General features: G+C 70.3%; 164 protein-coding genes, 1 other RNA gene and 2 pseudogenes. 90 read left to right on the top strand and 77 right to left on the bottom strand.

What is annotated here, in order from left to right; all coding sequences use genetic code 11:
- The 4 genes and pseudogenes from MFF58_RS12255 to MFF58_RS12240 form a co-directional block, all read left to right on the top strand.
- Nucleotides 1-95: pseudogene (locus tag MFF58_RS12255) on the top strand (IS5/IS1182 family transposase); the annotation flags it as partial.
- 160 nt (nt 96-255) lie between these two features.
- Entirely contained in the window at nt 256-438 is a 183-nt protein-coding gene (locus MFF58_RS12250) for a hypothetical protein (protein ID WP_238287685.1), read from the top strand.
- Nucleotides 439-468: 30 nt separating this feature from the next.
- Entirely contained in the window at nt 469-708 is a 240-nt protein-coding gene (locus MFF58_RS12245) for a hypothetical protein (RefSeq protein ID WP_238287683.1), read from the top strand.
- A 49-nt stretch (nt 709-757) separates the two neighbouring features.
- Nucleotides 758-949 carry a hypothetical protein gene (locus tag MFF58_RS12240; protein WP_238287682.1) on the top strand — a complete coding sequence of 64 codons (192 nt, stop codon included), beginning with the start codon at nt 758-760 and terminating at the stop codon, nt 947-949.
- 126 nt (nt 950-1075) lie between these two features.
- On the opposite strand, the gene MFF58_RS12235 is transcribed toward MFF58_RS12240, so the two are convergent.
- Nucleotides 1076-1426, bottom strand: a complete 351-nt coding sequence (locus tag MFF58_RS12235; RefSeq protein WP_238287681.1) for a DUF4186 domain-containing protein — start codon at nt 1424-1426, stop codon at nt 1076-1078.
- Between the two features lie 68 nt (nt 1427-1494).
- Between MFF58_RS12235 and MFF58_RS12230 the strand changes: the two genes are divergently transcribed.
- The 3 genes and pseudogenes from MFF58_RS12230 to MFF58_RS12220 all read left to right on the top strand — a co-directional run bounded on the left by MFF58_RS12230 (nt 1495) and on the right by MFF58_RS12220 (nt 4527).
- Nucleotides 1495-2289: a DUF72 domain-containing protein gene (locus MFF58_RS12230; RefSeq protein ID WP_238287679.1), complete on the top strand. Its 795-nt coding sequence runs from the start codon at nt 1495-1497 to the stop codon at nt 2287-2289.
- Between the two features lie 447 nt (nt 2290-2736).
- Nucleotides 2737-3729 (top strand): DUF6662 family protein, encoded by a 993-nt coding sequence (locus MFF58_RS12225; protein WP_238287677.1) that lies wholly within the window; start codon nt 2737-2739, stop codon nt 3727-3729.
- A gap of 138 nt (nt 3730-3867) precedes the next feature.
- Nucleotides 3868-4527, top strand: a pseudogene (locus MFF58_RS12220) (DUF1345 domain-containing protein).
- Nucleotides 4528-4774: 247 nt separating this feature from the next.
- On the opposite strand, the gene MFF58_RS12215 reads toward MFF58_RS12220, so the two are convergent.
- Nucleotides 4775-6142, bottom strand: coding sequence for a TAXI family TRAP transporter solute-binding subunit (locus MFF58_RS12215; protein WP_238287676.1), 1368 nt, complete (start codon nt 6140-6142; stop codon nt 4775-4777).
- Nucleotides 6143-6392: 250 nt separating this feature from the next.
- Between MFF58_RS12215 and MFF58_RS12210 the strand changes: the two genes are divergently transcribed.
- From MFF58_RS12210 to MFF58_RS12200, 3 genes are all read left to right on the top strand, one after another.
- On the top strand, nt 6393-7682 hold the full coding sequence (locus MFF58_RS12210) for a glycosyltransferase (protein ID WP_238287673.1): 1290 nt from the start codon (nt 6393-6395) through the stop codon (nt 7680-7682).
- A gap of 298 nt (nt 7683-7980) precedes the next feature.
- A complete protein-coding gene (locus MFF58_RS12205) occupies nt 7981-9150 on the top strand; it encodes a patatin-like phospholipase family protein (protein ID WP_238287671.1) in 1170 nt (389 codons plus the stop codon).
- 239 nt (nt 9151-9389) lie between these two features.
- Nucleotides 9390-11417 (top strand): AI-2E family transporter, encoded by a 2028-nt coding sequence (locus MFF58_RS12200; RefSeq protein ID WP_238287670.1) that lies wholly within the window; start codon nt 9390-9392, stop codon nt 11415-11417.
- Between the two features lie 359 nt (nt 11418-11776).
- Here MFF58_RS12200 and MFF58_RS32565 read toward each other — a convergent pair whose 3' ends face one another.
- The 3 genes from MFF58_RS32565 to MFF58_RS12190 form a co-directional block, all read right to left on the bottom strand.
- Nucleotides 11777-12442 (bottom strand): acetoacetate decarboxylase family protein, encoded by a 666-nt coding sequence (locus tag MFF58_RS32565; RefSeq protein WP_353959804.1) that lies wholly within the window; start codon nt 12440-12442, stop codon nt 11777-11779.
- A gap of 84 nt (nt 12443-12526) precedes the next feature.
- Nucleotides 12527-13351 (bottom strand): protein-L-isoaspartate(D-aspartate) O-methyltransferase, encoded by an 825-nt coding sequence (locus tag MFF58_RS12195; RefSeq protein ID WP_373323334.1) that lies wholly within the window; start codon nt 13349-13351, stop codon nt 12527-12529.
- A 482-nt stretch (nt 13352-13833) separates the two neighbouring features.
- Nucleotides 13834-14046: a hypothetical protein gene (locus MFF58_RS12190; protein ID WP_238287669.1), complete on the bottom strand. Its 213-nt coding sequence runs from the start codon at nt 14044-14046 to the stop codon at nt 13834-13836.
- A 491-nt stretch (nt 14047-14537) separates the two neighbouring features.
- Here MFF58_RS12190 and MFF58_RS12185 point away from each other — a divergent pair, with 491 nt between their 5' ends.
- The 11 genes from MFF58_RS12185 (at nt 14538) to murD (ending at nt 27521) form a co-directional block, all read left to right on the top strand.
- Entirely contained in the window at nt 14538-15698 is a 1161-nt protein-coding gene (locus tag MFF58_RS12185) for a PAS domain-containing protein (RefSeq protein WP_238287667.1), read from the top strand.
- A 263-nt stretch (nt 15699-15961) separates the two neighbouring features.
- On the top strand, nt 15962-16201 hold the full coding sequence (locus tag MFF58_RS12180) for a hypothetical protein (RefSeq protein WP_238287666.1): 240 nt from the start codon (nt 15962-15964) through the stop codon (nt 16199-16201).
- A 962-nt stretch (nt 16202-17163) separates the two neighbouring features.
- Entirely contained in the window at nt 17164-17604 is a 441-nt protein-coding gene (locus MFF58_RS12175; protein ID WP_238287663.1) for a VOC family protein, read from the top strand.
- Between the two features lie 51 nt (nt 17605-17655).
- Nucleotides 17656-18054: RNase P RNA component class A (rnpB, locus tag MFF58_RS12170), an RNA gene on the top strand.
- A 414-nt stretch (nt 18055-18468) separates the two neighbouring features.
- Nucleotides 18469-19536 carry a 16S rRNA (cytosine(1402)-N(4))-methyltransferase RsmH gene (gene rsmH / locus MFF58_RS12165; protein WP_238287661.1) on the top strand — a complete coding sequence of 356 codons (1068 nt, stop codon included), beginning with the start codon at nt 18469-18471 and terminating at the stop codon, nt 19534-19536.
- Nucleotides 19533-19946: a cell division protein FtsL gene (ftsL, locus tag MFF58_RS12160; RefSeq protein WP_238287659.1), complete on the top strand. Its 414-nt coding sequence runs from the start codon at nt 19533-19535 to the stop codon at nt 19944-19946. The genes rsmH and ftsL overlap by 4 nt, the downstream gene beginning before the upstream one ends.
- A gap of 6 nt (nt 19947-19952) precedes the next feature.
- Nucleotides 19953-21845 (top strand): peptidoglycan D,D-transpeptidase FtsI family protein, encoded by a 1893-nt coding sequence (locus MFF58_RS12155; protein ID WP_238287658.1) that lies wholly within the window; start codon nt 19953-19955, stop codon nt 21843-21845.
- 10 nt (nt 21846-21855) lie between these two features.
- Nucleotides 21856-23316, top strand: a complete 1461-nt coding sequence (locus MFF58_RS12150; RefSeq protein ID WP_238287656.1) for a UDP-N-acetylmuramoyl-L-alanyl-D-glutamate--2,6-diaminopimelate ligase — start codon at nt 21856-21858, stop codon at nt 23314-23316.
- 19 nt (nt 23317-23335) lie between these two features.
- Complete coding sequence (locus tag MFF58_RS12145; protein WP_238287655.1) at nt 23336-24787, top strand: UDP-N-acetylmuramoylalanyl-D-glutamyl-2,6-diaminopimelate--D-alanyl-D-alanine ligase; 1452 nt, start codon at nt 23336-23338, stop codon at nt 24785-24787.
- A gap of 77 nt (nt 24788-24864) precedes the next feature.
- Nucleotides 24865-25950 carry a phospho-N-acetylmuramoyl-pentapeptide-transferase gene (mraY, locus tag MFF58_RS12140; RefSeq protein WP_238287654.1) on the top strand — a complete coding sequence of 362 codons (1086 nt, stop codon included), beginning with the start codon at nt 24865-24867 and terminating at the stop codon, nt 25948-25950.
- A gap of 206 nt (nt 25951-26156) precedes the next feature.
- Nucleotides 26157-27521 carry a UDP-N-acetylmuramoyl-L-alanine--D-glutamate ligase gene (murD, locus tag MFF58_RS12135; RefSeq protein ID WP_238287652.1) on the top strand — a complete coding sequence of 455 codons (1365 nt, stop codon included), beginning with the start codon at nt 26157-26159 and terminating at the stop codon, nt 27519-27521.
- A 17-nt stretch (nt 27522-27538) separates the two neighbouring features.
- On the opposite strand, the gene MFF58_RS12130 is transcribed toward murD, so the two are convergent.
- A complete protein-coding gene (locus MFF58_RS12130; protein ID WP_238287650.1) occupies nt 27539-29014 on the bottom strand; it encodes a methyl-accepting chemotaxis protein in 1476 nt (491 codons plus the stop codon).
- Between the two features lie 363 nt (nt 29015-29377).
- Here MFF58_RS12130 and MFF58_RS12125 point away from each other — a divergent pair, with 363 nt between their 5' ends.
- The 13 genes from MFF58_RS12125 (at nt 29378) to MFF58_RS12070 (ending at nt 44325) form a co-directional block, all read left to right on the top strand.
- Nucleotides 29378-30544 (top strand): FtsW/RodA/SpoVE family cell cycle protein, encoded by a 1167-nt coding sequence (locus MFF58_RS12125; RefSeq protein WP_238287649.1) that lies wholly within the window; start codon nt 29378-29380, stop codon nt 30542-30544.
- Nucleotides 30541-31650 carry an undecaprenyldiphospho-muramoylpentapeptide beta-N-acetylglucosaminyltransferase gene (murG, locus tag MFF58_RS12120; protein ID WP_238287648.1) on the top strand — a complete coding sequence of 370 codons (1110 nt, stop codon included), beginning with the start codon at nt 30541-30543 and terminating at the stop codon, nt 31648-31650. Before MFF58_RS12125 ends, murG begins: the two co-directional genes overlap by 4 nt.
- A 50-nt stretch (nt 31651-31700) precedes the next feature.
- A complete protein-coding gene (murC, locus tag MFF58_RS12115) occupies nt 31701-33107 on the top strand; it encodes a UDP-N-acetylmuramate--L-alanine ligase (protein ID WP_238287647.1) in 1407 nt (468 codons plus the stop codon).
- 3 nt (nt 33108-33110) lie between these two features.
- A complete protein-coding gene (locus MFF58_RS32560) occupies nt 33111-33539 on the top strand; it encodes a DUF559 domain-containing protein (RefSeq protein ID WP_353959803.1) in 429 nt (142 codons plus the stop codon).
- Nucleotides 33536-34462: a UDP-N-acetylmuramate dehydrogenase gene (murB, locus tag MFF58_RS12110; RefSeq protein ID WP_238287645.1), complete on the top strand. Its 927-nt coding sequence runs from the start codon at nt 33536-33538 to the stop codon at nt 34460-34462. The genes MFF58_RS32560 and murB overlap by 4 nt, the downstream gene beginning before the upstream one ends.
- 111 nt (nt 34463-34573) lie before the next feature.
- The gene (locus tag MFF58_RS12105; RefSeq protein WP_238287644.1) at nt 34574-35497 is read left to right on the top strand and encodes a D-alanine--D-alanine ligase; all 924 of its coding nucleotides are present in this window, start codon (nt 34574-34576) and stop codon (nt 35495-35497) included.
- A complete protein-coding gene (locus tag MFF58_RS12100; RefSeq protein ID WP_238287643.1) occupies nt 35464-36417 on the top strand; it encodes a cell division protein FtsQ/DivIB in 954 nt (317 codons plus the stop codon). The genes MFF58_RS12105 and MFF58_RS12100 overlap by 34 nt, the downstream gene beginning before the upstream one ends.
- 52 nt (nt 36418-36469) lie before the next feature.
- Complete coding sequence (ftsA, locus tag MFF58_RS12095; protein WP_238287642.1) at nt 36470-37792, top strand: cell division protein FtsA; 1323 nt, start codon at nt 36470-36472, stop codon at nt 37790-37792.
- A gap of 92 nt (nt 37793-37884) precedes the next feature.
- Nucleotides 37885-39636, top strand: a complete 1752-nt coding sequence (gene ftsZ, locus MFF58_RS12090; RefSeq protein ID WP_238287641.1) for a cell division protein FtsZ — start codon at nt 37885-37887, stop codon at nt 39634-39636.
- Between the two features lie 436 nt (nt 39637-40072).
- Nucleotides 40073-41020 (top strand): UDP-3-O-acyl-N-acetylglucosamine deacetylase, encoded by a 948-nt coding sequence (lpxC, locus tag MFF58_RS12085; protein ID WP_238287640.1) that lies wholly within the window; start codon nt 40073-40075, stop codon nt 41018-41020.
- 190 nt (nt 41021-41210) lie between these two features.
- On the top strand, nt 41211-42092 hold the full coding sequence (locus tag MFF58_RS12080) for an outer membrane protein assembly factor BamD (RefSeq protein WP_238287639.1): 882 nt from the start codon (nt 41211-41213) through the stop codon (nt 42090-42092).
- A 242-nt stretch (nt 42093-42334) separates the two neighbouring features.
- The gene (recN, locus tag MFF58_RS12075) at nt 42335-44008 is read left to right on the top strand and encodes a DNA repair protein RecN (protein WP_238287637.1); all 1674 of its coding nucleotides are present in this window, start codon (nt 42335-42337) and stop codon (nt 44006-44008) included.
- 116 nt (nt 44009-44124) lie between these two features.
- Complete coding sequence (locus tag MFF58_RS12070; protein WP_238287636.1) at nt 44125-44325, top strand: hypothetical protein; 201 nt, start codon at nt 44125-44127, stop codon at nt 44323-44325.
- Nucleotides 44326-44541: 216 nt separating this feature from the next.
- Here the strand turns inward: MFF58_RS12070 and MFF58_RS12065 are convergent, their stop codons facing one another.
- Nucleotides 44542-44787: a hypothetical protein gene (locus tag MFF58_RS12065; protein ID WP_238287634.1), complete on the bottom strand. Its 246-nt coding sequence runs from the start codon at nt 44785-44787 to the stop codon at nt 44542-44544.
- 248 nt (nt 44788-45035) lie between these two features.
- Here MFF58_RS12065 and pstS point away from each other — a divergent pair, with 248 nt between their 5' ends.
- The 6 genes from pstS to phoB all read left to right on the top strand — a co-directional run bounded on the left by pstS (nt 45036) and on the right by phoB (nt 50606).
- Nucleotides 45036-46076, top strand: coding sequence for a phosphate ABC transporter substrate-binding protein PstS (gene pstS / locus MFF58_RS12060; RefSeq protein ID WP_238287633.1), 1041 nt, complete (start codon nt 45036-45038; stop codon nt 46074-46076).
- A gap of 85 nt (nt 46077-46161) precedes the next feature.
- On the top strand, nt 46162-47139 hold the full coding sequence (pstC, locus tag MFF58_RS12055) for a phosphate ABC transporter permease subunit PstC (protein WP_238287631.1): 978 nt from the start codon (nt 46162-46164) through the stop codon (nt 47137-47139).
- Nucleotides 47140-47151: 12 nt separating this feature from the next.
- Nucleotides 47152-48048 carry a phosphate ABC transporter permease PstA gene (pstA, locus tag MFF58_RS12050; RefSeq protein ID WP_238287630.1) on the top strand — a complete coding sequence of 299 codons (897 nt, stop codon included), beginning with the start codon at nt 47152-47154 and terminating at the stop codon, nt 48046-48048.
- A 23-nt stretch (nt 48049-48071) separates the two neighbouring features.
- Entirely contained in the window at nt 48072-48887 is an 816-nt protein-coding gene (gene pstB / locus MFF58_RS12045) for a phosphate ABC transporter ATP-binding protein PstB (protein WP_238287628.1), read from the top strand.
- A gap of 116 nt (nt 48888-49003) precedes the next feature.
- Nucleotides 49004-49723 (top strand): phosphate signaling complex protein PhoU, encoded by a 720-nt coding sequence (phoU, locus tag MFF58_RS12040; RefSeq protein WP_238287626.1) that lies wholly within the window; start codon nt 49004-49006, stop codon nt 49721-49723.
- A gap of 187 nt (nt 49724-49910) precedes the next feature.
- Nucleotides 49911-50606, top strand: a complete 696-nt coding sequence (gene phoB, locus MFF58_RS12035; protein WP_238287625.1) for a phosphate regulon transcriptional regulator PhoB — start codon at nt 49911-49913, stop codon at nt 50604-50606.
- An 11-nt stretch (nt 50607-50617) separates the two neighbouring features.
- Here phoB and MFF58_RS12030 read toward each other — a convergent pair whose 3' ends face one another.
- Both MFF58_RS12030 and MFF58_RS12025 read right to left on the bottom strand, forming a co-directional pair.
- Nucleotides 50618-52783 (bottom strand): protein-disulfide reductase DsbD family protein, encoded by a 2166-nt coding sequence (locus MFF58_RS12030; protein WP_238287623.1) that lies wholly within the window; start codon nt 52781-52783, stop codon nt 50618-50620.
- A gap of 118 nt (nt 52784-52901) precedes the next feature.
- On the bottom strand, nt 52902-54731 hold the full coding sequence (locus MFF58_RS12025) for an aminopeptidase P family protein (RefSeq protein ID WP_238287621.1): 1830 nt from the start codon (nt 54729-54731) through the stop codon (nt 52902-52904).
- Nucleotides 54732-54815: 84 nt separating this feature from the next.
- Between MFF58_RS12025 and MFF58_RS12020 the strand changes: the two genes are divergently transcribed.
- Nucleotides 54816-55124, top strand: coding sequence for a hypothetical protein (locus MFF58_RS12020; protein ID WP_238287620.1), 309 nt, complete (start codon nt 54816-54818; stop codon nt 55122-55124).
- Between the two features lie 155 nt (nt 55125-55279).
- Here MFF58_RS12020 and MFF58_RS12015 read toward each other — a convergent pair whose 3' ends face one another.
- Nucleotides 55280-56200: a 50S ribosomal protein L11 methyltransferase gene (locus tag MFF58_RS12015; protein WP_238287619.1), complete on the bottom strand. Its 921-nt coding sequence runs from the start codon at nt 56198-56200 to the stop codon at nt 55280-55282.
- A 288-nt stretch (nt 56201-56488) separates the two neighbouring features.
- Here MFF58_RS12015 and MFF58_RS12010 point away from each other — a divergent pair, with 288 nt between their 5' ends.
- The 4 genes from MFF58_RS12010 to modB all read left to right on the top strand — a co-directional run bounded on the left by MFF58_RS12010 (nt 56489) and on the right by modB (nt 58226).
- On the top strand, nt 56489-56632 hold the full coding sequence (locus MFF58_RS12010; RefSeq protein ID WP_238287616.1) for a hypothetical protein: 144 nt from the start codon (nt 56489-56491) through the stop codon (nt 56630-56632).
- Between the two features lie 176 nt (nt 56633-56808).
- On the top strand, nt 56809-57006 hold the full coding sequence (locus MFF58_RS12005) for a hypothetical protein (protein WP_238287615.1): 198 nt from the start codon (nt 56809-56811) through the stop codon (nt 57004-57006).
- Between the two features lie 114 nt (nt 57007-57120).
- Entirely contained in the window at nt 57121-57519 is a 399-nt protein-coding gene (locus tag MFF58_RS12000) for a type 2 periplasmic-binding domain-containing protein (protein ID WP_238287613.1), read from the top strand.
- A 14-nt stretch (nt 57520-57533) separates the two neighbouring features.
- Nucleotides 57534-58226 (top strand): molybdate ABC transporter permease subunit, encoded by a 693-nt coding sequence (modB, locus tag MFF58_RS11995; protein WP_238287611.1) that lies wholly within the window; start codon nt 57534-57536, stop codon nt 58224-58226.
- Between the two features lie 66 nt (nt 58227-58292).
- On the opposite strand, the gene MFF58_RS11990 is transcribed toward modB, so the two are convergent.
- On the bottom strand, nt 58293-58949 hold the full coding sequence (locus MFF58_RS11990; RefSeq protein ID WP_238287606.1) for a glutathione S-transferase: 657 nt from the start codon (nt 58947-58949) through the stop codon (nt 58293-58295).
- Between the two features lie 62 nt (nt 58950-59011).
- Here MFF58_RS11990 and modC point away from each other — a divergent pair, with 62 nt between their 5' ends.
- From modC to MFF58_RS11975, 3 genes are all read left to right on the top strand, one after another.
- Nucleotides 59012-60130 carry a molybdenum ABC transporter ATP-binding protein gene (gene modC / locus MFF58_RS11985; RefSeq protein ID WP_238287605.1) on the top strand — a complete coding sequence of 373 codons (1119 nt, stop codon included), beginning with the start codon at nt 59012-59014 and terminating at the stop codon, nt 60128-60130.
- A gap of 757 nt (nt 60131-60887) precedes the next feature.
- Entirely contained in the window at nt 60888-61355 is a 468-nt protein-coding gene (locus MFF58_RS11980) for a nuclear transport factor 2 family protein (RefSeq protein ID WP_238287604.1), read from the top strand.
- Nucleotides 61356-61360: 5 nt separating this feature from the next.
- On the top strand, nt 61361-61912 hold the full coding sequence (locus tag MFF58_RS11975; RefSeq protein ID WP_238287603.1) for a TetR/AcrR family transcriptional regulator: 552 nt from the start codon (nt 61361-61363) through the stop codon (nt 61910-61912).
- A 27-nt stretch (nt 61913-61939) separates the two neighbouring features.
- On the opposite strand, the gene MFF58_RS11970 is transcribed toward MFF58_RS11975, so the two are convergent.
- The 4 genes from MFF58_RS11970 to MFF58_RS11955 all read right to left on the bottom strand — a co-directional run bounded on the left by MFF58_RS11970 (nt 61940) and on the right by MFF58_RS11955 (nt 65955).
- Nucleotides 61940-63100, bottom strand: coding sequence for a M20 aminoacylase family protein (locus MFF58_RS11970; protein ID WP_238287602.1), 1161 nt, complete (start codon nt 63098-63100; stop codon nt 61940-61942).
- Nucleotides 63101-63103: 3 nt separating this feature from the next.
- Entirely contained in the window at nt 63104-64366 is a 1263-nt protein-coding gene (locus MFF58_RS11965) for a GNAT family N-acetyltransferase (protein WP_238287600.1), read from the bottom strand.
- A gap of 363 nt (nt 64367-64729) precedes the next feature.
- The gene (locus MFF58_RS11960) at nt 64730-65479 is read right to left on the bottom strand and encodes a glycerophosphodiester phosphodiesterase family protein (protein ID WP_238287598.1); all 750 of its coding nucleotides are present in this window, start codon (nt 65477-65479) and stop codon (nt 64730-64732) included.
- Between the two features lie 2 nt (nt 65480-65481).
- Nucleotides 65482-65955 carry a RidA family protein gene (locus MFF58_RS11955; protein ID WP_238287595.1) on the bottom strand — a complete coding sequence of 158 codons (474 nt, stop codon included), beginning with the start codon at nt 65953-65955 and terminating at the stop codon, nt 65482-65484.
- Nucleotides 65956-66289: 334 nt separating this feature from the next.
- On the opposite strand from MFF58_RS11955, the gene MFF58_RS11950 reads away from it, so the two are divergent.
- The 4 genes from MFF58_RS11950 to MFF58_RS11935 all read left to right on the top strand — a co-directional run bounded on the left by MFF58_RS11950 (nt 66290) and on the right by MFF58_RS11935 (nt 71453).
- Nucleotides 66290-67480, top strand: a complete 1191-nt coding sequence (locus MFF58_RS11950; RefSeq protein WP_238287593.1) for an aspartate aminotransferase family protein — start codon at nt 66290-66292, stop codon at nt 67478-67480.
- 169 nt (nt 67481-67649) lie between these two features.
- The gene (gene argF, locus MFF58_RS11945) at nt 67650-68630 is read left to right on the top strand and encodes an ornithine carbamoyltransferase (RefSeq protein WP_238287592.1); all 981 of its coding nucleotides are present in this window, start codon (nt 67650-67652) and stop codon (nt 68628-68630) included.
- A gap of 344 nt (nt 68631-68974) precedes the next feature.
- Nucleotides 68975-70006, top strand: coding sequence for an Hsp33 family molecular chaperone (locus tag MFF58_RS11940; RefSeq protein ID WP_238287589.1), 1032 nt, complete (start codon nt 68975-68977; stop codon nt 70004-70006).
- 169 nt (nt 70007-70175) lie between these two features.
- A complete protein-coding gene (locus MFF58_RS11935) occupies nt 70176-71453 on the top strand; it encodes a hypothetical protein (protein ID WP_238287587.1) in 1278 nt (425 codons plus the stop codon).
- 194 nt (nt 71454-71647) lie between these two features.
- Here the strand turns inward: MFF58_RS11935 and speG are convergent, their stop codons facing one another.
- Genes speG through apaG form a run of 3 tightly spaced genes read right to left on the bottom strand, consistent with a single transcriptional unit; the run spans nt 71648 to nt 73812 of the window.
- Nucleotides 71648-72217, bottom strand: a complete 570-nt coding sequence (speG, locus tag MFF58_RS11930; protein ID WP_238287585.1) for a spermidine N1-acetyltransferase — start codon at nt 72215-72217, stop codon at nt 71648-71650.
- Nucleotides 72214-73383, bottom strand: a complete 1170-nt coding sequence (gene argE / locus MFF58_RS11925; RefSeq protein ID WP_238287584.1) for an acetylornithine deacetylase — start codon at nt 73381-73383, stop codon at nt 72214-72216. The genes speG and argE overlap by 4 nt, the downstream gene beginning before the upstream one ends.
- Before the next feature lie 36 nt (nt 73384-73419).
- Complete coding sequence (apaG, locus tag MFF58_RS11920; protein WP_238287582.1) at nt 73420-73812, bottom strand: Co2+/Mg2+ efflux facilitator ApaG/CorD; 393 nt, start codon at nt 73810-73812, stop codon at nt 73420-73422.
- A gap of 274 nt (nt 73813-74086) precedes the next feature.
- Here apaG and MFF58_RS11915 point away from each other — a divergent pair, with 274 nt between their 5' ends.
- Nucleotides 74087-75241 carry a 2'-deoxycytidine 5'-triphosphate deaminase gene (locus MFF58_RS11915; RefSeq protein WP_238287578.1) on the top strand — a complete coding sequence of 385 codons (1155 nt, stop codon included), beginning with the start codon at nt 74087-74089 and terminating at the stop codon, nt 75239-75241.
- Nucleotides 75242-75288: 47 nt separating this feature from the next.
- Here the strand turns inward: MFF58_RS11915 and MFF58_RS11910 are convergent, their stop codons facing one another.
- From MFF58_RS11910 to MFF58_RS11880, 7 genes are all read right to left on the bottom strand, one after another.
- A complete protein-coding gene (locus MFF58_RS11910; RefSeq protein ID WP_238287576.1) occupies nt 75289-76371 on the bottom strand; it encodes an HD-GYP domain-containing protein in 1083 nt (360 codons plus the stop codon).
- 114 nt (nt 76372-76485) lie between these two features.
- On the bottom strand, nt 76486-77211 hold the full coding sequence (gene pgl, locus MFF58_RS11905; RefSeq protein ID WP_238287574.1) for a 6-phosphogluconolactonase: 726 nt from the start codon (nt 77209-77211) through the stop codon (nt 76486-76488).
- Nucleotides 77212-77222: 11 nt separating this feature from the next.
- Nucleotides 77223-78200: a phosphogluconate dehydrogenase (NAD(+)-dependent, decarboxylating) gene (gene gnd / locus MFF58_RS11900; protein WP_238287572.1), complete on the bottom strand. Its 978-nt coding sequence runs from the start codon at nt 78198-78200 to the stop codon at nt 77223-77225.
- Nucleotides 78201-78477: 277 nt separating this feature from the next.
- Nucleotides 78478-81324, bottom strand: a complete 2847-nt coding sequence (locus tag MFF58_RS11895; protein WP_238287562.1) for a bifunctional transaldolase/phosoglucose isomerase — start codon at nt 81322-81324, stop codon at nt 78478-78480.
- A 235-nt stretch (nt 81325-81559) separates the two neighbouring features.
- Nucleotides 81560-83635: a transketolase gene (gene tkt, locus MFF58_RS11890; protein ID WP_238287561.1), complete on the bottom strand. Its 2076-nt coding sequence runs from the start codon at nt 83633-83635 to the stop codon at nt 81560-81562.
- Nucleotides 83632-85521 carry a glycoside hydrolase family 15 protein gene (locus MFF58_RS11885; protein WP_238287558.1) on the bottom strand — a complete coding sequence of 630 codons (1890 nt, stop codon included), beginning with the start codon at nt 85519-85521 and terminating at the stop codon, nt 83632-83634. The genes tkt and MFF58_RS11885 overlap by 4 nt, the downstream gene beginning before the upstream one ends.
- 161 nt (nt 85522-85682) lie before the next feature.
- A complete protein-coding gene (locus MFF58_RS11880; protein ID WP_238287556.1) occupies nt 85683-86339 on the bottom strand; it encodes a hypothetical protein in 657 nt (218 codons plus the stop codon).
- Nucleotides 86340-86596: 257 nt separating this feature from the next.
- Here MFF58_RS11880 and MFF58_RS11875 point away from each other — a divergent pair, with 257 nt between their 5' ends.
- From MFF58_RS11875 to cysG, 7 genes are all read left to right on the top strand, one after another.
- Entirely contained in the window at nt 86597-87184 is a 588-nt protein-coding gene (locus tag MFF58_RS11875) for an ANTAR domain-containing response regulator (RefSeq protein WP_238287555.1), read from the top strand.
- Nucleotides 87181-88182, top strand: a complete 1002-nt coding sequence (locus MFF58_RS11870) for a CmpA/NrtA family ABC transporter substrate-binding protein (RefSeq protein WP_238287554.1) — start codon at nt 87181-87183, stop codon at nt 88180-88182. Before MFF58_RS11875 ends, MFF58_RS11870 begins: the two co-directional genes overlap by 4 nt.
- Nucleotides 88183-88962: 780 nt before the next feature.
- Nucleotides 88963-90231, top strand: coding sequence for an NAD(P)/FAD-dependent oxidoreductase (locus MFF58_RS11865; RefSeq protein WP_238287553.1), 1269 nt, complete (start codon nt 88963-88965; stop codon nt 90229-90231).
- A 10-nt stretch (nt 90232-90241) separates the two neighbouring features.
- Entirely contained in the window at nt 90242-92059 is a 1818-nt protein-coding gene (locus MFF58_RS11860; RefSeq protein ID WP_238287552.1) for a NirA family protein, read from the top strand.
- Nucleotides 92056-93660: a sulfite reductase subunit alpha gene (locus MFF58_RS11855; protein WP_238287551.1), complete on the top strand. Its 1605-nt coding sequence runs from the start codon at nt 92056-92058 to the stop codon at nt 93658-93660. Before MFF58_RS11860 ends, MFF58_RS11855 begins: the two co-directional genes overlap by 4 nt.
- Nucleotides 93661-93835: 175 nt before the next feature.
- The gene (locus MFF58_RS11850; RefSeq protein ID WP_238287549.1) at nt 93836-96532 is read left to right on the top strand and encodes a nitrate reductase; all 2697 of its coding nucleotides are present in this window, start codon (nt 93836-93838) and stop codon (nt 96530-96532) included.
- A gap of 108 nt (nt 96533-96640) precedes the next feature.
- Nucleotides 96641-98113, top strand: coding sequence for a siroheme synthase CysG (cysG, locus tag MFF58_RS11845; protein ID WP_238287540.1), 1473 nt, complete (start codon nt 96641-96643; stop codon nt 98111-98113).
- 344 nt (nt 98114-98457) lie between these two features.
- Here the strand turns inward: cysG and nudC are convergent, their stop codons facing one another.
- From nudC to MFF58_RS11820, 5 genes are all read right to left on the bottom strand, one after another.
- Nucleotides 98458-99360: an NAD(+) diphosphatase gene (gene nudC / locus MFF58_RS11840; RefSeq protein ID WP_238287538.1), complete on the bottom strand. Its 903-nt coding sequence runs from the start codon at nt 99358-99360 to the stop codon at nt 98458-98460.
- 7 nt (nt 99361-99367) lie between these two features.
- Complete coding sequence (locus tag MFF58_RS11835; RefSeq protein ID WP_238287529.1) at nt 99368-99787, bottom strand: HIT domain-containing protein; 420 nt, start codon at nt 99785-99787, stop codon at nt 99368-99370.
- Nucleotides 99788-99866: 79 nt separating this feature from the next.
- Nucleotides 99867-100472, bottom strand: coding sequence for a hypothetical protein (locus MFF58_RS11830; RefSeq protein WP_238287527.1), 606 nt, complete (start codon nt 100470-100472; stop codon nt 99867-99869).
- Nucleotides 100473-100573: 101 nt separating this feature from the next.
- Nucleotides 100574-101437, bottom strand: coding sequence for a universal stress protein (locus MFF58_RS11825; protein ID WP_238287525.1), 864 nt, complete (start codon nt 101435-101437; stop codon nt 100574-100576).
- Between the two features lie 24 nt (nt 101438-101461).
- Nucleotides 101462-102610 carry an acyltransferase family protein gene (locus MFF58_RS11820; protein ID WP_238287523.1) on the bottom strand — a complete coding sequence of 383 codons (1149 nt, stop codon included), beginning with the start codon at nt 102608-102610 and terminating at the stop codon, nt 101462-101464.
- Nucleotides 102611-103052: 442 nt separating this feature from the next.
- On the opposite strand from MFF58_RS11820, the gene MFF58_RS11815 reads away from it, so the two are divergent.
- Complete coding sequence (locus tag MFF58_RS11815) at nt 103053-103757, top strand: DUF4142 domain-containing protein (protein ID WP_238287522.1); 705 nt, start codon at nt 103053-103055, stop codon at nt 103755-103757.
- A 96-nt stretch (nt 103758-103853) separates the two neighbouring features.
- Here the strand turns inward: MFF58_RS11815 and MFF58_RS11810 are convergent, their stop codons facing one another.
- Nucleotides 103854-104516 carry a carbonic anhydrase gene (locus MFF58_RS11810; RefSeq protein WP_238287519.1) on the bottom strand — a complete coding sequence of 221 codons (663 nt, stop codon included), beginning with the start codon at nt 104514-104516 and terminating at the stop codon, nt 103854-103856.
- 44 nt (nt 104517-104560) lie between these two features.
- Nucleotides 104561-105076, bottom strand: coding sequence for an NUDIX hydrolase (locus MFF58_RS11805; RefSeq protein WP_238287518.1), 516 nt, complete (start codon nt 105074-105076; stop codon nt 104561-104563).
- Nucleotides 105077-105567: 491 nt separating this feature from the next.
- Here MFF58_RS11805 and MFF58_RS11800 point away from each other — a divergent pair, with 491 nt between their 5' ends.
- Nucleotides 105568-106065: a hypothetical protein gene (locus MFF58_RS11800; protein WP_238287516.1), complete on the top strand. Its 498-nt coding sequence runs from the start codon at nt 105568-105570 to the stop codon at nt 106063-106065.
- 12 nt (nt 106066-106077) lie between these two features.
- Here the strand turns inward: MFF58_RS11800 and MFF58_RS11795 are convergent, their stop codons facing one another.
- Nucleotides 106078-106830 (bottom strand): DUF429 domain-containing protein, encoded by a 753-nt coding sequence (locus MFF58_RS11795; protein WP_238287514.1) that lies wholly within the window; start codon nt 106828-106830, stop codon nt 106078-106080.
- 99 nt (nt 106831-106929) lie between these two features.
- On the opposite strand from MFF58_RS11795, the gene MFF58_RS11790 reads away from it, so the two are divergent.
- A complete protein-coding gene (locus MFF58_RS11790) occupies nt 106930-107811 on the top strand; it encodes an HpcH/HpaI aldolase/citrate lyase family protein (RefSeq protein WP_238287512.1) in 882 nt (293 codons plus the stop codon).
- Nucleotides 107808-108278 (top strand): dUTP diphosphatase, encoded by a 471-nt coding sequence (gene dut / locus MFF58_RS11785; protein ID WP_238287510.1) that lies wholly within the window; start codon nt 107808-107810, stop codon nt 108276-108278. Before MFF58_RS11790 ends, dut begins: the two co-directional genes overlap by 4 nt.
- An 8-nt stretch (nt 108279-108286) precedes the next feature.
- On the opposite strand, the gene MFF58_RS11780 is transcribed toward dut, so the two are convergent.
- Nucleotides 108287-109162 carry an ATP-binding protein gene (locus MFF58_RS11780; RefSeq protein ID WP_238287508.1) on the bottom strand — a complete coding sequence of 292 codons (876 nt, stop codon included), beginning with the start codon at nt 109160-109162 and terminating at the stop codon, nt 108287-108289.
- A 166-nt stretch (nt 109163-109328) separates the two neighbouring features.
- Here MFF58_RS11780 and MFF58_RS11775 point away from each other — a divergent pair, with 166 nt between their 5' ends.
- From MFF58_RS11775 to MFF58_RS11755, 5 genes are all read left to right on the top strand, one after another.
- Nucleotides 109329-109772 carry an OsmC family protein gene (locus MFF58_RS11775; RefSeq protein ID WP_149310873.1) on the top strand — a complete coding sequence of 148 codons (444 nt, stop codon included), beginning with the start codon at nt 109329-109331 and terminating at the stop codon, nt 109770-109772.
- Nucleotides 109773-109852: 80 nt separating this feature from the next.
- Nucleotides 109853-110218, top strand: coding sequence for a Cif family virulence factor (locus MFF58_RS11770; RefSeq protein ID WP_238287506.1), 366 nt, complete (start codon nt 109853-109855; stop codon nt 110216-110218).
- A 99-nt stretch (nt 110219-110317) separates the two neighbouring features.
- Nucleotides 110318-111658, top strand: coding sequence for a serine--tRNA ligase (serS, locus tag MFF58_RS11765; protein WP_238287505.1), 1341 nt, complete (start codon nt 110318-110320; stop codon nt 111656-111658).
- Nucleotides 111658-112422, top strand: coding sequence for a 5'/3'-nucleotidase SurE (gene surE / locus MFF58_RS11760; protein WP_238287504.1), 765 nt, complete (start codon nt 111658-111660; stop codon nt 112420-112422). Before serS ends, surE begins: the two co-directional genes overlap by 1 nt.
- Nucleotides 112419-113066, top strand: coding sequence for a protein-L-isoaspartate O-methyltransferase family protein (locus MFF58_RS11755; protein ID WP_238287502.1), 648 nt, complete (start codon nt 112419-112421; stop codon nt 113064-113066). The genes surE and MFF58_RS11755 overlap by 4 nt, the downstream gene beginning before the upstream one ends.
- Before the next feature lie 75 nt (nt 113067-113141).
- Here the strand turns inward: MFF58_RS11755 and MFF58_RS11750 are convergent, their stop codons facing one another.
- The 6 genes from MFF58_RS11750 to MFF58_RS11725 form a co-directional block, all read right to left on the bottom strand.
- The gene (locus MFF58_RS11750; protein ID WP_238287501.1) at nt 113142-114020 is read right to left on the bottom strand and encodes a phytoene/squalene synthase family protein; all 879 of its coding nucleotides are present in this window, start codon (nt 114018-114020) and stop codon (nt 113142-113144) included.
- Nucleotides 114020-114418, bottom strand: a complete 399-nt coding sequence (locus tag MFF58_RS11745) for an Mth938-like domain-containing protein (protein WP_238287499.1) — start codon at nt 114416-114418, stop codon at nt 114020-114022. The genes MFF58_RS11750 and MFF58_RS11745 overlap by 1 nt, the downstream gene beginning before the upstream one ends.
- 13 nt (nt 114419-114431) lie before the next feature.
- Nucleotides 114432-115373, bottom strand: a complete 942-nt coding sequence (gene secF, locus MFF58_RS11740) for a protein translocase subunit SecF (protein ID WP_238287498.1) — start codon at nt 115371-115373, stop codon at nt 114432-114434.
- 117 nt (nt 115374-115490) lie between these two features.
- Nucleotides 115491-117095 (bottom strand): protein translocase subunit SecD, encoded by a 1605-nt coding sequence (secD, locus tag MFF58_RS11735; protein ID WP_238287497.1) that lies wholly within the window; start codon nt 117093-117095, stop codon nt 115491-115493.
- A 57-nt stretch (nt 117096-117152) separates the two neighbouring features.
- Nucleotides 117153-117485 carry a preprotein translocase subunit YajC gene (gene yajC / locus MFF58_RS11730; protein WP_238287496.1) on the bottom strand — a complete coding sequence of 111 codons (333 nt, stop codon included), beginning with the start codon at nt 117483-117485 and terminating at the stop codon, nt 117153-117155.
- A gap of 132 nt (nt 117486-117617) precedes the next feature.
- Nucleotides 117618-118499, bottom strand: a complete 882-nt coding sequence (locus tag MFF58_RS11725; RefSeq protein WP_238287493.1) for an alpha/beta fold hydrolase — start codon at nt 118497-118499, stop codon at nt 117618-117620.
- Between the two features lie 137 nt (nt 118500-118636).
- On the opposite strand from MFF58_RS11725, the gene MFF58_RS11720 reads away from it, so the two are divergent.
- Nucleotides 118637-119029 carry a YidB family protein gene (locus MFF58_RS11720; RefSeq protein WP_238287491.1) on the top strand — a complete coding sequence of 131 codons (393 nt, stop codon included), beginning with the start codon at nt 118637-118639 and terminating at the stop codon, nt 119027-119029.
- Nucleotides 119026-119445 (top strand): YidB family protein, encoded by a 420-nt coding sequence (locus MFF58_RS11715; RefSeq protein ID WP_373323337.1) that lies wholly within the window; start codon nt 119026-119028, stop codon nt 119443-119445. The genes MFF58_RS11720 and MFF58_RS11715 overlap by 4 nt, the downstream gene beginning before the upstream one ends.
- Before the next feature lie 89 nt (nt 119446-119534).
- Here MFF58_RS11715 and MFF58_RS11710 read toward each other — a convergent pair whose 3' ends face one another.
- Nucleotides 119535-121094, bottom strand: a complete 1560-nt coding sequence (locus tag MFF58_RS11710; protein ID WP_238287488.1) for a peptidoglycan DD-metalloendopeptidase family protein — start codon at nt 121092-121094, stop codon at nt 119535-119537.
- 191 nt (nt 121095-121285) lie between these two features.
- Between MFF58_RS11710 and MFF58_RS11705 the strand changes: the two genes are divergently transcribed.
- Nucleotides 121286-121837, top strand: coding sequence for a GNAT family N-acetyltransferase (locus tag MFF58_RS11705; protein WP_238287486.1), 552 nt, complete (start codon nt 121286-121288; stop codon nt 121835-121837).
- 17 nt (nt 121838-121854) lie between these two features.
- Here the strand turns inward: MFF58_RS11705 and MFF58_RS11700 are convergent, their stop codons facing one another.
- The 6 genes from MFF58_RS11700 to MFF58_RS11675 all read right to left on the bottom strand — a co-directional run bounded on the left by MFF58_RS11700 (nt 121855) and on the right by MFF58_RS11675 (nt 127186).
- Nucleotides 121855-122181 carry a hypothetical protein gene (locus tag MFF58_RS11700; RefSeq protein ID WP_238287485.1) on the bottom strand — a complete coding sequence of 109 codons (327 nt, stop codon included), beginning with the start codon at nt 122179-122181 and terminating at the stop codon, nt 121855-121857.
- Between the two features lie 287 nt (nt 122182-122468).
- A complete protein-coding gene (locus MFF58_RS11695) occupies nt 122469-123755 on the bottom strand; it encodes an outer membrane beta-barrel protein (RefSeq protein WP_238287483.1) in 1287 nt (428 codons plus the stop codon).
- Between the two features lie 222 nt (nt 123756-123977).
- On the bottom strand, nt 123978-124826 hold the full coding sequence (locus MFF58_RS11690; RefSeq protein ID WP_238287478.1) for a 23S rRNA (adenine(2030)-N(6))-methyltransferase RlmJ: 849 nt from the start codon (nt 124824-124826) through the stop codon (nt 123978-123980).
- Nucleotides 124827-124892: 66 nt separating this feature from the next.
- Nucleotides 124893-125555 carry a ribonuclease T2 family protein gene (locus MFF58_RS11685; protein ID WP_238287473.1) on the bottom strand — a complete coding sequence of 221 codons (663 nt, stop codon included), beginning with the start codon at nt 125553-125555 and terminating at the stop codon, nt 124893-124895.
- A gap of 2 nt (nt 125556-125557) precedes the next feature.
- The gene (locus tag MFF58_RS11680) at nt 125558-126019 is read right to left on the bottom strand and encodes a hypothetical protein (RefSeq protein ID WP_238287689.1); all 462 of its coding nucleotides are present in this window, start codon (nt 126017-126019) and stop codon (nt 125558-125560) included.
- 177 nt (nt 126020-126196) lie between these two features.
- Entirely contained in the window at nt 126197-127186 is a 990-nt protein-coding gene (locus MFF58_RS11675; protein ID WP_238287471.1) for an extensin-like domain-containing protein, read from the bottom strand.
- Between the two features lie 111 nt (nt 127187-127297).
- On the opposite strand from MFF58_RS11675, the gene MFF58_RS11670 reads away from it, so the two are divergent.
- The gene (locus MFF58_RS11670; protein WP_238287469.1) at nt 127298-128530 is read left to right on the top strand and encodes an amidase; all 1233 of its coding nucleotides are present in this window, start codon (nt 127298-127300) and stop codon (nt 128528-128530) included.
- A gap of 21 nt (nt 128531-128551) precedes the next feature.
- Here the strand turns inward: MFF58_RS11670 and MFF58_RS11665 are convergent, their stop codons facing one another.
- Complete coding sequence (locus MFF58_RS11665; RefSeq protein ID WP_238287468.1) at nt 128552-129697, bottom strand: AI-2E family transporter; 1146 nt, start codon at nt 129695-129697, stop codon at nt 128552-128554.
- Nucleotides 129698-129855: 158 nt separating this feature from the next.
- On the opposite strand from MFF58_RS11665, the gene MFF58_RS11660 reads away from it, so the two are divergent.
- Nucleotides 129856-130002 carry a hypothetical protein gene (locus MFF58_RS11660; protein ID WP_238287465.1) on the top strand — a complete coding sequence of 49 codons (147 nt, stop codon included), beginning with the start codon at nt 129856-129858 and terminating at the stop codon, nt 130000-130002.
- 5 nt (nt 130003-130007) lie between these two features.
- Here MFF58_RS11660 and MFF58_RS11655 read toward each other — a convergent pair whose 3' ends face one another.
- Nucleotides 130008-130475 (bottom strand): molybdenum cofactor biosynthesis protein MoaE, encoded by a 468-nt coding sequence (locus MFF58_RS11655; RefSeq protein WP_238287463.1) that lies wholly within the window; start codon nt 130473-130475, stop codon nt 130008-130010.
- 167 nt (nt 130476-130642) lie between these two features.
- On the opposite strand from MFF58_RS11655, the gene MFF58_RS11650 reads away from it, so the two are divergent.
- Entirely contained in the window at nt 130643-131680 is a 1038-nt protein-coding gene (locus MFF58_RS11650) for a gamma carbonic anhydrase family protein (RefSeq protein ID WP_238287461.1), read from the top strand.
- 264 nt (nt 131681-131944) lie between these two features.
- Here the strand turns inward: MFF58_RS11650 and MFF58_RS11645 are convergent, their stop codons facing one another.
- The 10 genes from MFF58_RS11645 to MFF58_RS11600 all read right to left on the bottom strand — a co-directional run bounded on the left by MFF58_RS11645 (nt 131945) and on the right by MFF58_RS11600 (nt 141446).
- Nucleotides 131945-132673 (bottom strand): amino acid ABC transporter ATP-binding protein, encoded by a 729-nt coding sequence (locus tag MFF58_RS11645; RefSeq protein WP_238287688.1) that lies wholly within the window; start codon nt 132671-132673, stop codon nt 131945-131947.
- Nucleotides 132674-132825: 152 nt separating this feature from the next.
- Complete coding sequence (locus MFF58_RS11640; protein WP_238287460.1) at nt 132826-133518, bottom strand: amino acid ABC transporter permease; 693 nt, start codon at nt 133516-133518, stop codon at nt 132826-132828.
- A gap of 54 nt (nt 133519-133572) precedes the next feature.
- A complete protein-coding gene (locus MFF58_RS11635) occupies nt 133573-134295 on the bottom strand; it encodes an amino acid ABC transporter permease (RefSeq protein ID WP_238287458.1) in 723 nt (240 codons plus the stop codon).
- Between the two features lie 274 nt (nt 134296-134569).
- Nucleotides 134570-135493 (bottom strand): amino acid ABC transporter substrate-binding protein, encoded by a 924-nt coding sequence (locus MFF58_RS11630; protein WP_238287457.1) that lies wholly within the window; start codon nt 135491-135493, stop codon nt 134570-134572.
- Between the two features lie 394 nt (nt 135494-135887).
- The gene (locus tag MFF58_RS11625) at nt 135888-137009 is read right to left on the bottom strand and encodes a branched-chain amino acid ABC transporter substrate-binding protein (RefSeq protein ID WP_238287450.1); all 1122 of its coding nucleotides are present in this window, start codon (nt 137007-137009) and stop codon (nt 135888-135890) included.
- Nucleotides 137010-137058: 49 nt separating this feature from the next.
- On the bottom strand, nt 137059-137427 hold the full coding sequence (locus MFF58_RS11620) for a DUF6867 family protein (RefSeq protein WP_238287686.1): 369 nt from the start codon (nt 137425-137427) through the stop codon (nt 137059-137061).
- A gap of 5 nt (nt 137428-137432) precedes the next feature.
- A complete protein-coding gene (locus MFF58_RS11615; RefSeq protein WP_238287448.1) occupies nt 137433-138230 on the bottom strand; it encodes an ABC transporter ATP-binding protein in 798 nt (265 codons plus the stop codon).
- Nucleotides 138227-139135 (bottom strand): ABC transporter ATP-binding protein, encoded by a 909-nt coding sequence (locus MFF58_RS11610; protein WP_238287446.1) that lies wholly within the window; start codon nt 139133-139135, stop codon nt 138227-138229. The genes MFF58_RS11615 and MFF58_RS11610 overlap by 4 nt, the downstream gene beginning before the upstream one ends.
- Complete coding sequence (gene livM / locus MFF58_RS11605; protein WP_238287444.1) at nt 139135-140529, bottom strand: high-affinity branched-chain amino acid ABC transporter permease LivM; 1395 nt, start codon at nt 140527-140529, stop codon at nt 139135-139137. The genes MFF58_RS11610 and livM overlap by 1 nt, the downstream gene beginning before the upstream one ends.
- Nucleotides 140529-141446, bottom strand: coding sequence for a branched-chain amino acid ABC transporter permease (locus MFF58_RS11600; protein WP_238287442.1), 918 nt, complete (start codon nt 141444-141446; stop codon nt 140529-140531). The genes livM and MFF58_RS11600 overlap by 1 nt, the downstream gene beginning before the upstream one ends.
- A 241-nt stretch (nt 141447-141687) precedes the next feature.
- On the opposite strand from MFF58_RS11600, the gene MFF58_RS11595 reads away from it, so the two are divergent.
- The 5 genes from MFF58_RS11595 (at nt 141688) to MFF58_RS11575 (ending at nt 146447) form a co-directional block, all read left to right on the top strand.
- On the top strand, nt 141688-142968 hold the full coding sequence (locus MFF58_RS11595) for a dicarboxylate/amino acid:cation symporter (protein WP_238287440.1): 1281 nt from the start codon (nt 141688-141690) through the stop codon (nt 142966-142968).
- A 30-nt stretch (nt 142969-142998) separates the two neighbouring features.
- On the top strand, nt 142999-143904 hold the full coding sequence (locus tag MFF58_RS11590) for an amino acid ABC transporter substrate-binding protein (RefSeq protein WP_238287438.1): 906 nt from the start codon (nt 142999-143001) through the stop codon (nt 143902-143904).
- 89 nt (nt 143905-143993) lie between these two features.
- Nucleotides 143994-144665, top strand: a complete 672-nt coding sequence (locus MFF58_RS11585) for a DUF1007 family protein (protein WP_238287437.1) — start codon at nt 143994-143996, stop codon at nt 144663-144665.
- Nucleotides 144656-145648 carry a nickel/cobalt transporter gene (locus MFF58_RS11580; RefSeq protein ID WP_238287436.1) on the top strand — a complete coding sequence of 331 codons (993 nt, stop codon included), beginning with the start codon at nt 144656-144658 and terminating at the stop codon, nt 145646-145648. Before MFF58_RS11585 ends, MFF58_RS11580 begins: the two co-directional genes overlap by 10 nt.
- Before the next feature lie 58 nt (nt 145649-145706).
- Nucleotides 145707-146447, top strand: coding sequence for a hypothetical protein (locus tag MFF58_RS11575; protein ID WP_238287435.1), 741 nt, complete (start codon nt 145707-145709; stop codon nt 146445-146447).
- On the opposite strand, the gene MFF58_RS11570 is transcribed toward MFF58_RS11575, so the two are convergent.
- Both MFF58_RS11570 and MFF58_RS11565 read right to left on the bottom strand, forming a co-directional pair.
- Nucleotides 146448-147035: a histidine phosphatase family protein gene (locus MFF58_RS11570; protein ID WP_238287434.1), complete on the bottom strand. Its 588-nt coding sequence runs from the start codon at nt 147033-147035 to the stop codon at nt 146448-146450.
- A gap of 43 nt (nt 147036-147078) precedes the next feature.
- On the bottom strand, nt 147079-147474 hold the full coding sequence (locus MFF58_RS11565; RefSeq protein ID WP_238287432.1) for a VOC family protein: 396 nt from the start codon (nt 147472-147474) through the stop codon (nt 147079-147081).
- A 402-nt stretch (nt 147475-147876) separates the two neighbouring features.
- Between MFF58_RS11565 and MFF58_RS11560 the strand changes: the two genes are divergently transcribed.
- On the top strand, nt 147877-149568 hold the full coding sequence (locus MFF58_RS11560) for a methyl-accepting chemotaxis protein (RefSeq protein ID WP_238287429.1): 1692 nt from the start codon (nt 147877-147879) through the stop codon (nt 149566-149568).
- Between the two features lie 7 nt (nt 149569-149575).
- On the opposite strand, the gene recF is transcribed toward MFF58_RS11560, so the two are convergent.
- Together recF and dnaN are read right to left on the bottom strand one after the other, a co-directional pair.
- Nucleotides 149576-150730 (bottom strand): DNA replication/repair protein RecF, encoded by a 1155-nt coding sequence (recF, locus tag MFF58_RS11555; protein ID WP_238287425.1) that lies wholly within the window; start codon nt 150728-150730, stop codon nt 149576-149578.
- Between the two features lie 208 nt (nt 150731-150938).
- On the bottom strand, nt 150939-152060 hold the full coding sequence (gene dnaN / locus MFF58_RS11550; protein WP_238287424.1) for a DNA polymerase III subunit beta: 1122 nt from the start codon (nt 152058-152060) through the stop codon (nt 150939-150941).
- 271 nt (nt 152061-152331) lie between these two features.
- Here dnaN and MFF58_RS11545 point away from each other — a divergent pair, with 271 nt between their 5' ends.
- Nucleotides 152332-153636 (top strand): MFS transporter, encoded by a 1305-nt coding sequence (locus MFF58_RS11545; RefSeq protein WP_238287418.1) that lies wholly within the window; start codon nt 152332-152334, stop codon nt 153634-153636.
- A 70-nt stretch (nt 153637-153706) separates the two neighbouring features.
- On the opposite strand, the gene MFF58_RS11540 is transcribed toward MFF58_RS11545, so the two are convergent.
- Complete coding sequence (locus MFF58_RS11540) at nt 153707-153928, bottom strand: hypothetical protein (RefSeq protein ID WP_238287416.1); 222 nt, start codon at nt 153926-153928, stop codon at nt 153707-153709.
- Nucleotides 153929-154050: 122 nt separating this feature from the next.
- Entirely contained in the window at nt 154051-155421 is a 1371-nt protein-coding gene (locus tag MFF58_RS11535) for a hypothetical protein (protein ID WP_238287414.1), read from the bottom strand.
- A 550-nt stretch (nt 155422-155971) separates the two neighbouring features.
- Here MFF58_RS11535 and flgB point away from each other — a divergent pair.
- The 8 genes from flgB to recA all read left to right on the top strand — a co-directional run bounded on the left by flgB (nt 155972) and on the right by recA (nt 164083).
- Nucleotides 155972-156373 (top strand): flagellar basal body rod protein FlgB, encoded by a 402-nt coding sequence (gene flgB / locus MFF58_RS11530; RefSeq protein WP_238287412.1) that lies wholly within the window; start codon nt 155972-155974, stop codon nt 156371-156373.
- A gap of 78 nt (nt 156374-156451) precedes the next feature.
- Complete coding sequence (gene flgC / locus MFF58_RS11525) at nt 156452-156859, top strand: flagellar basal body rod protein FlgC (protein ID WP_238287409.1); 408 nt, start codon at nt 156452-156454, stop codon at nt 156857-156859.
- Between the two features lie 19 nt (nt 156860-156878).
- Complete coding sequence (gene fliE, locus MFF58_RS11520; RefSeq protein WP_238287407.1) at nt 156879-157193, top strand: flagellar hook-basal body complex protein FliE; 315 nt, start codon at nt 156879-156881, stop codon at nt 157191-157193.
- 193 nt (nt 157194-157386) lie between these two features.
- On the top strand, nt 157387-157653 hold the full coding sequence (fliQ, locus tag MFF58_RS11515) for a flagellar biosynthesis protein FliQ (protein ID WP_238287405.1): 267 nt from the start codon (nt 157387-157389) through the stop codon (nt 157651-157653).
- Between the two features lie 51 nt (nt 157654-157704).
- Nucleotides 157705-158466, top strand: coding sequence for a flagellar biosynthetic protein FliR (gene fliR / locus MFF58_RS11510; RefSeq protein WP_238287404.1), 762 nt, complete (start codon nt 157705-157707; stop codon nt 158464-158466).
- Nucleotides 158467-158507: 41 nt separating this feature from the next.
- The gene (gene flhB / locus MFF58_RS11505) at nt 158508-159575 is read left to right on the top strand and encodes a flagellar biosynthesis protein FlhB (RefSeq protein WP_238287403.1); all 1068 of its coding nucleotides are present in this window, start codon (nt 158508-158510) and stop codon (nt 159573-159575) included.
- A 175-nt stretch (nt 159576-159750) separates the two neighbouring features.
- Complete coding sequence (cckA, locus tag MFF58_RS11500; RefSeq protein WP_238287402.1) at nt 159751-162567, top strand: cell cycle histidine kinase CckA; 2817 nt, start codon at nt 159751-159753, stop codon at nt 162565-162567.
- 454 nt (nt 162568-163021) lie between these two features.
- Nucleotides 163022-164083 carry a recombinase RecA gene (gene recA / locus MFF58_RS11495; protein WP_373323336.1) on the top strand — a complete coding sequence of 354 codons (1062 nt, stop codon included), beginning with the start codon at nt 163022-163024 and terminating at the stop codon, nt 164081-164083.
- Between the two features lie 837 nt (nt 164084-164920).
- Here the strand turns inward: recA and rpsQ are convergent.
- The 12 genes from rpsQ to MFF58_RS11435 form a co-directional block, all read right to left on the bottom strand.
- On the bottom strand, nt 164921-165187 hold the full coding sequence (rpsQ, locus tag MFF58_RS11490) for a 30S ribosomal protein S17 (protein ID WP_238287397.1): 267 nt from the start codon (nt 165185-165187) through the stop codon (nt 164921-164923).
- 21 nt (nt 165188-165208) lie between these two features.
- Entirely contained in the window at nt 165209-165424 is a 216-nt protein-coding gene (gene rpmC / locus MFF58_RS11485) for a 50S ribosomal protein L29 (RefSeq protein ID WP_158169164.1), read from the bottom strand.
- 12 nt (nt 165425-165436) lie between these two features.
- The gene (gene rplP, locus MFF58_RS11480; protein ID WP_012319193.1) at nt 165437-165850 is read right to left on the bottom strand and encodes a 50S ribosomal protein L16; all 414 of its coding nucleotides are present in this window, start codon (nt 165848-165850) and stop codon (nt 165437-165439) included.
- Between the two features lie 11 nt (nt 165851-165861).
- Nucleotides 165862-166608: a 30S ribosomal protein S3 gene (rpsC, locus tag MFF58_RS11475; RefSeq protein ID WP_012319192.1), complete on the bottom strand. Its 747-nt coding sequence runs from the start codon at nt 166606-166608 to the stop codon at nt 165862-165864.
- 10 nt (nt 166609-166618) lie between these two features.
- Nucleotides 166619-167005, bottom strand: coding sequence for a 50S ribosomal protein L22 (rplV, locus tag MFF58_RS11470; protein ID WP_012319191.1), 387 nt, complete (start codon nt 167003-167005; stop codon nt 166619-166621).
- A gap of 1 nt (nt 167006) precedes the next feature.
- A complete protein-coding gene (gene rpsS, locus MFF58_RS11465; protein WP_012319190.1) occupies nt 167007-167285 on the bottom strand; it encodes a 30S ribosomal protein S19 in 279 nt (92 codons plus the stop codon).
- Between the two features lie 5 nt (nt 167286-167290).
- Nucleotides 167291-168127 (bottom strand): 50S ribosomal protein L2, encoded by an 837-nt coding sequence (gene rplB / locus MFF58_RS11460; RefSeq protein WP_238287395.1) that lies wholly within the window; start codon nt 168125-168127, stop codon nt 167291-167293.
- A gap of 25 nt (nt 168128-168152) precedes the next feature.
- Nucleotides 168153-168449 (bottom strand): 50S ribosomal protein L23, encoded by a 297-nt coding sequence (locus MFF58_RS11455; protein WP_012319188.1) that lies wholly within the window; start codon nt 168447-168449, stop codon nt 168153-168155.
- A complete protein-coding gene (gene rplD / locus MFF58_RS11450) occupies nt 168446-169066 on the bottom strand; it encodes a 50S ribosomal protein L4 (protein ID WP_238287393.1) in 621 nt (206 codons plus the stop codon). The genes MFF58_RS11455 and rplD overlap by 4 nt, the downstream gene beginning before the upstream one ends.
- Complete coding sequence (rplC, locus tag MFF58_RS11445; protein ID WP_238287392.1) at nt 169066-169791, bottom strand: 50S ribosomal protein L3; 726 nt, start codon at nt 169789-169791, stop codon at nt 169066-169068. Before rplC ends, rplD begins: the two co-directional genes overlap by 1 nt.
- Nucleotides 169792-169842: 51 nt before the next feature.
- Nucleotides 169843-170151, bottom strand: a complete 309-nt coding sequence (gene rpsJ, locus MFF58_RS11440) for a 30S ribosomal protein S10 (RefSeq protein ID WP_043351245.1) — start codon at nt 170149-170151, stop codon at nt 169843-169845.
- A gap of 79 nt (nt 170152-170230) precedes the next feature.
- On the bottom strand, nt 170231-170343 hold a 113-nt coding region (locus MFF58_RS11435; protein ID WP_488803235.1), incomplete at its 5' end, for an EF-Tu C-terminal domain-related protein.

Below are 170343 nucleotides of genomic sequence, written 5' to 3'. Positions count from 1 at the left end.
AGGACTTCCGCCGCATCGCCACCCGGTACGACAAGCTCGCTCGCAACTACGCCTCAGCCGTCGCCCTGGCTGCAATCATCGCCTTCTGGTGCTGATCGAGTCCAAACCCTAGACCGGCTGGAGGCCAAGCTCAGGCGATGCCTTGCAATAGACCGCTGCCATCGCTCCTAGAGATCTGCGGCTCAGCGCCCTGGTGAAAGCCTGCGGAGAGGCGTATTGTGAGCCGCAAGGTGCACTAAGCGGACGGAGGTCGGTGTGACCTTCATCGTTACCGGCTTGAACCTGACAGGGCCGATCCTCATCGACTACGACACAGCGATCGGCGCGTTGGAGAAGGCGGCCGAGCTGATTTGGACCGGCTATGCTGACGTGCTGATCGCGGACTGGGAAGGCGTGCAGTACACGCCGTGCGAGTTCGTCCGCCTCTTCGACCTGTAGGTGCTTCACTCTTCTTAGTGGAGGATGGTCATGCTGTTCTTCGCGCTCCTATTTGCTGGCCTCGCCATCTTCGGCGTATGCGTCGGCTTCGGCACCATCGGCCGGCCCATGTACGGGCAGGCGCTCAACAGCTACGGCTGGGCGCTCTCCATCAACGGCGCGGCCCTTGCCGCCTACTTCGTGCTCACGCGAGCCCGACGAGCACTACGGGTGCGGCATGGCGGAACCACGAGTGCGAACCACACGCCGCCGAGGTCATTGTTCGATTGAGGCGCCATCTCCATCGATGCGTCTGCGAAGATCCTTCAAGGAGAGGCACATGCCCAGGATCAGCGTGAAGCTCGCCGGCGACGGCACCCACACGATCATGCGGGACCATGCCACTATCGCGTGCGGCATGAGCCTCGATGAGGCGGAGAACTTCGTGACCTTTCTGCGGGTGTCGGCGCGGGTGCGGCGGACCCACTGCCTACCGGAGGCGCTGCGCAGGCGTGGGGCACCGGCCGCCTAGCACGTCTCCCTTAGCCGGCGCTGGTCTGAGTCACCGCACGTTTTTCAGCCTGGAAATCCGGTAAGACCCTTCATCTGGTACTCGCACCGGATTATCGCCGGTTCGAGCTCAGTTCAGAACCATCAGTTATGCGCCATCGACGTTCTGTGAGCGCAGCCAGCGCCCGATAGCCTCGACCACGTGCGCCTGCTCGACAGCAGTCAGCTCCCGTCCTGCACACTTGGCCAAACAGCCGCGGCAGCAGGTGGCCGTCGCATGCTGTGCTATAAAGGCAGGATGGCTGCGAAAGGGCGTCTGCTTACTGTCGTTCCTTGGCTCGGCGGGCGCAAGGCGCCGTTTCACGAAGTCCCGTGCATGCTCTAGAACCGTCGGCAGGCCTTTCTCTCGAAGATAGGCCTGATCGACGGCCGCGAGCCGAAACCGCTGTCGGAATGCTGACTTCGAGAGACGACCGAAGACTTCTTCAAGCGCTCGCATGCGCACATTTAACCTGACTGCCTTCCGCCGATCTGGCCGGCATGGCTTATGGCCGATTGTAACAGCTGATGCATACACCAGGCCCCATCGCGATCGGAACCGCGGGCTGGAGCCTGCCGAAAGCCCACGCCTCACAATTCCCGGAAACCGGCGGCCATTTAGAGCGGTACGGGCAGCGCTTTTCGGCTGTTGAGATCAACACATCCTTCTATCGGCCACATCGCGCCTCGACCTACGAGAAGTGGGCCGCCGCGGTGCCGGACGGGTTCCATTTCGCCGTAAAGGTGCCCCGCGCGATCACGCATGAGCGACGCCTCACCGGCGTGGACGAGCTTTTAGTTCGCTTCCTAGGCGAGGTGGCGAGCCTCGGAACGAAGCTCGGGCCGCTGCTTCTCCAGCTTCCGCCGAGTTTGGTTTTCAACAGGGCGGCGGCCGAACCGTTTCTGGCTACCTTCAGGCAGCTCTTCCCGGGGAACATCGTTTGCGAACCGCGCCACGCCACCTGGTTTGTTGAGGACGCCGATAAACTCCTCAGCGAACTCGCGATCGCCCGGGTCGCTGCTGATCCCGCACCAGTCCCCGGTGCAGGCAAGCCGGGCGGTTGGCTGGATCTTGCCTACTACCGGCTTCATGGCTCCCCACGCATGTACCATTCGGTTTATGAGCCGCCCGTACTCACCCGGATGGCCGAGCGCTTGCACCAGCAAAGCGCCCTCGGACGTCGGGCGTGGTGCATCTTCGACAACACCGCAGAATTTGCGGCAACAGGAAACGCGCTGGACACTCTTGCGCTGGTCACAGCGCGCAAGACTCACAAGCCACAATCTCTCGACGGAGTAGGCGGGGCATCACAGGGTATTTAGCAACAATTATGGGCACATAGGTACCGAACGATCAGTGATAACACGTCGCGCCAACCATACTTTTTAGCTTTACCCTGTCTTTCTTTGCTCGGGCGATGAGATTATTGCTCCTCCAGTTCTATCGATTTCGCATTTTATTTTGCTTCGGTGCTAGGCGCATCGATGCGACAGCTGTTGTCAACGCCGGCTCTGAGAGGCAGATTCGGCGCCGTAGAGCGGACCAGTAGCTTTGCGCCCATCTCAGGCATTCGGCGGCCTTCGTGGGCATCTCCGAAGCGCACCTCGGCTCAGGCCTGATCGCAGCTTAGGAGCCAGCGACTACGTCACCCCTGCCCATTCATCCCTCCACCGTAGCGTTTTCGCTTAGCGTTGCCGTTCTGTAACAGGCAGGCGCGCACCTGCGCGTCTACTCATCGTCGCGCATCAGTCGGGGAAGGCCGCAGGGTGATGATCGGGCCCGCTCTGTTGGCGAGATGCATCTCGCAATCCGCGATCGCCATGTTGCTAACCTCGAGCCTCGCTGCCGCCCCTGGCCTTGCCGAGGAACTGAGGGATGACAAGGCGAAATCCTCGTCGAACAGCGGCAACTCGGGCGGGGAGGGCGGCAAAACCGACGGGCAGAAGGATGTCGACACCGAGCACCTGTTCGGCTTCACCGAAGGCTCTGACACGGGTGAGAAGGGCGAGCAGGAGGTCCTGGTCGATACCATCTCGCGCTTCAGCAAGCGCCGTGACGGTCCGGGCCCTTCCACCTACCGCGTGCTCGACACAAGGTTCTCCTACCAGTTCAACCCAGCTGAGCGGTTCAGCGTCGAGCTGAGCGCCTTCGGCAATCTCCGCCGGCAACGCAACATCGCGGAGTTGGACGACAAGGCGTTCGGCACCTTCGATGGCGCCTCGGTGGAGCTAAAGTACCAGTTCCTAAAAGGATCGGCCGAGCAGCCGCTTGGACTCGCCCTTGAGCTACGCCCTCGCTTCACCCGGGTCCTGCCCGTCGAGGGCAACGGCGCGAACGTGTTCGACATGGAAAGCCTCATCCAGCTCGACGTGCAGGTCGTGCCGGGCAAGATCTGGTACGGCAGCAACATCAGCTTCGAGCCTGCGGCCGGGCGCCAGCGGGGGGGCGGCCAGGGCTACCGATCCTCGACCTTCCTGTGGTCGAACGCGGTGGTTGGGCAGGTGACGGAAGGGACCTTCGTGGGCCCGGAGGTGCGCTACTTGCGCGGCTACGACGGGGTCTTCCTCAATCGGCTGGAGAGTGCGGCAGTGCTCATCGGCCCGGTCCTGCATCACCGCTTCACCGAGAAGATCTGGCTGACCGTGGCCTATGCGGCTCAAGCGTGGGGGCGCGACACTGATCCAGCCTATGCCCGGCGCGGCCTTGGCCTGACACAGTTCGAGCGCAAAAACCTGCGCGTGAAGTTCGGCATGGAATTCTGAGCGGTAAAATCGACCTCGCCCCAACCAGCTTTGGGCTCTCGCACCACAGTTGGCGCCACTGTAGGGAGAAATCGCTCTAAACTCCGAACCGGTCGCCCCTCGCAGGCAGCGCGCGTACTTCAGCGTCGAGTCCGAGAAATGCATCTTCCCAGAACCGCTCAAGCATTTTGGCTCCGACCGCGGCTTCTCGGCTCGGCGGCGCTTTGCTTGGCTTTGAGCCTTGTCCTCCCGATCCCATCGGTTTGGACCCGGCTCCTGATCGGGTGGTGTGTGAGCGTTATCACCTATGTGGCGCTGGTTATCTTTCAGCTGACGCGCGGATCGAGTGAAGCGCTTCGCCGCGAAGCGTCCCGTCTCGACGATAGCGCGTTCACGATCTCCCTGTTTGCAGTTCTGGCCGCTGCTGCAAGCTGCGGAGCTGTAGCGATGCTGCTATTCGGCCAGCAAGAGCAGGATGTGTATCGGATCCCTCATATTGTGCTCGCTGCTCTGACGCTGCTCTGCGCATGGGCCTTCGTACAGGTGGTCTTCACCACTCACTACGCGCACGTCTACTATGGCGAAGAGGACGGCAAGCCTCGCGGTGGTTTGGATTTCAACGGAGATGATCATCCAGATTTCTGGGATTTCTTCTAATTTTCCGTAACGATCGGAGCGACATCACAGACATCCGACACTGACATCACTGCAAAGCAAATGCGTCGGATCGCAACCTTGCAGACGCTATACGCCTACTTTTTCAACACGAGCCTCTTGGCGTTGGCCGTGAACATGGCGGCTGGCCTTGCCCAGCATTGAAATTGGCAACCGACACACCGTACAAATTCTACTTGGCCATGCCAAACTTGAGAGCACAGTTCATTATCTCGGCGTCGACGTCGAGAATGCGCTTGTGCTGGCACAAGGCACTGAGATCTGAGCGTCCGGCGTCTCGGCTGCAGCGTCGAGAGGCTTCGGAACCAGCCTGACGGTAGCGCGCCCCTTGCAGCTGTTCAGCCATCCTCCTGTGCATCCCGCGAGCACACGTCGAGTGGTTGACACTCGGTCAACTCACGAGGGGCACGCCATCACTCTGAACGATGGCGCGCCGGACCGTCGAGCGGGCCGCGTCGATGGCCAGGGTGGCAGCGCCGAGCGTCCGTGCCTCGGTTGGCCTGTTCAAAGCATGGCGCGCTATGATGCTCGCGAGGTCGTCCACCTCACCGGCTATGGCCTCAAGCCGCTCGCGGTCCGTCTCACGGCTGGCCTCAGACCGAAGTTCTAGCAGACGCGTGGTCGCCACCTCAATCCGCTCTCGACGGATGCGTCCAAGGCGCTGCCGCAGCCAGGCCACCGTCGAGCCCAGGCCGCCACCCAGGATCGCCACAAGGTAGATCCAGCTCTCATAACGCTCGATAAATGTCTCCTGCTCGCGCTCGTAGTAGTCGATGGCGCCCGGGTGGATGGGCAGCCGGGCGCTGGTGGCGTCCGCCGTGTCCTCGTAATCTGGACGACTGACGTCTTCCGCCGCCGGCACCGTCTCGGCGAGGGCCGTGCGCATCTCGAACAGGTGCTGCGTCACCTCCGCGACGAGGCTGCGCGACAGGTTGGCTCGCGCCATCAAGCGGTAAGACGAGCCAACGGTCGCCACGTCCTCCGCCGGAAGGCGCGGGCTGCCACCGAACAGAGCGGCCTGAACCGTGACCGGCTGCAGGCGTGGCGAGCGCGCCAGCACCGCGGCGGTGTCGGGTACACCGAACAACGTAGCCTCGCCGTCGGCGCTCGCCGCCTGAACGAGGCCGACTACCCGCCGCGCAGCCGAGGATGTGGGCGTCGTCACCAGCACCATCGCGTCGATGCGGCCGTCCCCGAGCGCGGCCGCCACATCGGTCTCCTCAATCGGTACGAGGGCGACAGCTTTCGCAGGTATGGAACCGGCTGGAGCGTCGGTCAGAAGCTCCAGCCCGAAATGGGCAACCAGGGTGCCGGCCAGTGTCCTGTCGGCGGTCCTGTTCGACAACACGCCGAGTTGCTTGCCTGCCAAGTCCGGAAAGTCCTTGATGCCGGATTGCGCGGGGGCGACCACGAACGCCGCCAGCTTCCGCAAGACAGCCAGGGTTAGGCCATTGCCCGGCATAGAGACGTCCGGACGCACTATCGCGAGGTCGACCTTGCCGGCCTTAAGCGCCTCCGCGCTCTCGCGCACCCCGTCGAAAGCCGACACTTTCAGCCGGATGCCGAGCTTTCTGCGGGCGAGTTCGTCGGCGTAGGCCCGCAGCAGCGCTGGCTCGGGGCCGCCTTTCGGGGCGACCGCGATGGTCAGCGTCGTGGGTCGCGTCAGGTGGAGCGCGGCGGCGGTCCCGAGGACGATTAGCAGCGCCAAGCCGAGAAGCAGCCATGCTTCCCGCCCAGCCGGAATTACCAACTTACGCACGCACTCTCCTCGCTCACCGCGGGCTCTGCTGTACCGTGATGCCGAGGTGGGCCATGCGACGCCTGTTTTCGAGTAGCCCGGGTTGAAGGATGGATGACGACAATATGGCGTTGAAGCGCTCAGCGGTATCCGTGACCCTAGCAGACGAGGAGACCGGCGCGCTTGAAGTCGATACGATTCCTCGGCCTTCAGCGAGGTGCCAGCCGAATTGGCAAAGAGCTCGCGGCGCAGCCTGCAGCGAGGTAGTACGGTGCGGATCGCTCTGACGAGCTTCGGGACCCGCGGCGACGTACAGCCCTTCCTCATCCTCGCGTTAGCGCTGCAGACTCGCGGGCACGATGTGGTCTTGGCGGCTCCCCCCAACGTTGTGGAGTGGGCCGCTCGATGCGGAGTTCGCACGGAGCGCATCGGCTTCGACACCCAGGCCTATATGGACTCTTCCGAAGGCCAAGCCATGTTTGCCTCCGGAAATGTCCGCGCGATCATGAAACGCATGCAGGCTCTGATGCACGAGCATCAGGATCTGCTGTTGGCGGACCAAATGCGGATCTGCGACGGTGCTGATGTCATAGTGGCAGGCGTCCTGACGGAGGATCACTCGGCGGTGATGGCCGAGGCGCAGGGTAAACCCCTGATCGCGCTGCACCTCGCCCCGCTCAAGCCTACAGGTGACTTCGCCCACAGTCTCGTCACCACGCGAGACCTGCACTCGCGCCTGCTTCATCGCCTGACCTACACTGTAGTGGAGCACATGTGGTGGGCTGCCCATCGCGACAGCGTCGCGCTTCTACGCCGCCGCATGGGGCTTACCCCTACACGCCAGCCGACCCAGAAGCGCCTCGCCGCGGCGGGGTTGTGCACCCTTCAAGCCTTCTCGCCACAGCTCGTCCCTCGACCATCGGATTGGGACCCGATGCAGCGTGTCATTGGCGCTTTTCAAATCCCGAAGTCTGCACGGGTGAGCCTCGGGGAGGCAGCCTCGCCGCCCCACCTCGCCACGTGGCTTGAGGCTGGTCCAGCACCGGTCTACGTCGGTCTCGGCAGCATGCCGGTAAGAGACTCTGCTGAGATGCTGAACCTCCTCAGTGAGGTCGCTCGCCGCTGCTGTCGCCGCATGGTCGTGAGCGCCGGTTGGTCGCGCATGGCAGCACCCCAGGAACCATCGCCGGAGATCCGCCTCGTCGGCGCAGTCGACCATGATTGGCTCCTACCCCGTTGCTCAGCCGCCATCCACCACGGCGGCGCCGGAACGACCCATGCTGTCGTCAGAGCAGGGTTACCGTCCGTGGTTGCATCGGTCTTTGCCGATCAGCCGTTCTGGGGAACGCGACTGGTGCGGCTGGGTCTCGGCTGCCACGTGCCGTTCAGAAGGTTAACCAGAGACAGCTTGGAACGTGGGCTGTGCCACGTCTCGGAAGCCGCCGCGGTCGCGCGTGCGGCGGCGTTCGCGGCGCGGATGCGATCCGACCCCGATCGCGTTCCAGCAGCTGTGCAGCTCATCGAAGAGAGCACGTCGACCACCATTCGCTATCCTGCCTGAGCATCGCAAGCTCCCGCGAAAGTTGGGCCGCGGATCGCTGCTCTGCTCAGCCGTTCCCCCGATCCCGGTCGCAATTTTGCCGCTACTCTTAGCACGGTGGGCAGTCTTTGCCGTCGAGCTTGCCGGATCAAGGTCTGCTCCTGGCGCCGTGTGACCCTGTGGCGAGAACTGACGACCCACCAAGATACACCAGGACCGTGGTCGGAACCCTGATGTCGAGCCGCCGCTTTGGCCTCACGAAGCCAGGGCCACGGGTTGTGATCAGCCCCAGTTGCTCCCGGACACCTCAGGAGGACGAATGACGGACGAGGTGCTTGGCGGTGAAGGCGAGCGGGCAGAGCATACCACTCGGGCGGAGCAAGCCATCAGCACGGCCGCTGCGGCTGAACAGCCAGCCGCAGGTGATCGGCCTCAGCTCGCGCTTGTTTTGGGCGGCGGCAACGCGCTCGGCGCCTACCATGCCGGGGCGTACGAGGTTCTGGACAGCCGAGGCTTGTGGCCGAGCTGGGTTGTGGGCGCCTCAGTCGGTGCGGTCACGGGTGCCATCATCGCCGGCAATGCTCCGGAAGAGCGCCTCAGCAAGCTCCGGACGTTCTGGAGCAGGGCAACCCAGCATACGGCGCCAAGCCCGACTGAATGGCTGAAGCCGCGCCAGATCTACAACGGCCTGCACGCGCTCCTGGCGCTCACCTATGGCCGGCCGGGCCTCTACCGGCAGCGCTTTCCTGGGCTGTGGTCAGCTCTGCCGTGGGTGCCTAATGATGTCTGCCTTCTCGACCACAAACCCCTGCTGCGTACCCTCGAGGAGCTCGTCGACTTCGAGCGGCTCAACCGGGGCGAGACGCGCCTGACGGTGGCCTGTGCCGATGTCGAGACGAGCGAGGAGGTGTACTTCGACAGCGCACGTCAGGAGATCCGACCCGAGCACATCCTGGCGAGCACGGCGATCCTGCCAGCCTTTCCGCCGGTTGAGATCGACGGGCGAGTGCTGTGCGATGCAGGCTACGTCAACAACCTTCCGCTCGATCCGCTCTTCGAAACCGAACCGGAGCAGGATCTCCTCTGCTTGGCGCTGGAGCTGTTCAGCTTGCGCGCACCACGACCCGGCTCGCTTGATGCGGTGCTGGAGCGGGCCAACGACATGATCTTCGCCAGTGCAGGGCGTCGCACGATTGCGGCGCTCGCGCGAGAGTACGCTCTGCGGCAGCGGCTTGAGCCGGACGGGCCGACGGTGACCCTGCTCCATCTGGTCTACCAAGCCGGCGCCGATGAACTCGCGGCCAAGAGCTTCGACTTCTCACCCTCCTCGATCCGGGATCGTTGGGCGGCAGGCGAGCGCGATATGACCAGCGGTCTGCAGTCGCTGGACAACAAAACGCTTGGGAAAGCTCGTTTCCGATACCTGTCCCTAAACCGTACCTCAGTAGCCTCTGAGACGATGGCCCAACCTTCCACCACTGGCGCATAGCCGCGCGCCCCTCGCGGCTATGCTCGGGGAACACGGCTGCAGCTCCTGACGCGCTCCTCGCCTCAGGACCTTGTCGCGCCAGACACTCTGGCCATTGAATTGCTGAGGTCTGGTACTCACGAAGGCCGTTTGAGCAGTTCCGTTCGGATCTCCGGAACGAAAGGAGGAGCCTCGTTGTCTAAAGCTAAGCCTCCGCCGCGCGGAGCGCTTGCCACTGTCGTGAGTTCGTCGAGGACGGGATGCAAGCCGCCAACCAACCCGAAGCTCAGCCTGTCGCACCACGTGTGCTCCCACCCGCCACGCCCGGTCCGTCCGGTCTCGGAACCACGGCCGTTCTCGTGCTGGTGGTCGCGGTGCTGCACTTCGGACGCGAGATCTTCATCCCGATCGCACTGGCCGTCCTGCTGGGCTTCCTCCTCGCCCCAGCTGTCGGCTTCCTGCGTCGCTTCGTAGGGCGCATCCTGGCGGTGCTCGTCACCGTCTTTGTCGCTCTCGGCCTCCTTGCGGCCGTGGCCGGCGTGATCGGCCTCCAAGTCGCTCAGCTCGCGACGGATCTGCCCTACTATCAGCGCGCCATCGAGCAGAAGGTGCTGGGCCTGCAGGAGGGCGCTCTCGGGCGCGTCTCTGAAGTGTTGAACCAGCTCAATCGCGGTGCCCAAACCCGCACAGAGCAGCCCACCAAGCCCGCAGATGAGCCAGCAAGCGGCAGTAACGCTACGCCGACACCAGAGGCTCCGAAGCCGGTCCCTGTCGAGGTCCGGGAGCCTCCGCCGACGCCTATGGCGCTCACCGAACGCCTGATCGGTCCTCTGCTCCAACCGCTCGCCACGACCGTGATCATCCTGGTCGTGCTGATCTTCATCCTCATGCAGCGCCAGGATCTGCGCGACCGCATGATCCGCCTCTTCGGGTCAGACGACTTGCACCGCACCACGGCCGCGATGGACGACGCGGCACGGCGGCTGAGCCGCTACTTCCTGGCACAACTCGGGATCAACATCGCCTTCGGTGTCCTGATTGGATCTGGGCTTTGGCTGATCGGTGTACCGAGCCCCGTTCTTTGGGGTGTCGTCGCCGCCATCATGCGCTTCGTGCCCTACGTTGGCGCGTTCGCCTCAGCGGCAGGCCCGATCCTGCTGGCGGCTGCTGCAGAGCCAGGCTGGACGATGGCATTGTGGACGGCGGCCCTGTTCCTCGTGACTGAGCCAGTGATCGGCAACGGTGTCGAGCCGCTCCTCTACGGCCACAGCACAGGCATGTCGCCGATCGCCGTGGTGATCTCGGCCCTCTTCTGGGCCTGGGTGTGGGGCCCTGTTGGGCTGCTCATGTCGACGCCGCTGACACTCTGCCTGGTCGTACTCGGCAAGCACATCGAGCATCTTGAGTTCCTGGACGTTCTCCTCGGCGACCGTCCGGCCCTTACGCCCGTCGAGAACTTCTATCAGCGCATGCTGGCGGGGGACGCTGATGAGGCTGAGGAGCATGCGGAGCAACTGCTCAAGGAGCGCTCGCTGTCATCGTACTATGACGAAGTGGCTCTGAAAGGGCTGCAGATGGCTGCCGATGATGCGCGACGTGGCGTGCTCAAGCCAGACCAGATCCTATTGATCAAGGAGACTGTCCGTGAACTGATCGAGGACCTGGACGATCATGAGGACGGCGACCCCGATCCGAAGCAATCGGAACGGCAGGCATCGGCGGATATCCCCTCCCAATCCGAGCAAGCCTTGCCGGAGAGTCGGACTGTCACAGATCGAGCGCCCGGCTCAGAGGAACTACCGCCGCTTTGGCGTGGTGAAGCCCCAGTCTTGTGTATTGCCGGACGGGGGCCGCTTGACGAAGCCGCTGCTGCCATGATGGCGCAACTTCTCAAGAAGCATGGCGTTGGCGCGCGCGTTCTTCCGCACACAGCCACAAAGCGCAGCCGGATCGGCGAGCTTGAGATGGAGGGGGTGGCGATGATCTGCATCTCCTATCTGGACATCAATGGCACCCCGTCGCACCTACGATACCTGTTGCGGCGACTGCGCCAGCGAGCGGGTGACGTTCCGGTTGTCGTCGGGCTGTGGCCGTCGAACGATGCCGTGCTGAGGGATGAGACGCTGCGCAAACAGATCGGCGCGGACCACTACGTGGCCACGTTGCACGCAGGCGTTGAAGCGTGTTTGTCAGTTGCGCGAGAAGCGGCACGGCAGGCAAGCCCGCGTGCGGAGAGGATCCGCGAGCTGAAAGCTCAACTCAACATCCCCACAAGGCCTGAAGAGTGAAAGTCTTAATTCAATCCGATGCTTAGCGTGAGACTTTACACCGATGTGTTCAGCGGTCCAAATCTGCCGCTTGGTACCGGCTGCCTGTGATCCGTTGCTGACGGTAGAGATTTTCGCGTCGGGGCAGTTTGGTGAAGCAACTTCGCCGGCTCCTGGCTGTCGTGCGGCTGACCTACGTTGCAGCCTGGTGGCTTCTTGAACCGACACCGCCCGGAGGATCTTCAATGGGCGGAGGCGGGGCGTCTGCTTTCCTGGCTTAGCCACTCTGCAGCGGACGGGCAGGTTTCGGCCACTATCGGTCGCCCAGGTCTGCCATGTCGGGCTACGCGTAAGCAGACCTTCCCAAAGCTCAGTTCGCGTTAGGATGAGCCGATCCGGAGCCACATGTCGGTCAGCCGCAGGCTCATGAGTGGGCTGCGGCCGCGAAGGAAGCTGAGCGGCCCCGATCGTGGAAAGTTCCAAGTAGCCGCGCCAAACGAGGCCCGGGCCCATGCCCTTACCTCGGAGACTTGGGGCTTGCAGCCACCGCCATTGTTCAGCGGAGGCTGCACGACACTGGTGCGGACGGGCCACCGCCCAGGCATCATTGTACGGCTTCGAAATCGAAGGTGTGCGAGCGGTAGTCCCTGTGTTGTCACTGCTCTCGCCTCAAAGTCGAATTCTTCAACGGCGTGATCCCGCCGAACCTCGAATGCGGCTTCCTGCTTGGGGATGCTCCACAGCGCGCGGGCTCCCGCTATTGAGGCCGGATGATCAACCCAGATCCAGGGCACGCTCACGGACAAGGGGCCGCCGCTGCGCACCTGCACTGCCAGCAGCAACTCATCATAGGCCAGCATGCCGCTAGGCTCGTAAACAGCGAAGGCGGTGCCAACCAAGACGCGTCCGAGCACCGTCCTGGGCCGCACGTCCGGTGACAGGCTGGCCTCCGGCAGACTGGAGGCTCTGATTTGCCACAGCGAGAGGTAGGCGGTGCCGTAGAGGTGCCAGGGTGCTGGCGGATAGCTTACCCCGTCTGGATGCATTGGACGGTCTTGCGGCTCTGCACCCATGCGGCTCACTGTTCCTGCTCACGAGCCTGCACCGGTATGCTGCGCTCGACCGTACCCTCAAGATGCACGCTTCACGGGAAAAGGTAGCCGCTTGCGCCAGAGCGTGCAGCGTGACCTCAGGCCGCCAACCTGATCGTTGATAGCGGGCAGCGGCTCGGATGTGCCCGGGTCCGGCGCGGGAACGCTTTTGCCGTGGGGCTGGCCAGCCAAGTAATCGGAGGTAGGGCGTCGTCCATTCTCCGCCCAGCCCTGCTCACCGATTAGCGGCACGAACGAGACGGCACCGCACTCCTCCTTTTCGTAGTCACTCTCGCCCCTGCGGGTGAGCTTCAGGAGCCGCTGTTCGTGCGCGTCGCCCACGGGAATGACGAGGCGACCGCCTATCGTGAGCTGCTCCTTGAGCGCGTGCGGCACTTCTGGGCTGCCCGCCGAGACCAAGATGGCATCAAACGGTGCGACCTCCGGCCAGCCTCGCGTACCGTCGCTGACGCGCAGCTCGATGTTGCCGTAGCCAAGTTGCGCGAAGCGTCGCCGCGCGGCTTCACCAAGCGATGGGTGACGTTCGATCGCGTAGACCTGCTCCGCAATGCGGCTCGCGACAGCTGCCGCGTAGCCCGAGCCTGCCCCCACTTCCAGCACTCGATTGCGTGGCCCGAGTTCGGCGGCCTCAATCATCAGGGCAACGATGTAGGGTTGCGAGATCGTCTGGCTGTGGCCGATGGGCAGTGGCCCATCCTCGTACGCGAACTCCTCAGAGCCTGGCTCGACGAACGCTTCGCGCGAGACGCTCCGCATGGCCTGCAGCACGTCCTCGTCCCGTACGCCGCGCCGAGCGATCTGCACGTCGACCATGCGGGTCCGGGCGCGCGAGTAACTCGACATGACGTGTCGTTCGGGCTGAGAGTGGTCCTGCATGACTGACCTAGCCGGGATTTTGAACCGGTCAGATGGGAGGCTACTGCATGGATGCGGCCATGGGTAGCCGGAAGGCTAGATCCGGTAACGTGACGGGTGCGAGCGGCCGATAGTAAATGACTAGCGGGACGGACACAATTTTAGATATTCGACCGACATCCGAACACGTCTACGCTCCATTTATTAAGTAGAGTTTTTATTTGTCTAGGGACGCGTCCTTAATAAATCCGCTCGGAGATCTCCGCTTCCTTGCAGGCAGCGACTATGTTCTGGCTCTGGCTGGTTTGCGCCTCAATCTGACGCAGCGTCAGCACCGCCTGCGCCGCGCTCGACGTCTGTCCGCGCCCACATCACCCACGCCTTTGAACCAGGCTGATCCTCTCAATCAGCGCGGCCCAGAGCCATTCGGCCAAGTCAAGCTGTAGTGCGCAGCACTCCGTTTTCGCGGGCTACTCGTCTCCCATTTCCTTGTGCTCAGTAAGCTCATCCTCGGCTTCAACGTCATCACCGAGCAGTTCGTCCAGATCCTCGATCAGACCCGCGACTTGCTGCTCGGTCGCGCGCACCCGGAAGACCTCACCATCTTCGTTCTCGAACGTGAGGTGGAACTCACCCCGGATCTCGTCGGAGAGCATGCGGGCTAGCTTCTTGGGGAGTGTCATCGCGGTCGCCTCCTGACTCTGAGAGAACGCGTCAAAATGAAGGACGATGCCGGATCTTTACCGACGAGATACACACGGCGTATCAAGCTGAGCAGTTGACGAGCGCTTGATTCCGGATAGCAGGCAGCTGGAAAGCAGACAGCGCAGCAGCCGCTCCTTCTGGTCTGGATTGCGCCCAGTGCTGCCGCTGAGCTCAACATAAGGCCGTGCCGTAAGCGGGCGCTCCCGGCCACATCGCACCTTTCCCAGAAGGCGGCCTACTGGACTAAGCACCGGCGCGACTGAAGGCACTGGGTCCAAGACTGATTCTCCGCTGCTTTCACAGCATCCAACCAGATAGCCATTTCCCTCGGGCGCTCGCACGAAGACGGCGGAAGTCTGCGCCCTCCAGCGGAGGCATCTGGATCTCGAGCACACCAGGAGCTATCAATGACAACCGAGCGTACCGCCGGCTACGGGTGGTGCGTTGCGTCACTCAAAAGAGTTGCGTCATGATCAGCTCCGCCGCTGACATGCCCCAGCACAAAGCTCCTGCATCGGCAGGCAGACCGCGCCTGGCGGTTTTCCTCCGGACAGCGCTCGATGGGGTCGGCGAGGCCGTTATCGTCACCGGCTCTCAGCTTGAACGTCCCGGCCCAGTCATCGAGCATGTCAACGCCGCCTTCACCCGCATGACGGGCTACAGTGCTGAGGAAGTCGTCGGCCAAACGCCACGCATCCTACAGGGGCCGCTGACCGACAGGACAGTCCTCGCTCGCTTGCGCTCAGACCTTGAGACACGCGAAGCGTTCCAGGGCAACACCATCAACTACCGTAAGGATGGCAGCACCTACACACTCCACTGGCACATCACGCCCCTGCGCAACGAGGTCGGGGAGTTGACGCACTGGATCGCCCTGCAGCGGGAGATTCGACCAGGTGATCAACTGGACGAGCTTGCCGCAGGGCGCACCACTCGGGTCCGCGAAATCATGGACCAAGCTCTTGCCGGGCTAGCTCAAACAGCCGGTACGCCCGCGGATGTGAGCCGGGTCATGGAGCAGTTGGATCAGACCGCTCGTGAGCTCCAGAAGCAGGTGCGCGACACGCTCGCACTGGTTCGCTCGATAGCGCGCCGCACGGCCGAGACCGAGGTAGCTGCGGCCGACGATGCCGCGGATCTAGACAGTCGGATCGATGCCCTCCCGCGCCTCAAGGCTACGGCGCGTCAGAAGCCGCCGGCCGGCGTCGATCTGGAACGGCTCGTCGCGGACGAACTGCACCCCTTCGAGCTGGAGCGCGAAGGCCGCGTCTGCATCTCCGGACCGTCGGTCAATCTACTACCGCGGGCAGCCGAGGTATTTGGTCTGGCCATACACGAGTTGACGGCGAACGCTGTGAAGTTCGGAGCCTTGTCCGAAGGCGGGGGATCGGTTGCGGTAAGGTGGCGCCTTCAACCAGGGTCGAGCGAAACACGCCTCGTGTTTCGGTGGTCCGAGCGCGGCGGACCTGAGCCAACGCGCCTGCCAGTGCGCAGAGGCTTCGGCCTGCGGTTGCTGGAGCAGATCCTGCCGGGTGATCTCAAGGGGCGATCCAAGCTGCGCTTCGCACCAAGCGGGCTCCTGTGCCGCGTGGATCTACCCGTGTCTTCGCGAACTCTGCAGATCGTATAGGCCTGCGGCCTCTCAGCCGAGCGGTGCCTCGGATCGTCGTCACGGCATGAATGCTTGCCTTCAGCGGCAGGCGAGTTGGCGAGCGCGAGCCTCTTCTACCGCCCGGTCCTTGGAAAACTCCACGGAATATTGCTGGTTCGCTCGCTCCTCCTGAACCGTGTGGCGGTTTCGGCCGTTCTCATGACTACACAACGCGCAAGGCCTTACCGGCACATGGTTTCTCAGGCGCCGGCGCAGGGGCCGGACGGCCAGGGAGAACGCCCATGCCGACGGAAGCTATGCGAGCTCAACTCGCGCGGAAGGCCCTCAACCTCTACTTGGGGGAGCACACGGCTGAGCGGCGTTGGCGTTACCCTGTGGCGGGTGCAGAGGTCGCTGAGTGCGATATCGTCGACCTCATGACCGATCTGCTGATTTTAGCCCGCCGGAGCGGCTACGATCCTTGCGCAGTTTTACGCAAGACGCAGGTGCACCTGAAGGCCGAGGTCGGGGAGAGTTGCTGAAGGCACAGCGATGACCGACGCTCCTGCCCGCCTGATTGGAACATAGCTAATTTCGAATCTACGTGTCGAAGATGAGCCTATAAACGAGACTGCTCGATCTTGCTGCAATTGCTTCATGGCCGCTGACAACAGCCGAGCAGCTGTCGAATCAAGGGGTTAGCTGACGAAACCCAGGTGCGGAAACACCGGCGCGATCAACCAACCGTCGAATTCGACGTAGATAGAAGCAGCGATCAAGCGACGTCCAGGCGCGAGCTGCCGAGGGCCAATGGCGGAGTGGAAGCAGGTCCAGTTCCAATTGACAACGCAAGGCACTCAACATCCAAGCGAAATCACCTGAGAGCGCTGTTGCAGCGCTCACACTCGATCTGAGTGCTGACGAGTGAGCTGCGCTTGAAGCGCCGTACATCCCGCACGACGTTTCAGGTCATAGCTGAACCCAGACCGCCCCCGGCGCGGATGAGAAAGGGCGGCGAGGGTCGGGGAGGGAAGCCCAACCCTGACGGCGCGGCCGAACACCCCGGGCAACTGATTCGGGCCAACTATCGAGCGAGGTGCCTTTCCAGCCAGGATTATACCAATCGATCGATTTGAGGTGAGGAAGGGTAGCGGCGAGAGGTGAGGCCGATCGTCGACCATCGGTATGGGATAAGGGCATAATAGCGATACTGCTCAGCTTCATCTGGCCGAACGGTATCATCCACCATCCCGTAAAGTCATTCAGCGTCAACGTCTTACTGAGCTTCGTCGTGGCAGCTGTAGCTAGTATGCCTCCCAAACTGTCCAATTCGGCAGCCTGGGACGTTGCGAGGGCTCACGTGCAGCCTACTCGCGGCTCGATCGAACGCTAGCTACCGCGGTGATCACTCAGCTGCCGCAGGGAGTGCCCTGCAAGCAAGTTCGTGCCAGTTTCTTGCCATAGATGGCAAAACATCCACTGATAACAATGGGATAGCGCCATTATGGAATTTCTGCACACCATGGTCCGGGTGGCCGACCTCGACCGGGCACTCGCCTTCTACGTCGACACGTTCGGGCTGAAGGAAGTCCGGCGCGTCGAGAACGAGAAGGGCCGCTTCACCCTCGTGTTCCTGGCCGCGCCCGGCGATGCCGAGCGCGCGGCGGAGACGCGATCGCCGCTGATCGAACTCACCTACAACTGGGATCCGGAGACCTACTCGGGCGGGCGCAATTTCGGGCACCTCGCCTATCAGGTCGACGACATCTACGATTTCTGCGCCCGGCTGCAGGAGAAGGGCGTCACCATCAACCGTCCGCCCCGCGACGGCTACATGGCCTTCGTCAAGTCACCCGACGGCATCTCCATCGAGATCCTCCAGAAGGGCGGCGCGAAGGCGCCGCAGGAGCCGTGGAAATCCATGGAGAACACCGGCTCCTGGTGAGGCGCCTTCGCCCTTGACCCGGACGGCGGCGCGGGCGCATCTGCCCGCGGATCAGCCGGCCGGGCGGCCGCTCCGGACGCCTCGGCGTCCGGGGAGGAAAGTCCGGGCTCCATGGAGAGACGGTGCCGGATAACCTCCGGCGGGGGCGACCCCAGGGACAGTGCCACAGAGAGCAGACCGCCCCGGATCCGTCCGGGGTCAGGGTGAAAGGGTGCGGTAAGAGCGCACCGCGGACGCGGCAACGCGGACGGCACGGCAAACCCCACCGGGAGCAAGACCGAATAGGGGCGGCGCGCCCTTCGCGAGAAGGGCAGGCCCGCTCTCCAGGCCAGTCGCCCGGGTTGGTTGCTCGAGGCGGTCGGCAACGACCGTCCCAGAGGAATGGCCGCCACGTCGGTGCGCGCGAGCGCACCGGCCCTACAGAACCCGGCTTATAGGCCGGCTGATCCACCGCCTCCGCGAAACCCGGCGCCCGCGCCATCCCGTCATCCGCCGCCGGCCCCGGGGCAGGGCTGGCGGGCGGGATTTCGCGCGCGACAAAAACCTTCGGTTAACCTTGCCGGGTTCAGATCGGTCTGCGCGGCAGCGCCAAGCTTGTGCGTTGACGATCCTCCGAGGCCCATGATACCCGGCATCCTCCCGTCAACGGCGTGTATCGGATCGCCGGGCGCCACCTGCTCGAGAGCAGGTCCCGTCCGTGCGCGGCGTTCTGCGCGCTTCGCATCCGATGCCGTTCCCGTCACGCGCGCCGCGCCCGCGCGGTCCGGTACAGGGCATCATGAGACGCACCAGCCGCATTCGCGACCGGGTTTCCGGCGCGCGCCGACACTCCGCCCCGGATCGCGCCAGCGCGGCGGGCCGCCCATGATCCGGCGTCGCCCGTCATCCGGACTGCCGGCGGGGGCCGGCCCCGCCGCCGGGTCATCCGCCCAGCCGCACGTGCCGGTCCTGCTCGACGCGGTGGTCGAGAGCCTCCGGACCGAGGGCGGCATCGCCGTCGACGGCACCTTCGGGGCCGGCGGCTACACGCGCGCGCTGCTGGCGCGCGATCCCGCCCTGCACGTGGTGGCGATCGACCGCGATCCCACCGCCATCGCGGGGGGGCAGACCCTGGTCGCGGAGTTCGGAGGGCGCCTGCGCCTCGTGCCGGGCCGCTTCGGCGAGCTCGATACCCTCCTGGCCGAGGCCGACGTGCCGCAGGTGGACCGGGTGGTGCTCGATATCGGCGTCTCGTCGATGCAGCTCGACGTGCCGGAGCGCGGCTTCTCGTTCCGCAACGACGGGCCCCTCGACATGCGCATGGGCGCCGACGGCCCGAGCGCGGCCGACATCGTCAACGAGGCCGACGAGGCGGTGCTCGCCGACATCATCTACCATTACGGCGAGGAGCGGCGCTCCCGGGCCGTGGCGCGGGCGATCCACGAGGCCCGCCGCCGCGGCCGCATCGAGACCACCGCGCAGCTCGCCGACCTCGTCGCCGGCGTCGTGCGGGTCGAGCCCGGCAGCCACATCCATCCGGCGACGCGGACGTTCCAGGGCCTGCGGATCGCCGTCAACGACGAGCTGGGCGAGCTGGTCCGGGCGCTCCACGCGGCCGAACGGGTGCTGAAACCCGGCGGGCGGCTGGCCGTCGTGACGTTCCACTCGCTCGAGGACCGGATCGTCAAGCAGTTCTTCGCGGCGCGCAGCGGCCGGTCCGCGCAGGGCTCGCGCCATCTGCCGGGCGCCACCGCCGAGGTCGTGCGCAGCTTCCGCCTCGCCACCAAGGGACCCGTCCTGCCGGACGAGGCCGAGACCGCGCGCAACCCCCGCGCCCGGTCGGCCAAGCTCCGCGCGGCCGAGCGCACCGAATCCGACGTTCCGGAGCCGCTGGCGGCTCTGACGGCCCTGGCGAGCCTGCCGGACGCCGCCCGCTTGGGTCCCCGCCGATGATCCGCCTCCTGAACCTCCTGGCGGTGGCCGGGCTCGTCGCCTCGGCGATCTACGCCTACTCGATCAAGTACGACACGCTCTACCAGGGCGGTCAGGTCTCGAAGCTGCAGACGGCGCTGCACAAGGAGCGGCAGGCGATCGCGGTGCTGCGCGCCGAGTGGCAGCTCCTGACGCGCCCCGACCGCCTCCAGGCGGCCGTCGACAAGCACCTCGCCCTGGAGCCGATCGGTACGGCGCATCTGGCGCGCCTCTCGGACCTGCCCGCCCGGCCCGAGCGCGGGGACGAGATCGGCCGGCTGCTCGCCGCCACGGCGACGCCCAAGGACAAGGGCACGATCGAGCCGCGTACCACCGGCTCGATCACCCGCACCGTCACCACGACCCGCACCCCGACGACGGCTTCGAGGTAGTCCCCCGTGTCCGAAGATGCCGACCAGATCCTAGACGCGGCGCACCCGGCCGAGGTCGCCGAGCACGAGGCCGCGATCCTGGAGGCCGCCGCGCTGGCCCATGCCGCGGCCGCGCCGCGCCTCATCGAGGAGGCGGCGCACGAGCCGGTGCCGCGCGCCGAGCGCGCCCGGGCGTTCGTGCGCAGCATGTTCCGCCTGGCGATCGAGCGCTCGCACATGCGCGTCGCCCTGGTCGGACTGGTCTTCGTGGGCGTCTTCGGGACGATCTCGGCCAAGCTCCTGATGATGGCGATCTTCGGGGAGCCCCCCAGCCAGGAGCACCGGGTCGCGGCCGCGTCCTCGACGGCCTTCCGGCCCGACATCGTCGACCGCAACGGCGAGATCCTGGCGACCGACATCCGCACGGTCTCGGTCTTCGCCGAGCCCGGCAACATCTACGACAAGGACGAGGCGGTGGAGCTGCTCACCGCGGTCCTGCCGGAACTCAACGCCTCGGAGCTGCGTGCCAAGCTGTCCTCCCGCAAGGGCCGGAGCGGCGCGGGCTTCGTCTGGGTGAAGCGCGAGCTGACGCCGAAGCAGCAGGCCGAGGTCCACCGGCTCGGCATCCCGGGCATCGGCTTCCTGCCCGACCACAAGCGGGTCTATCCGAACGGCACCGCCGCCGCCCACATCCTGGGCGCCACCAACCTCGACGGCATCGGCATCGCCGGGATGGAGAAGTACATCGACTCCACCGGCCTGCAGGCGCTCAACAGCTTCGGGCTGGTCAGCAAGCAGGCCGACCTCAAGCCGGTGCAGCTCTCCCTCGACCTGCGCGCGCAGTTCGCGGTGCGCGACGAGCTCGCCTGGGGTATCGACCACTTCAAGGCGAAGGCCGGCGCCTCGATGATCCTGGACGTGAAGACCGGGGAGGTCATCGCCCTCGTCTCCATGCCGGATTTCGACCCGAACGACCCGAAGGACGCGCTCTCGCCCGACCGCATCAACCGCATGAATGTCGGCGTCTACGAGATGGGCTCGACCTTCAAGGCGATGACCCTCGCCATGGCGCTCGATTCCGGCAAGTACAACGTCAACTCGACCTTCGACACCCGCGGCGGCGTGCTGAACTGGGGCCGCCAGAAGATCCACGAATATCACGGCACCAACCGCGTCATCACCATGCCGGAGGTGTTCACGCACTCCTCCAACATCGGCTCGGCCAAGATGGCGCTCGGCGTCGGCGTGCCCGGCCACAAGGCCTTCCTGAAGAAGATGGGCCTCCTCGACCGGCTGCGCACCGAGCTTCCGGAGAGCGCGGCGCCGATCGTCCCGTCCCGCTGGACCGAGATCAACACCATCACGATCGCGTTCGGCCACGGCATCGCGGTGGCGCCGATCCAGGCGGCGGCGGCCGTGGCGGCCATCGCCAACGGCGGCGACCTGATCACCCCGACCTTCCTGAAGGCGAACCCGGACGAGGCCAAGACCCGCGCGACGCACGTCCTGTCGTCGACGACCTCCGAGGCGATGCGCTACATCATGCGGCTGAACGCCGCCGAGGGCTCGGCCAAGAAGGCGGCGATCCCGTACTACTTCGTCGGCGGCAAGACCGGCACGGCCGAGAAGGTGATCGGCGGCCGCTACATCCACAACCGCCTGTTCACGACCTTCATGGCGGCGGCGCCGATGAACGACCCGAAGTACCTGTTCGTCACCATCATGGACGAGCCGCAGGGCCTGCCGGAATCCGGCGGCTACGCCACGGCGGCCTGGAACTCCGGCGTCGTCACCGGCAGGGTGATCGAGCGGGTGGCCCCGATCCTCGGCCTGCCGCCGCAATTCGAGCCGCCAGTGAGGCCGTTCCCCCAGATGGTCAAGCTCAACGCCTACCACATCAACCAGCTCGGCGGCCCGTGAGGTCGGATCCGTGACAGCCCGGCTCGCCGATCTCTTCCCCGAAGCCGCCGGCCCGTCCGCGGAGCTGACGGTGTCCGACCTCACGGCCGACAGCCGGCAGGTCGCCACCGGCACGGTGTTCGTGGCCGTGCCGGGCACGAAGGCGGACGGACGCCGCTTCGCCGCGCAGGCGGCCCAGCGCGGCGCCGCCGCGGTCGCCGGGGAAGGGGCACGGCCCGCCGACCTGCCGGACGCGGTCGCCTGGATCCCGGTCGCCGATGCGCGCCGGTCCCTGGCCCTGGCCGCCGCCCGGCTCGCGGGGGCGCAACCCGGGACCGTGGTGGCCGTCACCGGCACCGCCGGCAAGAGTTCGGTGGCCGACTTCGTGCGCCAGATCCTGGCGCGCCTCGGCCGCGACGCCGCGAGCCTCGGCACGGTCGGCATCGTCACCAATCACGGCGCCCAGTACGGCTCGCTGACCACCCCGGACCCGGTGACGCTGCACCGGACGCTGGCGCGGCTCGCAGCCGAGGGCATCACCGATCTCGCCATGGAGGCGTCCTCGCACGGGATCGAGCAGCGCCGGCTCGACGGCGTGCGGATCTCCGCGGCCGGCTTCACCAATCTCGGCCGCGACCACCTCGATTACCACGCCAGCATCGAGGAGTATCTCGCCGCCAAGCTCCGGTTGTTCACCGACCTCTTGCCGATGGGCTGCCCGGCGATCGTCAACGCCGACGGCGCCTACGCCGACCGCGTGATCGCCGCCGCCGAGGGAGCCGGCCGGCCCGTGCGCACGGTCGGTCGCGGCGGTCGGGACCTGCACGTCGAATCCGTCCGGACGGAGGGGTTCGCGCAGGCCGTCCGCCTCATGTTCGCGGGCCGCGCCCGCGCGCTGCGCCTGCCGCTGGTCGGCGAGTTCCAGGTCGAGAACGCCCTGGTGGCGGCCGGCCTCGCGCTGACCACCCCGGCGGGAGCCGCCGATCCCGACGGGGTCTTCGCGGCGCTCGACCATCTCACCGGCGTGCCGGGCCGGATGGAGCGGATCGGCGAGGCCCGGGGCGGCCTCTGCCTCGTCGACTACGCCCACAAGCCCGAAGCGTTGGAGAGCGTGCTGACCGCGCTGCGTCCGTTCGCGTCGGGCCGTCTGATCGTGGTCTTCGGCTGCGGCGGCGACCGCGACCGCGGCAAGCGGCCGCTGATGGGGGCCATCGCGCAGCGGCTCGCCGACACGGTCATCGTCACCGACGACAATCCCCGCACCGAGGAGCCCGCCTCCATCCGCCGGGCGATCCTGGCGGCGGCGCCGAGCGCGGAGGAGATCGGCGACCGGGCCGAGGCGATCCGCAGCGCCGTGGGACGGCTCCGGTCCGGCGACGTGCTGGTGGTGGCCGGCAAGGGTCATGAAACCGGCCAGATCGTGGGAGATCGGACGCTGCCGTTCTCGGACCATGAGGCCGTGCGCGCCGCGATCACCGAGACCACGGCCTGACGGCGACAGGGGGCTGACCATGACTGCACTCTGGACCCGCGCGGAACTCGAGGCCGCCACGGGCGGGCGCCTGATCGGCGAGGGCCGCCCCATCGGCGGCGCCTCGATCGACACCCGCACGATCCAGCCCGGCGACCTGTTCTTCGCGATCCGCGGCGAGGCCCGCGACGGTCACGACTTCGTCGCCGACGCCCTCGGCCGCGGGGCCGGCGCCGCGGTGGTGACGGAAGGCCGCGCCGCAGATCTGGCGGCGCGCGGCCCCGTCCTGGCGGTGCCGGAGACGGGCGCGGACCCGGTCCTGACCGCGATGGTCCGCCTCGGCGCGGCAGCCCGCGCCCGCACGGATGCCCAGGTCGTGGCGGTGACGGGCTCGGTAGGCAAGACCGGCACCAAGGAGGCGCTGCGCCACGTCCTGTCGGGGCAGGGCGAGACCCATGCCTCGGCCGCCTCCTACAACAACCACTGGGGCGTGCCGCTGACGCTCGCCCGCATGCCGGCCGCCACGCGCTACGGCGTGTTCGAGATCGGCATGAACCACGGCGCCGAGATCGTGCCGCTCGCCGCTCAGGTCCGGCCCGACATCGCGCTGATCACCACGGTGGAGCCGGTCCACATCGAGCACTTCGCGTCGCTGGCCGCCATCGCGGACGCCAAGGGCGAGATCTTCTCCGGGCTCAGGGCCGGCGGCGTGGCGATCATCAACCGCGACGCCCAGCACTTCGATCGGCTCGTCGCCCACGCGCAGGCCTCCCAGGCCGGCCGCGTGGTCAGCTTCGGCGAGCACCCGCAGGCCGACGTGCGCGCCCAGCGGATCGTGCTGCGCCCCGACCTCTCGGTGGTCGACGCGGTGGTGATGGGACAGCCCGTCACCTACAAGCTGGGCACCGCCGGGCGCCACGCGGCGCTGAATTCCCTCGGTGTCCTGGCGGTGATCCACGCTTTGGGCGCGGACCTCGCCCAGGCCGCCCTGTCGCTCACCGGGCTGACGCCCCCCGTCGGGCGCGGCGAGCGCACCGCCCTGGAGATCGGCGGCGGCACCGCCTACCTCGTCGACGAGAGCTACAACGCCAACCCCGCCTCGGTGCGCGCCGCGCTCGCGACCCTCGCGGGAATTGAGACCGGCCCGCGCGGGCGGCGCATCGCGGTGCTGGGCGACATGCTGGAGCTCGGCGCCGCCTCGGCCGAACTGCACCGCGGCCTCGCCGAGGCGATCGAGGCCGCCCGGATCGACCTCGTCTTCGCGGCCGGTCCCCTGACGCGCCACCTGTTCGAGGCCCTCCCGGTGAGCCGCCGCGGCGGCGTGGCCGACACCGCCGCCGAGCTGGTCGAGCCCCTCGCCGGGATCCTGCGATCCGGCGACGCCGTGATGGTCAAGGGCTCGAACGGCAGCCGCATGGGCCGGATTGTCGAGGCGCTGAAAGCCCGCTACGCGATCGACCCGACGCGGCGCGCCCTCGCGAGCGCCCCATGACCGGCACGCCCGAGCCGTCCCGGACGCTCGGTGCCGCCCCTGAAACCTGTGCCTGAACAGAGGGGCCGAACGCCCGGATGCTATACCTTCTCTCGGAATTGAGCGGCACCTTCACGCCGTTCAACGTGTTCCGCTACATCACCTTCCGCACCGGCGGCGCGCTGTTCACGGCGGGCCTGTTCGTGTTCTGGTTCGGGCCCTGGATCATCTCGCTGCTGCGCCTGCGCCAGGGCAAGGGCCAGCCGATCCGCGAGGACGGTCCGCAGACCCATCTGCTGACCAAGCGCGGGACGCCGACCATGGGCGGCCTGATGATCCTGGCCGGCGCCGTCGTGGCGATCCTGCTCTGGGCGAACCCGCGCAATCACTACGTCTGGGTGACCCTGACGGTCACCCTCGGCTTCGGGGCGATCGGCTTCTACGACGACTACCTCAAGGTCACGAAGCAGTCCCACAAGGGCTTCTCCGGCAAGTTCCGGCTGACGCTCGAGGCGTTGATCGCGATGGCGGCCTGCGTGACGATCTCGGTCTATTCCCCCGTCACGCTGCAGAACCAGCTCGCGTTTCCGGTCTTCAAGGACGCGCTCCTGAACCTCGGCTGGTTCTACGCCCTGTTCGGCGCCTTCGTGATCGTCGGGGCGGGCAACGCCGTGAACATGACCGACGGCCTCGACGGGCTGGCCATCGTGCCGGTGATGATCGCCTGCGGCACCTTCGGGTTCATCGCCTACCTGGTCGGCAACTCGTTCACGGCGAGCTACCTGCAGGTGAACTACGTGCGCGACACCGGCGAACTCGCGGTGGTCTGCGGGGCGGTGATCGGCGCCGGCCTCGGCTTCCTGTGGTTCAACGCCCCGCCGGCCCAGATCTTCATGGGCGATACCGGCTCCCTGGCGCTGGGTGGCCTGCTCGGCAGCGTCGCGGTCGCGACCAAGCACGAGATCGTGCTCGCCATCGTCGGCGGCCTGTTCGTGCTGGAGATGATGTCGGTGATCATCCAGGTCGCGTCGTTCAAGCTGACGGGCAAGCGCGTCTTCCGCATGGCGCCGATCCACCACCATTTCGAGCAGAAGGGCTGGAAGGAACCGCAGGTGGTGATCCGCTTCTGGATCATCGCGGTGATCCTGGCGCTCGCCGGATTGGCGACGCTGAAGCTGCGCTGAAAATCTGTGCTAGACTCCCCGATCGAGCGGCCGATCCAATCCAGGCCCTCATCCTGAGGTGCCGGAGCGGAGCGGAGGCCGCGAAGGGGCCCTCCAGGGATCGCGCGCTGAACTGGAGGGCTCCTTCGCGGCCCGCTGACGCGGGCACCTCGGGATGAGGCGGTGGATGGGAGCGGCGACCGTCCCCTGCTGCATTTGAGTTCCGCATGACGCCCATCACCACCTTCGCTGAGCGCACCGTCGCCCTGTTCGGGCTCGGCGGCTCGGGGCTCGCCACGGCGCTGGCGCTGAAGGCGGGTGGGGCCGACGTGCGGGCCTGGGACGACAATGCCGACAGCCGCGTGCGGGCGCAGGAAGCCGGGATCGCGACGCAGGACCTGCGCGAGGCCGAGTGGTCGGGCTTCGCCGCCCTCGTCCTCAGCCCCGGCGTGCCCCTGACCCATCCCGAGCCGCACTGGAGCGTCCGGCTCGCCCGGGATGCGGGCGTCGCGATCCTCGGCGACATCGAGCTGTTCTGCCGGGAGCGCCGGGCGCAGGCGCCGGGCGCGCCGTTCGTGGCGATCACCGGCACCAACGGCAAGTCGACCACCACGGCGCTCATCGCCCACGTCCTCGCCCGGGCGGGCCGCGACGTGCAGATGGGTGGCAATATCGGCACCGCGATCCTGTCGCTGGAGCCGCCGTCCGTCGACCGCGTCCACGTGATCGAGATGTCGTCGTTCCAGATCGACCTGACGCCGGGCCTCGACCCGAGCGTCGGCGTGCTGATGAACATCACGCCCGACCATCTCGACCGCCACGGCACGATGGAGCAGTACGCGGCGATCAAGGAGCGCCTGATCCGCGGGTCGGGCCTCGCGGTCGTCGGCATCGACGACGGCCCGAGCCGGGCCATCGCCGAGCGCCGGGCGGGCGACCTCGTGCGCGTCCACGTGCCCCACGGCGAGGTGCTGTGCACCGAAGCGCTGACGGTGCGCGACGGCCTCGTGCGCGACCCGCAGGGCGCAGTCCTGGCCGACGTCAACGGGATCGGCTCGCTGCGCGGGGCCCATAACTGGCAGAACGCGGCCGTCGCGGTGGCGGTGGCGCGGTCGCTGGGCCTCTCGCCCGAGCAGATCCAGTCCGGGCTGAGCTCGTTCCCCGGCCTGCCGCATCGGATGGAGGAGGTCGGGCGGCGCGGCCCCGTGCTGTTCGTCAACGATTCCAAGGCGACGAACGCGGATTCCACCGAGAAGGCGCTCACCGCCTTCCGCGACATCCACTGGATCCTCGGCGGCAAGGCCAAGGATGGCGGCATCTTCCCGCTGGTGCCGTACTTCGAGCGCGTCGCCCACGCCTACCTGATCGGCGCGGCCTCGGACGCCTTCGCGGCGACCCTGGAGGGGGCGGTGCCCTACACGCGCTGCGAGACCCTCGAGGTGGCGGTCCCGAAGGCGGCCGAGAACGCCGCCGCCTCGGGGGCCCCCGAACCGGTGGTGCTGCTCTCGCCGGCCTGCGCGTCCTACGACCAGTTCCGGAACTTCGAGATCCGCGGCAACCGCTTCCGCGAGCTGGTGCAGGCGCTGCCCTGAGGCGGCGCCCGCCGCCCTCAGCGGGCCAGGACCTTGGCGGCCTCGCGCGTCGTCCCGACCGCCTGCGAGACGTCGGCCACCGACTGGACGATCGCCCCGATATTGCCGGTGATCGCCGTGACGGCGCCCGCGGCGCTCTGCATGCTCTCGGCGAGGTCGCGGGTCACCGCGCTCTGCTCCTCGATGGCGGCGGCGGTCGCCACCACGGTCTCGCGCATCACCGAGACCGAGGCGCCGATCGAGCTGAGCGCGCCCACCACCTCCTGCGAGACCCGCTGCACGCTGGCGATCTCGCCGTTGATCTGCCCGGTGGCGCGGGCGGCCTGATCGGCCAGCGCCTTGACCTCGGAGGCGACCACCGCGAAGCCGCGCCCCGCCTCGCCGGCGCGGGCCGCCTCGATGGTGGCGTTCAAGGCCAGCAGGTTGATCTGGCCGGCGATGTTCTGGATCAGGCCGACGATGCCGGTCATCGCCGTGGCGGTCTCGGCCAGCCGCTTGGTGTGGCCGTCCGCGTCCTGGACGCAGGCGTAGGCGGTGTCGGTGGCCCCCTGCGAGCGGACGATGCTCTGGGACATCTCCGCCACGGAGGCGGCCAGTTCCTCGGCCGCCGCCGCCACGGTCTGGACGTTGCCGGAGGTCGAATCCGCCGCCGAGGAGGCGAGAGCGGCGGCGTCGGTCGAGTGGGCCACCGCGTGCTCGATCTCGCCGAAGTTCCGGTCGATCATGATCCGCAGGTCGGCCAGCAGGCGGACCTGGTCGGTGATGTCGGTGGCGAACTTCACCACCTTGTAGGGCCGCCCGGCGGCATCGAGGATCGGGTTGTAGGAGGCCTGGATCCAGACCTCGCGCCCGTCCTTGCCGATCCGCCGGAACTGGGCCGCCTGGTAGGTCCCGTTGCGCAGGGCCGCCCAGAACGCCCGATAGGCCTCGCTCTCGCGGTAGCCGGGCTCGACGAACAGGCTGTGGTGCTGGCCCACGACCGCGTCGCGGGCGTAGCCCATCGTGGCCAGGAAATTGTCGTTCACATCGATCACGGTGCCGTCGAGGTCGAAGGCGATCACCGCCTGGACCTTGTGGATCGCCGCGATCTGCCCGGCCCGGTCGGCCTCCTCGGTCCGCTGGCGCGTGATGTCGGTGGCGAACTTCACGACCTTGTAGGGCCGGCCGCGGCCGTCCAGCATCGGGTTGTAGGAGGCCTGGATCCAGATCGGGCGACCGCCGCGGCCGACCCGCTGGAACTGACCGGACTCGAAGGATCCGGACCGCAGGCGCTCCCAGAAGGCCCGGTATTCCGGCGTCTCGCGCTGGACCGGGTCCATGAACAGGCTGTGGTGCTGGCCGACGATCTCCGGCAGCGTGTAGCCCACGACGTCGAGGAAGTTGCCGTTCGCCGAGAGGATCCGGCCCGCGAGGTCGAATTCGATGACGCCCTGGACTCGGTCGAGGGCCGCGAGCTTGGCATGCGCTTCACGGGCATTCAGGGCAGCGAACATGGCGGGTGCGGCTTCCGCTTGGCGGATCGCCTGTCGCGCGGCGCCCTTCAGGGACGCGCGCTCGTCGATCCGGAGACTACACCCGGAAGTTGCATGTTGATGATTAACATAGGATGACCTGCGCTCGGCATCCGGCCAAATGAATACGGTTTTCGCCGCCGGTTCATCGCCGAGGGAGGCTGAGTGACATGTTCCCGGAGACGCGCCGGTAGGGCTGCCGCCAGATCGGCGCACCGGGGAGCGGCGCGCACCGAGATCGGGGATCGGAGCCGTAAACCATAAGGCTCCGTTTACCATTCCTGCACAGGATCCGCCCTGACCCGCGCGGATCGGCATCCGCGCGGCCTGGAGTCGTTGCCCGGCATGATGTCACGCGCGGAACGCACCCCCCTGACGGACTGGTGGTGGACGGTCGATCGCGGGCTGCTCGCGGCCCTGTTCGCGCTGATGGTGGCCGGCCTGGTCTTCCTGATGGGCGGCGGCCCGCCGGTGGCGGAGCGGATCGGCCTGCCGACCTTCTACTTCCTGAACCGGCAGGCGATGTATCTCGCGCCGACCATCCTGCTGATCTGCGCGGTCTCGTTCCTGTCGCTGCGCGGCATCCGCCGGCTCGCGCTCGTCACCTGGGTCTGCGGGGTGGCGCTCTGCCTGCTCGCCGGCAAGTTCGGGCCCGAGATCAAGGGCGCGCATCGCTGGATCCAGTTCGGCTCGTTCGGCCTTCAGCCCTCGGAATTCGTGAAGCCGGCCTTCGTGGTGGTGGCCGCCTGGGCGTTCTCGGAAGGCGCGCAGCGCCGCGACATGCCGGGCGGGATCCTGGCGCTGCTGCTCCTGCCGATCACCATCGTGCCGCTGCTGCTCCAGCCCGATTTCGGCCAGACCATGCTGATTACCATGGTGTGGTGCGCGCTGTTCTTCGTGGCGGGCCTGCACCTGATCTGGGTGGCGGTGCTCGGCGTGCTCGGCCTCGGAGGGGTGTTCGCTGCCTACCTGTTCTTCCATCACGTGCGGGAGCGCTTCAACAAGTTCCTCGACAAGGATTCGGGGGGCGGCTTCCAGGATTTCTGGTCGCGCGAATCCTTCCGCTCGGGCGGCTGGTTCGGTACGGGCCCGGGGGAGGGCGTGGCCAAGCGCCACCTGCCCGACGCGCATACCGACTTCATCTTCTCGGTCACCGGCGAGGAGTTCGGCGTGATCGTCTGCCTGTGCCTCGTGGCGCTGTTCGCCTTCATCGTGCTGCGCGGCCTCAAGCTCGCGCGGCGGACCGACGACACCTTCTCGCGGCTGGCGATCACCGGCCTGACCACCTTGTTCGGCCTCCAGGCCTGCATCAACATGGCGGTGAACACCCAGCTGATGCCGGCCAAGGGCATGACGCTGCCCTTCGTCTCCTACGGCGGCTCCTCGCTGATCTCGCTGGCGCTTGGCACCGGCTTCCTCGTCGCCCTGACCCGCAAGCGTCCCCGCACCGTGATGCTCAGCCAGAAGCCCCCCGGCACCGCACCCGCCACCGTCGCCGGAGTGATGCGGTGACGGTCTTCACCCCCACGATCCTGCTCTGCGCGGGCGGCACCGGCGGGCACCTGTTCCCGGCCGAGAGCCTCGCCCACGCGCTGCGCGCCCGCGGCATCCGGGTGGCGCTCGCCACCGACGCGCGGGTCGACGCGATCGCGGCCGAGTTCCCGGCCTCCGAGGTGGTCACCATCGCGTCGGCGACGCCCTCCGGCCGCTCGCCCCTCAAGCGCGCGAGCGCCGTGCTGACGCTCGGCCGCGGCTTCGGCGTCGCCGCCAAGGAGATCCGCCGGATCAACCCGGCCGCCATCGTGGGCTTCGGCGGCTACCCGACCGTGCCGCCCGTGCTCGCAGGCCAGATCCTGCGGGTGCCGACGATCCTGCACGAGCAGAACGCCGTGATGGGCCGCGCCAATGCCTTCCTGGCCAAGGGGGCCCGAACCATCGCCACGGGCTTCAAGGAGGTCCGCGGCGTGCCCGACAAGGCCCGCGCGCCCCGCATCCACACCGGCAACCCCCTCCGCCCGGCGGTGATCGAGGCGGCCAAGATTTCCTATCCCGCCTTCGGCCCGGACGACGCCCTGCGGCTCCTGGTGTTCGGCGGCAGCCAGGGCGCCCGGGTCATGGGCGAGGTCGTGCCCGAGGCGATCGCCCGGCTGCCCGTCGCGCTGCGCGCCCGGCTGCACCTCGTCCAGCAGGTCCGGCCCGAGGACCTGACGGCGGTGCAGAACCGCTACTTGGCCATGGGGCTCGCGGGGATCGAGGCGGCGCCGTTCTTCAAGGACCTCCCGGGCCGCATGGCCGCGAGCCACCTCGTGGTCTCGCGCTCGGGCGCCTCGACGGTCTCGGAACTCGCGGCGATCGGCCGTCCGGCGATCCTCGTGCCGCTGCCCGGCTCCCTCGATCAGGATCAGGCCGCCAACGCCGCGACCCTCGACGCCATCGGCGCCGCGCGCGCCGTGAAGCAGGCGGACTTCACCCCGGAGCGCCTCGTGGCGGACCTCACCGCCTGCTTCGAGACGCCGGCAAAATTGACCGCGGCGGCCGATGCGGCCAGAAGCGCCGGTATCCACGACGCCGCCGAGCGGCTGGCCGAGGTCGTCGTCGCGACCGCTGCCCGCACCTGATTCCTTGAGGGATTCCGCACCGGCGATCCCGCCACCAGACGGTTCGACCCATGAAGCTGCCCGACAAGCTCGGACCCATCCACTTCATCGGCATCGGCGGCATCGGCATGTCCGGCATCGCCGAGGTGATGCACAACCTCGGCTACACGGTGCAGGGATCGGACGCCTCCGACAACGCCAACGTCCGCCGCCTCGCCGAGAAGGGCATGCGGACCTTCGTGGGCCACAACGCCGACAACGTCGAGCAGGCGGCCCTGGTCGTGGTCTCGACGGCGATCCAGCGCGACAACCCTGAGTTGCAGGCCGCACGGGAGCGTCGACTCCCCGTGGTGCGCCGGGCCGAGATGCTGGCCGAGCTGATGCGCTTCAAGTCCTGCGTCGCCATCGCGGGCACGCACGGCAAGACCACGACGACCTCGCTGGTCGCGACCCTGCTCGACGCCGGCAACCTCGACCCGACCGTGATCAACGGCGGCATCATCAACGCCTACGGCACCAATGCCCGCATGGGCGCGGGCGAGTGGATGGTGGTGGAGGCCGACGAGTCCGACGGCACCTTCCTGAAGCTTCCGGCGGATGTCGCGATCGTCACCAACATCGACCCGGAGCATCTCGACCATTTCGGCTCGTTCGACGCCATCAAGGACGCGTTCCGGCGCTTCATCGACAACATCCCGTTCTACGGGTTCGCGGTGATGTGCATCGACCATCCGGTGGTGCAGGACCTCGTCGGCCATATCGAGGACCGGCGGATCATTACCTACGGCGAGAACCCGCAGGCCGACGTGCGCCTGATCGACGTGGACCTCCGCGGCGGCCAGAGCCGGTTCCGCGTGATGATCCGCGACCGTCGTCCGGGCTACCGGATGGAGATGGAGGATCTGGTCCTGCCGATGCCCGGCAAGCACAACGCGCTCAACGCCACCGCGGCGCTCGCCGTCGCGCACGAGCTCGGCGTGAAGCCCGACGCGATCCGCAACGCCCTCGCCGGGTTCGGCGGCGTGAAGCGGCGGTTCACCCGCACCGGCGAGTGGAACGGCGCGACGATCTTCGACGATTACGGGCACCATCCGGTGGAGATCAAGGCGGTGCTCAAGGCGGCCCGCGCCTCCACCGAGCACGGTGTGATCGCCATCGTGCAGCCCCACCGCTACACCCGGCTGCAATCGCTGTTCGACGATTTCTGCACCTGCTTCAACGACGCCGACACGGTGATCGTCGCCCCGGTCTACGCGGCCGGCGAGCCGCCGATCGAGGGCTTCGACCGCGACAGCCTCGTGGCCGGCCTGCGCTCGCGCGGCCACCGCGACGCCCGGGCGCTGGAGCGGCCGGAGGAACTCGCCGGGATCATCGCGGATCTGGCAAAGCCCGGCGACTACGTCGTGTGCCTCGGCGCCGGCACGATCACCCAGTGGGCGTACGCGCTGCCGGACGAGCTCGCCGCGCGGGGGCGGTGAGGGGTGCGCGCGGCCAGTCCGGAACGGGCTCCTCCCCGGCGACAGCGGCCCGGGTCGCGGATTGAGGTCGGGCAACGCCCCCGGCACGGGCTCAGCGCCCGCCGCCTGGCCGGCTTCACATCGATCCGGCGGGCGTCGATCGGGCGCTGCGTCGCGACGTTTTCCGGCCGGGATACACGCGGGACCGTCGAGCCGGAGGGCGGCCGGCACGCCGACGGCCGGCCGGACCGCGGTGGCGACGCACGGCCGACCGCGCAGGGCCATCGCGTCCGGCGGTTCCGGAACGTGGAAATCGCACGCCGCCGCGCCGGTGTCCTGGACGCCGCCCCGGCCGCGCCTCCCTCTTCGCGCCGCGCGCAAGGGGAGGCCCGCGGCGGCCCCGCCGTCGCATCCCTCTCCACGCCGGTGGGAAGAGGAGAGATCCCAAGATGACCGCATCGCTCCACGACCGCATCCGCGCCGCCGCGCCCGATCTCCGCGGGCGCCTGCTCGCCGACCAGTCCCTGGCGGACCTCACCTGGTTCCGGGTCGGCGGACCGGCCGAGGTGCTGTTCACCCCGGCCGACGAGGAGGATCTCGCGCGCCTGCTCGCGGCCCTCGACCCCGACGTGCCGGTGACGGTGATCGGGCTCGGCTCCAATCTCATCGTCCGGGACGGCGGCGTACCCGGGGTGGTGGTCCGCCTGGGCGGAAAGGCCTTCGGCGGCATCGCGATCGACGGCGACACGCTGGCGGTCGGCACGGCCGTGCCGGACATGCGCCTCGCCAAGGCGGCCGCCGAGGCGGGGCTCGACGGGCTCGCCTTCTACCGCGGTATCCCGGGCTCGATCGGCGGCGCGCTGCGCATGAACGCCGGCGCCCATGGCGGCGAGACCACCGACGTGCTGGTGGAGGCCCGCGGCATCGACCGGCGGGGCGACCTGCGCACCTTCAGCCACGCCGAGATGGGCTTCTCCTATCGCCATTCGGGCGCACCGGAGGACGTGATCTTCACCCGCGCCCTGTTCCGCGGCAGGCCGAGCGACCGGGCCGCCATCGAGGCCGAGATGGAGCGGGTCACGGCAGCCCGCGAGGCCGCCCAACCGATCCGCGAGCGCACCGGCGGCTCCACCTTCGCCAACCCCGCAGGCGGCAAGGCCTGGCAGCTCGTCGACGCGGCCGGCTGCCGGGGCCTGGCCCGCGGTGGCGCGCAGGTCAGCGAGATGCACTGCAACTTCCTGATCAACACCGGCGACGCGACCGCTTCCGATATCGAGGAGCTGGGCGAGGAGGTCCGCCGGCGGGTGCGTGAGACGAGCGGCGTCGCGCTGCGCTGGGAGATCCGGCGGATCGGGCGGCCCGCTCACGCGGCATGAGATGGGTGTACGCCACGTGCCGATGCGGCCGCGGACCGGTGCCCGACCGCCGGGGTCACCGCCCGGGTGCGTTCAGATCCTGATTGAAGCCGACCTGTTCGAGGTGCCCTGATGTCCAAGCACGTCGCCGTCCTGCTGGGCGGCACCTCCGCCGAGCGCGAAGTCTCGCTCAATTCCGGCCGCGCCTGCGCCGAAGCCCTCGAGGGGGAGGGCTACCGCGTCACCCAGGTCGATGTGGGGCCCGACATCGCCTCCGTGCTGACGGCGCTCAGGCCGGACGTGGCCTTCAACGCGCTCCACGGCCCGGATGGCGAGGACGGTACGATCCAGGGTCTCCTGGAGATCCTGAAGATTCCCTACAGCCATTCCGGCGTCCTCGCCTCGGCGCTCGCCATGAACAAGGAGCAGGCCAAGACCGTCATGCGCGCCGCGGGCGTCGACGTGCCGGAGGGCCGCATCGTTAACCGTCTCGAGGCCGCCCGGACGCACCCGCTGCCGCCACCCTACGTGGTGAAGCCCAACGCGGAAGGCTCATCGATGGGCGTGATCATCGTGCGCGACGGGCGCTCGCACCCGCCCCAGATCCTCGCCTCCGACGAATGGACCTTCGGCGAGCAAGTCCTTGTCGAACCTTACATAGCTGGCCGCGAACTCACCTGCGGGGTGATGGGCGACCGGGCGCTGGGCGTCATCGAGGTGAAGGCCGCCAACGGCGATTGGTACGACTACGACGCGAAATACGCCCCGGGGGGCTCGGTGCACGTGCTGCCGGCCGAACTTAAACCAAATGTTTACCAGCGTGTCCAAGAACTGTCGTTAACGGCGCATCAAGCACTGGGCTGCCGGGGCGTCAGCCGTGCCGACCTTCGATTCGACGACACGCCGGGTGGAACCGGCCGACTCGTCGTCCTGGAGGTCAACACGCAACCCGGCATGACCCAGACGAGCCTTGTGCCGGAGATGGCGGCCCATGCGGGCCTGAGTTTCGGTGGGCTCGTCCGATGGATAGTGGAGGACGCTTCTCTGAATCGCTGAGCGGCGGTGACGCCGCCGGTCGGAGCCGCCCCGCGCGCCTCGCCGGCGCCGTGCTGGGCCGGCTCACCGGTCGCCGCGCGCGGTCGTTCTCGGTCCGCCGGGCCCGGTCCGGCCAGCATCTGCATCAGCGCCTTCCGCGCGGCGTCGGCGTGGTCGGCGTCTCGCTGTCCCTCGCCGCCGCGGCGCTCGCCGGCTTCGTGGCGAGCGGGCGCTACGACGCCTTCGTGGCCGAGCAGGGCCGCCCCCTCGACATCGCCGCGCGGATCGCCGGCTTCGGCGTGGAGCGCGTCACGATCTCGGGCATCTCCCGGATGTACGAGCGCGAAGTGCTGGCCGCCGCCGGCATCGACTGGCGCACCTCGGTCCCGTTCCTCGACGTCGCCGACGTGCGCGAGAAGCTGCTACGCGTTCCGCTGATCGCCCAGGCTTCGGTCCGCAAGATCTACCCCAACGAGATCGCCATCACGCAGGTGGAGCGCGAGCCTGCCGCCCTCTGGCAGAAGAACGGCGAACTCAGCGTCATCGCGGCCGACGGAACCGTGATCGACGCCATGCGGGACGACCGCTACGCCAGCCTGCCCCTGGTGGTCGGCGAGGACGCCAACACCAAGCTTCCGGAATACCTCGCCCTCGTCGCCGCCGCCGGGCCGCTGGCCGAGCGGATCAAGGCCGGGACCTACGTCTCGGGCCGGCGCTGGACGATCAAGCTCGACGGCGTCGACGTGCGCCTGCCGGAGATCGATCCGGCCGCCGCCCTCGCGCGCCTCGTCCGGTTCGAGCGCGAGGCCGGCCTGCTCGAGAAGGACATCATCGCGGTGGACCTGCGCATGCGGGACCGCGTGGTGGTGCGCCTCACCGAAGAAGCGGCGGCCGCCCGCGCGGAAGCCCAGAAGGCGAAGAAGAAGGGCACGGCCAGCTGATGTCCTTCCCGTCGACCTCCGCCCGTCCCGCACCCCGCGTCCGGTAGCGTCAATGCACAGCCAACACGGCCTCACGCCGCGCCTGAAGCCGCTCTCCGCCCGACGCTCGACCACCCTGTCGGTGCTCGACATCGGCACGAGCAAGGTGGTCTGCCTCATCGCCGAGCTGCAGCCCGCGGAGGCGCTGACCACGCTGCGCGGTCGGACGCACCTCGCGCGCATCATCGGCATCGGCCATCAGCGCTCCCTGGGGCTGAAGGGCGGCGCCATCGTCGACCTCGCCGCCGCCGAGGGTGCGATCCGCCAAGCGGTCCACGCCGCCGAGCGGATGGCCAAGGTCGAGGTCCAGTCCGTCATCGTCAACATGTCGGGCGGCCGGCTCGCCTCCCAGCACTTCCAGGCGCGGGTGAACGTCCGCTCCGGCACCGTCACGGGGAGCGACGTGGAGCGGGTGCTGGAGACGGCGAGCGCCCACGGGGTCAGCCCAGGTCGCGCGGTGCTGCACGCGCTGCCGACCGGCTACGCCCTGGACGGGCAGGGCGCGGTGATCGACCCGTCGGGGATGATCGGCGAGGCGCTGAGCGTCGACCTCCACGTCGTCACGAGCGAGCTGGCGGCCGCCCGCAACGTCATGCTGGCGGTGGAGCACTGCCACCTCGGGGTCGAGGCGGTGATCGCCACGCCCTACGCGTCCGGTCTCTCGGCGCTCGTCGACGACGAGGCCGAGATGGGCGTCTGCGTGGTCGACATGGGCGGCGGCACGACCAGCGTCGGCGTGTTCTCGGGCGGCCACCTCGTCCACGTGGACGCGCTGGCGGTGGGCGGACATCACGTCACCATGGACATCGCCCGCGGCCTCTCCACCCGCATGGCGGCGGCCGAGCGGCTGAAGACGCTCTACGGTTCGGCCCTCTCCACTCCCTCGGACGACCGCGACATGATCGCCGTGCACGGGGTCGGCGAGGATGAGGGCGAGGCCCCGGCGCATATCCCGCGCTCGCAGCTCGTGCGGATCATCAAGCCGCGGGTCGAGGAGGTGGTCGAGCTGGTGCGCGACCGCCTGCGGGATGCGGGCTTCGCCGCCCAGGCCGGGCGGCGCGTGGTCCTCACGGGCGGCGCCAGCCAGCTCGTCGGGCTCCCGGAGGTCGCCCGGCGCGTCCTCCAGGGTCAAGTGCGGATCGGACGGCCGCTCGGGATCCGCGGCCTGCCCGAGGCCGCCAAGGGACCGGCCTTCTCGGCCGCGGTCGGCCTGCTGGTCTACCCGCAGGTGGCCCACGCCGAGCACTTCGAGCCGCGGGGGCACGGCGCCTTCGCGGCGACCGGGACCGGCGGCTACATCTCGCAGGTTGGCCGCTGGCTGCGGGACAGCTTCTGAGGTTTCGCATCCGCCCCCGGGCGGGTGCGTCGAGAGATCATCCGGCGCTCCGGCGTCGCACGGAAAGCAGAGTAAGCGAGAGGCTCGACACCATGGCCATTACCCTCCAGGCGCCGGACATCCGGGAACTCAAGCCCCGCATCACCGTCTTCGGCGTCGGCGGCGCCGGCGGAAACGCCGTCAACAACATGATCGAGTCGGGCCTGCTGGGCTGCGAATTCGTCGTGGCCAACACCGACGCGCAGGCGCTCACCTCCTCCAAGGCCGAGCGCGTGATCCAGATGGGCCTGGGCGTGACCCAGGGTCTGGGCGCCGGCTCGCACCCGGAGGTCGGCTCCGCGGCCGCCGACGAGGTGATCGACGAGATCCGTGACCAGCTCTCGGGCGCCCACATGTGCTTCATCACCGCCGGCATGGGCGGCGGCACCGGGACCGGCGCGGCTCCGGTCATCGCCCGCGCCGCCCGCGACATGGGCATCCTGACGGTCGGCGTGGTGACCAAGCCGTTCCAGTTCGAGGGCGTGCGCCGGATGCGCACCGCCGAATTCGGCATCCAGGAGTTGCAGGCGTCGGTCGACACCCTGATCGTGATCCCGAACCAGAACCTGTTCCGGGTCGCCAACGAGAAGACCACCTTCGCGGACGCCTTCGCGATGGCCGACCAGGTGCTCTACTCGGGCGTCGCCTGCATCACCGACCTGATGGTGAAGGAGGGTCTCATCAACCTCGACTTCGCCGACGTGCGGGCGATCATGCGCGGCATGGGCAAGGCCATGATGGGCACCGGCGAGGCGTCGGGCGAGAAGCGCGCCAACCGCGCCGCCGAGGCCGCCATCGCCAACCCGCTCCTCGACGACGTCTCGATGAAGGGCGCCCGCGGCCTGCTGATCTCGATCACGGGCGGCTCGGACCTGACCCTGTACGAGCTCGACGAGGCCGCCACCCGCATCCGCGAGGAGGTCGACCAGGACGCCAACATCATCCTGGGCGCCACCTTCGACGAGAGCCTGGACGGCATCATCCGCGTGTCGGTGGTCGCCACCGGCATCGAGCCGGCCCTGATCTCGGCGCATTCGCCGAACAACCCGGCCATCGCCGAGACCGAGCAGCGCATCGCGGAAGTTGCCGAGCGCCTGCGCGCGGAGGCCCGCGTTCGCGCCTCCGCGCAGCAGGTGCCGAGCATCCGCACCGAGGCGGCCGCCCCGGTCCAGGCCCCGGCGCCGATGTCCGCCGCGCCGCAGCCGAGCCCGGAGATGCGTCCAGAGCCGCGGGCCTCCCACTTCGAGGCCCCGGCGCCGATGACCCGCGACGACGTCGTCCTGGCCCCCGTCCAGCCGCGCGCCGCCGCACCGTTCGTTCCGGCCCCCGCGCCTCAGCCGGCCGAGTCCGCGCCGTCGCTCCCGGCCGGCCCGTTCGTCCCGCCGCGCCCGGCAGCCCCCACGGGGACGCCGCTCGCCCGCGCCCCGCGGATGCCGCAGATCCACGAGCTGCCGCCGATCGCCCAGAACCAGATCATGGCGAGCCGCGCCGCCGAGGATCCCGCTCCGGAATCCAAGCGCACCTCGCTGCTGCGGCGGCTGGCGACCCTGGGATCCGGCGGTCGTCGTGACGAGCCCGAGCACGCCGCCCTCCCGACCCGGTCCGCCCCGTCGCTGGCATCCCAGCCGCAGATGGCGCAGCCCCAGGTTCCGCAGGCGCCCCGCGCTCCCGCGCCTGCGCCGGTACCTCAGTACCGCCCCGCCCAGGGCAGCCTCGACGCCCAGGGCCGGGTCGCGCCGCAGTCCCGGATGATGGACGACGACCAGCTGGAGATCCCGGCCTTCCTGCGCCGCCAGGCGAACTGAGGGCCTCAAGCCCCTGACGCGATCCGGGAGTCGGCGGGAACCGCCGGCTCCCGTGCTGCGTCGCAGCAACTTTGGGTTGCCTGACGTCCCGGGGGCCTGTGGATCGGATGCCGCGTCCGCGGCGCCGCGCCTGTGCTCCTGATGCATCCGCGCCACAGAATCACCGCCTGTTAGCCACGCATTAACCAACCTTTAAGCCTCTGGTGGATCAAGGTTTTACAGCGGACCGAGCGCAAGCGTGTCTGTAACACAGCGTAAGAATCCGTGATTTGGCTGCCCTGTGCGGTGCAGCTATAGAAGCGTCAAGACCGTAGAGACACGCATCAGAACACAACCTGATAGCGTGGGCAGGGGCATCAAGCAGCGGACGGATCAGCCAGTTTCCTCGCCGTCCCCGTCGGGATGGTGGGACCTGATCGCGGCCTGGGGCTAAGGAATGCGAACGCACAAACAGACGACCCTCAAAGGGCCGGCGACTCTCTCGGGCATCGGGGTTCATTCCGGTAACCCCGCCGAGATCACCATCCGACCGGCTCCCGCCAATCACGGCATCGCCTTTCTTCGAACCGGCACCACCCACGGCAATGACCGCCTGATCAAGGCGCATCACGCCCTCGTCTCCGCCACCGAACTCTGCACGGTCCTCGGCGACGTCGAGACCGGCGCGGTCGCCACCGTCGAGCACCTGATGTCGGCGCTCTACGGGCTGGGGGTCGACAACGCGCTCATCGAGATCGACGGGCCCGAGATGCCGATCCTCGACGGATCCGCGCTCCTGTTCGTCCAGGCCATCGACAAGGTCGGCATCGCAACCTGCGACACGCCCCGGCGCTGGCTCAAGGTTCTGCGCCACGTCCGCATCGAGACCGGCCGGTCCTTCGCGGAACTCCGCCCGATCGACCGGGGCTTCCGCCTCGACGTCGAGATCGACTTCGACAGCCCGGTGATCGGCCGCTCGCGCAAGGCGATGGATCTGTCGCCCGCCTCTTACCGCCGCGAGATCGCGGGCGCCCGCACCTTCGGGATGATGCGGGACGTGGAGCGCTACTGGAAGGCGGGCTTCGCCCTGGGTGCCTCCCTGGAGAACACCGTCGCGGTCGGTGAGAGTGCGGTGGTCAACCCCGAGGGCCTGCGCTTCCCCGACGAGTTCGTCCGGCACAAGATCCTCGACGCGATCGGCGACCTCGCCCTGGCGGGCCTGCCGCTGCAGGGCGCCTACCGCTCCTATTGCGGGGGCCACCGGATGAACGTCGGCGTGCTCTCGGCCCTCTTCTCCGACCGCGCCAACTACGCGATCGTGGAGGCGCAGGGCTCCCGGCGCGAGACGGTGCTCTCCGAGCTCGGTGTCGGCCTGGGCCTCGCCGCCTTCGCGGGCGACCTCTGAACCGTCCCTGTGGCCCGCGGGACACAGCGGGCAACCGATCCTGATCGCCGCAGCCTTGCCGCTTTCGTGCCCGAATCGACCGGCACGGTTTAACGGTCCGTGAACGGGAGCACGGCCCGGCTGGGTCGGATCCAACTCACGCGATGGCACGACGGCGCGAGACGGCGCCGGTTCCGGGAAAGAGCGCCAGATGCCTGTCACCATTCGTCATCGCCGGGCGGCGGCCCTCGTGGCGCCCCTCGTGGCCGTCCTCGGCCTGGGCCTCGGCGGCTGCGACCTCGACCCGACCAATCTCTTCGCCGAGAAGTACAAGCCCGAGATCGTGCCGGATGTCCCGGCCGACAAGCTCTACAGCGATGGCTTGGCCAAGCTCGAGGACAGCGACTACGAGGGCGCCGTCAAGAAGTTCGATAGCCTCGACAAGCAGTACCAGTATTCCGACTGGTCGCGGAAGGCGCTGTTGATGACGGCCTACGCGAACTACGAGGGCCAGAAGTACGACGACGCGATCAGCGCCTCGAAGCGCTACCTGCAGCGGCACCCCGCCAGCAAGGACGCTGCCTACGCGCAGTACCTGATGGCCATGTCGAACTACAAGCAGATCCCGGACGTCACCCGCGACCAGGAGCGCTCCGAGAAGGCGCTGGCCGCCCTGCAGGAGCTGGTCCAGAAATATCCGACCTCGGAATACGCGGCGGACGCGAAGGCGAAGATCCAGATCACCCGCGACCAGCTCGCCGGCAAGGAGATGGAGGTCGGTCGCTTCTACCTGGAGAAGCGCAACTTCCCGGCCGCGATCAATCGGTTCCGCGACGTGGTCTCCCGGTATCAGACCACCCGTCACGCCGAGGAGGCCCTGGAGCGCCTGACCGAGGCCTATTGGGCGCTCGGCATCACCCAGGAGGCGCAGAACGCCGCCGCGGTGCTGGGGCACAATTTCCCCGAGAGCCCCTGGTACAAGGACGCGCACGCGCTCCTGGCGCAGAACGGCCTCGAGCCCCGCGAGGAGAAGTCGTCCTTCCTCTCCAAGATCTACCGCACGGTCACGGGCAAGACCGCCTCGGCCGAGTGACGGGCCGGGCCGGCGACGGCCCGCACCGCCGCGCTTCAGGGCCCGGAGCAACCGCTCCGGGCCCTTGCCTTTGCGGGCACCGGCCGGCGATGGGCCCGTCCCGGAGGAAAGTTCCGGCTCTCGCGACGCGGACCACCGGGGCACCGCGCGCATGACGGGCCGGTGCGACGCATTTTTGGGGTGAATCCGCGCCGCAGCGGCCTTATGTCTGCGGTCCCATCCAGAGGAATCCCCGCCGCCGCATGCTGGCGCAGCTCGCGATCCGCGACATCGTTCTGATCGACAGGCTCGAACTGAATTTCCGGACAGGACTGAGCGTCCTGACCGGGGAGACCGGTGCGGGCAAATCGATCCTGCTCGATGCCTTCGCCCTGGCGCTCGGCGGGCGCGGCGACGGCCGTCTGGTGCGCCATGGCGAAGCCCAGGGCGTCGTCACGGCGGTGTTCGACCTGGCGCTCGACCATCCGGCGCGCCGGATCGCCGCCGAGGCCGAGATCGACACCGAGGGCGAGCTGATCCTGCGCCGGGCGCAGATGGCGGATGGCCGTACCCGTGCCTTCGTCAACGACCAGCCCGTGGGCGTGCAGGTTCTCCGGGCGATCGGCGCGGCACTTGTGGAGATCCACGGGCAGCACGACGACCGGGCGCTCGCCGATCCGGCCTCGCACCGGGCGATCCTCGACGCGTTCGGCGGTCTCCAGGGACCGCTCGCCAAGGTCGGCGCGGCGGCCCGGTCGGTCCGCACGGCCCGCAGCGAACTCTCGGAGCACCGGGCCCGCGTGGACGCGGCCCGCAAGGAGGCCGACTTTCTGCGCCACGCCGTCGAGGAACTGGCCGCGCTCGCGCCGCTGCCGGGGGAGGAGGCCCAGCTCGCCGAGCGCCGCAGCGTCATGCAGCAATCCGAGAAGGTGGCGCGGGAACTCAACGAGGCGCTGGATGCCGTGGGCGGTCCGCATTCCGGCGTCCCCCACATCTCGGCCGCCCTGCGCAAGCTGGAACGGCGGGCCGCACAGCTCCCGGCCCTGGTCGATCCCTGCGTGAACGCCCTGGACGCCGCCATCGTCGCCCTCGATGAGGCCCGCGCGGTGCTGGACGCGGCCGTGGCCGAGACGGAGTTCGATCCCCGGGACCTCGAGCGGGTGGAGGAGCGGCTGTTCGCCCTGCGGGCCGCGTCGCGCAAATACGATGTCGCGGCCGACGACCTGGCCGCCCTCGCCGAGCGCTACGCGGCCGACGTTGCGGCGATCGATGCCGGCGAGGCGGCCCTGGCCGGACTCGAACAGGCGCAGGCGCAGGCCGAATCCGCCTACGCGGAGGCGGCCGAAAAGCTCAGTGCCGGCCGGCGCCGGGCCGCCAAGCAGCTCGATGCCGCCGTGAAGGCCGAGCTGCCGCCGCTGAAGCTGGAGCGGGCGCGGTTCATCACGGAGATCGCCACCGACCCGGATTCCCGTGATCCGGCCGGCACCGATCGGGTGGAGTTCTGGGCCCAGACCAACCCCGGGACCAAGGCGGGGCCGATGATGAAGGTCGCCTCGGGCGGCGAGCTGTCGCGCTTCATGCTGGCCCTCAAGGTGGTCCTGGCCGACAAAGGTTCGGCGCCCACCCTGATCTTCGACGAGATCGACACCGGCGTCGGCGGCGCCGTGGCGGACGCCATCGGCCTGCGCCTGGCGCGGCTCGCGGCCACCGTGCAGGTGGTCGCGGTGACCCACGCGCCGCAGGTCGCCGCCCGCGCCGACACCCATTTCCTCATCGCGAAGGCGCCGGTGAAGGGCGCCGGCCGCGTCGCGACCCGGGTGTCCAGCCTTCCGGTGGCGGAGCGCCGGGAGGAGATCGCCCGGATGCTGGCGGGTGCCACGGTCACCGACGAGGCGCGCGCGGCCGCGGCCCGCCTTCTTCAGGGCGCCGACGCTTAAGGATACGACAACCTTAACCGATGGTTGAACGTAACCTTTTATTAACCATTCCCCGTGACAGTGGTGGAATCCCGGTGCCGCAGCACGATGAGGCGGTTGATGGGCGGGGAGAAGCCATGAAGCTGACAGTCGTCGAGTCGGACAGGCCCCTGCAGGCGGTGCAACCGCTGAAGCAGGCGATCGACACGCATCGGCTCGGGCTCACGCTGCGCACCGTCTACGAGGGCAGCGTCGACACGCAGCCGATCACCGACACGCAGGTCGAGCTGCTTCTGCGCCTGCGCCAGAAGGAGCGGGAGCTGCGCCGGGCCGGTTAGACCCGGTTCCGCGACGGGACGCAGCCGACTGCCGCAGCGATGCCGGTCGGCCGACACCCGTGCGAGCGGTCCGCAGGGGATCAGCGGCGCCGCGCCCTCCACCCGCAACCCGACCAAAAATGCTGCGCCCCGCCCGCCGCGGCGGGCGTCAGCGCGTCGAAGCATCGTCCGCGGATCAGCGCCGCCCTCTAGGATGATCTCGAGGACGATCCGGCGCTACCAGCGGCGCGCCCCCGGGCGGCGGCGGTACTCGGCGGCCCGAATCAGCGTCAGGACCCGGTCGAGGCTGACGAGCAGTGCAGCCTCCTCGCGCCGCGCCTCGGCGGCCGTGTTCGGGTCCGAGCTGAATTTCTGGCGCGCCTGCGCCAGCGTCAGGGCGCGCTCAACTTCCTCCCGCTCGGCGTGCAGCGCCAGCCAGGAGGGATCGGCATCCAGCGCTGTCTCGACCACGTCGCCGCCCACCCTTGCCGCATCCGTTCGTGCTGCTGCGGGTATTGAACGCGCGAAACCCCTGAACCGTGCCGTGCATCCGCGCGGGATGATGTCATGCCGGTGTCATCTCCCTGTCGTAACCGCCCCGGCATCGGGCGGCCGGCGCCAAGCCTCTTTCGAAGATGTCCCTTCGGAAGATCGGCCGCACAGCTCAGCCGCGGGCATGGGCTTGCCGGCGGGGCGGCGCCGGCTGTCGCCCGACGGCAACGGAGATTTCCTTGAGACCCTTCGCTTACGCGCTCGCCGTCGGCCTCGCGACGGTTCAGATGGCGTCCGCGGCGCTCGCCGCCGACATCACCGGCGCCGGGGCCACGTTCCCGTTCCCGGTCTATTCGAAGTGGGCCGAAGCCTACCGCAAGGAGACGGGCTCCGGTCTCAATTACCAGTCGATCGGTTCCGGCGGCGGGATCAAGCAGATCCAGGCCCGGACGGTCGACTTCGGCGCCACCGACGCGCCTCTGAAGGCCGAGCAGCTCGCCAAGGACGGGCTCGTCCAGTTCCCCACCGTCATGGGCGGCGTCGTGCCGGTGGTGAACATCCCCGGCATCGAGCCCGGCAAGCTCAAGCTCACCGGTGAGGTCCTCGCCGAGATCTACGCCGGCAAGATCGCGAAGTGGACCGATCCGCGGATCGCCAAGCTCAACGACGGTCTCAAGCTGCCCGAATCGAACATCACGCCGGTCTACCGCTCGGATGCCTCGGGCACGACCAACATCTTCACCACCTACCTCTCCCAGGCCTCCGAGACCTGGAAGAAGGAGTACGGCGCGGCCACCACCATCTCCTGGCCGGTCGGGCAGGGCGGCAAGGGCAATGAGGGCGTGACCGCCACCGTGAAGCAGGTGCCGAACAGCATCGGCTACGTCGAGTCGGCCTACGCCAAGCAGAACAGGCTCGCCTACGCGCTGCTGCAGAACAAGGCCGGCAAGTTCCCGCAGCCCGACGACAAGGCGTTCCAGGCCGCGGCGGCCAGCGCCGACTGGAAGGCGGCCCCCGGCTTCGGCATCTCGCTCACCAACCAGCCGGGCGACGACGCGTGGCCGATCACGGCGGCGACCTTCATCCTCGTCCACAAGGATCCGGCCGATCCCGCCAAGGTGGCCGACGTGTTCAAGTTCTTCGACTGGGCCTACAAGACGGGCGACAAGCTGGCCTCCGACCTCGACTATGTTCCGCTGCCCGACAACGTCGTGGCGCTGATCCACGAGGAGTGGAAGTCCGTGAAGGGCAAGGACGGCAAGCCCGTCTTCAACATGTGAGCGCGGCGGGGAGGGGGTCTCGACCTCCTCCCTCGCTTCTCGAACTGCGCCGCGCTACCACGCCCCCCTTCGCAGAGAACCGCGGATGTCCGCTTTGACAGAGACGATCGCCCTCGGCCGACCCCGCGCTGCCGCCGCGCGAAGGGGACCGAGCCGGAACCTCGACACCCTGTTCCGGGCCGGCGCGTACGGCGCGGCGCTCCTCGTTCTGATCGTCCTCGCCGGCATCCTCGGCTCGATCCTCTACGGCGGCTGGCCCGCCTTCCGCGAGTTCGGCTTCGGCTTCCTGACCTCCAGCGCCTGGAACGTCGGGACCGAGCAGTACGGCGCCCTCGTGGCGGTGATCGGCACCGTCGCGTCGGCCTTCCTGGCCCTGCTCATCGGCGTCCCGGTCTCCCTGGGGATCGCGATCTTCCTGACGCAGCTCTGCCCCGGCTGGGCGCGCAGGCCGGTCGCCATGACGATCGAGCTGCTCGCCGCCGTGCCGAGCATCATCTACGGGATGTGGGGCCTGTTCGTGTTCGCGCCGCTCTTCGCTCGCTTCGTCCAGATCCCGGTCTCGAACGTGGTGGAGGGCCTGCCGATCGTCGGCACCCTGTTCTACGCCCGGGTCCCGTCGGGCGTCGGCGTGCTGACCGCCGGCATCATCCTGGCGATCATGATCGTGCCGTTCATCGCGTCGATCGCCCGCGACATGCTCGAGCAGATCCCCACCGTCCTGCGCGAGAGCGCCTACGGGATCGGCTGCACCACCTGGGAGGTCGTGCGCCACGTGCTCGTGCCACAGGCCGCCGTCTCGATCATCGGGGCGATCATGCTGGGCCTCGGGCGCGCGCTCGGCGAGACGATGGCGGTGACCTTCGTGGTCGGCAACGCCAACCGCCTGTCGGCCTCGATCTTCGACCCCAGCTCCACCATCGCGTCGCGGATCGCCAACGAGTTCAACGAGGCGGACGGCCTTCAGCTCAACGCGCTGATGGCCCTCGGCTGCATCCTGTTCGTGATCACCTTCGTGGTGCTCATCATCGCCCGCCTGCTGACGCGCCGCGTCAAGGCCGCCTGAGGAGCCCGAACGATGGACGCGTCCAGCACGATCCCCTCCACCCGGTCCACCGCGCCGCGGCGCGGCCGGGTCCGCCCCGGCCGGCGCATCGCCGACCGGTCCCTGCGCGTCGCCTGCGCCAGCGCCACCTTCGTCGGCGCCCTGGTGCTGGGCTCGATTCTGGTGATGCTGATCGTCGAGGGCGTGCGCGGCTTCACGCCGGCGCTGTTCGCCAATCCGACCCCCGGCCCAGGCTCCGAGGGGGGCGGCATCGCCAACGCGATCCTGGGCAGCCTCGTGCTGACCGGCATCGGCATCGTGATCGCCACGCCGGTCGGCGTGATGGCGGGGACGTTCCTCGCGGAGTACGGCCGCGGCTCGAAGCTGGCGGCGCTCATCCGCTTCCTCAACGACATCCTGCTGTCGGCGCCCTCCATCCTGATCGGCCTGTTCGTCTACACCCTGATGGTGCGGCCGATGGGGACGTATTCGGGCTGGGCCGGCGGCGTGGCGCTGGCGATCATCGCCGTGCCGGTGATCGTGCGCACCACCGAGGACATGCTGCGCCTCGTGCCGGGGACCCTCCGGGAAGCCGGCGCGGCGCTGGGCGCCCCGCCCTCGAAGGTGATCATGAGCGTGACGTGGCGCGCCGCCTCGGCCGGCATCGTGACCGGAATCATCCTGGCGCTGGCGCGCATCGCGGGCGAGACGGCGCCGCTCCTGTTCACGGCGCTCAACAACAATTCCTGGTTCTCGCCCGACCTGATGGGCGGCGTCGCGAACCTGCCGGTGATGATCTACCAGTTCGCGCTGTCACCCTATCCGAACTGGCAAGGCCTGGCCTGGGCCGGGGCGCTGCTGATCACCGGCTCGATCCTGGCGCTGTCGATCGTCGCCCGCTTCGTGATCAAGCCGCAGACCGCGCGCTGAGCCCCCCCTTCGAGGATACGACGATGAACGCCGCCTCCGCGATCCCCACGGTCGAGCTGAACCGGAACCGCGCCGAAGAGAGCCGCCCGGTGCGGATCGCCGTGAAGGACCTGAACTTCTACTACGGCAGCTTCCACGGCCTGAAGGACGTCTCGATCAACTTCAACGACCGGCAGGTCACGGCGCTGATCGGCCCCTCCGGCTGCGGGAAATCCACGCTGCTGCGCTGCTTCAACCGGATCTACAGCCTCTATCCGGAACAGCGGGCCGAGGGCGAGATCCTGCTGGACGGCGAGAACATCCTGGCCTCGTCCGTCGACCTGAACGATCTGCGCTCGCGCATCGGCATGGTGTTCCAGAAGCCGACGCCGTTCCCGATGTCGATCTACGACAACGTCGCCTTCGGCCTGCGCCTCTACGAGAAGCTCCCGAAGGCCGAGCTCGACGTGCGGGTGGAGGAATCCCTGCGCAAGGCCGCCCTCTGGGACGAGGTGAAGGACAAGCTCCGGCAGGCGGGGACCGGCCTCTCGGGCGGCCAGCAGCAGCGCCTGTGCATCGCCCGCACGGTGGCGCAGCGGCCGGAGGTCATCCTGTTCGACGAGCCGACCTCGGCGCTCGACCCGATCTCCACGGGCCGCATCGAGGAGCTGATCGAGCAGCTGCGCGACGAGTTCACCATCGTGATCGTCACCCACAACATGCAGCAGGCGGCGCGGATCTCGCAGTTCACCGCGTTCATGTATCTCGGTCAGCTCGTGGAGTTCGGTCCGACCAACCGGATGTTCATGAATCCGGCGGAGCGGCGCACGCAGGACTACATCACCGGGCGGTTCGGCTGATACGAGCCGGACGCTCCGCCGAACCATACCGGCATTCGCCGCCGCGGCGGCGGGGCGGCGGATCCCCGCCAGACCCCGCGGATCGCGATCCGCGGGCCCTTATCGAAGGATCCACCATGCCCGGCCATATCGTCAGCTCCTACGACACCGACCTGGAGGACCTGCGTCGCTCGATCTCGGAGATGGGCGGCGTGGCCGAGAAGATGACCGCCGAGGCGACCGACGCCCTCGTGCGCCGCGACGACGCGCTCGCCCAGGCGGTGATCCTCGCCGACAAGCGCCTCGACGCGCTCCAGCGGGACATCGAGGAGCGCTCGGTGCTCCTCATCGCCCGGCGCCAGCCGCTGGCGATCGACCTGCGCGAGACCATCTCTGCGATCCGCGTCTCCGGCGACCTGGAGCGGATCGGCGACCTCGCCAAGAACGTCGCCAAGCGCGTCGTGGCGATCTCCGACCACGCGCCGGCGCAGAAGATCGTGCTGGGCGTCCGCCACATGAGCGACCTCGCCGAGGGGCAGCTCAAGGACGTGCTGGACGCCTATGCGAGCCGCGACATCCAGGCGGCCCACGATGTCTGGGAGCGCGACGGCGAGATCGACGCCCTGTACAATTCCCTGTTCCGCGAGCTCCTGACGTACATGATGGAGGATCCGCGCAACATCTCGTTCTGCACGCATCTCCTGTTCTGCGCCAAGAACGTGGAGCGGATCGGCGACCACACGACTAACATCGCCGAGACGATCCACTACCTCGCCACGGGCGAGACGCTGGCGGGCGACCGGCCGAAGAACGATGCATCGAACTACGCGACGGTGGACGGCGGCAAGGCTCCGTAGCCGAACCGCCTCGACACAGGCGCCGCGGCGCGCTCAGTCCTGTCGGGCGGCGCCGGAGAATCGGAGGCTGCGGGTTGAGGCTGAGCGGCGCCTCCCGCAGCCTCCGCCTGAGCGCCCGCTCCGGAGGGAGCCGGCGTCTCCGCAGGCCGAAGGGCGCCGCCTCGTGAACGGGTCATCGAACGTGAGCATGCAAGTCCTGATCGTCGAGGACGAGGAGGCGCTGACCACCCTGCTGCGCTACAACCTCGAGGCCGAGGGCTTCGTCGTGGACTCGGCCGCGCGGGGCGACGACGCGGAGCTGCTCCTGGCCGAGCGGATCCCCGACCTGGTCCTGCTCGACTGGATGCTGCCGGGTCTCTCGGGGATCGAGCTCTGCCGCCGCATCCGGGCGCGCCGCGAGACGGAGCGGCTGCCGGTGATCATGCTCACCGCCCGCGGCGAGGAGGGCGACCGGATCCGGGGGCTGGGGACGGGGGCGGACGACTACATCGTCAAGCCCTTCTCCGTGCCGGAGCTCCTCGCCCGGATCCGCGCGCTGCTGCGCCGGGCCAAGCCCGCCCATGTCTCGGACCGGCTGGCGGCCGGCGACCTCGAACTCGACCGCACCGGACACCGCGTTCGCCGCGGCGGCGAGGAGCTGCATCTCGGGCCCACCGAGTTCCGGCTGCTGGAGTTCCTGATGCTGGCGCCGGGCCGGGTCTTCTCCCGGGAGCAGCTCCTCGACGGCGTCTGGGGGCACGACGTCTACATCGACGAGCGCACCGTGGACGTGCATGTCGGACGCCTGCGCAAGGCGCTGAACGGCCCGCGCCAGCCCGACCCGATCCGCACGGTCCGCGGCTCCGGCTACGCGTTCGACGAGACCTTCTCGCTGGGGGCCTGAGGCGGCCCCGCTCAGCGGACGAGCGCGGCGCTCCGATCCGCGGCGGCCGGCACCGCTTGCAGGGCCGCCAGCACGACCCCCTCGGTGAGGATCTGTGGCAGCACCTGCGGCTCCCCGGTGCCGCTGTAGAGCAGGTAAAGCGGCACGCCGCTGCGCCCGTGCTTCTCCAGCAGGCGGGTAATCTCCGGGTTCTGATTGGTCCAGTCGCCCTTCAGGTAGGTCACGCCGCGCTCGGCCATCGCGGCTCGCACGGCCTTGGTGTTGAGCGAGGTCGCCTCGTTCACCGCGCAGGTGATGCACCACGCCGCGGTCATGTCGACGAAGGCCGGCCGGCGGCCGTTCACCAGGGCATCGAGGCGTGCCTGGGTGAAGGGCTCGATCCCGTCATGCGCGGCCTGCGCGGACGGCGTCGCGCGATCCTGCGGCACGGTCACGGCGAGGCCCGCGACGGCAACGAGGGCCAGCGCCGCGGCGCCCTGCGCGACGCGGCCGGTCCTGGGCGGGGCGGTGCGCCCCAGCTCCCAGGCCCAGGCGGCGAAGCCCACCAGCACGAGGCCGATCAGCGCCGCCAGGAGCCCGCGCGGATCGACCTGCTGCGCCAGCACCCAGACCAGCCACGCCACGGTGGCGTAGACCGGGAAGGCGAGGACCTGCTTCAGCGTCTCCATCCAGGCGCCGGGCCGCGGCAGCGCTCGGAGCGCGGGTGGCCAGAGAGTCAGGACCAGGAAGGGCAGGGCGAGGCCGAGGCCGAGGCTCGCGAAGACGGCGAGGGCCACGACGGCGCTCTGCGTCAGGGCGAAGCCCACGGCCGAGCCCATGAACGGGGCCGTACAAGGGGTCGCCACCAGGGTCGCGAGGACACCCGTGAAGAACGAGCCGCCGAGACCCGCCCGCCGGGCGAGCCCGTCGCCTAGGCCGGCGAGACGCCCGCCGACCTGGACAACACCCGACAGGCTCAGGCCCATGGCGAAGAGCAGGTAGGCGAGCCCCGCCACCACGAGGGGCGATTGCAGCTGGAAGCCCCAGCCGATCGCCGCGCCCCCGCCCTTGAGGGCGATCAGCACAGCCGCGAGCCCGAGGAAGCTCGCCAGCACGCCGGCCGTGTAGGCAAAGCCGTGCATCCGCAGCCGGGCCGGGCTCTCGCCCGCGTGCCGCACGAGGCCGAGGACCTTGATCGACAGGACCGGGAACACGCAGGGCATCAGGTTGAGGATCAGCCCGCCGATGAAGGCGAAGGCCGCCGCGGTCGCGAGCGTCAGCGCGTCGAGTTCGGCCGCCACCTGCGGGACCGGGGCCGCGGAGGGCGGGATCGACGAGGCCGCCGCGGCGGGCGCCGGCTCGTCGCCGTACGCGAAGGCGAGGCGCCGGGTGCCGGCATCGCCCACCTCCTCGAGGGTGAGCACCCCCGGCAGCGCGCCGGGGACCGCCTCGGCCGGGCTGCTCCGGGCCAGGGTGAGGTGCAGCCCGGTGTCATCGATCGCCGCCACCTGCGCGGCGGCGTTGTCGATCGCGGTCTCGGAATACGGGAAGTACGCGACGTTCCGGATGGCGTCGGCCTTGAGGCCGCCGGCCGCGAAGTCGAGCCGCAGGGTGTCGCCCTGACTGGCGAGGCGCAACGGCCACAAAGCCGGGACCGGCAGGGCCGCGCGGGCACGGGCGAACAGCTCGGCATTGGCCGGATCGGGCTTCGGCTCCCCCACCGGCAGGGTGAGGGCGAGATCGGCCGAGCCGGGGACGCACTCGGTCTCGCAGACGAGGTAGGTCAGCTTGGCCTGGATCCGGACCGGGTCGGCGGGATCGAGGCTCGGCGGCGGCGTGACCGGCACGAGGAGCGTGACCTCACCCTCGTAGCCGTAATTCATCAGCGTGGCGATCGGGATGCGCTCCGGCGCGGGCCACCGGATCGCCCCGGCGTTGAAGCCCGCCGGCAGGGTCCAGGTCACCTCCGGGGGCAGGCCGGAATCCCCGGGATTGCGCCAGTAGACGTGCCAGCCGGGCTTCACCTGCATGCGAACGGCCAGGGTGAAGGGCTGCGCGCCCGCCACCGCGGCGGGCTCGGCGGCGAGGCTGGACCGCACGAGGTCCGACGGCGTTCGGAAGCCCTGGGGGAAACCTTGCGCGACCGCGACCGGGAGGCTTGCGGCGAGCGCCAGGATCAGGATGGCGAGGCGGATCATGCAGTCCCTTCGCGCGCCGGGCGGCCGCGGTTTCACGCGCGGTGCTTCATGCGCTGCGCGGGCCGTTCCATGATCGTGGCCTTACCATGGGTGGCGCCCGAAATCGCCGGCCGGCCGCTCAGTCCGAGAGCGGCGCGATGGCGCGCTCCAGCCAGGCGCGCGTCTCGGCATCGAGCCCCGGCGCGAGCGTCGCCCGCACCCTCTCATGGTAGGCGTCGATCCATGCGCGCTCGCCCGGGTCGAGCAGGTCCGGCTCGATCAACCGCCGATCATACGGCGCGAGCGTCAGCGTCTCGAAGCCCAGCATCGGGCGCTCACCGTCCGCGATCGCGCGGGGCTCGACCAGAACCAGGTTCTCGATCCGGATGCCGTAGGCGCCGCGGGCGTAGTAGCCCGGCTCGTTGGACAGGATCATGCCGGGCTCCAGAGCCACGGTGCCGGTCTTGGCGATCCGCTGCGGACCCTCGTGCACCGACAGGAAGGCCCCGACGCCGTGGCCGGTGCCGTGGTCGAAATCGAGGCCCGCCTGCCAGAGCGGCGCCCGGGCGAAGGCGTCGATCTGGGCGCCGGTCGTGCCGGTCGGGAAGACCGCACGGGCGATGGCGAGGTGGCCCTTCAGCACGCGGGTGAAGCGGTCGCGCATCGCTGCGCTGGGTGCGCCGACCGCGACGGTGCGGGTGATGTCGGTGGTGCCGTCGGAGTACTGCGCCCCGGAATCGATGAGGAACAGCTCGCCGGGCTGCACGGTCCGGTCGCTGGCGCGGGTCACCCTGTAGTGGACGATCGCCCCGTTCGGGCCGGACCCCGAGATCGTCGGGAAGGAGACGTCGCGCAGGTCGCCTCCGGCGGCGCGAAAATCCTCCAGCGCCTCCACGGCGGCGATCTCGGAGAGCCGGCCGGCGGCGGCGGCGGCGTCGAGCCAGGCGAGGAAGCGCACGACGCTCGCCCCGTCGCGGATATGGGCGGCGCGCGCGCCGGCGATCTCAGCGGCATTCTTGACCGCCTTCATCCCGGTGATGGGATCCCGCCCGACATCGGCGGTGCCGCCGGCCGCCTCGATCTTCTCCTTCAGCGCCACGGCTCCGGTCGCCGCGTCGAGCCGGACGCGGACGCCGCTCAGGGCGGCCAGCCCGTCGTCGAGTTCGGCGCGCGCGAGGATCTCGGCCGCGGGGGCGAGGGCGGCCCGCAGGGCCGGATCGACGTTCGACGAGACCAGGAACAGGCGCGCCGCGCCTTCGCGCGGCAGCACGGCGTAGCCCAGCGCCAGGGGCGTATGGCCGACATCGGAGCCGCGCAGGTTGAACGCCCAAGCGAGGTTGTGCGGGTCCGAGATCACCAGCGCGTCGCAGCCGCCCTCCGCCAGGGCCGCCCGCACCCGGGCGAGCTTCTCCGCGACGGTCTCCCCCGCGAGCGCGTCCGGGTGAACCACGACGGGTCCGGCCGGCGGCTTGGGGCGCCCGGCCCAGACGGCGTCCACGAGGTTGGGGACAGCCCGCACCGCGCCGCCGGCCTTCGTGGCCGCCCGCTCCAGGCGTGCGACACCGTCCGGCGTATGCAGCCAGGGGTCATAGCCGAGCACCTGATCGCGCCTGAGATTGGCGCCGATCCAGGCCTCCGGCGTCGCCTCGGAGAGCGGCACGACCGTGAGGATGCCGGTCTCGACCTGCTCGGGGGCCTGCAGGGTGTACCGGCCATCCACGACCAGGGCGGCGCTCTCCGTCAGGATCAGGGCGGTCCCGGCCGAACCGGTGAAGCCCGTGAGCCAAGCCAGCCGCTCCGCATCCGCGGGGACGTACTCGGATTGATGCTCGTCGGCGCGGGGCACGACGAAGCCGTCGAGGCCGGTCTCGCGCAGGGCGGCGCGCAGGGCCTCGATCCGCTCGGCACCCTTGCGGTGGCTCGGGTCGTCGAAGGTCTGGAAGCGGGGGCGGGGACTCGGCTCTGTCATGGCGCGAGCGTAGCGCCCGGCGGTCCCAGCCCGCAACAGCGCAGCAATGACCGGCGCGCGCCCACAAGTAGCGGTTAAAAAATCGTGTCCAATCTTATCACGCCGCCCAAATCGGTCTATTCCAAGCTTATGCCACGCCGCGTTTACTACCGGATCAGCGACAGAAGGGACGGCCGCTTCGACGCCGTCGTCACGCTCGAGCCGGATACCGTCATCCGGCGCGACGGCTTCGTCTCGCTCGGCGAGGCCGAGGAGTGGATCGAAGGCCTGCGCGTGCTCATGGCGGCGCTGGGCGCCCCGGTGGCGCAGGCGGATCCCACGCCGTCCACGACATCCGCCGTGGCGGAGCCCGGCAGGGCACGCCCACCCGGACGGCTGCGCGCCGCGCACTGACGCGGCGCAGGCGGTCGCGGACCGCGACGACAGACTCCCCGATGGCCGGCCGCCCGTGATCGGTAGCCCACGCGCGCGGCGCGCCGTCCCGCCAAGCCGTCCGGGCGTTCGAACGCGCCGGGTCCGGCGCCGGCGTGGGACGGCAGCGGCGCCCCTCAGCGGCGCGGTCTGCGGGCCGCGCCCCCGCGCATCAGGACAAGCGCGACCCAGCCCTCGATCACGCCGCGGCTCACGAGGGCGAAGCCCTGGAGGCGATAGGCCGAGAGGACACCCGGCACGTCGCGCTCGATCAGACCGGACAGGACCAGCACGCCCTCGGGCGCGACGACCCGCGACAGCGTCGGCGCGAGCAGCCGCAGGGGGCGCGCCAGGATATTGGCGAAGACCAGATCGAAATGGCGCGACCGGTCCGCGAGGCGATGGCGCACGCCCGCTCCCTGGTAGAGCTTGAGATAAGGGCCGAGTCCGTTGGCCCGCGCGTTCTCGCGGGCGGTGCGGACCGCCTCGGGATCGAGGTCGCCCGCTACGACGGGTTGGCGCAACGCCTTCGCGGCCGCGAAGGCGAGGATGCCGGTGCCGGTGCCGACATCGAGGACGTGGGCCGGGCGTCGGCGTTTCAACGCGGCGACCAGCGCCCGAAGGCAGCCCAGCGTCGTCCCGTGATGGCCGGTACCGAAGGCCAGGGCTGCCTCGATCTCGATGGGCAGGTCGTTCGACCGCACGGCATCGCGATCATGCGACCCGTGGATCACGAATCGGCCGGCGCGGACCGGCTTGAGTCCCTCCAGCGAGGTGCGCACCCAATCCTGCTGCTCGATCGTGCGGAACTCCGCCGTATCCGCCGCCGCGCCGATCACCGGCCGGATCAGAGACCGGACATAGGCCTCGTCGGGCGCGTCGGCGAAGTAGGCTTCGAGCAGCCATGTCCGCCCGTCCGCATCCTCGAAGGCCGCCACGGCGGTCTCGGTGGGGTCGAACATCTCGCCCAGCAGATCGGTCATCGCCCGGGCCGAGCGTTCGTCGGTCAACAGGCGCAGGACGTGGGACGGGCGGTGGGGCGGCAGGCCTTCGAGCATGGTCGGGCTGTAACGCCGGGAGGGGCATCATCACAGGGGGAGGCTGCGAAAAATTCCGCCGGACGGAACGCGACCCCGGAGACCGTCCGGGACGCGGCCGGGCGGGACCGGCAGCTTGTTGCCGGCCGGACACATCGGGCAATACTTGTCTCCGGACGGTTTTTTAAAGAGTGTCCATCCGGATCGCGTGTGCTTAAACAGTCTCGGCTTACCCAAGGCCAGACCCTCAACTCCGGCGCGCCGATCTTCGGAATCCGGCGCGCCAGTTTTGACAGATCACAGCGCTCCATGAATTCGCCCCTCCTCTTCAGCGTCATCGTCGCGCTCCTGACGGCGGGCGCGGCGGCGCTGTGGGCGATGCTCGTGGCCGCGGACATGACCGGTCTGCCGGACGCGGATGCGACAGAGCCGCGCGACATCCGAACGTGGTGACGCGGCCGGCGTTGCCGGTTTCGGGGCGATCGCGATTCGCAGCGGGCGCCGCACAGGAATGCGGCAGGGTGTCCACGCGTTAATCACGAGATGCGGGTCGGCACGGAACTCGCCCGGCGGAGCGGCGTTTTTGCCGGCTTTCGGCGTGTATGGCGATTAAGCAAGGTGCGTACAGCGTGACCAAGTCCAGGCGTTCCGGCCCCCGGGGGCCCGTGGTGGTCAACGATGCTTCCGCGCCGGTGCGGCCCCGCGACCGGCTGTTCGGCGGCCCGGCCCCTGAGGGACCGCTGCCGGGCCATTTGCTCGTTCTCCTGAGTCGTCTGCACCGCGCCGAGGCCGCGCCGAAGGAACGCCGCGAGGGACAGGGCGGCTGAAGCCGGAGGGCGGCGCGCCCCGGATCCCCGCCACTTGGCCGATGCTGAGGGGGACCCTATGATTCCCGCCGTGCCCGGTTGGACGTAGCGGGTCGCGACAGGGATCGACCCTCCATGCGCCCGACACGACGGACCTGGATCGCGGGCGCCTCCGGGACGCCGGCGCTGCCCCCCGCTGGCGGATCGGTGCGCGTCGCCGCGGTCGGCCTGAAGAATGCCCTGGACCGAGCCTCGGCCGCCCGGACCTGGGGGACGGGCGAGACGGTGCGGATCACCGACGCGGGCCCCGACGGGTCGGCCCAGCAGATCGACACCGCCCACCCGACACGGCGCGGGCTCGCCACATTCACGGCCGACAGCCGCCCGCCGATCGCGGATCCGGCGGCGCGGATGATGGATCCGGGCAACCCGAACGCCGCCGCGCTCCCGCCTCACCTGTGCAGCCCCGGCACCGGCGCATCCTTCGCGCGCCAGGGGTTCGCGGTGGTCGGGAAGCCCGGCCCCGGCCGGTAGCGGCGCGCCCCGTCGTGCCCGGCCTGACCCCGGAGGAATGGACCGCCGTCGCCCTGAGCCTGCGGGTGGCCGCGGTGGCGACGCTCGCGAGCCTCGGCCCGGGCCTCGCCGTGGCGTGGCTGCTGGCCCGGCGCCGGTTTCCCGGCCGCGCCCTGCTCGACGGGCTGGTCCACCTGCCCCTGATCCTGCCCCCGGTGGTGACCGGCTACCTGCTGCTGCTGGTCCTCGGCCGCCGCGGCACGCTCGGGGCCGCCCTCGCGGAGATCGGGATCGTGTTCTCGTTCCGGTGGACCGGCGCGGCGCTCGCCTGCGCGGTCATGGGCTTCCCCCTGATGGTGCGGGCGATGCGCCTGTCGATCGAGGCGGTCGACCGCCGGCTGGAGCAGGCTGCCGCGACCCTGGGCGCGGGACCGCTGGCGGTGTTCGTCACGGTCACGCTGCCGCTGAGCCTGCCCGGCTGCATCGCGGGAGCCGTGCTGGCCTTCGCCAAGGCAATGGGCGAGTTCGGCGCGACCATCACCTTCGTGTCGAACATCCCGGGCGAGACCCAGACGCTGCCCTCGGCGATCTACACGCTGACCCAGGTTCCCGGCGGCGAGGGGCCCGCCTTGCGCCTTACCCTGGTGTCGATCGCCGTGTCGGTGACGGCGCTGCTGATCTCGGAATTCCTGGCGGCGCGGGCCGGGCGACGGCTGGGAGCGGGCTGAGTGGCGTCTCGACCGCGGCCGGACCATCGACCGGGGACGCGCCGCGTCCCGCGCGCCGGCAGCCGCTCACGCGTACGCGTAGGGGCCGCCCGCCGCCAGGGCCCGCCCGTAGGCCGGGCGGGCGTGGACCCGCGCGAGCCACGCCGCGACTGTCGGACCGGTGCCGGTGCCGCGCGCCGCGAAGGCCTCCAGGGGGAAGCTCATCATGATGTCGGCGGCGGTGAAGTCCGCCCCGCAGAAATAGGGCCGGTCGGCGAGTTCCGTCTCCCAGTAAGCCGCGTGCCGGCGCAGGTCCGGATCGACGAAGCCCTGGAGCACCTGCCCGGCGATCCGGCGGACCAGGGGACGCAGCAGCCGGGGGCTGCCGGGCTCCAGGCGGGAGAAGATCAGCTTGAGCAGCAGCGGCGGCATCGCCGATCCCTCCGCGTAGTGGAGCCAGTAGGTGTAGCGCCTGTGCGCCTCCGTGCCCGGTGCGGGCTCCAGCCGGCCGCCTTCCTTCGCGGTCAGGTGGGTGACGATCGCGCCCGTCTCGGCGATCACCGTGCCGCCGTCCGTGATCACCGGAGCCTTGCCGAGCGAGTGGACCGCCAGGAGCTCCGGAGGTGCCCGCATCGTCCGGGGATCGCGGTCGTAGCGCTGCACCCGGTAGGGCAGCCCGAGTTCCTCGAGCAGCCACAGCACGCGCTGCGATCGGCTGTTCTCAAGGTGGTGGACCGTGATCATCGCGGGGGTGTCCGGGCCGGCGCCGGATCGCGCCGCGCCCCCTGTTACCCGAGAGCCGCCGCGTGAGCATCCAGGTCGACGTGCGGCTCCGGCGCGGGGCCTTCGCGCTCGAGGCCGCCTTCGCGGCCGGGGCGGGTCTGACGACGCTGTTCGGACGCTCGGGCTCGGGCAAGACGACGCTGATCGACCTGATCGCCGGCCTCACCCGGCCCGACCGGGGCCGGATCGTCGTGGGCGGGACCGTTCTGGTCGACACCGCAGGTGGGACCTTCCTGCCGCCCCATCGGCGGCGGATCGGCGTGGTGTTCCAGGATGCACGGCTGTTCCCGCATCTCAGCGTGCGGGGAAACCTCGGCTACGGCCGGGCCCGCGCGCGCCAGGGTCGCGACCCGGCGACCCTCGACAGGGTGACCTTCGATTCGGTGACCGACATGCTCGGCATCCACCACCTCCTAGACCGGCGGCCCGCCGGCCTCTCGGGCGGTGAGCGCCAGCGGGTCGCGATCGGGCGGGCGCTCCTGGCAGGTCCGCGGCTGCTCCTGATGGACGAGCCGCTGGCCGCCCTGGACGAAGCCCGCAAGGCCGAGATCCTGCCGTATATCGAGCGCTTGCGCGACGAGACCGGCGTCCCGATCGTCTATGTCAGCCACGCCGTCTCGGAGGTGGCGCGGCTCGCCACCACGGTCGTCGTTCTGGAGGCGGGGCGCGTGGCCGCCGCCGGCCCCGCGGAGGCGATCCTGCGCCGGGCCGACCTCGTGCCCGTCCACGAGGCCGAGGCCGGCGCACTCCTCGACATGCGCGTGGAGGGAACCGACGCGGAGACGGGCCTCACGGACCTGACCGGGCCCGCCGGGCGGCTGCTCGTGCCGGGGCTCTCGCTCCAGCCCGGGACGCGGTTGCGCGTCCGCATCCCCGCGCGCGACGTGCTGGTGGCCACCGAGCCGCCGCGAGGCCTCAGCGCGCGCAACATCCTGGCCGGACGGGTCAGCCGGCTGATCCCGTCAGGATCCGAGATGGCGGTGGAGATCGATTGCGGCGGCGCCTGCATCGTGGCCCGGCTGACGACGGCGGCCGTCCGCGAACTCGGCCTCGCGATCGGGCGTCCCGTCTACGCGATCGTGAAGAGCGCCGCCTTCGATCCGGCGGGGATCGGCCTCCTGCGCTCACCAGTGACGATCTGAGCCTTGCGGATCCGATCCCGCTCCTGCCTCGCGGCGGAGCCGTTCGCGGTCCCTGAGGCGCGGCAACGCGAGGCTGCCCGTCACCCCATCTGCGTCAGCAGCGTGAAGGCCCCGAAGATCAACACCGCGCCGACGGACGCGGCCAGCAGGATGAGGGCAGCCCGCGACTCCCGAATTTCCGGTGACATGCCCCCTCCGTCTCGGCGCGTTGGCTCGCGGCAAGGCCCCGAGGTTCGCACCGATCGGACGGCCTGTCGACACGGTTCGCCGTTACGCCGCGTGCCGTTTGTCCGATCCGGCGCCGCCTTCGACCGATGGCGGCGCGCTGTCGAGAGCGGCGCTATCCTCGCCGACGCGCAGGGTGGGGCAATCGCTCCGAGAAAGTTTGTTCACTCCTGAGCCAGGGCGTCGCGTCGACGCGCAGACCCCACGCTCATCATCCCGGGGCGGCGCAGCGGCGCCCGGGATCCCTGTTCGCCGACGGATCGAGACACTGCTCCGTCGGCGGCTCCGGGTTGCCGGCCGCGGCGTGCCCCTCGGGTCCGGTCTCCCCTGAGCGACCGCGGACCGATAGGGCGGTCGGTGACGCCGGCAGCGGCCTATCCGGCAGAACGAGCCCCCGGAAGCGCCGGGGGGCCGGCAAGGGGGCCGCTCCGAAGCGATGGGGGCCTGCCGCGGCGAGCGCCGCCGGTTGACGGTCGGGCACAGCCGTGACCATCTTTGTACCGATCGGTACAAACCCTGGAGCAACCTTCCCATGACGGACCGCCCGCCGCTCCCGCCCTTCACCGCCGAGACCGCCGCCCAGAAGGCCCGCATGGCCGAGGATGCCTGGAACGGGCGCGATCCCGAGCGGGTCTCGCTCGCCTACACGCCGGACAGCGTCTGGCGGAACCGGAGCGAATTCTTCACGGGACGCGCGGCCATCGTGGCCTTCCTCGAGCGCAAGTGGGCGCGGGAACTCGATTACCGGCTGATCAAGGAACTCTGGACCTTCGGCGGCGATCGCATCGCCGTACGCTTCGCCTACGAGTGGCACGACGCGGACGGACGGTGGTACCGCGCATACGGCAACGAGAACTGGGAGTTCGACGCGCGCGGCCTGATGCGGCGGCGGATCGCCAGCATCAACGATCTGCCGATCACGGAATCCGAGCGGAAGTTCCACTGGCCGCTGGGCCGGCGCCCCGACGACCATCCGGGGCTCAGCGACCTCGGCCTCTGACGGCCGTGCGTGGCCGGGCGGAGCTGCTTCCCGGGCTCGCGGAGGTGTTTCGCGAGCACGGCTACGAGGGCGCGAGCCTGTCGCTGATCAGCCGGGCGACGGGCCTCGGGAAGGGCAGCCTCTACAACCTCTTCCCCGAGGGAAAGGCCGAGATGGCCGCCTGCGTGCTGGCCGAGATCGACGGGTGGTTCGAGGCCAACCTGTACGCGCCGCTGCGCGCGGCGGAGCGCCCCGCCGCGGCCGTCTCGGCGATGTTCGACGCCGTCGAGACGTATTTCCGCTCCGGGCAGCGGGTCTGCCTAGTCGGGGTCGTGGCGCTCGGCTCGGAGCGCGACCGATTCGCCGGGGCGGTGCGGTGCTACTTCGCCCGCTGGATCGCAGCCTTGGCGGGCGCCCTGACGCGGTCCGGCCGGGAGCCGGCGGCGAGCCTCGCCCTTGCCGAGGAGGTCGTGGCGCAGATCCAGGGAGCCATCGTCCTGGCCCGGGCCCTCGACGAACCCGCCGTCTTCTCCCGGGCGATGACGGCCCTGAGGATTCGGGTCGCCGCCGCGGGCTAGGCGCCGCGGCGGCCCCGCACAGGCCGATCAGGCGGCGGTGCGGCGCTCCACCATCCGGGCGAGGAACGCGCTGCCAATCGGGATGATCGAGTCGTCGAAGTTGTAGCCGGCATTGTGCAGGCCGGGACCGGGATTGGCGCCGAGCCAGACATAGGCGCCGGGCACCGCCATGGTCATGTCGGCGAAATCCTCGCTGCCCATCTTCGGGACCACGTTCGCCTCCACCTTGTCGGCCCCGACCAACTCGGTGGCGATCGCCGTCGCGGCCGCGGCCTGCTCGGGGGCGTTCTCCAGGACCGAGAACACGTCCTGCAGGTCGACCGTGACCTCCGCGCCGTATGCCGCGCCGAAGCCCGCCGCCAGCTCGCGCATGCGGGTGCCGGCGAGTGCCCGAATCTCCTTGTCGAAGGTACGGATCGTGCCGGCGAGGTGCGCCGTCTCGGGAATGACGTTGTAGGCGGAGCCCGCCTCGATCCGGGTGATCGACAGCACGATCGATTTCAGCGGATCGGCGTTGCGCGAGACGATCGACTGGAGCGCCTGCGCGAGTCCGGTGGCGACGATGATCGGGTCGACGCCGCGGTGCGGCTGGGCGGCGTGGATGCCCCGGCCGCGGATGTGGATGTCGAAGAAGTCGGCCGCCGCCATGATCGGGCCGGGCCGCAGCTTGATCATGCCGTGGCCGCCGCCCGGCTGGTTGTGCAGGCCGTAGATCTCGTCGCAGGGGAAGCGCTCGAAGAGCCCGTCCTTCAGCATGGCCCGGGCGCCGCCGCGGCCTTCCTCGGCGGGCTGGAACACGAACACCGCCGTGCCGTCGAAATCGCGGGTCTCGGCGAGGTAGCGGGCGGCGCCGAGGAGCATCGTGGTGTGCCCGTCATGGCCGCAGGCGTGCATCTTGCCGGCGTAGGTCGAGCGGTAGGGGAGGTTGGTCTCCTCCTCGATCGGCAGGGCGTCCATGTCGGCGCGCAGACCGATGCGCTTCCCGTTATCGGTGCGGCCCTTGAGCAGACCGACGACGCCGGTGCCGCCGATCCCGCGATGCACCTCGCAGCCGAAGGTCTCCAGAAGGTCGGCCACGATACCCGCGGTCCGCACCTCCTCGAAGCCGAGTTCGGGATGCGCGTGCAGGTCGCGGCGCAGCGCCGTCAGCTCGTCGGCGTAGGCCTTGATGTGGTCGATCGGGCTCATGTCTCAGGGGCTCTCGGGGGGTGATGTGGTGGAACGCGCAGCGCCGTCGGCGGCGTCGCCCTCATTGGTACGCCGGAACGGCGTGAGCGCATCGAGGACATCCACGGCCTCGGCGACGTGGGCGCGCTCCCGCTGCAAATAATCGGCCACCGCCCGGCGCAGGGCGGGGTCGGCGATGTCGTGGGCCGAGTGCATCAGGACCGGCCGGTAGCCACGGGCGAGCTTGTGCTCCCCCTGGGCGCCGGCCTCGACCCGCTTGAGGCCCCGGGCGATCGCGAAATCGATCGCTTGATAGTAGCAGACCTCGAAATGCAGGAACGGTTGGTCCTCGATGCAGCCCCAGTTACGCCCGTAGAGCGCCGCGTCGCCGATCAGGTTGATGGCGCCGGCGATGTAGGCGCCCTCGCGCTGGGCCATCACGAGGAGCACCCGCTCGGCCATGCGCTCGGACAGGAGCGAGAAGAACCGGCGGTTGAGATAGGGGCGCCCCCACTTCCGGGAGCCGGTGTCCATGTAGAAGGCGTAGAACGCGTCCCAGTGGGCCTCGGTGATGTCCGCGCCGGTCAGGTGCTCCACCGTGATCCCGGGGGCGAGGGCGTCGCGGCGCTCCTTGCGGATGGTCTTGCGCTTGCGCGAGGCGAGCGCGGCGAGGAAGTCGTCGAAGGTCGCGTAGCCGTCGTTCTCCCAGTGGAACTGCTGGTCGGTGCGCTGCAGGAAACCCGCCTCGCCGGCCCGGTCCCACTCGGCTTCGCGCATGAAGGTGACGTGGATCGAGGAGGCCTTGGTCTCGCCCCGCAGCGCCCGCAATCCCGCGACGAGCCCCGCGGTCGCCTCGTCCGGATCGGCGCCCGGGGCGATCAGGAAGCGCGGGCCGGTCACGGGGGTGAACGGGATGCTCACCTGCAGCTTGGGATAGTAGGAGCCGCCGGCCCGCTCGTAGGCGTCGGCCCAGCCGTGATCGAACACGTACTCGCCCTGGCTGTGCGATTTCAGGTAGCAGGGCACCACTCCGAGGCGGGCGCCGTCGCGCTCGACGGAGACGTGGAGGGGCAGCCAGCCGGTCTTGCGGGAGACGCAGCCCGAATCCTCCAGCGCCGACAGGAAGGCGTGCGACACGAAGGGATTGTGGGTCTCGTCGCCGGCCGCGAGGGTTTCGGGAGAGAAGGCGCAGGCATCCCAGTCCGCCGCGCCGATCTCCTTCAATCCGGGCAGAGCCCGCACGGTGAGCGTGGGGGAGTCCGGCGTCGGCCCGGGTGCTTGCTTCATGGTTCGAGTCTAGCCGGTGCCCGGGGAGGAGCAAGCGGGCGGATGCGCGCGGCCGCCCTGATCGCCTTGTCAGACGGCCGCCATCGTCACACCGTCCGGTCGCCGGATCCGGGGAGGGGACGCATCACGATCGCGCGACGCGGTGCGGCCCCGGGGATCGGCACGGCCGCCGACCGACGTCGGCCGGACGCGTTCGCGGAAGCGGCTCGCTGCGAGGCGCGAAACCGCGACGCGCCGGGCGAAAACGTGCCCGGGACGAAACCCGTCACCGCGCCGGGCCGGCAGGGATAGAGGCCGCGGGGGTCTCCGGAGTCCGGCCTTTGAAACCCGGGGCCGTCCCCGACGGTCGCCTCGCACGACGACCTACGGGGTGAACCCCTCGAACACCATCTGGTCCGCGTGTGCGCTCGCGCGAGCGCGCTGCTCCTCGGTCCGCACCGTCCAGGCCATCACGGGCATCCGCCCGAGCAGCCGGCAGAGGTAGGTGGGCGCGCAGGGCAGGTCGTCCACCCGCCAGGACAGAAAGTCCGGACGGGTCTCGGCGAAGTGCAGGAGGTCGGACAGGGCGAGTCGCGCGCTCGGCGGCAGCGCCGCGTAGACCGGATCGTCCTGCGTGGTCTCCGCGACGATGCCCCGCGGGATCGTCGGCGGGCAGAGATCGCGCAGGGCCACGACCACCTGCGGATCGAAGGATTTCACCGCCACCGGCCCGGCATGGGCCGCAGCGACCGCGGCGGCGCGAGTGGCGAGCCTCAGGTCCCCGTCGTAGCGGGACTTCACCTCGATCACCACCGGCACGGCCCCGGCCACCGCCGCCAGGAATGCCGGCAGCGTCGGGATCGTCTCCGCGGATCCGGCGACAGTGAGCGCCCCGAGTTCTGCCGCCGACCTGTCGGCCACGGCCTCGCTCGCCCTGGTCAGACGTCCGAGGGCGGCGTCGTGGAACACCATCGCCTCGCCGTCGGCGCTCATCTGGACGTCGCACTCGATGGCGAAGCCGCCCGCGACCGCCGCCCGGGCCGCCGCCAGCGTGTTCTCCGGCCGGCCCGCCGCCCGGTCGTGCAGACCACGATGGGCGATCGGCCGCGCGGTGAGCCAGTCGGGTGCGGCCATGGTCAGCGGACCTCGAACATCGCCTCGACCTCGACGGCGGCGTCGAGGGGCAGTTCCGCGACGCCGACGGTGGAGCGGGCATGGCGTCCGCGATCGCCCAGTAGCTCGACCATCAGGTCGGAGGCGCCGTTCATCACCCCGGCCACCGCCGAGAAGCCCGGGGCGGCGTTGATGAAGCCGCCGAGCCGCACGCACTGGACCACCGCGCGGTCGAGGTCGCCCACCGCCGCCTCGAGCTGGGCGAGGACGTTGAGTGCGCACAGCCGGGCCGCGGCCTTGCCGGCCTCCGCCGAGACGGGGCCGCCGACCTTGCCCGTGTGCTCGGCCGCGATCTTGCCGTCCGCGCCGAAGCAGATTTGCCCGGAGATCACCACGAGGTTGGCCGTGCGCACGAACGGCACGTAGTTGGCGACCGGCGCGGCGGCCTTCGGCAGGGCGAGGCCGAGCGCCTCCAGACGTTCCTTGACCGTGCTCATCGGGTTCTCCCTCGGCGTCTCAGATCGGCCGGAGCAGGAGCATGGCACCCCAAGTCGCGCAAGAGGGTCGCGCAAGAGGGTCGTGCAAGAGGATCAGGGGAGAGGGTCGGGCGAGAAAGTCGGGCGAGAGGCCGGGAGGCCGGCGACGTCCGCAGAGGCGGTCGCCGGATCATCGCGCAGAGCTGCCGCGCGCGCCGGGGGTTCATCGAAACGTTGACAGGGCGCGGCGCATTCATAGTAATCGCGCGCGTGCCGCCCCTGACTGAGGCGGCACTTTCATTTGGAGCCGGCTCACGCCAGCTCCGGGCTCCTGCGAGAAACGGAGTTGGGACCTGTGACCTCAGCCCTGCTGCCGACCTACGTCCGCGCGCCCCTCGCCTTCGAGCGCGGTGAGGGCGCCTGGCTCGTGACCGAGGGCGGGGAGCGATACCTCGACTTCGGCGCCGGAATCGCAGTGAACGCCCTCGGGCATGCCCATCCGCACCTCGTCGGCGCGCTGACCGAGCAGGCGAATCGGATCTGGCACACCTCGAACCTGTTCCAGATTCCCGGGGGTGAACGCCTGGGCCAGCGGCTGGTCGAGGCGACGTTCGCCGACGTGGTGTTCTTCTGCAATTCGGGCGCGGAGGCCAACGAGGCGGCGATCAAGATCGCCCGCAAGTACCACGCGGCAGGCGGCCATCCGGAGCGCTACCGGATCGTGACCTTCGCGGGTGCCTTCCACGGGCGGACGCTGGCGACGCTGGCGGCGGGCGGCCAGCAGAAATACATCGAGGGCTTCGGTCCGAAGGTGGAGGGCTTCGATCAGGTCGCCGCCGGCGATTTCGCCGCACTGGAGGCCGTGATCGGGCCCGAGACGGCGGCCCTGATGATCGAGCCGATCCAGGGCGAGGGCGGCGTGCGCGTGATTCCCCACGGGGAGCTGCGCCGGCTGCGCGAGATCTGCGACGCGCACGGCCTGCTGCTGATCATGGACGAGGTCCAGACCGGCGTCGGCCGCACCGGCCGGCTGTTCGCCCACGAGTGGTCCGGCGTCACGCCCGACATCATGAGCGCCGCCAAGGGCATCGGCGGGGGCTTCCCCCTCGGCGCCTGCTTGGCGACCCGCGAGGCTGCCCGCGGCATGACGGCCGGCACGCACGGGACCACCTTCGGCGGCAATCCGCTGGCCATGGCGGTGGGGAATGCGGTGCTGGACGTGGTTCTGGCGGACGGGTTCCTCGACCGCGTCGCCCATTCCGGGCTGCTGCTCAAGCAGAAGCTCGCCGCCCTGCGCGACCGGCACCCGCACGTCTTCGAGGAGATCCGCGGCGAGGGGCTGATGCTGGGCCTGAAGCTCGCAGTGCCGAACACCGATTTCGCGGCCGCCGCGCGGGACGCGCATCTGCTGGTGATCCCGGCCGGCGACAACATCGTGCGCCTGCTGCCGCCCCTGACCATCGGCGAGGCCGAGATCGACGCGGCGGTCCAGCGCCTGGACGCGGCCGCGTTCGGCTTCGAGGGCGTGCGGGGCGCTGCCGAGTAACGCTTCAACCCCAGAGTTCCGAACACCGCCCTCCGGGTTCCGGCGGGTGGCCCGAAGCGTTTCCGGGTGCGGCTCGTCCCGCCGCGCGTGACGGAAATGCCCCTGCCAGGAGGTAGAGTACCGTTCATGATCAGGTGATCGTTGAGCAGACTCTAGTTATTGTGACGCGATGAAAGCCCAGATTGACGGCCGGGCCCAGGCCCCGGCCAGGCACCTGAACGGTGTCGGCCCTCGCCATTTCCTCGATCTCAAGGATCTCTCGGGCGCGGAGCTGCGCCGGGTGCTGGACGCCAGCGCAGCCATCAAGGCGCGCCGCCGCAAGGGCGAAGTCGCCGCCGAGCGCCCGCTCACCGGCAAGACCCTGGCGATGGTCTTCGACCGGCCCTCGACCCGCACCCGCGTCTCCTTCGACGTGGCGATGCGCGAACTCGGCGGCGAGACGCTGATGCTCACCGGTTCCGAGATGCAGCTCGGGCGCGGCGAGACCGTCGGCGACACCGCGCAGGTGCTGTCGCGCTTCGTCGACGCGATCATGATCCGCATCCTCGACCACGGCCAGATGCTGGAGCTGGCCGAATGCGCCACCATCCCGGTGATCAATGCCCTGACCAAGGTCTCGCACCCGTGCCAGATCATGGCCGATGTGCTGACCTTCGAGGAGCATCGCGGGCCGATCCAGGGCCGCACCGTGGCGTGGTCCGGCGATGCCAACAACGTGCTGGCGAGCTGGGTTCACGCCGCCGCGCGCTTCGACTTCACCCTGAACGTCGCGAGCCCGCCGGAGCTGGCGCCGCCGCCCGCCCTGCTCGCCTGGGCGAAGCAGGAAGGTGCCGACATCAACGTCACCACGGATGCGTTCGCGGCCGTTCAGGGCGCGGACGCCGTGGTCACGGATTGCTGGGTCTCGATGGGCGACGACGACGAGGCCCACCGGCACAACCTGCTCAGCCCCTATCAGGTCAACGCCAAGCTGATGGCGGCGGCCAACCCGGACGCGATCTTCATGCATTGCCTGCCGGCGCACCGGGGCGAGGAGGTCACGGCCGAGGTGATGGACGGGCCGCGCTCGGTGGTGTTCGACGAGGCCGAAAACCGCCTGCACGCGCAGAAGGGCATCCTGGCCTGGTGCCTGCGCGCCGGCGGGCTCTGATCCGGTCTTCGCGTCCGAGCCCGCGAACTTGGGCTCGCGAACTTGGGCTGGCGAACTTGGGCTCGCGAACTTGGGCTCCCTATCCCATATAGGTGTGAGCGGACGGCCGACGCCGTCCGTCTCCCTATCACGGCCGCCGGCGGGCGGCATCCCGGCGACGGACGTGGCGCGCTGCGCCGCCTCTCCCGCATGGGCGCGGGCGGGGTGAGGGATCCGATCGCCGCATCACGGTCAGTCCCTCACGCCGGCCGGCCCGTCCGGAAGACGGTTCCCTGCCGCACCGGGTCGGCGCCTGATCCGGAGACGGATCGCCTCGGGCGCCGGACGCATCGATCGGAGCGGGCATGTCCTCAGGAACTCAGTCGCCATCCCAGCCGCAGACCCAGTCCGGCGGCAACGGCCACGCCGGCGCGGACGACACCGTGTTGCCCTTCGCCGTCGAGGCGCTGGACGTGCGCGGCCGCATCGTCCGGCTCGGTCCCGCCGTGGACACGATCCTGCGCCGCCATGGCTATCCGGATCCGGTGGCGCGGCTTCTCGGCGAGGCGGCGGCACTGACGGTGCTGCTCGGCTCCTCCCTCAAGTTCGAGGGCCGGTTCCAGCTTCAGACCAAGACCGACGGTCCGGTGGCGATGATCGTGGTCGATTTCGAGGCGCCCGACCGTCTGCGCGCCACCGCGCGGTTCGAGCCGGAGCGGGTGGCCGCCCTCGGCTCCGGTCCGCTCAAGGATGCCGACCTGATCGGCACCGGCCACTTGGCCATGACCATCGACCAGGGCACTGCGGCCAGCCGCTACCAGGGCGTCGTCGCCCTGGAAGGCCAGAGCCTGGAGGAGGCGGCACACCAGTATTTCCGCCAGTCGGAGCAGATCCCCACGCAGGTGCGCCTCGCCGTGGCCGAAGCCGTGGAGGAGGGGGACGGGCGCTGGCGGGCCGGCGGCCTGATCGTGCAGTTCCTGCCCCAGTCGGTGGACCGGGCCCGCCTCGCCGACCTGCCGCCGGGGGACATCCCCGAGGGGCACCGGCATCTCTCCGGAGAAGCCCCGGAGGACGATGCGTGGGTCGAGGCGCGCTCTCTGGTGTCCACGGTCGAGGACCACGAGTTGGTCGATCCCCACGTGTCGAGCGAGACCCTGCTCTACCGCCTCTTCCATGAACGGGGGGTCCGGGTTTTCGACCGGCAGCCGGTCCAGGAAACCTGCCGCTGCTCGCGCGAGCGGGTGATGGGCATGATCCGCTCGTTCGCCCCGCAGGAGCGGCGCGACATGGTTGCGGATGACGGGCGCATCGTCATCACCTGCGAATTCTGCTCCCGGCGCTACGACCTTGATCCGCAGGAGGTCGAAGCCGAGATCGCCGGGCAGCCACGCCAGTAGAGCGGCGGCCACGCGACCCTGCGACCAGTATAACCCGCCTTACGGCCAAGCTTGTCCGCGCGAAACGCGGTCCGCTCGGTATTCGTTGCGTAAATTTTTGAATCCTCCAGGCTGAACCGTTCCGCGACTTTCGACGTTGCGTGGCAGATTCAACATTGGAGGATTCGCCATGCGGAGACTATCGATCGGATTGGCCGCGCTGCTGATCAGCACCTCGGCCTATGCGCAGCAGCAGGGTGGCGCCGAGCGCGGAGCCGCAATGGGCGGGCGCGGCGGCCAGGGCGGCGCCGAGTCCGGCATGAAGGCCGGCGGGGGCGAGCGCGGCAACATGCAGGGCGGCAGCCAGGCGGCGACGGAGCGCGGCGGATCCGAGACGGGTCGGTCCGGCCAGGATCGCTCGGCTCAAGGTCGGGACGCCGGTGGCGAGGGCCGGATGGCGCAGGATCGCGGTCGCGCCGGTGCAGAGCGCGGGGATCGTGACGGGGCCCGAGACGGCGCGCGGGCCGAGCGGAACGAGCGCGGCGACCGGAACGGCGACCGTGCAGAGCGCGGCGACCGTGCAGACCGCGGCGACCGCCGTGGCGATCGCATCGACGGGCGCGGGCGTACCGATGTCAGCAGCCGGACCGACATCCGGAGCAACCGTGTCGAGGGCGGCTTCCGCCGCGAGGGCCGCTTCGTGGTCATCGGCGGCCGCCGGGTGGTCTACGGCTCGCCCGAGTATCGCCGCCTGATCGTCACCGAGAACCGCGGTCCGCGCGAGCGCTACGTCGTGATCCGTGGCCAGCGCGTCCTGTACGGCTCGCCCGAATACCGCCGCCTCGTCAGCGTCCGTGAGACGGGCCCGCGCGAGCGCTACGTCGTCGTCCGCGGCCAGCGCGTGCGGTACGGCTCGCCCGAATACCGCCGCCTCGTCACGGTCCAGGAAGACCGCTTCGTCACGATCCGGGGCCAACGGGTCCGCTACGGATCCGACGAGTATCGTCGCCTGAGCGGCGGAGGTGCGGTCAGCGCGAGTTTCCGCTCCGAGCAGCGCGCCGGTGCGCGCTTCGACAATCGCGGGGGCCGGGACGGCATCCGGAACACCTCGCGCACCGAGGGCCGCCATGAGGACCGCAATGAGGGCCGGATGGATCGCGCCAACGACCGCAACATGGACCGGACGGCCGGCCGGACCGACGCCAAGAGCGGTGGCAAGACCGACGGCATGCGCAACAGCGACATGCGCGGCGGCCAGCAGGACGGTATCCGCAACGCCTCCGATCGCGGCAACATGCAGGGTGGCATGAAGGCCGGTACCGAAGGCGGCCGGGCGGGCGGCGGCGAGCGCGGCGGCGCCAGCGGTGGCATGAGCGGTGGCGCGAATGGCGGCGGCAACGGCAGCATGGGCGGCGGCGCCCAGGGTGCCGGCCGGGCCGGCGGCCAGCCGGGTGCCGGCCGCAACTGAGTGGATGCGCGGGGAGGAGCCGTCGGGCTCCTCCCCGCACCGCATCTCGCCGGGTGCTGCTGGGTTGCCTCTGCGACCAGACCGAAGGGATGGGGCAGCACCACCCCGGTCGATGGCGCCCTGTCCGGAGTTACGCGGCGGCGCTCGTCACGAAGCAGCCGGCCGGATCCGCGCCGCCGTGCCCCACGAGCGGTTCAGACCTTGAGCACGGGTTCGGCGATGTCGCCGCCGCCACCCCGCGCCCGCAGGTAATCGGGCTGGAACAGGCACATGCGCACGGCGTCGCGGTAGCGCCCGTTCACGAAGAACTCGTCCTTGAGGACACCCTCGGGTCGGAAGCCGCAGCGCTCGTAGATCCGCACCGCCCGGGCGTTGTCCCGGTCCACGTGCAGGTAGAGCTTGTGGATGTTGAGCACGCTGAAGGCGTAGTCCATGGCGATCCGGGTGGCCTGCCAAGCGTAGCCGCGCCCCTGGAAGCTCGGATGGATGGCGATCTGGAACTCGCAGCGCCGGTGGAGATGGTTGATCTCGACGAGCTCGATCAGCCCGGCCGGTTCGCCGCCCGGATCGGCCACGATGAAGCGGCGCTCCGTCTGGTTGTGGATGTTGCGCTCGTAGAGCTGCTGAAGTTCGGCGAAGGATTCGTAGGCCTCCTCGAACCAGTAGCGCATGATGCTGTCGTTGTTGTTGAGCTGGTGGACGAAGCGCAGGTCCTCCCGCTCGAGCGGCCGCAGCTTGATGGTGATTCCGGTGATTGCGTTCATGACGCGTACGCCTCGATCAGCTTGCGCAGGAACCGCTCACCCTGGCCGAAGGCATCCAGGGTGATGAACTCGTCGGGCTGGTGAGCCTGCGCGATGTCGCCGGGCCCGCAGACCACGGTCGGGATGCCGGCCGCCTGGAACTGCCCGGCCTCGGTGGCGTAGGGCACCGCGACGGTGCGGTTGCGCCCGGCGAGCCGCAGGCAGAGCCGCTCGGCCTCCGAGCCGGGCTCGGGGGCGAGGCCGGGGATGTCGACCTCCTCCAGCGTCTCGATCCGCCCGAACGCGCCGTAGCGGTTCAGGCGCTCGCGCGTCACCCGCTCGACCTCGGCGGCGAAGAGCCGAGGGATCTCGCCCGGATCGAGGTCCGGCAGGCTGCGGTACTCCCAATGAAAGCGGCAGACCTTCGCCAGGATGTTGCGGGCGGTGCCGCCGTTGATCGTGCCGACATGGACCGTGGTGGCCGCCGGATCGAACCGGCCCGAGGGATCGCCGCGCTCGATCATCAGATCGGCGATCCGGTTGAGGCCCGCGACGAGATCACAGGCGGCCGTCACGGCGTTCGCTCCGAGCGCGGGCCGGGCCGAGTGGGCCTCGTGGCCGTGGACGGTGGTCAGGCAGGTGACGATGCTCTTGTGGGCGTCCGCCACCTCCATGCCGGTGGGTTCGCCGACGATCACGGCGCCCGGCCGCGGCAGGTCGACGCCGAACCGCGCGATCCCGTCCATCGAGCCGAGGCAGGTCGTCTCCTCGTCGTAGGAGAGCAGGATGTGGATCGGCCTCTTCAGGCCGGCGGCCAGCATGTCGGGCACCAGCGCCAGCGCCAGGGCGTCGAAGCCTTTCATGTCGACGGCGCCGCGCCCGTAGGCCCGGCCGTCGGCCACGCGCAGCGTGAACGGGTCGCTGGACCACGCCTGTCCGGCCACCGGCACCACGTCGGTATGGCCGGAGAGCACGACGCCGCCGTCGACCATCGGGCCAACGGTGGCGAGGACGGCCGCCTTGTCGCCCACGGCGTTCGGCAGGCGGAGGTACGGGATTCCCCAGCCGTCCAGATAGGCGCAGACGGAGTCGATCAGGGCGAGATTGGACTTGTCGCTCTCGGTGTCGAAGGACACGAGGCGGGCGAGCATGTCGAGCGGGCTCAGCCGCTCGCCGGTCGCGGACATGACTTCCTCCGGGACGAGGCCCGGGTTGCCGGGACCTCAGTGCAGGCTGCGGCGGACGTGCGGGCTGTCGAGGGAGAAGGCGGGGATCTCGGCCTCGAAGCTCTCACCGGCCACCGTCGCCATGGTGTAACTACCGGCCATCAGCCCGTCGGGCGTGTTGAGCGGGCAGCCGCTCGTGTAGCAGAACGACTCCCCGGGCTCCAGCACCGGCTGCTTGCCGACCACACCGGTCCCGCGGACCTCCTGGCAGGATCCGTAGCCGTCGATGATGCGCCAGTGCCGGGCGCGCAGCTGCACCTGCTCGCTGCCGTTGTTCACGATCTCGACCGTGTAGGCGAAGAAGTATCGGCTCTCGTTCGGCGAGGACTCCTCCTCGACGAAGCGGGACTGAACCGTCACGCTAATTCCTCGCGTCTCGGCCTTGTACATCGCCCTATAAGGCCCTTCTTCGGACGGTACGACTCGGTGAAGCCGAATGGAACGCGTCTCACGGGCGGTGGTAGTAGGCGCCGGAATCGCCGTCAATTGCGGCTGACTACCTCGCGGGACCCCGATCCGCCCATCCGGCCCCCGGCCATGACCTGGACGCCGAGCGCGACATGACGTCGGCCTCCGGGCCGGTTAAGCCGGCATTAGCCAGTCCCGGCGAGAACGGATCGCGGACGCGGACCGGCCGGTGGCGCGCGGAGGAGGCAGGGGCGCGATGAACGCGGGCGCAGGCAAGGGGGGCGCAGGCAAGGGGGGCGCAGGCAAGGGGGGCGCCGATTCGGGCGCAGCAAGCCGCATCGGGATCCTGCCGGCACAGGCGATCGCCGCCCTCGCGGAGGCGGGCGGCATCCAGATCGCGCGGCCCTTCGCGGCCGACCAGATCCAGCCCGCGAGCCTCGACCTGCGCCTGGGCGATACCGCGTACCGGGTGCGCACCAGCTTCCTGCCCGGCGCCGGGCGCACGGTTCAGGCCTGCGTCGAGCGGCTGTCGCTCCACACCATCGACCTGCGCCCCGGCGCGGTCCTGGAGACGGGCTGCGTCTACATCGCCGAACTCCAGGAGAGCCTGGCCCTGCCGGGCGATCTGGCGGCCGCGGCGAACCCGAAGAGCTCCACCGGACGCATCGACGTGTTCACCCGGGTCATCACCGACCGGGGCGAAGCCTTCGATCAGGTCGAGCCCGGCTATACCGGACCGCTCTACGCGGAGATCTCACCCCGCACCTTCCCGGTCCTCGTCAGGACCGGCTCACGACTGTCGCAGATCCGCTTCCGCCGCGGTGCGCCGCGTCTGACCGAGACCGAACTCGGCCAGCTCCACGCCCGCTCGGCCCTGGTCGATGCGCCGAGCCCGTCCTTCCAGGGCGGCGTGGCGGTGTCGGTGGACCTCGCCGGCTTCGACGGGCTGATCGGCTACCGGGCGAAGCGCCACACCGGCCTCGTCGACGTGGACGCGCCGGGCCGGCACCGGGCCGCGGATTTCTGGGAGCCCCTGGCGGCCGACGGATCGGGCAGCCTGATCCTCGATCCCGGCCAGTTCTACATCCTGGCCTCGAAGGAAGCCGTCCAGGTCCCGCCCGACCACGCCGCCGAGATGGTGCCGTTCGATCCCCTGGTGGGCGAATTCCGGGTGCATTACGCCGGCTTCTTCGATCCCGGCTTCGGCTATGCCGGGGCCGGCGGCGCGGGCGCCCGCGCCGTCCTGGAAGTCCGCTCGCGCGACGTGCCGTTCCTGCTGGAGGACGGCCAGATCGTCGGCCGCCTCGTCTACGAGCGCATGCTCGACCTGCCCGAGACGCTCTACGGCGCCGGCGCGGGTTCGAACTACCAGGCGCAGGGATTGAAACTCTCCAAGCACTTCGTCCTCTAGCCGGGACGCGGAGGACCAGGCGCGACCGCAGCCGCGGTGCCCTCGGTTCAGGTGCCCGCAACCGAGCGTTCGAAGGCGCGCACGAGGTATCCGTCGAGCTTGCCCTTCATGCCGTGGAGGATCCGCATGGCCTCCGCGGCCGGCAGGGGTGGCCGGTAGGGACGCCGTTCCACGAGCGCCGCGTAGACGTCGCAGACGGTGATCAGCCGGACGATGTCCGGGATGGCGTCGCCCTTCAGCCCGTCCGGATATCCCGAGCCGTCGAGCATCTCGTGGTGGTGACGCACCACGGCGAGGACCGTCTCGTCGAACCCGCCGGCCTTGACCAGGATCTCATGGCCGAGGGCCGCGTGCGTGCACATCACCGTCCGCTCCGCCGGGTCGAGGGGGCCGGGCTTGTTCAGGATCGCCAGCGGGATTTTGGCCTTGCCGACGTCGTGGACGAGGGCGGCGCGGACGAGCAGCTGACGATCCGTCGCCGAGAAGCCGAGGTCGATCGCGAAGGTCGCGGCGAGGCCCGCCACCAGCAGGCAGTGCTGGTACGTGGCGTCGTCGTAGGCACGCACGGTCTCGAGCCACGCGGTCAGGCCACCCACGCCGATCGCGCCGAGGATCGGATCGAGACTCTCATTCACCAGCGCCGCGTCGACGGTACCGGATGCCCGCGCGGATTCGAGGAGGCTGGCGATGACGGCGCCCGCCCGGTCGGCCGCCTGGGCGACGAGCGGGACGCCGGGCGCGGAGCCGGCCACCGGCGCCGTGGGCTTCGGCGGCGCGGCCGGTGGCCGGATCTGCGCCCGCAGCGCCTCGACGACGGTCCCGACCGGGGTTTCGGCCGGCAGGCAGAGGCGCCCCCCGAGCCCGCGCGCGGCGGACAGGCTGCGCGTGCCCATGCTGCGCATCAGGAAGACGCGCGGCAGGTCCGGCGTCGAAGCGATCAGCGACCGCAGCCCCGTGAGGGGCGCGGGCACGAGCAGGTCGAGGTCGGCGACGAGGGCGATGCAGGTGGCCGAGGGCGGCGGTTCGGCGGCACCCAGTGTCGTGCACGGGGCGATCTGCTCAAGCGCGCGCAGCAGATCGGCGCGGCGCGCGGGCTGGTCGGTGTAGAGGACGAGGGTACCCGCAGGCATCTGGCTCTTTTAGCGACGTCCCCGCCGCGGCACGTCCGACCGGCGCGAGCGATGGCTCCGGTTAGCACGTCGACCTTGCCAGACCGTAACGCGCCCGTCGCGTCCCCGGGGCCGTCAGCCCGCCGCGGCCTCGTCGAGCAGCCACGCCACCGCGCCCGTGCTGGTCACCCGGCCGGCCGGCAGATCCTCTCCGGCGGCGAGGCGGGTCAGGGCTGCCCGCTTGCCCGCCCCGGTGACCAAGAACAGCACGTGCCGGGAGGAGGCGAGCGCCGTCAGGGTCAGGCTGATCCGCGGGACGAAGGGGGCGAGGCCGGCCTCGGGCACCGGAACGACGAGACGGCGGATCTCCCCCGCGGCCGGTTTGCCCGGGAACAGCGAGGCGGTATGGCCGTCCTCGCCGAGGCCGAGCAGCACGAGGTCGAACAGCGGCCGGTCGGGATCGAGGCGGTCGGCCCCGTAGAAGTCCAGGAGCGTGCGCTCGTAGGCGCGGGCCCCCGCCTCCGCGCCTTCATCCGACGGGATGAAGTGCAGGTGGCTCGGCGGGACCCGGCCGCCATGGCCGAAGGCCTCACGGACCATGCGGACGTTGCTGCGTTCGTCGTCCCAGGGGACGGCTCGGTCGTCGCCGAAGAACCAGTGAACCCGCTCCCACGGCATCCGGCTCGCATAGTCCGGCCCCGCGAGGAGGCCGTACAGCACCTTCGGGGTCGAACCGCCGGACAGGCAGATCGCGATCCGCTCGGATCGGGTCTCGCCGCAGGCCACGATCAGCCGCTCGGCCGCCTCGCGGGCGACCGCCTCCGGGTCCTTCAGGACGTGGGTGCCGGCGGGAAGGCTCATGGGACGCGCCCCTACGTCTTCGGCTCCTGGTGGCCGCCGAAGCCCTTGCGCATCGCCGACAGGAGCTTGTCGGCGTAGCTCTCGTGCTCGCGGGAGCGGAAGCGGCGGTACAGCGCCGCGGACAGCACCGTCGCCGGTACGCTCTCCTCGATGGCGGCGTTGATGGTCCAGCGGCCCTCACCGGAATCCTCCACGTAGCCGGAAAAGTCGGTGAGCTGCTCGTCGCCCGCGAGGGCCTGGGCGGTGAGATCGAGGAGCCACGAGGAGACGACGCTGCCGCGGCGCCAGACCTCGGCGATATCGCCCATGTTGAGGTCGAACCGGCGCTCGGCCGGCAGCGACTCGGAATTGGCATGGCGGAGGATGTCGAAGCCCTCCGCGTAGGCCTGCATGAGGCCGTACTCGATGCCGTTATGGATCATCTTGACGAAATGGCCGGCGCCGGTCGGCCCGGCATGGATGTAGCCCTGCTCGGCCCGCGGGTCGCGTCCGTCGCGGTTCGGGGTCTTCGGGATGTCGCCGATGCCCGGCGCCAGGGTCTTGAAGATCGGGTCGAGGCGATCGACCGTCTCCGGGTCGCCGCCGATCATCATGCAGTAGCCGCGCTCCAGGCCCCAGACGCCGCCGGAGGTGCCGACATCGACGTAGTGCTGGCCCTGCGCCTTCAGCGCGATGCCGCGGCGGACGTCGTCGCCGTAGAAGGAGTTGCCGCCGTCGATGACGCAGTCGCCGGCTTGCATCAGCCCCGAGAGCGTCTGGACGGCCTCCTCGGTGATCGCGCCCGCCGGGAGCATCACCCAGGCCGCGCGCGGCACCTCCAGCTTGAACACGAGATCCTCCAGGCTCGACGCGCCGACGGCCCCGGCCTCGACCAGGGCCGCGACGGCCTCCGGGTTCTGGTCGAACACCACGGCTGTGTGCCCATCCCGCAGGAGACGCCGGACGATGTTGCCGCCCATCCGGCCGAGGCCGATCATGCCGAGTTGCATTGCTGCCCTTCCTTCCCGATCGACCCCGCGGACGAGGTCCGGCTCCCTACGGCTTCACCGCCGACGCGCACACGAGACGCGACCCCTGCCCGGATACCGGGAACGCCGTGGCCGGTGATCCGGGACCCTGCGAGGGCGGTGCCGCAACGCGGCACCGACGCTCAGCGACATCCCTTCGGACGCTGTGCGTCCCCTCGCGGCAGATCTCGGGTCGCATTCCGTCGACGCTCCCCCGAACGCGAACGGGGCGGTGATGACCGCCCCGCCGTCCCTCGTGTCAGGCCACCGCCGCCTTCAGCGCCGACGCGATGCGCTTCAGCCCGGCCTCGAGGTCCCCCTTGATGTGGACCCGCAGCGCCCGCCGGCCGCGCTCGGCAAGCACCGCGAAATCGCCCCGCGCCTGCGCGGCCACCACGGTGGCGAAGCCGAGCTTCCGGCCGGGAATCGGCAGATCCTGGGTCGGATCCGCGGTGATCTGAAGGAACACGCCGCTATCCGGGCCGCCCTTGTAGGCCTGCCCCGTGGAATGCAGGAACCGCGGACCGAATTCCAGGCAGGTCGCCACCTTGCGCGCGTCGCGCACGGCGATCCGGGCCTCTTGAAGGATCGCCGCCGTCGTCGCGTCGCGCGGCACGTAGGCGAGGAGCCCCAGATAGTCGCCGTCCCTGAGTCGGGCGAGCTGCGCCTTGAGCGCGACCTCCAGGCCGTCGGACGCCTGCTTCAACCCGTCCGCATTCCGCGGATCGGCGTAGAGGGCGATCGCCTCGTCGGCGAAGAGGGGGTCCTCGGAGGGCAGGGCGCCGCTCGCCTCGGCCTCCGCGAACAGCTTCTTGGTCTCGACCTTGCTGGCCTCGACGTCGGGCTGGTCGAACGGGTTGATGCCGATCACCGCACCCGCCACCGCGGTCGCCATCTCCAGGCGATAGAACTCCTGCGGCAGTTGCTCCACCCGGTCGAGGGTGATGCGGGCGATCGGGTGGCCGTCCCGCTCCAGGGCGCGCAGGGCCTCGTCCTGCGCCGCCTCGGCGCCGCCGTCGAGACGCAGGTAGATGAAGAACCGGTCGTGACCGTAGACCGCCGGCACGCCGACCGGCTCCCCGTCGACCGGGACGAGACCCTTGCCCTGCTTGCCGGTCGATTCGGCGATCAGCTGCTCGGCCCAGGCACCGAAGCTGGCGATCGCCGGGGAGGCGACGATCGTCACCTTGTCGCGGCCCGCGAGCGCCGCCGCCCCCATGGCAGTCCCGAGCAGCACGCCCGGGTTCACGGCCGGCGGCACGGCCGGGCCGCAGGAACGGACCATGACGCGGGCCGTCTCCAGGAGCGCCTTGACGTCGAGGCCCATGGCGGCCGCCGGAACGAGGCCGAAGGCCGAGAGCACCGAGTAGCGCCCGCCGATCTGCTTCACCCCGTAGAAGATCTTCTTGAACCCATCCGCCTTGGCGGCGCGCTCCATGTCGGAGCCCGGATCGGTCACGGCCACGAAGTGGTCGCCGGCCCGGTCGCCGAGCACCGCCCTGGCGCGGGCCAGGAAGTAGTCGCGGAAGACGTTGGGCTCCAAAGTCGAGCCCGATTTCGACGCGACGATGAACAGCGTCCTGGCCAGGTCGACGCTCGCCTCCAGGGCACGGACCTGATCCGGGTGGGTCGAGTCGAGGATCTGGAGCTTCGGGAATCCCTCGCGCTGGCCGTAGGTGAGGCTCAGAACCTCCGGGCCGAGGCTCGATCCACCCATGCCCAGCACCACCGCGTCGGTGAAGCCTTCCGCCTTCACCCAGTCGGAGAAGGCGGCGTAATCGGCGGCCTTCTCCAGTTCCTCCTCGACGATGTGCAGCCAGCCCAGCCAGCTGGCCTCGTCATGGCCGGACCAGACCGAGGCGTCGCCCGCCCAGAGCCGGCGGATCGAACCGCTCGCGCGCCAGGATTCGACCGCCTTCTTCGCCTCGGCCGCGAGGGCGTCGTCCATGACGAGGCTCTGACCGTCGAGGCGCTGGCCGAGCAGGGCCGCGCGCTTGCCCGCGACCGCGCCGAGCAGGTTGTCGGCCGCGTCGATGAAGAGCTGCACGCCCTCGCGCACCAGCTGCTCGGCGATCGTCTCGATGTCGATGCCGGTCCTGGCGAGCTTGGCCATCACGGCCTCGGCGCCGGGCACGTCCTCCTCGATCGTCGCCCGCACGACGCCGTGGTCGCGGAACGCGTCCATGGTGGCGGGCGGCATGGTGTTGACGGTGTTCGGCCCGATCAGCTCCTCGACGTAGAGGACGTCGGAATAGGCCTTGTTCTTCACGCCCGTGGAGGCCCAGAGCAGCCGCTGCGCCTTCGCGCCCTTCTCGGCGAGCGCCGTCCACTTCGACTCGGCGAAGATGCGCCGGTAGCGCTGGTAGGCGAGCTTGGCGTTGGCGATCGCCACCTTGCCCTTGAGCTGCTCCAGGGCGAACTTCTCGTCGGGATCGTTCGCCTGGGCGATCTTCTCGTCGAGGAGCTTGTCGACCAGCACGTCGATGCGGCTGATGAAGAAGCTCGCGACGCTGGCGATCCGCGACACGTCGTGGCCGGCCTTCGACCGCGCGTCGAGGCCGTCGATGAAGGCGCGGGCCACCGCCTCGTAGGCTTCCTGCGAGAACAGCAGGGTGACGTTGATCGAGATGCCCTCGGCCGTAAGCTGCCGGATCGCCGGGATACCCTCCGGGGTGGCCGGCACCTTGACCATCAGGTTGTCGCGCGAGACCGCCTTGTGCAGGCGCCGCGCCTCGGTCAGCGTCGCCTCGGTGTCGAGGGCGAGGTAGGGCGAGACCTCCAGGCTCACGTAGCCGTCGGCGCCGTCGCTCGCCTCGTAGACCGGGCGGAGCACGTCGGCCGCCGCCTGGATGTCGGCGATGGCCAGACCCTCGTAGAGGTCGATGACGCGGCTGTCGCCGGTCGCCTGCACGGATTTGAGGCTGTCGTCGTACTCGTCCGAATGGCCAATCGCCTTCTCGAAGATCGACGGGTTCGAGGTGACGCCCCGCAGGCCATCCTCCTCGACGAGCCGCTTCAGCTCACCCTTCTGGACGAAGCCGCGGGCCACGAAGTCGAGCCAGACCGCCTGATCCTGTTCGTCGTGCAGGGCCTTGAGCGCGTTCATGTCGTATCCTCGTCTCACGTGCCGCTACTTGCCGGGCGCCCTCCCTTCCCCTGCGGGGGAGGTGGCCCTCGCGTCAGCGAGGGTCGGGCGAGGGGAGCCGGGCCTGGGGGAGGGGCGCGAGCCTCATGAAGGCCACCGCCTTCTTCCGCACCGTCGCTCCCCCTTGCGGGGTTTCGACCCGACCCTCTGGGGGCCACCCTCCCCTAGAGGGGAGGGAACCGTCGCGTATCCGCCGTTACCGCTTGTGCTTGGCCACCTGCGCCTTCGCGGCCTCCAGCACCTTCTCAGGGGTAAAACCGAACTTGGTCTGGAGATCCTTGATCGGCGCCGAAGCCCCGAAAGTGTGCATCCCGATGATCGCGCCCTCGGAGCCGGCGTAGCGGTCCCAGCCGATGACGCTGCCCTGCTCGACCGCCACCCGCGCCTTCACGGCGGGCGGCAGGACTGAGTCGCGGTAGGCCTCGTCCTGCCGCTCGAACAGGTCCCAGGACGGCATCGACACGACTCGGGCCTTCACGCCCTCGGCCTTCAGCGCCTCGTAGGCGCCGACGCAGAGCTGAACCTCGGAGCCGGAGGCCAGCAGGATGACGTCGGGCGTGCCGTCGCTCTCCGCCAGCACGTAGCCGCCCTTGGCGGTTCCGGAGGCGGCGCCGTACTTCGTTCGGTCGAGGGTCGGCAGGGGCTGGCGCGAGAGGGCGAGCACCGCCGGCTGGTTCTTGAGCGAGAAGATCACCCGGTAGGCCTCGGCGACCTCGTTGGCGTCGCCCGGCCTCAGCGTCACGAGGCCCGGGATGCAGCGTAGCGACAGGAGCTGCTCCACCGGCTGGTGGGTCGGTCCGTCCTCGCCGACGCCGATCGAATCGTGCGTGAAGATGTGGAAGATCGGCAGTTCCATCAGCGAGGCCAGCCGGACCGGCGGACGCATGTAGTCGGCAAAGACCAGGAAGGTCGCCCCGTAGGCCCGCAGCCCGGAGAGGCCCAGCCCGTTCACGATCGAGCCCATGGCGTGCTCGCGGACGCCGAAATGCAGGTTCCGCCCCCCCGGCGAGAACGGCCCGAAGGAGCCCGCGCCCTCGAAGGTCAGGTTCGACTTGTTGGACGGCGCCAGATCCGCCGAGCCGCCGAGCAGGAACGGCACGTGCTGGGCGATGGCATTGAGCACCTTGCCGGAGGATTCGCGGGTGGCCAGGCCCTTGGCGTCCGGCTCGAAGACCGGGATATCCCTGTCCCAGCCCTCCGGCAGGCGGCCCTCCAGCAGGGCGTCCAGGTCCTCGGCGTGGCCGGCATCCGCCTCCTTGGCCTGGGTCAGCAGGCCCTGCCACGCAGCGTGGAGGGCGGCGCCGCGCTTGCCGATGCCGTCGCGGAAGTTCTCCAGCACCCCGTCCGGCACCAGGAACTGCGCGTCCTCCGGCCAGCCATAGGCGCGCTTGGCGCCCTTGACCTCGTCCGGGCCCAGCGCGTCCGAGTGCGCCTTCGGGGTGCCCTGCTTGTTCGGCGCGCCGTAGCCGATCACCGACTTGACGATGATCAGCGTCGGCCGGTCGTTCGTGGCGAGAAACGTCTCGATGGAGCCCGCCAGCGCGTGCAGATCGTTGGCGTCGGCGACGCGCAGCACCTGCCAGCCATAGGCCAGGAACCGGGTCGCCACCTCCTCACCGAAGGCGAGTTCCGTGTGGCCCTCGATGGTGATGGTGTTGTCGTCGTAGATCCAGCAGAGGTTGGCGAGCCGCAGGTGGCCGGCGAGCGAGGCGGCCTCCGAGGCCACGCCCTCCATCAGGTCACCGTCCGAGCAGACGGCGTAGACGTTGTAGTCGAACAGCGCCAGGTTCGGCCGGTTGAGGTGCTGGCCGAGGAAGCGGCTGCCCATCGCCATGCCGACCGAGTTGGCCACGCCCTGGCCCAGCGGACCCGTTGTGGTCTCGACGCCGGTGGTGAAGTGGTATTCCGGATGGCCCGGGGTCCGGCTGTCGAGCTGGCGGAACTTCTTGATGTCCTCCAGCGACACCGCCGGGGCGTTGCCGCCGTCGTTCTCGGCGACGCCGGCGAGGTGCAGGAGCCCGTAGAGCAGCATCGAGGCGTGGCCGCAGGACAGGACGAACCGGTCGCGGTTCGGCCAGTGCGGATGCGCCGGATCGAAGCGCAGGTAGCGGTTCCAGAGGGTGTAGGCGACGGGCGCGAGGGCCATGGGCGCACCCGCATGGCCGGAATTGGCCTTCTGCACCGCGTCGATCGCCAGCGTGCGGATCGTGTTGATGCTGAGCGTATCGATCTCAGCCAGGGCCGCCTTGGCGGGAGTGTCAGCACCGCTCATGATTTTGCGTCTTCCAGTTCGCCTCTCGCGGTCCGCTTCGCGGCTTCGCGCTGCCGTAGGACGGCGGGAGGAGCTCCGTTGGCCTTACCACCCTGCCGATCCGCCGGCCCTTCGCCGCGCGTATAGCTGAGGAGCGTGTTGACGAGCGCGACATGCGTGAACGCCTGGGGGAAGTTACCCACAAGACGCTTGGCTTGCACGTCGTATTCCTCGCTGACGAGGCCGAGATCGTTGCAGATGCCGACGAGGCGCTCGATGATCGCCCGCGCCTCGTCCCGGCGTCCGAGGCCGATCAGGTTGTCCGCGTACCAGAACGTGCAGGGCAGGAACGCGCCCTCATTGCCCGACAGTCCGTCGGTCGTCTGCCCCTCCGTCTCGTAGCGGAGGATGAAGCCGTCGCGCATCAGCCCCTTGCCGATCGCCTCGACCGTACCGACCACCCGCGGATCGTCCTGCGGCAGGAAGCCGGTATGGGCGATCAGCAGCAGGCTCGCGTCGAGCGCCTTCGAGCCGTACGACTGGACGAAGCTGTTCAGGTCGGGATCGAACCCCTTTTCGCAGACCTCGGCGTGGATCGCGTCCCGGACTGCGCGCCAGCGCCTGGCGTGCTCCTCGGTGGCACCGGATTCGTGCATCTCGTGCATGCGCAGTGCCCGGTCGAACGCCACCCAGGCCATCACCTTCGAGTGCGTGAAGTGGCGCGGGCCGCCGCGCACCTCCCAAATCCCCTCGTCGGGCCGGCGCCACGCCTGCTCCAAGTGACCGAGTATCGCCAGCCCGACCCTCAACCCGTCCTTGCTCACCGGCAAGCCGCGGGCATGGGCCTGATAGAGCGCGTCGAACAGCTCGCCGTAGACGTCGAGCTGAAACTGGTTGGCCGCCGCGTTGCCGATGCGGACCGGCTTGGAATTCTCGTAGCCGGGCAGCCAGTCGAGCTCGATCTCCGGCAGCAGCCGCTCGCCGCCGATCCCGTAGAGGATATGCGCCTGCTCGGGGTTCCCGGCCACTGCCCGCTGCAGCCAGTCGAGCCAGTTGCGCGCCTCGTCGATGTAGCCGCCATCCATCAGGGCGATCAGCGTCAGCGTCGAGTCGCGCAGCCAGCAGTAGCGGTAGTCCCAGTTGCGCTCGCCGCCGAGTCCCTCCGGCAGGGAGGCGGTGGGCGCGGCCACGATGCCGCCGGTGGGCTCGTAGATCAGCGCCTTCAGGGTCAGCAGGGAGCGCTGAAGCATCCTGTCCCAGGCGGTCCCGCCGGCGCAGCGGCTCGACCAGTCGCACCAGTGCTGATCCGTCGCCTCGAGCGCCTTGCGGGGCTCGATCGCCACGGGATCGTCCTCGTGGGAGGGGCCGTAGCTCAGGACGAAGCGGTGCCGGTCCCCGGCATGGACCGTGAACTCGGCCACGGTCGTCTGCGCGTCGGAGCCCTTCAGGTGGACATCGGTGCGCAGCACCACCTTGTGGGGACCCGATACGGCCCGCAGGTCGCCGAGTTCCGAGCGGGACACCCACGGTACGGCCGAGCCGTAATCGAAGCGGACCGCCATCTCCATCCGCATGGCGACCCGCCCGTGCACGCCCTCGACGAGGCGCACGAGGTGCGATCCGTCGCCGACCGGCATGAAGTCGGTGACCAGCACCTCGCCCTGCCGGGTCGTGTGCCGGGTCTCGAGGACGAGGCTTCCCGGACGGTAGGACCGGCGGGTCTCGACGTGCTCGGCCTCGGGAAAGATCTTCCAGAAGCCGTGCGCCTCGGTCCCGAGCAGGTTGGTGAACAGGGCTGCCGCGTCGAAGCGCGGCCAGCACAGCCAGTCGACGCTGCCCTGCCGGCTGATCAGCGCGGCGCTGCGGCAATCCCCGACGAGCGCGTAATCCTCGATGCGTGCAGCCATCCGGTCCCGACTCCGGTCGGCGGCCGGCTGCCCGGACCGTCCGCTGCAACGCACCTAGGACGGCCGGTCGGGAGATCCAGAGGAACGCCGCCGGGACCGCGCGTTCCACCAGGCGGTGGCGGGAAGCGGGATGACAGCCGGGGCTCCGGGTCAGCCTGCGGTCAGCGCAGGCAGTCGGCGACCGCCAGGGACACCGTGCCCCGGACTGCCGCGGCGCCGGTCCGCACGAGGTCGGCCGCATCGCCCACGACCCGGGCGGCGGGCGCCAGGGTCTGGGCGACCGTGTCGGCGAAAGGCAGGGCCGGCTGCGGTACCGCCCCGTCCTCGACCGGCTCCGCGGTGTCGGCGTGCGCGGCGGCGAACGGATCGGCGGCGCGCTGCGGGGCCTCCGGGCATCGACGGCCCGGGCAGGGGCGGCGGCTCGCGACGGCCAGCCGCGGTGCCGCCCGGACCGGACCTCCGGCGTGGATTGCGGGGGCCTTCGGCGCCGAACCGTCGAGCGGGTAAGCTTCGGCGAAGGCCAGGGAGGCGGGCATGCGGCCCGGGACAGCCGGGCCGGTCGCCGCCCGCGCGAAGGCGGTCGGGGAGGCGGTCGGGGAGGCTGCCAGAGAGGGAGCTGTGACCGGTGCGGCCGCGAGGGAGGCCGTCGTGAGCGGATCCAGCTGCGCGAGCGGCGGCCGCGACTTCGGCGGGCTCGACGACGGGCAGTAGAGCGAGGCCACGCCCAGCAGGGCGACGACGCCCAGCGTCGGCAGGAACGGCATGGAGACGCGGCCGGTGCCGGCGTCCGTGAAGGCGGGCTGACCTGGCCTGCGCATCCGAATCACCGATCTCCCTGACCGCTCCGAGATCCGCAGGATGCGGCCAGCATTGCGGCGGAAGCTGGACCGTTTCTTTTCGCGCCGATTGCCGAATGCCGGCGTGAGACGGGATGAACACGGGACGGGATGGAACCGCGGGCGGGCTTCCCGGCACCTGCCGGCGGGGGGCATATCCCTTGCTTGGGTCCGGTGCTTCGGTTGGGATGCCCGAACCGGGCCGTCCGCCGCGATGATCCGCCCCGAACCGGGCTCAGATGACCGAAACCAACCTCACCGTCGCCGTGATCGATCCGAGCCGCGCCCGCGCGGCGATTCTGGAGGAGGGCCTGCGCGCGGCCGGCGTCGGCCGCGTCGTGGTCCTGCCGGACACCGCCGACCTGACGGAACGCGTGACCGCCCTGAAGCCCGACGTGGTCGTCATCCACCTGGAGAGCCCGAGCCGGGACATCCTCGAGCAGATGTCGGGCGTCTCGCGTCAGGTCGAGCGGCCGGTGGCGATGTTCGTCGACCGCTCGGACACGACCATGATGCAGGCCGCCGTCGATGCCGGGATCTCGGCCTACGTGGTCGACGGGCTGCGGGCGGAGCGGATCAAGTCGATCCTCGACATCGCGATCCTGCGCTTCAACGCCTTCGCGCGCCTCCAGCGCGAGCTCTCGGAGGCGCGTGGCGAACTCGCCGACCGCAAGCTGATCGAGCGGGCCAAGGGCATCCTGATGAGCCTGAAGGGCCTCTCCGAGGACGAGGCGTACAAGCAGCTGCGCCGGAAGGCCATGAACGAGAAGCGCAAGATCGCCGACATCGCCCGCGCCATCGTGACGACCGCGGATCTGCTCGGATGAGGCTCCAGCTCGGCTACGTCCCGCTCTGCGACGCCGCGCCCCTGATCGTCGCGCACGAATTCGGCTTCGCCCGCGCCGAAGGGCTGGATCTCGATCTGAGCGCTGAGCCGTCCTGGGCGACCCTGCGCGACCGTCTGGCACTCGGGCATCTCGACGGCGCCCACATGCTGGCGCCGCTGGCGCTCGCCAGCCGGTTCGCTCTGTCGGGGCCGCCCTCCGACCTGATCGTGCCGCTGCAGCTGAGCCGCGACGGCAACGCGATCACCCTGTCGCACGGCCTCTGGGCGGAGATGGAGCCCGCCGGCACGACGCTCGACGCGATCGCCCGCGCCTTCGCACGGGTGGCCCAGGTCCGGCGCGAGGCCGGTCGACCCCTGACGCTCGGCACCGTCCATCCCTTCTCGTGCCACACCTACCAGTTGAGGCTCTTCGCCGAGGCCGGCGGACTGGACCCGTCGGCGTTCCGCACCGTGGTGGTCCCGCCCCAGCACAGCGTCGAGGCCCTCGCGCGGAATCTCGTGGACGGCTTCTGCGCCGGCGCCCCGTGGAACGCGGTCGCGGCCGCGGCGGGCCATGGGCACGTCGCGGTGCTCGGGAGCCTGCTGGCTCCGGACGCACTCGAGAAGGTTCTGGCGGTGTCCGAGCGGCTCGACGGGGCCCTGCCGCCGCTGATCCGGGCGGTGGCCCGCGCCGGACGCTGGTGCGCCGATCCGGACAACCGGACGGAGCTGGTCCACCGCCTCATCCGGCGGAACTACCTCGACCTCGACGCGACGCTGGTCGGCGCGGCGTTCGCCCAGGACGCATCCGCGGAGACGACGGCCGGCGTGCACCTGAGGTTCGGCGCCGCCATCCAGGAGCCCGACCTGCGCTGCGGACGCTGGATCCTGCGGCAGATGCGGCTCTCCCAGCAGATCGCCGCGCCGGACGTTCAGGACGCGGGGGTCGCGACCGTCTTCCGGCCCGACCTGTATCGCCACGCGACGACGGATCTCTGAGGCCGAAAACAGCTCAAAACTTTCGTCATCGTCTCGCTGCGGCGGCCGGGAGAAGGCCGGAACGACGACCGGCCTCGCTCGTTATGATTCCGCCATGCCCGGATGCCGTAGACTCGATACTGGATCGTTGACGTCGCATCCGCGCACGCGGATCGAACTTCGACGCTATGTCTGTCGCGGAGGGCGGGTTCCCCGCGCCTGCAACGACAATCGCCGACCCGGCGCCAGGCATGCCTGGTACTGGGTCCTCGCGGTCGGCGCGGTACCGACGCTGGGTCTTCTGGCGGCTCTGTCCTCCCTGATCTGAGCGCTCACCCCTCCGAGTGCTCACCCCGCGCGGGGCAGGCGTTGCGGCGTGCGGTCTGCCCGCGCGGCCGCCAAGGCCTGCACCGGCCCGTGCCGCATGCCTGCGTGAACCTTCCGCAGCCTCCTCGCTCCCGAAACGCCTGCCCATAAAGCCAGTCTGACGCCCCTGGACTGATGTTTTGTCAGTCTGAAGCCTCATTTTTGTGCAGCGCACTTGTCGTCCCCGGCCGCCGCGCGGCCACGCGGCGACCGTCATTTTCCCGAACAACAGCAACGACTTCATCCTGACATGCCGGCGTGGCACAGAACCTGCTCGGGTCCTGAAGTCCGTCAACGGCGACGGGCAGCGCCGTCAGCGAGGCCGCTGATCCGGTTCTCCTGAGGCTGAAGCCCGCCGGGAGACGACCGGCAGCGGCTTTTTCGTGGGCGGTCCGCCGACGATCCTGCACTCGAGGTTCCAGACGCGATCGAGCGATGGCGACATCTTCTATCGACCTCCGCGTGCACGATGCACGCGCCGAGACCAGCCTCCCGCGCGAGAGGCTCGTCGTCATCGGCAACGGCATGGCCTCGCTGCGCTTCCTGGAGCGGCTGACCGAAGGCTGCCCCGATCGCTACGACGTCACCTGTGTGGGCGCCGAACCCCGGGCTGCCTACAACCGGGTCCTTCTCTCGTCGCTGCTCGGTGGCGAGGTCGACGAGGCGGCCTGCGAGTTCCGCGACCTGGACTGGTACGCCGCCCACGGCATCCGCCTGATCACCGGCGCACCGGTCACGGAGATCGACCGGGCGAACGCTCTGGTCGGAGTCGGTGAGACCCACGTCCTGCCCTACGACAAGCTGGTCCTGGCGGTGGGATCCGTACCGATCCGCCTGTCGAAGCCCGGCATAGACCTCCCGGGCGTCATCACGTTCCGCGACCTCGCCGACGTGGCGGCGATCCGGAGGGCTGCCGTCCAGCACGCCCGGGCGATCGTCATCGGCGGCGGTCTGCTCGGGCTTGAGGCCGCAGTCGGCCTCGCGCGCCTCGGCGTCGACACGACGCTGCTCCACGTCATGGACCGGCTCATGGAGCGCCAGCTCGACCACCACGCCGCCGGGCTGGTGAAGCGCGCCATGGAAGCCCGCGGCGTGAAGGTGATCCTTCAGGCCGACACCGCTCGGGTCGAGGGCGACGGCCGGGTCGAACGCCTCGTCCTGGCCGACGGAACCGTGCTCGCCGCCGACCTCGTCGTGATGTCGGTGGGCGTGCGTCCGTCGGTGGCGCTGGCCCAGGCGGCGGGCCTGTCGATCGGACGGGGCATCACGGTCGACGACCGGATGACCACCTCGGACCCGGGCATCTTCGCGCTCGGGGAATGCGCCGAGCATCGCGGCATGATCTACGGCTTGGTCGAGCCCGCCTACGAGCACGCCGACACGCTGGCGCGTCATCTCGCCGGACAGCCGGCCGAGTACCGGGGCACGGCCTTGTCCACCAGCCTCAAGGTGTCCGGCCTGCCCGTGTTCTCGGCGGGCATCGTCGACACGCCGGACGACGCCGAGGCGATCGTGCTCTCCGACCCCGGCGCCGGCCTCTACCGCAAGCTGCTGGTGCGGGAGGATCGGCTGATCGGCGCGGTGTTCGTCGGCGACATCGCCGAGCAGGGCGCCTGCAAGGGCCTGATCCGCTCCGGCGACCCCATCGAGAACGTGGACGACCTCATGTTCGGGCGCACCGCGCCCCAACCGCTGGCGGCTTAAGGAGGCACGGATGTCCGAGACCCTCACCCAGACCGGCGCGGGCGCCTTCGACGCCGAGCAGACGCGCTACCTCGAAGGCTTCGCCTCCGGCATCGCCGCCGTCCGCCTGACCGGCGGCCTCTCGACCGGCGGGGCCGGTGCGGCCGGGCCGCCCGCCGAGCCTACCGGGCCGGAGGCGTCCCACATCAAGGCGCAGGACCGGACCGTCAAGGACGGCGGCAAGCTCTGCGAGCAGGAGAAGTGGAAGCGGGCCGAAAATCCGTTCGACGGTCACAACCGGCTGATCCAGGAGGCGGCCGCCGGCAAGCAACCGAAGCCCGAGGACAATTTCCGCTGGCGCTACCATGGCCTGTTCTGGGTCGCGCCGAACCAGATGTCGTACATGTGCCGGATGCGCATCCCGAACGGGATCCTGCACCACTGGCAGTTCGCGGGCGTCGCCGACCTCGCCGATGAACACGGCGGCGGCTACGTCCACGTGACCACCCGGGCGAACCTGCAGGTCCGGGAGATCAGCCCCGAGCACGCCCAGCCCTTCCTCGACGGGCTCACCGATATCGGCCTCACGGCCCGGGGGGCGGGCGCCGACAATATCCGCAACGTCACCGGCTCCTCCACCGCCGGCATCGACGCGCAGGAGCTGCTGGACACGCGCCCGCTCGCCAAATCCTGGCACAACTGGATCCTCAACGACCGGTCGCTCTACGGCCTCCCGCGCAAGTTCAACGTCGCCTTCGACGGCAGCGGCGTGATGCCGACCCTGGAGGAGACCAACGACATCGGCTTCCAGGCCGTGGAGGTGCTGGACGGCGCATCCGTGCCACCGGGCATCTACATGCGCCTCGTGCTCGGCGGCATCTCGGGCCACCGCGATCTCGCCCGCGACACCGGCATCGTCCTGAAGCCGGAGGATTGCAACGCAGTCGCCGACGCGATCATCCGCGTGTTCATCGAGAACGGCGACCGGACCAACCGCAACAAGAGCCGGATGAAATACGTCCTCGACGCCTGGGGCTTCGACAAGTACCTCGCCGCCGTCGAGGCGAAGCTCGGCCGCACGCTCGACCGCGTCGCGCCGGAGCACGTGGCGCCGCGCAAGCCCACCGACCGCTTCGCCCATGTCGGCGTGCACGCCCAGAAGCAGCCGGGCCTCAACTGGATCGGCGTCGTCCTGCCGGTCGGCAAGATGACGAGCGATCAGGTCCGGGCGCTGGCCACGATCGCGGCCGAGTGCGGCGACGGCCAGATCCGCCTCACCGTCTGGCAGAACTTCATCTTCTCGGGCGTGCCGGACGCCAAGGTGGCGGAGGTCGAGTCGCGGGTCGAGGCGCTGGGCCTGACCACCAAGGCCGCCGGCATCCGCTCCGGCCTCGTGGCCTGCACGGGCGCGAGGGGCTGCAAGTTCGCCGCCTCCGACACCAAGGGCCACGCTCTGATCATCGCCGACCACATCGAGACGGCCCTGCCGAACCTCGACGTGCCGGTGAACGTCCACCTCACCGGCTGCCACCACAGCTGCGCCCAGCACTACATCGGCGACATCGGGCTGATCGGCGCCAAGGTGATCGTCTCGGAAGAGGGCGACACCGTCGAGGGCTACGACATCGTGGTCGGCGGCGGCTTCGCCGAGAACCCGAAGATCGGGACGGAGATCTGGAAGGCCGTCAAGGCCGAGGACGCCCCCTCCCGCGTCGAGGCGCTGCTGCGCGCCTACCTCGCCCGCCGCCAGGGGCCCGAGGAGAGCTTCCAGGCCTTCACCAGCCGCACCGGCGCGGAGGCGCTCCGCGACGCCGCCGAGGAACAGCCCGCCCTGAAGGCCGCCGCATGACCCAGCACGTCCCGCCGCCCCTCGTCCTGATCCCCGAGACCGCGCCCTTCGACGCCGACCAGCGGGCCTGGCTCTCGGGCTACTTCGCGGCTTTGCTGGGCCCCGCCGTCGGGGGCGCCACGGCACTCGCGCCCGGCGAGGCGCCGGCGACCGGCCCGAAGCTCGCCGACAACGACGACGCCCCCTGGCACGATCCCTCCGTTCCGATCGGCGAACGGATGGCGATGGCCAAGGACCGGCCCGAACCGCAGAAGCTGATGGCCGCCATGGCCCAGCAGGATTGCGGCCAATGCGGCTACAACTGCGCCGATTACGCCAACGCGATCTTCCTGAAGAGCGAAGCGCGCCTGAATCTTTGCCAGCCCGGTGGCAAGGAGACCCTGCGCATGCTCAAGAAGCTGGACGAGGAGTTCGGTGCCGCCGGCGGCACGCCCGCCTCCCCGAAGGCGGACGACGAAGCCCCGAGGGCGGCGGCCGATCTCGGTCCGCTCGGCTATTGCCGCGAGAACCCGGTGGAGGCGCTGTTCCTGTCCCGTCGCCGCCTCAACGATCCGGGCGGCGAGAAGGAGACGTGGCACGTCGAGATCGGGCTGGACGGCACGCCCATCCAGTACGACGTCGGAGACTCGCTCGGCCTGTTCCCCGCCAACGCCCCGGCGCTGGTGGACGCGGTGATCGCCGAGCTGGGAGCCCGTCCGGAGCGGGTGATCGGCGACAAGACCCTGCGCGAACACCTGTTGATCAACTACGCGTTGGGCGCGGCGCCCGACAATCTCTACCAGCTCCTGTCGCTGCTCACCTCGGGCGCGGCCCGCAAGAAGGCGCAGGCCCTGGCCTCCGGCGAGGATCCGGACGGCGACGCCGCCTATCTCGACGTGCTGGGCGCGCTCCACAAGTTCCCGGGGGCGCGGCCCGACGCCGAGGTCTTCCTCGAAGCCCTCGACGAGCTGCAGCCGCGCCTCTACTCGATCTCCTCCTCGCCCAAGATGGATGTCGGCCGCGTGGCGCTGACCGTGGACGCGGTGCGCTACAACCACCGCTCGCGACTGCGGCTCGGCGTCGCCTCGACCCATCTCGGCGAGCGCCTGCCCGAGCAGACCAAGGTGAAGGTCTACCTCCAGAAGGCGCACGGCTTCGGCCTGCCGGCCGACCTGTCGAAGGACGTGATCATGTGCGGCCCCGGCACCGGGATCGCGCCGTTCCGGGCCTTCCTGCGCGAGCGCGCCGCCACGCAGGCGAAGGGCCGCAACTGGCTGTTCTACGGCCACCAGCGGCAGGCCTCGGACTTCTTCTACAAGGACGAGCTGAACAGCCTGAAGGACGACAAGGTGCTCACCCGCCTGTCGCTGGCCTGGTCCCGGGACGGCAAGGAGAAGACCTACGTCCAGGACCGGATGCGCGAGAACGGCGCCGAGCTCTGGAAGTGGCTCGAGGGCGGCGCGCATTTCTATGTCTGCGGCGACGCCAAGCGCATGGCGAAGGATGTCGAGCGGGCGATCATCGACGTGGCCGCGCAGTTCGGCGGCAAGAGCCCCGAGGACGCGGTGGCCTACCTCGCCGCGCTCAGGAAGGCCGGGCGGTATCAGGCCGACGTGTACTGAACCGCAACGTGCTCTCCTCCCCTTTGTGGGGAGGAGCCGGAGGTGGGGTGGCGCTGGATGGGGCTCGGGCGGTGCCTTCTGCACCACCCCCACCCCGAACCCCTCCCCACAGGGGGGGGGAAGCGGCGGCGCGAAGCTTGCTCCTGCCCGGGACGACCCTTCGAGGATTCGAGCCATGACCCAGCCAGTGGCGGCGCCGACGGTGCGGACCACCTGCCCCTATTGCGGGGTCGGATGCGGCGTGCTCGCGACGCCGGACGGGCAGGGCGGCGCCGCGATCGCGGGCGACACCGAGCACCCGGCGAATTTCGGCCGCCTGTGCTCGAAGGGCTCGGCGCTGGGCGAGACCCTGTCGCTGGAGAACCGCCTGCTGCACCCGCAGGTCGACGGCGCACAGGTTTCGTGGGACGCGGCGCTCGAGACGGTGGCCGAGAAGCTGCGTGCGGTCGCCGCGGAGCACGGGCCGGACGCCATCGCCTTCTACCTCTCGGGCCAGCTCCTCACCGAGGATTACTACGTCGCCAACAAGCTCGCGAAGGGCTTCATCGGCACGCCGCACGTGGACACCAACTCCCGGCTGTGCATGTCAAGCGCGGTTGCGGCTCATCGCCGGGCCTTCGGCTCCGACACGGTCCCGGGCTGCTACGAGGATCTCGATGAGGCCGACCTGATCGTGCTGGTCGGCTCGAACACGGCGTGGTGCCACCCGATCCTGTTCCGCCGCATGGCCGACGCGAAGGAGCGCCGCGGCACCAAGTTCGTGGTCATCGACCCCCGCCGGACCCAGACTGCGCAGGAATCCGACCTGTTCCTCGGGATCCGGCCGGGCACCGACACCGCCCTGTTCTCGGGCCTGCTGGTCTACCTGTCCGACACCGGTTTTCGCGATCGCGCTTTCATCGATTCGCACACGGCCGGCCTCGACACCGCCCTCGACCGCGCCCGCCAGATCGCCCCGGACGTGACCGCGGTCGCCGCCGCGACGGGCGTGCCGGAGGCCGACATCGCGGCCTTCTACGCCCTGTTCGCCAGCACCCGCCGGGTGGTCACGGCCTTCTCGCAGGGGGTGAACCAGTCGGCTCAAGGGACCGACAAGGGCAACAGCATCATCAACTGCCACCTCATCACCGGCCGCATCGGCGAGACCGGGATGGGGCCGTTCTCCCTCACCGGACAGCCCAACGCCATGGGCGGGCGCGAGGTCGGGGGCTTGGCCAACATGCTGGCTGCCCACATGCACTTCAGCCCCGAGGAGGTGGACCGGGTGCGCCGCTACTGGGGCGCCCCGCGGATCGTCACCGGCGAGGGCATGAAGGCGGTGGCCCTGTTCGAGGCGGTCAGCCGGGGCAAGATCAGGGCCCTCTGGGTGATGGGCACGAACCCCCTGGTCTCGATGCCGCGGGCCGACGCGATCCGCGAGTCCCTCGCCGGCCTCGACCTCTACGTGGTGTCCGAGGCGGTTGCGGATTCCGACACGGCCCAGGGCCGGGCCAGGACCACCGTGCTGCTGCCCGCCCAGGCCTGGGGCGAGAAGGACGGCACGGTCACCAATTCCGAGCGGCGGATCACGCGCCAGCGCCGCTTCCTCGCGAGCCCCGGGGAGGCCCGGCCGGACTGGGCGGCGCTGGCGGAGGTCGGCCGCCGCCTCGGGCACGGCCGGGCCTTCGCGTTCGACTCCGCCGCGGCGATCTTCCGCGAGCATGCCGGGCTCTCGGCCTACGAGAACAACGGCACGCGCGACTTCGACCTCGGGGCCCTGACCGATCTCAGCGATGCCGCCTACGACGCCGCCCCGCCGGTGCAGTGGCCTCTGCCGAAGCGCTCCGGCTTCCGAGGGGGGCAACAGGGCAGGGCGCGCCTGTTCGGGGACGGCCGGTTCTACACCTTCGACCGGCGCGCCCGCTTCGTGGCGGTGCAGCCGCCGGGCCTCGCCCAGGCGGTCTCGGAGGCATTCCCCTTCGTGCTGAACACCGGCCGGGTCCGCGACCACTGGCACACGATGACCCGCACCGGGAAGAGCCAGCGCCTGTCGGCGCACCGGGCCGTTCCGTTCGTGGAGGTTCACCCGGAGGACGCCGCCGCCCAGGGCCTCACCGACGGCGGCCTCGCCCGGGTGACGACCGCGCACGGCGAGGCCGAACTGGAGGTGACGGTCACCGACGCGGTGGTGCCGGGCAGCCTGTTCATGCCGATGCACTGGGGCGGCGCCTTCGCGTCGAAGGCCCGGGTCGGCGCCCTGGTGCGGGGCATGCCGGACCCGGTATCCGGCCAGCCCGAGCTGAAGGCGACGCCGGCTTCCATCGCGTCGGTCGCCTACCGGGCCCGGGGCTTCCTGCTGTCGCGGCGGCAGGTGGCGCTGCCGGACGGCTGGTGGTGGGCGCGGGCGGCGGTCACGGGGGGCTGGGGCCTGCAATTCGCCACGGATGCGAGTTCCCGCGGCGTCGCGCTGATGGTCCGTGGCCTGATCCAGAGCGCGGCGCTGCCGGGCTGCGACTTGGCCGAGTACGCCGACCATGCCCGGGACCGCTACCGCTGCGCCGTGTACGACGGCACACGGCTGGTCGCCTGCCTCGCCTACGCACCCGCGGAGGCGAGGCCCGACTGGGAGGCCGCCAAAATCCTGTTCGCCACCGAGGCGCCGGAGGCCGCCGAGCGCCGGGCGCTGCTCTCGGGTCGCGCCGCCACGGCCTCGGCCGGTCCAGTGGTCTGCGCCTGCCACGGCGTCGGCGCCGACGTGATCGCTTCGACCATCGCCGGGGGGGCAGGCTCCGTGGAGGCCGTGGGCGCCGGTTGCAAGGCCGGCACGAATTGCGGTTCGTGCATCCCAGAGATCCGCAAGATGCTGGCCGGTCAGACAGCCTGCGCCGCCTGATTTCTGATACACTCCCGGCAGAAGACAGACCGGCGTCGCCATCCAGATCCCTTCCGGATGAGGGGGTTCGGGGGAACGAGCCGGAGCAGGACGATTCAGGACGCACCCGTGACCGATACACCCCTGCGCGCCGCCCGCGCGCCCCGCGAGACCAAGGCCGCTGGCCTGGAGCCGCTGGCGGTGCTGCCCGTCTTCGTGCCCCTGCGCGGCAAGCGGGTGGTGCTCGCCGGCTCGTCCGGCGGTGCCCCCTGGAAGGTGAAGGTCCTCGCCGCGGCCGGCGCCCATGTCGACGTCTACGCCCCCGAGCCCGGCGAGGAGCTGCGCGGGGTGCCGGGCGAGATCGTCGACGGGCAGGTGATCCTGCACGAACGCTCCTGGACCCCCGACGACCTCTGGGGCGCGGCCTTCTGCATCGGCGCCTTGGAGGACGAGGCGGAGTGCGTCGCCTTCGTGGCCGCCGCCCGCGGGGCCGGCGCCATCGTCAACGCGGTGGACCGGCCGCACCTGTGCGACGTGAAGTTCGGTGCCATCGTCAACCGCTCGCCGCTCGTGGTCGGCATCTCCACGGAGGGCGCCGCCCCGGTCTTCGGACAGACCGTGCGCGCCCGGATCGAGGCGATGCTGCCGCGGGGGTTCAGTCGCTGGGTCGCGGCGGCCCGCGACTGGCGCGACGGCGTCACGGCCCGCTTCCATGGATTTTCCGAACGGCGCATCTTCTGGGAACGCTTCACAGACCGCGCCTTCGCGGAGCCCGACCGGGCGCCGTCCGAATCGGATCTCGCGGAGCTGCTCGGCGAGACGGAAGCCGCGCCCAGGGGCGGCGCGGTCACCCTGGTCGGGGCCGGTCCCGGCGACGCCGAGCTTCTGACCCTGAAGGCGCTGCGGGCGCTGCGCAGCGCCGACGTGATCCTGTACGACGACCTCGTCGCCCCCGAGATCCTGGATTACGCCCGCCGCGAGGCCCGCACCATGCTGGTGGGCAAGACCGGACACGGCCCGTCCTGCCGCCAGGACGACATCAACGCGCTGATGGTTCAGCTCGCGCGCTCGGGCAAGCAGGTGGTGCGGCTGAAATCCGGCGATCCGCTGGTCTTCGGCCGGGCCGGCGAAGAGATCGAGGCCTGCCGGACCGCCGGCATCCCGGTCACCGTGGTGCCGGGGATCTCGGCCGCGCAGGGAGCGGCGGCGGCCCTCGGCGTGTCGCTGACGCACCGCGACGCGGCGCGGCGCCTCCAGTTCGTCACCGGGCACGACCGCAGGGGGGCGCTGCCGGACGACCTGAACTGGGGGGCGCTCGCCGATCCGAGCGTGACGACCGTCGTCTACATGCCCAAGCGGACCCTGCGCGCGCTCCTCGCCCGCGCGGTCGAGGAGGGGCTGGCACCCCAGACCCCGGCGCTGCTGGTGTTCAACGCCACCCGCCCGAACCAGCAGGCCCTGCGCGGTACGGCCGCCGACCTCGCCGACCGCGTCGAGGCGGCGGGCCTCGACGGCCCGGCGCTCCTGATGGTGGGTGAGGCGTTTTCCGAGACGCGGCGGGCCGTCCAGGCCGAGGTCGAGCGAAGCCGCGTGGCGGTCTGACCGGGGGTCCGGAAGCACCTGCTCCGCCCTCACGCACGATCCGAAGCGGTCCAGGGCGGCGCGATGCCCGGGAGCGCGGTCGCGCGGCGGTTGAAGGGCCCGGCCAACACGGTGACCGCGCCGCACACGCACCCCAAGCCCCTGACGGTCCTCGCAGGGTCCGTCCACCACGCGCACGGGCGCAACCGGACAAGGCTGAGGGTTCGGCGCTGAGGGCGGGGGCTTCGTCGACCGCCCCGAGGACATATGCCGCACTCGCTCCGGACGACCGACGCGCCGGCGGCGCGTCCGGTCGACGGCTCCGGCCCGTTCGGGCGCGGGCTAGCCCGGCTCGCCGCTCAGGATCAAGTTTCCCCGGCCACGAACGCCCGCATCAGGTAATTGGCGATCGCCATGGGCGGCGGTGCCTGGATACCTTCGGGATGCGTGCCCTCCAGCATGGCGGCGACCTCGGTCCGGGTGAACCAGCGGGCATCCTCCAGCTCGCTCGGATCGGTGACGATGGCGTCGTCGAGACCCTCGGCGGCGCAGCCGAGCATCAGCGAGGACGGGAAGGGCCAGGGCTGCGACGTCCGGTAGGTGACCGCGCCGACGCGGATCCGCGTCTCCTCGAACACCTCCCGGCGCACCGCGTCCTCGATCGTCTCGCCGGGCTCGAGGAAGCCCGCGAGGCAGGAGTACATGTGCGGCCGGAAGTGCGGGCCGCGGCCGAGCAGGCAGGAATCGGCCCGGCGCACCAGCATGATGACCACCGGATCCACGCGGGGGAAATGGTGGGCCGAGCAGCTGGGGCACTCGCGCCGGAAGCCGCCGGCCTTCGCCACGGTGGCCGTGCCGCAGGCGGCGCAGAAGCCGTGGCGGGCGTGCCAGTCGAGCATCGACTTGGCAACCGCCAGCAGGCCGAGTTCCTCGGGCTCCACGGCGGATTCGGTCGCGATCGACCGCAGGTCGAGGGTGCGGGACCGGTCGTCGGAGAACCGCTCGGCGGTCTCGGCGGGCGCGGCGGCGGCGAAGACCGGGCATCCGTCCCGGCGGCCGAGGAAGATGCGGGTCCCGTCCGTGGCGCCGGCAGCGTCCGCGGGGGCGATCAGCGCGGTCGGTCCGCGCAGCACGATCCGGTCGCCGCAGATCAGGACGAGGCGGGTGTCCGGCGCATCGAAGGGGGGCACAGCCTCCTCGGGCTGCTCGGCCGAGTGCCGGTCGAGGCGGTTCCTGACGAAGCCGAGGGTGTCGCGGGGATCGGTCATGCGAGGGTCAGGCCGCGGTGAAGAGGGCACCGGCGCGCTCCAGGAGCTGGGCGCGGGCGTGGGGCGGGTAGGGCTTGCGCGTCTCGAAGCCCCAGACCGGGCCGGGCCAAGCGGGGTCCGAGCGGAAGCGGCCGACCACGTGGACGTGGAGCTGCGCCACCACGTTGCCGAGGGCGGCGACGTTCACCTTGTCGGGCTTTGCCAGAGCCTGCATCACGCGCGTCGCGAGCTGCATCTCCTGCCACAGGGCCGCGGCATCGGCCTCGGACAGGTCGGTGATCTCGCTGACTTCGGGGCGGCGCGGCACCAGGATCAGCCAGGGGAACCGGGCATCGTCCATCAGCAGCACGCGGCACAGGGCGAGGTCGCCGACCTCGACGGTGTCGGCGGCCAGGCGCGGGTCGAGGGTGAAATCCGAGTCGCTCATCGCGCACCGGTTTAGCGCAGCTCGCGCGCCGGCGCGCGGTCCGGCGTCGGGAACGGTGACGCAGCCCGAGCCGCCGGGATCAGAGGCCCGGGACGACCCCCCGGCGGCCCACCGCGACCGTTCCGGCGTCGAGGGCGCCGTCCCCGTCCGAGCGCGCGAACACCGTCACGGCGGCGCCGGGTTCGAGCAGCGCCTTCTCGCCGGGCGAGAGCTGGGTCACCGGGGTGCCGGCGGGGATCTCGAAGGCCGACTGACCGTCGCGATAGGCGAGCGCCAGCCGCAGCGGGGTGCCGGCCCGCAGATCGGAGACCCAGCCGGCCGTCAGCGTCGCGCCGGGCTCGCTGTCCCAGGGCTGGCTGCCCGCCTCGAAGCCCCGTTCGGAGGGGGAGTACAGCGTCACCGCCCGGGCACGCCGCGGCTCCGAGCCGGGCATGCCGACCACGCTGACGTAGCTCTCCGGCTTGATGGCCCGCACGGTCGCCTCGTTGACGGCATAGACGCGGGTCTTCGGCGTCATCCGCATCGCGAGGGTGCTGCCGCTGGGCCGCCGGATCTCGAGGCGGTCGGCTTCGGCGCGCACGACGGTTCCCCGGAAACGCACCTGCACCGGCTCCGCCTGGACGGCGCAGGTGGCAGACATCGACAGCAGGGCGGCCAGAAGTAGACGTTTCACGGGGCTCGTCACGGGGCTCCTCGTCGCTCGGGTCCGGGTGCCGAACGCCAAGCTGGCGCCGCGGTTCCCGCGCCCCCGAGGCCGGCAGGCCGGCCATCGCGGGTGCGCCCCCGTCAATGCGCCATGAGCACCGGCATGTCGGCCTGGGCGAGCACGTGGCTGGTGACGCCGCCGAAGATCATCTGCCGCAGGCGGCTCTGGGTGTAGGCGCCCTTGATCAGCAGGTCGCAGCCGAAGGCCTTGGCCTCGGCCAGGAACGTCTCGCCGGGGACGCGCCGGCCCGACGGCAGGGCCCGGTACGTCGCGTCCACGCCCTCGCAGGCGAGCGCCTGGGCGAGATCCTGTGCGGTCGGGCCCGGCACCATGCCGCCCTCCACGCTCAGCACCAGCACCCGCTCGGCCCGGCGCAGGAACGGCATGGCGAAGGCCACGGCCCGGGCGGTCTCGGTGGATCCGTTCCAGGCGATCAGCACCGCCGTGCCGAGGCTCGCGGGCGGCTCCGGCGGCGCGAGCAGGATCGGCCGGCCGCTCTCGAACAGGGCGGTCTCGAAGGTGGTCATGCGCGGCGCGTTGTCGGTGGTGCCCGGGCGTCCCACCACGGTGGCCGAGAACAGCCGGGCGTACTGGCCCAGGAACGCGTCGCCCGTGGGCACGTCCTGGCGCCAGCGGTAGCGTGGGCCCGCATCGGCCACCCGGTCCGGTATGCACAGGCCGTCGCGGGCGTGGCGTGGGATGCCGGCCGCGTCCATGAACGCGACGAAGCGGCCGCCCGCTTCCTCGGCCTCGGCCCGGTCGGCCTCCTCGTCCCGCAGCCACGTCATGCCGCCGACCATGTCGACGGGGACGTATTCAGCCAGCGCCGGGCGCAGGGAGACGCCCTCGATCAGGCTGCCGAAGCGCGCCGCCGCCAGCCGCGTTGTCTCGAAGACGGAGGGCAGGGCATCGTGCATCGCGACGGGTACGAGCAGGGTCTTCATGGCGGCGTCCTCCTCGCCCGCAGGCTAATCCGGGCGGCGCCCCTGGGGAACCGGGGAAGCGGCCGCGCCCACACGGTTTTGCCCGCCGCCCGGAGCGAGCAGGGCCCGGGCCCGACGGGTCAGGGGCCGCTCCACCCAGCGGTGGACCAAGAGGGCGGCCGCGACGCTCGCCAGCAGCATCAGCACCATGCCGGTCCAGGGGTGCGCGGCCGGAGCGAGGCCGAACCGGAGCAGGGCCTCCCGCACGAGGCGCAGGGCGAAGGGATGCACGAGGTAGAGGGCGTAGGACGCGTCCCCGAGGACCACGAGGCCGCGCACCGGGGCGGGCAGCCGCGCGACCTGCCCCGCGGCGCGCTCCGGCCCGAGGGCGGCGGCCACCAGCAGGGCCGCCGGCACGCCGACGAGGAGCGGGCGCAGGAACCCGTCGGCGCCGTCGAGGCCCGCCAGGGTGCGGGCCGAGAGCAGCAGGCCGAGGGCGCCGAGGATCGCCGACGCGATCCGGATTGCCGCCGACGGCCGGAAGCCCTCCCGGTAGGCGAGGGCGAGCCCGGCGCCGGCGGCGAACTCGAGGACGATCGGATCCGCCCAGAAGCGGAGCGGCACGGGCAGGTCCGCCGCGACGGCCCCGGCGGCCACGAGGAGCGTCAGGACCGCGACCAGCCACGCGACGGCCCCGCGCCGGCCGAAGCCCAGGCCGAGGGCGAAGAGGACGTAGAAGAACGCCTCGTAGTTCAGGGTCCAGCCCAGGCCGTAGAGCGGCTGGACGGTGCCGTCCGGCCGGGCCGACGGCCAGAACAGGAACCCGGCCAGCAGCGCACCGGGATCGTGCACGAGGCGCGCGGCGTCCCCGAGGAGTTCGGGGCGCGCCAGCGCGAGGATCAGGAACAGGAGGCTGACCAGCCAGTAGAGTGGCGCGATGCGGGCGATGCGGTGGGCGAGGAACCGCTTTTGGCCGCCCGGGATCCCGGACAGGCGGCCGCTCGCGTGGACGATGACGAGGCCGGAGATCACGAAGAACAGGTCGACGCCGCCCCACCAGGGCAGGAGCGCGTGGGGATCGAGGGCCGCCCCGGCCCCGCGGCTCGCCAGCAGCTCCGCCTCGTGCCGCGCGTGGTGCCACGCCACCATCAGGGCGGCGACGGCACGCAGGATCTGGATTCCGACGAGGATCATGGGGCGGCCGTGCCGGCCGGCCGGCTTCCCCCGTTCCGGACTTGCTGTCGGACCTCGCGCCGGACTTGGCGCCGGACTCGGCGCCCGCGGGAAGGCCCTTGGCGCGCCGGCCAATCGGGATCCGGGGCTCCCCTGCGTGAGTCCGGGGCGGTGGCGCGGCGGCGTTCGGAACGGCCCGGGGCCGGGCGCCCATCGGCGGGTTTCGGCCGGCGGCGCGCGGCCCCGCCGTTCGGTCGAGGACGGGGATCCGCAGGGGGATACAGGCTCACCAAACCCCGCACTCCACGTCGGTCCCGGCCCGGTTCGAAGCGAAAACCGCAGGAACCATAAGCTCATGGCCTCGTTGACGCACCAATTGGCGAACGCGCCGGCGGGACGTCTCGCCGCGCCGCATGGACTGCACCATGCCGGTTCGCGCATCCCTTTCGAACCAGAGGTTCCGATGCTGAAGAATTATGCTGCCGCCTCCGCGCTGGTCCTGGCGCTGTCGAGCCCCGCGCTCGCGCAGGGCGCCAACGACTTCCGCCTCCAGTCGATGCAGGCGAACGCCTTCGAGATCCAGTCCTCGCAGATCGCCCTGTCCAAGTCGCGCAACCCGCGGGTCCGGTCCTACGCCCAGGAGGCGATGCGTGACCACCGCGCCGCCAACGTGGCCCTGGCCGGCGGCCAGCCGGGTGCGATGGCCGGCGGCGACCCGGGCCTCGGCGGCCTGATCACCGCGCCGATCGCAGTGGCGGGCAGCGCTGTGGGTGCCGGTGTCGGCGCGGCGACGGGCGTCGTCGGCGGCACCCTGTCGGGCGGCCCGGTCGGCGGCCTCGAGGGCGCGGGTGCCGGCGCGGCGCGCGGCGCCGCGGCGGGCGGCCAGATCGGTCGCGGCGACGTGGCGGCCACGGGCGGCGCGACCATGGTGCAGCCGAACCCCGAGCAGCAGGCGATGCTGGCCGAGCTGTCGGCGACCCCGGCCGGGCCGCGCTTCGATCGTCTGTACGCGACCCAGCAGCTCCAGGCGCACCAGATGAGCATCGCCATGACTCAGGCCTACGCCCAGGGTGGCCCGAACCCGGCGCTGCGCAACTACGCGCAGCAGGCCCTGCCGGCCCTGCAGATGCACTACGACCACGCCCAGCGCCTGCCGGGCGCGATGTAAGCGGAATCCCGACAGCGAACGGCCCGGCCCACGCCGGGCCGGATGACCGGCGGCGGGTGCGAGCCCGCCGCCTTTTTCATGCCCGGTCCGCCCCGGTCAGCTGCAGGCGACCGCCGTGGGGAGGATCCGGCGGCCGGCCGTGTCGATGGCCGGGTGGAAATCGCCGGTTTCCGGCTGGCGCACGAGCAGCACGCCGTTGCCGATGCCGAAATGGGCGCCGTGGATCTGGAGCCGGCCGTCCGCGACCCGCTCGTTCACGAACGGGAAGGTCAGGAGGTTCTCCATGCTCTGGCTGACCATGGCGTGCTCCATCCGGGTCAGGTAGTCGGGCGCGCTGGAATCGCCCGCCTTCGCCTCGGCCGGCGCCACCAGCGACACCCACTTGCCGATGAAGTTGCCCGGCGAGAGCGGCTGCGCCTTGTTGGCGTAGGCCTTGATGCCCCCGCAGGTGGCGTGGCCGAGCACCACGATGTGCTTCACCTCCAGCGCCTGCACGGCGAACTCGATCGCCGCCGAGGTCCCGTGATAGTCGCCCCCGGTCTCGTAGATCGGCACGATGTTGGCCACGTTGCGGATCACGAACAGCTCGCCCGGCCCGGCATCGAAGATCGCCTCCGGCGCAACCCGGCTGTCACAGCAGCTGATCACCAGGATCTCCGGCGTCTGGGTCTCGGCGAGGTGGGCGAAGCGCTTCTGCTCGGACGGAAAGCGCCCCGACAGGAACGCCTGGTAGCCGTTGGTGAGGAACTCGGGAAACATGAACTCTCCTTGCCGTGCGGATGGCCGCGTCCGCGGAATCCGGCTCAATGATCGTGCCAAGTCAGAACGTGCGGCTCGCGGGGGATAGTCCCCGCCACGAGCGCGGCTGCCAGATCGGCCAGCCCGGCCGGCTCGACGTGCTCGCCGCTCGCCCGCAAGTCCTCCAGCGGCCACCACCGGGTGCCGATCACCGGGTTGTCCTCGGTCTCTGCGAGGCGGCTCGTGTCCACGCGGTCGTCGGGAAGGCGGACCAGGAAATAGCGCTCGCGGGCGTCCCGCGACTGGCGGAACAGGTGGAAGGGGCCGTCGCAGGCCGCGACCTGCGGGCCGATCTCAACGTCGCCGCGGCCGATCTCCTCCTCCAGTTCGCGCCGGCAGGCGGTGACGTGGTCCTCGCCCGGCTCCAGACCGCCGCCGGGCATGAACCAGAACCGCATGGGCTCGCCGTCCGGTCCACGCGCGTGGACCGAGGCGTAGGCGATCAGCAGGATCCGGTCCTGCGGATCGAGGACGATCGCCCGGGCGATGTGACGGATCGGAAGCGGAGTCGGGGTGCTCATGCGCCAGAGCTAGGGCGGGACGCGGGTGTCGGACACCGACACCGCGGCGCTTCGCGCGCGGCCGTGAGGTCACGAGAGGGGTCCCGGCCCCCGGAACGGGCCGGCCCGACCGCCGCCTCACCGCCATCCCGGGGCCGCGCAGGGGCAGCCGGGATCCCGATCCGCCGACGCGACGCGCCTCTGCGCCGGTGGTGATTCGGCCGTCCGGGCTCGCCTGCGGCGCCGCGGAACGGCGTCGATCCTCCCCTGAAGAGCCGTCACCGCCGGACGAGCGGTCACCCCCGGGCGCGGTCATCCGACGCGTCGCCTGCGGCGCGGCGACGGATTTCGGCCGTCGGACGAACGTGCGCAATTCGACGATCCGGCACGGGACCGATACTGTATTCAATCTCAAGAACCGCACTGACTCCGGAATATATTTGCTTATATATAATATTCGTGTTTACTCGAATCTGCGAAACAGGAACGGCCTATCCCAGGGAGGATGTCCGATGTCGCGCGTGTGGATCCCACCCAGTGCCGCCCTGATGCTCCTGATCGGGGCATCCGGCGCCTTCGCCATGCCGATGGGCGGCTCGTTCACGCTGCACTACGACGGCCAGAACATGCAGCCGATCGCGCCGGGCAAGATGAGGATCGAGGAGCGCGGCACCGGCATCAACAAGAGCCCGGGCCAGCCCCTCGACAACGCCCAGGTCACCATCGTGGAGACGGTGACGATGGAGAGCGGGCAGGGTCCGCTCAAGGGGACCATCACCTTCACCACGCCGAACGGAACGACGACCAGTCCCTATACGGGCCGGGTGACCACCGACGCCCTGGGGCGGGTCACCGCCGTGGGCGCGTTCAAGGTCGCCAAGGCGACGGGGGCGTTCGCAGGTCTGAAGGGCACCGGATCGTTCACCGCCGTCTTCGCGTCGCCCACGGACCAGACCACCCAGTGGCAGGGCGAGTTCAAGCCGCCACCGGCCCTGGCCTCGACGCGCTGAGGCGCGCCGGCCTCACGGGGTCGGCGGGGACGCCCGCACGGCCGGCGCCCAGATGACCACCGGCAGGCCCTCCCCGTCCCGTCCCGGCGGGTCGGGGAGGGGCCGCGCCCGTCCCGCGAGGATGTCACCCGCGACCACCAGCGCCGCCAGGGCGTCGAGGTGATCGTCCTCGGGGATGCCCCTGGCCCGGGCGTCGAGCAGCGCCGTCGGCAGCCCGGCCGCGGCGAGGAGCGCGCGCCGGAGGTCCAGGCCCTGCCGGGCCCGTCCCCCCTTCTTCGGCAGGCCGAGCGGCCGTTCGCCGTTGAGGGCATGGAACGCGACCTCCGGGTGCACCTCGTGGACCCGCCCGCGTGCCTCCGGGCGCTCCCGCAGGAGCGTGTCGACCGCGCGGACGTAGCGGAAGATGTTGTAGCCCTGGATCGAGGGCGCGAAGGGCGGGTCGCTGGCGGCCCGCGAGGCGGCCTTGGCGGCCGCGTAGTCGGGCGCGTAGACGGCGGCCCGCGGCGGCATCGGGAAGACCGAGGAGCGCGCCGGCCCGAGCAGGGCGCGCGCCGCCAGATCGGCCGCCCGGCCGCCGCCGAGAATCCGGTCGGGCAGGCCGATCGGTACGTCGATCCCGACGATCAGGGGCTGCTCCGGTGCGTCGAGGAGGGCGGCCACGTCGGGAAACAGGGCGCAGCGATGCCGGCCGGGATCGTCGAGGTCGATCAGCGCACCCGCCCAGGCGCCGCGGCATCCGTCCAGCCCCGCGACCCAGCGCGCCATCTCGCGTCCTCCGCCCCCGTGGCCCCCGGTCTTCTTGCCCCTGCGCGCGCGGAAAGCTATCCGCGTCGCGGCGGGCTCCGCCGCCCCGGGAGAAGCGTGATGAGCGAGATCCGTCCCCGCCGCAGCGTGCTGGCGATGCCCGGCTCCAACGCCCGCGCCCTGGTGAAGGCGCAAACCCTCCCCGCCGACGTGATCCTGATCGACCTCGAGGACGGCACGGCCCCGGACGCCAAGGCGGCGGCGCGCGCGCAGGTCGCCGCGGCGGTGGCCGCGCGCGGCTTCGGCCACCGGGAGGTGGTGGTCCGGATCAATCCGCCCGAGACCGAGGACGGCGAGGCCGACCTCGCGGCGCTCGCCCGGGCCGGCGCCGACGCGATCCTCGTGCCCAAGGTCCGCACCTCGGACACGCTGATCGCCGTCGGCTCCCGCCTGCGCCGCCTCGGCGCGCCGTCGGACACCCGGGTCTGGGCGATGATCGAGACCCCGCTGGCGGTGGTGAACGCCGCCGAGATCGCCGGCGCGGCCCGGGACGTGGACGGGCGGCTCTCGGCCCTGGTGATCGGCCCGAACGACCTGCTGAAGGCCGCCCGCATCCGGCCGCCGGGGCGGTCGGCCCTGGTGCCGTGGCTGATGACCGTGCTGGCCGCCGCCCGGGCCTACGAGATCGACGCGATCGACGGCGTGTTCACGGATCTCCGGGACGCGGCCGGCTTCGAGGCCGAGTGCGCGCAGGGCCGCGACCTGGGCTTCGACGGCAAGATGCTGATCCATCCGAGCCAGATCGATCCCGCCAACGCCGCCTTCGCGCCGGACGCCGAGGAGATCGCGCAGGCGCGGCGGATGCTCGACGTGTTCGACGCCCCGGAAAACCGCGCGCGCGGGGTCGTCGCGGTGGACGGCAAGATGGTCGAGCGCCTCCACGTCGAGGTGTCCCGGCGGACGCTCGCGATGGCCGAGGCGATCGCGCGGCTCGGCGCGTGAGCGGCCTGCGGGAGGTCGGCCTGCGGCTGCTGGATCCGCGGCTGCCGGGCTGGGGGTTTCCGCGCTGGGGCTCGTCGGCCGCCGCCGGCCTCGACCTGCACGCCTGCCTTGACGCGCCGCTGATCCTGCCGCCGCGGACCAAGGCGGCGCTGATCCCGGCGGGGTTCAGCGTGCTGATCCGCGATCCCGACTGGTGCGGGCTGATCCTCCCGCGCTCGGGCCGGGGTCACCGCGACGGCTTGGTGCTGGGCAACGGCACCGGCGTCATCGACGCGGATTACGAGGGTCCGCTGATGGTCTCCGCCTGGAACCGCGACGACGCGGAGCCGGCGCGGATCGAGCCGGGCGAGCGGATCGCCCAGCTCGTCTTCACCCGGATCGCCCGGCCGGCGCTGACCCTCCTGGACGGGCCGGCCGGCCCCGGCTCGGAGCGGGGCGCGGGCGGGTTCGGATCGAGCGGACGGTAGGGCGGCGCTCAGTCGAGGGTCTTGCCGAGACGCCCGGCCAGATCCTGGATGAACTGAAAGGCGGTGCGGCCCGAGCGCGAGCCGCGGGTGGTGGCCCATTCCAGCCCCTCGGCGCGCAGCTGCTCCGGCGGAACATCCAGGCCGTAGCGGTCGGCATAGGCGCGGATCATCCCCAGGTACTCGTCCTGGCTGCACTTGTGGAAGCCGAGCCAGAGGCCGAAGCGGTCCGAGAGCGAGACCTTCTCCTCCACGGCCTCGCCGGGATTGATCGCCGTCGAGCGCTCGTTCTCCACCATGTCGCGGGCGAGCAGGTGGCGCCGGTTCGAAGTCGCGTAGAACAGGACGTTGCCCGGTCGGCCCTCGATGCCGCCGTCCAGGGCGGTCTTCAGCGACTTGTACGAGGTGTCGTCCGCGTCGAAGGAGAGGTCGTCGCAGTAGACGAGCCAGCGGTGCGGGTCCGGCCGGAGCAGGGCCATCAGGTCCGGCAGCGCCTCGATGTCCTCGCGGTGGATCTCCACGAGCTTCATCGGCCGGCTGCCGGCGGGCCGGCGGGCGTTGATCTCCGCATGGGCCGCCTTGACCAGCGAGGACTTGCCCATGCCGCGGGCGCCCCACAGCAGGGCGTTGTTGGCCGGCAGGCCCCGGGCGAAGCGCTCGGTGTTCTCCACCAGGATGTCGCGCGCCCGGTCGATCCCGGTGAGCAGGCCCATCTCCACCCGCGCCACCTGCGGCACCGGGGTCAGCCGCCGCTCCGGCCCCCACAGGAAGGCGTCGGCGGCGTTCGGGTCGAAGGCCGGCGGGGCGGCGGGGGCCGCCCGCTCCAGGGCGGTGGCGATGCGCTCCAGGAGGGGCATCAGGGCGTCGAGGGTCGCGGGGCTCGTCATCGGATCGGGGGGTTCGCTTCCGGGTCGGTCAGGCCGCCGGTTCTACGGGGAAGATCCAGCGAAATCATCCGTGTCCCCATGCATGGCGCGGACCTTCCGAACGCGAACCCGCATCGGGCGTTGGATATCCCGGCAGGTCGAGCCACGCGCCCGCCGGGGAGCATCGATGGATACGGGGCCGACGATCCGGATCACCCAAGTCGCGGATTACGTCTTCACCGTCGATTTCGGCGCGGCCCTGCCGGCGCTCCTCACCGACGAGGCGCCGCCGATCGGCGGCGGGACCGGGCCCTTCCCCGAGCAGCTGCTGATCTCCGGCGTCGCCAACTGCCTCTGCGCCAGCCTCGTCTTCGCCCTGGGCAAGTTCCGCCAGGAGGCGCGCGGCGTCGCCGCCGAGGCGTCCTGCCGGGTGGAGCGCAACGCCGAGGGACGGCTGCGCGTCACCGGGATCGGCGTCCACATCCAGCTCGGGGCCGCGGCCGCCGAGATGCCGCGGATCGACCGGGTGATCGCGCAGTTCGAGCGGTTCTGCACCGTCTCGGAGAGCGTGAAGGCCGGGATCCCGGTGGCCGTCTCGGTGGCCGACCGCGACGGCACGCGCCTGAAATGACCGATGCGCCGGGGACAAATCGGCCGCCCGGCGCATTGCCGCAACATCAACCGGCCGCCGAAGCCGGACGAGGACACGCCATGACGGATCACACGCGAGAGCCCGCCCGCGCCCCCGAGGACCTGGCCGCCCTGTTCAACCGACGCGCCAATGCCGGCGACGTCGAGGGGCTCGTCGCCCTCTACCAGCCCGACGCGGTGGTGGCGGCGGGCCGCGTCGTCGCCACGGGCCACGCCGAGATCCGGAGCTTCTACACCGACCTGCTGGCGCGCAAATCCGACTTCCCGGCGCCGGAGACGCCGCCCCCCCTGCGCAACGGCGCGCTCGCCCTGACCTTCGCGCGGCTGCCCAACGGCGCGTTCTCGGTGGAGGTCGCCCGGGAGCAGCCCGACGGGACGTGGCTCTGGGCGATCGACCAGCTCAAGCTCGCGCCGCCGAAGGGCTGACGGGCGGCCCGGACGCTGCCGCGCGCTTGTCCCACCGGGCGCGATGCGGCAAAGCGGGGCCCGCGCGCCGACGCCGCGCAGAAGACCCGAGCCGACTCGATGCACGACATCCGCGCCATCCGGGACAACCCGGACGCCTTCGACCGCGACCTCGCCCGCCGGGGCCTCGCGCCGCTCTCGGCCGAGCTGATCGCCCTCGACGAGGCGCGGAAATCCTCGGTCTCGGCCGCGCAGGCCAACCAGGAGCGGCGCAACGCCCTGGCCAAGGAGGTGGGCGGCGCCAAGAAGGCCAAGGACGAGGCGCGCGCCGCCGCCCTGATGGTGGAGGTCGCGGCGCTGAAGGGCGCCGAGCCCGAGCTGAAGGCCGCGCAGGAGATGGCCGACAGGGCGCTGGCGGACCGACTCGCCGCGATCCCGAACCGGCCGAAGGCCGATGTCCCCGAGGGCGCGGACGAGCACGGCAACGTCCTCTACCGCAGCCACGCCGCCACCCGCGAGCGGCTGAACGCGGGGAAGGAGCATTTCGAGCTCGGCGAGGCTGCCGGGCTGATGGATTTCGAGGCGGCGGCCAAGCTGTCGGGCTCGCGCTTCGTGGTGCTGAAGGGTCAGCTCGCCCGGCTGGAGCGGGCCCTCGGCCAGTTCATGCTCGACCTGCACACGCAGGAGCACGGCTACCTGGAGGTGGCGCCGCCGATCCTGGTGCGGGACGCCGCCATGTTCGGCACGGCGCAGCTGCCGAAGTTCGAGGACGACCAGTTCTCGGTGTTCAAAGGGCTGGACGCAGTGAAGGCGCTGGAGACCGCGACGGATCCGGCGCCGGCCAACGCCGAGAAGTTCTGGCTCGTCCCCACCGCCGAGGTGCCGCTGACGAACCTCGTGCGCGAGGCGATCCTCCGCGAGGAGGAGCTGCCCCTGCGCTTCACCGCGCTCACGCCGTGCTTCCGCGCCGAGGCCGGGGCGGCGGGGCGCGACACCCGCGGCATGCTGCGCCAGCACCAGTTCAACAAGGTCGAGCTGGTCTCGATTACGACGCCGCAGGAATCCGCCAACGAGCACGAGCGGATGCTGACCTGCGCCGAGGCGGTCCTGAAGAAGCTGGATCTGCCCTATCGCGTCATGACGCTCTGCACCGGCGACATGGGCTTCGCCAGCCAGAAGACCTACGACATCGAGGTCTGGGTGCCGGGCCAGCGCACGCACCGCGAGATCTCGTCCTGCTCGGTCTGCGGCGACTTCCAGGCCCGGCGGATGAACGCCCGCTACCGGGGCAAGGACGGCAAGCCGGCCTATGTCCACACCCTCAACGGCTCGGGCGTGGCGGTCGGCCGCGCGCTCATCGCCGTGATGGAGAACTACCAGAACCCGGACGGGAGCATCACGGTCCCGTCGGTGCTCCACCCCTACATGGGCGGGCTCAACCGGATCGAGGGCACCCGCTGATGCGCATCCTGGTCACCAACGACGACGGCATCCACGCGCCGGGGCTCAGTACCCTGGAGGAGATCGCCCGGGAGCTGTCGGACGACGTCTGGGTCGTGGCGCCGGAGAGCGACCAGTCCGGCGTGTCCCACTCGCTCTCGCTCAACGACCCGCTGCGGCTGCGGCAGGTCTCGGAGCAGCGCTTCGCCGTGAAGGGCACCCCGTCGGACTGCGTGATCCTGGGCGTGCGCCACATCCTGGGGGATCACGGGCCGGACCTCGTCCTGTCGGGGGTCAACCGCGGCCAGAACGTCGCCGAGGACGTGACCTATTCGGGCACGATCGCGGCCGCCATGGAGGGGACGATCCTCGGCATCCGCTCCATCGCGTTGAGCCAGGCCTACGGCGTGGGCGGGCGCGGCGCGCTCAAGTGGGACTGCGCGCGGACGCACGGGCCGAAGGTCGTCCGCAAGATCCTGGAGACCGGGATCGAGCCCGGCATCCTGGTCAACGTGAACTTCCCGGACTGCGAACCGGCCGACGTGCAGGGCATCGCGGTGGCCGCGCAGGGCTTCCGCAACCAGGCGCTGCTGTCGATCGACGCCCGCGTCGACGGGCGCGGCAACCCGTATTTCTGGCTGGCCTTCGCCAAGGCCCGGTTCGAGCCGGGCCACGGCTCGGACCTCAAGGCCATCGCCGAGAAGCGGATCGCGGTGACGCCCCTGCGCCTCGACCTCACCGACGAGCCGACCCTGACGCGCTTCGCGCAGGCGTTCGCCGAGTGACCGATTTCGGCAGCCTGGAGGAGGCTGCCGGCAACGCCGCCTTCGTGATGGCGCTCCGGGGCAGGGGCCTGCGCGACACCGCGGTCCTGCGCGCCATGGAGCTGGTGTCGCGGGAGACGTTCGCGCCGCAGCAGCTTCGGGAGCACGCGCGACGGGACATCGCCCTGCCGCTGCCCTGCGGCGCCTCGATGACGGCGCCCGTCACGGTGGCGCTGATGCTCGCCCTGCTGCGGGTCGAGCCGGGCCAGCGCGTCCTGGAGATCGGCACGGGCTCCGGCTACGCCACCGCCCTGCTCGCCCGGCTGGGGGCCGGCGCGGTGCTCAGCCTGGAGCGCTATGGGACGCTCGCCGCGGACGCAGCGGCACGGCTCGCCCCCCTGTCCGAGGTGCACGTCGTCCAGGCCGACGGGCTCGCCCCGGAGTTGCCGGACGGGGGCTTCGACCGGATCCTGGTGCACGGCCGGGTACCGGACATCCCGCACCACTGGCGGGCCGCCCTCGAGCCCGGCGGCCGGCTGGTGACCGGCCTCGACGGCGACGGGTGCTGCCGGGTCGCCGTGCTGGCGACGCCGGAGGCGGATCCCGAGCCGGGCGCGCCGGTGCGGCTTGCCGCGCTAGTCCCGGGGCTGGGGCGGGTTCTCTGATGCCGCGGGCGGACGGCCGGACCGGCAGCGCCGTTTGGATCATGCCGCGGCGCGTAAAAAACGGTCGTGGGACCGTCACCCCGTCCGCCGCGCCGCCCGCCACAGGCGCCACAGGCGGCGCCAGCGCGGCAGCTCGACGGGCGTGTTGAGCGGATCGTAGGAGGCTCGCTCCATGGCGGCGAGGTACGGCTCCACCAGCGCCACCGGCAGGAACGCGGCGCTCGCCGAGGGCGCGATGCTCGGGCGCGCCGCCGCGAAGGCCTTGAGGTGCTGGCGGGCGAGGTCGCGCAGGTCGGCGCAGGCGCGCCGCAGGCCCGGCCCGCCGCGGCCGGTCACGATGTCCTCGCGGGTGACCCCGTAGCGGGCGAGCACGTCGGCCGGGAGATAGACTTGGCCGGAGCGGGCGTGCCAGGGCAGGGCGCGCAGGAGACCGGTGATCCCGTAGGCCACGCCGGCATGGCCGGCCGCGCCCGCGCCGCCCGGCTCGGCGCCGCTGCCGATCACGAGGCTCGCCAGCCGGAACAGGGCCGAGGCCGTCTCGCCGCAATACCCTTCGAGGTCGTTCACCCGCGGCATCGGATCCTCGTAGAGGTCGAACACGCGGGCATCGATCAGGTCGACGAAGGGTTGCCGCCCGAGGCGGTTCACGCGGATCGCCTCCTCCAGGGCGGCCGCCACCGGATTCGCGCGCACGTCGCCCCGCGCCTCGCCCTGGAGGGCGTCGCGCCACCATTGCAGGCGGATCTCGCCGGCCATGGGATTCGAGGCGGCCTCCCGCACCCGGGCGACGGTCAGGCTGAAGGCGTAGAGCGCGAAGAGGTGGGGCCTGGCGGCGGCCGGGGCGAACAGCGTCGCGTAGTAGCGGTCCGGGTCGCCGGCCCGCACGAGATCCTCGCAATGGGACTGCGCGAAGGCGAGTCCGGTCTCGGCCGTCCTGCCATCCGCCTCCGGCATCAGGCCACCGCGATCAGGGCGGCCGCGACCTTGCGGTTCTCGGCCACCAGGATGTTGTAGGTGCGGGCGGCCGCCCCGGTCTGCATCACGTCGAGGCCGACGCCGAAATCCTTGAGCCAGCCCCGCAGGGCGGGGTCGATCGCCGCGATGTCGAGGCCGGTGCCGACGAGCAGAAGCTCGATCCCCGCCGCCTCGGCCTGGACCGGGCGGAGCGCCGTGCGGTCGATCGCCCGGGGCTCCGTCACGTCCCAGGCGCGGACCCCCGTGGGCAGCATCAGGATCGAGCCGCGATGGGACATCCCGGCGAAGCGGAAGCCGCCATTGCCGTAGGTGTCGATGATGTGGCGCCCCGGCACGAAGCCGGACTCGAAGTTCTTGGGACTCGGCTGATCGGCCATCTGGGGAAAAAGACTACTCCGCCGGTTGCGGGACGCCCGACCGCTCGGCCGCCGCGCGGGCGCCCGAGAGCATCAGCCCCAGGTAGATCAACACCGGCGTCGAGACGAAGATCGCCGAGTAGGTGCAGATCACGACGCCGCAGAGCATCACCACGGCGAAGCCCTTGATCGCCTCGCCGCCGAACAGCACGAGCGCCAGGAGCGACAGGGACGACGAGATCGACGTCATCACGGTGCGCGACATGGTCGAGTTGATCGACAGGTTGAGCAGGTCGACGGTGGGGATCGTCTTGTACCGGCGCATCAGCTCGCGGGTCCGGTCGAACACCACCACGGTCTCGTTGAGCGAGTAGCCGACGATCGTCAGGATCGCGGCGATCGACGTCATGTTGAACTCGATCCGGGTGATGATGAACACGCCGACCGTCAGCACGATGTCGTGGAGGGTGCCCACGATGGCGCCGAGGGCCAGTTCCCGCTCGAAGCGGAACCAGAGGTAGAGCAGCACGGCCACGACCGAGAGCACGACGCCGAGCGTGCCGGACTGCACGAGTTCGCCGGAGACGCGCGGGCCGACGGTCTCGGTGCGGCGGAAGTCGTAATCCTTGTCGAAGGCGGCGTGCGCCTTGTTCATCACCGCCGTCTGGCCCTGCTCGCCGGGCTGGAGGGGCAGGCGGACCAGCACAGTGCCCTGGTTGCCGAGTTCCTGCACCTCGGGCTCGCCGAAGCCGAAGCCCGCGGCCGTGTGCCGGATCGACGCCACGTCGGCGGTACCGGACTTCGCCTGCAGCTCGACCAGGGTGCCGCCCTTGAAGTCGATGCCGAAATTCAGGCCGATCGTCAGGAACAGCGCCACGGTCGCGAGCGACAGCGCCGCCGAGAGCGGGAAGGTGAAGCGCCGGAATCGCATGAAGTCGAAATGCGATTCATCGGGCCAGAGGCGGAGCAGGCGCATGGTCGTGTCTCTTCTACCGGAGCCGCGACGCGGGAAGCCGGGGCGCGGCTCCCCTCTCCCGTTCGGGAGAGAGGTCTGTCGCGCCACACGCGCTTCCCGTGTCGCCCCTCCAAAAACTCAGAACGGCAGGGCCTTCGGCCGGAAGGTCTTGTACCACACCGCGATCATCATGCGGGTCAGCGTCACCGCGGTGATGACCGTGGTCAGGATGCCGAGGATGAAGACCACGGCGAAGCCCTTCACCGGGCCCGAGCCGAGGAAGAACAGGATCAGGGCGGCAATCGCCATGGTCGAGTTCGAGTCGATGATCGTGGCGAAGGCCCGGTCGAAGCCCGCCTGGAGCGCCGAGATCAGGGAGCGGCCGGCATGGCTCTCCTCGCGCATGCGCTCGTAGATCAGCACGTTGGAATCGACCGCCGTGCCGATCGTGAGCACGATGCCGGCGATGCCCGGGAGCGTCATGGTCGCCTCCAGCACCGACATCAGGCCCAGGATCAGCCCGACGTGGACGATCAGGGCGATGTTGGCGATGAAGCCGAACGTCCCGTAGGTCGCGAACATGAAGGCGACCACCAGGCCCGCCGCCACCAGGGTCGCGAGCTTGCCGGCCTCGATGGAGTCGCGGCCGAGGCCCGGGCCGACCACGCGGCGCTCGACCACGGTGAACTTCGCCGGCAGGGCGCCGGCCCGCAGCAGGACCGACAGGTCGTTGGCCTGCTGGACGGTGAAGTTGCCGGTGATCTGGCCGGAGCCGCCCGTGATCGCCGAGCGGATCACCGGGGCCGACACGACCTCGTTGTCGAGCACGATCGCCATGCGCCGGCCGACATTCTCCGAGGTCGCCTGCCCGAAGCGCTGCGCGCCGCGGAGGTTGAACTTGAAGCTCACCATCGGCTCGTGGGACTGCTGGTCGAAGGCGGGCTGCGCGTCGGTCAGTTCGCCGCCGTCGGCCATCACCCGGCGCTCGACCGGGACCTTGGCGCCCTTCTCGTCCTTGGAGGGCAGCATGTCGACGTCGCCCGAGGGGCTGTCGGCGAGCATGCGGAACTCGAGCTTGGCGGTGGAGCCGAGGAGCCGCTCGAGCCGCTCGGGGTTCTGCTCGCCCGGGACCTGGATCAGGATCCGGTCGGCGCCCTGCTGCTGGATCGACGGTTCGGTCGTGCCGGTGGAATCGAGGCGGCGCCGGATGACCTCGATGCCCTGGCTCACGGCCCGGCGGGTGCGGTCGGTGATGCCGGCATCGGTGAGCGTCAGGCGGAGCACGCCGCCGGGCTGCTCGGCGATGTCGAGGGTGCGGGCGGCGGTCTGGCCGAGGGACGTGGTGATCGGCTGCGACAGCTCCTGGAGCTTCGGTAGCACCTTGGCACGGGCCGCGTCGTCCGCGACCTTCACCTGGACGCCGCGCTGGAGCAGGCCGATGCCGCCGTCGGCGCGGACGTTCTCCTGCTGGAGCACCCGGCGCACGTCGTCGCGCAGGGCCTTGGCCTGAGAGGCGATCAGCTCGTTCTGGTCGACTTCGAGCAGGAGCTGCGAGCCGCCCTGCAGGTCGAGGCCGAGGACGATGGCGCGGGTCGGCACGACCCAGCTGGGGAACCAGGAGGGCAGGCTGGCGACGAACCCCTTGCGCTGCTCCGGCGAGAAGAAGCTCGGCACGGCGAGCATCAGGCCGATCAGGATCAGGCCCAGCGTCGCGATGATCTTCGCACGGGAGAAGCGCAGCATGGGCCGTCTTTTTCTCTTGTGGGCCGGCGCGTTACGCCGGCCGGTTCAAACGCGGGTTCAGGCGGCCTTCACCGAGCCCTTGGCCCGGACCTCGGAGATCATCGACCGGACCACCCGCACGCGGACGTTGGGGGCGATCTCCACCTCGATCTCGGCCTGGTCGTCCGCCGCCTTGGTCACACGACCGACGAGGCCGCCATTGGTGACGACCGTGTCGTCCCGGCGCACGGACTTCAGCAGCGTCTGGTGATCCTTGACCCGCTTCTGCTGCGGCCGCAGGATCAGGAAGTACATGATCACGAAGATCAGGACGAACGGGACCACCTGAAAGGCGATCTCCGCTCCGCCAGCGGCCGTACCGGCCGCTTGCGCGAAGGCGGGGGTGATCAACGAGCGTCTCCTGCGAATGGCGCACGGATCTGCCACCGGTTTTCGGCGTGGGCAGACCTGTCGAAAAGCGCGCGGACTATAGCCAGGGGCTTCCCGAAAGCAACGTCGAAGCGACGCTCTTGCGTGGCGGCGTCAGAGAAGGGCGCGAACCGCCCCCGCAAAGGCCGCAGGTGCCTCCTGCGGGACGTTGTGGCCCACCCCCGCGACGATCTCACGCCGGTACGGCCCGCCGAAGCGGCGCGCATCCGTGTCGGTGGCGGGCGGCGGGGTGACACCGTCATCGGCACCCAGCAGCACGATCGCCGGCACGGGGATCACCGGCTGCCCCGCCAAGCGGGCTTCGATGTCGACCAGCGCCGGATCGCTCGGCACGAGGCCGAAGCGGTGGCGATAGGAATGCACCACCACGTCGACGAAGTCGGGGTTGTCGAAGGATCGCGCGGTCTCCGCGAAGGTCGCGGCGCCGAAGCCCCAACTCGGCGACCAGAGGTGCCAGAGCAGATGGCAGAACGCGTCCCGATTCTCGGCGAGGCCGGCGCGGCCGCGCTCGCTATGGAGATAGTACTGATACCAGAGGCGCTGTTCGGCCTCCGGCGCGGCGGGCCGCCCGGCGGCCGGTAGGTTCTGGATGTTGTAGCCGACGCCGCAGCTCACGAGCCCCGCGGAGCGGTCCGGCCAGAGCGCCGAGACCACGCAGGCGGCCCGCCCGCCCCAATCGTAGCCGGCGAGTACCGCGCGCTCGATCGCGAGGGCGTCCAGGAACGCCAGGAGGTCGGCGCCCAGCGCCGCCTGCTCGCCGGAACGCGGGGTCGCCCCGTCGCGGAACCGCGTCGGTCCGTAGCCGCGCAGGTACGGGACGAGGCAGCGCACCCCGGCCTCCGCCAGCAGCCGGGCCGCCGCCGTGCAGGCGTGGACGTCGTACGGGAAGCCGTGGAGCAGCACCGCGGGCGGCCCGTCCGGCGGCCCGAGCTCCAGGTAGGCGACGTCCAGTACGCCGGCCTGCACGCGCTTCATGGAGGGCTCCCGCATCGGTCCGGCGCGGATCTTACGCGCAACGCCGCGCAATTGCCGCATGGCCGCCCCGGTGCCCTTGCCGGCGCCCCCGCGCGCCCGATCTCCCGAGCGGTGAAGAAGCGTGACGGTGGAGAGACATGGGCCTGCTCGACAGCGCGAAGTCCCTGATCGGCGACGTGGTCGCGGCGACCGACCGGGCCCTGGAGGGGGTCGGGAGCGGCAAGCTCGCCATGGCCATGGCCAAGTTCTACCCCGGCGGGCTCGCGGCGTTCCTCGACAGGCTGCGCGACGCCGGGCACGGAGCCGCCGTCGGATCCTGGCTGTCGGCGGGGGAGCGTCAGGCCATCCCGGCCTCGGCCATCGCGGCGTGCCTGCCCGAGGCGGTGACCGAACGCCTCGCCTACGACCTCAGCGTGCCGCACGGGCGCGTCGCGACGGTGCTGGCGGAGTTCCTCCCGGCGGCGGTCGCGGCCCAGAGCGAGAACGGGCAGCTGAAGCCGCAGCCGAACTTCAGCACGCAGGTCCACTGAGGGCGCCGGCCGATCCACTCCTCGCCGGGGCTGCGCGCCCTAGATCACGGCGGACACAACCACGGGGTACGCGGATGAGCCTGCTCGATTCCCTCGGCGGATCGCTGGGGCAGATGGCGCTGAAGGCGCTGCCCGGTCTCATCCAGCAGGTGCTGCCCGGCGGCCTGAACGCGCTGCTCGATCAGCTTCGCCGCTCGGGCTACGAGAGCCAGGTCAATTCCTGGCTCGGCCGCGGGCCGAACGCGCCGATCACCGCCGACGACCTGCGCAAGGTCCTCGACAACGAGCAGGTGCGCCAGATGGCGCAGAAGCTCGGCATTCCGATGGACCAGCTCTTCCCGACGCTGGCCGAGGCATTGCCGACGGTGGTGGACCATCACAGCCCGGACGGGACGCTGCAGGCGCCCAAGGTGTAGGGCGGCAGATCACCGGCGCCTCACCGGCGGCCCACGAAAAAAGGCGGCCCCTCTCGGGGCCGCCTCGCGTTCCGGGTCGCCCGCGCCGCTCAGTTGCTGGCGAGCTGGGACATCGGGTCCACGGGCGAGCCGCCCTTGCGGATCTCGAAGTGCAGCTGCGGCGAGGTCACGTTGCCCGAGGCGCCGGACTTCGCGATGGTCTGGCCGCGCTTGACCTTGTCGCCGGGCTTCACGTCCAGTTCGCCGTTGTGGGCATAGGCCGAGACGAAGCCGTTGGCGTGGCGCACGAGCACGAGCTTGCCGTAGCCCTTCACGTCGGAGCCGGCATACGCCACCGTGCCTTCCTCGGCCGCCTTGACGGGCGTGCCCTCCGGCACCGCGATGTTGATGCCCTCGTTGCCGGAGCTGCCGTAGCCCGAGATCACCCGGCCCTTGGCGGGCCAGCGGAAGCTCTCCGACGCCGCGGCCTCGGCCACCGAACCCGTGGCGGCGGGCTCGGACTTCGCCGGCGCGGCGGACGCCACGGGGGCGGCCTTCGGCGACTCCTTGGCGGCGACCTTCTCGGTCTTCTCGGCGGCAGCCGCCTTCTGCGCGGCCTCCTTGGCGGCCTTCGCCTCGGCGAGCTTCTGGGCGGCCTCGGCCTTCGCGGCCGCCTTCGCCTCGGCCTTGGCCTCCTGAGCCTTCGCGTCGGCCTTGGCCTTCGCCTCCGCCTTGGCCCGCGCCTCGGTCTTCACCTCGGCCTTCGCCTCAACCCTGGCTTCCGCCTTCTTCTCGTCGGCCTTCTTGTCGTCAGCCTTGGCGACCTGTCCGGGACGCACGTGCCGGGGCTTGTCGCCCTCCTTCACCGAAGCCTCCTTGGACTTCGCGTCGGCGACCTTCCGGGCGGCGGCGTCGCGGGCGAGGGCCTCCTTGCGATCGGTCTCCTTGGCGGCGGCGACACGCTTGGCGGCCTCGTCGCGCTTCGCCGCTTCCTTGGCCGCCTCCTTGGCGGCTTCCTTGGCGTCCTCGCGCTTGGCCGCCTCCTTGGCGTCCTCGCGCTTGGCGGCGATCTTGGCCTCGACCTGCTTGGCGTCCTCGCGCTTCTCCTCCGCCGCCCGGGCGGGGCGAGCGGTCATGGGGGCCGCGGCCGGATTCATGCCGGAGGCGTTGTAGACCGGGATCACGATCTGCCGACCGGGGGTGATCTGGCTCGCGCTGGTCAGTCCGTTGGCGGACAGGATCGCGGACGCCGGCACGCCGAAGCGGGTCGACATCTGGTTCAGGCTGTCGTTCTGCGAGACGGTGATCTGCGTGCCGCCCTGCGCGTTCCAGCCGACCGTGCCGGTCGAGGCGACGCGGGTGACCGGGCCGGCGGCATGGGTCTGGGCCTGGCTCTGGGCCGCGGCCGGTCCCGCCGCGGCGGCGCGCGGGGTCGAGGGCGGGCTCAGCGCCTCCGACTGGATGCGGCCGGTGCGGACCGTCGGGACGGGCTTGAGGCTGCCGTCCGGCAGGCTGCCGGTGGCGGACGGCTCCGAAGCGAAGGGATTCGAGAAGGGGTTGCTCAGCCGCGAGGCGTCCGAGGAACAGGCGGCGGCCCCCCCGCCGATGATGCCGATGAGGGCGAAGCGCGAGAGCGTCCGCAACATCTGACCCGTACCGCGCACCCGCATCGACGCACCCGTTTGCCTGACGCAACTTGATGCCCCAATGAAGACGGATTCAGGTTAAGCAACCGTTCCCGTCCCGCAGGTCTGCGACCCTGACGCGAAGGAACGGCGGGTGTTTTCGCGTGTCGTCGGGGATGACCGGGGTGGTCGGGTTCGTGCCTTCCCCGTCCGGGCCGGCACCCCACATCGGGAGGATGTTTACCATCCGCGCCGCCCGCGACAGCCTCTCCGACATGCCCGGGATCGAGACGGGCCGCCTGTCGATCGCCGCGCTGCGGCCCGAGGATGCGCAGGCCCTGCGTCGGCTCACGGACGACCCCGCGATCACCGCCGCCGTGGATTTCCTGCCGACGCCGTTCACGCTGCAGGATGCCGAGGATCTGATTCGCAGCGGCGCGCGCGGCCAGGACCGCTTCCTCGGTGCCTGGCGGCGGGCCACCGCGGAGGACGCCGCGCAGGGCTCGTCCGGGCGCGAACTGGTGGGCGTGGTGGGCACGCACCTGCGGGGCGCGGGCGTGATCGAGATCGGCTACTGGATCGGCGGCGCCGCCCGGGGGCGCGGCTACGCCTTCGAGGCGCTCTCGGCGATCATCGAGGCGCTGCGACAGCGCTTCCCGGCGCGCACCCTCGTGGCGGAGTGCCGCCCGGCCAACGTCGCCTCCTGGGGCCTGCTCCTCAAGCTCGGCTTCCGCGACACCGGCGAAGACGGCCACCGCCCGGGTCGGCGCCTGCTCCGGCGGGATTGAGCCGCGGCCGGCCTCCCTCAGGCCGCCACGATCGCCGCGGCGGCGGCGGCCTCCGCGGCCACGTGGCGCTGCTGCCGCCTGCGCCGCGGGCTGAGCATCATCGGCCCATCGTCGCCGGATGCGCGCTCGGCGAGGGCGAAGCCGTGCAGCGCCTCCACGGAACAGCCGCCGGATTGACCGTCCTGGGACTGCGCCTCGATCAGGGCCAGGAAGGCCGCACGCACGATCGCCTTCTTGGAGGCCTCCGGGTGTTTCTCCCGCAGGGCGGCGCGCAACGCCTTCGCGGTCATCCCCGGCACGGCGAGGCGGCGAAGCGCGACCGAAAGAACCTCAACCGACACCATGCGCGTCAACCCCGACCCGGGCGGCGCCGGTACACCGCCAAGATTACATGATGTCGCGCGGTCGATGCAAGAACCCGGAAAGATTCGCGCCGGAACGGTCGGCGGTAGACCCGCGACGTTCCAAGTTTATCCGCAACATAATGATCGGTCAGTATTCCAATATACGTACCGTCAGGCTTACAATATTCGCCACCGGACTCGGATCCCGGCGGCACGAACGAGAAAGCCCCCGGCGCGAGGCCGAGGGCTTCCACGATCCGGCCCGGCGGCCGGAACCTGCGTGACCGTCAGAACGTGATGCCGGTCTCGACCATGTAGCGGTCCTGGGAGGTGCGGTTGCCCGCCCGGCCGAAGCCCGTGCCGGGGATCAGCAGCCCCTCGTCGGTGATGGCGGCGCGGGTGATGCCGCCGAGTTCGACGTGGGCGTACTCGACCCGGAAGAAGAAGCGGTCGAACGTGAAGGTCGGCGTGACCGTGAACGAGAAGGCGTTGCTGCCGGGGCCGAAGCCCAGCAGGTTGGGCGTGGTACCGCCGCGCACGCCGGTCTGCTCCGTGTACTCGATGCGGCCCGCGATGGAGAAGTTGTCGGTGAACGAGTAGGCGGCCAGGAGGGCGCCGCCGTAGGTCGACGCGGAGGCGTTGATGCCCACGCGGGGATCGCGCTCGACGTTGGTGAACTGGAAGTAGGGCGAGACGATCCAGGGACCGTTCGCGTAGGTGTAGTTGATGTCGAAGATGCCGCTGTTCTGCTGGAAGCCCGGGGTGGCGAACTGGTAGCGCGGGCTGCGGGCGAAGGCGTTGGTCCGGCCGAGGTTCAGGCCGCCGTTGACGCCGATCGTGTTGAAGTCGTCGAGCTTGTAGGCGACGTTGCCGGTGAACCACGTGATCTCGTTGGAGAAGAAGCCGTCCGTTCCGGCCAGCGACACCGAGAGCGGGCCGCTGCTGTAGTTGATCTGCACGCCCTGGTTGATGAAGTTTTCCTGCACGAACAGGAGGCCGCGGTTGATGTTCAAGTTCTGATAGGTGAACAGCAGCTCGGTGCCGATGAGGGTGAACATCCGTCCGCCCTGGACCGACCACTCATCGTTGATCTGGATCTTGCCGAAGGCGACGGGAACCGGGCCGAACAGCAGGTCCGTCTGGGTGAACGTCCCGAGGGTCGGGAAGCCGAGCTGCGGGATCGAGTAACCGCCCGCCTGCACGTAGAACTGGAAGGCGCCCTCGGGCTTCTGGATGACGCCCTGGATGTTCGAGAAGTCGAACCGCGCGGCACGGTCCCGGTCGTTCGGAGCGGCCGGCGTCGAGAACGACGCGAACGGGTTGGTCTGCGTGTAGCCGTAGCCGGTCACGGCGCCGCCCACGTAGAGGTCGCCGAGCGGGCCGGCGGCGAAGCAGGTCGGGTTCGGGTTGGCCTTGATGAGGCCGCCGAACGTCGGGCCGAGGAGCGTGGCCTTGCAGGGCTCGGCCGGGGGCGGCACCGGCACCGGGGCGGGGGCTGCCAGATCGGCCGCGAGAATGCTGGTCGAGGACAGCATCACGGCGGCGAGGCCGGTGAGGGTGGATCGCGTCAGCATGGTTCGCAGCTCGTTCGGGTTCGTCTACCGCTAAGCTGACATCGCGGGGCGAATGACACAAAATCAAAGAACTGGCATTTGCATAATTTTTGAGCACTTCTGTATCCCTGCCGCTGCTCGCGCCATCCATGTGGTTTTTACGCCACAATTGATTGCGGGGAGGCCGCATCGACTTAAGCCGGCGGCGAAACAGCTTCCGAAGGCGGGATCAATGCTGTCCGGTCAGGCCGCCCGGCCGATCGGATCGCAGCGAAACCCTCCGAAGGCAGCCCGCGCCAGGCGCTCCGCGAGGGCTGGCAGGAACAGCATCGCCTCCTCGGCGAGCCGCCAGGGCGGATTCACCACGATCAGGCCGCTGCCGCTCAGCCGCGTCGGATCGTCGGGCCGGTCGATGAGCAGGTCGAGGCGCAGCGCCGGGCGGACCAGGGCGCCGTCGAGGCTGCGGACCATGCGGTCGAGGGCGGCGGCATCCTTGACCGGATACCAAGCCAGGAAGATGCCGGTCGGCCACTTCGCCACGGCGCGGGCGAGATGAGCGCCGAGCCGCTCGATCTCGCCGGGCACCTCGTAGGGGGGATCGATCAGCACGAGGCCGCGCCGCTCGGGCGGCGGGATCTGGGCGTTGACCGCCGCCCAGCCGTCGAGGCTCAGCACCTTGGTGCGCGGGTCGCGCGCGTAGCGGTCCCGCAGCGTCTCGGCGTCGGCCGGGTGCAGTTCCACGAACACGCCCTTGTCGCCGGGGCGCAGGGCCTCGCGAATCACCGCCGGGGACCCCGGATAGGCGCTCGCGCCGTAGCGCGCGCGCACCGCCGCCACGGCCGCGCGGTAGGGCGCGAGCAGCGCCTCGACGGGCTCCGCGAAGGGCGCGTCCATCCGGCCCCAGCCCTCGCGCCACTCGCCGGTGCGGGCGGCCTCGTCGGCCTCCAGGTCGTAGACGCCGAGGCCCGCGAAGGCGTCGAGCGCCCGGAACGGCTTGTCCTTCAGGCGCAGGTGGTCGAGCACCCGCGCCAGCACGAGGTGCTTGAGCACGTCGGCGTGGTTGCCGGCGTGGAAGGCGTGCCGATAGTTCATGGGAGGGCCGTGAAGCGGATCCCGCGCCCCAGGTCCAGCCGCGGGGGCCCAAACCGCCGAAAAATCTCAGCGCGCCGCGTCGAGGGTGACGTCCGGCGCGCGGCAATTGCCGCGCGCGACGTCGGGGCAGGGCGTGAAGCCGCGCAGGTCCTTGCCGAAGCAGATGCGGACCTCCTGCAGCCGGCCCCGCGTGCAGGTGACCGCCATCATGTCGGGCCGCAGGCCGCGGTTGGCGGCCACGAATTGCCGGGCGATCTCGATGGGCGCGAGCGTCTGCGGGGGCGACCTGCCCTTGAAGCCGTCGGGGATGGTCACAGACAGCCGGGCCTCCCGCGCCGCCGCGAAATAGGCGGCGGGGTCGAGCCCCGAGCAGGTGCCGTGCTTGCGCCACTCGTAGCGGGCGAGCCCCTCGCTCGGATAGACCTGGCCGGCCACCTCCATGGCCTGCCGGGTGGGCGAGCGCGTCACGGCCGAGCAGTTTTCCGGGTAGCCCCGGGCATATTGCGGCCACAGCCCGTGGACGACGAAGCCGAGGCCGCGGCCGGGGGCGCACTGGGTATCGTCCCGGCGCTCGCCCGGGCCCGCGCAGTAGGTCGGCGACCACGACAGGGCCAGCACGTAGAAGTCGAAATCACCGGGCGCGCTTCGCCGCGCGAAGCCGCCGTAATCCTGGGCGGCGGCCGGACCGGCGAGCAGCAGGCCGGCGAGGCAGGCGGCGAGGCGGCGCATCCTCAGGGGCGCGCCATCCGGCAGGCGGTGGCGTACGCGTAGGCGAGATCACGGTCCAGGCCGTGGACGCAGAACTCGACCCCCCAGGTCGCTCCGATGATGCCGAGGCTCTCGCGCACCGAGTAATCCACCTTGCGGCGGACGCCGTCCGAGGTGGTCACGGTCGCGGTGCAGAACCGGCGCGGATAGGTGTCGAGCCCCCAGGGGCGCCAGGCGGTGCGCGCGATCGTGTCGAAGGACAGGATCGTCATCGACGAGTTCCAGAACTTCGCCTCCTTCTCGGCGAAGTTGGTCGAGACCCGCTCCAGCACCGAGGGATCCTGGCAGCCGGGGATCTGCGCGTCGAACGGGAAGATCCGCTCCTCGGAGGGCTCGATATCCTCCCGGGCCGAGCGGGCGAGCGCCGGCTGCACCAGGGAGAGGAGGGCCAGCCCGAGGGCGAGGCTGTGACGGATCGGGCGCATGGCGCGGGCCTCGGCGGATGTGCGGTCCTTCATCGGGGAACGATGGCCCGGGCGGGCCGCCAGTCAAGATCTGGCTCCGCCGCGGCGACGCTTTGACGGGGGGTGCGGCGCCGCCGCTACAGTGCGGAGGGCACGGTGCGGCGGGTCACGGTGCGATGCGCCGGGGTCGCCGACCGCTCAGTAGATCGGCCCCGTGCTCGGCGGCGGCGCACCGAGCTGCAGCGGCTCGTCGTAGTCCTGCGCGGGCTCCTCGGGTGCGGCGGCCGCGATCCGCGGGGCGGGGCGGGGCGGCGGCGCGGCGGTGTAGGCCGTGGCCGCGGGCGGACGCGCCGGGGCGCGGGCGACCTGGGTCGGGCTCCCGGCCCGGGACATCGGCGACACGCCGTAGGGATCGTCCTCCTCGATATCCACGGGCGCCTGCGGGGCGGCGGGCTGGCGCGGCGGCGGGACCGGGCGGGACAGGGGCCGCTCGACGCCGGTGCCGAGCTGCGGCGTGAACTTGATCAGCGGCTGGCAGATCCGCTTGAGCCCGCGCGGGTCGTGCCGGGCGAGGTCGACGTGGATGTGGTCGTAGTGGAACACGTTCGAGCCGGGGGCCAGGACCGTGGTGAAGCGCTGGCAGGCGCCGAGGAAGATCTCGCGCAGGAAGCCCTGCTCGGCCTCCGTGCCGCGCCAGCCGCCCTTCACGGTGATCACGTGGCCGTCGGCGAGCTTGATCGACATCACGTCGATCGCGTTGCCGTAGCCGTGCTCGGAGAGCTTGGCGCCGGGCTGGTTGTTGCGGCCGCGGCAGGAATAGGAGCCCGCGTTGATCTCGGCCACCGGCACGCCGAAATACAGGTTGGCGGCGGGCTGGATCGTGTCGGCGAGCCACGCCTCGGCCTCGGCCAGCGCCGGGCAGCCGAGGGTCATCCGCTGCTTCATCAGGACCGTGCCGCCGGCGAGCCGCGTCACCCGGAAGGGCTGCTGCATGCCGCAGGGGCCCGGCCCGTCCATCGCGGCGATCGGCGTGATGAACTCCGAGGGCTCGACGAGCTTCTTGGCCAGGCAGACCTGCTCCGCCTGATCACGCCACGGGTCGCGCCGCTCGAAATGGTTGACCGAGCACGCGGTGAGGCCGGCGCCGAACAGCGCCAGGGCCGAGAACAGGGATACGCCACGCCACATGACCCGGACGATGCGCACGGTCGCGTAAAGCGTTCGTCAACGGCGTTTCGGGAATGGCCCGGCCTGTGGCGTCTCGGTTGACAGGGCCGCGGGGCGCGGACTGAATGCATTATGCTGTCACTCCTCGACCTCCGCGCCCGCATCTCAGCCGGCACCCTGACGCCCGCGGGCGCGATCGATCTCTGCCGGGCCGCGATCGCCGCGCGGGAGCCGGAGCTGCACGCGCTGGTCACGCGCGATGCGGCACCGGCGATCCCCGAGACCGGGCCGCTCGCCGGCATCGCGGTGGGGGTGAAGGACATCATCGATAGCGCCGGCCTGCCGAGCCAGATGGGCTCGGCGATCTACGCGGGCTGGATGCCCCGGGGCGACGCCGCCGTGGTGAGCCGGCTGAAGCAGCTCGGCGCCGTCGCCCTGGCCAAGACCACCACCACGGCCTTCGCGAGCAGCGACCCGACCGCGACGGTGAACCCGCACGATGCCGGCCACACGCCGGGCGGCTCCTCGGCGGGCTCGGCCGCCGCCGTCGGCGCCGGCCTGCTGCCCCTGGCGCTCGGCACCCAGACGGCGGGCTCGGTGATCCGCCCCGCCAGCTATTGCGGCTGCGCGGCGGTGAAGCCGTCGTTCCGGCTGATTCCGACGGTCGGAGTGAAGACCTATTCCTGGGCGCTTGACACGGTCGGGCTGTTCGCCGCCGGAGTGGCGGACGTCGCCCACGCCCTGGCGCTGGTCACCGGCCGCCCCGAGATCGACCGGGCGGAGGCGGGTTCGGCCCCCCGGATCGCCCTGGTGCGGCAGGACTTCGCCGAGGCGCCGGAGCCGGAGGCCGAGGCCGCGCTGGCCCGGGCTCGGCAAGCCGCGGAGCGGGCCGGCGCGCGGATCACCGACCTCGCCCTGCCGCAGGAGCTGACGCAGGCCTGGGACCGCCAGAGGATCATCCAGAACTACGAGGGCCGGCTGGCCCTGGCCTGGGAATACGACACGCAGCGCGACGCGCTGCCGCCCCTGGTGCGGGCCCATCTCGACGCCGGGGCGGCGATCAGCCCGGACCAGTACGACGACGCCCGCCGCCACGGCCACCACGCCCGGCGGGTGCTGAAGGGCGTCTTCGCCGATTTCGACGCGATCCTCACCTTCTCGGCGCCCGGCGCGGCGCCCGCGACCCTGGCGGCCACGGGCGACCCGCGCTTCAACCAGCTCTGGACGCTGATGGGCGTGCCCTGCGTGAACGTGCCGGTGCCCGGGCACCGGCTGCCGGTGGGCGTGCAGGTGATCGGCCGGTTCGGCGACGACGGCCGGGCCCTGGCCGTCGCCCGGATGATCGAGGGCGCCCTGCGCGGCTGAGGGACCGGCGCGGCCGGGCGCTCAGCTGCTCGGCTGCTCGTGGAGGGTATCCTCGACGTAGAGCTGCTCCAGCAGGACCTTGATCACCGCCATGAGCGGCAGGGCGAGGGCGATGCCCCAGAGCCCGAAGATGACGCCGAGGATCAGCTGCCCGGCGAAGATCGTGGCCGGCGGGATGTTCAGCGCCCGCTTTTGAATGAACGGCGTCAGGCCGTAGCTCTCCAGGCACTGGACGGCGAGGTAGACGCCGATTGCCCCGATCACCGCCTTGGTGCCGGAGGCCAGGGCGGCCAGGACGATGACGAGGCCCGCCACCAGCGGCCCGACCGTGGGCACGAAGGCCAGCAGACCCGCCTGCAGCCCCAGGATCAGCGCGCCGCCGATGCCGAGGAAGGCGAGGCCCACCCAGGTGCAGACGAAGATCACCGCCATGATGATCAATTGTCCGAACAGCCAGTGCCGGAGGGTCTCGCCGGCCCCGTCCACGACCTGCGACGCGCGCCAGCGCTTCGCCGGCGGTACGAACCGGACGACGCCGTCCCGGTAGGCCTTCGGATCCGCCGCGAAGGCGAGGCCCAGGAAGGCGATGACCAGGACGTTGCCGAGCGCGTCGAACAGGCCGAGGATCACGGCCGCGGCCGGGCCGAGGACGCTGCCGGCATCCGAGACGAAGGAACCGCCGCCCTTCATCAGGCCTGAGGCGAGGCCGGCGAGGCCGCCCTCCTTCTGGTTGGATTCGGTCGAGCCGTCCTTGCCGCCGCCCTGCGGCGCGAGGCTCGGCACGTCGATGCCGCGCTCGGAGAGCCAGCCCGACACGGTGCCGGCCTGATCCTTGATCGTCGTGCCCAGGTCGCGGCCCTGCTGCACGATGGTGGCGCCGCCGTAGCTCCCGAAGCCGATCACCGCGGCCGCAACCGCGAGGCTGGCGATGGACAGGCGGAGGCCCCGCGGCAGCGGCAGGATCCGGCCCAACCCGCGCGTCAGGCCGTCGAGGAAGACGCCGAGGAGCACGCCGGCGAAGATCAGCAGGAGCGTGCCGGCCGACATCCAGGCCAGCGCCAGCGCCGCCACGAAGCACACCACGATGATCCCGGAGGCCGCGAGCGGCGCCGTCCCGCGCCGGGACCGGGCCGGGCCGTCCGCGTCCTGAATCCTGCTGTCCGACATCTTCGCTCCTGCGTGGCGGGCTCACGAACGCCGCGGGCCCCGCCGGGTCAAGTGCGATGGCGCCGGTTCCGTCGCGGCCTTGGGGACCGGACGGCGTCCCGCGCGTTGTCCGCGCACGCCGCCGGAACCCAGGCGCCGGCCCCAGCAGGAGTTTCCGCATGAGCAGCTACAATGACACGCACGTTCGCTCCCTCGGCCCCGGCCGGTCCGTCGACAACGGCGACCAGCTCAGCAGCGTGATCCTGCTCGGCATCTCGCTCGTGGGAGCCGCCGCCGCGGTGCTGCTCAACGCCCTGATCGTGTAGCGCGCTCAGGCCCAGCGCCCGGCCGCGGCATCGTCCCGGGCCGTCGCCTCCACCCAACCGCCGGTCGTGCCGTCCGCGAGGTGCTCGCGCTTCCAGAACGGCGCCCGGGTCTTGAGGTAGTCCATCAGGAAATCCGCGGCCTCGAAGGCCGCGACCCGGTGGCTCGCGGCGGTGACCACCAGCACGATGCCGTCGCCCGGGCGCACCAGACCGTGCCGGTGGATCACCCGCAGGGCCTGGAGCGGCCAGCGCGCCAGCGCGTCCTCGGCGACCCGGAGGATCTCGATCTCGGCCATGCCGGGATAATGCTCCAGTTCCAGGGCCGCCAGCCGCCCGTCCTCGTCGCGGCACAGCCCCGTGAAGGTGACGACGGCCCCCGCCCGGCCGCCGAGCTCGGCGCTCACCCGGGCGATCTCGGACGCGGTGTCGAAGGGCTCGGCCTGGATGCCGACGCTCGGAACGGGGGCGCTCATACCGCGATCCATAGGAGGACGCGGCGGTCGGGGCCAGTGCCGTGCCTGTCACATCCGATCCCGGCTCTATATGACACCCTCCGTCGCGCCCTGCCGGCCCGGCGCGCGATCCACGATCCTCCGGATCAGCCCGCGGGCTCCGGCCGGCGGTGGAGAAGGATATTCGCGTGACCCCCGACCTGATCCTGGCCTATGACGGCGTCCTGCCGGATTTCGCGAGCCGCCCCGTCTGGTGCGGCCGCGGCAGCACGGTGATCGGCGCCGCCCGCATCGGCGCGCAGGCCTGGATCGGCGACGAGGCGGTGATTCGCGCCGACGGGCAGAGCATCACCCTCGGCGACCGCTTTTGGCTCGGCCACCGCTCGACGGTCCACATCGCCACCCTGACGCACGGCACCCAGGTCGGCGACCGCGTCACGGTCGGGCGCAACAGCGTCGTGCATGCCTGCACGGTCGGCTCCGACGTGGTGATCGAGGACGACGTCGTGATCCTCGACGGCGCGGAGATCGGCGCCGGCGCGGTGATCGAGGCGGGTTCGACCGTGTTCCCCCGGACGCACCTGCCCGGCGGCCACGCCTATGCGGGCAGCCCGGCGCGTCCGAGCCGCCCGATCGCGCCGGAGGAGGCCGCCGAGCGCGCCGAGCGTCTGCGCGAGCGCATGGGCGACGGGTCAGCCTTCCCGGCCGGGGAACCGGCGGAGGTCGAGGCGAGCGTGTTCGTGGCGCGCACCGCCCGGTTGCGCGGGCGGGTGAGCCTCGGTGCCGGCTCCAGCGTGCTGTTCTGCTGCGATCTCAACGCCGAGGTCGGCCCGATCGTGGTCGGCGCCGACACCAACATCCAGGACAATACCGTCATCCGATCCCGGGCGGACGGGATCGTGATCGGGCGGGACGTCACCATCGCCCACAACGTCCGCATCGCCGATTGCCGGATCGGCGCCCGCTCCCTGATCGGCATCGGCGCGACCATCGCGGCCGGCACGCTGATCGCCGACGACGTCATGCTGGCCGCCGGAGCCACGACCGATCCGGGCCAGATCCTGGAGGCCGGCTATCTCTGGGGGGGCCGCCCGGCCCGGATCCTCGCGCCCCTCGACGCCGAGAAGCGCGCGATGATGATTCGCATCGTCGAGGGCTACTGCCAGCACGGGCGGGAGTACCGGGCCGCGCAGGAGGCGCTGGGTCAGGAAGCCGGCGGAGCGTGACGGGAAGCGCTCCGTCCGCGCCGGGTTCGGGCGGCCGCGCGGTCCATCGCCCTCGGCCGGCGCGATGACCACCTGCGCGCTCCCGTGTCCGCGCCGTCGGCCCCAGGGACCGTATCGGGCGTCAGCCAGCGCCCGGCTCGCCGCCGGGGAGGGAACCTCTCCGACCGCGCGTGAGGCCGGCCCGATCGGCGACGCGGAGGCGGCCGGATGCAGAGGCCGGGCGCGGCGCGCTCCCGCGGTCCCCGGCGGGTTCCTCGCGGCCCGTCAGTGCTGCAGGATCTTCGACAGGAAGGTCTGCGCCCGTTCGGACCGCGGGCTGCCGAAGAAGTCTTCCTTCCGGGCGTCCTCGACGATCTCGCCGCGGTCCATGAAGATCACCCGGTCGGCGACCTTCCGGGCGAAGCCCATCTCGTGGGTCACGACCATCATGGTCATGCCCTCCTTGGCGAGTTCCACCATCACGTCGAGCACCTCGCCGACCATCTCGGGGTCGAGCGCCGAGGTCGGCTCGTCGAACAGCATCACCACCGGGTTCATCGCCAGGGCCCGGGCGATCGCCACGCGCTGCTGCTGGCCGCCCGAGAGCTGGCCCGGGAACTTCGTGGCATGGGCGCTGAGGCCGACCCGGGCGAGGAGGTCGAGGCCGCGCTTCCTCGCGTCCTCCGCGCTGCGGCCCAGCACCTTGCGCTGCGCGATGGTGAGGTTGTCGGTGATGGACAGGTGCGGGAACAGCTCGAAATGCTGGAACACCATGCCGACCCGCGAGCGGAGCTTGGGCAGGTTGGTCGACTTGTCCATGACCTTCGTGCCGGCCACCGTGATCTGGCCCTTCTGGAAGGGCTCCAGGGCGTTGACGCACTTGATCAGGGTCGACTTGCCGGAGCCCGAAGGACCGCAGACGACCACGACCTCGCCCTTGGCGACCTTGGTGGTGCAGTTCGTCAGCACCTGGAAGTCGCCGTACCACTTGCTGATGTTGTCGATGGCGATCATCGTCTCGCCGGGTGCGACGACGGGCGCGCCGGAGACCAGGCCGCCGGGTTGCAGGCCGGCATCCTTCGGCGCGTGTGCCGCGTCGACAGCGGGCTCGCCGGCGGTGGGGGCCGGCATCGGGGACGAGGTCATGACGCGGTCTCCAGTGTCGGTCAGCGGATGATGGCCACGCGGCGCTGCAGGCGGCGCACCAGGAACGAGGCCGAGAAGCAGATCGCAAAATAGACCACCGCGGCGAAGATATACATCTCGACGAGACGGCCGTCGCGCTGGGCGATCTTCGAGGCGGCGCCCATGAAGTCTGTGAGCGACAGCACGTAGACCAGCGAGGTGTCCTGGAACAGGACGATGGTCTGGGTCAGCAGCAGCGGCAGCATGTTGCGGAAGGCCTGGGGCAGGACGACGTTGCCCATGGTCTGCCAGTAGTTCATCCCGACGGCCTGGGCGGCGGCGGTCTGGCCCTTCGGGATCGACTGGATGCCGGCCCGCATGATCTCCGAGAAGTAGGCGGCCTCGAAGGCCATGAACGTGATGAGCGCCGACGGGAAGGCGCCCACCTGGATCGGCGTCGTCGACCCGGTCACGTAGGCGCCGATATACGGCACCAGGAAGTAGAACCAGAAGATCACCAGCACCAGCGGCAGCGAGCGGCACAGCTCGACGTAGCCCTTGGCGAGGTGCCACAGGCCGGGGATGCCCGAGAGCCGCGCCATCGCCAGCAGCGTGCCGATGATCACGCCGCCGACCGCCGCCAGGGCGGTCAGGGTCACGGTGAAGACCATGCCCTGGCCGAACAGGTAGGGCAGGGACGAGGCGATGACGGAGAAGTCGAAATTCGAGAGCATCGGGGCCTGTTCGCGGTGGCCGTCGGACGGCGGAGGATCGGAAGCGGGCGGCCCTCAGCGCTGGCCGGGGATGGCGACCGCCTTCTCCAGGAAGGTCGCCGCCGTGACGACCACGAGGTTGATGATCACGTACAGCACGGTCGCGGCCGTGAACGCCTCGAACACCTGGAAGGAGAATTCCTGCATCGAGCGGGCCCGGGCGGTCAGTTCCAGCAGGCCGATGGTCAGTGCCACGGACGTGTTCTTCAGGTTGTTGAGGAATTCCGAGGTCATCGGCGGCAGGATGATCCGGTAGGCGTTCGGCAGCAGCACGTAGCGGTAGGTCTGGTAGGTCGTGAAGCCCATGGCGGTACCGGCCATGCGCTGGCCCCGCGGCAGCGCCTGGATGCCGGCGCGGACCTGCTCGGCGACGCGGGAGGCGGTGAAGAAGCCGAGGCACACCACCGCGGTGTAGAACGGCGCATCCGGCAGTTGCTTGATCGCGTCGCCGATCCGGGTGGGCACCACCTCGGGCAGCACGAAGTACCAGAGGAACATCTGCACCAGCAGCGGCACGTTACGGAACATCTCGACGTAGGCCGTCCCGATCGCGTTCGCGGTCTTCGACGGCAGGGTGCGCAGCACGCCGATCAGCGACCCGAGGAAGAAGGCGATCACCCAGGAGCAGAGCGCCGTCGCGATCGTCCACATGAGCCCCGAGAGCAGCATGTCGAGATACGTGCCGTTGCCCTCCGGGGAGGCGTCGAAGAAGATCCGCCAGTTCCAGTTGTAGTTCATCGCGCCGCTTCTGAGAGAGGTACTGCGTGCCCGGCCCGTCCCATCCCCGCCCGCATCCTGAGGCGCCCGCGTCGGCGGGCCTCCGAGGAGGGCTCCGGAAGGCGCCGCGCTCCCCGAGGCCTCCTGCGAGGCCTCCGCTGCGCCTCGGCACCTCAGGAAGCGGGTGAGGATGGGAGAGCCTCGAGACTTCAGGCTCGGACAGTCGGACGGATCCTCCGCCTGTCGTGGCGCACCGCGGGCCCTTGCCCGCGATGCGCCGCATCGTGGACCGGCCTCAGTAGGCCGCCGGATCGGGGCTGGAGATCGGCGTGGTGAACTGCTTCTTCATCTCCGCGCTCATCGGCAGGTTGAGGTTGATGTTGCGCGGCGGGATCGCCTGCGTGAACCACTTGTCGTAGAGGGCCTTGCCGTCGGGGCTGGTGTACAGCTTGGCGGTGGCGGCATCCGCGACCTTCTTGAAGGCGGTGTCGTCCTTGCGCAGCATGATGCCGTAGGGCTCAGGCTTCGACAGGGCCTCGGTGGAGATCTCGTAGGCGGACGGGTCCTTCGACGAGGCGGCCAGCGAGGCGAGCAGCACGTCGTCCATCACGAAGGCCACGGCGCGGCCGGTCTCGACCATCAGGAACGCCTCGGCGTGGTCCTTGGCGGGGAGGATCGTCAGGCCGAGCTTCCGCTCCGTGTTGGCCTCGTTGATCTGCTTGATGTTCGTGGTGCCCGAGGTCGACACGACGGTCTTGCCCTTCAGGTCTTCGATCGTATGCAGATTGGCCGACTTCTTCGAGACGTAGCGGGTCGCGGTGAGGAAGTGCGAGTTGGTGAACCACACCTGCTTCTCGCGCTCGGCGTTGTTGGTGGTGGAGCCGCATTCGAGGTCGATCGTGCCGTTGGCCATCAGCGGGATGCGGGTGGCCGAGGTGACCGGGTTGAGCTTCACCTCGAGGTTCGGAAGGCCGAGATTGGCCTTCACAGCGTCGGCGATCTTGAAGCAGATATCCATCGCGTAGCCGATCGGCTTCTGGTCGGCGCCGAGATACGAGAAGGGTACGGAGGCGTCGCGGTAGCCGATGACGATGGCGCCGGTGTCCTTCACCTTCTTGAGGGTGCCGGTCAGTTCCTCAGCCCGCAGGCTCAGGGGCGCGAGGGCGAGGGTCAGGCCCAGCGCCGCGGCCAAGCCGCGGCGAGCGATATCAGACTGCATCGGTACGGAACTCCTGGATCGGGCCGAACGGTGTCGGCTGGGGGCGGGGCCTGCGGGCCCGCCCGCTCGGGCGACGCTTTGCAATGATGGTGCCGGGAGACGGGTCGAGGTGCCGCGCGGACCTGCGGCCGAATGCGGACAGGGCGCGGTCATGCGCGTGCGGACGCACGCAGATGCGATCCCTGCCGCCCCCATGGCCTCCTCCCAGGCGCCGAGCCGGCCTCACGCTCGCGCCGCCAGCATCATGCACACTTCTTAAGCGCACGCACGCGGTGTGGAGGACGGAACCGTCATCTTGGCTGACGAATCCCCGGCATAGAAAACGACAGCGCCGTCCCGCACTGTCTCGCGGGGCGGCGCTGCGCTGAAGAGCCGTGTCGACGGCTGGTGCGGCTTACTTCGTCAATTCATTACCACTGTAGTCGATCTTGCCGTCGGCGCCCTTCTTCCACTCGTACATGACGTAATCGGGCCGGGTGATGTCGCCCTTCTTGTCGTAGGCGATCGGGCCGACCACCGTGTCCACCGGCTTGCCCTGGTGCAGCCACTCCGCGAGCTTCTTGCCGTCGCTGGAGCCGGTCTCGGCCATCGCCTTCGCCAGGACCTGCACGGCCGCGTAGGAGTAGAGCGTGTAGCCCTCGGGATCGATGTTCTTCGCCTTGAAGGCGGCGAGCGCGTCCTTGGCGTTCGGGTTCTTGCGGGCGTCCGGCGGGAAGGTGGTCAGCGTGCCCTCGGCGGCGGGACCCGCAATCGCCACGAGTTCGCGGTCGACCATGCCGTCGCCGCCCATCATCGGCGCCTTCAGGCCCTGGTCGCGCATCTGGCGCAGGATCAGGCCGGCCTCCGTGTAGTAGCCGCCGAAATAGACGACGTCGACGTTGGCCGACTTCAACTTCGACACGAGCGCGGAGTAGTCCTTCTCGCCCGGGTTGATGCCCTCGTAGATCGCATCCTTGCCGCCCTTGGCCTTCAGCGCCTTCAGGGTCTCGTCGGCGAGGCCCTTGCCGTAGGGGGTCTTGTCGTGGACGAAGGCGATCTTCTTGCCCTTGAAGCGATCGGCCAGGTAGGTGCCGGCCACCGCGCCCTGCTGGTCGTCGCGGCCGCAGGTGCGGAACGTGTTCCACATGCCGCGCTCGGTGAACTTCACGTTCGTGGAGGCGGGGGTGACCTGGATGATGCCGGCGTCGAGGTAGACGTCGGAGGCCGGGATCGACACGCCCGAGTTGTAGTCGCCGACCACCATCTTCACGCCGTCGCTGGCGAACTTGTTGGCCACCGAGACGCCCTGCTTCGGGTCGGAGGCGTCGTCGCCGACCGTGACGGTCAGCGTCGTGCCCTTCAGCGTGCCGGCCTTGTTCAGGTCCTCGACCGCCTGGCTCGCGCCGTTCTTGAGCTGCGCGCCGATGGCGGCGCTGTTGCCGGTGATCGGCGCGGCGACCCCGAGCTTGACCTCGGCGGCCTGCGCGGCCGCCACCATCGCGCCGAGGGCGAGCCCGGCCAGCAGAATCGATCTCATCGCGTACTTCCCCTCAGTGTCAGGACCGCACGTGCGGATCCGGCCGCACTCATCGGACCTCGCCCGCCGCCGGCGCCCGCTCGCGCCAAGTCAGCGGTGAGGTCTTCTCGTAGAGCCAGCGGTACTGGCTCGTCATCTGGCGCGTCCGCGTGTAGCGGAAGCCCGCCGCGCCGATGATCATGACGACGACCGCGTCGACCGCATAGTAGTGCAGCGACAGCAGCGTGCCCGAAAAGAGGGCGTAGTGGATGAAGCGCACGGCGGCCGCCACCAGCAACAGGGCCAGCGCGCAGTGCCAGAACGGCCGCCAGCCCCGGGCGATGCCGCGTGCCGCCATCCAGCCGGCCCAGCCGCCCATCACCACGGTGACGAGCAGGAACAGCCAGGCCGATGGCTCCTCGTACAGGATCCCCTGCAGCATGCTCATGCCCCGACCGGGCCGGCATGGCCCCCTTCCAGATAGGCGGCCTTGACGTTCGGATCGTCCAGCAGCGCCCGGCCGGTGCCGCTCATGGTGACCCGGCCGTTGACCAGCACGTAGCCGCGATGGGCCAGCTTGAGGGCGTGATAGGCGTTCTGCTCCACGAGGAAGATGGTCATGCCCTCGGTCCGGTTCAGCTCCCGGATGGCGTCGAAGATGCCCTTCACCACCAGCGGCGCGAGGCCGAGCGACGGCTCGTCGAGGAGCAGCAGCCGCGGACGGCTCATCAGCGCCCGGGCGATGGCCAGCATCTGCTGCTCGCCCCCCGACATGGTGCCGGCGCGCTGATTCAGGCGCTCCTTCACCCGCGGGAACAGGGTGCAGACCTTCTCCAGATCCTCCGCGAAGAAGCGCCCGTCGTGGAGCGCCGCGCCCATCTGGAGATTCTCGTAGACGCTCATCCGCGGGAAGACCCGGCGACCCTCCGGCGATTGGGCGATGCCGAGCCGGGCGATGGCGTGGGTCGGCATCCGGGTGATGTCGCGCCCGTCATAGGTGATCGTGCCGGAGCGCGCCTGCGGACTGCCGAAGATCGTCATCATCAGGGTCGACTTGCCGGCGCCGTTGGCGCCGATCAGCGTGACGATCTCGCCGTCGGCGACGTCGAGATCGACGCCCCGGAGGGCCGCGACGCTGCCGTAGTAAGTGGATACGTCGCGCACCGCGAGGAGCGGCGGCTTGGCCCCCGCCTGGATCGCCCGCGTCTCCTCGACCAGGACGTTGATGCCGGCGACGCTCATGCCGATTGCCCCGTCTGGACGTCGTCCGCGTGCGGCACGGTGATCCCGACCTCGGCCTCCACGGCCTCCACCTCCTCGTCCTCGACGCCGAGATAGGCGGCGATCACCTTCGGGTCGGCCCGCACCTCGGCGGGGGAACCGTCGGCGATCTTCACGCCGTAATCCAGCACGACGACGTGGTCGGAGATCTGCATCACCACCGACATGTCGTGCTCGATCAGCAGCACCGAGGTATCGTGCGCGTCGCGGATGTGGCGCAGGAGCCCGTTGAGTTCCGCCGATTCACGCGGATTGAGGCCGGCCGCCGGCTCGTCGAGGCAAAGCAGGACCGGATCGGTGCACATCGCCCGGGCGATCTCGAGGCGCCGCTGCGCCCCGTAGGGCAGGGCGCCCGCCGGATCGTCGGCCCGCTTCAACAGGTCGATGCGGTCGAGCCACGCCTTGGCCCGCTCGATCGCGGCCGCTTGAGCGTCCTGGTAGGTCTTGAGGCCGAGCAGCCCCAGGATCGTGTAGCCCGAGGCGCGCATCAGCGGCGCGTGTTGGGCGACCAGCAGGTTCTCCAGCACGGTCATGCCCTGGAACAGGCGGATGTTCTGGAAGGTGCGGGCCACCCGGGCGGTGCGGTTGACCTTGTGGTTGGGCAGCCGCTCCAGAAGGTGCGTCGTGCCGTCGGAATGCGCCAGCGTCAGCATGCCCTCGGTGGGCTTGTAGAAGCCGGTGATGCAGTTGAAGACCGTGGTCTTGCCGGCCCCGTTCGGGCCGATCAGCGCGGTGATGTCGCCGCGCCGTGCCGCGAAGGACAGGTCGGAGACGGCGGTGAGGCCGCCGAACCGCATGGTCAGGTGCTCGACGGCGAGCACCGGCGGGGCGACAGGCGCCACCGGGACGTCCGCATCCGCCGCCATCAGCCGTGCCCCTCGCTCACGTGGGCGCCCGAGACCGCACGCCGCTGGCCCAGCGACACCGAGGGCAGGCGCTCCGAGATCAGCCCCCGCGGCCGCCAGACCATCATGGCCACCATGGCGAGCCCGAACAGCAGCAGGCGGTACTCGTTGGGATCGAACCCCTCGCCGAACACGGCCTTCAGGAAGCCGAGGTTGCGCAGCATCTCCGGGCCGCCGACCATGGCCACGGCGGCGATGGCGACGCCGACCTGGCTGCCCATGCCGCCCAGCACCACGATCGCCAGGATGATGGCGCTCTCCAGGAAGTTGAAGCTCTCCGGGCTGATGAAGCCCTGGCGGACCGCAAAGAACGATCCGGCGATGCCCCCGAAGGCCGCCCCCAGGGCGAAGGCCGTGAGCTTCGTGGCGGTGGTGTCGATGCCGAGCGACCGGCAGGCGATCTCGTCCTCGCGCAGGGCCTCCCAGGCCCGCCCGATCGGCAGGCGGCGCAGGCGCAGGGTGACGAAGTTGGTGATCAGGGCGAGCGCGAGGATCAGGTAGTACAGGAACACGAGCCGGTGCATCGAGTCGAACGGGATGCCGAAGGTGGCCGCGAACCCGTCCTCTCCCGCCGTGAACGGGATCCCGAAGAAGGTCGCGCGGGGGATCGACGAGATGCCGGCGCCGCCCCCGGTGACGTCGGTCCAGTTGATGAGGACGAGGCGGATGATCTCGCCGAAGGCCAGGGTCACGATGGCGAGGTAGTCGCCGCGCAGGCGCAGGACGGGAAAGCCCAGGATCATGCCCCATACGCCCGCGAACACGCCGGCGAGCGGCAGGCAGACCCAGAAGGACAGGCCGAAGGTGGTCGACAGCAGCGCGTAGGAATAGGCCCCGACCGCGTAGAAGGCGACGTAGCCGAGGTCGAGCAGGCCCGCGAGGCCGACCACGATGTTCAGGCCCCAGCCGAGCATCACGTAGGTGAGGATCAGGATGCCGAGGTCGATCCAGTAGCGGGCCGAGGACAGGCCGCCTGTGGCCAGGGCCGAGAGGATCGGCAGGGTCAGGGCGACGCCGATGAACAGCCAGAGGCCGAGCTTCGAGGTCTTCTGACCGGCGTCGGGCTCGCCGTGCACGGCCTCCGTGGCCTGCGCCGGGGAGGGCGTCAGCGCCCGCCGCGCGTCCCGGCGCAGGAGCACGAGGCGCTGGACGATGCGGGCGACGAAGATCACCGCGCAGAGCGCCGCCACCAGACCCCAGCGCGGCACGAGCACCAGCTCGCTGCCGGGTCCCGGCTCGGTCCGGTAGGCGATGATCGGCACGCAGAGGCCGAAGGCGACGAGGGCGTAGAGGGCGGCGTCGCGCAGGATGCCGGCCATCACGGATTCGGGAAGCGCAGCCTGGGAACGCGCCATCAGACTTTCTCGACCTCGGGCCGGCCCAGGATGCCCGACGGCATGAAGATCAGCACGATCGCCAAGATCGAGAAGGCGGCGACGTCCTTGTACTCGATGGAGAAGTAGGCGGACCAGAACGTCTCGATCAGACCGATGATCAGGCCGCCGAGCACGGCGCCGGGCAGGGAGCCGATTCCCCCCAGGACCGCGGCCGTGAAGGCCTTCACGCCGGGCACGAACCCGTCCGAGAAGGACACGACGCCGTAGTACATCAGGTACAGCACCCCGGCGACCGCCGCGAGGCCGGCACCCAGCACGAAGGTCAGCGAGATCGTGCGGTCGACGTCGATGCCGAGCAGCGCCGCCATCTTGCGGTCCTGCTCGCAGGCGCGCTGCGCCCGGCCGAAGGGCGTCCGCTGCACGAGGTACCAGAAGCCCGTGAGCAGCACGGCGGTCACCCCCATGATCAGCACCTGCTTCCAGGCGAGGAACACCGCGTAGCCGTCGCGCTCGAACAACGTGATCCCGCCCGACAGCATCGGCGGCGTCGGCTTGTTGCGGGCGCCCTGCACCACCTGCACGAAGTTCGACAGGAAGATGGACACGCCGATCGCCGAGATCAGCGGCGCGAGGCGGAACGACCCGCGCAGCGGCCGATAGGCCACGCGCTCGATCGCCCAGCCCCACAGGGCGGTGAGCGCCATGGTGATCACCAGCACCACCAGGAACGCCAGCGCGATGGAGCTGACCCCGAGCCAGGCCGTCAGCAGCAGGAAGGTGATCAGCGCGATGAAGCAGGAGACCATGAAGACGTCGCCGTGGGCGAAATTCACCATGCCGATGATGCCGAACACCATGGTGTAGCCGATGGCGATCAGGCCGTAGATCGAGCCGAGCGTCAGCCCGTTGATCAACTGCTGTACGAAGACGTCCATGAACTCTCGCGCGCGCTGTGCCGTGCCGCCTCTGGAGACCGCAGGCAGCGCGGCGGGGCAAGTCTCGTACCGCAGCGGTCGCACGGCGGCCACAGGTTTCATCGCCGCCTGAGCGTTGCATGAAAACAGTCGACCGAGCCAGTAACGGACCTCGGATGGGCTTGCGTGTGGCGTAGTTCGTGCTTCACGTTAACGAACAGAAATACTCGCTCATCCCGAGCGCTGGCGAGGAGCTGTACCGATGTCAGGTTCGCGACTCACGACCATGATCTTCATCGGCATGCTGCTCGGGATCGCCGTGGGCTACGCCTGCAGCATCACGTGGCCGGACCCGCAGACCGCCAAGGAGATCGCCGGCTACATCGCCCTGGTGTCCGACGTCTTCCTGCGGCTGATCAAGATGATCATCGCGCCGCTGGTGTTCTCGACGCTGGTGGTGGGCATCGCGCATCTCGGCGACACCGCCGCGGTCGGGCGCGTCGGCGGCAAGGCGCTGCTCTGGTTCGTGGGCGCCTCGTTCTGCTCGCTGATGCTGGGCCTGATCCTGGTCAACATCATGCAGCCCGGCGTCAACCTGAACCTGCCGCTGCCCGACGTCGGGGCCGGGACCGGCCTGAAGACCGCCTCGCTCTCCCTCAAGGAATTCGTCACCCACCTCGTGCCCAAGAGCGCCGTCGAGGCGATGGCCAACAACGAGATCCTGCAGATCGTCGTGTTCTCGATCTTCTTCGGCGTGGGCTTGGCCGCGCTCGGCGAGAAGGGGCACTTCCTCGCGCGGGGGATCGAGGGCCTGGCCGACGTCATGCTCAAGGTCACGGGCTACGTGATGATGTTCGCGCCCGTCGCGGTGTTCGCCGCCATCGCGGCGACGATCACCACGCAGGGGATCGGCGTGCTGGTCACCTACGGCAAGTTCCTGGTCGAGTTCTACATCGGCCTCGGCGTGCTCTGGGCGCTCCTGATGGGCGTGGGCTTCCTGATGCTCGGGGGCGGGGGCATCATGCGCCTGATCAACCTGATCAAGGAGCCGTTCGTGCTCGCCTTCTCGACCGCGTCGAGCGAGGCGGCCTACCCGAAGATGCTGACGAACCTCGAGAAGTTCGGCGTGCCCAACCGCATCACGTCGTTCGTGCTGCCGATGGGCTACTCGTTCAACCTCGATGGTTCGATGATGTACTGCACCTTCGCGGTGATGTTCATCGCCCAGGCCTACAACATCCCGCTGACCTGGGGCCAGCAGCTGACGATGCTGTTCCTGCTGATGGTGACCTCGAAGGGCATGGCCGGCGTGCCGCGCGCCTCCCTGGTGGTGATCTCGGCGACCCTGACGCAGTTCAACATCCCGGAAGCGGGTCTGCTGCTGATCATCGGCATCGACCAGTTCCTCGACATGGGCCGCTCGGCGACGAACGTGCTGGGCAACAGCGTCGCCACCGTGGCGGTCGCCAAGTGGGAGGGCCAGCTCACTACGACCGATCAGCGCCTCGACCACGTCGGCACCGTGGTCTCGCCGGCGGAGTAACCGGATCCGGTGCGGCTCGGAGGGCAGGTCATGGTCGTGCGGCTCGTCGCGGTTCTGGCGCTGGCGCTGGCGGCGGCGCCCGCCTCCGCCGTGGAGGTTCTCACCGGCACATTGCGGAGCGTCGCCGAGCGCGGCGAGATCGTGCTCGGCTACCGGGAGAGCTCGGTGCCGTTCTCCTTCGTGGAGGGCAAGCGCCCGGACGGCAGCCCCCGGGCGATCGGCTACGCCATCGACCTCTGCGGCGAGATCGCCGACGACATCCAGGCGGCGATCGGCCGACCGGTGAAGATCCGCTACGCGCCGGTCACCGCGGAGACCCGCATCCCGGCCGTGACCTCGGGCAAGATCGACCTCGAATGCGGCTCGACCACCGCCAACGCCGAGCGGCGCAAGCAGGTCGCCTTCTCGCCGGTGGACTACATCAGCGCGACGCAGCTCCTGGTGAAGCGGGGCTCCGGCATCGCCTCCTACCGGGACCTCGGCGGCAAGACCGTCGTGGTGACGGCCGGCACCACCAACGAGAAGGCCGTGCGCGATCAGCTCGCCCGGCTCAGGATCGACGCGCAGGTGGTGACGGCGCCGGACCACGCCGCCTCCTACGCCATGGTCAAGGCCGGCCAGGCCGCGGCCTTCGCCACCGACGACGTGCTGCTGTACGGGCTGATCGCCACCGATGCGCAGGACGGGGCGAACTACACGGTGCTGCCCGACAAGCTCTCGTACGAACCCTACGGGATCATGTTCCGCAAGGACGATCCGGAACTCGCCGAGATCGTCAGCCGGACCTTCACGCGGCTCGCCGAGTCGCGGGCCCTGCGCTGGACCTACGAGCGCTGGTTCCTCAAGCGCCTGCCGAACGGCGAGCGCCTCGACATCCCGATGTCGAACGACCTGCGGGTGAGCTTCCAGGTGATGGGCCTCGACACGGAGCAGTGAGCCGGGCCGGGACGCCTCGCTTTCGCCCCACCGGCGCGTGAGGAAAGGGACCGCCCCGCCCCCGTCCCGCCGCGAGCGTGCTTCGCCCGATGTTGACTGCCACGCACCGCCTCAAACGGCTCGCAATCCTCGCCGCCGGTCTCGCCTGCGCCGCCACGGCGGCCACGGCCCACCCGCACGTCTGGGTCACCGCCAGGGCGCAACTCGTCTACGCGGACGGCAGGCTCGTGGGCGTGCGCGACACGTGGCGCTTCGATCCGGAATACACGTCCTTCATCACCCAGGGCCTCGACGCCAACAAGGACGGCACGCTGAGCCCCGACGAACTCGCGGGCCTCGCGGCCGAGAACACCGCCAACCTCGCCGAGTTCGGCTACTTCACGAAGCTGAAGGTCGGCGGCAAGGAACAGGCCTTCGCGGATCCGAAGGAACCGGCGGCACGCGTGGAGGACCGGGCCCTGGTCCTGACCTTCCTGCTGCCGCTGAAGACGCCGGTTCAGCAGGGTCGGGGCGTCGCCGCCCTGGAGGTCTACGATCCGACCTACTTCGTCGCCTTCTCGTTCGCCGAAGGGTCCGACGCGGCGACCCTCGCGGGCGCGCCGCAGGGCTGTGCCGCCACGGTCACCCGCCCGAAGACCGAACAGCCCAAGACCGCGGAGGCTGGGTCCTCCGGCATGACCGAGGCGTTCTTCGAGGCGCTCACGGCCGCCTCCGCCTACGGCGTCCAGTTCGCCAGCCGGATCCTCGTCGCGTGTCCGTAGGGATCGGAATCGCCGCCCCCCCCGGGGCGGGGCGGCTGGGCCTGCGGCTCGGGCTGATGGCGCTGGCCGTCGGGCTGGCCGCGCTCCTGGCCGCGGGGATCGCGTGGCTCGTGGCGCCCGGCCTCGCCGCGGCGCCGCCGCGCTCGCCCTTCGGCATCGGCTTCCGCGAGGCCGCTCCGGCGGCGACAGGACTCGGCGGGATCCTCCTCGCGCTGCAGGCGAGCTTTTCGCGCAGCCTCAACGCCGCGGTGGGCGCGCTCCGGGGCGGAGGCAGCTGGAGCCCGCTGATCGGGCTCGCCTTCGCGTACGGCGTGTTCCACGCGGCCGGGCCGGGCCACGGCAAGGCGGTGATCGCCGGCTACATCGTGGCGGGCGAGCGGGCATTGCGGCGCGGCTGCGCCCTGAGCGTCGGCGCCGCGCTGCTCCAGGCCTGCGTGGCCGGGGCGATCGTCGGCGTCGGCAGCCTCATCCTCAACGCCACCGCGGCCAGCCTGACCCGGGCCGGCACGCTGATCGAGACAGCGAGCTTCGCCCTCGTGGCCGCGGTCGGCCTGGCGCTGACGTGGCGCAAGGCCGGTCGCCTCGCCCGGCTCGGCGCCGCCTGCGGTCCCGGCTGCGTCCACCTGCCCGGGCCGGAGGCGTTCGAGAGCCTGGATTCGTGGCGCGCGCGGGCCGGGGTCGTGCTGGCGGCGGGCTCGCGCCCCTGTGCCGGGGCGGTGCTGGTCCTGATCTTCGCGGTGTCGCAGGGCGTGCCGGGGGCCGGGGTTGTCGCGGTGCTCGCCATGGCTCTCGGAACAGCGCTCACCACGTCGGCGCTCGCCTGCCTCGCGGTCTTCGCCAAGCGCGCGGCGCTCCGCCTCGCGGGCGGCCGGGGCCGGGCCGGGCTCTTGGTGCTGGGCGGGCTGGAACTCGTGGCCGCCGCCTTCGTGCTGGTGCTGGGGATCGCGATGCTCTCCGGCCTCGCGCCCGGCCTTGCCGGCTGAAGGGCTCGCCATCGGAGCCCCGGCGTGCCACGCTGCGCGCCGACACGGGAGAGCGCCGATGCCCGCCGACTTCCAGACGATCCTGAACTGGCGGCTGCTCGCGGGTTCGCACCCGTTCCCCGGCCCCGACGGCGGCACCTGCATCAACGAGGCGGCGGTCGTGGCCGCGGGCCTGCCCTACCGGACGATCCGCTCCAGCGCGGATTGCCCGCCCTGCTTCTCGCGGCCGGTCGCCGCCTACGCCCTGGGGCTCAACGACGCCATGCCGGACGACGTGCGGCCGCGGTTGATGGCCTTCGTGCTGCGGCTCTCGGGCAGCGCCGACACGCCGGAGAGCGAGGCCGCCCGCACCCGGTGCCTGGCGGTCCAGAGCGTCCGCCGGATCCTCGCGCCCCTGTGCGCGATGGCCGGCATGGCCGAGGATGCTGCAGCCTGCGCCACGGCCGGGGACCTGTCCGCCGCGATGGCGGCGGCGCAGGCTGCGGCCTGGACCGGCGGTGCGCGCTCGCAGGCGGCAGCCCAGGTGCGGCGCTGGCGCGAAGGCGCGGTCACCGCCGCCGTCTCCCGCACGGCGACGGCCGCCCGGCTGGCCGGAGAGGATGCCCGCTGCGCCGCAGAGGTGGCCGAGGGGGCCGCCCCCTTCGTTCCCGGCACCTGGGAGCAGGCCTGCGCGATCCTGGAGGCGGCCCTCGCCCTCGGTCGCCAAGCCCCGGAGATCGCCCTGGCCGGGGCCCGTCAGCGCCTGGACGCGGCGCGCGCCGTGGTACCCGCCAGGCTGCGCCCCAAGGTCACCGCCTGATCAGGCCGCGGCGGGCGCGGCGTCGAGGTCGAGCTCGATGAGGCCGCAATTCTCCAGGAACGTGCCGGTGAGGTGGTAGAAGAACGTGCCGTGGCCGACCACCGCGATGGTCTTCTCGGGCCGCGCGCGCAGCCACTCCCGGAACGCCGCGACCCGCGCGTCGAACAGGGGACGCGGCTCCACCGGATAGCCACCGACCTCGCTGCCCGCCTCCGCGTGCCACCAGATCTCCGGCAGATGCCCGACGTCGAGGTGCGGGAACTCGGCCGCGATCTCGGAAGCCGCCCGGCCGACGTCGCAGCTGCTCTCCTGGCACTCGCGGTGCAGCACCTCGATCAGCACGCGCGGCCGGTGCGGATGGTCGCCGAACAGGATCGCGGCGGTCTCGATGGCGCGGGTCAGGGGCGAGACCACCACCAGCTCGAACGGGATCGGCCGGAGCCGGTCCCGCGCGGCCCGGGCCTGGGCCTGACCGAGGTCGGTCAGGCGGGCGTCGGGGAGGCCGGGATCGCCGCCCCCGTGCCGGTGGGCGGCGTTGAACGTGGATTGTCCGTGGCGGATGCAAACGATCCGGATGTTGTCCTGCATGGATCTCGATACGGTTGTGGAAGGGATGGCGGCGTCGGACCGGTCAGGCGAAGCGACCGCCGCGCTGGATGACCTCGATCTTGTAGCCGTCCGGGTCCGTGGCGAAGAAGAACCGCGCCAGCACCGCCTCCCCGTGCTTGAGCGTCTTCAGGTCTGTGGCGGTGAAGCCCTCGCGCCGGTGCCGGGCGTGCTCGGCCTCGACGTCGTCGACCACGAAGGCGATGTGACCGTAGCCGTCGCCGAGATCGTACGGCTTGTCCCGCCCCTTGTTCACCGTGAGCTCCAGTTCGAACGGCGAGTTCGGATCCCGCAGGTAGACGAGGGTGAAGTCGGGAAAATCGAAACGGTCTGAGACTGCGAGCCCGAAGGCGCGGTCGTAGTAGTCGCGCGCGCGCGCCTCCTCGAGGACGCGGATCATGGCGTGGACGGGCTTGGACATGGGCTGGCGGTTCCGTGCGCACTTCAGCGGCGTGCCGGCCCCCTATGTGGCGCCCCCGCGCCTGCTGAAAAGGTCGGACCTGGGGCGCCCAGCGACGACACCACGCCACAGCGAACATGAAGAGGCGGCAATATATCCGTAAATCTACGAACACTCGTATGCATAGTTTGATGATAGAAACGACATATTAAGCGTTCTAAAGAATGTATTGGTTTCAGCTCGTCCCACTTTTTACAAATTTTATTGCAGATATCGCTGCAAGAGACATGATTTCATGAACACTCAACCGACTATGCCTTGACATCGACATATGATTGGGATCATTTTTACCTCACAAGACGATGGTCGAGGTAGATTTCTCGCCTTCACCAGTCGCCGATCCTGAGTCGAGGTCACAAGACCGTGCTACGCCTGTCCAACATCAAGGTTCTGCCCAAGCTGGTCGCCGTCATCGCTCTGATCAGCGCGATCGTCGGCACGTGCGTCTGGTACGCGCAGTCACGGATGACGACGATCGACGATGGGTACAGTCGCTTCATCGTCAACGAGGCGGCGGCCGTCGCCGAATCGCGGCAGCTCAACCGCCTGGTCGTCGAACTGAACTATTGGGTCTATCGGATCATCGCCGAGACCGAGCAGGGGCAAATGCAGGGGGCCAACACGGGTTTCGAAGCGGCCGTGCCCAAGGTGCGGGAGCTGCTCACTACCTTCCGGGCGCATGCGCCGAGCTTCGCCGACCGCATCGATGGTCAGGCCGCGCGCATCGAGCGCTACCTTGGTGACGTGAGCGACGTGCGCCGGCTCGGCACCGGCAACCAGAACGACCAAGCCCTCGCCCTGGTCCATACGGCGATCGACCCGGTCTTCTCCGGTCTGCTCACCGACGGAAACACGCTCGCGGACGACATCATGGCCTACATGGAGCGGGGGTCCGGCGATCTGACCGATCAGACCGACGCCACCCGCCGCGCCCTGATCACCGTCAGCGCCCTTGGCATGCTGGCCGGCCTGATCGCGGCGATCTTCGTCGCGACCGTCGGCATCACCCGCCCGCTCGACCGCCTCGTCTCGGTCCTGCAACGCATGGCACAGGGCGAGATCAACGCCGAGATCAAGGAAGCGGCCCGTCGGGACGAGGTCGGGGCGGTCGGCAAGGCTGTCGAAGGCATCAAGGCCATGGTCACCCGGAAAGCCGCCGAGGAGGCGGAGGTGAAGCGACGGGCCGACGAGGCCGCAGCGGTGGAGCGCAAGCGCACCATGCTGGAGCTTGCCGACGGGTTCGAGCAGGCGGTCGGCAGTATCGTCGGGATGGTTTCCTCCTCGGCGACCGAGCTGCAGGCCACCGCCCAGACCATGACGGTCTCGGCATCTCAGACGGCGAGCCAATCGACCACGGTGGCGACGGCGGCCGAAGAGGCCTCGGCCAACGTCCAGACGGTGGCCGCCGCGGCCGAGGAGCTGGGCACCTCGGTGCAGGAGATCGGCCGGCAGGTTCTGGGCTCGGCCAACCTCGCCCAGACCGCCGTCGGCGAGGCGGACGAGACCCAGCATCTCGTCCGGGTGCTGAGCCAGGCAGCGACGCGGATCGGCGACATGGTCGGGCTGATCTCCAACATCGCCGGGCAGACCAACCTGCTGGCCTTGAACGCCACGATCGAGGCGGCCCGTGCCGGCGAGGCGGGGCGCGGCTTCGCGGTGGTCGCCGCCGAGGTCAAGGAACTGGCCGGGCAGACCGCCAAGGCCACCGAGGAGATCAGCCAGCAGATCGGGCAGATCCAGGGCGTGACCGGGCAGGCGGTCTCGGCCATCGACATGATCACCGCCCGGATCCGCGAGATCAACGGGGTGGCGACCACGATCGCCGCAGCGGTGGAGCAGCAGGGCGCGGCCACGCAGGAGATCGTCCGCAACGTCGCGCAGGCGGCCACCGGGACGGAGCAGGTGACGACCAACATCACCGGCGTGGCCAGGGCCTCCGAGGAGACCGGCGCGGCGGCGGCCCAGGTGCTCGGGGCGGCCGGCGAGCTGTCGCGGCAATCCGAGCATCTCGGCGCCGAGGTGTCCCGCTTCCTCGGAACGGTCCGGGCGGCCTGAACCCCGTTCAGGCCCCGATCCGGAGCACCTCCGTCCGGGCGCCCGCCTGGGCGAAGGCATCCGGGTCGGCACCGGTCATCCAGACCTGCCCGGGCAGCGCTTCCAGGGCCTCGAACAGGCCGGCCCGCCGGCGGGGATCGAGATGCGCCGCGACCTCGTCGAGCAGGATCACCGGCGCGATGCCGCTCATGACCCGCACCAGACGGGCATGGGCGAGGACGAGGCCGATCAGCAGCGCCTTCTGCTCGCCGGTGGACGCCGTGCCGGCGGATACGTCCTTGGGTCCGTGGCGGACCACAAGATCGCTGCTCTGCGGCCCGATCAGGGTGCGGCCCGCCGCGCGGTCCCGGTTTCGGCCGTTGCGCAGGGCGAGGCGGAAGCGATCCTCCGCCTCGATGGCCGGCCAGACCGCCACGAGGTCGTCGAGATCGCCCTCCAGGCGAATGGAGGCCCATGGGAAGGGCTGAGCGTCGTCCCGGGTCTCGGCGATCAGCCGGTCGAGGCGCTCGGCGGTCTCCCGGCGGGCCAGCGCCACGGCGACGCCCAGTTCCGCCACCTCCCGCTCCACCGCGTCGAGCCAGCGGCCGTCGTCGGGACGGTCCTCCAGCAGCCGGTTGCGCGAGCGCAGGGCCCGCTCCATCGCGGAGACGCGCGCCCCGTGGCCGGCATCCACCGCCAGCACGAGGCGATCGAGGAACCGGCGCCGGTCGCCGGCCGCGCCGCGGAACAAGCCGTCGAGGTCCGGCGTCAGCCAGACCACCCGGAGAAACTCGCTGAACGCCACCGGGGAGGAGGCCGGCGCTCCGTCGATGCGGCAGAGCCGGCTCGTGCGGCCGTCCGGTCCCGGCGGCTCCAGCCCGGTCCCGAGCCGGTGCTCGGCACCGTCCCGGCCGAGGGTCAGCGACACCGCGAAGCCGCCCGGGCCGCCGGTGCGCGCCATGGTGGCGAACTCTGCCCGGCGCAGGCCGCGGCCCGGCACGAACAGGGAGATCGCCTCCAGCAGGTTGGTCTTGCCGGCACCGTTCTCGCCGACGAGCGCGACGAACCGGGCCTCGGGGGCGAGTTCGAGTTCGGCGTGGTTGCGGAAATCGCGGGCGATCAGGCGGGTGACGCGCAGATCCGACTCGTTGGGCTCGATCCGCGCAGCGAGGACATCGCTCATCGGTGACCCCGGACGTCGAGACGCACCGTGTTCGAACGTCTCGTCCTACCTGACATCCATCCAACCACCTCATCCTGAGGTGACCGCGTCAGCGGACCTCGAAGGAGAACTCCGGAACCCCTACCACCATCTGGAGGCCTCCTTCGAGGCCTCCGCGACGCTCCGGCGCCTCAGCATGAGGGCGAGAACGGGCGATGCCGCGGCCGGCTCAGACCCGCATCGGCATCAGCACGTAGAGTGCCGGCGCGCCCTCGCGGTCCTGGATCAGGGTCGGGGAGCCCGGGTCGGCGAGCTTGAACAGGGCGGTGTCGCCCTCGAGTTGCGCCGTGATGTCCAGCAGATAGCGGGCGTTGAAGCCGATATCGAGGTTCGCGGCCTCGTAATCGACGTCGAGCTCCTCGGTGGCGCTGCCCGAATCCGGGTTGTTCACCGAGAGCGCGAGGCGTCCCTCGCCGAGCCCGAGCTTCACGGCGCGGCCGCGCTCCGACGAGATGGTCGAGACGCGGTCCACGGCCTTGGCGAAGGCGTCGCGCTCCACGGTCAGGCGCTTGTCGTTGTTGGCCGGGATCACCCGCTGGTAGTCCGGGAAGGTACCGTCGATCAGCTTCGAGATGAGGGTCAGCCCGTCGGCGAAGCGCAGGCGGATCTTGGCCGGCGACAGGTCGACCGCGACGGTCTCGCCGCCGTCGTCGAGCAGCTTCTGGATCTCGGCGACCGCCTTGCGGGGCACGATCACGCCGGGCATGCCGACGCTGCCCTGGGGGGCCGGGATCTCCACCCGGGCGAGCCGGTGTCCGTCCGTGGCCACCGCCCGCATCACCGGGCCGCCCTCGGTCTCCAGCGTGTGCAGGTAGATGCCGTTGAGGTAGTAGCGCGTCTCCTCGGTGGAGATCGCGAACTGGGTCTTGTCGATCAGGCGCTTGAGGTCGGCGCCGGCGATCTCGAAACCGTGGGGCATCTCGCCGGCGGCGAGGTCCGGGAAGTCGCCCTCTGGCAGGGCGCCCAGGGCGAAGCGCGAGCGCCCGGAGCGGATCGTCATCTGGCCGGACTCGCCGCCGGTCTCCAGCGAGACCTGGGCCCCGTCGGGCAGCTTGCGGACGATGTCGTAGATCACGTGCGCTGGCACCGTGGTGGCGCCGGCATCGGACACGTCGGCCGGCACGCTCTCGGTCACCTCGATGTCGAGATCGGTCGCGCGGAGCTGCAGCCCCGACCCCTCCGCCCGCAGGAGCACGTTCGACAGGATCGGGATCGTGTTGCGGCGCTCGACGACCCGGTGCACGTGGCCGAGCGATCTGAGCAGGGCCGCGCGCTCGACAGTGACTCTCATCGCGATACTCGAGTGGTGTGGACGGCGCCGCGGCCGGCATCCGTCGCGGTATATGGCCGTTCAGCTTGGCGAAGGGGACCGGGGAACGCAAGGCCGACACGGGTGCACCGCACAGCGTCGTGGGATCCCACGCCGTGGCCCCATGCGGCGGCCCCATGCGGCGGCCCCATGCGGCGGCCATGCGCTGGACCCATGCCGAAACCGGGGTACCGACCCGGGCAGTCCCGTGCGAAAGCGCCGCAACCGATCTGGAACCCCCGTCTCCGAGACCATGCTGCAGACTGTCGAGACCCCGGGCGCAACGCATCCCGCGCCGAGCGCAGGGCGCATCCTGGCCGCGAGCTTCGTCGGCACGGCGATCGAGTTCTTCGATTTCTACATCTACGCCACCGCGACTGCCCTGGTGATCGGTCCGGTCTTCTTCCCCTCCGGCGCGCCCGGCGTGCAGCAACTCAGTGCCTTCGCGACCTTCGCCATCGCGTTCATCGCCCGGCCCGTGGGCGCGGCCCTGTTCGGGCATTTCGGCGACCGGGTCGGCCGCAAGGCCACCCTGGTCGCCTCGCTGCTGATCATGGGCCTCTCCACGGTCCTGATCGGCTGTCTGCCGACCTACGCCGCCGTGGGCTGGTGGGCGCCGGCGGCCCTCTGCATCCTGCGCTGCGGCCAGGGGATCGGCTTCGGCGGCGAGTGGGGCGGCGCCGCCCTGCTGGCCGTCGAGAACGCCCCGCCGGGGCGGCGGGCGTGGTACGGCATCTTCCCGCAGCTCGGGGCGCCGGTGGGCTTCATCCTGGCCAATCTCGGCTTCCTTGCACTCAGCTTCGGCCTGTCGGCCGAGAGCTTCCAGTCGTGGGGCTGGCGCCTGCCGTTCCTGGGCTCGGCCGCGCTGGTCGGGGTCGGGCTCTATGTCCGCCTGAAGCTCACCGAGACGCCCGCCTTCCGGGCGGCGCTCACGCAGGCGCGTCCGGAACGGGTGCCCTTCGCCACCGTGGTGACGCGGCACGGGCGCGCGCTCCTGATCGGCACCTGCGCGATGGTGGCGGTCTACGCGGTGTTCTACCTCTCGACGGTCTTCGCGCTGGGATACGGCACCGGAACCCTCGGCTACAGCCGGTCGACGTTCCTGCTGTTCGAGTGCATCGCGGTCTGCTTCATGGCGCTGGGCATCGTGGTGTCGGGCGCCGCGGCCGACCGCCTGGGCCGCCGGCCGGTGCTGCTCTCCGGGATGGCCGTGACGTTCCTGCTCGGCTTCCTGATGGGGCCGATGCTGGGCCATGCCGCCGGCACCGGGACGTGGCCCCCGGTCCTCGGGTTCCTGTGCCTCAGCCTCCTGACGATGGGCTGGGTGTTCGGACCGATGGGCGCCGTGCTGCCCGAGCTGTTCCCGACCCGGGTCCGCTACACGGGCGCCTCGGTCACCTACAATCTCGCGGGGATCCTGGGTGCCTCGGGGGCGCCCTACATCGCGCAGGAACTCGCGGCTTACGGCGGAATCGGCTTCGTGGGGCTCTATCTGGCCGGGGCCGCGATCCTCAGCTTCCTCGCCGTCCTGGCGATGCGGGAGACGGCGGACATCTGAGACGGCCGATCGACCCGCTCGCCGAACGGGGCGGCCGACCGGTGCCGTCGCGCGCGGCGCCGCAACGCGATCAGGCGCGCCCCGGTGCGCCCGGCTCGAAGCGGCCCAGAAACCGGGTCCGCTCCCACAGCTCGATCACATTGCGCCCCACCATCGCCCGGACCTGACGCCGCGCCTGGCCATCATCCTCGGCGGACACGATCTGAGCCGAGGAAACGCGTCCGGCACGGTCGAGCATGAACGCCCGGTAGGCGCGGCTCCGGCGAGCCGTATCAGCGGTCAAAGCAAGCATCGGGACCTCCTCCCGCCCGATCGTTCCCGAGGCTGGTTAACCGATCGTTAAGGACACGGGCGGCGCCATCGACCCGGCTCCGAGGGCCGCCGGGCCGTAGCCCGTCCTGCGGTTGCGAAGCCTCAGCTTCGCTTGTCCAGGGGACGGCCCAGCAGGCGGGCGAACTCGGCCTCGATCTCCTCCACCGAGAAGGGATTGCCCGAAGCCTTCTGTTCGGGCTGCCGGGTCGGCGGAGCAGCCGGTGCCACCGGCGGCGCGGCCGGCGCGGGCGTCACCGATGGCGCATCCTGAAACATCGGACCGGCCTTCGGCATCGCCGGCGGAGCCGGAGGGGGCACGGGCGCGGGTGCCGGTGCCGGAGCAGTCGGAGGGGGTGCTGGGCTGAGGCCGGGCGGGGGCTCGGAGGGCCCGACCGGCGGCGCCGGCCTGTCGAGAACCGGGGCGGCGGCGGGAGCGAGGGGTGGTGCGGCGGGAGGCGCGGCAAGCGGCACGGAGGAAGGCCCGGCAAGCGGCGCGGAAGGCGGCGGTGCCGAGGCCATCGCGGCAGCGACCGGGTCGATGCTCTCGGGCGCGGCGGCGGGCCCCTGCGGCGCAGGGGCCGGCGTCACCGCGGAGGACGGACGCGCCAGCGCGGCCTGGAGCTGCCGGGCCATATCCGAGAGCACGGCCGGATCGACGGAGCGGCGATCGGACGGGACCGTCAGGCTCGGCGCCTGCGGCAGCCCCTCGGTAGGGGCATCGACCCGGCGCTCGGAAGCGGGCTCGGGCCGCGCCTCGACCAGCGGCGGGGCGGTCCGGCTGAGGACCCGCCGCGGGTTGACGGGCTCACGGACCGGAGGTGCCGGCTGTGCGGGCACCTCCGCCCGGGATGACTGGGACAGCGGCGACAGGGGCAGGGGCGGAAGGGGTCGCGGCGACAGCGGCGCGGAAATGTCCTGACCCGGCTCGTCGCCGCCGAGCAGGGCGGCGTCGAGCGGCAGGGTCACGGGCGGGCCGGCCGCGGAGCGCGGAACCGGCGACGGCACCACGACGGGCATCGCAAATCCCGGATCGAACAGCGGCTCGGCGCGCCGCGCCGCCATCTCGGGCAGGGCCCGCGCCGGCTCCGGCAGACGCCCCCCCTGCACCATCGGATCCGGAAGCGGCTCGTCCAGGGCGTCCGGGGCCGGCTCGGCGCGCAGCGCCGCTTCGGACAGGGGACGCTGCGTGCGCTGGATGCTGCGCTCGACCACCACGTCGTTGGGGCCGCCCACGAGGAGCAGGTGCTCGACATTGTCGCGACGCAACAGGATGAGCTGCCGCGCACGGTCGAGCTCGTAGACATCGACGATCCCGAGCCGGGGCTGACGGCCGCGACCGCCCGTGCGCCCCGGCAGAGCGAGGCTGCGGCCGGTGAGCCGCCGAACGGTGAACACGATGGCCGCCAGCGCCGCGAAGATGACGGCGAAGATCACGACATACTGCACGATGGGGGAGCCGTCAGAGCCGAACACGGATTGCAGCCATCGCAAGGTTACGCACTCGCACGTTCCGGCCGCCGCGGGTCCGCGCCCGGCATCGGCTCGTGCATATCATGCCGGGGGGGATGCAGGGCAAACGCCGTTAAGTGTTCGTTAACAGACCTTTTAAACCCGCGCCATCAAGACAATAGGATGGGAAAAAGGGTTCCCGGCGATCCGGATAGGACATCCGGCGAGCTCGGCGCGTTGCGCGATGCCGGGAGGAGGATCCGGTCAGCACCCTCGGGGACGCCGGCCTCTGGGATACCTGGATCGCGGGTACGGCGTCCCGGCGACGTCGGGCGAGCCAGGGCCCCGGCGCTCCGCCGATGGCGGACCCCCGATCGTCGGCGTCGGGTACTTCGCGGGCACCGCCGGCATCCCGAAGCTCTGGTTCGCCCGGGCTGTCCCGCTCGCAACACGGCACCGGACCGGCTTCGGCCCCGCGCGAACGGCCGGGGCTTAACGCGCCGTTAACCATGCGCACGGCAGATTTTGCCCAGCCCGCTCGTTCCGGCGCGGCGACGCCAGACCGGAGGCGACCGTGGCCCTCACCGACCTGCCCGTGATCGGGATGCTCCGCACACGGATGCAATGGGCGCAGGCACGCCAGGGCTTGATCGCCGAGAACGTGGCCAATGCCGACATGCCGGGTTTCAAGCCCCGCGACCTCGTGGAGCCGCGCCTCGACCGGTCGACCGGCGCGGCGGTCAATGCTTCCACGACCCTGGCGCTGACGAGCCCCGCTCACATCGCGCCGGCCGGGCAGGGGACCGGGACCGACTCGAAGCGCGCCAAGGGGTTCGAGATCCGCCCCAGCGGCAACGGCGTCAATCTCGAGGACGAGATGATGAAGGCCGGTGAGAACCAGTCCGACTACCAGCTCGCCGCCTCGCTCTACCAGCACAGCCTGACAACCCTGAAGATCGCCGTCGGCAAGAGCTGACGGTCGCCGGAGCTGATGGCGGCCAGCGCTGAGCGCGCGGGGCGCGGGTCATTCGTCACGGCAGGAAGGCCTTGAGCCATGGAATTCAGCAAGTCGCTCGCGGTGGCGGCCGCCGGCCTCAAGGCCCAGTCGGGCCGGATGCGGATCATCGCCGAGAACATCGCCAACGCCGATTCCGCGCCGGCCTCGGCGGGGGCGCAGCCCTACCGGCGCAAGATCCCGACATTCACCAGCCACCTCGACGACGAGACCGGCGCCCGGCTCGTGGAGGCGGGGCGCGTCCGCCGCGACCCGTCGGCCTTCCGGACGAAGATCGAGCCCGGCAACCCGGCGGCCAATGCCCGGGGCGAGGTGCAGATGCCCAACGTCAACGCGCTGATCGAGAACATGGATCTGCGCGAGGCCCAGCGCTCCTACGAGGCGAACCTCAACATGGTCACCGCCACGCGCAAGATGCTCGCCCAGACGCTGGCGATCCTGAAGTGACCGCGGGGAACGGCTAGCCATGGCTTCCAGCAACTTCGCGGCGGGCGCCTACGCCGCCGTCCAGGGTCTCGCCTCCGGCCGGCCCACGCCCCGGGTGCAGCCGGCCTCGGAAGCGGGCGGCGACTTCAAGCAGTTCCTCGGCCAGACGCTGGACAGCGTCGGCGATGCCGGGCGCAGGGCCGACGCGCAGGCCGTCTCTGCCGCCTCCGGAAAGGCCAACGTGGTCGACGTGGTCACCGCGGTGGCCGAGAGCGAGACCGCCCTCCAGACCATGGTCGCCGTGCGCGACCGCATGATCTCCGCCTATGAGGAGATCATGCGCATGCAGATCTGACGATGGGCGGCGTTCCGACCGAGAAGTCGGATCATCCGGTCCGCTCCCTCATCCTGACGGACCGGAGCGCGGCGCCGGCCTCGCGATGCGGGGCGACTCGAACAAACATCTCGGCCGGCGAGGATCCGCCGCGCCCCGCGTGGGAACCCCTCCGGCCCTCCCGCTCCATGATCCCGGCACAGAACGGCACCCCATGACTGGCCTCGCCATCCTCGACGTCGCCCGCGACGGCATCTTCGTCTTCCTGAAGATCGCCGGGCCGCTGATGCTCGTCTCCCTGGCGGTGGGGCTCGCGGTCTCGCTGGTCCAGGCCCTGACCCAGATCCAGGAGCAGACCCTGATCTACGTGCCCAAGATCGTGGCCGTGTTCGCCGCGCTCCTGCTGATGCTGCCCTTCATCGGCGACGCCATGGCCGGGTACATGACGCGCATCGCCGCGCGCATCGCGACCGGCGGATGACGCACGCTCCGGCCACGACAGGGGCTAGATCCGCGTGTCATAGGGGCGGCGATGAACCTGCTCCTGCCCGGGATCGCGTCGGCCTACCTGATCGCCTTCGCGCGCATCGGCACCCTGATCATGCTGATGCCGGGGGTCGGCGAGCAGACGGTGCCGCCGCGCCTGCGCCTCGCCTTCGCGCTGCTGACGACCCTCGTGCTGTTTCCCAGCGTGCGCCCATTGCTCGGCGGCACGGAGGGCCTGGCCAGCCCGCGGCTGATCGGGCTCCTGTTCGGGGAGACGATCATCGGGCTGGTGCTCGGCCTCACGGTGCGGATGGTGCTGGCGGCCCTGCAGACCGCCGGGGTGATCGTCGCGGCGCAGCTCGGCCTGTCCTACGCCATGACGGTGGATCCGGCGCAGGGCGGCCAGCAGGTGGCGATCGGCAACTTCCTGTCGCTCCTGGGGATCACGCTGATCTTCGCCACCGACCTGCACCACCTCGCCATCCAGGGCTTGGCCCGCAGCTACGAGGTGCTGCCGCCCGACGGCGTCCCGGCCTTCTCGGACGCCCTGATGCTGGCGACCCGGGCCCTGGCCCGCGGCTTCACGCTGGCCGTGCAGATCTCCGGACCGTTCATCGCCTTCGGGATCCTGTTCAATCTCGGTCTCGGCGTCCTGTCGCGGCTGATGCCGCAGCTCCAGGTGTTCTTCCTGGCGGTCCCGGCCTCGGTGATGATCGGCATGCTGATCCTGATCGGCTGCCTCGGCGTCATGATGGGCGTCTTCCTGGACGATATCGGACGGTATCTCGCCGAGTCGGTGGGGCGCTGAGCGACCCGTCCGTCCCGCGTGCAGGCTGAGGTCGGGCAGCGATGGCCGGGGACACCGACGACGAGGACAAGACCGAGGAGCCGTCCCAACGGCGGCTCGATCAGGCCATCGAGCGCGGCGACGTCGCGAACAGCACGGAGGTCAACACCTTCGCGATCCTGGCGGCCTTCACGCTCGCGCTGCTGATGGCGGCCCCCAACATCGCGCAGAACCTGATGTACGGGCTCAAGGCGTATCTCGCGAACGCCCACACCCTTCCGGACGACGCCACCGCCATGCGGCAGGCCATCACCCACGGCCTCTGGCTGTGGGTGCAGGCGGTGGCCGTGCCGGTGGGTCTCGCGGCGGCCGCCGGCCTGGCCGCAGGGCTCCTGCAGCACCCGCTGGTGTTCAGCCCCGAGGCGCTGATGCCGAAATTCGAGCGCCTCTCGCCGATGGCGGGCGTGAAGCGGATCATCGGCATCGAGGCCTGGGTCCAGTTCGGCAAAGGGCTGGCCAAGATCACCACCGTGGGCGTGGTCGGCGGCGTGCTCCTGTGGAACGACCGAGACCGGCTGCAGGTGTTCGCCCAACTCGACCCGGTCGCATCCCTGCCGGCGATCCTGTCCCTCTGCCTGCGGCTGCTGGCCGGCATGCTGTGCATGCACCTCGCGATCACGCTGGGCGACGCGCTCTACGCGCGGTTCCGCTGGCGCAAGCGCCACCGCATGTCGAAGGAGGAGATGAAGCAGGAGATGAAGGAGTCGGACGGCAATCCGGAGGTCAAGGGCCGGCTCAGGCAGCTGCGCATGGCGCGGGTGAAGAAGCGCATGATGGCCGCCGTGCCCACCGCCACCGTCGTTGTGACCAACCCGACCCACTACGCGGTGGCGCTCCGCTACGAGGCCGGCATGGCCGCGCCGGTCTGCGTCGCCAAGGGCGTCGATGCCCTGGCCCTCCGCATCCGCACGGTGGCGGCCGAGCACGGCGTCGCCGTGATCGAGAATCCGCCGCTCGCCCGGGCGCTCCACGCCACCGTGGAGATCGACCGCGAGATTCCCGCCGAGCATTACCGCGCGGTGGCGGAAGTCATCGGGTTCGTGATGCGCCTGCGCCGGAGGGCCGCGTAGGCCCCGGTGCGCCGCGGCACTGTCACGGACGAGGACGACGCGCGGAAGCCACGCTTCGTCCACCTTTTTTCGCGAGGCTGTGTCGAGGCTTGGCGCGACGCGCGTAGTGCCGGCCTGCCCGTGGCCTGATATGGCCGATGGGCCCAACCGGGTGACTGTTCTGGAAATGAAGCCGATGGCTGACGTCACTGGACCTTCGGCGCCCGCCGCAGGCCCGCAGAATTCGGGGCTGCCGGTCCCCGCCGCGCAGGCCGCCGTGCAGGTGCCGGTCGCTCAGGCGACGGGGCCGCAGGGGGCAGGCTCGCAGGGGACGAGCTCGCAGGGGACGGGCTCGATCGACCGCTCGGAGCAGCCGGGCCGGGTCGGGCTCCTGCTCGTGCTCGCCGGGCTGCTGGTCGGCGCCGCGATCGGCCTGTCCTTCGTGGCCAACGAGCAGGCCCAGTCGCTCATCGTCTGGCTGCTCGCCCTGCTGGCCATGGCGGGCGTCTTCTTCCTGTTCGCGCTGGCCATCGGGGCGCTCCAGCTCAGCGGCAGCGCCGCCCGGGACGACATCACCAAGGGCATCGTCGATGCGTCGCCGGACGGCAAGCTGGTCGTCGAGGACGGCGGCCGTCTGATCTACGCCAACGAGGCCTATCTGCGAATCGCCAGCGGCGACACCTTCTCCAACCTCGTGCCGGTGGAGCGCATCCTCGTCGGGTCTCCGGAGGTCTCCGAGGCGGTCTACCGCCTGTCGCAGGCCTCGCGCGATGCCAGGGCCCATACCGAGGAAGTCCGCATGTCGCCGCCGCTGGGTCCCACGGCCGGCGAGCGCGGCTTCGGATGGTACCGGGTCTCGGTCCGCCCCCTCGCGCGACCGCGCCGGGCGGCCTCGCTCTGGACGGTGGCCGACATCACCGCCGAGCGGGAGCGTCAGGAGAATGTCTTCCAGGAACTCCAGCACGCCATCGACTACCTCGACCACGCGCCCGCGGGCTTCCTGTCGATCGATCCGGCCGGCGCCATCGTGTACATGAACGCGACCTTGGCGGCCTGGCTCGGCTACGACCTCGCCAGCGTCGGCCCGGGCGGCCCGCACCTCACCGAGATCGCCCCGGAGGCGGATGTCCTCGTGCGCACCGCCGGCCTGCCGGGCGAGGTGCGTACCGACCGCTTCGACCTCGACCTGCGGCGGCGCAACGGCCACACCCTGCCGGTGCGGCTCTACCACCGGGTCGCCTTCGGCAAGGACGGCAAGCCGGGCTCGTCGCGGACCTTCGTGATCAACCGCTCCGCCGGGGCCGAGGCCGACGAGCCGCAGCGCGCCGCCGAGGTGCGCCTCGCCCGCTTCCTCAACAACTCGCCCATCGCCATCGCGACGCTGGACCGGACCGGGCGGATCGCCCGCGCCAACGCCTCGTTCACGCGGCTGTTCGGCACGGTGCCGCGCCAAGCGGATGACGGGGCGATCGACGGCGAGGCCGCGTCCCGGGTCGAGCCCAACGTCGCCGACTCGGTGACCGACCGGACCGCCCTGGAGGCCGGGCTCGCCCGTGCGACGAGCGGGCTGACGGATCCCGAGCCCATCGAAGTCCAGCTGAACGGGCCGGGCGGGCGATCCGCGCGGGTCTGGCTCAGCCCGGCCGACGGCGGCGACCCGGGACAGCAGACCGACGAGAGCGAGCGGGTGATCCTGTACGCCCTCGACACGACGGCTCAGCGCCAGCTGGAGCAGCAGGTCGCCCAAGCCCAGAAGATGAACGCGGTCGGCCAGCTTGCGGGCGGCATCGCGCACGACTTCAACAACGTGCTGCAGGCGATCATCGGCTACTCGGACCTGCTGCTCGCCAGCCACCGGCCGACCGATCCGGCCTTCCAGGACATCATGCAGATCAAGCAGAACGCCAACCGGGCGGCCGGCCTCGTCCGCCAGCTCCTGGCGTTCTCCCGTCGGCAGACGCTTCGCCCGGAGGTGATGAACGTCGGCGAGGCGCTCTCCGAACTCACGCTCCTGCTGAAGCGGCTGCTCGGCGAACGGGTCGCCCTGGAGTTGAAGCACGGCCGCGACGTCTGGCCCGTGAAGGCCGACGTCAACCAGTTCGAGCAGGTGATCGTGAACCTCGCGGTCAACGCCCGCGACGCCATGCCGGACGGCGGCAAGCTGATGATCCGCACCGAGAACGTCACCGATCCGGGGACGGCCACGAGCGCCGAGGGACGCGGCGGGGCGCCGGCGGGCGACCACGTGCTGATCGAGGTGCGCGATACCGGCCAGGGCATCCCGCCCGAGCTGATGGAGAAAATCTTCGAACCGTTCTTCACCACCAAGGAGATCGGCAAGGGCACGGGACTGGGGCTCTCGACGGTGTTCGGCATCGTCAAGCAGTCCGGCGGCACCATCGACGTGCAATCGGCCATGGGGGAGGGCACCGCCTTCCGCATCTACCTGCCGCGCCACGTGCCGGTGGCCGAGCCCGAGGAGGCGCCGCTCCTGGCTTCGGAGCCCAGCCTGCCGCGCACCGAGGCGGTCCTCACGAAGGCGGACGGCAAGCCGCGCGAGACGACCGCTGCCGCCCGGTCCGGCGACGCGGCGCAGGGGAAGCCCGACAAGCCGGTGCCGCGCAAGCCCGCCGCCGACCATACGGGGCAGGGGACCATCCTGCTCGTGGAGGACGAGGATCCCGTCCGGGCGGTCAACAGCCGGGCCCTCTCGGCGCGCGGCTACACGGTTCTGGAAGCGGCCTCGGGCCTCGAAGCGTTGGCGATCGTCCGCGACGGCAGCCAGCCCATCGACCTCGTCGTCTCCGACGTGGTCATGCCCGAGATGGACGGGCCGACCCTGTTGCGCGAGGTGCGCAAGCACCAGCCCGACCTGAAGGTGATCTTCGTCTCCGGCTACGCCGAGGACGCGTTCCGAAAGAACCTGCCCGAGGGCGAAACCTTCAACTTCCTGCCCAAGCCCTTCAGCCTCAAGCAGCTCGTCGAGACCGTGAAGAAGACGATGGCGGATTGAGGAACGGCGGCGGCCTGGTATCCGCGCGGGCGAACCATCGCCCGCGCGGTTGTCGCTCCGTACTGACGGACGATCATCCGGCGGGACGAGCGTCGGCACCATCGTTGCGCGGCGCCGCCGGCGAGCCCGAGATCAAGCCCCAACGCTTAAGCAGGACACAGGAACGTCGGCGCACACGGATTCAGGACCTTGCTGAGGGGACCTGGAATGGAGCCGCTGCGGTGGATCGGAACCCCGTCGACCGGGGCCGGACCCGATCCGTCCGCTCACGACGCCGGACCGGTCATGCCCTCGACAAGCCCGGTCGGATCCCCGCCTCACCTGGGCCGACTGCCCTTGCCGGATTAGAACAAAACGAGTACATAACATCGGTGTTGAGGCGCGTTGTGAACTGCGCTCAACCCCTTCATAAGGAGCCCGCCAGATGGCCCAGCCCGCATTGAAAGTGGTCGACATGCCCCCGGTGGACAAGGACAAGTCCAAGGCGATCGACGCCGCCCTGTCTCAGATCGAGCGCGCCTTCGGCAAGGGCTCGATCATGCGGCTCGGCAAGAACGACAAGGTGCAGGAGGTCGAGACCGTCTCGACCGGCTCGCTCGGGCTCGACATAGCGCTGGGTGTCGGCGGCCTGCCGCGCGGCCGCGTGGTCGAGATCTACGGCCCCGAATCGTCCGGCAAGACCACGCTGGCCCTTCACACCATCGCCGAGGCCCAGAAGAAGGGCGGTGTCTGCGCCTTCGTGGACGCCGAGCACGCCCTGGACCCTGTCTATGCCCGCAAGCTGGGGGTGAACCTCGACGATCTGCTGATCTCGCAGCCCGACACCGGCGAGCAGGCCCTCGAGATCACCGACACGCTGGTACGCTCCGGCGCCATCGACGTTCTGGTGGTCGACTCGGTGGCCGCGCTGACCCCGCGGGCCGAGATCGAAGGTGAGATGGGCGAGAGCCAGCCCGGCCTTCAGGCGCGCCTGATGAGCCAAGCCCTGCGCAAGCTCACCGGTTCGATCTCGCGCTCGAACTGCATGGTCATCTTCATCAACCAGATCCGGATGAAGATCGGCGTCATGTACGGCAGCCCGGAGACGACGACGGGCGGCAACGCCCTGAAGTTCTACGCCTCGGTGCGCCTCGACATCCGCCGCATCTCGACCCTGAAGGATCGCGACGAGGCGATCGGCAATCAGGTCCGCGTCAAGGTCGTGAAGAACAAGGTCGCGCCGCCGTTCAAGCAGGTCGAGTTCGACATCATGTTCGGCGAAGGCGTGTCGAAGGTCGGCGAGCTCATCGATCTCGGCGTGAAGGCCGGCATCGTCGAGAAGTCCGGGGCTTGGTTCTCGTACAACAGCCAGCGCCTCGGCCAGGGTCGCGAGAACTCGAAGGGCTTCCTGCGCGACAACCCCGAGATCGCCTCCAAGATCGAAGCCTCGATCCGCCAGAATTCCGGCCTCGTGGCGGAGAAGATCCTGGAGAACGCCGCGCCGACGGCCGACGAGCTCGACGAGGGCGAAGCCTGATCGCCGCCGCAACCCGGGACCGGTTGCGGCGCGTTCCTCGACACCAGACATTGGGCAGCCTCGGAGCATCTCCGGGGCTGCTGTCCGTTCAGGCCCTGCCAAGGGGCCGTTGCGGGCTCGGCAAGCGCCTGCCGTCCGTCGACGTGGCTATCGTGGTGACAGCGATCGGTCCCCAGGACGGGACTTCCGGGATGGGTCGACCATCCGAGGGAGAATCACTTCAAGCGAACCGACCTTGCCGCCGCTGCGGCCAGCAGCCTCCTCAGCCCGTGCGCGTCCTCGTCCGACGGCGGCGATCTCTGTCTCGCCGATCCAAGACAGACTCGCCGATCTAGGACAGCCTCACCTCCAACCACATCAGCGAAGAAGCCGCCCGCGTCGTCACCCGTGCGCAGCGCGCCTCCAGGGTTCAGGACGATCAGCCCAACACCGACCCGGTTGTCACCGTAGTCGGAGCCGTTGCGTTCTGGCCGTCCCGGTTCGTCCTCCAGGGCGACAATCAGAAGACGGCTGAACCGGCGCGGCTCCAGGATGCGACGGAGCCACTTGAACAGGCGTCGGTTCCGAGAGACTGCAGGATCGAACGCCGGCGCCAGCCGACCTCATGATCCTAGCACGGGGCCACCGGGCGCGGCGAAGGGATCACACAACGCCTACAGGCGCAGAACGAAGAAACCCGGCGCGAACCCGACCATGGTGGTCGACCTTCGCCCGGGTGCCCGTCGTTGATAGATGCAGTCCGCCAAGCGAGGCGTCCAGCGCCGTGAAGCGTCGCGGCTACGAAGGCCGCGGACAATCGGGCAGATGCGGTCGCCCGCAGCCGCCAAACCGTCGGTATCAGGCAGCTTCGCCAGCTTCGGCCACCGGGGCGGCCTCGCCCTCGACGAGCTTCCACGTCTTCGTCTTGGAGAAGGGACGGCACTCCTCAATGAACACCGTCTGCCCGACCTTGGCGACATTCGCTTCGTCGTGCGCGTGGTAATTCTTCGAGCGACGCACCGTCTTCTTCATCACCGGGTGCGTGAAGCGGCGCTCCACCTTCACCACAATGGTCTTCTCACCCTTGTCGCTGACGACGGTGCCCTGCAGGATGCGCTTCGGCATGGTTGTCTCCTAAAACCCGCCTCAGCCCTTGGCCTGCTGCAGCGTCTTGGCGCGCTGCAGAGTCCGGACACGGGCGATGTCGCGGCGGACCTCACGGACGCGGGCGACGTTCTCGAGCTGGCCGGTGGCCCCCTGAAAGCGCAGGTTGAACTGCTCCTTCTTGAGGTTGATCAACTCGTCATTCAGCTGATCCGGCGACAACGCCTTGAGATCAGACACTCTCTGGGTCGACTTCACGATATCCTCCGTTCAGTCGGCGATGCGCTGGACGACCCGCGTACGGATCGGAAGCTTCGCGGCGCCGAGGCGGAGCGCCTCCTTGGCGATGTTCTCGGCAACGCCGTCGACCTCGAACATGATCCGGCCGGGATGCACCCGGGCGGCCCAGTAATCCGGGGCACCCTTACCGGAGCCCATGCGGACTTCGGTCGGCTTTGACGAGACCGGCACATCCGGAAACACCCGGATCCAGACGCGGCCCTGGCGCTTCATCTCGCGGGTGATCGCGCGGCGGGCCGCCTCGATCTGGCGGGCGGTGACGCGCTCGGGCTCCACAGCCTTCAGGCCGAACTGGCCGAAGTTCAGCTCGAAGCCGCCCTTGGCCGCACCGTGGATGCGGCCCTTGAACTGCTTGCGGAAGCGGGTCTTTTTCGGTTGCAGCATGGCTTCCTACCTTACGCGTGCTCGCGCTCGCGGCGTCCGCGCTCGCGGCCGCCCTCGCCATCGCGCTCACGGCGTCCGCCGGAGCGGCCGCCCTCTTCCTGGGCCTTCTTGTCCTGGGCCATCGGGTCGTGTTCGAGGATCTCGCCCTTGAACACCCACACCTTGATACCGCAGGTGCCGTAAGTCGTGAACGCCGTGGCGGTGCCGTAATCGACGTCCGCACGCAGCGTGTGCAGCGGGACGCGGCCCTCGCGGTACCATTCCTGACGGGCGATCTCGGCGCCGCCGAGACGACCGGAGCAGTTGATCCGGATGCCCTCGGCGCCCAGACGCATCGCCGACTGCACGGCGCGCTTCATGGCCCGCCGGAAGGCGACGCGACGCTCAAGCTGCTGAGCGATCGAGTCGGCCACCAGGGTGGCGTCGATCTCGGGCTTGCGCACCTCGACGATGTTGATGGTCACGTCGGCCTTGGTCATCGTGCCGACGAGCTTGCGCAGCTTCTCGATGTCGGCGCCCTTCTTGCCGATCACCACGCCCGGACGGCCCGAGTGGATGGTGACGCGGCATTTCCGGTGCGGACGCTCGATGACGATCTTGGAGACCGCCGCCTGCTTGAGCTGCTTCATGAGGGCGGCGCGGATCGCGACGTCCTCGTGCATGAGCTTCGCGTAGTCGCCCTTGTTGGCGAACCAGCGGGAGTCCCAGGTCCGGTTGATGCCGAGCCGGAGACCGATCGGATTGACTTTCTGGCCCATCAGATCCTCCTCAGGCCGCTTCGGCCTGGCGGACTTCGCGAACCACGATGGTGAGGTTCGAGAAGGGCTTCAGGATACGCGCGCCGCGGCCGCGGGCGCGGGCGTGAAAGCGCTTGAGAACCAGCGCCTTGCCCACGAAGGCCTGGGACACGACGAGGTCGTCCACGTCCAAATCGTGGTTGTTCTCGGCGTTGGCGATGGCGCTCTCGAGGCACTTCTTGACCTCGGTGGAGATCCGCTTGCGCGAGAACTGCAACTCGGCGAGCGCCGTGTCGACCTTCTTGCCGCGGATCATCTGCGCCACGAGGTTGAGCTTCTGCGGGCTGACGCGCAGCATGCGCGCGACGGCCTTCGCCTCGTTCTCGGGGAGCGCGCGGGGGGTGGCTTGCTTGCCCATCTCAGCGCCTCTTCGCCTTCTTGTCGGCCGCGTGACCCGGGAAGGTGCGGGTCGGCGAGAACTCGCCGAACTTGTGACCGACCATCTCCTCGGTGACGTAGACCGGGATGTGCTTTTGCCCGTTGTGCACACCGAAGGTGAGCCCGACGAACTGCGGGAGGATCGTGGAGCGGCGGCTCCAGATCTTGATGACCTCGGAGCGCGAGGAGCCCCGCGCCGCCTCGGCCTTCTTGAAGAGGTAGCCGTCGACGAACGGCCCCTTCCAGAGAGAGCGTGCCATAGCGATTACTTCTTGCGGTTGTGGCGGCTGGACAGGATGAACACGTCGGTCCGCTTGTTGGACCGGGTCTTCTTCCCCTTGGTGGGCACGCCCCAGGGCGTGACCGGGTTGCGGCCGCCCGAGGTGCGACCCTCGCCGCCGCCGTGCGGATGGTCGACCGGGTTCATCGCCACGCCGCGGTTGTGCGGGCGCTTGCCGAGCCAACGGTTGCGCCCGGCCTTGCCGAGCGAGATGTTCATGTGGTCCGGGTTCGAGACCGCGCCGACGCTGGCGAAGCACTGGCCGTGGACCAGGCGCTGCTCGCCCGAGTTGAGGCGCAGCGTCACGTAGCCCTGGTCGCGGCCAACGATCTGCGCGTAGTTGCCGGCCGAGCGGGCGATCGCGCCGCCCTTGCCGATCTTCAGCTCGACATTGTGGACGATCGTGCCCACCGGCATCGAGCCGACCGGACCGGCATTGCCCGGCTTGATGTCGACGTTCTCGCCGGCCACAACCTTGTCGCCCGGCTGCAGGCGCTGCGGGGCCAGGATGTAGCTCTGCTTCCCGTCGGGGAAGTTGATCAGCGCGATGAACGCCGTCCGGTTCGGATCGTATTCGATCCGCTCCACGGTGGCGGCGACGCCGAGCTGGTCGCGACGCTTGAAGTCCACGTTGCGCAGGACGCGCTTGTGGCCACCGCCGCGGAAGCGGACGGTGATGCGGCCGAGATTGTTACGGCCGCCGGAGGACGACTTGCCCTCCGTCAGCGCCTTCACCGGCTTGCCCTTGTAGAGCTCACGGCGGTCGACGAGCACGAGCTGGCGCAGGCTCGGCGTGACCGGTTTGAATGTCTTCAAGGCCATCGGCTTGGATCCCTAAAACCCGTCCTCAGAGCCCGGTCGTGACGTCGATCGTGTGGCCCTCGGCCAGGGTCACGATCGCCTTCTTCACGTCGGAGCGCTGTCCGCGGAGGCCGCGGAAAATCTTCTTCTTTCCCTTGGTCACAAGGGTGTTCACGGCCGTGACCTTCACGTCGAACAGCTTCTCAACCGCCTCTTTGATCTGAGGCTTGGTCGCCTTGGGGGCGACGCGGAAGACCACCTTGTTCTGCTCGGTCAGGTTCGTCGCCTTCTCGGTAATGACCGGAGAGACGACGATGTCGTAGTGGCGCGGATCGGCACTCATTTGAAACGCTCCTCCAGCGCGTCGACGGCAGCCTTCGTCAGGACGAGCGTGTCGCGGCGCAGGATGTCGTAGACGTTGATGCCCTGGACGGGCAGCACGTCGATCTGCGGGATGGCGCGGGCGGCCCGGCCGAAATTCACGTCGACCTCAGCACCGCCGATGATCAGCGCGTTCGAGAGGCCCATCTTGCCGAAGCGCTCGATGAGACCCTTGGTCTTGTGGTCCTCGATCTTGATGTCGTCGACGACGATCAGGGTCGAGGCCTTGGCCTTGGCCGACAGGGCGTGGCGCAGGGCCAGCGCACGCACCTTCTTGGGAAGGTCGTGGCTGTGGTCGCGGACCACCGGACCGAAAGCCCGGCCGCCGCCGCGGAACTGCGGCGCCGAGGCCGCACCGTGGCGGGCATTACCGGTGCCCTTCTGCTTGTACAGCTTCTTGCGGGTCCGGTTCACGTCCGAGCGGTTCTGCACGGCGTGGGTTCCGGCGCGCCGCTTGGCCAGCTGCCAACGGACCATGCGCTGAAGCAGGTCGGCGCGGGGCTCGAGACCGAAGATCTCTTCGTTCAGCTCGACCGAGCCGGCACCGGCACCGTCGAGGGTGGTGATATCGAGCTTCATCACACGGTCTCCTCAGCCGCAGCGGCCTCGGGCGCCGGGGCGGATGCGCCGTTCTCACGGAACTTGCCCGGCAGCGGAACGTCGGCGGGGAGCTTGCGCTTCACCGCGTCGCGGATCTGGATCCAGCCGCCGGCGACGCCCGGGACGGCGCCCTCGACCAGGATCAGGCCGCGCTCCGGATCGGTGCGGACGACGCGCAGGTTCTGGGTGGTGACCCGCTCGACGCCGAGGTGGCCCGGCATCTTCTTGTTCTTAAAGGTCTTGCCCGGATCCTGCCGGCCGCCGGTCGAACCGATCGAACGGTGGGAGATCGACACGCCGTGGGTGGCGCGCAGGCCGCCGAAGTTCCAGCGCTTGATGCCGCCCGCGAAGCCCTTACCGGTGGTGGTACCGGTGACGTCCACGAACTGGCCCGGGATGAAATGATCGGCCGTGATCTCCGCGCCGACCGGAATCAGCGCATCCTCGGACACGCGGAACTCGGCGAGCTTCTTCTTCGGCTCGACCTTGGCCACGGCGAAGCGGCCCCGCTCGGCGGCCGAGACGTTCTTGACCTTGGCCTTGCCGACGCCGACTTGCAGCGCGACGTAGCCGTTCTTCTCGACGGTGCGGTGGGCAACCACTTGGCACTGATCGATCTTGAGCACGGTGACGGGGACATGCTCCCCCGCGTCCGTGAAGACGCGGGTCATGCCGACCTTCTGTGCAATGACGCCTGAGCGCATAGGTTCTCTCCCTCGCGCGATGAAACGGTAAGCTCTAAGTCCTCAGCGGACTCAGAGCTTGATCTCCACGTCCACGCCGGCGGCGAGGTCGAGCTTCATCAGCGCGTCCACGGTCTGCGGCGTCGGATCAACGATATCGAGCACCCGCTTGTGGGTACGCATCTCGAACTGCTCGCGCGACTTCTTGTCGATGTGCGGCGAGCGGTTGACGGTGAACTTCTCGATATGCGTCGGCAGCGGGATCGGACCCCGGATGGTCGCGCCGGTGCGCCGGGCCGTGGAGACGATCTCCTTGGTCGACGCATCGAGGATGCGGTGATCGAACGCCTTGAGGCGGATACGGATGTTCTGACCGTTCATGATCCTGAAACCTTGAGAGGGACGGCGGGGAGTGCGAGGACGTGTCCCCGCCGCGCCCTGCTAAGGATGCTGTCCTGGCTTAGTCGTTGATGGCGGCGACGACGCCGGCGCCGACGGTGCGGCCGCCCTCGCGGATGGCGAAGCGCAGCTTCTCCTCCATGGCGACCGGCACGATCAGGACCACGTCCATGG

It is taken from the genome of Methylobacterium longum (assembly GCF_022179385.1).
Classification (GTDB): domain Bacteria; phylum Pseudomonadota; class Alphaproteobacteria; order Rhizobiales; family Beijerinckiaceae; genus Methylobacterium; species Methylobacterium longum.
The sequence above is the reverse complement of the archived record's forward strand: the minus strand, read 5'-3'. Positions and strand labels throughout refer to the sequence as shown.

Coding starts and splice junctions, on each gene's coding strand:
- MFF58_RS12245 (WP_238287683.1), top strand. CDS start 469: ATGCTGTTCTTCGCGCTCCTATTTGCTGGCCTCGCCATCTTCGGCGTA.
- MFF58_RS12240 (WP_238287682.1), top strand. CDS start 758: ATGCCCAGGATCAGCGTGAAGCTCGCCGGCGACGGCACCCACACGATC.
- MFF58_RS12235 (WP_238287681.1), bottom strand. CDS start 1,426: ATGCGAGCGCTTGAAGAAGTCTTCGGTCGTCTCTCGAAGTCAGCATTC.
- MFF58_RS12230 (WP_238287679.1), top strand. CDS start 1,495: ATGCATACACCAGGCCCCATCGCGATCGGAACCGCGGGCTGGAGCCTG.
- MFF58_RS12225 (WP_238287677.1), top strand. CDS start 2,737: ATGATCGGGCCCGCTCTGTTGGCGAGATGCATCTCGCAATCCGCGATC.
- MFF58_RS12205 (WP_238287671.1), top strand. CDS start 7,981: ATGACGGACGAGGTGCTTGGCGGTGAAGGCGAGCGGGCAGAGCATACC.
- MFF58_RS12200 (WP_238287670.1), top strand. CDS start 9,390: ATGCAAGCCGCCAACCAACCCGAAGCTCAGCCTGTCGCACCACGTGTG.
- MFF58_RS32565 (WP_353959804.1), bottom strand. CDS start 12,442: ATGCATCCAGACGGGGTAAGCTATCCGCCAGCACCCTGGCACCTCTAC.
- MFF58_RS12195 (WP_373323334.1), bottom strand. CDS start 13,351: ATGTCGAGTTACTCGCGCGCCCGGACCCGCATGGTCGACGTGCAGATC.
- MFF58_RS12190 (WP_238287669.1), bottom strand. CDS start 14,046: ATGACACTCCCCAAGAAGCTAGCCCGCATGCTCTCCGACGAGATCCGG.
- MFF58_RS12185 (WP_238287667.1), top strand. CDS start 14,538: ATGATCAGCTCCGCCGCTGACATGCCCCAGCACAAAGCTCCTGCATCG.
- MFF58_RS12180 (WP_238287666.1), top strand. CDS start 15,962: ATGCCGACGGAAGCTATGCGAGCTCAACTCGCGCGGAAGGCCCTCAAC.
- MFF58_RS12175 (WP_238287663.1), top strand. CDS start 17,164: ATGGAATTTCTGCACACCATGGTCCGGGTGGCCGACCTCGACCGGGCA.
- rsmH (WP_238287661.1), top strand. CDS start 18,469: ATGATCCGGCGTCGCCCGTCATCCGGACTGCCGGCGGGGGCCGGCCCC.
- ftsL (WP_238287659.1), top strand. CDS start 19,533: ATGATCCGCCTCCTGAACCTCCTGGCGGTGGCCGGGCTCGTCGCCTCG.
- MFF58_RS12145 (WP_238287655.1), top strand. CDS start 23,336: ATGACTGCACTCTGGACCCGCGCGGAACTCGAGGCCGCCACGGGCGGG.
- mraY (WP_238287654.1), top strand. CDS start 24,865: ATGCTATACCTTCTCTCGGAATTGAGCGGCACCTTCACGCCGTTCAAC.
- murD (WP_238287652.1), top strand. CDS start 26,157: ATGACGCCCATCACCACCTTCGCTGAGCGCACCGTCGCCCTGTTCGGG.
- MFF58_RS12130 (WP_238287650.1), bottom strand. CDS start 29,014: ATGTTCGCTGCCCTGAATGCCCGTGAAGCGCATGCCAAGCTCGCGGCC.
- MFF58_RS12125 (WP_238287649.1), top strand. CDS start 29,378: ATGATGTCACGCGCGGAACGCACCCCCCTGACGGACTGGTGGTGGACG.
- murC (WP_238287647.1), top strand. CDS start 31,701: ATGAAGCTGCCCGACAAGCTCGGACCCATCCACTTCATCGGCATCGGC.
- murB (WP_238287645.1), top strand. CDS start 33,536: ATGACCGCATCGCTCCACGACCGCATCCGCGCCGCCGCGCCCGATCTC.
- MFF58_RS12105 (WP_238287644.1), top strand. CDS start 34,574: ATGTCCAAGCACGTCGCCGTCCTGCTGGGCGGCACCTCCGCCGAGCGC.
- MFF58_RS12100 (WP_238287643.1), top strand. CDS start 35,464: ATGGATAGTGGAGGACGCTTCTCTGAATCGCTGAGCGGCGGTGACGCC.
- ftsA (WP_238287642.1), top strand. CDS start 36,470: ATGCACAGCCAACACGGCCTCACGCCGCGCCTGAAGCCGCTCTCCGCC.
- ftsZ (WP_238287641.1), top strand. CDS start 37,885: ATGGCCATTACCCTCCAGGCGCCGGACATCCGGGAACTCAAGCCCCGC.
- lpxC (WP_238287640.1), top strand. CDS start 40,073: ATGCGAACGCACAAACAGACGACCCTCAAAGGGCCGGCGACTCTCTCG.
- MFF58_RS12080 (WP_238287639.1), top strand. CDS start 41,211: ATGCCTGTCACCATTCGTCATCGCCGGGCGGCGGCCCTCGTGGCGCCC.
- recN (WP_238287637.1), top strand. CDS start 42,335: ATGCTGGCGCAGCTCGCGATCCGCGACATCGTTCTGATCGACAGGCTC.
- MFF58_RS12070 (WP_238287636.1), top strand. CDS start 44,125: ATGAAGCTGACAGTCGTCGAGTCGGACAGGCCCCTGCAGGCGGTGCAA.
- pstC (WP_238287631.1), top strand. CDS start 46,162: ATGTCCGCTTTGACAGAGACGATCGCCCTCGGCCGACCCCGCGCTGCC.
- pstA (WP_238287630.1), top strand. CDS start 47,152: ATGGACGCGTCCAGCACGATCCCCTCCACCCGGTCCACCGCGCCGCGG.
- pstB (WP_238287628.1), top strand. CDS start 48,072: ATGAACGCCGCCTCCGCGATCCCCACGGTCGAGCTGAACCGGAACCGC.
- phoU (WP_238287626.1), top strand. CDS start 49,004: ATGCCCGGCCATATCGTCAGCTCCTACGACACCGACCTGGAGGACCTG.
- phoB (WP_238287625.1), top strand. CDS start 49,911: ATGCAAGTCCTGATCGTCGAGGACGAGGAGGCGCTGACCACCCTGCTG.
- MFF58_RS12030 (WP_238287623.1), bottom strand. CDS start 52,783: ATGATCCGCCTCGCCATCCTGATCCTGGCGCTCGCCGCAAGCCTCCCG.
- MFF58_RS12025 (WP_238287621.1), bottom strand. CDS start 54,731: ATGACAGAGCCGAGTCCCCGCCCCCGCTTCCAGACCTTCGACGACCCG.
- MFF58_RS12015 (WP_238287619.1), bottom strand. CDS start 56,200: ATGCTCGAAGGCCTGCCGCCCCACCGCCCGTCCCACGTCCTGCGCCTG.
- MFF58_RS12010 (WP_238287616.1), top strand. CDS start 56,489: ATGAATTCGCCCCTCCTCTTCAGCGTCATCGTCGCGCTCCTGACGGCG.
- MFF58_RS12000 (WP_238287613.1), top strand. CDS start 57,121: ATGCGCCCGACACGACGGACCTGGATCGCGGGCGCCTCCGGGACGCCG.
- MFF58_RS11990 (WP_238287606.1), bottom strand. CDS start 58,949: ATGATCACGGTCCACCACCTTGAGAACAGCCGATCGCAGCGCGTGCTG.
- MFF58_RS11980 (WP_238287604.1), top strand. CDS start 60,888: ATGACGGACCGCCCGCCGCTCCCGCCCTTCACCGCCGAGACCGCCGCC.
- MFF58_RS11970 (WP_238287602.1), bottom strand. CDS start 63,100: ATGAGCCCGATCGACCACATCAAGGCCTACGCCGACGAGCTGACGGCG.
- MFF58_RS11965 (WP_238287600.1), bottom strand. CDS start 64,366: ATGAAGCAAGCACCCGGGCCGACGCCGGACTCCCCCACGCTCACCGTG.
- MFF58_RS11960 (WP_238287598.1), bottom strand. CDS start 65,479: ATGGCCGCACCCGACTGGCTCACCGCGCGGCCGATCGCCCATCGTGGT.
- MFF58_RS11955 (WP_238287595.1), bottom strand. CDS start 65,955: ATGAGCACGGTCAAGGAACGTCTGGAGGCGCTCGGCCTCGCCCTGCCG.
- argF (WP_238287592.1), top strand. CDS start 67,650: ATGAAAGCCCAGATTGACGGCCGGGCCCAGGCCCCGGCCAGGCACCTG.
- MFF58_RS11940 (WP_238287589.1), top strand. CDS start 68,975: ATGTCCTCAGGAACTCAGTCGCCATCCCAGCCGCAGACCCAGTCCGGC.
- MFF58_RS11935 (WP_238287587.1), top strand. CDS start 70,176: ATGCGGAGACTATCGATCGGATTGGCCGCGCTGCTGATCAGCACCTCG.
- speG (WP_238287585.1), bottom strand. CDS start 72,217: ATGAACGCAATCACCGGAATCACCATCAAGCTGCGGCCGCTCGAGCGG.
- argE (WP_238287584.1), bottom strand. CDS start 73,383: ATGTCCGCGACCGGCGAGCGGCTGAGCCCGCTCGACATGCTCGCCCGC.
- apaG (WP_238287582.1), bottom strand. CDS start 73,812: ATGTACAAGGCCGAGACGCGAGGAATTAGCGTGACGGTTCAGTCCCGC.
- MFF58_RS11915 (WP_238287578.1), top strand. CDS start 74,087: ATGAACGCGGGCGCAGGCAAGGGGGGCGCAGGCAAGGGGGGCGCAGGC.
- MFF58_RS11910 (WP_238287576.1), bottom strand. CDS start 76,371: ATGCCTGCGGGTACCCTCGTCCTCTACACCGACCAGCCCGCGCGCCGC.
- pgl (WP_238287574.1), bottom strand. CDS start 77,211: ATGAGCCTTCCCGCCGGCACCCACGTCCTGAAGGACCCGGAGGCGGTC.
- gnd (WP_238287572.1), bottom strand. CDS start 78,200: ATGCAACTCGGCATGATCGGCCTCGGCCGGATGGGCGGCAACATCGTC.
- MFF58_RS11895 (WP_238287562.1), bottom strand. CDS start 81,324: ATGAACGCGCTCAAGGCCCTGCACGACGAACAGGATCAGGCGGTCTGG.
- tkt (WP_238287561.1), bottom strand. CDS start 83,635: ATGAGCGGTGCTGACACTCCCGCCAAGGCGGCCCTGGCTGAGATCGAT.
- MFF58_RS11885 (WP_238287558.1), bottom strand. CDS start 85,521: ATGGCTGCACGCATCGAGGATTACGCGCTCGTCGGGGATTGCCGCAGC.
- MFF58_RS11880 (WP_238287556.1), bottom strand. CDS start 86,339: ATGCGCAGGCCAGGTCAGCCCGCCTTCACGGACGCCGGCACCGGCCGC.
- MFF58_RS11875 (WP_238287555.1), top strand. CDS start 86,597: ATGACCGAAACCAACCTCACCGTCGCCGTGATCGATCCGAGCCGCGCC.
- MFF58_RS11870 (WP_238287554.1), top strand. CDS start 87,181: ATGAGGCTCCAGCTCGGCTACGTCCCGCTCTGCGACGCCGCGCCCCTG.
- MFF58_RS11865 (WP_238287553.1), top strand. CDS start 88,963: ATGGCGACATCTTCTATCGACCTCCGCGTGCACGATGCACGCGCCGAG.
- MFF58_RS11860 (WP_238287552.1), top strand. CDS start 90,242: ATGTCCGAGACCCTCACCCAGACCGGCGCGGGCGCCTTCGACGCCGAG.
- MFF58_RS11855 (WP_238287551.1), top strand. CDS start 92,056: ATGACCCAGCACGTCCCGCCGCCCCTCGTCCTGATCCCCGAGACCGCG.
- MFF58_RS11850 (WP_238287549.1), top strand. CDS start 93,836: ATGACCCAGCCAGTGGCGGCGCCGACGGTGCGGACCACCTGCCCCTAT.
- nudC (WP_238287538.1), bottom strand. CDS start 99,360: ATGACCGATCCCCGCGACACCCTCGGCTTCGTCAGGAACCGCCTCGAC.
- MFF58_RS11835 (WP_238287529.1), bottom strand. CDS start 99,787: ATGAGCGACTCGGATTTCACCCTCGACCCGCGCCTGGCCGCCGACACC.
- MFF58_RS11825 (WP_238287525.1), bottom strand. CDS start 101,437: ATGAAGACCCTGCTCGTACCCGTCGCGATGCACGATGCCCTGCCCTCC.
- MFF58_RS11820 (WP_238287523.1), bottom strand. CDS start 102,610: ATGATCCTCGTCGGAATCCAGATCCTGCGTGCCGTCGCCGCCCTGATG.
- MFF58_RS11815 (WP_238287522.1), top strand. CDS start 103,053: ATGCTGAAGAATTATGCTGCCGCCTCCGCGCTGGTCCTGGCGCTGTCG.
- MFF58_RS11810 (WP_238287519.1), bottom strand. CDS start 104,516: ATGTTTCCCGAGTTCCTCACCAACGGCTACCAGGCGTTCCTGTCGGGG.
- MFF58_RS11805 (WP_238287518.1), bottom strand. CDS start 105,076: ATGAGCACCCCGACTCCGCTTCCGATCCGTCACATCGCCCGGGCGATC.
- MFF58_RS11800 (WP_238287516.1), top strand. CDS start 105,568: ATGTCGCGCGTGTGGATCCCACCCAGTGCCGCCCTGATGCTCCTGATC.
- MFF58_RS11795 (WP_238287514.1), bottom strand. CDS start 106,830: ATGGCGCGCTGGGTCGCGGGGCTGGACGGATGCCGCGGCGCCTGGGCG.
- MFF58_RS11790 (WP_238287512.1), top strand. CDS start 106,930: ATGAGCGAGATCCGTCCCCGCCGCAGCGTGCTGGCGATGCCCGGCTCC.
- MFF58_RS11780 (WP_238287508.1), bottom strand. CDS start 109,162: ATGACGAGCCCCGCGACCCTCGACGCCCTGATGCCCCTCCTGGAGCGC.
- MFF58_RS11775 (WP_149310873.1), top strand. CDS start 109,329: ATGGATACGGGGCCGACGATCCGGATCACCCAAGTCGCGGATTACGTC.
- MFF58_RS11770 (WP_238287506.1), top strand. CDS start 109,853: ATGACGGATCACACGCGAGAGCCCGCCCGCGCCCCCGAGGACCTGGCC.
- serS (WP_238287505.1), top strand. CDS start 110,318: ATGCACGACATCCGCGCCATCCGGGACAACCCGGACGCCTTCGACCGC.
- surE (WP_238287504.1), top strand. CDS start 111,658: ATGCGCATCCTGGTCACCAACGACGACGGCATCCACGCGCCGGGGCTC.
- MFF58_RS11750 (WP_238287501.1), bottom strand. CDS start 114,020: ATGCCGGAGGCGGATGGCAGGACGGCCGAGACCGGACTCGCCTTCGCG.
- MFF58_RS11745 (WP_238287499.1), bottom strand. CDS start 114,418: ATGGCCGATCAGCCGAGTCCCAAGAACTTCGAGTCCGGCTTCGTGCCG.
- secF (WP_238287498.1), bottom strand. CDS start 115,373: ATGCGCCTGCTCCGCCTCTGGCCCGATGAATCGCATTTCGACTTCATG.
- secD (WP_238287497.1), bottom strand. CDS start 117,095: ATGCTGCGCTTCTCCCGTGCGAAGATCATCGCGACGCTGGGCCTGATC.
- MFF58_RS11725 (WP_238287493.1), bottom strand. CDS start 118,499: ATGAAGCGCGTGCAGGCCGGCGTACTGGACGTCGCCTACCTGGAGCTC.
- MFF58_RS11720 (WP_238287491.1), top strand. CDS start 118,637: ATGGGCCTGCTCGACAGCGCGAAGTCCCTGATCGGCGACGTGGTCGCG.
- MFF58_RS11710 (WP_238287488.1), bottom strand. CDS start 121,094: ATGCGGGTGCGCGGTACGGGTCAGATGTTGCGGACGCTCTCGCGCTTC.
- MFF58_RS11705 (WP_238287486.1), top strand. CDS start 121,286: ATGTTTACCATCCGCGCCGCCCGCGACAGCCTCTCCGACATGCCCGGG.
- MFF58_RS11700 (WP_238287485.1), bottom strand. CDS start 122,181: ATGGTGTCGGTTGAGGTTCTTTCGGTCGCGCTTCGCCGCCTCGCCGTG.
- MFF58_RS11695 (WP_238287483.1), bottom strand. CDS start 123,755: ATGCTGACGCGATCCACCCTCACCGGCCTCGCCGCCGTGATGCTGTCC.
- MFF58_RS11690 (WP_238287478.1), bottom strand. CDS start 124,826: ATGAACTATCGGCACGCCTTCCACGCCGGCAACCACGCCGACGTGCTC.
- MFF58_RS11685 (WP_238287473.1), bottom strand. CDS start 125,555: ATGCGCCGCCTCGCCGCCTGCCTCGCCGGCCTGCTGCTCGCCGGTCCG.
- MFF58_RS11680 (WP_238287689.1), bottom strand. CDS start 126,019: ATGCGCCCGATCCGTCACAGCCTCGCCCTCGGGCTGGCCCTCCTCTCC.
- MFF58_RS11675 (WP_238287471.1), bottom strand. CDS start 127,186: ATGTGGCGTGGCGTATCCCTGTTCTCGGCCCTGGCGCTGTTCGGCGCC.
- MFF58_RS11670 (WP_238287469.1), top strand. CDS start 127,298: ATGCTGTCACTCCTCGACCTCCGCGCCCGCATCTCAGCCGGCACCCTG.
- MFF58_RS11665 (WP_238287468.1), bottom strand. CDS start 129,697: ATGTCGGACAGCAGGATTCAGGACGCGGACGGCCCGGCCCGGTCCCGG.
- MFF58_RS11660 (WP_238287465.1), top strand. CDS start 129,856: ATGAGCAGCTACAATGACACGCACGTTCGCTCCCTCGGCCCCGGCCGG.
- MFF58_RS11655 (WP_238287463.1), bottom strand. CDS start 130,475: ATGAGCGCCCCCGTTCCGAGCGTCGGCATCCAGGCCGAGCCCTTCGAC.
- MFF58_RS11645 (WP_238287688.1), bottom strand. CDS start 132,673: ATGATCGCCATCGACAACATCAGCAAGTGGTACGGCGACTTCCAGGTG.
- MFF58_RS11640 (WP_238287460.1), bottom strand. CDS start 133,518: ATGCTCTCGAATTTCGACTTCTCCGTCATCGCCTCGTCCCTGCCCTAC.
- MFF58_RS11635 (WP_238287458.1), bottom strand. CDS start 134,295: ATGAACTACAACTGGAACTGGCGGATCTTCTTCGACGCCTCCCCGGAG.
- MFF58_RS11630 (WP_238287457.1), bottom strand. CDS start 135,493: ATGCAGTCTGATATCGCTCGCCGCGGCTTGGCCGCGGCGCTGGGCCTG.
- MFF58_RS11625 (WP_238287450.1), bottom strand. CDS start 137,009: ATGAGATCGATTCTGCTGGCCGGGCTCGCCCTCGGCGCGATGGTGGCG.
- MFF58_RS11615 (WP_238287448.1), bottom strand. CDS start 138,230: ATGAGCGTCGCCGGCATCAACGTCCTGGTCGAGGAGACGCGGGCGATC.
- MFF58_RS11610 (WP_238287446.1), bottom strand. CDS start 139,135: ATGGCGGCGGATGCGGACGTCCCGGTGGCGCCTGTCGCCCCGCCGGTG.
- livM (WP_238287444.1), bottom strand. CDS start 140,529: ATGGCGCGTTCCCAGGCTGCGCTTCCCGAATCCGTGATGGCCGGCATC.
- MFF58_RS11600 (WP_238287442.1), bottom strand. CDS start 141,446: ATGGACGTCTTCGTACAGCAGTTGATCAACGGGCTGACGCTCGGCTCG.
- MFF58_RS11595 (WP_238287440.1), top strand. CDS start 141,688: ATGTCAGGTTCGCGACTCACGACCATGATCTTCATCGGCATGCTGCTC.
- MFF58_RS11590 (WP_238287438.1), top strand. CDS start 142,999: ATGGTCGTGCGGCTCGTCGCGGTTCTGGCGCTGGCGCTGGCGGCGGCG.
- MFF58_RS11585 (WP_238287437.1), top strand. CDS start 143,994: ATGTTGACTGCCACGCACCGCCTCAAACGGCTCGCAATCCTCGCCGCC.
- MFF58_RS11575 (WP_238287435.1), top strand. CDS start 145,707: ATGCCCGCCGACTTCCAGACGATCCTGAACTGGCGGCTGCTCGCGGGT.
- MFF58_RS11570 (WP_238287434.1), bottom strand. CDS start 147,035: ATGCAGGACAACATCCGGATCGTTTGCATCCGCCACGGACAATCCACG.
- MFF58_RS11565 (WP_238287432.1), bottom strand. CDS start 147,474: ATGTCCAAGCCCGTCCACGCCATGATCCGCGTCCTCGAGGAGGCGCGC.
- recF (WP_238287425.1), bottom strand. CDS start 150,730: ATGAGCGATGTCCTCGCTGCGCGGATCGAGCCCAACGAGTCGGATCTG.
- dnaN (WP_238287424.1), bottom strand. CDS start 152,060: ATGAGAGTCACTGTCGAGCGCGCGGCCCTGCTCAGATCGCTCGGCCAC.
- MFF58_RS11545 (WP_238287418.1), top strand. CDS start 152,332: ATGCTGCAGACTGTCGAGACCCCGGGCGCAACGCATCCCGCGCCGAGC.
- MFF58_RS11540 (WP_238287416.1), bottom strand. CDS start 153,928: ATGCTTGCTTTGACCGCTGATACGGCTCGCCGGAGCCGCGCCTACCGG.
- flgC (WP_238287409.1), top strand. CDS start 156,452: ATGGAATTCAGCAAGTCGCTCGCGGTGGCGGCCGCCGGCCTCAAGGCC.
- fliE (WP_238287407.1), top strand. CDS start 156,879: ATGGCTTCCAGCAACTTCGCGGCGGGCGCCTACGCCGCCGTCCAGGGT.
- fliQ (WP_238287405.1), top strand. CDS start 157,387: ATGACTGGCCTCGCCATCCTCGACGTCGCCCGCGACGGCATCTTCGTC.
- fliR (WP_238287404.1), top strand. CDS start 157,705: ATGAACCTGCTCCTGCCCGGGATCGCGTCGGCCTACCTGATCGCCTTC.
- flhB (WP_238287403.1), top strand. CDS start 158,508: ATGGCCGGGGACACCGACGACGAGGACAAGACCGAGGAGCCGTCCCAA.
- cckA (WP_238287402.1), top strand. CDS start 159,751: ATGGCTGACGTCACTGGACCTTCGGCGCCCGCCGCAGGCCCGCAGAAT.
- recA (WP_373323336.1), top strand. CDS start 163,022: ATGCCCCCGGTGGACAAGGACAAGTCCAAGGCGATCGACGCCGCCCTG.
- rpsQ (WP_238287397.1), bottom strand. CDS start 165,187: ATGCCGAAGCGCATCCTGCAGGGCACCGTCGTCAGCGACAAGGGTGAG.
- rplP (WP_012319193.1), bottom strand. CDS start 165,850: ATGCTGCAACCGAAAAAGACCCGCTTCCGCAAGCAGTTCAAGGGCCGC.
- rpsC (WP_012319192.1), bottom strand. CDS start 166,608: ATGGGCCAGAAAGTCAATCCGATCGGTCTCCGGCTCGGCATCAACCGG.
- rplV (WP_012319191.1), bottom strand. CDS start 167,005: ATGGGCAAGCAAGCCACCCCCCGCGCGCTCCCCGAGAACGAGGCGAAG.
- rpsS (WP_012319190.1), bottom strand. CDS start 167,285: ATGGCACGCTCTCTCTGGAAGGGGCCGTTCGTCGACGGCTACCTCTTC.
- rplB (WP_238287395.1), bottom strand. CDS start 168,127: ATGGCCTTGAAGACATTCAAACCGGTCACGCCGAGCCTGCGCCAGCTC.
- MFF58_RS11455 (WP_012319188.1), bottom strand. CDS start 168,449: ATGAGTGCCGATCCGCGCCACTACGACATCGTCGTCTCTCCGGTCATT.
- rplD (WP_238287393.1), bottom strand. CDS start 169,066: ATGAAGCTCGATATCACCACCCTCGACGGTGCCGGTGCCGGCTCGGTC.
- rplC (WP_238287392.1), bottom strand. CDS start 169,791: ATGCGCTCAGGCGTCATTGCACAGAAGGTCGGCATGACCCGCGTCTTC.
- rpsJ (WP_043351245.1), bottom strand. CDS start 170,151: ATGAACGGTCAGAACATCCGTATCCGCCTCAAGGCGTTCGATCACCGC.